Annotated in this window: 205 protein-coding genes and 2 tRNA genes (2 of these 207 running past the window's edge); 83 read left to right on the forward strand and 124 right to left on the reverse strand. The window is 38.3% G+C overall.

Translation table 11 applies throughout. The features are described 5' to 3' along the window. The 10 genes from ASU31_RS04775 to ASU31_RS04820 form a co-directional block, all read right to left on the reverse strand. Positions 1 to 820, reverse strand: the 5' portion of a protein-coding gene (locus ASU31_RS04775; protein WP_057931242.1) for an alpha-amylase family glycosyl hydrolase. Its footprint begins 1,064 nt before the window's first position; the window shows 820 of its 1,884 coding nt (coding positions 1-820); the start codon lies at positions 818 to 820; the stop codon falls past the left edge of the window. A gap of 136 nt (positions 821 to 956) precedes the next feature. Next, entirely contained in the window at positions 957 to 2,333 is a 1,377-nt protein-coding gene (locus ASU31_RS04780; protein WP_057931243.1) for an MFS transporter, read from the reverse strand. Positions 2,334 to 2,450: 117 nt separating this feature from the next. Then, positions 2,451 to 4,133: an alpha-amylase family protein gene (locus ASU31_RS04785; protein WP_057931244.1), complete on the reverse strand. Its 1,683-nt coding sequence runs from the start codon at positions 4,131 to 4,133 to the stop codon at positions 2,451 to 2,453. A gap of 206 nt (positions 4,134 to 4,339) precedes the next feature. Further along, the gene (locus ASU31_RS04790) at positions 4,340 to 6,658 is read right to left on the reverse strand and encodes a glycoside hydrolase family 65 protein (RefSeq protein ID WP_057931245.1); all 2,319 of its coding nucleotides are present in this window, start codon (positions 6,656 to 6,658) and stop codon (positions 4,340 to 4,342) included. 69 nt (positions 6,659 to 6,727) lie between these two features. After that, positions 6,728 to 7,423 (reverse strand): beta-phosphoglucomutase, encoded by a 696-nt coding sequence (pgmB, locus tag ASU31_RS04795; protein ID WP_057931246.1) that lies wholly within the window; start codon positions 7,421 to 7,423, stop codon positions 6,728 to 6,730. A 37-nt stretch (positions 7,424 to 7,460) separates the two neighbouring features. Then, positions 7,461 to 9,395 carry a glycoside hydrolase family 13 protein gene (locus ASU31_RS04800; RefSeq protein WP_083505272.1) on the reverse strand — a complete coding sequence of 645 codons (1,935 nt, stop codon included), beginning with the start codon at positions 9,393 to 9,395 and terminating at the stop codon, positions 7,461 to 7,463. 73 nt (positions 9,396 to 9,468) lie between these two features. Beyond that, the gene (locus ASU31_RS04805) at positions 9,469 to 10,467 is read right to left on the reverse strand and encodes a SusE domain-containing protein (protein ID WP_057931247.1); all 999 of its coding nucleotides are present in this window, start codon (positions 10,465 to 10,467) and stop codon (positions 9,469 to 9,471) included. Positions 10,468 to 10,479: 12 nt separating this feature from the next. After that, positions 10,480 to 12,084 (reverse strand): RagB/SusD family nutrient uptake outer membrane protein, encoded by a 1,605-nt coding sequence (locus ASU31_RS04810; RefSeq protein WP_057931248.1) that lies wholly within the window; start codon positions 12,082 to 12,084, stop codon positions 10,480 to 10,482. 13 nt (positions 12,085 to 12,097) lie between these two features. Then, on the reverse strand, positions 12,098 to 15,070 hold the full coding sequence (locus ASU31_RS04815; protein ID WP_057931249.1) for a SusC/RagA family TonB-linked outer membrane protein: 2,973 nt from the start codon (positions 15,068 to 15,070) through the stop codon (positions 12,098 to 12,100). Between the two features lie 433 nt (positions 15,071 to 15,503). Beyond that, positions 15,504 to 16,517 carry a LacI family DNA-binding transcriptional regulator gene (locus ASU31_RS04820; protein WP_057931250.1) on the reverse strand — a complete coding sequence of 338 codons (1,014 nt, stop codon included), beginning with the start codon at positions 16,515 to 16,517 and terminating at the stop codon, positions 15,504 to 15,506. Between the two features lie 285 nt (positions 16,518 to 16,802). Between ASU31_RS04820 and ASU31_RS04825 the strand changes: the two genes are divergently transcribed. After that, positions 16,803 to 17,162 (forward strand): response regulator, encoded by a 360-nt coding sequence (locus ASU31_RS04825; RefSeq protein ID WP_057931251.1) that lies wholly within the window; start codon positions 16,803 to 16,805, stop codon positions 17,160 to 17,162. Positions 17,163 to 17,284: 122 nt separating this feature from the next. Here ASU31_RS04825 and ASU31_RS04830 read toward each other — a convergent pair whose 3' ends face one another. Continuing rightward, positions 17,285 to 17,638, reverse strand: coding sequence for a DUF6717 family protein (locus tag ASU31_RS04830; RefSeq protein WP_057931252.1), 354 nt, complete (start codon positions 17,636 to 17,638; stop codon positions 17,285 to 17,287). 65 nt (positions 17,639 to 17,703) lie between these two features. Between ASU31_RS04830 and dinB the strand changes: the two genes are divergently transcribed. After that, complete coding sequence (dinB, locus tag ASU31_RS04835; RefSeq protein WP_057931253.1) at positions 17,704 to 18,804, forward strand: DNA polymerase IV; 1,101 nt, start codon at positions 17,704 to 17,706, stop codon at positions 18,802 to 18,804. Between the two features lie 629 nt (positions 18,805 to 19,433). Here the strand turns inward: dinB and ASU31_RS04840 are convergent. From ASU31_RS04840 to ASU31_RS04905, 14 genes are all read right to left on the reverse strand, one after another. Then, positions 19,434 to 21,908 (reverse strand): glutaminase family protein, encoded by a 2,475-nt coding sequence (locus ASU31_RS04840; protein ID WP_057931254.1) that lies wholly within the window; start codon positions 21,906 to 21,908, stop codon positions 19,434 to 19,436. Between the two features lie 207 nt (positions 21,909 to 22,115). Further along, on the reverse strand, positions 22,116 to 22,961 hold the full coding sequence (locus tag ASU31_RS04845; RefSeq protein ID WP_083505273.1) for a PKD domain-containing protein: 846 nt from the start codon (positions 22,959 to 22,961) through the stop codon (positions 22,116 to 22,118). Between the two features lie 12 nt (positions 22,962 to 22,973). Continuing rightward, positions 22,974 to 24,416, reverse strand: coding sequence for a PA14 domain-containing protein (locus tag ASU31_RS04850; protein WP_057931256.1), 1,443 nt, complete (start codon positions 24,414 to 24,416; stop codon positions 22,974 to 22,976). Positions 24,417 to 24,446: 30 nt separating this feature from the next. Beyond that, positions 24,447 to 26,144 (reverse strand): alkaline phosphatase family protein, encoded by a 1,698-nt coding sequence (locus ASU31_RS04855; RefSeq protein WP_167346156.1) that lies wholly within the window; start codon positions 26,142 to 26,144, stop codon positions 24,447 to 24,449. Positions 26,145 to 26,180: 36 nt separating this feature from the next. Further along, entirely contained in the window at positions 26,181 to 27,800 is a 1,620-nt protein-coding gene (locus tag ASU31_RS04860) for a DUF5008 domain-containing protein (protein ID WP_057931258.1), read from the reverse strand. Between the two features lie 32 nt (positions 27,801 to 27,832). Then, entirely contained in the window at positions 27,833 to 28,582 is a 750-nt protein-coding gene (locus ASU31_RS04865; RefSeq protein WP_057931259.1) for a hypothetical protein, read from the reverse strand. Positions 28,583 to 28,606: 24 nt separating this feature from the next. Further along, positions 28,607 to 30,130 (reverse strand): RagB/SusD family nutrient uptake outer membrane protein, encoded by a 1,524-nt coding sequence (locus tag ASU31_RS04870; protein ID WP_057931260.1) that lies wholly within the window; start codon positions 30,128 to 30,130, stop codon positions 28,607 to 28,609. An 11-nt stretch (positions 30,131 to 30,141) separates the two neighbouring features. Further along, positions 30,142 to 33,291: a SusC/RagA family TonB-linked outer membrane protein gene (locus ASU31_RS04875; RefSeq protein ID WP_245224475.1), complete on the reverse strand. Its 3,150-nt coding sequence runs from the start codon at positions 33,289 to 33,291 to the stop codon at positions 30,142 to 30,144. Between the two features lie 21 nt (positions 33,292 to 33,312). Continuing rightward, positions 33,313 to 34,401: a DUF5007 domain-containing protein gene (locus ASU31_RS04880; RefSeq protein WP_057931662.1), complete on the reverse strand. Its 1,089-nt coding sequence runs from the start codon at positions 34,399 to 34,401 to the stop codon at positions 33,313 to 33,315. 37 nt (positions 34,402 to 34,438) lie between these two features. After that, entirely contained in the window at positions 34,439 to 35,548 is a 1,110-nt protein-coding gene (locus ASU31_RS04885; RefSeq protein ID WP_057931262.1) for a fasciclin domain-containing protein, read from the reverse strand. A gap of 11 nt (positions 35,549 to 35,559) precedes the next feature. Further along, positions 35,560 to 37,074 carry a RagB/SusD family nutrient uptake outer membrane protein gene (locus ASU31_RS04890; RefSeq protein ID WP_245224477.1) on the reverse strand — a complete coding sequence of 505 codons (1,515 nt, stop codon included), beginning with the start codon at positions 37,072 to 37,074 and terminating at the stop codon, positions 35,560 to 35,562. A gap of 34 nt (positions 37,075 to 37,108) precedes the next feature. Beyond that, positions 37,109 to 40,123: a SusC/RagA family TonB-linked outer membrane protein gene (locus ASU31_RS04895; RefSeq protein WP_083505274.1), complete on the reverse strand. Its 3,015-nt coding sequence runs from the start codon at positions 40,121 to 40,123 to the stop codon at positions 37,109 to 37,111. 541 nt (positions 40,124 to 40,664) lie between these two features. Continuing rightward, on the reverse strand, positions 40,665 to 42,200 hold the full coding sequence (locus tag ASU31_RS04900) for a SulP family inorganic anion transporter (protein WP_057931264.1): 1,536 nt from the start codon (positions 42,198 to 42,200) through the stop codon (positions 40,665 to 40,667). A 151-nt stretch (positions 42,201 to 42,351) separates the two neighbouring features. Then, positions 42,352 to 43,410: an SDR family oxidoreductase gene (locus tag ASU31_RS04905; protein WP_245224478.1), complete on the reverse strand. Its 1,059-nt coding sequence runs from the start codon at positions 43,408 to 43,410 to the stop codon at positions 42,352 to 42,354. Between the two features lie 93 nt (positions 43,411 to 43,503). Between ASU31_RS04905 and ASU31_RS04910 the strand changes: the two genes are divergently transcribed. Next, positions 43,504 to 44,316 carry an AraC family transcriptional regulator gene (locus ASU31_RS04910; RefSeq protein WP_057931266.1) on the forward strand — a complete coding sequence of 271 codons (813 nt, stop codon included), beginning with the start codon at positions 43,504 to 43,506 and terminating at the stop codon, positions 44,314 to 44,316. Positions 44,317 to 44,523: 207 nt separating this feature from the next. Here the strand turns inward: ASU31_RS04910 and ASU31_RS04915 are convergent, their stop codons facing one another. From ASU31_RS04915 to ASU31_RS04935, 5 genes are all read right to left on the reverse strand, one after another. Next, positions 44,524 to 46,278, reverse strand: coding sequence for a CocE/NonD family hydrolase (locus ASU31_RS04915; RefSeq protein ID WP_209434957.1), 1,755 nt, complete (start codon positions 46,276 to 46,278; stop codon positions 44,524 to 44,526). A gap of 17 nt (positions 46,279 to 46,295) precedes the next feature. Next, positions 46,296 to 46,988: a LytR/AlgR family response regulator transcription factor gene (locus ASU31_RS04920; protein WP_057931267.1), complete on the reverse strand. Its 693-nt coding sequence runs from the start codon at positions 46,986 to 46,988 to the stop codon at positions 46,296 to 46,298. Then, entirely contained in the window at positions 46,985 to 48,046 is a 1,062-nt protein-coding gene (locus ASU31_RS04925; RefSeq protein ID WP_057931268.1) for a sensor histidine kinase, read from the reverse strand. The genes ASU31_RS04920 and ASU31_RS04925 overlap by 4 nt, the downstream gene beginning before the upstream one ends. Before the next feature lie 450 nt (positions 48,047 to 48,496). Beyond that, positions 48,497 to 49,387 carry a helix-turn-helix domain-containing protein gene (locus ASU31_RS04930; RefSeq protein WP_057931269.1) on the reverse strand — a complete coding sequence of 297 codons (891 nt, stop codon included), beginning with the start codon at positions 49,385 to 49,387 and terminating at the stop codon, positions 48,497 to 48,499. 75 nt (positions 49,388 to 49,462) lie between these two features. Then, positions 49,463 to 50,281 (reverse strand): SDR family NAD(P)-dependent oxidoreductase, encoded by an 819-nt coding sequence (locus tag ASU31_RS04935; protein WP_057931270.1) that lies wholly within the window; start codon positions 50,279 to 50,281, stop codon positions 49,463 to 49,465. A gap of 209 nt (positions 50,282 to 50,490) precedes the next feature. Between ASU31_RS04935 and ASU31_RS04940 the strand changes: the two genes are divergently transcribed. Beyond that, a complete protein-coding gene (locus tag ASU31_RS04940; RefSeq protein ID WP_057931271.1) occupies positions 50,491 to 51,105 on the forward strand; it encodes a hypothetical protein in 615 nt (204 codons plus the stop codon). 75 nt (positions 51,106 to 51,180) lie between these two features. Here ASU31_RS04940 and ASU31_RS04945 read toward each other — a convergent pair whose 3' ends face one another. The 4 genes from ASU31_RS04945 to ASU31_RS04960 all read right to left on the reverse strand — a co-directional run bounded on the left by ASU31_RS04945 (position 51,181) and on the right by ASU31_RS04960 (position 55,841). Continuing rightward, positions 51,181 to 52,236 carry an aldo/keto reductase gene (locus tag ASU31_RS04945; protein WP_245224480.1) on the reverse strand — a complete coding sequence of 352 codons (1,056 nt, stop codon included), beginning with the start codon at positions 52,234 to 52,236 and terminating at the stop codon, positions 51,181 to 51,183. Further along, positions 52,233 to 52,577: an L-rhamnose mutarotase gene (locus tag ASU31_RS04950; RefSeq protein ID WP_057931272.1), complete on the reverse strand. Its 345-nt coding sequence runs from the start codon at positions 52,575 to 52,577 to the stop codon at positions 52,233 to 52,235. Before ASU31_RS04950 ends, ASU31_RS04945 begins: the two co-directional genes overlap by 4 nt. Positions 52,578 to 52,603: 26 nt before the next feature. Further along, the gene (locus tag ASU31_RS04955; RefSeq protein ID WP_057931273.1) at positions 52,604 to 54,121 is read right to left on the reverse strand and encodes an alpha-L-fucosidase; all 1,518 of its coding nucleotides are present in this window, start codon (positions 54,119 to 54,121) and stop codon (positions 52,604 to 52,606) included. Positions 54,122 to 54,686: 565 nt separating this feature from the next. After that, positions 54,687 to 55,841, reverse strand: coding sequence for an aspartyl protease family protein (locus tag ASU31_RS04960; RefSeq protein WP_057931274.1), 1,155 nt, complete (start codon positions 55,839 to 55,841; stop codon positions 54,687 to 54,689). A gap of 176 nt (positions 55,842 to 56,017) precedes the next feature. Between ASU31_RS04960 and ASU31_RS04965 the strand changes: the two genes are divergently transcribed. Next, positions 56,018 to 56,431, forward strand: a complete 414-nt coding sequence (locus ASU31_RS04965; protein WP_057931275.1) for a VOC family protein — start codon at positions 56,018 to 56,020, stop codon at positions 56,429 to 56,431. A gap of 200 nt (positions 56,432 to 56,631) precedes the next feature. Here ASU31_RS04965 and ASU31_RS04970 read toward each other — a convergent pair whose 3' ends face one another. The 10 genes from ASU31_RS04970 to ASU31_RS05010 all read right to left on the reverse strand — a co-directional run bounded on the left by ASU31_RS04970 (position 56,632) and on the right by ASU31_RS05010 (position 70,634). After that, positions 56,632 to 57,063: an energy transducer TonB gene (locus tag ASU31_RS04970; RefSeq protein ID WP_057931276.1), complete on the reverse strand. Its 432-nt coding sequence runs from the start codon at positions 57,061 to 57,063 to the stop codon at positions 56,632 to 56,634. Positions 57,064 to 57,239: 176 nt separating this feature from the next. Then, positions 57,240 to 57,316, reverse strand: a tRNA-Asn gene (locus ASU31_RS04975). A 194-nt stretch (positions 57,317 to 57,510) separates the two neighbouring features. Further along, positions 57,511 to 59,079 (reverse strand): SusD/RagB family nutrient-binding outer membrane lipoprotein, encoded by a 1,569-nt coding sequence (locus tag ASU31_RS04980; RefSeq protein WP_057931666.1) that lies wholly within the window; start codon positions 59,077 to 59,079, stop codon positions 57,511 to 57,513. Positions 59,080 to 59,089: 10 nt separating this feature from the next. Then, positions 59,090 to 62,317 (reverse strand): SusC/RagA family TonB-linked outer membrane protein, encoded by a 3,228-nt coding sequence (locus tag ASU31_RS04985; protein WP_057931277.1) that lies wholly within the window; start codon positions 62,315 to 62,317, stop codon positions 59,090 to 59,092. A gap of 105 nt (positions 62,318 to 62,422) precedes the next feature. Beyond that, complete coding sequence (locus tag ASU31_RS04990) at positions 62,423 to 63,583, reverse strand: TIGR03364 family FAD-dependent oxidoreductase (RefSeq protein WP_057931278.1); 1,161 nt, start codon at positions 63,581 to 63,583, stop codon at positions 62,423 to 62,425. Between the two features lie 230 nt (positions 63,584 to 63,813). Continuing rightward, on the reverse strand, positions 63,814 to 65,133 hold the full coding sequence (locus tag ASU31_RS04995) for a DUF5690 family protein (RefSeq protein ID WP_057931279.1): 1,320 nt from the start codon (positions 65,131 to 65,133) through the stop codon (positions 63,814 to 63,816). A gap of 156 nt (positions 65,134 to 65,289) precedes the next feature. After that, entirely contained in the window at positions 65,290 to 66,180 is an 891-nt protein-coding gene (locus tag ASU31_RS05000) for an alkaline phosphatase family protein (protein WP_057931280.1), read from the reverse strand. A 92-nt stretch (positions 66,181 to 66,272) separates the two neighbouring features. Continuing rightward, positions 66,273 to 66,842, reverse strand: coding sequence for a helix-turn-helix domain-containing protein (locus tag ASU31_RS05005; RefSeq protein WP_057931281.1), 570 nt, complete (start codon positions 66,840 to 66,842; stop codon positions 66,273 to 66,275). Between the two features lie 141 nt (positions 66,843 to 66,983). Beyond that, the gene (locus tag ASU31_RS27695) at positions 66,984 to 67,142 is read right to left on the reverse strand and encodes a hypothetical protein (RefSeq protein ID WP_167346157.1); all 159 of its coding nucleotides are present in this window, start codon (positions 67,140 to 67,142) and stop codon (positions 66,984 to 66,986) included. Between the two features lie 240 nt (positions 67,143 to 67,382). Beyond that, entirely contained in the window at positions 67,383 to 70,634 is a 3,252-nt protein-coding gene (locus ASU31_RS05010) for a TonB-dependent receptor (RefSeq protein ID WP_057931282.1), read from the reverse strand. A gap of 441 nt (positions 70,635 to 71,075) precedes the next feature. On the opposite strand from ASU31_RS05010, the gene ASU31_RS05015 reads away from it, so the two are divergent. Then, entirely contained in the window at positions 71,076 to 71,576 is a 501-nt protein-coding gene (locus tag ASU31_RS05015) for a GNAT family N-acetyltransferase (RefSeq protein WP_057931283.1), read from the forward strand. Positions 71,577 to 71,584: 8 nt separating this feature from the next. Here ASU31_RS05015 and ASU31_RS05020 read toward each other — a convergent pair whose 3' ends face one another. From ASU31_RS05020 to ASU31_RS05040, 5 genes are all read right to left on the reverse strand, one after another. Then, complete coding sequence (locus ASU31_RS05020) at positions 71,585 to 72,160, reverse strand: DUF4256 domain-containing protein (protein ID WP_057931284.1); 576 nt, start codon at positions 72,158 to 72,160, stop codon at positions 71,585 to 71,587. Positions 72,161 to 72,659: 499 nt separating this feature from the next. Further along, entirely contained in the window at positions 72,660 to 73,244 is a 585-nt protein-coding gene (locus ASU31_RS05025; RefSeq protein WP_057931285.1) for a YdeI/OmpD-associated family protein, read from the reverse strand. Positions 73,245 to 73,400: 156 nt separating this feature from the next. After that, positions 73,401 to 73,787 carry a DoxX family protein gene (locus tag ASU31_RS05030; protein WP_057931286.1) on the reverse strand — a complete coding sequence of 129 codons (387 nt, stop codon included), beginning with the start codon at positions 73,785 to 73,787 and terminating at the stop codon, positions 73,401 to 73,403. 6 nt (positions 73,788 to 73,793) lie between these two features. Beyond that, positions 73,794 to 74,261 (reverse strand): SRPBCC domain-containing protein, encoded by a 468-nt coding sequence (locus tag ASU31_RS05035; protein ID WP_057931287.1) that lies wholly within the window; start codon positions 74,259 to 74,261, stop codon positions 73,794 to 73,796. Positions 74,262 to 74,267: 6 nt separating this feature from the next. Beyond that, on the reverse strand, positions 74,268 to 74,591 hold the full coding sequence (locus ASU31_RS05040) for an ArsR/SmtB family transcription factor (RefSeq protein WP_057931288.1): 324 nt from the start codon (positions 74,589 to 74,591) through the stop codon (positions 74,268 to 74,270). A gap of 213 nt (positions 74,592 to 74,804) precedes the next feature. On the opposite strand from ASU31_RS05040, the gene ASU31_RS05045 reads away from it, so the two are divergent. Further along, on the forward strand, positions 74,805 to 75,707 hold the full coding sequence (locus ASU31_RS05045; RefSeq protein WP_057931289.1) for a PhzF family isomerase: 903 nt from the start codon (positions 74,805 to 74,807) through the stop codon (positions 75,705 to 75,707). A gap of 226 nt (positions 75,708 to 75,933) precedes the next feature. Here the strand turns inward: ASU31_RS05045 and ASU31_RS05050 are convergent, their stop codons facing one another. After that, entirely contained in the window at positions 75,934 to 76,236 is a 303-nt protein-coding gene (locus tag ASU31_RS05050) for a GIY-YIG nuclease family protein (RefSeq protein WP_209434958.1), read from the reverse strand. A gap of 59 nt (positions 76,237 to 76,295) precedes the next feature. Then, a tRNA-Asn gene (locus tag ASU31_RS05055) sits at positions 76,296 to 76,369 on the reverse strand. A 259-nt stretch (positions 76,370 to 76,628) separates the two neighbouring features. On the opposite strand from ASU31_RS05055, the gene ASU31_RS05060 reads away from it, so the two are divergent. Then, a complete protein-coding gene (locus ASU31_RS05060; protein WP_057931291.1) occupies positions 76,629 to 77,549 on the forward strand; it encodes a PfkB family carbohydrate kinase in 921 nt (306 codons plus the stop codon). Positions 77,550 to 77,679: 130 nt separating this feature from the next. Here the strand turns inward: ASU31_RS05060 and ASU31_RS05065 are convergent, their stop codons facing one another. The 3 genes from ASU31_RS05065 to ASU31_RS05075 form a co-directional block, all read right to left on the reverse strand. Then, entirely contained in the window at positions 77,680 to 77,922 is a 243-nt protein-coding gene (locus ASU31_RS05065; RefSeq protein WP_057931292.1) for a cytochrome b5 domain-containing protein, read from the reverse strand. Positions 77,923 to 78,470: 548 nt separating this feature from the next. Next, positions 78,471 to 79,160 (reverse strand): lycopene cyclase domain-containing protein, encoded by a 690-nt coding sequence (locus ASU31_RS05070; protein ID WP_057931293.1) that lies wholly within the window; start codon positions 79,158 to 79,160, stop codon positions 78,471 to 78,473. Position 79,161: 1 nt separating this feature from the next. Continuing rightward, positions 79,162 to 79,692 carry a hypothetical protein gene (locus ASU31_RS05075; protein ID WP_057931294.1) on the reverse strand — a complete coding sequence of 177 codons (531 nt, stop codon included), beginning with the start codon at positions 79,690 to 79,692 and terminating at the stop codon, positions 79,162 to 79,164. A 167-nt stretch (positions 79,693 to 79,859) separates the two neighbouring features. Here ASU31_RS05075 and ASU31_RS27395 point away from each other — a divergent pair, with 167 nt between their 5' ends. Beyond that, a complete protein-coding gene (locus ASU31_RS27395) occupies positions 79,860 to 80,009 on the forward strand; it encodes a GIY-YIG nuclease family protein (protein ID WP_157257926.1) in 150 nt (49 codons plus the stop codon). A gap of 212 nt (positions 80,010 to 80,221) precedes the next feature. Beyond that, a complete protein-coding gene (locus ASU31_RS05080; RefSeq protein ID WP_057931295.1) occupies positions 80,222 to 81,703 on the forward strand; it encodes a phytoene desaturase family protein in 1,482 nt (493 codons plus the stop codon). A gap of 374 nt (positions 81,704 to 82,077) precedes the next feature. Here ASU31_RS05080 and ASU31_RS05085 read toward each other — a convergent pair whose 3' ends face one another. From ASU31_RS05085 to ASU31_RS05105, 5 genes are all read right to left on the reverse strand, one after another. Beyond that, entirely contained in the window at positions 82,078 to 82,608 is a 531-nt protein-coding gene (locus tag ASU31_RS05085) for an RNA polymerase sigma factor (RefSeq protein ID WP_057931296.1), read from the reverse strand. A 130-nt stretch (positions 82,609 to 82,738) separates the two neighbouring features. Continuing rightward, on the reverse strand, positions 82,739 to 83,755 hold the full coding sequence (gene murB / locus ASU31_RS05090) for a UDP-N-acetylmuramate dehydrogenase (protein WP_057931297.1): 1,017 nt from the start codon (positions 83,753 to 83,755) through the stop codon (positions 82,739 to 82,741). 73 nt (positions 83,756 to 83,828) lie between these two features. Continuing rightward, on the reverse strand, positions 83,829 to 84,968 hold the full coding sequence (locus ASU31_RS05095; RefSeq protein ID WP_057931298.1) for a TlpA disulfide reductase family protein: 1,140 nt from the start codon (positions 84,966 to 84,968) through the stop codon (positions 83,829 to 83,831). A gap of 44 nt (positions 84,969 to 85,012) precedes the next feature. Then, positions 85,013 to 85,462 (reverse strand): hypothetical protein, encoded by a 450-nt coding sequence (locus ASU31_RS05100; protein ID WP_057931299.1) that lies wholly within the window; start codon positions 85,460 to 85,462, stop codon positions 85,013 to 85,015. A gap of 10 nt (positions 85,463 to 85,472) precedes the next feature. Beyond that, positions 85,473 to 85,901 carry a sterol desaturase family protein gene (locus tag ASU31_RS05105; protein ID WP_057931300.1) on the reverse strand — a complete coding sequence of 143 codons (429 nt, stop codon included), beginning with the start codon at positions 85,899 to 85,901 and terminating at the stop codon, positions 85,473 to 85,475. 179 nt (positions 85,902 to 86,080) lie between these two features. On the opposite strand from ASU31_RS05105, the gene ASU31_RS05110 reads away from it, so the two are divergent. From ASU31_RS05110 to ASU31_RS05130, 5 genes are all read left to right on the forward strand, one after another. Further along, positions 86,081 to 86,692, forward strand: coding sequence for a TetR/AcrR family transcriptional regulator (locus ASU31_RS05110; RefSeq protein ID WP_057931301.1), 612 nt, complete (start codon positions 86,081 to 86,083; stop codon positions 86,690 to 86,692). Positions 86,693 to 86,781: 89 nt separating this feature from the next. After that, positions 86,782 to 88,122, forward strand: a complete 1,341-nt coding sequence (locus ASU31_RS05115) for a TolC family protein (protein WP_057931302.1) — start codon at positions 86,782 to 86,784, stop codon at positions 88,120 to 88,122. A gap of 2 nt (positions 88,123 to 88,124) precedes the next feature. Further along, positions 88,125 to 89,192 (forward strand): efflux RND transporter periplasmic adaptor subunit, encoded by a 1,068-nt coding sequence (locus tag ASU31_RS05120; RefSeq protein WP_057931303.1) that lies wholly within the window; start codon positions 88,125 to 88,127, stop codon positions 89,190 to 89,192. A 106-nt stretch (positions 89,193 to 89,298) separates the two neighbouring features. After that, the gene (locus tag ASU31_RS05125) at positions 89,299 to 92,493 is read left to right on the forward strand and encodes an efflux RND transporter permease subunit (protein ID WP_057931304.1); all 3,195 of its coding nucleotides are present in this window, start codon (positions 89,299 to 89,301) and stop codon (positions 92,491 to 92,493) included. Positions 92,494 to 92,790: 297 nt separating this feature from the next. Beyond that, complete coding sequence (locus ASU31_RS05130) at positions 92,791 to 93,594, forward strand: hypothetical protein (RefSeq protein ID WP_057931305.1); 804 nt, start codon at positions 92,791 to 92,793, stop codon at positions 93,592 to 93,594. 431 nt (positions 93,595 to 94,025) lie between these two features. On the opposite strand, the gene ASU31_RS05135 is transcribed toward ASU31_RS05130, so the two are convergent. The 6 genes from ASU31_RS05135 to ASU31_RS05160 all read right to left on the reverse strand — a co-directional run bounded on the left by ASU31_RS05135 (position 94,026) and on the right by ASU31_RS05160 (position 101,349). After that, the gene (locus tag ASU31_RS05135) at positions 94,026 to 95,231 is read right to left on the reverse strand and encodes an MFS transporter (protein ID WP_057931306.1); all 1,206 of its coding nucleotides are present in this window, start codon (positions 95,229 to 95,231) and stop codon (positions 94,026 to 94,028) included. Positions 95,232 to 95,341: 110 nt separating this feature from the next. Further along, a complete protein-coding gene (locus ASU31_RS05140) occupies positions 95,342 to 95,995 on the reverse strand; it encodes a TenA family protein (RefSeq protein ID WP_057931307.1) in 654 nt (217 codons plus the stop codon). Next, positions 95,992 to 96,810, reverse strand: a complete 819-nt coding sequence (gene thiD, locus ASU31_RS05145) for a bifunctional hydroxymethylpyrimidine kinase/phosphomethylpyrimidine kinase (protein WP_157257927.1) — start codon at positions 96,808 to 96,810, stop codon at positions 95,992 to 95,994. The genes ASU31_RS05140 and thiD overlap by 4 nt, the downstream gene beginning before the upstream one ends. 498 nt (positions 96,811 to 97,308) lie before the next feature. Further along, entirely contained in the window at positions 97,309 to 98,856 is a 1,548-nt protein-coding gene (locus tag ASU31_RS05150; RefSeq protein WP_057931309.1) for a choice-of-anchor I family protein, read from the reverse strand. A 375-nt stretch (positions 98,857 to 99,231) separates the two neighbouring features. Beyond that, the gene (lpdA, locus tag ASU31_RS05155; protein WP_057931310.1) at positions 99,232 to 100,638 is read right to left on the reverse strand and encodes a dihydrolipoyl dehydrogenase; all 1,407 of its coding nucleotides are present in this window, start codon (positions 100,636 to 100,638) and stop codon (positions 99,232 to 99,234) included. 312 nt (positions 100,639 to 100,950) lie between these two features. Further along, on the reverse strand, positions 100,951 to 101,349 hold the full coding sequence (locus tag ASU31_RS05160) for a hypothetical protein (protein ID WP_057931311.1): 399 nt from the start codon (positions 101,347 to 101,349) through the stop codon (positions 100,951 to 100,953). A 146-nt stretch (positions 101,350 to 101,495) separates the two neighbouring features. Between ASU31_RS05160 and ASU31_RS05165 the strand changes: the two genes are divergently transcribed. Together ASU31_RS05165 and ASU31_RS05170 are read left to right on the forward strand one after the other, a co-directional pair. Further along, positions 101,496 to 103,511, forward strand: a complete 2,016-nt coding sequence (locus ASU31_RS05165; protein WP_057931312.1) for an ATP-binding protein — start codon at positions 101,496 to 101,498, stop codon at positions 103,509 to 103,511. Further along, positions 103,504 to 104,136: a response regulator gene (locus tag ASU31_RS05170; protein ID WP_057931313.1), complete on the forward strand. Its 633-nt coding sequence runs from the start codon at positions 103,504 to 103,506 to the stop codon at positions 104,134 to 104,136. The genes ASU31_RS05165 and ASU31_RS05170 overlap by 8 nt, the downstream gene beginning before the upstream one ends. Before the next feature lie 94 nt (positions 104,137 to 104,230). On the opposite strand, the gene ASU31_RS05175 is transcribed toward ASU31_RS05170, so the two are convergent. The 6 genes from ASU31_RS05175 to ASU31_RS05200 all read right to left on the reverse strand — a co-directional run bounded on the left by ASU31_RS05175 (position 104,231) and on the right by ASU31_RS05200 (position 108,778). Then, positions 104,231 to 104,587 carry a bleomycin resistance protein gene (locus ASU31_RS05175; RefSeq protein ID WP_057931314.1) on the reverse strand — a complete coding sequence of 119 codons (357 nt, stop codon included), beginning with the start codon at positions 104,585 to 104,587 and terminating at the stop codon, positions 104,231 to 104,233. 63 nt (positions 104,588 to 104,650) lie between these two features. Next, the gene (locus tag ASU31_RS05180) at positions 104,651 to 105,202 is read right to left on the reverse strand and encodes a Crp/Fnr family transcriptional regulator (RefSeq protein WP_209434959.1); all 552 of its coding nucleotides are present in this window, start codon (positions 105,200 to 105,202) and stop codon (positions 104,651 to 104,653) included. 38 nt (positions 105,203 to 105,240) lie between these two features. Beyond that, positions 105,241 to 105,771 (reverse strand): DUF2306 domain-containing protein, encoded by a 531-nt coding sequence (locus ASU31_RS05185; RefSeq protein WP_245224481.1) that lies wholly within the window; start codon positions 105,769 to 105,771, stop codon positions 105,241 to 105,243. Positions 105,772 to 105,893: 122 nt separating this feature from the next. After that, positions 105,894 to 106,559 carry an HAD family hydrolase gene (locus ASU31_RS05190; RefSeq protein WP_057931317.1) on the reverse strand — a complete coding sequence of 222 codons (666 nt, stop codon included), beginning with the start codon at positions 106,557 to 106,559 and terminating at the stop codon, positions 105,894 to 105,896. A gap of 25 nt (positions 106,560 to 106,584) precedes the next feature. Then, the gene (locus tag ASU31_RS05195) at positions 106,585 to 107,745 is read right to left on the reverse strand and encodes an esterase-like activity of phytase family protein (RefSeq protein ID WP_057931318.1); all 1,161 of its coding nucleotides are present in this window, start codon (positions 107,743 to 107,745) and stop codon (positions 106,585 to 106,587) included. Positions 107,746 to 107,941: 196 nt separating this feature from the next. Continuing rightward, complete coding sequence (locus ASU31_RS05200; RefSeq protein ID WP_057931319.1) at positions 107,942 to 108,778, reverse strand: DUF6515 family protein; 837 nt, start codon at positions 108,776 to 108,778, stop codon at positions 107,942 to 107,944. A 240-nt stretch (positions 108,779 to 109,018) separates the two neighbouring features. Between ASU31_RS05200 and ASU31_RS05205 the strand changes: the two genes are divergently transcribed. The 9 genes from ASU31_RS05205 (at position 109,019) to ASU31_RS05245 (ending at position 119,247) form a co-directional block, all read left to right on the forward strand. Continuing rightward, positions 109,019 to 110,890: a CocE/NonD family hydrolase gene (locus ASU31_RS05205; protein WP_057931320.1), complete on the forward strand. Its 1,872-nt coding sequence runs from the start codon at positions 109,019 to 109,021 to the stop codon at positions 110,888 to 110,890. 158 nt (positions 110,891 to 111,048) lie between these two features. Then, entirely contained in the window at positions 111,049 to 112,914 is a 1,866-nt protein-coding gene (locus tag ASU31_RS05210; protein ID WP_057931321.1) for a CocE/NonD family hydrolase, read from the forward strand. A gap of 74 nt (positions 112,915 to 112,988) precedes the next feature. Then, complete coding sequence (locus tag ASU31_RS05215) at positions 112,989 to 114,644, forward strand: M1 family metallopeptidase (protein WP_057931322.1); 1,656 nt, start codon at positions 112,989 to 112,991, stop codon at positions 114,642 to 114,644. A gap of 263 nt (positions 114,645 to 114,907) precedes the next feature. Then, the gene (locus tag ASU31_RS05220; protein WP_057931323.1) at positions 114,908 to 115,639 is read left to right on the forward strand and encodes a head GIN domain-containing protein; all 732 of its coding nucleotides are present in this window, start codon (positions 114,908 to 114,910) and stop codon (positions 115,637 to 115,639) included. Positions 115,640 to 116,210: 571 nt separating this feature from the next. Then, entirely contained in the window at positions 116,211 to 117,083 is an 873-nt protein-coding gene (locus tag ASU31_RS05225; RefSeq protein WP_057931324.1) for a DUF4261 domain-containing protein, read from the forward strand. Positions 117,084 to 117,121: 38 nt separating this feature from the next. Next, positions 117,122 to 117,586, forward strand: a complete 465-nt coding sequence (locus ASU31_RS05230; protein WP_057931325.1) for an ankyrin repeat domain-containing protein — start codon at positions 117,122 to 117,124, stop codon at positions 117,584 to 117,586. A gap of 30 nt (positions 117,587 to 117,616) precedes the next feature. Beyond that, complete coding sequence (locus ASU31_RS05235) at positions 117,617 to 118,069, forward strand: DUF1572 family protein (RefSeq protein WP_057931326.1); 453 nt, start codon at positions 117,617 to 117,619, stop codon at positions 118,067 to 118,069. 107 nt (positions 118,070 to 118,176) lie between these two features. Further along, the gene (locus tag ASU31_RS05240; protein ID WP_057931327.1) at positions 118,177 to 118,398 is read left to right on the forward strand and encodes a hypothetical protein; all 222 of its coding nucleotides are present in this window, start codon (positions 118,177 to 118,179) and stop codon (positions 118,396 to 118,398) included. Between the two features lie 60 nt (positions 118,399 to 118,458). After that, positions 118,459 to 119,247: an aminoglycoside 6-adenylyltransferase gene (locus tag ASU31_RS05245; RefSeq protein WP_057931667.1), complete on the forward strand. Its 789-nt coding sequence runs from the start codon at positions 118,459 to 118,461 to the stop codon at positions 119,245 to 119,247. 100 nt (positions 119,248 to 119,347) lie between these two features. Here ASU31_RS05245 and ASU31_RS05250 read toward each other — a convergent pair whose 3' ends face one another. After that, positions 119,348 to 120,238 (reverse strand): hypothetical protein, encoded by an 891-nt coding sequence (locus ASU31_RS05250; protein ID WP_245224482.1) that lies wholly within the window; start codon positions 120,236 to 120,238, stop codon positions 119,348 to 119,350. Positions 120,239 to 120,323: 85 nt separating this feature from the next. Beyond that, positions 120,324 to 121,031, reverse strand: a complete 708-nt coding sequence (locus ASU31_RS05255) for a DUF2490 domain-containing protein (RefSeq protein WP_057931329.1) — start codon at positions 121,029 to 121,031, stop codon at positions 120,324 to 120,326. 136 nt (positions 121,032 to 121,167) lie between these two features. On the opposite strand from ASU31_RS05255, the gene ASU31_RS05260 reads away from it, so the two are divergent. The 6 genes from ASU31_RS05260 (at position 121,168) to ASU31_RS05285 (ending at position 126,952) form a co-directional block, all read left to right on the forward strand. Then, a complete protein-coding gene (locus ASU31_RS05260; protein ID WP_167346158.1) occupies positions 121,168 to 122,493 on the forward strand; it encodes a hypothetical protein in 1,326 nt (441 codons plus the stop codon). Between the two features lie 145 nt (positions 122,494 to 122,638). After that, positions 122,639 to 123,832, forward strand: a complete 1,194-nt coding sequence (fabV, locus tag ASU31_RS05265; RefSeq protein WP_057931331.1) for an enoyl-ACP reductase FabV — start codon at positions 122,639 to 122,641, stop codon at positions 123,830 to 123,832. Positions 123,833 to 123,950: 118 nt separating this feature from the next. Beyond that, the gene (locus ASU31_RS05270) at positions 123,951 to 124,490 is read left to right on the forward strand and encodes a GNAT family N-acetyltransferase (RefSeq protein WP_057931332.1); all 540 of its coding nucleotides are present in this window, start codon (positions 123,951 to 123,953) and stop codon (positions 124,488 to 124,490) included. 322 nt (positions 124,491 to 124,812) lie between these two features. After that, a complete protein-coding gene (locus ASU31_RS05275) occupies positions 124,813 to 125,265 on the forward strand; it encodes a cold-shock protein (RefSeq protein ID WP_029277369.1) in 453 nt (150 codons plus the stop codon). 588 nt (positions 125,266 to 125,853) lie between these two features. Next, a complete protein-coding gene (locus ASU31_RS05280) occupies positions 125,854 to 126,540 on the forward strand; it encodes an SIMPL domain-containing protein (protein ID WP_057931333.1) in 687 nt (228 codons plus the stop codon). Between the two features lie 97 nt (positions 126,541 to 126,637). Further along, positions 126,638 to 126,952 carry a seryl-tRNA synthetase gene (locus ASU31_RS05285; RefSeq protein ID WP_029277363.1) on the forward strand — a complete coding sequence of 105 codons (315 nt, stop codon included), beginning with the start codon at positions 126,638 to 126,640 and terminating at the stop codon, positions 126,950 to 126,952. Positions 126,953 to 127,151: 199 nt separating this feature from the next. Here the strand turns inward: ASU31_RS05285 and serS are convergent, their stop codons facing one another. Then, positions 127,152 to 128,423 carry a serine--tRNA ligase gene (gene serS / locus ASU31_RS05290; RefSeq protein WP_057931334.1) on the reverse strand — a complete coding sequence of 424 codons (1,272 nt, stop codon included), beginning with the start codon at positions 128,421 to 128,423 and terminating at the stop codon, positions 127,152 to 127,154. 138 nt (positions 128,424 to 128,561) lie between these two features. Between serS and rsmI the strand changes: the two genes are divergently transcribed. The 7 genes from rsmI (at position 128,562) to ASU31_RS05325 (ending at position 134,049) form a co-directional block, all read left to right on the forward strand. After that, complete coding sequence (gene rsmI / locus ASU31_RS05295; protein WP_057931335.1) at positions 128,562 to 129,275, forward strand: 16S rRNA (cytidine(1402)-2'-O)-methyltransferase; 714 nt, start codon at positions 128,562 to 128,564, stop codon at positions 129,273 to 129,275. A gap of 38 nt (positions 129,276 to 129,313) precedes the next feature. Beyond that, a complete protein-coding gene (locus tag ASU31_RS05300; RefSeq protein WP_057931336.1) occupies positions 129,314 to 129,967 on the forward strand; it encodes a PH domain-containing protein in 654 nt (217 codons plus the stop codon). 51 nt (positions 129,968 to 130,018) lie between these two features. Beyond that, complete coding sequence (locus ASU31_RS05305) at positions 130,019 to 130,237, forward strand: GIY-YIG nuclease family protein (protein WP_245224484.1); 219 nt, start codon at positions 130,019 to 130,021, stop codon at positions 130,235 to 130,237. Between the two features lie 159 nt (positions 130,238 to 130,396). Beyond that, positions 130,397 to 132,013 carry an apolipoprotein N-acyltransferase gene (gene lnt / locus ASU31_RS05310; protein WP_057931337.1) on the forward strand — a complete coding sequence of 539 codons (1,617 nt, stop codon included), beginning with the start codon at positions 130,397 to 130,399 and terminating at the stop codon, positions 132,011 to 132,013. Positions 132,014 to 132,045: 32 nt separating this feature from the next. After that, entirely contained in the window at positions 132,046 to 132,552 is a 507-nt protein-coding gene (gene lspA / locus ASU31_RS05315; RefSeq protein ID WP_057931338.1) for a signal peptidase II, read from the forward strand. A 140-nt stretch (positions 132,553 to 132,692) separates the two neighbouring features. Next, the gene (locus tag ASU31_RS05320; protein WP_057931339.1) at positions 132,693 to 133,442 is read left to right on the forward strand and encodes a M57 family metalloprotease; all 750 of its coding nucleotides are present in this window, start codon (positions 132,693 to 132,695) and stop codon (positions 133,440 to 133,442) included. A 190-nt stretch (positions 133,443 to 133,632) separates the two neighbouring features. After that, a complete protein-coding gene (locus ASU31_RS05325) occupies positions 133,633 to 134,049 on the forward strand; it encodes an OsmC family protein (RefSeq protein WP_057931340.1) in 417 nt (138 codons plus the stop codon). Positions 134,050 to 134,289: 240 nt separating this feature from the next. Here ASU31_RS05325 and ASU31_RS05330 read toward each other — a convergent pair whose 3' ends face one another. Then, complete coding sequence (locus ASU31_RS05330; protein ID WP_057931341.1) at positions 134,290 to 135,930, reverse strand: NAD+ synthase; 1,641 nt, start codon at positions 135,928 to 135,930, stop codon at positions 134,290 to 134,292. A 63-nt stretch (positions 135,931 to 135,993) separates the two neighbouring features. After that, positions 135,994 to 136,668: a porin family protein gene (locus tag ASU31_RS05335; protein WP_057931342.1), complete on the reverse strand. Its 675-nt coding sequence runs from the start codon at positions 136,666 to 136,668 to the stop codon at positions 135,994 to 135,996. 30 nt (positions 136,669 to 136,698) lie between these two features. On the opposite strand from ASU31_RS05335, the gene gldB reads away from it, so the two are divergent. The 4 genes from gldB (at position 136,699) to ASU31_RS05355 (ending at position 140,732) form a co-directional block, all read left to right on the forward strand. Then, on the forward strand, positions 136,699 to 137,733 hold the full coding sequence (gene gldB, locus ASU31_RS05340; RefSeq protein ID WP_057931343.1) for a gliding motility lipoprotein GldB: 1,035 nt from the start codon (positions 136,699 to 136,701) through the stop codon (positions 137,731 to 137,733). Positions 137,734 to 137,855: 122 nt separating this feature from the next. After that, positions 137,856 to 138,626, forward strand: a complete 771-nt coding sequence (locus ASU31_RS05345) for a patatin-like phospholipase family protein (protein WP_057931344.1) — start codon at positions 137,856 to 137,858, stop codon at positions 138,624 to 138,626. A gap of 319 nt (positions 138,627 to 138,945) precedes the next feature. Further along, a complete protein-coding gene (locus ASU31_RS05350) occupies positions 138,946 to 139,740 on the forward strand; it encodes a M12 family metallopeptidase (protein ID WP_057931345.1) in 795 nt (264 codons plus the stop codon). Positions 139,741 to 139,760: 20 nt separating this feature from the next. Further along, positions 139,761 to 140,732 carry an omptin family outer membrane protease gene (locus ASU31_RS05355; protein WP_057931346.1) on the forward strand — a complete coding sequence of 324 codons (972 nt, stop codon included), beginning with the start codon at positions 139,761 to 139,763 and terminating at the stop codon, positions 140,730 to 140,732. 135 nt (positions 140,733 to 140,867) lie between these two features. Here the strand turns inward: ASU31_RS05355 and ASU31_RS05360 are convergent, their stop codons facing one another. Next, complete coding sequence (locus ASU31_RS05360) at positions 140,868 to 141,587, reverse strand: 2-phosphosulfolactate phosphatase (protein ID WP_057931347.1); 720 nt, start codon at positions 141,585 to 141,587, stop codon at positions 140,868 to 140,870. Between the two features lie 74 nt (positions 141,588 to 141,661). Continuing rightward, positions 141,662 to 142,741: a glycine cleavage system aminomethyltransferase GcvT gene (gene gcvT / locus ASU31_RS05365; RefSeq protein WP_057931348.1), complete on the reverse strand. Its 1,080-nt coding sequence runs from the start codon at positions 142,739 to 142,741 to the stop codon at positions 141,662 to 141,664. A 305-nt stretch (positions 142,742 to 143,046) separates the two neighbouring features. On the opposite strand from gcvT, the gene ASU31_RS05370 reads away from it, so the two are divergent. Together ASU31_RS05370 and ASU31_RS05375 are read left to right on the forward strand one after the other, a co-directional pair. Continuing rightward, entirely contained in the window at positions 143,047 to 143,907 is an 861-nt protein-coding gene (locus ASU31_RS05370; protein ID WP_057931349.1) for a tetratricopeptide repeat protein, read from the forward strand. Positions 143,908 to 143,924: 17 nt separating this feature from the next. After that, positions 143,925 to 144,170, forward strand: coding sequence for a hypothetical protein (locus ASU31_RS05375; RefSeq protein ID WP_057931350.1), 246 nt, complete (start codon positions 143,925 to 143,927; stop codon positions 144,168 to 144,170). Positions 144,171 to 144,181: 11 nt separating this feature from the next. Here the strand turns inward: ASU31_RS05375 and ASU31_RS05380 are convergent, their stop codons facing one another. Both ASU31_RS05380 and ASU31_RS05385 read right to left on the reverse strand, forming a co-directional pair. After that, positions 144,182 to 145,384, reverse strand: a complete 1,203-nt coding sequence (locus tag ASU31_RS05380) for a glycosyltransferase family 4 protein (protein ID WP_057931351.1) — start codon at positions 145,382 to 145,384, stop codon at positions 144,182 to 144,184. 22 nt (positions 145,385 to 145,406) lie between these two features. Then, positions 145,407 to 146,015 carry a ribonuclease HII gene (locus ASU31_RS05385; RefSeq protein WP_057931352.1) on the reverse strand — a complete coding sequence of 203 codons (609 nt, stop codon included), beginning with the start codon at positions 146,013 to 146,015 and terminating at the stop codon, positions 145,407 to 145,409. 86 nt (positions 146,016 to 146,101) lie between these two features. Between ASU31_RS05385 and ASU31_RS05390 the strand changes: the two genes are divergently transcribed. From ASU31_RS05390 to ASU31_RS05405, 4 genes are all read left to right on the forward strand, one after another. Then, positions 146,102 to 146,791: a hypothetical protein gene (locus ASU31_RS05390; protein WP_157257929.1), complete on the forward strand. Its 690-nt coding sequence runs from the start codon at positions 146,102 to 146,104 to the stop codon at positions 146,789 to 146,791. A 9-nt stretch (positions 146,792 to 146,800) separates the two neighbouring features. Then, the gene (locus ASU31_RS05395; RefSeq protein WP_057931354.1) at positions 146,801 to 147,139 is read left to right on the forward strand and encodes a TfoX/Sxy family protein; all 339 of its coding nucleotides are present in this window, start codon (positions 146,801 to 146,803) and stop codon (positions 147,137 to 147,139) included. An 87-nt stretch (positions 147,140 to 147,226) separates the two neighbouring features. Continuing rightward, positions 147,227 to 147,850, forward strand: a complete 624-nt coding sequence (locus tag ASU31_RS05400) for a prealbumin-like fold domain-containing protein (RefSeq protein WP_057931355.1) — start codon at positions 147,227 to 147,229, stop codon at positions 147,848 to 147,850. A 97-nt stretch (positions 147,851 to 147,947) separates the two neighbouring features. Then, positions 147,948 to 148,478 (forward strand): DUF4251 domain-containing protein, encoded by a 531-nt coding sequence (locus ASU31_RS05405; protein ID WP_057931356.1) that lies wholly within the window; start codon positions 147,948 to 147,950, stop codon positions 148,476 to 148,478. A gap of 90 nt (positions 148,479 to 148,568) precedes the next feature. Here ASU31_RS05405 and ASU31_RS05410 read toward each other — a convergent pair whose 3' ends face one another. The 11 genes from ASU31_RS05410 to ASU31_RS05460 all read right to left on the reverse strand — a co-directional run bounded on the left by ASU31_RS05410 (position 148,569) and on the right by ASU31_RS05460 (position 162,291). Beyond that, entirely contained in the window at positions 148,569 to 149,651 is a 1,083-nt protein-coding gene (locus ASU31_RS05410) for a glutaminyl-peptide cyclotransferase (protein WP_057931357.1), read from the reverse strand. Beyond that, positions 149,629 to 149,994: a YraN family protein gene (locus tag ASU31_RS05415; RefSeq protein ID WP_057931358.1), complete on the reverse strand. Its 366-nt coding sequence runs from the start codon at positions 149,992 to 149,994 to the stop codon at positions 149,629 to 149,631. The genes ASU31_RS05410 and ASU31_RS05415 overlap by 23 nt, the downstream gene beginning before the upstream one ends. A gap of 162 nt (positions 149,995 to 150,156) precedes the next feature. Beyond that, complete coding sequence (dnaG, locus tag ASU31_RS05420; RefSeq protein WP_057931359.1) at positions 150,157 to 152,136, reverse strand: DNA primase; 1,980 nt, start codon at positions 152,134 to 152,136, stop codon at positions 150,157 to 150,159. Positions 152,137 to 152,265: 129 nt separating this feature from the next. Continuing rightward, the gene (locus ASU31_RS05425) at positions 152,266 to 152,865 is read right to left on the reverse strand and encodes an SGNH/GDSL hydrolase family protein (protein WP_245224485.1); all 600 of its coding nucleotides are present in this window, start codon (positions 152,863 to 152,865) and stop codon (positions 152,266 to 152,268) included. A gap of 78 nt (positions 152,866 to 152,943) precedes the next feature. After that, positions 152,944 to 154,512: a serine hydrolase gene (locus tag ASU31_RS05430; RefSeq protein WP_057931361.1), complete on the reverse strand. Its 1,569-nt coding sequence runs from the start codon at positions 154,510 to 154,512 to the stop codon at positions 152,944 to 152,946. Positions 154,513 to 154,633: 121 nt separating this feature from the next. Continuing rightward, positions 154,634 to 155,575, reverse strand: a complete 942-nt coding sequence (locus ASU31_RS05435) for a hypothetical protein (RefSeq protein WP_057931362.1) — start codon at positions 155,573 to 155,575, stop codon at positions 154,634 to 154,636. A 98-nt stretch (positions 155,576 to 155,673) separates the two neighbouring features. After that, on the reverse strand, positions 155,674 to 156,858 hold the full coding sequence (locus ASU31_RS05440) for a M20 metallopeptidase family protein (RefSeq protein WP_057931363.1): 1,185 nt from the start codon (positions 156,856 to 156,858) through the stop codon (positions 155,674 to 155,676). Then, positions 156,845 to 157,288 carry an SPOR domain-containing protein gene (locus ASU31_RS05445; protein ID WP_057931364.1) on the reverse strand — a complete coding sequence of 148 codons (444 nt, stop codon included), beginning with the start codon at positions 157,286 to 157,288 and terminating at the stop codon, positions 156,845 to 156,847. Before ASU31_RS05445 ends, ASU31_RS05440 begins: the two co-directional genes overlap by 14 nt. A 416-nt stretch (positions 157,289 to 157,704) precedes the next feature. Continuing rightward, positions 157,705 to 158,082 (reverse strand): PEGA domain-containing protein, encoded by a 378-nt coding sequence (locus ASU31_RS05450; protein WP_057931365.1) that lies wholly within the window; start codon positions 158,080 to 158,082, stop codon positions 157,705 to 157,707. 225 nt (positions 158,083 to 158,307) lie between these two features. Continuing rightward, positions 158,308 to 161,784: a preprotein translocase subunit SecA gene (locus ASU31_RS05455; RefSeq protein ID WP_057931366.1), complete on the reverse strand. Its 3,477-nt coding sequence runs from the start codon at positions 161,782 to 161,784 to the stop codon at positions 158,308 to 158,310. Between the two features lie 138 nt (positions 161,785 to 161,922). Beyond that, complete coding sequence (locus ASU31_RS05460; RefSeq protein ID WP_157257930.1) at positions 161,923 to 162,291, reverse strand: hypothetical protein; 369 nt, start codon at positions 162,289 to 162,291, stop codon at positions 161,923 to 161,925. Positions 162,292 to 162,753: 462 nt separating this feature from the next. On the opposite strand from ASU31_RS05460, the gene ASU31_RS05465 reads away from it, so the two are divergent. The 5 genes from ASU31_RS05465 to ASU31_RS05485 all read left to right on the forward strand — a co-directional run bounded on the left by ASU31_RS05465 (position 162,754) and on the right by ASU31_RS05485 (position 166,364). Beyond that, positions 162,754 to 163,527: a sensor histidine kinase gene (locus ASU31_RS05465; protein ID WP_167346159.1), complete on the forward strand. Its 774-nt coding sequence runs from the start codon at positions 162,754 to 162,756 to the stop codon at positions 163,525 to 163,527. Further along, positions 163,527 to 164,234 (forward strand): LytR/AlgR family response regulator transcription factor, encoded by a 708-nt coding sequence (locus ASU31_RS05470; protein ID WP_057931369.1) that lies wholly within the window; start codon positions 163,527 to 163,529, stop codon positions 164,232 to 164,234. Before ASU31_RS05465 ends, ASU31_RS05470 begins: the two co-directional genes overlap by 1 nt. Positions 164,235 to 164,362: 128 nt before the next feature. Continuing rightward, positions 164,363 to 165,091, forward strand: a complete 729-nt coding sequence (locus tag ASU31_RS05475) for a dioxygenase family protein (protein WP_057931370.1) — start codon at positions 164,363 to 164,365, stop codon at positions 165,089 to 165,091. 71 nt (positions 165,092 to 165,162) lie between these two features. After that, positions 165,163 to 165,669, forward strand: coding sequence for a hypothetical protein (locus ASU31_RS05480; protein WP_057931371.1), 507 nt, complete (start codon positions 165,163 to 165,165; stop codon positions 165,667 to 165,669). Positions 165,670 to 165,671: 2 nt separating this feature from the next. Beyond that, complete coding sequence (locus tag ASU31_RS05485; protein WP_057931372.1) at positions 165,672 to 166,364, forward strand: pirin family protein; 693 nt, start codon at positions 165,672 to 165,674, stop codon at positions 166,362 to 166,364. Positions 166,365 to 166,722: 358 nt separating this feature from the next. Here ASU31_RS05485 and ASU31_RS05495 read toward each other — a convergent pair whose 3' ends face one another. Both ASU31_RS05495 and rsgA read right to left on the reverse strand, forming a co-directional pair. Further along, entirely contained in the window at positions 166,723 to 167,676 is a 954-nt protein-coding gene (locus ASU31_RS05495) for a Smr/MutS family protein (RefSeq protein WP_057931374.1), read from the reverse strand. 86 nt (positions 167,677 to 167,762) lie between these two features. After that, positions 167,763 to 168,683, reverse strand: coding sequence for a ribosome small subunit-dependent GTPase A (rsgA, locus tag ASU31_RS05500; RefSeq protein ID WP_057931375.1), 921 nt, complete (start codon positions 168,681 to 168,683; stop codon positions 167,763 to 167,765). Positions 168,684 to 168,882: 199 nt separating this feature from the next. Here rsgA and fumC point away from each other — a divergent pair, with 199 nt between their 5' ends. The 7 genes from fumC to ASU31_RS05535 all read left to right on the forward strand — a co-directional run bounded on the left by fumC (position 168,883) and on the right by ASU31_RS05535 (position 173,932). Further along, on the forward strand, positions 168,883 to 170,280 hold the full coding sequence (gene fumC / locus ASU31_RS05505; protein WP_057931668.1) for a class II fumarate hydratase: 1,398 nt from the start codon (positions 168,883 to 168,885) through the stop codon (positions 170,278 to 170,280). Between the two features lie 195 nt (positions 170,281 to 170,475). Beyond that, the gene (locus tag ASU31_RS05510; RefSeq protein ID WP_157257931.1) at positions 170,476 to 170,823 is read left to right on the forward strand and encodes a hypothetical protein; all 348 of its coding nucleotides are present in this window, start codon (positions 170,476 to 170,478) and stop codon (positions 170,821 to 170,823) included. Positions 170,824 to 170,828: 5 nt separating this feature from the next. Beyond that, complete coding sequence (locus ASU31_RS05515; protein ID WP_057931377.1) at positions 170,829 to 171,344, forward strand: hypothetical protein; 516 nt, start codon at positions 170,829 to 170,831, stop codon at positions 171,342 to 171,344. Position 171,345: 1 nt separating this feature from the next. Beyond that, entirely contained in the window at positions 171,346 to 172,152 is an 807-nt protein-coding gene (locus tag ASU31_RS05520; protein ID WP_057931378.1) for a S1/P1 nuclease, read from the forward strand. Positions 172,153 to 172,249: 97 nt separating this feature from the next. Further along, positions 172,250 to 172,687: a hypothetical protein gene (locus tag ASU31_RS05525; protein WP_057931379.1), complete on the forward strand. Its 438-nt coding sequence runs from the start codon at positions 172,250 to 172,252 to the stop codon at positions 172,685 to 172,687. A gap of 2 nt (positions 172,688 to 172,689) precedes the next feature. Beyond that, positions 172,690 to 173,124, forward strand: a complete 435-nt coding sequence (locus ASU31_RS05530) for a low molecular weight protein-tyrosine-phosphatase (RefSeq protein ID WP_057931380.1) — start codon at positions 172,690 to 172,692, stop codon at positions 173,122 to 173,124. A gap of 40 nt (positions 173,125 to 173,164) precedes the next feature. Then, a complete protein-coding gene (locus ASU31_RS05535) occupies positions 173,165 to 173,932 on the forward strand; it encodes a ThuA domain-containing protein (protein WP_057931381.1) in 768 nt (255 codons plus the stop codon). 56 nt (positions 173,933 to 173,988) lie between these two features. Here the strand turns inward: ASU31_RS05535 and ASU31_RS05540 are convergent, their stop codons facing one another. Then, positions 173,989 to 174,396 (reverse strand): hypothetical protein, encoded by a 408-nt coding sequence (locus tag ASU31_RS05540; RefSeq protein ID WP_057931382.1) that lies wholly within the window; start codon positions 174,394 to 174,396, stop codon positions 173,989 to 173,991. A 57-nt stretch (positions 174,397 to 174,453) separates the two neighbouring features. Further along, complete coding sequence (locus ASU31_RS05545; RefSeq protein WP_057931383.1) at positions 174,454 to 175,131, reverse strand: hypothetical protein; 678 nt, start codon at positions 175,129 to 175,131, stop codon at positions 174,454 to 174,456. A 164-nt stretch (positions 175,132 to 175,295) separates the two neighbouring features. Here ASU31_RS05545 and ASU31_RS05550 point away from each other — a divergent pair, with 164 nt between their 5' ends. After that, positions 175,296 to 176,747 (forward strand): alpha-L-fucosidase, encoded by a 1,452-nt coding sequence (locus ASU31_RS05550; RefSeq protein WP_083505292.1) that lies wholly within the window; start codon positions 175,296 to 175,298, stop codon positions 176,745 to 176,747. An 11-nt stretch (positions 176,748 to 176,758) separates the two neighbouring features. Here ASU31_RS05550 and ASU31_RS05555 read toward each other — a convergent pair whose 3' ends face one another. The 3 genes from ASU31_RS05555 to ASU31_RS05565 form a co-directional block, all read right to left on the reverse strand. Then, positions 176,759 to 178,279, reverse strand: coding sequence for a rhomboid family intramembrane serine protease (locus tag ASU31_RS05555; protein WP_057931384.1), 1,521 nt, complete (start codon positions 178,277 to 178,279; stop codon positions 176,759 to 176,761). 6 nt (positions 178,280 to 178,285) lie between these two features. After that, positions 178,286 to 179,035 carry a class I SAM-dependent methyltransferase gene (locus ASU31_RS05560; protein WP_057931385.1) on the reverse strand — a complete coding sequence of 250 codons (750 nt, stop codon included), beginning with the start codon at positions 179,033 to 179,035 and terminating at the stop codon, positions 178,286 to 178,288. Between the two features lie 159 nt (positions 179,036 to 179,194). Next, a complete protein-coding gene (locus ASU31_RS05565) occupies positions 179,195 to 182,392 on the reverse strand; it encodes a S41 family peptidase (protein ID WP_057931386.1) in 3,198 nt (1,065 codons plus the stop codon). A 73-nt stretch (positions 182,393 to 182,465) separates the two neighbouring features. Here ASU31_RS05565 and ASU31_RS05570 point away from each other — a divergent pair, with 73 nt between their 5' ends. From ASU31_RS05570 to ASU31_RS05585, 4 genes are all read left to right on the forward strand, one after another. Further along, positions 182,466 to 183,746, forward strand: a complete 1,281-nt coding sequence (locus ASU31_RS05570; protein WP_083505276.1) for a glycosyltransferase family 4 protein — start codon at positions 182,466 to 182,468, stop codon at positions 183,744 to 183,746. Between the two features lie 153 nt (positions 183,747 to 183,899). Then, on the forward strand, positions 183,900 to 184,646 hold the full coding sequence (locus ASU31_RS05575) for a glycosyltransferase family 2 protein (protein ID WP_057931387.1): 747 nt from the start codon (positions 183,900 to 183,902) through the stop codon (positions 184,644 to 184,646). Between the two features lie 3 nt (positions 184,647 to 184,649). Next, on the forward strand, positions 184,650 to 185,339 hold the full coding sequence (locus ASU31_RS05580) for a hypothetical protein (RefSeq protein WP_057931388.1): 690 nt from the start codon (positions 184,650 to 184,652) through the stop codon (positions 185,337 to 185,339). Between the two features lie 75 nt (positions 185,340 to 185,414). Then, positions 185,415 to 185,975, forward strand: coding sequence for a type 1 glutamine amidotransferase domain-containing protein (locus ASU31_RS05585; RefSeq protein WP_057931389.1), 561 nt, complete (start codon positions 185,415 to 185,417; stop codon positions 185,973 to 185,975). Positions 185,976 to 186,091: 116 nt separating this feature from the next. Here the strand turns inward: ASU31_RS05585 and ASU31_RS05590 are convergent, their stop codons facing one another. From ASU31_RS05590 to ASU31_RS05620, 7 genes are all read right to left on the reverse strand, one after another. Next, positions 186,092 to 187,135 carry a hypothetical protein gene (locus tag ASU31_RS05590; RefSeq protein ID WP_057931390.1) on the reverse strand — a complete coding sequence of 348 codons (1,044 nt, stop codon included), beginning with the start codon at positions 187,133 to 187,135 and terminating at the stop codon, positions 186,092 to 186,094. 194 nt (positions 187,136 to 187,329) lie between these two features. After that, positions 187,330 to 188,520 carry a serine hydrolase domain-containing protein gene (locus tag ASU31_RS05595; RefSeq protein WP_057931391.1) on the reverse strand — a complete coding sequence of 397 codons (1,191 nt, stop codon included), beginning with the start codon at positions 188,518 to 188,520 and terminating at the stop codon, positions 187,330 to 187,332. Between the two features lie 40 nt (positions 188,521 to 188,560). Beyond that, positions 188,561 to 189,475 carry a lysophospholipid acyltransferase family protein gene (locus ASU31_RS05600; protein ID WP_057931392.1) on the reverse strand — a complete coding sequence of 305 codons (915 nt, stop codon included), beginning with the start codon at positions 189,473 to 189,475 and terminating at the stop codon, positions 188,561 to 188,563. A gap of 90 nt (positions 189,476 to 189,565) precedes the next feature. Next, a complete protein-coding gene (locus tag ASU31_RS05605) occupies positions 189,566 to 190,492 on the reverse strand; it encodes a lysophospholipid acyltransferase family protein (RefSeq protein WP_057931393.1) in 927 nt (308 codons plus the stop codon). A gap of 508 nt (positions 190,493 to 191,000) precedes the next feature. Further along, entirely contained in the window at positions 191,001 to 192,806 is a 1,806-nt protein-coding gene (gene typA / locus ASU31_RS05610; RefSeq protein WP_057931394.1) for a translational GTPase TypA, read from the reverse strand. 195 nt (positions 192,807 to 193,001) lie between these two features. After that, on the reverse strand, positions 193,002 to 193,775 hold the full coding sequence (locus ASU31_RS05615; protein ID WP_057931395.1) for an alpha/beta hydrolase: 774 nt from the start codon (positions 193,773 to 193,775) through the stop codon (positions 193,002 to 193,004). A gap of 76 nt (positions 193,776 to 193,851) precedes the next feature. Continuing rightward, a complete protein-coding gene (locus ASU31_RS05620; protein ID WP_245224489.1) occupies positions 193,852 to 194,442 on the reverse strand; it encodes a Crp/Fnr family transcriptional regulator in 591 nt (196 codons plus the stop codon). A gap of 156 nt (positions 194,443 to 194,598) precedes the next feature. On the opposite strand from ASU31_RS05620, the gene ASU31_RS05625 reads away from it, so the two are divergent. Then, positions 194,599 to 194,958, forward strand: coding sequence for a DUF4180 domain-containing protein (locus ASU31_RS05625; RefSeq protein ID WP_057931396.1), 360 nt, complete (start codon positions 194,599 to 194,601; stop codon positions 194,956 to 194,958). A gap of 8 nt (positions 194,959 to 194,966) precedes the next feature. On the opposite strand, the gene ASU31_RS05630 is transcribed toward ASU31_RS05625, so the two are convergent. Continuing rightward, positions 194,967 to 195,413, reverse strand: coding sequence for a VOC family protein (locus ASU31_RS05630; protein WP_057931397.1), 447 nt, complete (start codon positions 195,411 to 195,413; stop codon positions 194,967 to 194,969). Between the two features lie 135 nt (positions 195,414 to 195,548). Between ASU31_RS05630 and ASU31_RS05635 the strand changes: the two genes are divergently transcribed. The 3 genes from ASU31_RS05635 (at position 195,549) to ASU31_RS05645 (ending at position 198,706) form a co-directional block, all read left to right on the forward strand. Then, positions 195,549 to 196,226: a TIGR02117 family protein gene (locus tag ASU31_RS05635; RefSeq protein ID WP_057931398.1), complete on the forward strand. Its 678-nt coding sequence runs from the start codon at positions 195,549 to 195,551 to the stop codon at positions 196,224 to 196,226. Positions 196,227 to 196,358: 132 nt separating this feature from the next. Further along, the gene (locus ASU31_RS05640; protein ID WP_057931399.1) at positions 196,359 to 197,795 is read left to right on the forward strand and encodes an MBOAT family O-acyltransferase; all 1,437 of its coding nucleotides are present in this window, start codon (positions 196,359 to 196,361) and stop codon (positions 197,793 to 197,795) included. A gap of 2 nt (positions 197,796 to 197,797) precedes the next feature. Further along, positions 197,798 to 198,706: a hypothetical protein gene (locus ASU31_RS05645; protein ID WP_057931400.1), complete on the forward strand. Its 909-nt coding sequence runs from the start codon at positions 197,798 to 197,800 to the stop codon at positions 198,704 to 198,706. Between the two features lies 1 nt (position 198,707). Here the strand turns inward: ASU31_RS05645 and ASU31_RS05650 are convergent, their stop codons facing one another. Then, a complete protein-coding gene (locus ASU31_RS05650) occupies positions 198,708 to 199,520 on the reverse strand; it encodes an alpha/beta hydrolase (RefSeq protein WP_057931401.1) in 813 nt (270 codons plus the stop codon). Positions 199,521 to 199,702: 182 nt separating this feature from the next. Between ASU31_RS05650 and ASU31_RS05655 the strand changes: the two genes are divergently transcribed. The 12 genes from ASU31_RS05655 (at position 199,703) to ASU31_RS05710 (ending at position 212,972) form a co-directional block, all read left to right on the forward strand. Beyond that, a complete protein-coding gene (locus ASU31_RS05655; RefSeq protein ID WP_057931402.1) occupies positions 199,703 to 200,410 on the forward strand; it encodes an esterase family protein in 708 nt (235 codons plus the stop codon). Positions 200,411 to 200,513: 103 nt separating this feature from the next. Then, entirely contained in the window at positions 200,514 to 201,593 is a 1,080-nt protein-coding gene (locus ASU31_RS05660; protein ID WP_057931403.1) for an ATP-grasp domain-containing protein, read from the forward strand. Positions 201,594 to 201,623: 30 nt separating this feature from the next. Continuing rightward, on the forward strand, positions 201,624 to 202,724 hold the full coding sequence (locus ASU31_RS05665; protein WP_029274724.1) for a carboxylate-amine ligase: 1,101 nt from the start codon (positions 201,624 to 201,626) through the stop codon (positions 202,722 to 202,724). A gap of 7 nt (positions 202,725 to 202,731) precedes the next feature. Further along, positions 202,732 to 203,559 (forward strand): type 1 glutamine amidotransferase, encoded by an 828-nt coding sequence (locus ASU31_RS05670; protein WP_057931404.1) that lies wholly within the window; start codon positions 202,732 to 202,734, stop codon positions 203,557 to 203,559. A gap of 11 nt (positions 203,560 to 203,570) precedes the next feature. Continuing rightward, positions 203,571 to 204,257, forward strand: coding sequence for a hypothetical protein (locus ASU31_RS05675; protein ID WP_057931405.1), 687 nt, complete (start codon positions 203,571 to 203,573; stop codon positions 204,255 to 204,257). 14 nt (positions 204,258 to 204,271) lie between these two features. Beyond that, positions 204,272 to 205,459 (forward strand): hypothetical protein, encoded by a 1,188-nt coding sequence (locus tag ASU31_RS05680; protein WP_057931406.1) that lies wholly within the window; start codon positions 204,272 to 204,274, stop codon positions 205,457 to 205,459. Positions 205,460 to 205,745: 286 nt separating this feature from the next. Further along, entirely contained in the window at positions 205,746 to 205,904 is a 159-nt protein-coding gene (locus ASU31_RS27150) for a FeoB-associated Cys-rich membrane protein (protein WP_082458743.1), read from the forward strand. A 12-nt stretch (positions 205,905 to 205,916) separates the two neighbouring features. After that, positions 205,917 to 206,504, forward strand: coding sequence for a Crp/Fnr family transcriptional regulator (locus ASU31_RS05685; protein WP_029274727.1), 588 nt, complete (start codon positions 205,917 to 205,919; stop codon positions 206,502 to 206,504). Between the two features lie 200 nt (positions 206,505 to 206,704). Continuing rightward, positions 206,705 to 207,235 carry a YceI family protein gene (locus tag ASU31_RS05690; protein WP_057931407.1) on the forward strand — a complete coding sequence of 177 codons (531 nt, stop codon included), beginning with the start codon at positions 206,705 to 206,707 and terminating at the stop codon, positions 207,233 to 207,235. Positions 207,236 to 207,305: 70 nt separating this feature from the next. Then, positions 207,306 to 208,175, forward strand: coding sequence for a pirin family protein (locus tag ASU31_RS05695; protein ID WP_057931408.1), 870 nt, complete (start codon positions 207,306 to 207,308; stop codon positions 208,173 to 208,175). Positions 208,176 to 208,609: 434 nt separating this feature from the next. Beyond that, complete coding sequence (locus ASU31_RS05700) at positions 208,610 to 212,014, forward strand: trifunctional glycoside hydrolase family 18/polysaccharide deacetylase/glycosyltransferase family 2 protein (protein WP_057931409.1); 3,405 nt, start codon at positions 208,610 to 208,612, stop codon at positions 212,012 to 212,014. 499 nt (positions 212,015 to 212,513) lie between these two features. Further along, positions 212,514 to 212,972 (forward strand): hypothetical protein, encoded by a 459-nt coding sequence (locus ASU31_RS05710; protein ID WP_057931411.1) that lies wholly within the window; start codon positions 212,514 to 212,516, stop codon positions 212,970 to 212,972. A 6-nt stretch (positions 212,973 to 212,978) separates the two neighbouring features. Here the strand turns inward: ASU31_RS05710 and ispF are convergent, their stop codons facing one another. Further along, positions 212,979 to 213,458, reverse strand: coding sequence for a 2-C-methyl-D-erythritol 2,4-cyclodiphosphate synthase (gene ispF, locus ASU31_RS05715; RefSeq protein ID WP_057931412.1), 480 nt, complete (start codon positions 213,456 to 213,458; stop codon positions 212,979 to 212,981). A gap of 60 nt (positions 213,459 to 213,518) precedes the next feature. Then, positions 213,519 to 214,709 (reverse strand): type IX secretion system outer membrane channel protein PorV, encoded by a 1,191-nt coding sequence (gene porV, locus ASU31_RS05720; protein ID WP_057931413.1) that lies wholly within the window; start codon positions 214,707 to 214,709, stop codon positions 213,519 to 213,521. 638 nt (positions 214,710 to 215,347) lie between these two features. On the opposite strand from porV, the gene ASU31_RS05725 reads away from it, so the two are divergent. Next, positions 215,348 to 217,033 carry an SUMF1/EgtB/PvdO family nonheme iron enzyme gene (locus ASU31_RS05725; protein ID WP_057931414.1) on the forward strand — a complete coding sequence of 562 codons (1,686 nt, stop codon included), beginning with the start codon at positions 215,348 to 215,350 and terminating at the stop codon, positions 217,031 to 217,033. Positions 217,034 to 217,219: 186 nt separating this feature from the next. On the opposite strand, the gene ASU31_RS05730 is transcribed toward ASU31_RS05725, so the two are convergent. The 15 genes from ASU31_RS05730 to ASU31_RS05800 all read right to left on the reverse strand — a co-directional run. Beyond that, on the reverse strand, positions 217,220 to 217,720 hold the full coding sequence (locus tag ASU31_RS05730) for an acyl-CoA carboxylase biotin carboxyl carrier protein subunit (RefSeq protein WP_057931415.1): 501 nt from the start codon (positions 217,718 to 217,720) through the stop codon (positions 217,220 to 217,222). 3 nt (positions 217,721 to 217,723) lie between these two features. After that, complete coding sequence (locus ASU31_RS05735; RefSeq protein WP_029274737.1) at positions 217,724 to 218,308, reverse strand: DUF4159 domain-containing protein; 585 nt, start codon at positions 218,306 to 218,308, stop codon at positions 217,724 to 217,726. A gap of 125 nt (positions 218,309 to 218,433) precedes the next feature. Continuing rightward, on the reverse strand, positions 218,434 to 219,138 hold the full coding sequence (locus ASU31_RS05740; protein ID WP_057931416.1) for a 16S rRNA (uracil(1498)-N(3))-methyltransferase: 705 nt from the start codon (positions 219,136 to 219,138) through the stop codon (positions 218,434 to 218,436). A gap of 8 nt (positions 219,139 to 219,146) precedes the next feature. Beyond that, entirely contained in the window at positions 219,147 to 220,571 is a 1,425-nt protein-coding gene (locus tag ASU31_RS05745) for a hemolysin family protein (protein ID WP_083505277.1), read from the reverse strand. Beyond that, on the reverse strand, positions 220,571 to 221,122 hold the full coding sequence (locus ASU31_RS05750; RefSeq protein ID WP_025146339.1) for an inorganic diphosphatase: 552 nt from the start codon (positions 221,120 to 221,122) through the stop codon (positions 220,571 to 220,573). Before ASU31_RS05750 ends, ASU31_RS05745 begins: the two co-directional genes overlap by 1 nt. 2 nt (positions 221,123 to 221,124) lie before the next feature. Beyond that, a complete protein-coding gene (locus tag ASU31_RS05755; protein WP_057931417.1) occupies positions 221,125 to 221,784 on the reverse strand; it encodes a DedA family protein in 660 nt (219 codons plus the stop codon). A gap of 47 nt (positions 221,785 to 221,831) precedes the next feature. Further along, on the reverse strand, positions 221,832 to 223,202 hold the full coding sequence (locus ASU31_RS05760; RefSeq protein ID WP_057931418.1) for an NADH-quinone oxidoreductase subunit N: 1,371 nt from the start codon (positions 223,200 to 223,202) through the stop codon (positions 221,832 to 221,834). Between the two features lie 3 nt (positions 223,203 to 223,205). After that, the gene (locus tag ASU31_RS05765; protein WP_057931419.1) at positions 223,206 to 224,669 is read right to left on the reverse strand and encodes a complex I subunit 4 family protein; all 1,464 of its coding nucleotides are present in this window, start codon (positions 224,667 to 224,669) and stop codon (positions 223,206 to 223,208) included. 20 nt (positions 224,670 to 224,689) lie between these two features. After that, entirely contained in the window at positions 224,690 to 226,591 is a 1,902-nt protein-coding gene (gene nuoL, locus ASU31_RS05770; RefSeq protein ID WP_057931420.1) for an NADH-quinone oxidoreductase subunit L, read from the reverse strand. A 13-nt stretch (positions 226,592 to 226,604) separates the two neighbouring features. Beyond that, on the reverse strand, positions 226,605 to 226,934 hold the full coding sequence (gene nuoK / locus ASU31_RS05775) for an NADH-quinone oxidoreductase subunit NuoK (RefSeq protein ID WP_029274746.1): 330 nt from the start codon (positions 226,932 to 226,934) through the stop codon (positions 226,605 to 226,607). Beyond that, positions 226,934 to 227,437: an NADH-quinone oxidoreductase subunit J family protein gene (locus ASU31_RS05780; RefSeq protein WP_029274747.1), complete on the reverse strand. Its 504-nt coding sequence runs from the start codon at positions 227,435 to 227,437 to the stop codon at positions 226,934 to 226,936. Before ASU31_RS05780 ends, nuoK begins: the two co-directional genes overlap by 1 nt. 128 nt (positions 227,438 to 227,565) lie before the next feature. Beyond that, entirely contained in the window at positions 227,566 to 228,069 is a 504-nt protein-coding gene (locus tag ASU31_RS05785) for a NuoI/complex I 23 kDa subunit family protein (protein ID WP_025146332.1), read from the reverse strand. A gap of 2 nt (positions 228,070 to 228,071) precedes the next feature. Then, positions 228,072 to 229,109 carry an NADH-quinone oxidoreductase subunit NuoH gene (gene nuoH / locus ASU31_RS05790; RefSeq protein ID WP_057931421.1) on the reverse strand — a complete coding sequence of 346 codons (1,038 nt, stop codon included), beginning with the start codon at positions 229,107 to 229,109 and terminating at the stop codon, positions 228,072 to 228,074. Beyond that, positions 229,109 to 230,119, reverse strand: coding sequence for an NADH-quinone oxidoreductase subunit G (locus tag ASU31_RS05795; protein WP_029274750.1), 1,011 nt, complete (start codon positions 230,117 to 230,119; stop codon positions 229,109 to 229,111). Before ASU31_RS05795 ends, nuoH begins: the two co-directional genes overlap by 1 nt. Positions 230,120 to 230,193: 74 nt before the next feature. Continuing rightward, positions 230,194 to 230,686: the 3' portion of an ORF6N domain-containing protein gene (locus ASU31_RS05800; protein ID WP_057931422.1), read on the reverse strand. Its footprint extends 47 nt past the window's final position; only the last 493 of its 540 coding nucleotides appear in the window; its start codon lies off the right edge, out of view; its stop codon occupies positions 230,194 to 230,196.

The raw sequence follows: 230,686 nt of genomic DNA on the forward strand, positions 1-230,686 counted from the left end.
ATTGACCGAAAGAATGATTCAGCACCATATCTAAAATCACAGCAATTCCCCTTCCGTGACATTCATCGATAAAATTCTGCAACGCCGTTTTAGTCCCATAATATTTATCGGGCGCAAAATAAAACGATGGATTGTAGCCCCAGCTTAAATTACCTTCGAATTCGTTTACCGGCATCAACTCAATTGCGTTTATGCCCAAACCAATTAAATAATCAAGTTTAGCCAATGTTGAGGCATAATTATGATCGGTGGTAAAATCGCGGACGAGCAATTCGTAAATGACCAGGTTATCTTTTGCCGGACGGGAAAAACTGGTGTTTTTCCAGGCGTAAGTTGGCTGATTCGCTTGCATTACACTTACAGTTCCTGTTGTTTTACCTATTGGATAGGTTTTTAAATTTGGATAAGTTGCTGCAGTAATGTATTTATCATTATCCGGATCGAGTATTTTCTCGCAATAAGGATCGGCAACTTTTAAGTTTCCATCTACATAAAACTGATAGGCATATTCCGTATTTGGGTTTAAATTATCTACCTGAACCCACCAATAATTCCCATCTGGCGTATTTTTCATGGCTAGCGTTGTGGTAGACCAATCGTTAAACTCGCCAATTAGCGAAACTGATTTTTTACCTGATGCGTAAAGCGTTACAATAGCCGATGTTCCGTTGTTGATAAATACCACACCATCTCTGGCTCCGGCAGGTAAAGCTGCTGCTTGGTTTGTTGGCGTTAGTTCTAGGCTAACATCTGTAGATGCTTTTTTACAGGCGCTATTAAGCGTTATTGCCAATAGCAATAGATAAATTATTTTTTTCATCTGGTTAGATTATTATTGGTTTTACCACAGAGAACACTGAGTTTTCCACGGAGAAGATAATATCTCATACCAACTCTGTGCCCTCTGTGCATTTACGCTATGTACTCTGTGGTTATTTTCTGTTGGTAGGAATACTTTAAACTGATCTATTTTCTTCTACTCCAAGTTTAGAAGCCAAAACTTCGTCTGTTTTCTTTGGTTCGCGGATAAACACATAACAGATTACAGCAGCCAGAACCATTAAACCTCCACCCAATTGAACTGCTAAAAGCCTATCGTTATTTAATACATTCCGCATGAGCCAGCCGAAGCCCAACGAGGCAATAATTTCTGGCAAAACAATAAAAAAATTGAAAATCCCCATATAGATCCCGATTTTATCTTTGGGTAAAGAGCCACTCAGCATAGCATAAGGCATAGAAAGAATACTAGCCCAGGCAATACCCACACCAGTCATGCATAAATACAGCATATTTTTATCGTGCACCCAGGCCACACTGATTAAGCCAATTGCTCCACAAATTAAACATAAAGCATGTGTGGTTTTTCTCCCCAGTGCATCTGCAATTTTTGGCAGCACCAGTGCGAACAGAAAAGTAATAACGCTGTAGTAAGCAAGTGTTAAACTTCCAAAATCTGCACCATGCGCATAAACCGGATCAGCCGCATCTTTACCTCCGAAAACATTCACGGCAACGGCCGTAGTATAATAAAACCACATTAAAAACAAACCTGGCCAGGTAAAAAACTGGACCAAAGAAACAATTTGCATCCTTTTTGGCATATTCCTTAAGGCATGAAAAATTTCCCTTGCACCACCCCCAAAACCTTTATTGCTTTCTTTTACTTTTTCTTTAAAATCTACATCCTGCGGAGGGTATTCTTTAGTGGTGAAAACCGTCCATAATACAGCGGCGAAAAAGAAAAAAGCGCCAATATAAAAAGAGAATTTTACGTTTTCTGGAATACTCCCCTGTTCGGCGGTATTGGTTAAGTGGAATACATTGTTCATAATCCATGGCAATGCTGATGCTACACTTCCACCCAAACCGATCATCATACTCTGCATGATGAAACCTCGGTTAACCTGACTATCGGGCAATTTATCGGTAACAAAAGCACGGAAAGGTTCCATTGCAATGTTTCCAAAAACATCCAGAATCCAAAGTAAACCAGCTGCCATCCACAGCACACTGCTGTGTGGCATAAAGATTAAAGCAATGCTACTCACAATGGCCCCGATCATAAAATATGGCCTTCTTCTGCCCCATTTTGGATGCCAGGTACGGTCGCTCAGGTAACCAATAATCGGCTGCACCAATAAGCCGGTTAAGGGCGCGGCCAAAAACAATAACGGAACCTGATCGGGATTGGCACCCAGGTTTTCGTAAATACGGCCCATGTTTGCACGTTGTAAATCCCAACCAAACTGAATGCCAAAAAAACCAACACTCATGTTGATGATCTGTACGAGTGTTAATTTTGGGTTCTCGAATACTGTTTTTAAGCTCATTGTATTTGGTTTAGTGTTTTACCACCGAGGGCACTGAGTTGTACACAGAGTGTACCGAGGTCTCATATACTTTGTGTTTCTCAGTGCTTTTACTTTGTGTCTCTGTGGTTAATTATTTTAAAATTCGATTACCTGTGCGCTAACAGGCGTAACGGTTACAGGTATACTTGTTCCCGCCGGAATATTTAATTTCCTGTCTGTTAACAGATCTGTAACCGGAGATGAATGTTTAACTTTTAAAATCTGATCAGGGATTTCGATATTGGCAGTTAAGGTTTGTGTCCGATCAAAATTAGCCACGACCAATAAACGCTGTTTACCTGAATAACGGATAAAAGCATACATGCGGTTATTCATGTTGCCAGTAACAGGCACCTCATAAATCTCACCATTTATTACAGCATCGCTGGTTGAGGTAACTTTTAATAACTGTTGGTAGTAAGCACGTAATTTCTGCTCGTTTTCACCTAATTGTTTACCATCAAAAGCGCCATTATTCATCCATTTCTGGTGGTTTGGAACACCCCAATAATCGAAAATAGTGGTTCTGTTGTCGTCGCCGCCAAATCCTTCCTGACCTTTTCCTGGTTCACCAACTTCCTGACCAAAATAAAGCATCACCGGACCCGAGCCCAATGTTGCCGAAACAACCATTGCAGGTAAAGCGAGTTCGGCTTTCCCTGCAAATCCTGCTGATGCAATGCGTTCTTCATCGTGGTTTTCCAAAAAGCGCAACATGTGTTTGCCAAAACCAGCACTTTCTACCTGCCATACGTGTTTAATAGCCGATACATCTGCAGTTGGTTCATTTCTGATCAGTTTTTTAAGTCCATCGTACAAACCCACTTTATCATACAGGTAATCGAATTTACCTTCGTCTAAATATTGTTTGTAAACTTTTGGATTGTAGGCTTCTCCGAGAAAAATTAAATCAGGATTAACTTTTTTAACCTGTGGAATTACCCAGTTCCAGAAAGCAATAGGCACCATTTCGGCCATATCACATCTGAAACCATCAACGCCTTTATTGGTCCAATAGGTTAAAATATCATGCATTTTTAGCCAAACCGGCGGAATGGGATCGAAATATTGCTTTTCGCCGTTCTGATAATCTACGCCATAATTCAACTTAATGGTTTCGTACCAATCATCGTATTTAGGCTGGGCAGAAAACACATTGTTACCGGTAGCTTTTGCAGGGTTTTCATTAAACTTGCCATCCTGTAAAACGGAAATCGGTGTTTGCTTTGCTCCACTTGTTGGCGCTGCAAATGGCTGACCAGGGGTATAATAAAAATCGTTCCTGGTGCTAAAAGCTTTGGTTACATCATCCTGGGCACCAAAATCGATCGCATTTTTTGGCTTTGCATAAGAATGATAACTTCTGGCTACGTGATTGGGCACAAAATCGATCAGCACTTTTAAGTTTTTAGCATGTGTTCTCTTCACCAAGGCTTCAAACTCCTTCATTCTGTTTTTAACATCAACAGCCAGATCGGGATCTACATCGTAATAATCGCGGATGGCATAAGGCGAGCCTGCTCTTCCTTTTACCACATCTGCATCGTCAGGTTTAATTCCGAAGGCAGCATAATCGGTTAAACTCGCATGGGCAAGTACACCTGTATACCAAACATAATTTACACTGAGTTCTTTTATACCATCTAAAGCTTTATCGGTAATATCATTAAACTTACCAGAACCATTTTGTTCGATGGTTCCATAAGGAGTATTTGTACTGTTTTTATTCCCAAATAAGCGGGGTAATAACTGATAAATAACGATCTGTTTATCGTTCATTTTTATACGTTGTTTTTGTGCAAAGGATGACATTGAAAATAGTAAAAAGAAAACATACAGTATGCAGGTCCTCCTCCTGCGCTTCCGATGTAAAATCGGAATAGACACTCCCAAGGGGGACAAAAATAGGGCTAAAAAGTTTCTTCCAATTATGTAAGATTGAGATTTAAACCCTCTACCTTCAACCTTTAACCCCTCTACCTTTCTCATACCAACGCTGCGTTATTTACTTCAATTTCGGTATTTCCAGCCAATTTATAAAGCTGGTTTCTAATGCCGATTTCTAAATCAATGGCTGCATTATTTTTGATGCTGATGCCACTTTCGGTGATATTGATCTTTAAGGTAGTTCCTCTAAAGCCGATGGTAAATGAAAAAGATTTCCATTTGCCCGGCAAGAAAGGATTAAACTGCAATTTCCCATCACGCACACGCATACCGGCAAAACCTTCAACCACACTCATCCAGGTTCCTGCCATCGAAGTGATGTGCAGACCATCTTCGGTATCATTATTATAATCATCGAGATCTAAACGGGCGGTACGCAAGTAGAATTCGTAAGCACGTGCCTCGTCATTTAATTTCGCGGCTAAAATACTGTGTACGCATGGCGACAATGAACTTTCGTGTACGGTACGGGGCTCATAAAAATCGAAGTTACGTTTCAAAGTGTCCAGATCGTAGTCCTCTTCAAAGAAATATAATCCCTGTAAAACATCGGCCTGTTTAATAAAACAAGAGCGTAAAATCCTGTCCCAGCTCCATTTTTGATTAATTGGCCGTTCGCTGGCAGGAAGGTCTTTCACTAAAGTTTGTTCTTTATCCAAATACCCATCCTGCTGCAAGAAAATACCCAGTTTTTCATCATGCGGATAATACATTTTTTCGATGATATCTGCCCAATCGGTAAATTCCTTTTGATCGAAATTTAAGCTTTTTAACAGACTGTTGTATTTTTCAGGCTGCTGCGTTTTCACGATTCCGGCAGCTTCGGTTGCATATTTCATACACCAGGTAGCCAAAATATTGGTGTACCAGTTGTTGTTTATATTGTTCTCATATTCATTTGGACCAGTTACGCCAAGCATTACATATTGCTGTTTATCATTGCTCCAGTTAACGCGTTGTTTCCAGAAACGGGCAATGCCGATCAGCACTTCTAAACCAAAATCAGACAGGTAGCTTTCATCACCGGTATAGCGGATGTAATTAAAAATGGCAAAAGCGATGGCGCCATTGCGGTGGATTTCTTCGAAGGTAATTTCCCACTCGTTATGGCATTCCTCACCGTTCATCGTTACCATAGGATACAATGCTGCACCGTCTTTAAAACCTAATTTTGCTGCATTTTCAATCGCTTTACCCAATTGCTTATGGCGATAAATTAACAGGTTTTTGCTCACTTCCTGTGGAGCAGTTGCCAGATAAAACGGCACACAATAAGCCTCTGTATCCCAATAGGTTGAGCCACCGTATTTTTCGCCCGTAAAACCCTTCGGACCAATATTCAATCGGTCATCTTTACCAGTATAGGTTTGAAAAAGCTGAAAAATATTGAAACGAATGGCCTGTTGAGCCGAAACATCACCTTCGATAATGATGTCGCTTTCTTCCCACTTGCTTGCCCAGGCTTCGGTTTGTTCTGTTAACAAGGTATCGAATCCTTTAGCAGATGCGTTGGCAATTACCGACTTTGTTTCTTTTAAAAGTGATTCCTTTGGGTAATTTTCTGAAGATAAATTCGCCGCAATTTTAACCAAAGTGATTTCTTCGTTAGCTTTTACCTCAATAGAAAAAGTTTGTCCAACAAATTTTTCTTTGCGGACAGCCTCTGGATTAATGTCTAATTTCTCCGCATTTTTATACAATTCGATATTACTCCCTGTACAAACTTCAAATGCTGTTTTCTTTGTTCTTAGTTTGATATAAGCTTCCGTTCCAGAAATTTCATCTGCAATTTTATCCCAGAATTTTTCGTCGTAATTACTATCCTGATTTTTAACATCACCATCAATAAAAGGCGTTAATGTTAATTTACCATCAAAATCTAATGGCGTAATGCTATATCGGATGGCGCCAACTTCATCATCAGCTATGCTACAAAAACGGGTTGATTTAACTTTTAGGGTTTTACCGCTTTTTAACTTTGCCGTGAACGTACGCTCCAGGTATCCGGCATGCATATTCAACAAACGTTTAAAATCGCTTACCTCAGCAGTTGCCAGATCAAGGATTTCATCATCTAGTTTTACTTCAATACCTACCCAGTTTGCTGCGTTTAATACTTTCGCAAAATATTCCGGATACCCGTTTTTCCACCATCCTACACGGGTTTTATCTGGATAATAAACACCTGCAACGTAATTTCCAAGTAGGGTTTCTCCGGTATAAGTTTCTTCAAAATTGGCGCGCTGGCCCATACGGCCATTACCCAAGCTGAAAATACTTTCCGAAATTTTATTTAAATGTGGATCAAAGCCTTCTTCGATAATATTCCACTCATCTGCTTTAATGTAATTTTTCATAATTGAGTATTGAGTAGCGAGATTTGAGATTTGAGACATACCCTCAACCTTAAACCCTACACCTTAAACCTATAAATTCTCTAAATCTTTAACTGTTAATTTGTCTAATCCGCTTACTACCACATCTGCCTGGCTAAGCACGCTTTTTTCACCGATACCGATGGCTTTCATTCCGCCTCTTTTTGCAGCTTCTACCCCAGCGACAGCATCTTCAAAAACCACACATTCATCAGGTGCGAAACCTAAAAGTTCGGCTCCTTTTAAAAATACTTCAGGATCTGGTTTTGATTTGGTGACCATGTTTCCATCCACTATTTCATCGAAAAAATGAGCAAGGTCTGTTTTCTCTAAAATAATTCCCGAGTTTTTACTTGCCGAGCCTAACGCCAGTTTATAACCGGCTTTGTGAATCGCTGTTAAGAAATCAACCGTTCCGGGTAAAACTTCGGCCGGTGTCATTTTAGTAATCATATCTACATACCAGCTGTTTTTCAAACTAGCGAGTTCTTCTTTTTCGGCATCGGTTTTATCTACTCCACCCCAGGCAAGAATCTTATTTAAACTTTCTACCCGACTTACGCCTTTTAGCTGTTCGTTCTGCTCTTCTGTAAAATCGAAACCCATGGTATTGGCCAAACGTTTCCAAGCTTTGTAGTGATAAACTGCGGTATCTACCAGTACACCATCGAGATCGAAAAGACAGGCTTTTATTGAGGCGGAAGGCGTAAGGTTAAAGGTAGAAGGTTCTGTATGATTATCTTGCATATTTTTATCTCTAGCCTTCGACTGAAGTCGATGGCAATTAATTTAATTCCAGTAACAACGTTGTTTTAGCTGGTACTTTAATGTTTTTGAATTCGATGTTTTCGCCGGTAATTACGTTTTTAGCGGATGTAATTCCTGCTGTTCTTTCGGCAAAGCGATCGGTATTTAATGTTTTTTCTTTTTCAGTGTTATTTACAATAACCATTATTGTCCCTTTTGGTTCGGTGTTGTAACGGAAATAAACATAAATATCATCTTGCGGTACAAACTGCATCAATTTACCGGTTTGTAATGCTGCGCTGTTTTTTCGGAAATTGGCTAATGTTTTAACAAAATTGAAAGCTTCATTTTCTTTGCCTGTACGACCATCGGCAATAAATTTGTCTTTTTTATCACCTTCCCAGCCGCCAGGAAAATCAGAACGGATCAATCCATCAGGATTGGAAAAGTTTTTCATTAAAATTTCTGTTCCATAATACATTTCAGGAATACCCCGCATGGTTAAGAGAATACTCATTCCCATTTTGTATTTATCGAAATCTTCGCCAACCATCGAATAGAAACGGCTCATATCATGATTATCTAAAAAGATGCAGTTGGTATTTGGGTTTTTATAAAGAAAATCGTGTGCTAAGGTGGCATACAAACGGTTAATTCCGTCTACCCAACCGTTTTTTCCGTTTATTCCTTCGTAAATTGCATCTTTTAAAGTGGCATCGGTAATGCCTTGCAAATGAGTATCAAAACCGCGGTTAACCGTATTGCCACCAGTAAAAAAGGCCTGGTTCGCCACAGCAGTTACCAGTGTTTCTCCAAAAACAGATAAGTGCGGGAATTCTGCCTGAACTTTTAAAGCCCAATCGGCCATATAAACCGGGTCATTATATCCGTAAGTATCCAAACGTAAACCATCAATACCAGCATATTCGATCCACCAGATGTGGTTTTGGGTCAGGTAATTCTGCACATAAGGATTGGTCTGGTTTAAATCGGGCATTGAAGGTACAAACCAGCCATCTAACATCTGTTTACGATCTGCCGCAGAGGCGTGTACATCCATAACGGTCTGATCGCGATAACTCGTTTGCGTATATTTTGGCCATTGGTTTAACCAGCTTTTCATTGGTAAATCTTTATAAAACCAGTGCTGGGTACCAATATGGTTGTGTACAATATCTTTAATCACTTTTAATCCTTTGGCATGGGCAATCTCTACATATTTTTTGTAAAGTGCATTTGTACCATACCGTGGGTCTATCTTATAATGATCGGTTACTGCGTAGCCATGATATGAAGCTTGTGGCATATCGTTTTCTACCTCTGGCGTCATCCAAACTGTAGTTACACCTAAATCTTTCAGGTAATCGAGGTGGTTAATTACACCTTGTATATCGCCCCCATGGCGATAGTACATGCTATCGCGGTTTAATGCAGTTTCAGTTAAACCCTGAACCACATCGTTGCTTTTATCGCCGTTCGAAAAACGATCGGGCATAAGCAGATAAATAAAATCTTTGTTGGTTACACCCTGAATCCTGTCCGCACTTTTATTGCGGTTTTTTAATTCGTAAGTGTAACTAAATATCTTTTTGCCCTTTACAGAAAAATTAATCGGGAAACTTCCGGATTTTACGGTAGGGGCAAGTGTTAAATCGAGAAATAGATAATTGGGATTTTCTACTTTATTTACCTTAACGAGCTTAACCCCTGGATAAGTTAAGGCTACTGTAGTATGGGCAATGTTGTCGCCATGCACAAGTAACTGTAATTTAGGATTATGCATCCCAACGTACCAGAACATGGGTTCTACACGCTCTAGCTTTTGGGCAAAGAGATTGATACTGCTAAACAGTACAATCAGGACAATGAATATTTTTTTTAATCCCGGCACATTTGCGTGGATTTTAGTTTGAGCATTAAAGGGAGAAGGAATAACGAAAGAAGAGGTAGCTGAAGTAAGCGATTTTATCATGCTAAAACTTTTTAATGATTTTAAAAATCCTGCAGAGATCAAACGATCTCTACAGGAATAGTTTAGTTAATGATTAATTTTTAACCATGGTGTATGATCCAGCTTTACCATCAGCATTAACGGTTAAGGTTAAAGTATAGGTTCCGGCATCGGTTACCATGATATCAGCGCCATTGTTGCCAATACTGGTTGTCCAATCGTGGTTTAATCTGAATTTAAAAGCACCGGATGTTAAAGCAATTTTCGCTTGCCAGGTGCCTTTTCCATCATTAATAAATTTTAAATCGGTATCTACTGCCCAGTTACTGCCAGGAATTGCATTACCTATAACAGACCAGTAGTCGGCTTTTGCAATGGTATAGGTTTTTTTATTTAAGTCAACGGTTAATAGTTTGAACTCTGCAGATACTGAACTGATATCGCCGCCAGAGGTACTAATTGTACCGCCACCTGCATCGCCATAAGCTACATCCCATTTTTTTTCTGGTGTAATTTTGAACGGGCTACCATCAAACTTGATAATTCCGGTATAAACGCCATTACTGGTTAAGGATACCAAACTATCGGCCGTTGAAGGGTTCCAGCCCTGATAATTACCAGGTACATAAATCCATGCCGATGCTAAATAAGGGGTTGCGCTTAAAGTAATTACATTTGAATAGGTCATGGCGTTTGCTGCAGCACCTGATTTCAACCTTACTTCTACCTGTGCAGGTGTACCGATGGTTGCACCAAGCGCTAACATCATGGTATTAAAATCGTTTACGGTTGGCGAGTATGAGGTTGTACTCACTACATATTCTTTAGGCGAAGCAAAGTTTTTTCCTTTAATATCAAACTGAATGGTTGACGTTACTGGTACAGTGTAACCTGTAACGGTTGATGCAGGAAATGTTAAGGTTAATGCAGGCTTTGTTCCGTTTGCCTGTACCAAGCTTAAGCTAGTTGCTGAGGCAGTAAGTGTACCTGCAGGGCTTACATTCGAAACCGTCTGCGTTTCGTCTTTTTTGCAAGACCAAAGCGATACGGCTAAACAGCATACCGCTAAGGATTTAAATAATATTGATTTCATATGCGATGAAGATTAATAACCAGTGTTTTGAACCAGATTCGGATTTGCAATTAAATCGGCATTTGGAATCGGATATAGATTGCGGTAAGCAGGTAAACTAGTGCCAGCCTTTACGCCACCTTTAAACGGCCATAAATAAGTAGCCCCAGCAAATTTGCCATAACGGATTAAATCGGTACGGCGGTGACCTTCCCAATACAACTCACGACCTCTTTCGTCTAAATAAAAATCGGTTGTTAAAGCTGCCGCAACAAGATTACCGCTGGTATTGCCATAGGCACGTTGACGTAGGGCATTCACATAAGTTAAAGCTTGTGCTACCGAACCTCCTGAACCTCCTCTGGCAACGGCTTCTCCGTAAATAAGATATTGCTCTGCCAAACGGAAAAGGGCAAAATCTAAAGAGCTGAATGTTCCGTTTAATGATGCAGGAGTTGTACCGCCTGATGTTACATTTCTAAACTTGGTCACCTTTAAACCATCATTAGGATCTGAAATGGCATCTATTGTTGCTTTCGGGCCAACAAAAACACCACGTTTATCAATAGATCCGGTAGTATTTGGAAATAAGGCTGGTAAATTCTGACGGGTACGGTTACCGGCCCAACCACCATTTGGCACACCATACTCACCTGCTACCATACCTGCAGCATCAGCCGATGCATAAACTGCTGCATTGATCAGGAAAGTAGTACCTCCGTAATTGGTTCCATTCACACCATCATAATTAATGGTCAATATATTTTCGGTGTTTCCGATATTGTTATCTGCTTTGAACAGGTTGGCATAACTTGAGTTTAAAGCATAACTAGCTGCAATAACTTTGCTCGAATAGGTTATTGCTTCTGTATATTTTGCAGTACCGGTATAAACCTGAGCATTTAAATATAACCTGGCCAATAATGCCCAATCTGCCCCTTTGTCTGCACGGCCATACTCGTTGGCACGAGGTTCAGCCAGGTCGCTTTCTATAGCTTTCAATTCTGATTCTACATAAGTAAACAATGCTGCACGCTGAATCTGTTTAGGGTTAACCTTTCCGATTTCGTCAGCTTCAGTTACAAATGGCGGATTTCCAAATGCATCTAACAATACCCAATACTGGTAGGCACGTAAGAAACGGGCTTCTGCACGATAACGCGCAACATTAGTTGCATCAGCTCCGGTAATATTACGTGAAGCCAGTTTATCGGCAGTGCTTTGGCGTAAATAATCGTTAACCAGGGTAATCTGCGAGATACTGCGTGAGTATAAACCTCTCAAAAACTGGTTATCGGTAGACCAGGTAGCATTGTCTAATTCAGGAATACCTGTATCGCCCCAATTACATACCGCCTCATCTGTCACTAATTCTTGTGAAGTCCAAAATAACCTTAAAAAATCTGCGAAACCAGAGTTTAAGCCTCCAACATCACTGTTATCTGAACCAGATGGACTTGTTAATCCATAATTTGCATATAACCTAACCAATTGTTGTTTGTAACCTGCCGGTGTGGCATAAGCAATATCTGCTGTTACATCGTTGGTTGGTGTTAGATTTAATGCGTCTTTTTTGCATGCGTTTAGTGATAGCACTAAAACCGCCGATGCCAATATTATTTTAAATGAGTTTTTCATTGTATTTCTTCTATTAAAAACCAACGTTTAAACCTAGCGTGTATGTTCTTGGTCGTGGATACAGGTTATAATCGATACCTGTAGCTAATTCTGGATCAAGACCTTTGTATTTCGTTACAACAAAAACATTCTGGCAGTTTGCCGAAATTCTCATCGTTGCTGTTCCATCTTTAGATAATTTGCCAATATTATAGGCCAAACCTAAATTATCCATTTTCAGAAAGGATGCATTCTTGATGTAGTAATCGCTCAGGTACTGTGTATTGGTAAAACCAGTATTCAATATATCGCTGCTGGCATTATTAAGGATACCTACCGAACTCAATAAATTTGATTTGATACCAAAGTTCGAGCTCACGTTGTCATAAACGTAATTGCCTAAACTGGCTCTCAAAACCGTATTAACGCTCCATTTTTTGTAGGTAAACGAGGTATTGAAACCAAAAGTAAACTGAGGATCTGGCGATTTATAGAAATACTGATCATCAGTAGTGATGGTACCATCACCATTTAAATCCTGGTAAACACCTTCAAGTGGTTTGCCGCTTGCATCGTAAACCTGTTTGTACACAAAATACGATTGAGGAATCTGATTAACCGCATTGTATTTTAAGTGAATTCCGGTTCCTCCCGAAATATCACCCGCATCAATTTTAAACCCAGAGTTTGGGTTCAGGGTTAAATTGGTTACTTTTCTTTTGTTATAAGATGCGTTTACACCAAAATCCCAAGTGGTATTTTCAGTTTTGATAGCTGTAAAATTTAAACTTACTTCTGCGCCTCTAACATCCATATTACCTACATTGGTAACCAGTTCATTGCTAAAGTTTGTTCCTACAGGGATGGTAATCTTACTTAATAAATCGGCAGTTTTTTTGTAATACACATCAATGCTACCATATAACCTTCCACCTAAAAACCCATAATCTAAACCTGCATTATAAGTTGTGGTAGTTTCCCATCTCAAATCAGGATCGTATCCAGCTGGGGCATAATAATTATAAAAAGTATTACCAATCTGATATTGGCCTGTATTGCTGTTAGCGTAATATTTAGCGATGTAATTGTAGTTGCCAATATCAGCACCATCCTTATTACCAGTTTCTCCATAACTTAATCTCAATTTCAGATCAGAAAGCACTTTGCTGTCTTTAAGGAAATTTTCTCCGATAATTCTCCAGGTAAAACCTACTGAAGGGAAATATCCCCAACGGTTGTTTTCGGCAAATTTAGAAGAAGCATCGGCACGCATCGTGGCCGATAAGATATATTTCTCTGCCAGTGTATAGTTAAATCTTCCATAGTAAGAAAGCATTTTATTACGTTCTACAGAAAATGGAAAAACCGGTATAACGATTGGCGTACCTAAACCTGTGTAATTGGTAAAGTTATAACCAGTGGTTGCTATATCATAATAACCGTAACCAGCAGTTACATCAAATCTACTTTTAATGCTTTCTACCGTATGTGCATAGTTTAGATAGAACTCAGAAAATTTATCAGCTTCTGTTTTTAAAGCCCTGGAAAGTGAGCCGCTTGTTGCTGCTGATTGAGCAGCGTAAGTTGGCACAACAATGCTTCCATAACCTTTAGATACATCGTAACCAAGGTTTAAGTTCGCATGTAACTCAGGTAAAAAGTGAAATGAATAATCGAATTTAGCGTTACCTACACTCCGTGCCGCATTACCATTATTATCCTGTAACCTAATTAATGCAACAGGGTTACGCGGTGCATTTGGATTTGGAACCATTGCACTTCCAGTACCTTGTGTCCATTCGAAATAGTTTCCGTATTTATTGTCTGCATAAATTGGCTGCGTTGGATCGAACTGAATGGCTGAGTTAATTGCACCAGCATTTGCGAAATGTGAATCGGTTAACGATCCTTTTAAGTTTAAATCGATCTTTAAATGATCTTTAAACAATCTTGGCGACAAGGTAATTGAACCTGTTCCACGTTTTAGTTTATCAGTAATCAATAAACCATCCTGATCTAAGTAACCTGCAGAAACACGGTAAGGCACTCCTTTGAATGAACCCGCTATACTCAGATTATTGTCAGAGGTAAATGCATTCTGATAAATGGCATCCTGCCAATCGGTATTTGCTGTGCCCAGCAAACTTTTTTGCGTTGCGTTTCCGTTTGCATTAACATAAGCACGAACCTGATCGGCAGAAAGTACATCTACCTTTCTCGCAACCGTTGCAATAGAGTTATTGGTGCTGAAGTTTATTACAGGCGCACCAGAACCACCTTTTTTAGTGGTAATTAAAATTACCCCATTCGATGCTCTTGAACCATAAATAGCCGTTGCGTTAGCATCTTTCAGTACGGTAAAAGTTTCTATATCATTCGGATTGATCAGCGACAACGGACTTGGCGCATTATCGATCGTATTACCGCTAAATGGTACTCCATCAATTACAACCAATGGATCGTTACTGGCATTTAATGATGCCCCGCCACGGATACGGATTTGGCTACCTACTCCAGGCTGGCCGCTATTAGAGATAATGTTCACCCCTGCTACCTTACCCTGAATTAATTGCTCAGGCGTTGTAATCGCTCCTTTTTGAAAATCTTTCGAATTTACAGTAGTAATAGATCCGGTTAGGTTTTTCTTTTCTGCGGTACCGTAACCGATTACCACAACCTCGTTCAGTTTTTGTGCATCGGGTGCCAATTGAAAATTAACAGTAGCATTTCCTGAAATGCTTACGGCTTTATCAAGGGTTTGATAACCGATAAAACTTGCAGATAGCGTTATCGAACCATTCGATAAACCTGCTAGTTTATAATTACCGTTCTCATCAGTTGATGTACTTCTTGTAGTTCCTTTTACAACTACAGAAGCACCAGGTAATGGTAGGCCGGTTTCATCAAGCACTTTACCAGACACCGATCCGGTTTGTGCTTTTACCATTAATGCTGAAAAAACTAACAGCACCAAAAGCCCCTGTTTTAACAGGTAAAATACTCTCATATTTGAAGCTCGTTTAAGTATAAAAATTTGGTTAAATATTATAGTGATTTACACATAGGCCTAATTTACAGCTGTTAATGATATTTCAAAATTTATTTAAAAAATATATTTCTGACCAAAATTGCAGCCAGAAAATCAACATAAAAATTAGCTTTTTGACACTGGTAAAAATTTACATTAAATAATTGTTAAATTGATAATTATCTTATAATCAATAAATTATAAATGTTAAATGTTAATTTAAAGTGTAATTATTACACTAAGCTATTTTTATGTCTTTTTTCGGGAACGTTCCCGAAAAAATTAAGTCAAAATTCAACCGTTTTTCGGGAACGTTCCCGAAAATCAGTCAGAATTCTGCGTATTTTACACTAAGTGAAGAAATTTTTTGAAAATTTCAGACTAAAAATGAGCTCATTTTCAGGGGCCTTTTTTACCCGTTTCCGGTCGAATTCCGCTTGATAATTTTAGACTCCAAAACCACCTCATTTGTCAGGTTCTTATCGGCATGATCATCCAAAATAGTAAATAATAATTTAGCCGCTTCCTCTCCTATTTCGGTAGCGGGTTGAGTGATGGTGGTGAGTGAGGGATTTAACAAAGGAGCGATTTCCAAACTGGAAAAACTGATCACCTTTAAATCTTTTGGAATATTGATATTGAGATCGTAACAAGCATAGTAAGTGGCGAAGGCCAAACGTTCTACCGAGGTAAAAATACCATCTGGTTTTAATTGCGTTAAAGCCTCTTTAATAATAATGCTATTTTCTTCGTAACTGTTACTGCAATCTACTATCAGGTTTTCTTCGAAAGGAATCTGGTGTTTGGCCAGTGCATCAAGATAACCCTGCATACGGGTTTTACCTATCGATAAACTTTTATTTACCACCAGGTAGGCAATTCTACTGCAGCCCTGCTCTATTAAATGTTCAGTTGCCAGAAAACTGCTGTTATAATCATTTGTAATTACCCTGGGGGTATCAATGTCTTCATAAATCCGGTCGAAAAACACCAACGGTAATCTTTTGCTACCAAATTTATTGAGGTAATTATGATCGTTGGCTTCTCCGGAAACCGACATTATAATGCCATCGGCCCTACCGTTATGTAGGTGACGGATAAAAGTTACTTCTTTATTATAATCATCATCCGTTACGTAAATCAGAATATGGTAACCATTTTCTCTGGCTAAACGTTCAATACCATGAATGGCCTGTGAGAAATAATTATTGGCCAATTCGGGTACAATAACGGCAATGGTTTTACTTTTTTGCTCCCTTAAATTACTCGCGTAGTGGTTAGGCTGATAGTTTAATTCTTTTGCTTTGGCTAAAATACGCGCTTTGGTAGCACCATTAATGTCACTATTATCCCTAAAAGCCCTCGAAATTGTAGAAGTAGATAAATTTAATGCTTCTGCTAACTTCTTAATATTAATACTATCCATTTTTGGCTATTAAACCCAATTAATTTGAATAAACGCTGTAAATATAAAATATTAATGCACGAATATCTGCCATGTAAAATAATTTATCATTTAATTCATTGTTGCGGAAATAAAACAACTATACTTTATCAATTGACATTAGTCAATATTTTCCATAAAATTATTTAAATAAATATTCTTTTTTTTAAAACAAAAAGCATCTTTACCGCTTTAATAATTATACGCTTTTAATCATCTTCTCATTTACCAGTTGCAAAACAAAACGATATGAAATAAAATTACAAAATGGGAAATAAGAAAATACTCATTGCCGATGATGATGAAGGAATTGTTGATGCTGTGACGATGATTTTAGAAGTGATGGGTTATGATGTTGAATTTACATATGATGGCGGGGCAGTAATAGATGCGGTAAAAAACAGGCCAGATTTGATTCTGCTCGATATTTGGATGAGCGGTCATGATGGAAGAGATATCTGTAAACAGCTTAAAAACGATCCTGAATTTAAGGAGATCCCTATTTTAATGATCTCGGCTAGTAGAGACATCAGACAATCTGCGCTGGATGCGGGTGCAAATGATTTTATGGAAAAGCCATTCGAGATGGATTCTTTACTGAATAAGGTAGAGGTATTATTGGATTAAATTAAAGGTGTAAGGTTAGGGTGTATGGCTTTCCGAAACGATCGTCATCTCGCCTGATGCGCAGTACCGAACTTTCGGGAGAGAGATCTGCTGGTATAAATTTAGCTTCGCTCAAAATCCAATTATTTAATTTCCCTAAAATAAATCCGTTCAGGCAATTGCTTAAAAACAAATTCCGTTACATGGCAAAGCCAAAGTTTATGGTTTTTAAATTCTCCCCTAAATTTTTCTAACATATAATCGCCACCACCACCCAGATTCTCTTCACGCGCATAAACAAGATCTAAAATTTCGGCATCTTCAATAGGCGCATCAGCCATCAGTAATTTGCATTCATCCCCTGCAACTGCTATCCAGTTTAATAATTCATCGGCACCTTCTACCATTTGCAAATCGGCTATGTCTCCACCCCATTCCGGTATATCGGCATACCATTCGTGCTTTGCATTTTTATAAAAACGAATCGCTCTCTCCATATTTTGTAAAGAAAAAAAATCTAGATCAATAATCCTGATAAAAATCGCGAAATTTAGATCATTGCATGTCTGATTCAACTCCACCGGTTTTAAGAAAAATAATTCATATCGATATGGATGCTTTTTATGCATCTGTAGAGCAGCGTGATTTCCCTGAATACCGAGGGAAGCCTTTAGTGGTTGGTGGCAAGCCCGATAGCCGTGGGGTGGTTTCTACAGCCAGTTACGAAGCCCGGCAATATGGAATCCGTTCGGCAATGTCGAGCAGTAAAGCTTACCAGCTTTGCCCGACAGCCATTTTCGTATACCCTCGTTTTGATGCCTATACTGCGGTTTCGAAAGCACTTAGGGAAATTTTTAGTCGCTACACTGATATTATAGAACCCCTCTCATTGGATGAAGCTTACCTTGATGTAACAGAAGACAAACTCGGGATTGGATCGGCTATTGACATTGCACAATCGATTAAAGATGCCATTAAAAATGAGTTAAACTTAACGGCTTCGGCAGGCGTATCGATCAATAAATTTGTGGCCAAAGTAGCTTCGGATATGAACAAACCGGATGGTTTAACTTTTATTGGACCATCGAAGATCGAAGCTTTTATGGAAAAACTCCCGGTAGAAAAGTTCTTTGGGGTAGGCAAAGTTACGGGCGCCAAAATGAAGGCCATGCAGATTAATACAGGTGCAGATTTAAAAAAATTGACTGAAGTCCAGCTTGTTGCCCAATTCGGGAAATCGGGAAAGTTTTATTATAAAATTGTTCGTGGCATTGATGAACGCCCCGTTCAGTCGCATCGCGAAACCAAATCAGTTGGTGCAGAAGATACCTTTTCGGAGGATACCAATGAAGATTCGGTGATGCACGATCTCCTAAAACAGATCAGTGAAACCGTAGCCAAACGTTTGGAAAAATATCAGCTGAGCGGAAAAACGGTAACCCTAAAAATCAAGTTTGCCGATTTTAAACTCATTACGCGCAGCCGTTCTTTTGCTACACCGATAAACAAATCCGAAGTAATTTATGCTGAAGCGATTAAACTTTTGGAAGAGGCAGCTATCGGCACAACGCAGGTGAGGCTTTTAGGCATTACCTTATCGCGGTTTTATGATGATGTTGAAATAGAAAAGCCAGAAAGCAACCAATTGGAATTTGAGTTTTGATAAGATTATGGTCATGGCGATGAGAATAAGTAATCTTACAACAAATGCTATGTCTACCTTTTCTTAATTTAAAAGCCAATTTTTTTGGAGCGCAAGGCTATTACAAATCAATAAGTTTCTTCCCGTTTTACGCTTATACGCTTCGCTGCCTCGTTCCTCGTGGCTGCAGGGTAACGCTGCAACCGGGGCTATTGGGCTAAAACAGTATTTCATTTTCGGGGTTGCTAGGTGCAGAAACCCTTGTTCCTAAACCAGATCCGATAGCTATCGGATAGAGCGAACACGTAGTGCAACGGAGTAAAGCGTAAAGCGGGACCAACGGCCTCCAAGAACCACAAGCCGATCATTTCCTAATTCTATAAGACGCTAAATATCTTTCTTTGCTTGTATACATAAGCTGTTTATTCGGTTTGTGAGAACACAGACTAAGGAATAGATTGCTGTGGCCAACACTACATTAAGTTTATGCATTTTTCCATTCGTGCCGTCACCCTGAATTCATTTCAGGGTCTTTATAGCGGGAAAGATGCTGAAATAAATTCAGCATGACGATCGCGCTCTTATCAAACACAAAAAAGGCCCTGCAACTAGATGCAGAGCCTTTAATTGTTAATTTTAAGGGAAAGATTTTATTTGCCAGCTAACTTATCGGCAAGCATTTTCATGTAAAAACCGCCCACTACACTCCGGGCTTTAAAATTATCGCGGATACCGGTATTCGAATCATAAAAATCGTTCAAAGGCACTCTCGATTCGGTTTCGATAGCATGCTTGTAAACCGGATGAACCAAAGCCTCGAATTCTTTTTGTGTTGGCGCAAAAGTAGCGGTCCACAAAATCCAGTCGTTTTTAGTGTAGGCTTTTCTGCTATCCAACGGAATACCATATCTGTTTTGCTTGGTCAGATAATATCTGGTTTCGGTTTCGTATATCTTTTGCGGAAACAGGTTTAACTTTAACACCTTATCCCAAACCAGATTATACTTCTGGCTCCATGTATTTTTATTATCAAAAGTTAAGGCGTAGTGATCGCCGGCATCGGCCATTTCTATCCATTTTGGCACCATACTTTCGGCAATAGCCCTATATTTTTTGGCTACATCATCATAACCTAGTGTTTGTGCCATCTGCGCATAACAGGCAATACCTACAATCGCTTTTACCGATAAGTTGGCATTACGGGCCAGGTGACCAGCAAAATCATCGGTACATAACTGCGTTTTAGGATCTAATCCTTCTTTGGTTAAATAATCAACCCAGGTGGTTAAGGTTTTCCAATGCGCTTTGGCATAATTGGCATTTCCCTCCGCTTTGGCAATTGCTGCAGTTAAAATAATCATGTTACCCGATTCTTCTACAGGCATTGGCTCACCATAAGTTTGTCCGTTTGCTAACGGATAGGTTCCCAGATCGTGAGCTGCCCAAGGGTGAGGATATTTTCCGCTTTCGCTGAAATAAAAAATACCGTTCAGCATGCCCTGTAACAGTTCAGGATTATAAATCAGGTACAACGGTGCCGAAGGATAAGTGACATCAACGGTATTGATAAAACCACCACTGTTGTTTTCCTTAGACAACCATAAAATTTCACCTTGCGGGCTCTTTACCAAGGTATGTGCTGCAATGCTCTGGCGATAACCTAAAACACATAAATCGGCATATTCTTTACCACCCGACTTTAAGGCATCGGCATACAAAGTTTTGTTAAAAGCCTCACACTTCTGAATCACGTTTTTGTACTCATCAGCCGCAGCGGTTAGTTGTGCTTCGATGGTTTCTTTACCTGAGGTATTCCACCATGGCCTTAAATTTTTATTGAAGTATTGAACAGAATAAATTTCATCATAGCCTAGTTCAACATATTTTTCTACTGCAGCTTTACCTACTGTTCCAAAGGGGATAACCGTATTCAATGCGAGCATTTTGCCCTGTTTAGCAGTTGAAGCAGAATTGCCTTTTCTAAAAGCATCGGCAGCATCTTTTTCGGCCGTTATAAACTGGATGGCATTGCTTGTTTTTGGTGCAGCCACATAAAAGTATCCCCAATCAATCCGCATATCATCACTTGCTTTTTGAAGAACTGGTTGTTCTACCGTACCCGTTTTTAATACTGATAATTTAGCCGTGCTGTATTTGCTTGCCGTAACTTCCTGCGTAGGACGATATACTGCGATGTTTGACGATGCACTGAGGTATACTTTTACCTGGTGGGTTTTACCGTCATTTGCTTTTACCTGATAGGAAACGTAAGAAACCGGACGTGCAAATAAACCTAAATCGTTCATTAACAAGGGAGAGGTAAAAGTTAATTTTAAATCAATCTTGCCGCAGGTAAAGTTATAAATGGTTTGTGTGGCATTAATATCAACACTTTTTTGCCTTGCTAGCTGTACTTTTTCGGCATTATCTTTTAAGCGGTCTACCAGGCCAAAATCTAGAAAACGGCCACCAGCAGTATTAATCAGGTGGATGGCAATTACATTCGATCCGGCTTTTAATGCGCTTTTATCGCTGTTACTTAACGCAATGTATTGGAAATTATTGGTCCAGCCTTCTTTGGTATAAATTTTCTTCCCATTTAGGTAAACCTCAATATTATCATCATGGTTTATCTTTAAAAACAGTTCGTTTATTGATGCCGGGTTAGCTATGTTAAAGGTTCTTCTTACCCATATATCGTGCGATTTCCACAATGTTTTCACATTTTTGGCATCATCTCCTATTGGTGCATTACCTGTTTGCCAGCTGCTGGCCGTGTAGTTTGCAGCTTTCCAATCCCCCTGAGGTTCGGTTTCAGTATATTTTACTTCGTAAGCTTTTTCATCTGAAGCAGGTACAAGCGTTTTGTAGGTAGCGGTTTCTTTACCTAAAAAACGATATATACCACCATCTACATTAATCATTCCTAAAAGAGAATGATCGGCACCCGTCCAATGTTGGGTAGCAGATTCGTTTAATTTATCCGTGTTAGACCAAATACTAAAATAGGTATTGTGCGTAATTAAGGGATAAGCTGGTGCCTTTCGCTCTTGTGCTTTTAGCAAGCCGCTTACAAACATGCAGCCCAGTATGCCTAAAAATTTTAATGTGTAGATTTTGTTCATAATTTGTGTGTGTATTGAAATCTGATTTATATTGTGGTTAGCTTTAACGTTTAGTTAAACGTTTTACTAATGTATAAAATATAATTTAATTTTTGCAAGAGAACCCAATTTTTTAATTGTCCAAGTGACATTTAAAATCAATCCTCAAAAAAATACATGAAGTTTTTAAGCTCCATGTATCTTTCAAACTGTGCATAACTATATAAACTAAGGCTGTTTTTTGTTTATTGTCCACTCGGCCAATTGAAACACACGGCTTCCTCTGTTCGATTTAATGTAAAGGCGGTAAAATTTATAAGCAATGTAGTTGTCGAAGTGAAAAAGTTTAGTCTGTTTTCTGCTTATACCACTATTCTCGTTCGCCCACGGACAAACGGTTACCGTATGCAAGTCGGTATACTGGATCCCATCCAACGAGCCTTGCAAAATCCAGAATCTCGGATCGCGGTCTGCCGCATCATTACCCGAAGTTAGGGTGTAAGCGCCTACTACCTGTGGAGTCTTTAGTTCGAAGGTACATTTTTGGGTACCATCAAAACCTGCCTGTAAGAATTTCGTATTTATATCCTGATCGACCAGTTTTTTGGAACCTTCGCCAGAATCTGGTCCCGCACCTGCTTCAAGGTTAACCGAAAATATACCCCCAATGGTTTTCATGTAGTTTTCGCCGCAAATGGAGTAATTTATGGTCGGATCGACCACACTAAGCATCACTTCTTTTGCTGCAGTGTACCCCTGGCCATTCCTCGTAGTTAAGGTTACTTTATATTTTCCGGGGAAACGGTAAGTATGTTTTGGGTTTACCTCAACAGAAGTGCTATCATCGCCAAACTGCCACAATAAATTTTTATAATTTGTGGAGTTTCCGGTAAACTGGTACTCTAAAAATTTCAATGTATCGGGTTTTATAAAGGTAAACCCAGCTGTAGGCTTTGGTTCTTCCACTTCTGGAACAACCTCTTCGACTTTGTCTTTTTTACATTTCACTGTTAACACCACAATTAGTAGTAAAAGTGAACATATACCCAATAATCTTTTCATGTTACTTTTCATATCTATTCAAGTTTAAGGAGTTGGAAATAATTGTGTTCTTGGTACTGCACGTTTACCTGTTATACCTGCCGATGGAACTTCATACTCGAGATATGCCTGTTGTCCGCCAACATTTTCGCGATGATGTGCTTCAATTTTATATCTGATACCACGTTCTAAACGAATGGTTGCTTTTCGCTCTGGTTTATCCCACTGTGTGGTATAATCGTCGATAATGGCTTTTCCATTAATAAATAATCTCGATCCATCATCCCAACGGGTCTGATAGAAAATATAGTCGCCCCTTACCGGTGCCAGGAACTCGCCAACCCATTTGGTAGCGAAATTATCCCTGCTTAAAGAAGTACCAGCGGTATTTTTTACATTATCTGGCCAACCATCGCCCGAGAATTCGATTGTGCCATCTACCCGCGTGGCAAAAGGCTCACGGCCGTCGTCTGGTGATAACTGTGTATTGGTATAATATTTGGCAATCAAACCTGTACCATTTCCAATAATTGGCGAATTGTTATCTAAGTTTACATTGGGATCAATCACCACGATTACTTTTCCTTTTGTAGGATGGATAACATGATTGGTATTATCGCTTAGGCTTAAGGCAAAGGCGAATTTCTTATTGGCCACAATATTTGCATCGAACACAGGCCATGGAATAGATAACCTCACTACAGCACTTGTTGCGCCTGTATTAAATCTCACCAAGGTATCGATGGTAAAATCTTTAGCAGCCAGGTGGATCACATTAGTGAGTGTTCCTGCTGACAATAAAGTTGCAATGGTATCTATGTTATCCTTAATTTTTACGTTAAAGGCCGTAGAAGGTGCATTATCCAGACTGATAATGAGGGGAATGGTAACCCCGGCAGGTCCTACCTGATAATTAGGCCCCTGAGTTACGTTATAAATACCCCCGCCCTGAAAATTTAAAAAATGGATGTCGGTAGATTTTAACAATTCTTCGGTATTGATGATGACCAGGATATTCGATTTGCCATTGGCAATTTTATTACCTTTACCCGGCGCAGAAAGTTTTAAGGCAAAAACCACTTTCTTACCAAAATACCGTTCTAATACCGACCGGCGAACGATGGCTATTCCTTCGGCATTGTCTGTTCCGTACGATACATTAATTACGTTAGGATACTCTACGGCCGCTGATGGCATGAGTACAGCATTGGTTAAACCACCATTAGTAATTAGCTGTGTTACCGTATCGTTATTTAAGGTTAAACCCACCTGAAAAGCTTCTTCCGCAGCTCCTGAGAGCGAAATTTTGAAGGGAACTTTAACAAACTGATTATCTATTGATACATTGCCCACAACAATTCCTTCGCCGGTAATACTTCTGCTTGCCGCAGGCGGTAGATCCAAATCGTCTATTTGAGATTCTTTACAAGAACAGGCAACAATCATGATTGTTAAACCCATTAATACTGTGTATATAATTTTTTTCATTTTCGATATTTAAATTATCAATATTCCTGTTTATTGGTCTAACCAAACCCTGCCATCAAGTGCCCATTGCTGGTTATTGGCGATTTTTAACCAGTTAACCATTTGCGCTGGTATGTCGGTTGTTTGCGGAACCAGGAGCGCTAAGGAACTGGTTGAAGGCGGACAGATTAAATCGTTGAAATTTTCCCAAACGTATGGTCCCTGCAATTTAAAATCGCGGGCCTGGGAAGAAAGATCGATCATCTTATCGCCATTGCCGTCGGTAGCTGGCCAGTAACCTACCAGGAAATTGTAAGAAGGGTGGCTCTGATCGATGGATGTTTCGCAAGAGTATTGTCCGATTACACCATCTGGAACAGCTAGTTTAAAGAAACGGATATCGGTTACATAATAATCTGGCTCTCCGTGCCCCTGACCATTTAAATAACCCAGTTTCAATGCATTGGAATTGGCTAAGGAACCAGATCCGGTGATTTCTAGCTCGTTGTTAAATGTCCCGTTGGTATAAGTTCTGATAAACCTTTGGTTACCACGCTGTTCTAATTTAACTGACAGGTTTTCCCATCTGCCCTGAACAATATCGGCGCCCCTGCATTGACGGTAATCGCCATCTTTTGTACCTCTCCATTCGAAGTACCAGTAACGGTCTTCTAAATAAATAACCCAACCCACGCTAGGGTGGCCACTAGACCATTCGTTTCTTTTACCTAAAATACTAGGGTATGAGATCTGCTCTCTGTTCTTTTTAACTTTAAGCTCAATGGTCATCTTGGTAGTATCGTCTATATTGTAAACGCCTGCATCTTCGCCAGCCACTTCAGCCCTAATTTGGGTACCGGTCATTTTAACAGTTTTGCCCAGGTACCTGTTACCTGTAAATGGCTTTACCAGGATCCGTTTGTTATAAGCAGCACTATAGTAAATAACAAAAGCATTGTTTGCCGGTTTACTAAAAATGGTTTGATCGTCGGTATTGGGCGGGAGGGTAAATGCGCCACCATCGCTCGAAGCGATAATAACCAGCCAATCCTCGTTAATATAATTAGAGCGTTTCTTTAATGCAGCCATAATCTCCCCCACTCCGGTATCGAATTTTTCTATTGCCGATTTATAGTTCGGGAATGAATTATCGTAACCATATTGTGCACCGGCTTTATCTACATCGGTAAAGTGGCCTAAAATTACCGAAGCGGTATCGGTATTTAAATCGTTAATTACCGAAGCTTTAACCTGGTCATCGCTGGTGGCCAAAGTGCTGATATCTGCACCTGTTGTTAGCGATTTAAAAACTGTAGATGAGGTATGTGCCACAATTTTGGTCTGTGGCCTGCTCTCTTTAATCCTTTTAAAAATTACAGGGTAATTCTGCAGGTTGTTATTGGTTAGGTTATCATCATTTACCAGGTGTTTCGCTTTTTTTACACCGGTTAACATGCTTGCCCAGTTACTGGCATTCTGTGTAGCTTCGGGTTCATTTAATCCCACCCAACTGTAAACTGAGTGTGGTAAAAGCGCCGTAATATTTGGAATATTGGCTGCTGCTACCGATTGCCCTCTTGCACCATCAACCACCAGGTATAAAATCTTACGGCTTCCGTATCTTACCTTTGTGGTATCGGTACCGTCTTTATCTGTAAGTTTTCTATCGAAATCTTTATTGCAGGAAAATATGGCTGTTGTAACTACGGTGGCCATTAAACCAAGCAGTAATTTATATTTTTTCGTCATGCTCATCTTAATTTATATTTAATTGGCTTCTGGTTATTATTCAATAGTTACCCTAACGATGTTGTAAAAAGGCTGGTTATCAAAGCGGTTGAAACCTCCGATTAATAAAAGTGCTTTTTTGCCATCAGCAGATTTTGTTTCAATCACATCAGAAAGGCCGCCCGAAAATGGTCCGGTTGCATTATAGCCAGGCGCTAGCAGTCCTGCCGGGGTAAGCACCATAAAACCATTTCTGGTAATGTTGTTGTACTTTTTAAAACCACCACTTACTACAATCAATCCATTCGAAATCTGGCGGGCAAAATAAGGGTAACCGCCTTCGAAGAATTTAGCAGTGAAAGACTCATCCAGACTGCCATCTTCATTAATTAGTGCCATCCCGTATACAGGTTTACCGTTGTATTTTGTAAATGCTCCTGTAATCAGGTATTTTCTGGTGGTAGCATTGTAGGTAAGTGATGTTATTCCATTATCTACCCCACTGCCCGGGTTAAAGCTTGGATCTTTAGTGCCATCGGCATTTAACCTTAAAATACGTACAGCAGGCTGATCATCAAAGGTGCTGAAGTTTCCAAATACCATTAATTTTTCGAGGTTGGCTGCATCGGTATGCATATAGGTATCAATAGGGCCATTTGCACTTACATTACCTTTATTGGTTGCAGTATTAAAACGATAGGTTTTATCTAAAGAACCATCTAAATTGAACCTTAAAATCTGACGGATTTCGGTACTATCCAGAATTACGGTATCTCTGGAAAAATCATAATTGTCTTTATCGTAAGTTCTTTTTACGTAATACCTAAAATTACCTGTTGCTAAAATTTTGCCCTGATGTGGGTAAATGCGGTTAATGTATTCGTTGGTACCGCCATTAAATTTAGGAAACCATTTTTGGGTAACCGTATCGGTTAAGGTTGGTTTGCGCTTGGTTTGGATTTTAATGGTATCGATAGCACCATTAGGATATAAACTGGTAATGTTACTAATGTTTTCTGTACGCTGGTTATAGCCGCTAAATCCACCGGCGATGATAAAACGTCCGCCAATTTCAATTACCCTAGATAGTGAGCCATTAGCGCCCCTACCTGTTCTAAAAGTACGGTCGTAATCGCCATCTAAAGAAGTTCTTACAATTCTATTATTCGGTGTGATGAATCCATTATTATTGTAATTGTTAAAGCTGCCAAGTACAATCGCCCTTCCATCAAGCATTTCGTAAAACTGGTTTACATAGCCGTTTGTTCCTGCCGTTGCCTTAAAAGTGATATCGTTTTTGATCAGGCCCGACACAATAAACTGTGGGCCTAAAATCAGCTGATCGCCAATAGCAATCGAGGTGATCCCTGTACTTCCGGCTTCGGGTACCTTAACCACAATAGTAGATTCGGTAACGCTAAGCACTTCTGCTTTTTCGCCGTTAAACATAAAGGTTAACTTATCTTTAAAGGGCATTAAGCCTTTGGCCTGTATGGTTACTGTAGTACCTACAATACCTTCTGATGGAACAGGCAATAAAGTTTGGCTAATGGTTATGCCCAGTGGCGCCTTACCATCTGCATATGGATCTTCGCCTAATTCTTCTTCTTTCTTACACCCCTGTATAACTAAGGAGCATAGAAAAAACACGATTAGCATGTATTTTATTTTTTTCATGATTTTATTCTTTTAAAATTATAACAGGCTAATTATTTATTACTTGGTGTTAAACCAGTGTTATATACATCATTAAAAAACTCATATAAATTGAACCCCAGGTATGCACCCTGATATCTTAACGAGTGCACCATTCCGTTGGTTGGTTTAATATCAGATGATGCGACATAACTTGGGTACCAGTTATCGTTCGGTTTTGATACGTCGGGGATGTAAGAGAGCACAAGCTGCCTGTAACCGATATATTTAATTCCGTTGGCATCGTAAAAAACTACGCCAATATTGGCTACATCGTTGTTGTAATCGTAGTGCAGGGCTCCGGGATAAATACTTCTCAGATCAAGATCGATCTGCGGATAATCTTTTAACATGTTTACACCTTTAAACATATAACGTTGCAGGTATTTCCGCCAAATGGCCGGACTGATCTGATCGAGGGTTTTTACCGTATCTCTACCCGATTCATAAAGCAATTGATTTAAGGATTCGAACTTTGGTTTTCTATCTCTTTCGTTGGTGTGAATATTGCCGATCGTTTTCCGCACTACATCATCATCAAAAGCAAAAAAGGTGAAATTCTCCGAACTGAACTGCTGCTCCATGCCGGCCAGTTTTACAATTTGGGCAACGGTATCAAAAGGAACTTTTTTGGCCTGCAGGTACTGCATCATATTCCCATCAAACTCTGCCTTCGCCTTGCCACCATCTATATAATACTCATCACGCTTACAGGCATTTAAAACAAGTAAAAGTGCTGCACATGCAATAATTAGCTTTTTCATATCTTGTATAATTTCTATTTAAAATTAATTACCACCATTAACCCAATAATCGTTTAACCGCATAAATGGATTGTTATTTAAGGCATTCCCGCTTATTGGCCAGGTCCATGCGCCACGGCTAAATTTATCTGAGGTAAGTACATTGTACGACCATTGGCTGCTTAAAATCCTCTTGGTGCGCACCAAATCGAAATAATGGTGCCCTTCGCCTATTAATTCTCTAGATCTTTCGTAAAAAATAAAATCCTTTAGGGTAGAGCCTCCGCCACCAGCATACTTTGATGCCTGTGCTCTGTCCCTTACCATATTTACCAGCTTAATGGCTTCGGTATCCTCTCCTAAATCGGCAAGTGCTTCAGCTGCCAGTAAAATTTCGCCACCGTACCTAAAAATCATAAATGTGTTATCAGGGTTGGCATCTTCTTCACCTGTAGAGAAAGAATTCTGCGCAAATTTTAGCATCATAAATTTTCCGTTATCGGCATAAATATCTTCGTTAAACCAGCTGGTAATTCGCTTATCGCTACCATCCTGAAAGAGTTTCTGCATGTACTCACCCCTGAAATAAGCAAAACTTACACGGTGGGTATATTCTGGTCTTTTGTATGGGTAATGCAAAAACATATCGGCCACCGGTGCGGTATTGGTATTTTGATCGCCATAGTTTATACTGCGGTAAAATTCGAATAAGCTCTCGTCTGATCTTCCTTTAATTACGGTAGCCCATTCTGTAATAGGCAATAACCTGTATGCACCGCTGGCAATCATTTCGCGCCCTAAATCGGCAGTCTCCTGGTAGTATTTTTTTGAATTGTTCGCATCAAAACCTGCATTCCACATGTTCATTTCCATAATTAAGGCAATAATGCTTCCTCGGCTGGCCCTAACTCCTTTTAAAGATGGATCGGTATAAGTCCATGGAATCTGATTTTTATGGGTTTTAAGATCAGCTATACATTTGTTTAATACGGAAACAAAGTTTTCGCGCGGCAAAGCTGTTGAATGGAATGCATCGGTATAATACACTACATCGCCATATAACCTTACCATGATAAAATAACTTAGCGAACGGATAAATGCAGCTTCGGCTTTATACTGGTTTTTCTGCACATCGGTAAGTCCGGGTACACCTTCATCAAGCTTCGCCATTAAAATGTTGGCACCTTGTATGGCACGGTAATAATCGGTCCAATCGGTAATTCTGTTGAAGTTGTAAAAATCCCATGGACGATTACCCGCCAATAAACCCAACAGGTTGTTTTTACCTAAAATCTCGACAAACTCGCGGGCAGGGGCTAAATCAGACTGGCTTTCGTATAATACTTCACCAGAGCGGTACTCGCCCGTTGCGCCTATAAAATGTGTTTCGTTAAACTTACCGAAAACAATACGCGATAAATCGTAAATATTTGCTTCTACATCTTCTTTAGATTGGAAGAAGTTATTTCCTGATAACTTATCTAAAGGTTGTATATCCAGAAACTTTTTACAAGCAGGCAATGAAAACGATGCTGCTAAAATCAAAGAATAAATGATAAACTTTTTCATAATAATATCTATTAATTGCCTGTATTAAGTTCTAACTGAACGCCTAGGTTATAAGTACGCGGAACAGGGTATCCTGTAGAAATATCGCGACCCAATGTGGTTACGTTTTCAGGGTTTGGCCCGGTGTACTTAGAAAAAGTAATCAGGTTATCTGTAGAGGCATAAATTCTTAAACTACTCATTCCAAAACGTGCGATAAACTTTTTATCGAACATGTAAGAAAGCGTTACGTTACTTACTTTTAAATAAGTTCCGCTTTCTTGCCAAAGTGTTTGATCGGCCCTTAGCGGCTGAATCTGATCAAATCTTTTGTAATCGTACGGATAAGGGTATTTTGCAATATCACCAGGTTTTGTCCAGATATTAAGGTCGTTTAATGGTACAACCGATTTTAGTGAATAGGGATCGCGCATTATGGCTATCCTATCTGCCAGGGCATTATTTAAAATGGTTCTGTCGGCTGTGTAAGTAGCATAAACATTTAAGCCCCATTTTTTATACCTGATATTGGTAGATAAACCACCGGTCATTAAAGGCTGCGAATTACCGGTAACCTCATAATCACGGCCATCTAAAATATAATCTCCGTTTACATCTTTCATAATCGGATCGCCACCTAAGAAAAACTGTCCGTTAGATTGATATCTCTTACCCGTTACAGGATCGGTTGGCACATCGGCATCGGTTTGATAAACACCCTGGTTTATTCTTAAGTAGTTAGACAATGTGTTTCTACCTACGCGGTAAACGTTGTGCTGCAGGTAACCAGAACCATCAAATTTGATGAACTGTCCGTTATACTCTGCCGGAAGTTTTAACAGCACATCGCGGTTAAGTGCACCATTTACCGAAACCGAAATATCAAAATCTTTGCTCGCTACCGGCCTCACGGTAATCATGATCTCCGATCCATAATTGGCAATACCTAAATCGTTACTCGCCAATTTATTAAACCCGGTAGTATTCGATAAAAGTCTATCAAACAATAAGTTATCAACCTTTTTAAAATAAGTATCGAAGTTTACTGAGATTTTATCGTTAAATAACCCCAGATCGAAACCTAAATTGTACTGACTTGTTGTGGTTGGTTTTAAATTAGGATTTGGAATAATATTATAATCGATTCCGATGGTTGGGTTGTTGTTAAAATTGTTGTTCAGGTTATAAATACCATAAATACTTTGGAGATTACCCGTTGGCACAATATTTTGTCCCCAGGTTAACCTCAAACTACCGTACGATAACCATTTCATATCGGCCAGCCAGTTCTCTTTGTTAAAGTTCCATCTTAAACCAATTGAAGGGTTTTTAGAATATGGATTTTCCAATCCGCTGGATGAGGTACCATCTAAACGATAAGAAAACTCAGCTACGTATTTTTTATCATAATCGTACGATACTGAACCTGCGAACGATGCAATGGTTGCGTTTTTATAATTAGACAATACGCCTCCACCACGCGAGTAATAAGCATCGTACCCCAATGGCCCCTGTAACTGATCGTTAGGTGTTCTTTCCTGGCGTGTAATACCAGCCTGGGCGCCCTGTTTATAAATTTCATTAAAGGTGTTAACAAAAAGATTATGTTTTTCGCCAAAACTTTTGGCATAAGTAATACCATTTCTATTATACAACTGGAAATTTCTTCCAACATAATCGTATACTTTAGCAAACTGGCCGTTTGCCGCTGCAGGCGTAAAAGTAGATTCGGTATCGGAAGTATAATCGTAACTTAAAGTAGAAGATACAGCCAAACCAGGAATAAACTCGTAACGTGCTTCTACGTTAGTTCTTAAATTTCTGGAGTTATTATCGTTCAATGTTTGTAATGCCGATAAAACCCCTCCCGATGCCTGATAGAAAGATGGCGGAGGCAATAAGGTAGATACCTGTCCATTTCCGGCAACACCTGATTGTAATAAACCAACACCATTTCCTTTATTCTGCTTTCCTACGGAGCCGTTAATAAAACCAAAAAATCTAAATTTATCGTTTGGCTTAAACTCCATATTCATATTCAGGTTGTAACGGTTATAGCCCGTATTCTTGATTACCCCTTTTTCGGTATAATAACCTAGGTTGGCCTTGTAGTTAAATCTAGGATCGCCACCATCTAAAGCCAGGTTATGACTCTGATTGTAGGTATTCTGGAAAAATACATCCTGCCAATCGGTAGAGTTGTTCCAGTAAGCATTTAAACTATCGGCAAGGAACGAAGTATTAGAAATTCTCCTGATATCATCAACGTTTGAAGCATTTAAAATAATCTGCTGGATTTTTAATGATCTTTCTGAGTTACCACCCAAAGTTTCGCGAAGTTTTGGCGGGGTTTTAACAAAGAAATTGGATACATACCTAATTCTTGGAACTTTAGAGTTACCTCTTTTGGTGGTGATGATAATTACCCCATAGGCACCTCTCGAGCCATACATGGAAGTTGCCTGGGCATCTTTTAAAATCTGGATGTCTTCGATATCTTCCTGAGGAATTAATGAAAGCGGACTCACACCAGGCCCTTGGCTCTGGAAACCAAACTCTGCAGCTTTATCTGCATCCAATGGAACACCATCAATAATATATAACGGCGAGGTTGGCTGTAAAAATGATTCGTTACCACTGCCAGAGATGCTTAAACTGGATAATCCACGAACCTGTACCGAGCCCCTAAAACCTGGTGCACCGGTATTGTTCTGAATGTTTAATCCCGGCACTTTACCCTGTAAAAGTTGCTCTACGTTAGAAACCGGAATATCCTGAACCTCTTTGGCCTGAATTAAAACCGACGAACCGGTAGTGGTTTGCTTAGACCTTTTTTGGTAGGCTACAATAACAATCTGATCCAGCTCTTTGCGGTCTTCAGAAATGGTTACGGTGATGTTATTCTGGTTGGTAATTTTTACACGCTGCGTATTGTAACCAATAAATTTGAATATTAAAGTAGACCCCTCGGGTACGTTAACCGAAAATTTTCCGCTACCATTGGTTTGGGTTAAACCTTTATTGGTGCTTTCTAAAATAATAGATACACCCGGAACGCCTTGTTTTGTTTCTTTATCAACAACGGTACCATTCACAAGGTTAAATTTCTCTTGCGAAAAAGCACTGGTGCCAATCATTATACACACTACAAGTAATGTATAAAAAAGTATATTTCTTTTCATAATATTAGCTTTAAATATTGCTTATTCGCTGATAAACTTTGGATTTTCTGTTTTGAAGTGGAATACAATTTCCCAATCTCCAGCCTGGTAAATGGCAAAATCGACCCCGAAATTGGCAATGATGCGGCCCCCACCAAAAGAGCCTCTCGAGTAACTCAACTGCGCTTTCGCTCTCGAACCTCCTGGTGCGTAAAACGTTTGGATTTCTACCAATGGAATTGGATAGGCTACATCATACTGAACATACTTATCAGTTTTCTGCATGTTAAAACCATGTATCATTTTGTCCCAAACGGTTTCGTTAAAGGCAGCCGGATTAATTTCAACCGAATCTTTATTTAATGCTTTAATGCGCAGTGAATGTCCATTCCCACCCTTAAACTGACGGATGTATACCACTACATCTTTCTGATCGTTGTTACTGATCAGGTTTTTATTTGTTGTGGCTCCAACCACATTGTTTAAGTATGGGCGGATATAATCTCTTAGCTTTTTATCGAAAGGAAATTTAGGATCGGGAGCAGGCAAACCGGTGTAAGCATTAAAATCGTTAGAAGGTTCGTAAGGTCTTTCCCTAAAAGGTCTGATCTGCAGGTCTCTGATCAAACGCTCCCCACCGGTATTTTTAATCTTCACATCAAAAAAGCGGGTATCCTGAGAAAAGTTTGTACTGTCACTTGGCCTTGGTTTGATTAATTGATTGGTAGATGAACCCCAAAGTATAAACTCTCCCGACGAACGTACCTCAAACAAAGCGTGCATTTCTATCTTTCTTTTAGCCTCTATTTCTGCCAGGCTTTTTTCTAAGCCTGTATATGGAGCGGTAAATACGTAAGTAGGCACTTTCTGAAAAATATCGGTAACCGGTTTACCATCGCCAAAACGTGCATTCACAATTTCGAAGGTGATCGGTTGCGTAGAATTATCGCCATTAAAACCTCCCATTAGATTGGTTCTGCCAATAATCGGTTCAAATACTTTGTTGGTGTAGTTTATATTATTACTCAGGTAATCTTTTTCTTCTGGCAGGTTGTACAGTTTTTTGCATCCGCTAAAAGCGATCAATGCAAACAAAACCACAACCATTTCTATTTTTACGATTGACTTCATAAGTTTCGTTATTTTATTTTTTCTATGTCCCATCACCCTATTTCGATTTGTTTATAGTCCATTCTGCAAGCTGGAAAGTACCCCCGCTTCTTAACTCAGTAATATTTATACGGTAGTAGAGGTACGCAGTGGTATTGGTACATCTGAAAACTTTTTGCTGATACCTTTCTTCAAAAAAGAAGTTGCTTACCCGATGTAACTCGGTCCAGTTAACACCATCCTGCGAGCCTTCGTATGTCCAGGCTTTCGGATCTCTTCCATTCTCATCGTTTGCTGAGGTTAAGGTGTAAACTGACGATACTTCTGGCGTTTTCAGTTTAAACTGCATGGTTAAAAATCCTTGCAGATCACATAAAAACTTGGTGTGGTCGTCTCCATCGATCACTTTTTTAGAGTTTTCGCCACTGGTTGGTCCTCCGCCGTTTTCACGGTTGGCAGAGAAAGTACCACCCACAGTAACCATTAAGTTTGGTGGGGGTGGGATAAAAGTTAAGCGGGTAACAAAGCCATCGAAACCGAAAATATGATCAGGACTGATTACATGCACAATACCATTTTTGGTTTTGATGTTATTTGAGGCAGTAGTACTTGTAGACCAGTTTCTGACAAATTTGCTCTTTTTGGTATTGCTAAACTGAATCACTTCCGGACCGGCACCCACCTCGCCCGAGGCAGAACCCCTCACCGATTTGGCGTGCATGGGATAGGCTACTTTAACACTGGTTAAATTAAGTCCATCCTGCAGTTTTAAAGAATCAGAAGGTTTTACGCCCCTGATAATATAATAAGATACCATGGTATCCAACTGTATTCCATCAATGTTTGATAAAAACAGGGGGTCTTTGTCCGACTGTTTCCTTAAAGTATTTAAGTTCCTCAAGGCCAGCTGAAAACTAGGATTGGTTACCGCAAAAAGCGTTACATTGCTATCGGTAAGGGTTTTCTTCAAGCCCATTCTATCAACCGCCACAATTAGTGAGTCGTATACCCCTGGCTTACTTTTTAAATATTCGTAAATGCTTCCGTTATAGGCTACTGCGCTATCTTCTACATCGTAGTAGCCACCATTCTTTTTACAAGCCGAATAAATGACGGTGAATAACAAGAGTATTGTTAGCACACCAATATATTTTATAAAATTTTTCATATCAATATTATTTAGCGCCAATAAGGATTCTGAGTTAATAAACTGTTTTGAGAGATCAACCTGCGCGATATTGGCCAGTAGATCCCACCCGAATTGATCAGGTTCATAAATTTGGCATCGTTCTGCTTAATTTTATTGTATCTGATTAAGTCGTACCACCTATGCCCTTCTCCCAATAGTTCGCGGTGTCTTTCTTCGAATATCATTTTGATAATATCGTCGCTACTCAGGTTAAAAGAAAGGGTAGTACCCGGGGTAACCCTTCTGCCCATTACCTGCACTAATTCCAATATAGCACCCTGTTGATCGCCCAAAACAGATAGCGCTTCGGCCCTTAACAGTACAATATCTTCTAACCGGGTAAAGATTAATGCACTGGTAAAATACCTGAAGTTTGGATCGGTACCGCCACCCTGAATAACCTTGATTTTACTGAAAATTGGATATTTACCATTTAAATTGGTGAAATACCTGTCGAATTTCGATTGGCCCAACGTATCGATAGAGAATCTTTCATCTTTCGGTAAATTGAAATATTTTAAGATCGAATCTTTTGGCAGATAGATATCAGGAACCGATTTGGTAATGATGGGCTCTGCAAGGGTTAATTCTTCAATATGCCCAGTTGATGAACCATCGATATGACCATAATCTGAATTAAAGCCAAACATTTGCCGGTTATTTTTATTGTAGAAAAACCCGTTTGAATTGCTTAAATCAGTTGTTGAGGTATAACCTCCTCCGCTTCTGCCATAATTATCTTCAACAAATTTGCTGTATTTGGCAACGCTAGCATAATCTGCATTCCAGGCAGCAACGTGCGAAAGCACTGCGTAAGCCGTAACTTTAGTCGCTAAAGCGCCTCCCCACCTTCCTCCGCCTTCGTTATAATAATCGCCTGGTTGCTGAATATCGTTTCCACTATAAATAAATGGCAGATCGGCCGCAGCCCTTAATACTTCCGATTCTACCCAGGCTAAAACCTTGGCCTGTTTTTCTCTGGCTTTATTTTCGAAAACACCTTCGTTTGAAGATATAATAAAAGGAACATCACCCCAGATGCGCACCATGTAGAAATAAGCAAAAGCCCTTAAAAACCTGGCTTGGGCAATATCTACTGTCATGTTGTTATCCGAGTAGCGTTTATCGGTTGCTTTAACATGTGCGATATTTTCCAGAAAAACATTGGCACCATTTACAATGGCATAAAACCTGGTCCAATCAGAAAGCGATTCTACTACAGGATAAGATGCATTTAAATTATTGCTGATCACCGCTTTTAAATCCTGTCTTTTCGGGCTTGTAAATTCGCCTGGTCTTACATCGCCATAAATCCAGTGGCTGTTGTTATCAGAAAGTGCAGCTCTGGTTAAGGCATAAACCCCCAGAATTCCGGCACGGGCATCCTCTACCGTATTCCACATATTTTTTTCGCCCACTACCCTGCTCGAGTCGGTTTCCAATGCTTTGTTGCAGCTGGTTAAAGCCACCACAGCAAGCAGAAATGCGTATAATATATTTTTCATGGTTATTGATGTATTTTTAGTAGCTATTTCCATATTATAATTCCATTTTAACTCCTAAAGTGTATGTTCTTGGTATCGGTTGTCCGTAGCCGGTATCTACGCCATCATAGCTTACCAGTTCCGGATCTTGCCCGGTGTACGGCGTGATGACAAATACATTGCTTACCGCGCCGTAAACGAAGAATTTATTGATCTTTATGTTTCTCTTTTTCAGCAGATTACCAAGTTCATAGCCTACAGATACTGATCTCAATTTCAAGAACGAGGCGTTTTCCAGGAAAAGATCCTGATCTACACGGTAAGGAATAATGGTGCTCCATGGATTGTATAGCGGATATTTGCTATAATCGCCACGTTTCTCCCAAAAAGTAATTTCTTTCACCGAGCTTACATCGGTATTACCTTCGCGGTTAACAAAATCGAAGCGACTGGCCATTTCCTGATTAATCAGCTTTCTGCCCAGATTGAAATATAAATTGGTGCTCAAACTCCAGTTGCCATAGGTAAAAGCGTTATCAAAACCACCAGAAAGTGTTGGTAATGAATGCCCTTTTAGTACTTTGTCTTTTTCGTCGATTACATTATCACCATTTTGGTCTTTCCATCTCGGATCACCGGCTTTTAATGCCTGTCCGTTATACTTTAACGGCTGACCATTTACTACCGGAACTTGTGCAGTAGAAGTATAAATGCCTTCATTTTCCAACAACCAATATTGATCTACAGGTTCGCCAACTCTTAATAACCTGTTTCCGATTATAATTTGATTTAAGCCTCTTGGCAATGCTTTTAAGGTGTTGCTATTATGGTTAAAATTCAATGAAGAATTCCACGAGAATTTATTTTTGGCCATTACCAATGCGTGTATGGATAAATCGACGCCTGTATTGCTCACATCCATGCCGCTTTCTATTGATTGTTTGTAACCATACTCTGCATACGATGGAATGCCAATCAACTGGTTTTTATCGGCCTTGGTGTAAAAATCGACTGAAACATGCAGGCGGTTTTTTAACATGGCGACATCAGTTCCGACATTTAACTGATCTGAATAAGCCCATGGCACGCCATAACCCACCCAGCCGAACGAATAGGGTCTGGTTAACACACCGAAGGCATTGTATCCTGGCACGGTTAAATTTCCAGTATAACCAACTGATGCAGTATACTGCGGCCCCTGAGCATAATTATCGTAGGTAAATGTTCTGCCTAAACGGCCAACGCTTGCCCTTAAAACTAAATCATCAACTAATCTGGTATCTTTTAGTAATTCGTTTTTAACATTCCATGCCCCTGAAATTACCGGAGAATAAAACCAGCGTTTGGTTGGCTGTGCGTTAGATGATCCATCTAAACGTAATGTTCCGGATAAGAAGTACTTATCATTATACGAGTAGTTTACTTTACCATAAAATGATAACAGGTTATCTTCCGTTTTATCTAAAAAGCGATAGGTAAGTTCTCTGGGAAATGCTTTTGGCACCAGATAATTAGGATTATCATCGCCATTTGGTAATTTTGGATCAGAATCCAATAAGTTAATTTTGATATAATCATTAGCACCTTTATACGCATAAGCATAGTTATACTTATAAATATCCCACATCATCGATTGGCCTAACTCTACATGGAAATCGTGTGCGGTATTAAGCTTGAAATCGTAAGCTGCTTTATTATCAATCATTAACCGTTGGTTAAAACCATAATAGTTTGAGGCATAGCTATTGCCCTGCAACAAGGTTCTGGCATAAAATATATCCCGGTAACCTTCATTATAATCTACATTAAAAGCCGATGATAATTTAACCTTGCCCAGTGTAGCCACCAATTTGGCATAACCCTGGATCAGGTTAGTTTTATTATCATCAAAACCTTTGCTGTATTCTTTTAAATAAGTGCCATAATAATCTTTATTGGGTGCAGGTGGAGCACTTAGATCGGGAAAGTAATTAATCTGTGCAAACCTATCCCTAAGTGTTCTGTTCCTATCGCGGTTTAAACGGTTACCGTTAATCATGGCTGAGAAAAGCAACCACTTAACCGGGCGCATGTTGATGTTGAACATGGCGCTGTAACGGTCTAAGCCTGTACCATCGGCAACACTCTGGCTTTTGGCATTACCCAACGAAAATCTAAAATTCGCACGATCCGACCCGCCGGTTAAGCCAAAATTTACACCGTATATCAGTGCATTTTTATAGTATAAATCGGTCCAGTTTGATTTACCACTGTATACATTATTAAGCGAATCGCTTAAATAAACAGGATATTCTTCATCATCAGAATACCTGCCATTGGTGGTATAAATATCATAGAACCTTTGCCTGAATTCATTTTCATATTTACCATTAATGGTATTAACCGTTGGTTTTTGCACCATACCGATATATGAATTAAAGCTAATACTCCTCGAATTGCCCGAAGCCGCTTTTGAGGTTAACACGATAACACCGTTTACTCCCCTGGGGCCATAAATAGATGATCCTGCCAAATCGCTCAATACCTCTACGGATGCAATGTTATTGAGATCAATTCCGGCAAGGAGATTTGTGGCTGGGCCGATTCTGTTAAAATCGTACTGTTGAATATCGAAGGCAAAAGGATGCTCTCCGATTAACGGGATTCCATCCAGTACCACCAATGGCTGTACGGCATATACATCCTTCTTTGAAAGCAGTGGCGTAGTAGCACCCCTGATAATCATATTCTGAACAGAGCCAGGTTCGCCTGATGGTTCTTGTACGTATAAGCCCGCATAATTTCCTTTCAAACTTTGCTGTAAGGAAATGGCAGGAAACAGTGACAGATCTTTAACATCTTTCTGTACACCTCCCGACAATTTACGGTAAATTGTTTTGAGTTTAATTTGTTCTAAACTGTCTTTCCTCAAAGAGTCTTTTGGCGATACATACTTAATTTTAGTTGTATCCTGCAGAACAAAAAGATTGGTTGTTAGGCCTTTATGATTTTTTTTGCCCGCAGAAAAAACAGGTAAAACGTTTAATGTAAACGCGGCAAAAAAGACAAGGCACGCCCATAAGTATCGCATAGTTTAATGGATCTTTAATTGGTAAAAAAATGATTTCTAAAACTTATTTTTTCGGAAACGGCAAGTTATGTTCTAGTTTAAAGAGACAGGTGCTTCGGTAGTAATAGTTAGGGGTTCTCATAAAATTTAGTATTTGGTTAACTCAAATATATATTATACTAAAACGTTTTAATAACAAATTGTCATTTTTATGAAATTTTTATAAAACATCACAATAATATTTAATTCTATTAAAATAATTGTCAACCAGACAGGTAAAAAAGTAAATATTATCAGAATATCTTAAAAAATTAACATCCTATAAAACAGCCTATAAGGATATTTTTAGCCTGCAATAACAATAAATCGAACAATTTTATGTTGCTATTTTCTTAAATTACTTAAACGTTTTAGTAAAAACATGAAATATGGATAGTGCAGTGGAGAATTAAACCGACAATAATAGTTTAGCGATGAGGATAGCCATTACCGTATTATATCCTATAAGATTAGCTTCAGTACAATAGTATTCTACACCATAAAACAGAAAGTTAAAATCAATTTATTTTTCGGTGGCAACCCGATAGGTAGGATCTTCTATAATATTTACTGTTATAATCTGATCTGCATTTTTCAGCAAGCGCTTACAGTCGTTGCTCAGGTGCTTTAATTGGAGTTTTTTATCAGCCGAACGGTAACGTTCGGTTAGTTTATTCAGCGCATCAATGCCCGACATATCAAAAACACGGCTATGCTTAAAATCAATGATGATATGCTGAGGATCACTAGCCACGTCAAACAGTTCATTAAAATTAGCAATCGATCCAAAAAACAAGGGACCGAATACTTCGTAAGTCTTTACGCCACTGGCATCGATATGTTTACTGGCACGTATCCGTTTAGAACTTTCCCAGGCGAAAACAAGTGCCGAAATAATTACACCTATTAATACCGCAAGTGCCAGGTTATGCAGCCAAACTGTAATTACAGCCACCAGAATCCCAATGATAATATCCTGTGAAGGCATTTTATTAATCACTTTAAAGCTCATCCATTCAAAGGTGCCAATGGCTACCATCATCATTACACCAACCAAAGCCGCCATGGGTACACGATCGATTACAGGAGCGCCTACCAAAATAATAACCAATATAGTTAAGGCAGCAATAATGCCCGATAATCTTGCCCTGGCACCAGCAGAAAGGTTAACCAGTGTTTGGGCAATCATTGGGCAGCCACCCATACCCGTAAAAAAGCCATTTGCAATATTGGCAATTCCTTGAGCAATACTCTCCCTGTTCCTATCCCCTTTGGTTTCTGTAATTTCATCAACCAGATTCAAGGTAAGCAGGCCCTCTGTTAAGCCCACACCTGCCATAATGAGCGAATAGGGAAAAATGATCTTCAGCATATCCAGATTCAACGGTACCTTAGGAATATGAAATGGAGGAAAACCTCCATTTACGGAAGCAATATCCTTAACCAGTTTAGTATCAATTCCAAAACATAAAACGATAAGAAAAACCACAATAATAGCCACCAGTGAGGATGGGATGGCTTTGGTTATTTTAGGGAGAATGATCACTATTGCAACGGTGAGTAATACCAAAGCCAACATGATATATAAAGGAGTGCCGCTCAACCATTCTACTCTGCCATTAACAAGGGTTTTGAACTGTTCCAGCTGCGACATGAAAATAATAACTGCCAAACCGTTAACAAAGCCGAACATTACGGGCTGCGGAACCAGCCTGACAAACTTCCCAAGCCTAAACAACCCCACTATAATCTGGATTAAACCTGCTAAAGCCACTGCCGCAAAAACATATTCTATACCCTGGGTTTTCATTAAGGCGATGAGCACAATCACTGTTGCGCCTGCCCCACCAGAAACCAAACCTGGCCTGCCACCTAAAATAGCTGTAACCAGCCCCATAATAAAAGCAGCGTATAAACCTGTTAAAGGAGGGAAACCTGCAAGAATAGCAAATGATAACGATTCGGGGATCATCGTCATGGCCACCGTTAAACCCGCAAGAATTTCAGTTTTATAATTTATTTTCTTAGAAAAATCGAAAAGTTGCAGGTAGGGCTTCATCAGTTAAATTATTAGCAGCTGCAAATATCCAATTTTATTGGAACATTAATTCTATAATAAAAATGGAGGCTGAATAAGTCAGCATGAGCAGGCAAATAATATTTATAAATGGGTTACAAATCCTGATTAATAATAATTCCAGATCTGAAAACTAATTCGGGATAACTTTTTTGCGTTTAAGTTCGTCAAACAGATCAAAAAACATTTTTTCAGTATCGACATACTCATGGAAGCCCAATCGCCTTGCTTTGGTACCATCCGAGAAGAAATCGTAATCCCAGGAAAAAACAAAGTCGCCAAAGGCCCATGAAGATACTTCTTCATAACTGTGTTTGGCTAGGTTATGTTTTTCTTGCATCTGTGTCCACAAAGCCGATTTATCGGCCATTACAGTTTGCAAAGGCATTTGAAGTGGAGGTGCAGCATCCATTTTAAAATAAGCTGCAATTTTAGGCCAAAGATCATTCCAGCGGACCAAATCACCATTGGTTATATTAAAAGCTTGATTGGCACATGCCGGGCTGGTAGCCGCCCATACTGTTGCCTTTGCCAATAATCCAGCATCAGTAATATCTAAAAGCTTATCATAAGCCCCTAATTTGCCCGGAAAACGCAAAGGCAAACCCAGTTCTTTCGATATGGATGCATAAACTGCAATTACAGAAACCAAATTCATCGGATTGCCCAATGCAGTACCCGCAACTACAGATGGCCGAAGCGCAGACCAATTCCATTTTTTACCTTTTTGCTGTGCCTCGAGAAACTGTTGCTGATCTACATTAAATTCTGGAGGCATATGTCCACCGTCGCTTTCTTTTGCTGGTGTTTTAAAAGGACCGTAGTGCGCCCCGTATACTTTATAACCTTGCATTAAACTGATGTGCTGTAAGTCTTTTGCAATACCTTCAATGGCATTAACCACGTTTACAAGCATCGCCAAATTAGGTGCAACAAGCTCCGCCCATGTAGGTTTATCTTGATACGCGGCATAAAAAATATGTGTTACCATAGTTAAAGGACTCAATTGTTTCTTACTGTCTTCTGGGTCGAGCAGGTTTACAGAAATGTACCTGGTTTTACCTGTATCGAGCCCACCCCGACGCGATAAACCGATAATATCCCAATCGCCAAGATTTTCTAAATGGCTGATTAATTTACTGCCAATTACACCATTTGCACCCACAACCAATGCTGTTTTACTGTTATTCATCTCTTTTGATTTAAATTGATTCATGTAAAGTAAAGATCCTGACAAACCAGAGATATGTTTTTGTAAAATAGTATGATAGATTTGTATAAATCTATGATTAAGCGATACGTCCAATTTCAACCAATTGTTATTTCAGAATTTGAAGTAAGCAAATGGCAACACCCTGTACACCGGCACAATCATTACGAACTGATATACATTAAAAATGGGTCTGGCCATCATATCATTAACGAAATCCCAATTGTTTACGAAAGAGGGAATCTCTTCTTAATTGGTCCGGATGATGATCATCGTTTCGAAATTGATGAAAAAACACATTTCATTTACATCAAGTTTACTGATATATACATCCATCAAAAAGAGGTTAACCCAAGGGGCTTGCAATACCTGGAATACCTGATCAAAAGCCGTGAAACACATTTTCTAGGTTTTAACTTTATGGCAAACGATCAGTTGATTGTTGAAAACATCATTGCACTTATCTTATCGCTCAATATAAACATGTTGCAAAATGAAGCTGTAATCTGGACGCAGATCTTAGTGCTTTCCACTATTATGCAACGCAATATGCCCGAAATTAAAAGCAGTGCACAACGATCAAAAGACATTCAAGCCATTTTCTGTTACCTGCACAAATATATTTACCAGCCTAAAAATTTAAAGGCGAATGTAATGGCAACACATTTTAATCTTTCAGAAGACTATATAGGCCCCTATTTTAAAAGAAATACAGGCATAACCTTACGCCAGTATATCCACAATTATCGTCAGCATTTAATTCAACAGCGAATAGAAAGTGGAAGATTTGGATTGAAACAAATTGCCGTAGAATTCGGCCTTGTTGATGAAAGCCACGTGAGTAAGGTAATGCAGGAAAGTGCTAAATCCAAAAGACGAAAAATGTAAAAATGGATAATGGACTCGATTCTGCGCTGATTAGTGAAATCTGCGGTACAAATAAATATTTATAAATGGATTGCAAATCCCAAGTACTTAGGGGACTGTATCATAAATATAGAATTGTCATCCTGTCCAAAGGACTCCTGTGGACAACGTGACAAATTCGAATGGAATTACAAATATGATACAGCCTCCAATGAGCGGTAATTTTATTTAAAACAAAATTTTAACATCTTCCGAAAAACCTAATTCGATAAAACTCTCTGTCGACCATTTAATCTTAAGCGGACCCCCTGCATCTTTTACAGTTTCTTTACTCACATCCTTACCCGTTCCATAATTGATCTGCGCAAAAGGATTTTTATCAATATTGAGCACTAAAAGTAACCTGCTACCTTTTTTAAGCTGCCTACTGAATACCCTCGACCTATAAAAAGGTATGGTTTCTAATTTGCCAGGCTTAAGTAATTTCCTTTTGCTCATGTCGTGTGCATAGCTTGCTCTTCCTAAATAATAAGAAAGCTGAAAATATTCACCCGATGTGGTAACTTCATACAAGACCAGGCCTATATCCATATCCTTTTTGTTTATGATGGCTTTAAGCTGTCCCTCTAGCGCACCTGCTACTGAAATGGCTTGATTAAATGGCTTCGTGATAAAAAACAGTCCATTGGATCTGTCGATTTCTTTTTTGATGATCGGATCAGGGTAATAATCATTGTAGAATGTGGTTCTGTCTGCCAGATCAACCTGCTGATGCATAAAAACTTCTTTAGCTGGCTTTTGCTCCGACAGCCGCATTCCGTTTGCAGTGCTGTCCAAATAAAAGCGGATATGGTAATCCTCCATTTTTGCCAATGAAACAGCATGTTTCCATTTATTTGCGCCCATTACCTCATAATTGATCTTATCTTTTAACAATGCAGGTTTCTTTCCGCCTTTAAGAATATAATCGAGCCATTGGAAAGTGATTTCGCGGGTATTGATCAGTGCTATTGAGTCTACCTGATAATCTCTCAGCCTGGCTACTCCACCTATCTGCGATCCAAAATGATCATAAGGGCCTATAATTAAATAATGTTCGGCTGATGGATTATACTTGTAATGTTCGCGGAGGTATTCCAATGCCGAAACCTGCCCATCATCGTAATAGCCGGTAATGCTGAGCACTGGAATATTGATGTGTTTAAAATCGTTACTGTAGGGCACCATCGACTGCCAGTAGGCATCGTAATCGGGGTGACTAAGCCACTTCTGCAACAATGGATTTGGTGTGCCATCAATGCTGTCGATCTTATTGTAAGCGGCCCCACTTTCCCACCAGTTATTCCGCATCCTGCGCCAACGGGCATTATCGTTATTCACAGCATCATCGGTGTATTTGTTGTTGGTGATGTAAAATGCCCATTGATAATTGGCTGCTAAAAAAACATTATTTTCCATGGGTAAGCCAAGCCCTGGAATTGCAGCTACATAGGGTACAATGGTTTTAAGCGCCGGATGCAGGTATTTGGCCGCTGCCCATTGCGCAAAACCAGAATAACTCCCTCCATACATGCCCACGCTACCATTACTCCATGGCTGGCTAACGATCCAATCGATAACCGCATTTACATCCTGTGCTTCATGCTCATAAGGTTCGGGCCGATCGGGACTGAGCCGCTTTCCCCTGACATCGGCCACAATGCCTACGTAGCCATGATCAGCAGCGTATTTGGCTTCTATCAGACTTTTATCGGTATTGGAGTAGATAAAATAAAACAATGCGGCAGGCAATTTCTGCTGCACACCTTTTTTCCTCACCACTACAGCAGATAAAGTAATGCCGTATTTTGTTTTAATCATCACGCTATCGTTGATGATATAATTAGTGGTATCGGGTAAGGTTAACTTTTGCTGTGCAAAGGTTTTCATGCCCATTACGAGGCATAGCACAGCCATACCCAGTTTTACTAAGTTTATTTTCATGATCAAAAAATTATAATTTATGTTTTAATGAGGCTCCTTAATTTAACAGCCTGCCGTTCTGATATTCTGATTAAATTTCCCGTTTTAAGTTCTACAAACATCCCTTCATCATCTTTTTTTACCGAACTGATGTAGTCGAGATTAAATAATATACTTCTGCTGGCCCTAAAAAATCTTTCACAATCGGGGTTTTCTTCGAGTTTGTTTAACGACGTTTTGAGCAACACCTGCTCTTGCCCGAAAAAGAGCCGTGCGTAATTCTCTACAGACTCGATCAGGTGTACATCTTTCCATTTAATGAGGTGGTGTTTGCTCCTGTCCTTTACAAAAACAGCCGCGCCATCATTCGTACCAATCTTTTCTATGGCTTTATCCATTGCATTTTTAAAGCGTTCTTCCCGTACCGGCTTCATCAGGTAATCCATGGCGCTTACTTCAAAAGCCTGCACCGCATAGCTGTCGAAAGCGGTTACAAAAATCACCTGTGGCACATGTACCAAATTCTCCAACAGGTCGAAACCCGAACGGCCAGGCATCTGTATATCCAAAAAAATCAGGTCGGGTTTTAAAAGTCCGATAAGCTGTTCGGCTTCATCAGCATTGGCAGCCTCACCTAATATCGTAACTTGTGGATAGCTTTTTAACATCCTGGCCAGTTCCTGCCTTGCTCCACGTTCATCGTCAATAATCAGTGTCCTAATATTTCTCATCTGATTGGGATTTTAATTTCGGCACAAACCTTTTGCTCCACTTTATACAGGCTGAAGGATGCATGATGCTGGTAACTGAGATCGAGCCGTTCTTTCAGGTTCCGAAGCCCTATACCCGCCACCTTTTTATCCTGTTCCAACTTGCCAGGGTTTAAAACACAGATGCTTACCAATCCATTCTGCTCGTTAATTATTACTTCAATCTTTCCACCCTGTTTTTCTAATGCAACTCCATGTTTTACCGCATTTTCTACCAATGTTTGAATGCACAGGCGTGGCACCATCAGCCCAGAGAGCGAAATATCGATATCCAAATCGTATTGTAATCTTTCTTCCATCCTCAAACCCTCTAGCTCCAGGTAATCTCTCACCAGGTCTATTTCTTCATTTAACCTAATGAGCATGGCACTGCCTTTATACAATCCACTGCGCAACAGTTCGCTTAGCAGGTCGATTGCCCTACCTGCATCATTAGGCCGGGTATATACCAAAGATTTTATGTTATTGAGTGCATTGAACAAAAAATGAGGATTTAACTGAGCAGAAAGATTATCCAGCTGCGATTGTTTAAAGCTAAGCTCCAATCTGGCATTTTCTATCGATAACCGCATTTCTCTTTTTGCGTAGTGGTAAAGGTGGTAGGCTAAAAGCCATATGGCCATTAAGCGGATACCCGCAACAAAAATACCGGCTGCATTTAAACTAAAAAAATCAGCAAACGACTGTGGCGGATGGCTTAGAAACAGTAATCTCACCAGGTACAATTTACTAATGGTAACTATGGTATAAAAAATACCCATTACTGGAATAACAATCAACATCCGCCAGATCAGTTTCTGAAGCGCCAGGTCTTGCCAGTGGTTTTTATTTGCAAAATTACGATACAAATGGGTAATCAAAATATACATCACCACATCCGAAACAAACTGTACAACAGCCATATCGATTCTGAAACTACCAGCTGCAGACCAACCTTGAAATGTCCAATACAAAGCAGCCACAGACCAACCAATTAGCTGACATTTCCAATAAAGCGATATATAAGGTTTCTTTTCCAAAATTTTTCTGTTCCAAACAAAGCAACGAAAACTAATTTTAAGAAAAAAGATAAAGTACAGGAGCGTAGGGTTTTGGGGGATGAGTGGTTTCTAGTCAGGAGTCCGGAGTCTGAGGTCCGAAGTTTGAAGTCTATCGCGCGAGAGAAATAAATATACCTTGTGCTCTTCGTGTATTGGTGGTTAAAGGATGGATGATCGATTAGTCAGAACTTGGGAGTCCGACGTCCGAAGTCTATTGCGCGAAAGAAAAACATTCCTTTGTGCGCTTCGTGCCTTGGTGGTTAAGAGATCGAAAATTCTGCGCTGATTAGCGAAATCGGCGGGACAAATAAATAATTAAAACGCATTGCAAATCCGTAGGACTTGGGTCTGGATTGGAAATCCTGACCAACAATACGCCTAACTTTGTGATCTCTGCGCCCCCTCTTAGCGTCCTTTGCGGTTAAAACGTTAATTAAGCAACTGCTTTTTAAATGTATTCGGACTAATACCAACCTCTTTTTTAAATAAACGCGAGAAATAAGAAAGGTTCTCAAATCCCAATGCATAAGCAATCTCCGAAACCGACCTATCTTCACCGATTAAACGGTTTTTTGCTTCAGATATCAGGTAAATATGGATATGTTCTAATGCTGTTTTTCCGCTTTCCTGTTTTAAAACATCTGTTAAATAACCTGCCGAAATGTTTAACCGTGCTGCCATATCATGCACTGATGGCAAACCTTTACTAGCCAATAATCCATTAGCAACATATTTATTTATTTCTTCATTAAACCTGGTTACTGTTTTGCCTGAAATTACTGTGCGGTTAAGAAATTGCCTTTTGTAAAAACGTTGACTGTATTTAAGCAAAGTATCTACATTGGCCAAAATCAATTCGCGACTATATTCATCCTGGTTGTTTCGGTATTCGGTTTCAATTTTATGATACAGCTCCCATACCGTGCTTTCTTCACTGGGCGAAAGATGTAGCGCTTCATTGGTTTCGTAATCGAAGTAGTGGTATTTTTTGATGGTATCATGCAACATATGTCCATTCAAAAAATCTTCGTGGATAAAAATCAAAAAGCCATCTTCATCCAGCTCCAGGTTTTTCATTTCGATTACCTGATTGGGTTTAAAGAACATCATAGAGCCACTCTCGTGGTCGTATTTTGTTCGTCCATAAAGGATGTGTCCGGCAATAATCTTTTTAAAACCGATCATATAAAAATCGCTTGTAAATTCGCGGTCGCCCATGGTACACATGTGGTCACATTTGTAAATGCTAAACAATGGATTCTCCGGTGGCGGAAATGCATTTTCTCTATGTAATTCGGCCAAATTCTTATAGTGTTTCATCCCTTTGAACGGTAATTAACCACAAGCTACACAATTACCCTGTACAGCCTGTAGTTAAAGGTTTTAAATGATTTATTAATGACCGTGTGCATTGACCGCTACTTTAGCCCATTCATCAAATTCGGCCAAACGTTCTGCATAAACCTGTTTAACACCTGGGAGAGCCACTTTACCCAACAAAAAGTGTAAAGGAGGTTTAGGACTATCGATCAATGCCAATACAGCGGGTACCGTTGCTTCTGGTTTGCCCCAACTATCGGGTGTTGAAGCATCAAAAAATGCTTTTTTAACTGGAGCATATGCTTCTAGCGGCGCTGTTTGGATAGCTGAAGCACCCGACCAATCGGTAGAAAAACCATTTGGTTCGATTAAACTTACATTAATGCCAAAACCTTTTACTTCCTGTGCTAGCGTTTCACTTAGGCCGTTAACCGCATATTTCGAGGCATTATACAAACCCAGCACGGGTAAACTTACCAAACCCAGGAAGCTCGATACCTGGATAATGTGCCCGGCTTGTTGTTCGCGCATTACCGGAACAATTGCTTGTGTTACCCATAGCAGTCCAAAAAAATTGGTTTCCATTTGTGCACGTGCCTGTTGCTCGGTAGTTTCTTCTATCGCACCAAACAAACCAAATCCCGCATTATTAATCAATACATCAATGCGGCCAAAGTGCTGCTTAACTTTTTCAACTACGGAAAAACAGGCATCTCTATCGTTTACATCCAATTGAAGCGGAAACACAGCATCGCCATAAGCTTCTACCAAATCATTTAAATCTGCTGTATTTCTTGCAGTTGCAGCTACTTTATCGCCACGTTCTAAAAGGGCTTTTGCCCAGATTTTACCAAAGCCACGTGAGGCACCAGTAATTAAAATTATTTTCGACATTTTTTTCTTTGTTAAATATTGATAACAAAGGTATTGTAGCGTGCTAAAAGCGATTTATACAAAACACGGGACTATTAGCACATTTTAAGGTTTAGCTAAATTATCAGTTTGAATATTTAACAATAACCCGAAAGATTATCAATCTGTTGTAGCGCTTATGGATGTTTTTACGTTTTATTAGGAACTATTAATCTAAAAACCCCTCACCTATGAAAAACATACTTTTTCTTTTTGTAGCCTTTGCACTTGTTTCTTGTAAAAAATCAGAAAGATATGGTCCGCTGAACTTAAAAAACGGACAGGAAGTTGAACTGCTGGTAAGCCCTCGTTATGCCGCAGATAATGATGTGCTTTTAAAGTTGCCAGGCAATGTAGATGCTGGTGCTTCGCTATGGGGTTTTGATCAAAGAGAACCTGGTTATTCTTACCGTGTTAAAGCCAGATTCAACCGCGATAAAGAGCCACTTCAAGACGGGCCTGAATACTATTTTATTTTCGAAAAGATAATTAGCAAAGAGCAGTATAAAGGAAGCGAGTCTTTCACAGTACAACTCATTACCGACTACGTTGTTGGTGGACCAAGTATCCGGCTAAGCAAAACAGGAAACGATTATTATATGATTCCTGATAAGCTACAACTCACTTATGCAAATAGCACGGTTCAAAACGAACTTGAAGAAATATGGCTAAATGTGCAGGAAATCCGTGCAAACTGGCAAAAAGGACAACGACCAAAATGGAAGGCTATTAAAGCGACAGTGGTACACGATCCGCAGAAGTTTGGAAAGGCATATCTGGTACAACAGATTCAATTCATTGATTAACAGAAAATACAAAAGGAGAATGTTCGAAAACCATTCTCCTTTTTGGTTTTAAGTAAAACCTAAGATTTATATTACCTAGATACTGTAATTAAATGATTCCGTTTCGATTAATCCACGGTGCTGCATTTCAGTCCAAAAGGCTAAGGGCAGCTCTTTTTCAGCTAGAGCAACGTTGGTGGAAACTTTCTCAGGTCTTGTGGTATTCAAGGCAATGCTTTTCACCCCAGGAAACTGCAAAGAGAAATTAAAACAGGCTTCAGCCGGTAGCACATTAAACTCATCACAAACTTTAAAAAATTCGTTCCTCCAATCGAGTAATGCTTTTCCCGATACCGTATCAGGATCAACCTGCTGATAATTGAAAAAATCGCCCCCTGTTAAAAACCCTCCGTTAAACACAGCCGAATTAATTACCTGTATGTTCTTTTGATTTAGTTGTTTTACAAAAGCCACCAACGATTTAGGATGTGATTTTAAGGTTAAACTGTTGGCAATCATTACCCAGTCCAGCGCCACATCTTTTGTGATCAGCTCGATTACTTTCCAGTCTTTTGCCCCTACCCCAATAGAAGATACCAAACCCGCTGACTTTAGCTCGCCCAATGCTCTATAGGCTTCGATAATGTGCTGATACCTTTCCTCGTAATCCGATCTGTTATCAGCTGCCAACAGATATTCGTCCGGATCATGTACAGAAACCATTTGGGCATGATAATCACCCAACAAATGATTACCCTGTTCAAAACATTTCATTATCCCCTCATAACTGATCATCTGTACGGCATCATATCCGATATTTTTCCAAATACCAGGTTCAAATGTTGGCTCAGGAGACAAAAGTTCTGTTCTATACCAGCCAAGCTTATTACTGATCACCACATTTTCTTTATCAACATTTAAATCAGCAAGGCATTTCCCTAACGATTCAAGCGCGAGGCCAGCCCCATATTTACCAGCGGTATCAAAGAATGCAACTGGCTTGGCCGATTTTACACAAGCCTCTACAATAGCCAACTTTACAGAATAATCAATGGCCTGATAAAGATTGCCCAAACTACTTGTTCCAAAAACAACAGCGGGGAGCTGGAGGTCTATCTGTTCAGTGTGCATGTGCCCGTTCGGTTTTTTCATATCCCACTTTCGTTTAACTTAAATATATTTTTCATCAGCTGCCACTTTTCTCCAGGCTTTGCCAGGGGTAATGCCTGCTGATATTTCCACATCAGTTCTTCCCACTCTTTCACCTTAGGGTTAGCAACATCCATAGCTGCTTTTTTTTCAAAACTGAAATCATCTTCAGTTTCCATGATCATGAACAAACGGTTCGAAATGCGGTAGATTTCCATTTCCAAAACCCCCGATTGGATAATACTCCGCTTAATTTCAGGCCAACCACTAAGGTGATAAGCTTCATACTCCGCAATGAGTTTGGGATCATCAACGAGATCCAGCGCAAGGCAATATCTTTTCATTTACTTTAAAATGCGAGCAGTTCTTCCTATTTTTTGAATTCTATTTTGAAACCAGTTACCAACCAGGCCGGATAATCTGCGGGTTTGGTAATTACAAGTGCATCATCTTCCTGCACCCACTTTAATTTACTTTTACCGCCCAGCATCGTAACCGAAGCAATGGGCTTCTCCAGGTATTTCGATTTGCGCCCGAGCAAGGTCATCCTGATGCTTTCATTTGGCACATTCAAACAGAAAGCAAAAAGATTGCCCTCTTTTGTGGTATACCTAATATCGGTAGATTGATATTCACCCGAATCGGTTAAGCCACCAAAGTGGCCCTTTTTCTGGTTTGATTTTATGGTAGAAGGCCCTTCTCCATATACTTTCCATGGCCGCGATGCATAAATACCTTCTCCATTCAATTTGGTCCAGTCGCCAATTTCTGTAACAATTTTAACAACATCCGGCTCCAGGTCTCCCTCTGGAGTCTGTACAACATTGATCAAAAGATTTCCGTTTTTACTTACAATATCGATCAAAAGCTGGGCAATTTCATTTGCACTTTTGTATTTCTGCCCGGTTCTGTAATACCAATCTCCTATCGAAGTATCGGTTTGCCACGGAAATGGGCTGATCGAATCTAATACTCCGCGTTCTACATCTTGTGCCCATTTACCTTCAGATGGCTCTTTTGGTGTATATACTGCCTCAAGTTTGCCTTTATTTTTGGCCATATCCTCATTGTAATAGTGCGCAACCATTGTACGCCCTATATCTTCAAAAGGAAGTTTACTATCCGAATAAAGCAGGTCAGGATGATAATTGTCGACTAGTTCGGTAACATTTTCCAACCATTGTTTATGCCAACCCGGATTATTGGTCAGCCACTCTTTCATATCGGCCGAATCAGCAGGCAGATGATAAAGATCAGCATATTTCGGATCGCGCCCATCATAGGCAATGCCTGCAAATTGCCCAGTTTTGTCTGCGCCATGACTTGGCTGAAACCAGTTAAAACTGGCCGCAAGATGCTCGGAAACGCCAAAACGGAGTCCTTCTTTTTTAGCCGCTTTTTGCCATAAACCCACTACATCTTTTTGTGGCCCCATATTTACCGAATTCCATTTATGGATTTTGGAGTTCCATAGAAAGAAATTATCATGATGCGAGCCCATGGTTACAAAATATTTGGCACCGGCCTTTTTATATAAGGCCATCAACTGCTCAGGGTTCCATTTCTCTGCTTTCCATAAAGCGATAATATCTTTGTATCCAAATTTAGATGGTGTACCATAAGTTGCCACGTGGTACTTATTCTGCGCACTGCCCTGAACATACATGTTCTTCGCATACCAATCACCCTGTCTGGGAACTGCCTGAGGGCCCCAATGCGACCAGATTCCAAACTTGGCATCTCTGAACCAGTCTGGATATTTATACTGCTTTAAGGATTCATCGGTAGGTTTAAAAATCCCATGCCCTACATTATCTGTTTTTTGTTGTGCCTTGAGGTTTAAACCCAGGGAACACGCCATAAGGCCAACTAATACTATTTTTTTCATCTTCCTTATATTTGGTTTTAATCAAAAATAGGTAACTCATACGCTCAATTCTTGAAATAAATAGACTATTTGTTGTAAAAATCCGACATTTAAGCTATGATCAAAAAAGCATTATAGAACATTTTTTCCGCTCTAACGTAGATTATGATCTCAGCCCAGCCGATTGATTTATGCTGAAACGGCAACCCAAATCGATCTTGATTCTTTTTCTTAATTTCAAATCACTTAAGAATCTCATCGCTATCGCCACATACTAAAAAACCAACTGGATAGTGTAGGTAAAGGATGGGTGATTAAAATGAAGATGGGCATAAAAGGATAGATCTCACTCCCGAAAATTCGGGATTGCACTTCAGTCGGGATGACGATCAAATGCTGCGTTCTTTGCGCCTTCACTTTGTGATCTTTGCGGTTAAAAATGGATAATGCAAGAGATGATTGACGTAAAAGCCACACTTTAAAGATCTCTCTCCCGAAAATTCGGGATTGCACTCCAGGCGAGGACGACCTAGCGCTGTGTTCTTGATGACTTCACTCCGTGATCTCTGTGGTTAAAATGGAGATATTAAATCTTTTGGTCTGCATAAGCAACATTATAGAGATGGTTTGGCTTTAAATAGATCACATCATTTTGAAAATCAAAAACTGTATTGAACCTTTTCAGAATATCGGTTCCCAGATAATGAACGTTAGCCCCTGGCATGGGTTTATTTTGCTCCATAACCTGAGCTGGAACATTCTTCAATTCAAAATTGCCAATCTTCAAACTTTGCAGTTTTACTGTGGTTACCGGGACTTCATTACCTCTTGTACCATGCATAATTACCTTTTTGATCACTTCCATCTTCCCGGTTGGAAAGTGCATTTCCCGCAGCAAATCGTTATCAAGCATAGCGGTACGCTGATAACCTAAATCGAAGAAAAACAGGCTTTTATTTTTGGTTCCGCTTTGCGAAATTTCACTTTCTATAAAGGGTTTGTTTTTGATATAAGTAATCTTAAACCTGGTGTATTGTTTATCCTGTAAAATCTGCTTGGGCATGGTAGAATGCACCATCATTTTATTCTGATCATAATCCAACGCTACAATCATGCCGTCGAATATGTCCCATCCCAGCAGTCCATCGGTTTCATTGCCCGCCAATTCGATATCATAAATTTTGCTTTTATAGGTCTGACTCCCAATTTTGATATCATAATCCGTGTTATAAAGCTTGGGCTTAGATTTAACTTTTTGCTTAAGTGCAGCGGTAGTAAGATCTACTTCGGTAGCGCCTGAATCGAAGTTCAATAAAAGCGAATCAGTTTTGTTGAAAACCACCGGTAAAAAGTTCGTATTGTATTTATTCACAAAAAAAGGAATTGAATCGTGCACTTCGGGCGATATTTTGCTGAAGTTTTTTAGCATAGGACACACAATCTTGGTGCGGCAGGAATCTTTGCCGTTTAACAAAACAATAAATTCTTTTTGCTCCCCAGGCCCTATTCTAAACACAATAGAATCTATATCCGTTTTGAATTTTATGTTTATTGATTTGGTTATTTTACCAGTTGTAAATACATCTAATTTTATCTTGGGATTAATGTACCAGTTCGATGATGCCTTGTACGCTTCATAGAATTTTGCCTGACCAACTCCGGCCTTAACAATTGGTAAGTTCTTTTGAGCTAAAACAGAAAAGGGAAGCAAGACTGTTACAATGAGTAATATTCGTTTCATAAGCGATAATAGATTTGGTGGTTTAAGGCTTGTATTTAGTAGTGACCATCGGAAACCGGAACTAAAGATAAAAAGAATTCACATAAGTCGCGTTTAACCCCTTAACTTGTCGTTTTTGCACATTAATACCTAAATAGCTTTGCTATACCTTTGAGTAAACTAAATTAGAAAACAATATGGCAACTCAAATTTTTGTGAACCTGGCTGTTAACGACCTTAATAAGTCGGTGGAGTTTTTCACCAAGCTCGGTTATACTTTTAACCCGCAATTTACCGACGAGAAAGCAACCTGCATGATCATCAGCGATACCATTTATGTAATGCTGCTTACCAAACCTTTTTTCCAGACTTTTACCCAAAAAGAAATCATCGATGCCCACAAGGCAATAGAAACCTCCATTGCCTTATCGGCCGATAGTAAAGATGCCGTTAACGAAATGGTAGATAAAGCTGTAGCTGCCGGTGCCACAATACCGAATCCGGCTACCGATTATGGCTTTATGTACCAACATAGTTTCGACGATCTCGATGGCCACCATTGGGAATATGTATGGATGGATCCGAATGGCATGCCGGAGCACCAGGGATAATTATATTTAACGTTAATAAAAAGGGCAAGCGACGGATTTTTCGTGTTTGCCCTTTATTTGCTAGAGTTTATTTGAAATGTGGTTAACCTGATATTGATCTGTTCTTGCTTTTATGAAAAAATATGGGAATATAGTTCATAATCAGGGCGAATAATTCTTTTTCATACCGTCTTTAAATTAATCATTATGAATAATCTGTCCTATTGTGGAGTTATCCTAAAAGTAGTGCTGAATTTAAAGGGTACTACTTTCCCATTACACTTGGCTGGTTTCCATTTAGGCATTTTTCGCGCTGCGCGAATGTACTCCAAATCTAACTTCGAATATTCTTCTATTTTCTTCTTATCTATGCCCGCATTTATTACGCAACCTTTTTCATCGATTATGAATGTAAGGTCTACTTTATGTTGCCAACCGCTGTGGTTATAACTTTCCTCATATTTAACCTTATCAAAAAATGAGGAAAGCTTACGTATACCCCCTGGACAAAGGGGCATTTCATCAACACTTGTAAACACATTACGTTTTAGAGACTGATCATAATAGCTTTGACACTGAAAAAAAGTTGCGGCATTTTTATCTTTCTTCACGTGCAAGCTTAAAAAACATAAAATCAGAATTAAATATTTCATAATATTATTTTTTAAATCAACCAAGTCTTAAAAGTTATTTACAAGCTAATTAATAGGGAATATACTTAATAATTTTTGCACAAAATATGAATTCTTTGGGCTCCTCCATGTGAAATCAGGATAAACTTCTCGCTCAGCCCCAAACGCAAAAAACCCACAACTTTCGTTGCGGGTTTTGGCTCCCTCTGCTGGGCTCGAACCAGCGACCCTCTGATTAACAGTCAGATGCTCTAACCAGCTGAGCTAAGAAGGAGTACTGGTCATTCCCTAAAACGAGGCTTATTTGTACTTTGCAGTTAATACCCTTGTTCGTTTTGGGAGTGCAATATTAGCGCTTTTAAACTATTTATGCAAAAATTAATTTAATTATTATTTAAGAAAACGATCCTCCCTTTACGGCAGAGGATCGTTTTGCAAATTTCAAACTGAATATCAGACCATTAACAATTATGGTTTAACAATCCACGGCGCCAGATTAATATCATCAATTCCGTTATATTGGCGAAGTAAAGCCTGTTTTAGGTTTTCGCCATTGGTTGTTCTTTCAATATTAGGGTACTGAAAACGCTTAGGAATCCTGTTACTATTGCCTACGCCCGGACCGATATCGAAAGTTGGCACACCTGTTCGGCGGTACTGATAGTAAGCTTCGAAACCCGAATTACGGAAATAAGCCAGGTATTTCTGCGTCAGGATCTGCTTTAAACCATCGGCTGTATTACCGGCATATTTAACCGCAGCCTGCGAGTAATAATCGCTTTCGAAAGAGAAATTAACATTAAAGTTTTCAAATTCGCCCAGCTTCCCGTCCTTTTTTAAGAAGGTGACCACATTAACACCATCTTTAATACCATAGAAACTAATAGAAGCCTGAATCCCTTTTTTATACCAGCTTTCGGCATCGCCAGTAGCCCAACCGCGGTTAATGCCCTCTGCTTTGATAAAACAAAGCTCAGGATAAGCAATGATAAAAGTATTTTCTGCTGTATAACCACTATAATAGCGATAACGGCCAATCAGCGAATACAGCCCCTTCTGCACCTTATCCAACATCACCCCTTGATCTTCACCTGTAGGTGCGCCAATAAAATTGCGGTAATCGGTAATGGCGTAACCATTGGCTTCTGCTATTCCCCTTGCCGGCTCAGCTACCATGTAAGCCCGAGGATCTTTAAGGCTCGAAAGCGTATTTAAATACGTACCCGCCATGTTATAACGCAGGGCATCATTACCAAAATTATCTTTATTATTCGGATACTTGTTAAAACTCTCGTTGTACACAAACTGCAGGTTATCGGCCATACTCTCCATAACCGGATATTTTGTTGGGTTGCCCAATACCGCAGCAAATTGTTGTTTTACCTGCAAGTCGGCATCATCCGCTTTTGTGCTCAAATTGATCAAAGTCCGTAATCTAAAGGTATTTACCACCTTTTGCCAGGCTGCCAGGTCATTTTTAAGGTAGATATCGCCTTTTAATTCCTTGTTGCCTGCAACAATTAAAGCCGATAAATCGTTGTTCGATTCTTCTAACCAGGTTAACGATTGTTTAAAAATATCTTTTTGGTTATCGTACTTCGGGGTTAAGTTGGCGAAACCTTTTAAGGCGTCAGTCATTGGTAAATCGCCCACTTTCAAACTCATTTTCACAAAATAATACGCTTTAAAGAATTTAGCCAGTGCCAGGTAAGGCTTAGCTACCGCACCGCCTAAACGGTTGGCTTCCTCTTCCATTTTTACCACATTTTTTAAAGTCGTGTAATCTAACGAAGCACCTGTCCAATCGTAGTTATTGGTTGCGTAATAGAAATAATTGGCCGCAGTGTACTGGTTCCACCTTTCTGAGCCCGAAAAAGGTGCTTCGTACATATCGAACAAAATACCGTTCAATAATAAGTTTGGCGGAACGGTTTCGGCCTGGTTTGGATTTTTAAAATTTTCTTCAAATTCTTTCTTACATCCGCCACAAACAGCAACGATGATGAAGAGGAATAGGATTTTATATATTGATTTCATGTTATAGCGATTAAAAAGTAACATTAAGGTTAAAGCCTACACTTCTGGTAGTTGGTGTTTGCAGCGTAGAAGTACCTTCCCTGCCCGAATACTGATCTACATCAACATCGTTATAGGTAGAATTGATAAAGTACAACAGGTTACGTCCTACTACCGAAATATTGGCCGATTTGATAAAAGTGCGCTCCAGTAATTTTTTAGGCAATTGGTAGCCAAAAGTTACTTCACGCAATTTGGCATAGGTGCGGCTCATCATGGTGTTCTCTTTGGCGCCATAAAAAACGCCCAGATAATCCTGCAACAATTGCGGAGTTGTGTTTGGTGCAAAAGTTAGGTCGCCATAATTGGTAATTACACCAGTAACAGGATCGAAGTTAAGTTTACCGCCATTGGCAATCACCACGCCATCGCCTACCCATGTACCTTTATAAGTTGGATCGTTTACACGCAGGTAATCCTGGTATCTGGCTTCGCCCATTTTACCCTGAATGGTTTCGATCTGACGACCGCCCTGGAACGATTTTAACCTCACATAATCTTGCATTACTCCACCCACTTTGCCATCTAACTGGAAGCTGAAAGAGAAATTCTCATACCTGAATTTATTGCCAATACTCCATACCCAGTTTGGATCGGCATGGCCTAGCAGCTGGCTAACTGGTAAAGAAATCGGTGTACCACTTGAAGTATGGATCACCTGTCCACCTGGGGTTTTAGCTAATACAGAACCATAAATATTATCAATACGGTCGCCGGTTTTAAAGAATTGATCAACCGATGTTTCGCCCGGAGCAAGTTCTTTGTAAATCTGTTTGTAGGTAGACCAGTTGATCATAACATCCCAGCCAAATTTGTCGGTCACGATTGGTGCGCCCGATAAGCTTAACTCCACACCACTATTCTGTGTTTTACGGCCGTTGATGGTATTAGTTTGGTAACCTGTTGCTGCTGAGATATTTTGTCTGATAATTTTCGGCCCATCAATATACCTGAAATAAGTAGCTTCGAAACCTAACCTGTTTTTAAGGAACTTCAGATCGATACCACCTTCGTAATTGGTTCTGCTCTGTGCTTTTACCGCGTTCAGATCGATAAGGTTGTTGGTATAATAGGCACCTGTTTGGTTATTGTAGGTTGGCCTGATGCTGTATGGCGAAGAAAGACCGTAACCAGGACCACCGTATGACGAAGTATATTCTGCACCATAACCAATTGGATAAGTTTGCAGTGGTGTTGCACCGATAAATTCCTGTGTGCCCAAACCTGGGTCTTTAACGTTTGCATACGATGCCCTTACTTTTGCAAATGAAATAAAAGCAGGCATTTTTACATAATCGGAAACTACCGAACTTAACGAAACCGAAGGATAGAACGCTGAATTATTACGCGGCGAAAGCGCAGAGTTTTTATCTACACGACCAGTAGTATTGATGTTTAAATACTTTTTAAAGCTTAAATCAACTGAGTAAAAAGCACTTAACACCAACATTTTAGAATTAAAGTTGAATGCCTTTACAGGGTTTTTAGAGTTAGAGAAGTTATACACTTCCGGAACGTTTAAATAATCGGTTGTGGTAAAGCTCGAATTGTAACTGAAGTTACGGGCGTTACCTCCACCAAAAGCACTGATTTCGAATAAATCGCCAACGTTTTTGTTAAATTTTAATATCAACTGGGTATTGTTTTCGAACATGCTACGGCGGTCTTCCCTATAATCGCCCAAACCTTCTTCACGTCCGTATGGGTGAGCAGAAAACGGCATTTTCTCGGTCCTTAACTGGTCGTAGGTCGAAATCTGCGTTTTTAACAATACATCCAATCCTTTGGTTACATTGTAGTTTAAAGAGGCATAACCGTTAATATCGTTCTTTTTATGTCCGCGCAACCACTCATAAGATAAAAAATAAGGATTGTGGTAACGCTGGTATTCGGCGTAAATAGACTGGATTCCTTCTTTACCCGGCTGCCAGTAGTTTTTCATGTCGTCGATATTCCAATCGGCACCGCCCCAAAGCGTCATGTTATAAATTACGCTGTTCGGGCCATAGTTCACATCAGGTATATTATCAGAAAACTGGCGACTATAATTGATGTAGGCTTCAGCTCTTAATTTCGGACTGATGTTATACGAACCACTTACATTAAAATTGTTGATATTTAATTGTGTGTTCGGTATAATTCCTTTTTGATAATTATTGGATATAGAAACCCTTAAATTATACTTGTCTGTTGCAGAAGATAAGGCAATGTTGTTTGCCGAAAGTAATCCGGTTTGGATAAAACGTTTTAAGTTGTCCTTTCCACGGGCTACCCATGGCGTACCCTGGCGCACGCCGTTCACAATCGGACTATCATATTGAGGAATCAATTGACCGTCGAATTTTGGTCCCCAGATATCATAATCACCATCATTTAAACCACCACCTTTTCCATCACCAAAAGCATAAGCACTGTGCTCACCTGGCCCGTACTCGTCCTGACTTTTCGGCAAAGCGATAAATCCTTTATTAAACTGCGTGCTCGAATTTAGTTCTACAGTAAAACCTTTGTCGCTCAGTTTACCTTTTTTAGTGGTGATCAATAATGCACCATTATAAGCCTGATAACCATAAAGTGCCGCTGCTGCGGGGCCTTTAAGCACGGTATAAGTATCGATATCGTCGGGATTGATGTTCCAGGTATCTGAATTGATCGGCACCCCATCAACCACTACCAAATTAACATCGTTACCGCGAAGGTAAAGCGACGAACGGCCCAAAAGCTCTGAAGATACACCAACAGTTAAACCGGCAACCTTACCCACCAATCCGTTTACCGGATTAGCTTCTCTGGCTTTTACCAGATCGGCACCTTTTACTTCCTGAATGGCATAACCCAGGTTTCTTTTTTCTTTACGGATACCGAGGGCGGTAACCACTACCTCGTTTAAATTTTTCGAGTCTGTTTTTAAAGTTACGGTCAGGTTTGCGCCCGTAACCTGAACTTCTTGCGACAGAAATCCGATCGAACTAAAAACAAGTGTTTCGCCTGTTTTGGCGTCGAGGGTAAAGCGACCCGATAAATCGGTAGAGGTAGCTTTTTTGGTCCCTTTTACCATTACGCTAACGCCTGGGATCGGCTGTTGCGCATCATCTTTAACCAGACCAGCTATTTTTGTTTGTGCCCAAGTAAAATAAGGCGTGAGGCACAGTAACAGCAAAGCTACCATGCACATCTTCATCTTGTAGAGATGTTTCATTTATCTATAATTTTTTTAGGTTTTATAGATGCAATGATAAGATGTACATGTTAGCCTAATGCCAACTTTTAGTTAACAAAAACGCCTATTTCTGTTTAGTATTTGTTAACTAAATATTTTCTTAATGCTCTCTGCGGCATAACCTGCACTGGCAGTCATTCCTTTACCGCCAATAGCCGTACGGATGTGGATGCGATCGTCGAGATCGTAAGTTACAATATGTTTTGTTGCGTGCTGCGGATAAAATCCGGCCCAGGTACTTTGCAGTTTTCGCACATCGAAATCAACTATCCGGGCTGCTTCTTCGAGCATGAGTTCATTAATGTGGTGACTTAAATCGAAACCAAGATCGTCGAAATGGTTTACATCGGCATACACATGCGAATCGCCAATAATGATCGTATTATCTGCGGCTTTTTTGAACAGGATATGGATACCCCATTTTTTTAGCTCTTCATAATGCTCAGGCGTTTTAATGCTTTTGAAAGAAGGGCAATAATGCTCAAAACTCTCGTAACGCCTGGTGGTTAGTCCTGTTAAAATATTACCTGTTAAAGCTACTTCTGGCATAGGTATACTGCGCATCATCTGCAGCTTACTTACCACAATGCCGCTTTCGCTAAACAGTTCGGGATAAAGCAATTTAAACTCATAACCGTTACAGATAATGGCTTTCTCTGCCGTAAAAAGCGTGGTATTATTTTTTAAACCTACTTTAACACCAGTACCTTTGCTTTCGCAGGCGGTAACCGGACTGTTGTATTTAAGGGTATATTGTGCAAACTTAGTCTGCATATATTCGTGCAGGCGGTGGATCATTTGATCTGGTGCTACACTAATTTCCTGAGGGAAAAAGATGGCTTCTTTGGCATAAGAAGATTTAATAACAGGATATTTCTTTAAAACCGTCTCATGACTAAGCAATTCGGTTTCGTAACCGATGGTATCGTAATGTGCTTTCAGCTCATGAATTAAGGCCTGCTCATCATTATCTGATGCGATGTACACACTGCCATTTTGCTGCACGGAAATATCGAACTCCTGCTGAATGGATTTGTAAATATCTAAACCAGCCACCCCATATCCAAACCATTCGGCTTCCATACCCGAGGGTACCACCTGACCAAAATTGCGCACAGTAGCGCCTACCGGAAAATTGTCTTTTTCGAGCTGCAGTACCGATTTGCCCGAAAGTAAAGCATGATAAGCATGGAATGTTCCTAAAATCCCTCCACCAATTACAATAAGATCGAAATGTTTATTCATTGTTTATTTTTTGTTGATGCCAAACGTTTTTAATTTATCCAGACACCAATGTTATTTAATATTATTATTCTATTCATCTGCAAACCAAGTCGTCATTGCGAGAAGGCTTTTTCAGCCGACGAAGCAATCTTAAACCGAGCGCTAGTAGCGATCGTTGTAAGATTGCTTCGTGCCTCGCAATGACGAAGCTACTCATTATGACCCAACCTAACTTTTTTACCCTTATCTCTTTATTCCCCTGTTAAAACCATTTTTCCCATTGCCTGCATCTTTTTATTTGTAACCAACGTTTTTCTTCTAAAATAGATCAACGAAAGTATACTGCACACCCCACCAATTAATGGTATGGCGAACAAACACTGTTTAAAAAAGTGCATCCAGCTGGTACTCGTTTCGCCAAACTCATGAAACAGCAGTATCGAAAAACTACCTACGTAGCCAATTGAATCGGCCACATACATAATAAAACCAATGTTGCTTTTATAGTGAAAATTGGCAATCATCCGTTCAAAGAAAATGGCGTTATAGGGAATGTAGGCCATATACAGTCCCATACCCAGTAAAGCCATCCAGCTAACAGGTCCAATGTAGCGCTTATCAAAAAAGAATGTACTTACGCCAATTAGCAAACAGCCCGAAATAATCATGATGTGAATCACAGTAAAAGCTTTGAGATTATCTTTAATCAGGATCAAAAGCCCCATCATCACCAATACCACAACCGAAATCAGGGTATCAATCTGCGTGTAGATATGGTTGTTATGAATACCTAAGCCATTCCAGATTTCTACTTCGAAATTATCGCGCATATCACGGATACAGGTAAGCAATACGTAAATGATAATGGTTAAGATAATACCCGGCAAAAATGTGGTGATAAACTTTCTGCGCTGTTTTGCATCCATCGGCACCCGCTTGGTACGTAACTCCTGATCTTCTTTTGAAGGCGGCGGAATAACTTCCAGGCAAAAAACAAACAGGAAAAGCGGAAGCAGAAAAACCAATCCGGTAAGAAAAGGCATCCAATAATCGCTTACCGAAGCAAACGACATCAGCGTTCTGGCTACAGTTTTAACAAAACCTGAGGCAAATATTAAACTGATCGACATTAATGCACCCATAAATTCGGTTGTTTTCCTTCCTTCCAAATAGCTGAATACCAAACCCCAGATCATGCCCAAAGGGAAACCATTGAGGAAAAGAAATACAATATTGTAAGGAGCAGGTACCAAAGCAAATCCGAGCAGGGCAAACCAGGAAAAAAGAATCAGAAAAATGATGCTCCGTGCCCGGTTACTTTTCCCCGATTCGGAAATAAAACGGATACCATAAAACTTACTTAAAGTGTAACCTACCATTTGTGCAATAACCAACCAGACTTTATAATCGATATGCAGAAATTCCTGGTGTTCAAAAGTAGCAGAGGCAAAAGCTTTACGAAAGGCATACATACTGGTGTAACAACCAAATGCTGCTATACCACCAAGCATTGTAATTAACCAATAAGGCCAATTAAGTGCTTTTTTACGGGCAAGATGAAGTAAACTCATCCTAATATCTGCTTATGTTGTTTATCATACCGAACACCACAAATTTGATTGACATGTGTGTTTTATTTAAAAACACAATAGTAAACATTGTTTATTATTAGTAAACAATTTCAAAATTATCAAATTGTTAAGTTTTTACTGTGTAAGGCTTGTATTTTATTTCGTAAAAGCCTCTAATACCGGCCTTCCTCTCCAACTTTGCGGTTGTTGTAACCTCATTAACCAGGCCAGTGTTGCGGCCGTATCGTAGGTAATAATTACATCTTTTATTTCGTGGTTTTTACGAATACCGGGGCCAGAGATAATCCACGGGATCTGCACTTCATCGAGCGATTTACCACCATGGCCTTTACCTTTACCACCGTGATCGGCAGTAACTAGGATAACAGTTTCATCGGCTATGCCTGCATCGTTAACTGCTTTTAGAATCTTACCGATCCGCTGATCTACCAATTCCAGTTGTTTATAATAAGCAGGTGTACGGTGACCGATTGAATGCCCCGTACCATCAGGTTCGTCTAAATGCAGGAAGGTAAAATAAGGTTTTTCTTTTTTGATAATCGCAACAGTGGTATCAGTGCAAAAATCATCTTTGTCATTTCCGCTAACGATGATATTTACTGCTTGTTTCTCAAATAAATAACCAATACCGCTCCAGCTATACACAATAGCTGTTTTAGCCTGTTTTTTTTGATCTCTGATTACACTAAATATCCCCGGGAACAAACCATAAGATGTTTTGGTGATAGATGGAATTTCGGGCACTTTACTGTCCCATTCGGTATAACCATGTTCAGTTGGCCCAGCACCCATTAACAGGGAAGCCCAGTTTACAGCACTGGAAGATGGCAATACACAGCGTGCCTGTGTAGTCCACGAGCCGTTGGCCATTAATGCCTTAAGATGAGGCATATTCGCCTCTGGCAAAGCGTAGCCACCAAAACCATCGCAACCGATTAAAATTACGTGTTTAATTTTTTTAGATTGCGCCTGTGCAAATACACATAAACAAAGTAACACTAAAGTACTTTTCAAAAATCTTTTCATATTCATGTTTTTCTGTTACCAAACCTAAGATTGGTTTATAAAGATGAAGATAAATATTTGTTAAGTATTAATAAACTTTGTTTAACAGAATGTTACTCAAAAAAATAAATTACCAGCATTAGCGCTTTGCTATCGCCAACATTAACCGGGGTATGTGAAAGCCTTCCATCGAAAAGCATTGAGTCTCCTTTTTCGAGTATAATTTTCTTTTTCGAAAACTGGTACTCTACTTTACCTTCTATCATGTATTTAAACTCAAAAGCTTCGGTTTTCACCATTGGGCGATGCGCATTCACCTCGAGCTCGAGCAGCACAAAATCGGCAGTAGAAAATTTAATGTTCTTGGTTAAAATACGCGAGTAGTTAAAACCTGTGGCCTGTTCTTTTTCGAACTTCTGATACTGATCTTTTCGTTTCACCAGAACGGGGGCATCTTTTTTATGAAAATTGATATCCTTAAAAAAACTGTTCAGATCTATCTGCAGACTTTTAATAATATCCATTAATACCATTAAAGACGGAATGGTACGGCTATTTTCGATTTGAGAGATCAGCCCTTTACTTACCTCTGCTTTATTTGCAAGTTCCTGAACGGTAATACCCAGCTCTTTACGTCTTTCTTTAATTTTAAGGCTAATCTGTAAAAGAATTTCTTCTTGCATATGCTAAAATCGTGTTAATAACGCTAATGTATTATTTTATTCCTACAATCGAAATCAACAATCGCATAAGTTACCAAATTACATTTTTTAACATCCTTATAAAAACAAATCGCCGCCATAAAAGGCGGCGATAACAAAAATTTAACGGTAATGTCCGGGTACCCAATACCGACCGCCATGAGGGCCAATATTATAATGCCCACGTACCCAGTGTGCCCTTGGTGCACGTGCGCTTACCACGCATGCACTAAAATTAACCGCCATAACCAATAAGAGCAATGCATTTACAATCCTTTTCATAACCTAACCTTTTAAGTAAAAAAATAAATCGAGCTTTATGCTGTGTGTTTTATTTTGACGGAGGAAGGATAAGAAAGGTTTAATTGGTATTGCTTTTACTTATAAAGTTAACCTCATGCTGAACTTGTTTCAGCATCTTTTTATTTCAAATAAGACCTGAAATAAATTCAGGGTGACGCCACACAGAAAAACGGCCTAACCATACTGGCCAGACCGCTTCATTTATATATTTAAAAAAGATTAGAAACTATATCGCAATCCCAATTGCATCTGGTAACGTGAGGCAAAGAAATCTTTTGAATAAGAGGTTACATCTTTCTGTGCAAAAGTATATACCGGATATGTTGTTGGTGTACCTGCAGTTTGTACTTTAATACCCACACTGGCCATAGAGTTATAGGTATTAGGAGAGAAATACTGAATTCCCCAGTCTTTATTTACCAAATTGGTCAGGTTGATAATATCGTAAGTTAAAGTAAGTACATGCGGGTGTTTTCCTTTTGCCACCTGAATATCCTGAGAGAAACGGAAATCAGCCTGAACATTCCAAGGAGTACGTGCACCGTTACGTTCTGTAAAATCACCACGGCGGGTACTTAAGTATTTATCTCCGTTAATGTAGTTATCAAATGCAGCAGCCTGCGCAATACCATCAGGTGTACTTGCAAAGAACTTGGCAGTTTCTCCTACAGCCGGAATATACATCAGACTTACAGTTTGACCAGTTCCATTGATCCTGGTATTTACTAAACCCAATGAATATGGCGAACCCGATTGACCGCTGAAGAATAAGGAGAAGTTAGATACATACTTACCGTTTTTAGCCCAATCTAACCTATAATTGATTGTAGAGATAATCCTGTTGCGGATATCGAAATTAGAATAAGCCAAGCCTGGGTTATTTGGACTAAGGGCCTGGTTTAACTGCCAGTTAGATTCCATTGAATTACGGATGCCATTGGCAATATCTTTCGATCTTCCATAGGTATAAGCCACCATCATATCTAAGCCCATAGGAAGCGATTTACTTACCTGTGCTGTTAAACTGTATTTGTATCCTTTATCTGTATTTGATAAAAGGTAAGCATTGGTATATAAAGGATTAATTTTAGTACCTGAATAAATCGGCATCTGTTTCTGTGTATCGTAAACCATGTATTTTGGATTATCTACATAGTTGATCTGTTGAAACTGCACATCTTTGATCACCTGGCTAAAAATTCCTTCCAATGTAAATTTCCACTGGTCATCAGTTTTATAATCGAAAGCCAAATTACTTCTCCATGCTTTTGGCATTTTAAAGTTATTATCAACCAAATCTACCTGCGTAGCGCCACTTGCATCTTTAACATTTATGCCCTGGTTAGTTACATAACCTGCTTCGCCATTACCGGTTAAAGCATCTTTAATCGGATCGGAACCCGCAACCGGTTTCACGATTTTGCTAGGATCAGCATTTGTATAAACATACGATTTATCAAAAGCACCGTAGTTAACTCCGTTATTGTAATAAGCATAACCTATCCATGCAAAAGGAACACGGCTGGTAAATAAACCGGTACCGCCACGCATAACCAAACTTTGGTTACCTAATACATCGAAGTTAAAACCAACACGTGGAGAAATCTGTATTTTGTTCAGGAATTTTCCGGTAATTGATGATGGCTGCGTATAAGTATAAGTTGTACCATAGTTAGGATCAACCGGAGAGTTTGTTGTTTTTGAACTCAATGATGGCATATCAGGCAAGTTTGCCATATCAAAACGCAAACCCGGTGTTAATTTAAAACGATCGCCAATACGGATTTCGTCCTGACCATACACACTGTACATGTTCACATTAAATTCTGCAGTTGGGTTTGCAATGATGTTATCACGGCTGTTATCATCATAGTTGTAGCTGGTACGCACCCTATTTGGCTGATTAGCCAGGAAATCGGCAACACTGCTATAAGCCACGCGGCCGTTCCATGAGTTTACGAAACCATAGTTGATATTGTAAAACTCGTTGTGCGTACCAACGGTAAAAGTATGGATACCCGAGCTATAAGTATAGTTATCGGTAAATTCGAAAGTATTTTGCTTCATGTTGAAGATACTTGCCTCACGGTCAGTACCTAAAAACAATGTTCCCCCGTTAGAAGCAATCTCGATCTGCGGTAATGCCGGATTAGAAAGTGGATCACGATAATCGTGAACGGTAGAATAACCTACAATTAAATTGTTGGTAGCTGAATTGCCAAAACGGGTTTTCAGATCTGCAACTGTAGAGGTTTGATTGTTGTTCTGTTTAAAATCGATACCGCCAAACCTGAAATTAGACTGATCTCTTTCTAAGTTTGTCGCTTTCGAAATGATGGTATTATTTCTGATGGTTAACTGGGTACTTTCACTGATGTTCCAATCTAAGCGGTTAAAGAACTTGTTAGACTGCGAATAGATGTTGTAATCGCCAAACGAACCAGCATCTACACCATATACATTTTTCATGCGATCAGAAATCTGCTGTGCCTCAGTTAAGGTAAGCAATTTCATGTCAGACGATCCTGCTCCTAAAATTACCGGATCCTGACGGCGGGTAATCTCCTCATTGGTGAAGAAGAACAATTTATCTTTAATGATCGGAAAACCTACGCGGAAACCGGTTTGATAATCGTGAAAAGCAGACGGTTCTTTGCTGTTATCGCCAATTTTGTTTCTACCGATCAGTGAAGCGTTACGGCCATAACCATAAACCGATCCTACAACCTCATTGGTACCACCACGTGTAACGGCATTAATGCTGCCACCTAAAAAGTTACCCACTTTAACATCATATGGAGAAAGTAAAACCGTAACATCCTGGATCGCATCAAGTGAAACCGGGTTGGTACGTGTACTGCTTCCCGGCATGCCCGAGCTTCCACTCTGACCACCTAATGAAGGACTAAAACCAATGGCATCGTTATTAATCGCACCATCAATAGTTACGTTGTTATACCTAAAGTTGGTACCGCCAAAAGTATTATCCTTGCTGCCTTGAGGAGTAACCCTTGTTACATCCTGCAAGCTGCGGTTCATGGTTGGCAAAGTTTTGATCTGACCTTCGCCAATACTTGTACCTGCACCAGATTTTGTTCCGCCTTTTTGGCCTTTAACACTTACTTCGGCCAATTGATTACCCTGCTCCTGAAGATCAAGATCGAGCCTTACATCCGAACCTAAGGTTAAATAAATATTCTCTTTTACCACCGGACTATAACCCACAAAGGTTACGGTAATTTTGTATGGCCCGCCTGGGTTTAAGTTGCCGATACGGTAAAGTCCGTTCTCGTTTGACGAACCCTTAGATACAGTACCTGTTGGAACGTGCATCATTACAATGGTTGCCCCTGGGATGATACCTTTATTATCCTTAATCTTTCCATTAATACTAGATGTTGTAACCTGTGCCTGAGCAAATGTGACTAAGAGCAGCAGAATACTTACTAGGGATAGTATACGTGATTTCATTTTCTGTTGTTTTATTTTTATGCAAAACAACAGTCCTAATGTTAATTAAATATTAACAATAAATTAAGTTTAACATTACGTTAACAGTATGAAAATCAGAACAATACAATAAGAAAACAATTCCTTAACAACCAATATTTCAGGCCGGAATATAATGAAGAATAGAAAACCAAAGATGAAAACGAAAGATGAAGATTTGATGAAGTTTGGGTTAGTCCAAAGTCATTAGTCGGAAGTCCAAAGTCGATTAAACGGTCATGCGTTTGGAGCCACGCGTTTAGCGTTGATTAATCTTTTGAGTTGGGAGCTTGGAGTCGTGTGCTTGGAGTCAATTAACCAATTTAAAAATTAACCAGTTAACCGTTACACAAGTTTCTGCACCATGCTAACCAATAAATGAATGACAAATGAACTAATGAACTCATTCATTATCTTTGCAACATGACGATTAGATTAGCCGTAGCCGCAGATATTCCGAAGATAATGAATTTAGTAAGCAAGGTTGTACCATTAATGCGTGCCGCAGGAAATTTCCAGTGGGGAGATGATTACCCTAACCCCGAGGTATTTGCCAATGATATTATTATCGGCCAGCTATGGGTGACTGAACTAGAAGACAAGCTTGTTGGTGTTTCTGCAATTACCACAGATCAAGATCCCGAGTATGCCGATGCAGGTTGGGATATTAACGAAAAGGCAATTGTTACGCATCGTTTAGCAGTAGACCCAGACTGCCAGGGCATGGGTATTGCCAGGGCTTTAATGAACCAGGCCGAGGCGGTAGCAAAAGCTTCGGGTATTTCCATCTTAAGGGTGGATACCAATAGCGAAAATATGGCCACCCAGGCGCTTTTCCCGAAACTCGGCTATCAGTTTAGTGGTGAAATTAGCCTGGCTAAACGACCTGGCCTCCGTTTCTTTTGTTATCAAAAATTATTGTAATCATCAGCTTAAACTTTTAACAAACCACGAAATGCTCTTGCGGCATAATACGATTGTGCGCCATTGTGATACACGAACACATGATCGTAGCGGCGATCACCGAAAAGGGCACCACCTAATTTTCTGATTTCGGGAGGAGTAACAATCCAACTCGATGTTTTGGTATCGAATTTTCCGAGTTGCTGCAAAAAGCGGTACTGTTCTTCTGTTAAGAGCTCTACACCCATAGCAGCAGCCATATCAATGGCATTATTTTCGGGCTGATGCTCTTTTCTCGATTCCAGTCCTTCCAAATCATAGCAAATACTTCTACGGCCTTTAGGGCTTTCTGCCGAACAATCGTAAAAAATATATTCGCCTGTTTTTTTATCATAATCAACAACATCGGGTTCGCCACCAGTTACCTCCATTTCGTCAAGCACCCATAGTTTTTCAGCATTTGCTTCCAACTTCGCCTGTACCTTAGCCCATTCCAGTCCTTTATGCCGATTCATATTCTTCTCGAAACGGGCTTTTAATATATGAAGGAGTTCTTCTGTCTGCACTGCCGACAACTCTTTTTTATTGTTATTTATTTTACTCATAAGTTTTATACATTGGTTAAAAATTCTTTCACATCTTCAATCAACGATCCTTTCCTGATTTCAGGAAATACCAAATCCATTTGAAGCGCAACATCAGTATAAAGCACTAAGTTTCTTCCCGTTTTCCACTTTTACGCTTTCCCGAAAGTTCGGAATACCTCGTTACTGCAGGGTAACGCTTCACCTGGGCTAAATAGCTAAGACAGCTTTTCATTTTGAGGATTGCAGGGCGCACAAACCCTTGCTCCTAAACCGGATCCGATGGCTATCGGATGCAGCGAACACGAGGTGTAACGGAGTAAAGCGAAAAGCCGGACCGAGGGCCTCCAAGAACCACAAACCGCTCATTTCCTAATTTCAAAAAACACTAATATCTACCTGAAGCACAATGCCTTTACACTACATTAAAAGATCCTTCGACTACGCTCTACACAGGAGTCCTTTGGACAGGATGACAAACCAATAGTGATAACATCCGACACCACGAAATAGGGAACGATTAGTCATTCAATCCTTTGCCATTTAATATCTGTGGCATAAATTTCTCTACTCTTGCCTCACGGGTTTTAGCTTGCTTGGGCGCCGCAAAATGAAGCAGATAAGCTCTTTGACGGCCAGGCGTTAATGCTTCGAATGCCGCTTTTAAATCTGGAATGTGATCTAATTTATGCTGAAATTCATCTGGAATGGTATACTCTGCTGTTTTTTTCAAATCTACTTTCAAACCAGCTTTTTCTACCTCAATGGCTTCATAAATATAAGTCTTCAAAATTGGCTTCAGTTCCACTATTTCGAGTGCATTGGTAAAGCGTGCCTGCCTGCCCACTTGTACATTCTTCGTTTGCTGGATCAAAATCCCTGCGGCATCATTTAATAAAACGCCTTTAAAAAATAAAAATGCGCAGTATTCTTTAAAATCATGTATTAAAACGATGTTGCTGTTGTGTAAGGTATAACAAGGCACTCCCCATTTTAATTCTTCGGAAAGTCCGCAATCTAAGGCAATTGCCCGCAGCAGCAGCAGTTCTTCCTGCCACTTTTTCGCTTTATTAAAATAAAAATCAACTTTTGGATTCGTTTTCATATCAGTCGAATTTGTTTATTCCTTTGCCCTGTTCTTTCCTTATGGTTTCAGTGTTTGCATCATAAATATAGAATTGTCATCCTGAGCTTGTCGAAGGACCATTTTAAATGTCTTACAAGGCGTTTCGACAGGCTCAACGTGACAAATTCGATTGATTTACAAATGTGATACAGCCTCTTTTCTATCCGCAGGCCTAAAATACCACGAAATTACAGTTAACACAAGTAGCAATATTGGTCCGAAGTATGCAGAAGTACTGGTATCGCCAATTGCAATGTGCGAAAAAACAGCACCAGACATCGCAAAGAAAAAACCTGCATAAGCCCATTCTTTCAATAAAGTAAATTTAGGAATTAACACCGCAACCACACCTAAAATTTTCCAAATCCCCAATATAGTCAGAAAATAAAGTGGATAACCCAATTGCGTAAACAATGCCACTTCTTCTTTCATTTTTATCAACTGTACTATTCCTGTTGACAACATGCCTAATGACAGCCAAACGGTGGCAATCCAATAGATAATTTTGTTTCTCTTTGTCATAATCTGTTATTTTAATTGATTTACAATGTTTTGCAAACGGTTATGCGCCATATTAACACCCTGAGCAAAGGGCAAGGCAAGTATTTGATCCCTTAATGCTACTGATTTATAAACTACATGCATAGTAAGTTTACTACGATCGTCGGTTAGTTTATCAAACTTTAAAAACTCAAGCTGAACACCAAAAGGTGTATGCTCCATTTCGAATGTCCGCGTTATTTTTTCATCAGGCAAAAACTCGTGTATCACTCCGGTGGCTACAAATGCTACGTTCCCTTTAGCATCAGCAGTTTCGAACTGGTAACTGCCGTACTTTTTGTTTTCAAGCTTCAGTACTTTTGTCCCCATCCATTGCGCTATAATTTCAGGCTCAACATAAGCCTTAAAAAGCAATTCTACAGGTAGATCAAATTCTCTGGTAATGATCATTTCCTGTTTGCCATTTTCGGCATCAATTTTTGTTTTCTGCTCCATATTATGCTATTTGCTTGGTTTATAGTTTTTCATGATATCTTCCAGTTTATTAAACCTGTCGTCCCACATTTTGCGGAACGGCTCAATAAAATCAGCAATTTCTTTCATTTTTTTTGCGTTAGTGTGGTAATGAATTTCTCTGCCGTTTTGTTTTTGTTCTAACAATTCGCACTCAGTAAGGATCTGCAGGTGTTTTGAAACAGTTGGCCTTGCGGTGTCGAAATTGGTAGCTATTGCACCAGCCGTCATAGACTGCGAGGCCACCAACAATAGTATAGCCCTTCTTGTAGGGTCGGCAATGGCCTGAAATACATCTCTTCTTAAATTCATTATGTAGCTATTTGACTACAAATATAAATGTAGTCATTTAACTACGCAAATTTTTATGAAAGTTTTTTTATAAGGCTTTCTTCAACATATCGTCATAAGTTTGGTTTCATCCGTTATATCTATTAAAGCATCAGGATCCTGCTTGTAAAATTGAATATATTTGATCAGTAAGTAAAAAGAGAGAATAGCCCCTTAACAAACCTGAAACGACCGATGAAAACGTATAAAATATACCAGATAGATGCTTTTACAAAAGAGAGATTTAGTGGAAATCCGGCGGGTGTAGTTGTGAATGCCGACGGGCTCACTGATGCTCAAATGCAACAGATTGCCAAAGAATTAAATAATTCTGAAACAGCCTTTCTTTTTTCTCCCGACGACAATGATTCTGATGGCTTAATCAGGTATTTTACACCAACATCGGAAGTTCCTATTTGTGGCCACGCTACAATTGCCGCGATGTACGCAAAAGCTATTGAATATAATTTAGACGCTTGTATTTTGAGATACAAAACTAAGGTTGGCACGCTGCCTTTTGAGATCGTCAAAAAAAATGAGGATTACCAAATTATAATGACCCAAGGTAAATTTGAACTCAGCCCGATATTCGATCCCGCTACCACTCAACAAATATTATCAGCGCTAGGACTTCATTATAATGATATTGATGAAAGATGCCCGGTCCAGATTGCTTCTACAGGACATTCAAAAGTGATGATCGGGATAAAAAGCAGAGAAAAGCTGAACAATCTTACCCCTGATTACAATAGTTTGATCGGTCTAAGTAAACAGATTAATTGTAATGGTTATTTTGTATTCACATTTGACTCGGATGATGATGACGTATTAACATATGGAAGAATGTTTGCCCCTGCGATCGGAATAAATGAAGATCCGGTTACTGGTAATGCAAATGGACCTTTAGGCGGATATCTTATACAAAATAAAATCGTCGATTTTAAGGATAACCTCTTCGAATTCAATGGTAAACAAGGAGAAAAGATAAACAGGCTCGGAATGATAAGCGTTAGTGTCGGAATTGAAAATGGTCTACCATCGCTAATTAAGATAAAAGGCAACGCTACGGTGGTATTTAAAACTGAAATTAAAATATAACAATTAACCAAAGGCTTTAAACATTTCAGCATAAATTTCACCTACCCGCTAAATGCAAAAAACCCACAAATTCGCTGCGGGTTTTGCTCCCTCTGCTGGCCCCCCTTCGTCTGCGCTCAGGATAAACTTCTCACCCAGCAGGAGTGTAAGCAAAAAAGCCTTACAACATTGTTGTAAGGCTTTCAAATCTGCTCCCTCTGCTGGGCTCGAACCAGCGACCCTCTGATTAATCCCGATGTATCGGGACTCTAACCAGCTGAGCTAATTCACTCAAATCATTAATTTCTAAAACAATTTTTTCAATTATTAATCGGCTCTTTGTTTTTTTAACCGTTTTCTCAACCTTCATAGCGAAACCACGGTTCTTTCCTAAAGCAATAGATTTCTTCAAAATCCATGGACGGTGTTTTGAAGTATAGGTTGTTCTTTCGCTATTATTATGCTCATATAGTCGTTTTTCGGCATCTTCTGTGTAGCCAACATAATACTTATCAGAAGAACTGGAATATAAAATATATAAGTAAAACATAAAAAACATTAAAACAAGAAAGCCCTACCAGACATGGTAAGGCTTATTCTTTGAAATTGCTCCCTCTGCTGGGCTCGAACCAGCGACCCTCTGATTAACAGTCAGATGCTCTAACCAGCTGAGCTAAGAAGGAATATTTATTTATTCTGGTTGTGTTTTCATTAATATCGATCAAAATCCTTTGATCTTTTCTTACCCTCTGATTAATCCCGACGCATCGGGACTCTAACCAGCTGAGCTAAGAAGGAGTACTGGTCGTTTCCTAAAACGAGGTTCTTTGCACTATACAGCACACATACCCTTGTTCGTTTTGGGAATGCAATATTAGGGCTTTTAAATTATTTATGCAATATTTGCAGTGAAAAATTTTAAAAAAAAATTAACACATAGATATGAGCCTGATAATCATAGGTACTGTAGCTTTTGATGCTATTGAAACTCCTTTCGGAAAAACAGATAAAATTGTAGGTGGAGCAGCAACTTACGCAAGTTTAGCGGCTTCCTACTTTTATAATAAAGCAAAAATCGTAGCAGTGGTGGGTGATGATTTTCATCAATCAGACATTAACACCTTCACCACACACGGTATTGATACCGAAGGACTACAGATTAAAGCAGGTGAAAAATCATTTTTCTGGTCAGGAAAATACCATAACGACATGAACAGCCGCGATACTTTAATTACGGAACTGAATGTACTGGAAAATTTCGACCCGATTATTCCAGAGAGCTATCAAGACTGCGAATACCTGATGTTAGGAAACCTAACCCCACAGGTGCAGCAAACGGTAATTAAACGCCTTAAAAACCGTCCGAAATTAATCGTAATGGACACCATGAACTTCTGGATGGACATTATGATGGATGATTTATTGGAAACCATTAAAATGGTAGATGTATTAACGATTAATGATGCCGAAGCGCGTCAGTTATCGGGCGAATACTCGCTGGTTAAAGCTGCTAAAAAAATCCTTGCCATGGGGCCAAAATATTTGATCATTAAAAAAGGTGAACATGGTGCATTGTTATTCCATGAAGATCAGATTTTCTCAGCTCCGGCTTTGCCTTTGGCAGAAGTATTTGATCCAACTGGTGCCGGCGATACTTTCGCAGGAGGCTTTATCGGTTATTTGGCTAAAGTGGGTACAATTAACTTCAATAACATGAAAAACGCGATCATTTATGGCTCTGCACTGGCTTCTTTCTGCGTAGAGAAATTTGGGACAGAAAGGTTATTAAATTTAACCGATGAAGAAGTTGCAGCAAGAATTCAGGAATTTGTAAGCTTAAGTGCGTTTACGATAGAAGTTTAAAATAAATTAATTTGTCATCCTGAGCTTGTCGAAGGACTTAACACAGTTGTTTCGACAGGCTCAACATGACATATCTTAATATTAATCGCGCCGTATAAATCTTTACACCGAATAATCGACGTTGCCAAAATCAATTTGGTGCAGCCAATATGGCTATCGGTATAAATTTCTCAAAAACAGCTTCAGTATGGGGTGCATCAGGCAGTTCGTCTGTTAAATCCTGTCCGGCCCAGTGTTCATAATGTTTACCGTTCCGCCACAGCCTGCTATCGGTCATATCGTAGATCAAACCTTTATAAGCCACCCATATTTGAGGTTTATCCTGTCCGTTGCGTAAAGCGAGTTGCTGTTTGGTATAGCTGGGTAAATCCATTTAATTAATTTCGGGTTGAAGATAATTAAAAAAGATTGTCATTCGACTATGCTCAGGGTGACATCTTTTAAAGGCGCCATTGTCAGTCTGAGCGGAATAGACGACAATATGCTGAGGTTATAAGCGTAATTTATTTTAGGAGTTGCGGGTTCAAAAACGCTATTTATAAATCTGGTGATAAACAAAAAGGTTTTTACCATATGAGAAATATAAGTGCCATATAAGCTTACATTTTCTTCAATGCCTTATATGGTTGATTAGTTATTCTTTTGAAGCCCAAGGTCGCTACAGAACACCAAGTTTCAACCCGTTTTCCACTTTTACGCTTCGCTGCCTCGTACCTCGTTGCTGCAGGGTAATGCTTCAACCGGGGCTAGATGGCCACAGTAGTATTTCATTTGTACGGCTGCATGGTGCACAAACCCCTGTTCTTAAACCCGATTGCAATGAAAAGCCCAAAGCGCAGCGAGGACTTGTAATGGAAAGCGGGACTGAACCCTGCCAAGAGCTACTGAACATTCGTTTCCAAAAAAATAAACAATTTTATTTTAGGCCTGGCTTTTACCACCCTTGCTTTTAAAAACTTCGTACAGGTAAATATTCATCAACAACAAGCCCATTAAATAAAAATGATCTTCGAAAGGGATAGTACCTACTCTAAAACCAAGGTTTTGCTTGTCATTATACATCACCACAGGTATAGAAGTTAAAAATCCATTAACGATATAAAAAGGAATAAGTGAAACCAGATAAGCCCTGTAGAACTTGTACATAAACCTGAACGCGACATTTACATACTCTACATAAGCCAGCACCATAAATAAAAAGCCAAAATTGATCAGTGTGTACCACCTGTTATAACCAAAAAATAAAATAGCCACACAAAGCCCTAAAAACAAATTACTTAGTGCCAGGCTATATTTTTGCAGATCATTTTTGGGAAAGTAGGCATTCAAACATTCGTAAATAAACACACAGGCGTAAGGAACCGTTAAAAAGAATAAAATCTCTTCTAATGGTAGCCCCAAAAGATTTATCCCAATAAGGTAATCGGGATTAAAAGACCATACGTTAAGTTTGGTAAACAGGACATCCCAAATTAAAAATACCAGACCTGTAATTAATATCGAAGGCAGTACAAACTTCCATTTGCTAAAAAAATGAACCTTTTTATCGAATGATAAAACTAAGGGGAAGAAGATTACGGCAAGATTGATAAGTAGATAGGTATAATTCATCCTAGAGGTGTTTTGTCAAAACTTTAACTTCTGCTGGCGTACATTTTTTACTGTCGATCATAAATTTAGCTACGTTTTTAATCAATTCGCGATCGGCAAGACCAAAATTTTCATTCCGATAATGTTTAACGATCTCTTTTTTATCCTGAGCTAAATCTTTACTGAATCCGAGGAAGGAAGGTGTATAAAATTCAATCGAAAACCGCATAAAACGGATTTCCATATTTTCCTTATCCATATCAATTGCTTTTTGCATGGTTTTGAGCGATCGGCTTACATACTTGATCTTATTATATGGATTCCATGAGTGCTTGGCCTTAAGCGCCTCCAACGTTCCGGTGTAACCCGTAATTAACGCAGTTTTATTGGGGAGTTTGTTCAGTTTGGTAAACAACGAATCGGTTAGCTTCGGGTTTTCTACCGCTTTAACCATATTCGTTTTTAATATCGCAATTTCCTGGGTAGATAACTGGGCGTAAGTAATATGGCTTGCTGCAAATAGCAGAAAAAATATAATTCGTAATTTAATCATGAGTTTGGGCAAAGGTAAGAAAAGCTAAGCGCATTTGCTCCCACTGTCATCCTGAGTGCAACGAAGGATCTCTAACCGATGAAATACTGAACCTAAACCACTACCTCAAAGCCGTTGATTTATTTCAACCAGTGTTAACAAATAACAGATTCTTCACTGCGTTCAGAATGGTTTATTTTGAGCGGTTTGAACACATTGAATATGCTATTGAACGCGAAAAAGAAATAAAAGGCTGGACAAGAGCAAAAAAGAATGCGTTAATTGAATTTGAAAACAAAAATTGGGATTTTCTTAATGATATGATTGTTGAAGAATAAATCTTTTGTTGATCTTGGCGCCATAGTGTCATCCTGAGTATAGCGAAGGATCTCCAATCGATAGAATATAAAACCCAAACCTCCGATCAAACCAAGCTCCTATAAAGACTACCTCCAATACAAAGAAAGATTCTTCACTACGTTCAGAATGACAACCAAACAGAATGACAAAAAACAAAAACAAAACGCAATAAAATTCCTTTATTTACACCATGGAGAAAAAACCCAGGGTTACCATTATTGGTGCTGGCTTTGCAGGTTTGGCTGCTGCAGCTTTATTGGCTAAAGATGGTTGCGATGTTACGGTGATCGAAAAAAATGAAATGGCCGGTGGCAGGGCCAGAACCTGGCAAAAAGACGGTTTCGTTTTCGACATGGGCCCCAGCTGGTATTGGATGCCGGATGTTTTTGAAAACTATTACAAGATCTTTAATAAAACCGCTTCCGATTTTTATGAGCTTAAAAGATTAAGTCCTTCTTACCGCATTTATTTTGGTAAACAGGACACTATTGATGTTCCTGCAACATTAGATGATTTATATGCTTTATTTGAAAAGCTAGAGCCAGGAAGCAGTAAAAACCTAAAACATTTTCTTGATCAGGCCAAATATAAATACAATGTGGGCATGAACGAATATGTTTTTAAGCCCTCGCACAGTGTAATGGAATATTTCGACCCCAGATTGGCTGTTAGCGGAATCAAATTGCAGCTTTTAGGCAATATGCGGAAACATGTTTACCAGTTATTCAAGAATGAGCGTTTGAGGAAACTTTTAGAATTCCCGGTTTTATTTTTAGGCGCTACGCCTCAAAACACGCCTGCTTTATACAGCTTGATGAACTATGCCGATCTCGTTTTAGGCACCTGGTACCCAATGGGCGGCATGCACAAGATTGTGACTGCTATGCAACAAATAGCCGAAAGTGAGGGTGTAAAATTTATTTTCGATACCGAGGTAACCAAAATAGAAGTTAAAAATAATATTGCAGAGGCAGTAATTACCAATAAAGGCAGTTTTAAAAGCGATTTTGTGGTGGGCAATGCCGATTATCACCATATTGATCAGCATCTTTTTGATAAACCTTACCGCAATTACAGTAAAAAGTATTGGGACAAAAGAACCATGGCTCCTTCCTGTCTTTTGTTTTATATCGGTCTAAATAAAAAACTAGACAATGTATTACACCACAACTTATTCTTTGATGAGGATTTCGATCAACATGCTGAAGAAATCTATACCAATCCACAATGGCCATCAAAACCTCTATTTTATGCATGCTGTCCTTCGATTACCGATCCAACCGTAGCACCGGAGGGTTGCGAGAACCTTTTCTTTTTAATTCCACTTGCCCCCGATTTAGCAGATAGCGAAAGTAAAAGGGAAGAATACTTTAATTTATTGATCGAACGCTTTAAAGATTTAACCGGAAACGATATTGGCGAAAATATTTTGTTTAAGCGCAGTTATGCCATGAACGATTTTGTAGCAGATTACCATGCCTTTAAAGGAAATGCGTATGGATTAGCAAACACTTTGAAACAGACGGCATTTTTAAAACCAAAGATGAAAAGTAAGGTAACAAATTTTTTATATACCGGACAATTAACCGTTCCAGGGCCTGGTGTACCGCCTGCAATCATCTCTGGGCAAGTGGTAGCAAAAGAAATAAAAAAAAAGTTAAAAAAAGCTTGACAAATTTAAAATTTCCCTTATCTTTATAACCACAAAACAAAAACACTGCAATAAAGCTTCAAAACACATAATCGTTCGGGGTTTGCATTTGTTTCGAAATAAGAGAGAAGGCGAATTGTTGAAAGAAAAAATAAGAATCAACTAACCAAATATATGATAAGCAAAAAGGCCTGAATTTTCAGGCCTTTTGCTTTTTACAGCACTTCTGGTTTCCAATTGCCTCAAAAGTAGAAAACTCAACCTTATTCATTGCCTCCAAGTACTTAACCGATATTAATTTCGACAACTATAAATAAAAAAAGCTCTGGTAAATATACCAGAGCTTTTGGTTAAAATGTTCTTCAACGGGAATTTGAGAATAATCCAATTAACGCTTACATCACTTCTGATGTTGCAATTTCTTTAGAATAGGTTTTTAAATATTTTTTAAGAATACCTCTCGCTACGTGGATACGCGTTTTTACTGTTCCAATCGGAATAGCTAACATATCTGCAATTTCGTGATACTTATATCCTTCAAAATAACGGATAAAAGGCACATAATACTCTTCAGGTAATTGCGAAAGGGCTTTATCAATATCACCCAAGACAAATTTACTCTCTGCCTGATTTTTAGTTGCACTATATGAAAGATTTGCAGAAGAAATATCTTCGCTCTGGGTAATTAAAGTATTTGTTTTCACCAATCGGCGATAGTTGTTAATGAAAGTATTTTTCATGATGGTAAACAACCAACCTTTTAAATTCGTACCTTCTTTAAACTTATTGTAATAAGTGATCGCTTTCAGCATGGTATCCTGAACCAAATCATTTGCGTCTTCTGCGTCTTTAGTAAAATTTAAAGCATAAGATCTAAGCGATACCGAGTGATGATTAACCAGATGATTGAATTCAAATTTTGTCATGATATTTAGCTTTAGGTAGATAAAAAAAACAAATGAATTATTGTTCGTTCGCATAAACCTAAACAAACTTAGTACCAAAATTTTCTGGCATGGTGTTAAAAGCGTGCAACTACATAAAGGCAGGCTTTCGTCACAGAATATTTACTTCTCTTTCTAAAGTGACTCCAAAAGTAGACTTTACACTGTCTATAATCTGTTCAGAAAAATTATACACTTCTGTGCCAGTCGCATGTCCGTGGTTAACTAAAACCAAAGCCTGGTTTTTCCAGGTACCTGTTTGGCCAAGCACTTTACCCTTCCAGCCACATTGTTCAATTAACCATCCGGCGGCCAATTTAATTTTATCATCAGCTGTAGGATAGTGTACTACATCGGGGTGTTTCGCCACAATATCAGCAAATTCATATTTTTCGATCACCGGATTTTTAAAGAAACTACCTGCGTTACCAATAGTAGACGGATCGGGCAGTTTGCTTACGCGGATATGTGATACAGCGGCAGAAACATCGGCAATATCCGGGTTTTCGATCCCTCTGTTCAGCAACTCGGTTTCAATGGCACCATAGGAGGTATTAATTTTCGCTTCCGTCGATAAACGGAAAGTAACGGATGTAATAATGTACTGGCCCTTCAACTCACCTTTGAAAATACTTTCGCGGTAACCGAAGTGGCAATCATCATAAGCAAAGGTTTTGATTTTTCCGGTTTTGATCTCAAAAGCGCTACAGCTTTCGAAAACATCTTTGAGCTCTACCCCATAAGCACCAATATTCTGTATTGGCGATGCACCCACCGTACCAGGGATCAGGCTTAAATTTTCTACACCTGCAAAATGATGCCCAACACAGTAGTTCACAAAATCGTTCCATACTTCACCAGCACCGGCTGTTACCAACACTTTATCATCAATCATTTCGGATTTGATGCCTTTGATGCTGATTTTAACAACTAATCCCTTATAATCCTGAGTAAATAACACATTACTTCCCCCACCTATAACCAAGAGCTTTTGAGATTTTACGATCTCGTTTTTAAATAGCCTGGCTAAATCTGCTTCAGAAAATATCTCGGCAAAGTAGCTTGCCCTAACATCGATACCAAACGAATTATATGGTTTTAACGAAATATTTTCCTGGATTTGAAGCATATTGATTCTGGGTTATGCTGCAAAAGTAAAATAAAAAGACTTTATATTAATAATTGATTGGTTGTATACCTGACTATTCAAAAATTTTGGCCAGTTTATTTTTTAGATTAATGTGAAAATCATTACCCTCACCATCATAACGGCCCGCTATTTTACCTTCTTTATCTATTAAAATGAATGTTGGATAAGCCGGAATATTGTATTGTATGACTAAATCGTCACCCTTGGTGCTTTTGCTTGCATCCATAAGTAAAATATGCTTCCATAAGCCAGTACGGTCATCCACAATTGCTTTTTGCCAAAGTTTACGATCATGATCTGTTGCAATACTTACGATTTCAAGCCCTTTGCTTTTATATTTTTTATACATTTCGATCAAATCAGGACTCAGGGCCCTACAATGCACACACCAGGTTCCCCAAAAATCCAGGAGTACATATTTTTTAGACTTAAATTCGGCAAGGCTGATCATTTTTCCATTGGCTAGCTTTGCAGAAAAACCGGGAGCTGGTTGCCCTATTTTACTTGTTTCTTCATGATCTAGTTCTTTATAAATGAACCTTCCCCATGCGCTATTTAACACTGGCCCTGAAAAACTCCGATAATAAAACTGAACAGAATCTTTAGGTAAAGATCTGCTTAAAGAACTTAACAAATATGGGCTTAAGTAAGAATTTGGATTGTTTCTGATAAAAGCTAAACTATTTTTTTCTGCCACTTTAAATAGCCTTGATCTTTCTGCATAATTTAGACTAAGATTAGCTTTCAGCGAATCAAAGCTGCCCCTTTCCTTAATCGCCTTATTTAAATCATCAATTTTATCAAGTACCTCGTCATATGCCTTTTTAAGTCTAATCTTATCCCAGTCAGTTTGAGTTAGCGATCCTAGCAATTCTGCTTTAAAAAACTTGCCGCTAAGTATGTTTAACTTCAGGTTACCAGGTTCTAAAAATAAACGAACAGACTGAGGCCCCTCCATTATATTGGTTTTTCCATGTTTAAAACTAGCCAAACTAGGTTCACTTAAATAACCACTAAACTTAAAGGAACCGTCCTTTACAAATGCAGAATCTTTATTCCCACGATATTCAAGTATAATTTTTTCTCCATCTTTTAAATCGGTTTTGCCTGATAGATTAAATCTTGAAGCATTATTTTGAGCAAAGCCCTTTAGACTTAGCATTGCAAAAATTAAAGCGAAACATATTTTCATGAGAGACGATTAAAATTAGGTCAGTACATTATTGAAGTTAATATTTATTCTACAACCTTCGTAATTCCCCTATTGAATTTGAAACTCAACTCTTTAGACTTTCCATCTTCTGATTTGACTCTCGAAAGTTTCCAGCCAACGAAAGTGGGTTTGGTTTTGGCCAGTTCCAACAAACGGTATCTTTCTTTGGTGAGTTTTGCACTGATCAACCCTACACTATCCGACTCCGCCTGACTCAAGTGTTCTATCTGACTCTCTAAGGCAGCTAAAGTATCATCTAACTCATTTCCCTTTTTGATGCTGTCGGTATAAGCTTTTGGCGAAATATTGTAAAGGCTATCTAATTTTGAACCGTCAAAATCCAAATCCTGATTACTGTTTTCGTATTTAGCTTCTACAAGCGCAATAGCACGGTCTTTATCTGTTTTTTTATGGCATGAATATAAGGCTAAGCAAATAATTCCGAAAAGAATAAATAGGTAATAATTTTTCATATCATGTAATTTAGTTTTTTAATACCGTTTTCCTTACAAATAATAACCCAAAAGCCTTGCCTTCTTTTTTGCCCCTATTTTTATGATGGATCTTATGCGCCTTCCGTACCGCCTGCAAATAGGTGTTGTTGCTTTTAAAAGTTTTAAACCGCTGGTGCACAAACCAATCATGCACTACGAAATAGATCATGCCATATAAGGTAATACCTAATCCGATAAAAAATCTATAACCAAAATTATGGCGATCGATATACATTAAATACAGAGACAGGGCAGCAAATAACGCGGCAAACAGATCATTCCATTCGAAAAATGATTTTGCTTTTTGATGGTGGCTTTTATGCAAAAACCATAGTGGCCCATGGAATAAATACTTGTGTATAAACCACGACAAACACTCCATTGCTATAATGGTAAACAATACAATAAATATGTTCATTAATGCTGACAAATCTTCTAAACGATTGGTTTGTAAAGATATATAAACAGCGCGAGAAACAAAATTATGTCATAATATTGTAAGCTTAATGCGCTTTTCAACAAACCTTTCATGACTAATCATTTTTTAGCACTATTTTTGACTAAAATATTAAAAAAGTCAGAAAGTAGAAAAGTAAAATGATTGTAGCCGATAAAAAGAGAGAGCAAATTATTGATGGCGCTATAAAACGTTTTATCCATTTTGGTATTGGTAAAACCACAATGAACGATATAGCAGAAGATCTTTCCGTTTCCAAACCATCGCTTTATTATTATTTCCCGGATAAGAAGCATTTAATTATTGGAGTAATAGAAAGGGTATTTAACGACTTCTTTGAGTTGATCAAAAAGAAATACAATCCAGATCAGCCTTTGGAAGACATCCTTTTTAGCACCATAGAAGTGAGGAATACTTTTTTCCAAAAATATTACATGTTAAGGATTACGGAAGGTATTCCTGACCTGTTAAACGATGATGTGATAAAAGGCAAATTACAGGCCCTTAAAGGCTCCGAGAAAGAATTCTTTGCAGAAATTTTTAGTCAGGCAAAAACAAAAGGAGAAATAGAGCACGATGACACTGCCCACGTTGCGGAACTTTATCTGGAAAGTTTGATGGGCCTTTGTACCATGTGCATTATGGAAACAGGCAAAGATCTTTTCCCTGATAAAAAAGCATTTAATAGAATGACGCTGAAGCAAAAGAACCTCACTACCATATTTGTAAGGGGTTTAAGGTGCACAGACTAAATACAGTGGCACAAAAGGACTAAAACCGCCTTTACACCATTAAGAAAACTTAAATAGATAAGAACCCAAAAACAAAAAAACAATACATTATGCTTAGAGTAAAAATGGTAAGGTTAATGCTCATACTGCTAATCGGCTCGGTTTTACCGCAGCTGGTGCTTGCACAGCAGCAAGTTACCTTAAAAGATGCGCTAACCTACGCGCTCCAAAACAACACCAAGATTCGAAACTCGAAACTGGATATTGAAGGCGGAAGATACAAGGTGGAGGAAGTTAGGGCGCAGGCCTTACCTCAAATTACAGGAAATGTTGGTTTAACTTATAATCCTATTATCGGCCAACTGGTTGCTAATTTCGGCGGACAAACGCAGGCGATCAAATTAGGCCAGAACTGGAATTCGACTGCAGGTGTTCAGCTTTCGCAACAATTATTCAACCAACAGGTTTTTACTGGCTTACAGGCTGCTAGATCGAGTGAGGAATATTACAACCTTACTTCAAAATTAACAGAAGAGCAGATTATCGAGCTGGTGGCCAACAATTACTACCAGGTTTTGGTAAACAGACAGCAGTTAAACGTAATTGATACCAATATTAAAAATGTTAAAATTGTAGAAAAAATTGTTTCAAACCAGTTTAAAAATGGTTTAGCCAGAAAAATCGATGTTGACAGGATCAATGTAAACCTAACTAACCTGAATACACAACGCGAGCAGGTGATCAATGCCATTACCCAATTAGAGAATCAGTTAAAATTTTCGATGGGTATGCCGGTTTCTACGCCGATCAGCTTACCATTTACCGAATTAACAGAGGTAACTACTTTACCTGTATTTACAGACTCTATCGATCTGGCAAACAGAACAGAGGTTAAACTTTTGGATAACCAGGATAAACTTTTATCACTGCAAAGAAAGGCATACGTTGCCGAATATTATCCATCATTGGCTTTAACGGGTAATTATACCTACTCGAGTCAAAGTGATGGTTTCGATTTCCTAAAATCTAATGCCGCTGCAATCGGATATGGCGCATCGGCAGTTGGTCTGACTTTAAAAGTGCCAATTTTTAATGGTTTTTTAACACGTTCAAAAATCCGCCAGGCAGATGTTGATATTAAGAAAGCAAGAGAGAGCAGAAAAGAATCTGTAAACTCGTTAAACCTGGCTTATGAGAACGCAAAAATCCAATTGCGCAACAACATCAACACCATTAAATCGCAACGTAAAAACGCAGATTTAGCGCAGGAAATTTACAAAAGCACACAAAACAATTATAACAATGGCTTAGCTTCTTTAACCGATCTTCTGGATACAGAAAATGCACTTACTGAGGCACAGAACAGCTATACACAGGCTTTATTGAATTATAAAATAGCCGAAATACAATTAATCAAATCAAACGGGAATATTAAATCGCTAGTACAATAGAAATGAAAAGAGTAATTACCATAATTATCGTAGTTGTTGTTGCCCTTGGTGCAATAGCTTATGTTTTAAGCAACAATAAAAAGAAGAACGAAGAAAAAACTGCTTTCATTGCTAAAGGTGGTGGCGCTGTTGCCGTTCGGGTTGCTCAGGTAGAGAGAAAAGCTGTGAATTTAGATTTCAGTGCAAACGGAAACTTTATCCCTAAACAAGAACTTAACTTCTTATCAGAAAATGCAGGTCGTGTTACAGCTATTTATGTTGATGAGGGTGACCGCGTAAGCAAAGGCCAGGTTTTAGCCCGTGTTGATGCTGAAATTATCAATACAGACAGAGAAACTGCCGAAGCTAACTACCAGAATGCAGTAAGAGATGAGGCCAGATACCAAAGCTCATTCTCAACTGGCGGTGTTACGCAACAACAGTTAGATCAGGCTAAACTGGCAACAAGAAATGCTAAACTGCGTTTACAGGCTTCGCAACGTAAATTAAGTGATGCAAATATTAAATCACCAATCAACGGTATCGTAAACAAAAGATACATTGAAGTAGGTGCATTTGTAAATACTCAAGGTACACAGATGTTCGAACTGGTTGATGTTTCTAAATTAAAACTGAAAGTTAATGTGAACGAATCGCAGGTAGCCAACCTTAAAATCGGCGATCAGATCGACATTAAATCTTCTGTTTTCCCAACTGATAATTTCTCTGGAAAAGTAACCTTCATCGCTGCTAAAGCTGATGCAACCTTAAACTTCCCAATTGAAATTGAAGTAGAGAACAGTCACAAAAACACTTTAAAAGCGGGTATGTACGGAACTGCAATATTCAAGTTCCCTAAACAGGCGCCAAGCATCCTTATTCCGCGCACTTCATTTGTAGGTAGTGTGAGCAGTAACCAGGTTTTTGTGTTGGATAAATCTAACAATACTGCTAAAACCCGTAATGTGGTAGCTGGCCGTATTTTAGGAGACAATGTTGAAATCCTTGATGGCTTAAAAGAAGGTGAAACTGTAATCACCAGCGGGCAGATTAACTTAACCGAAGGTACTCAGGTGAGTATTGTAAAATAGTCCGATTGGCAGTTATCAGTCTACAGTTTGTCATCCTGAGCCAGCTTGCACTGAGCGAAGTCGAAGTGAAGGGACAATATTTACTCAATTGCAATAAATAATTAAAATGAAGATAACAGATATATCTATAAAAAGGCCTTCGCTGGTTATTGTGGTGTTTACCGCACTTACCCTGCTTGGGCTATTAAGTTACTTTTCGTTGGGTTATGAATTACTTCCAAAATTCTCTAACAACGTAGTATCTATTTCGACCATCTACCCTGGTGCTTCACCAAACGAGGTTGAAAACACCGTAACCAAAAAGATCGAGGATGCGGTATCATCGATGGAAAACATCAAAAAAATCAACTCTGTATCGTTTGAGAGTTTATCTACAGTTACCATCACCTTAACTGATGCAGCAAACATCGATATTTCCTTAAATGATGCACAAAGAAAGGTAAATGCCATTCTTTCTGATTTGCCTGAGGATGTAAAAACACCATCATTGAGTAAATTCTCTTTGGATGATTTACCGGTAATTACCATGTCGGCATCAGCCAATATGGATGATATTACCTTTTACGATTTAATTGATAAACGTATTGCCCCGGTAATTTCGAGGGTGAGCGGTATTGCTCAGGTTAACCTGGTTGGTGGTTCGGAACGCGAAATTCAGGTTTCGTTAAATGCTGATAAACTACAAGGTTATAACCTTTCAGTTCCGCAGGTGCAGCAATTAATTTTAAGTTCTAACTTAGATTTCCCTACAGGAAGTGTTAAAACCCAAAACCAGGATGTATTGATCCGTTTATCGGGTAAATACAGAAGTATGGAAGAGTTGAGAAACCTGGTTTTAACCACTACTAAAGATGGGGCACAGATCCGTTTAGGTGACGTTGCCGACGTTCAGGATTCGCAAAAAGAAACTGAAAAACTGGCACGTATCGATCGTAAAGCATCTATTGCCATCCAGATCATTAAACAAAGTGATGCAAATGCGGTAGAAGTAAGTAAAGGTGTACATGCCATTATTGCCAAATTAAAAACTGAATACGCAGCAAATAAATTAGACATCAGAATTGTTAACGATAGTTCGATCTTTACCTTAGAATCGGCCGATGCGGTAATCCACGATTTAATCCTGGCGGTTATCCTGGTGGCTTTCGTAATGCTTTTCTTCTTGCACAGTTTACGTAACGCGTTAATTGTAATGGTATCGATTCCGGTTTCGTTAATCGCTACCTTTATCGGGATCAGCTTATTCGGTTTTACCTTAAACTTAATGTCGTTATTAGGCCTATCGCTCGTGGTAGGTATCCTGGTAGATGATGCGATTGTGGTACTGGAAAATATCCAGCGACATATGGAGATGGGTAAAAACAAGGTAAGAGCAGCATCTGATGCAACAAGAGAAATTGGTTTTACCGTAGTATCTATTACTTTCGTAATTGTGGTAGTGTTCTTCCCGATCGCGGTAAGTACAGGCTTGGTATCGAACATCTTACGTCAGTTCTGTATTGTGGTAATTATTGCAACGTTACTTTCGTTAGTAGCTTCATTTACCATTGTACCACTTATCTTCTCTCGTTTTGGTAAGTTAGAACGTATTGAAGGCAAAAACCTATTTGGGCGTTTCATTCTTTGGTTCGAAAAACAATTAAAGAAATTTACCCTTTGGATTACCAGCATTTTAACATGGTCATTAAACCACAAAGCTCTAACATTAGTTATGGTTGTGGTGATGTTCTTAAGTTCGTGCGGTTTACTAGTTGGTGGTTTTATCGGATCGGAATTCTTCCCTAAATCAGATAAGGGTGAGTTCCTGGTGCAGTTAGAGTTACCAAAAGATGCTTCTTTAGAGCAAACTAACTTTTTAACACAAAAAGCTGAAGCTTTCTTAGATAAACAACCAGAAATTACACAGTTAATTACTACAGTTGGGCAATCTACCGGTGATTTTGGTGGTACACAGGCTACAGCCTATAAATCGGAGATTAATGTTAAGCTTGTTGAACGCGATCAACGTGAAGGTGTTTCTTCGGATATTTTCGCAACGAAAATGAGCCGCGCACTGGCTAAAGAATTAATTGGAGCAAAAGTTAAAACCGTTCCGATCAGTATTTTGGGTATTGCAGAAAACGCGCCGATCCAATTGGTGGTAATGGGTTCTGATTTAGATAGTGCTTTGAAGTATGCTGAAGGTGCTCAAAAAGTGCTTGCCGCTATCCCTGGTGCTACAGAAATTAAATTATCGGTAGAAAAGGGAACTCCTGAGATTAACGTTCAGGTAGACCGCGATAAGATGTCTGCAGTTGGCTTAACTTTACAAACTGTAGGCTCAACGATGCAAACAGCGTTTGCGGGCAATACCGATGGCAAATACCGTAAAGGTGAGTACGAGTATGATATCAATATCCAGTATCAAAACTTCAACCGCCAGAACATTGACGACGTACGTAACCTGATTTTTGTAAACAGCGATGGTAAACAGATCAAGTTATCACAGTTTGCAACCATTACAGAAGGTTCGGGTCCGAGTCAGTTAGAGCGTTTAAACAAATCTACTTCGGTATCAGTTAAAGCACAATCAATCGGTAGACCAACAGGAACCGTGGTTGCTGAATTTCAGGCGAAACTGGAAGAGTTGCAAAAAAATGGCAAACTTAAAGCCCCAATTGGCGTAAGTTACAGCTGGGCGGGTGATCAGGAAAATCAGAGCGAAGGTTTTGGTACTTTAGGTATCGCCTTATTGGCTTCGATCATTTTGGTTTACCTGATTATGGTTGCGCTTTATGATAGTTTTATCTATCCATTGGTGGTAATGTTCTCGCTGCCTTTAGCGGTAATCGGGGCATTGTTAGCACTGGCTTTAACCAACAACTCTATCGGTATCTTCACCATTTTAGGTTTGATTATGTTGATGGGTCTGGTAGCGAAAAACGCGATTATCCTCGTCGATTTTACCAACCACTTAAAGGCTGAAGGTAAAGAGACTAAAGAAGCGCTTGTTTTGGCCAACCACGCACGTTTACGACCAATCTTGATGACAACCATCGCCATGGTATTCGGTATGCTTCCAATTGCATTGGCAAGCGGTGCAGGTGCCGAATGGAAAAATGGTTTGGCCTGGGTTATTGTAGGTGGATTAACCAGTTCGTTATTCTTAACATTAATTGTGGTGCCAGTGGTATACTTAATATTCGATAGAATGTTAGAACGTCTTGGTTTCAACAAAAAAGGAAAAACAATCGATGAGTTAATGGTAGAACCATACGATCATAAAGATGTGAACGAATACGATTTAGATCACGGACATTAATAAACATCCAGATTAACAATCAATTTAGCCCCGACCCCAAATCGGGGCTTTTTTGTGGATTTTGTTTTTAGCCACGGAAGCACAGAAAACACGGAAAATTTATCCGAAAAGAGGCATCCAATCGATTTCGATAAATGAAATGTCAAAACTTTCGCGCACGGATAATTCCTCACACCGTGGTTCGTGTCCCGCGAACCATTTTATTTTCACCGCCGATACTTAGAAATTTTGATGCCCAGATAATTATACAATGTTGTCTTCAAACAAATTATGCAGCAACATTGTATATTAGGCATTATGTTTAAAATCATTTTTAGCCTATTTCTGATCTGCACTACCCTCTTAGTAAAAGCTCAACACCCTCCTGTTTTTCCGGCGATGACGACAGATTCGAGCTCCGTTAAGGTTTACAACTTAGATATCACGCTGGTAAAGTACAGCTATAAACCTAATGGTATTAAATTTTTAGTTGTACATGACAATGAAGATACTGGTGTAAAAGCAGGCTTTGATTATATCCGCTGGAGCGGCGGCGAGCTCATCGACAGTCAATACGGTGGTGTAAGAGATTATTATTTCACCTATATGGATGATCAATATCGTATAGACCCCAATGCCATTTATACCGAAGTAGGTGTAAATACAAGATTAAAAAAAGATCTTTTCAGCTCCAACGAAGTTGAAAAAACAATACTTAATGCGGGCAAACAAATTGTCGATTTTTACGATCCAAAAGCCACAGGTTATTTTTTAACACTACATAACAATGCCGATGGTGGCTTTGGTATTTCCTCTTATTTGCCGGGTTACGATTTAGCCAGCACCGCCGATTCGGTTTACATCAACTTCCAGATGGATGGCGACGATCTTGTTTACGTAACCGAGCCAAGGCTGTTCAGCAGCTTAAAAAAGGCCAATGTGAATGTAATTCTTCAATCTAAATTTGTTTCTAATGATGGCTCTCTATCGGTTTATGCCATGCAAAATAAAATTCCGTATATCAATGTAGAAGTGCAGCATGGGCATCAGGACGAAAATCTAAGGTTAATCGAACTAGCCATCGCAGCCCTAAAAGAACATGGATTGGTGAAGAAAGAGTAGGTTACTAAGCGTTTTCATAGCTATCCTTACTAAATTTTGATATTTATGTACAGGTAGCGCACTCCAAATGAAATAATGGTTTTAAAATTAGGAAATGATTGGCCTGCGGTTCTTGGAGGGCAACAGTCCCGCTTTCCATTACAAGTCCTCGCTACGCTATGGGCTTTTCATTGCAATCGGGTTTAGGAACAAAGGTTGGTGCACCTTGCAACCCGACAAATAAAAAACTGCCCTGACCCTTTAGCCCCGGTTGAAGCGTTACCCTGCAGCAACGAGGTACGAGGCAGCGAAGCGTATAAGCATAAAACGGGAAGGAACTTTCTTCAATGTACAGGCGCTGCGCTCCAAATGATAAATACATTTTTATTTAAAAATGAAAGCCTTGCTATGCCACTCTGTTGATCAATTCAAATCTTTAAGCCCATCACAGTTTAATTTATCGCTTTTATTTTTGTGATCAGGAAAGTAATCAGCAAACCAAAAACAGAAATTATTCCGAAAGAATAACGCAGGCTTGATAGTTGCGAAACATAGCCTATTAATGGCGGGCCAAACAGAAATGCGAAATAACCGATACTCGAAACCATGGTTATCGCTTTACCAGCAGGCACTTTTTTATTGTTACCAGCTATGCTGTATACCATTGGTACGATACTCGAAACACCCAGGCCAATAAGCATAAAACCAAAAATAGCGACAATTAAGTTTGGAAATATTACCGCAAGCGCCATACCTATCGATATAATGGCTCCGCTGATCTGCAGGAGGTTTTTCCGCCCGAATTTACCGATTAAAAACACCCCTAAAAACCTTCCGCTTGCCATCATAAACATAAACGATGCATAACCAATAATTGCCTTATTATGAGGTAATTTCACAACATCTTCGAAATAAATAGCACTCCAATCGAACATTGTTCCTTCGGTCGCCATACTGCAAAATGCGATAACACCCAATAATACTAAAATGCCTTGCGGCATAGTAAAGAACTTTGTTTTCTCTACTACAGCATCTGGTTTATTATAGCTCAGCAACTTTTTCCAGTTAAGTGTAACATTGCTTAAGGATATCAGTGCAACAATCCAAAAATGGGTATACATGCCTAGTTTAAGGTTAACCAAACCGAGCGCTATTAATGCCCCTGTTAAATTCCCGATACTCCAGGCTCCATGAAAAGAACTCATAATAGGCTTGCCATAATAGTTTTCGCCCGCAACGCCCTGTGTATTTAAGGCGATGTTACAAAGATTACCCGTGATGCCAAATAAAACCAAAAAAGCTGCTAATTGCCAACCAGTAGTAGCCAATGCTAAAAAAGTTAATGCTATTGCATAAAGCGGTGCAGTTGCCACAAGCATTTTTTTACTACCGAAATGAGTGGTCAATTTTGCTGAAAAAAACATCGTGATAATCTGTCCTGCAGGTAAAGCAAAAAGAATGGAGCCTAATTCTGCATCGTTTAAACCCATTGAAGCTTTAAAAGTTGGAATCCTACTGGCCCAACTTGCAAAACAGACCCCTTGCATAAAGTAAAAGGCAGATATGGCAAATCGTACTTGTTTCGGAGAGCTTTGCGCTAATACAGGTTTATCTTCTTGTTTACTTAAAATTTCCTGTCCTTGCGTGCTTTCTTCCAAAATGATGTTTTAAATTATAGATTGAACTACAAAGTTCTTTAAATCTATTGGAAATACCGACAAGTTTTTAACATTTTATCAAAATATTTACACCTTATGGGGTTAAAATCTTAGATTTTCCATTTTTCCAGTTCATATGCGCTATCCCAAAACATCCATTCTAAACGTGTTGCCATTTCGAAAGCAGCTAGCATTTTTTGTTGAGTTGAGGCATTAGCTTGCGATGCCAGTTGATCGGTAATATCAATCGCTTTTTCTACCGCAACAGCAAACTCAACACCTGCATACATATCGATCCACCTTTTGTAAGGATTCTGGTCGCCATCTTGTTGCGCGAAAATATGATCACCAACGGCTTTATAAATCCAGAAACATGGTAAAACAGCTGCTACTGCAATTTCTACATTGGCATATGCAGCCTGACTAAGGATATAATTGGTATACAAAAGTGTAGATGGAGTGGGCTGCACTTCGTTAGCTAGGCCAAATTCTACAAAATAACTTTCATGCAAACTACGCTCGGCAAAAATCGCACCTGTAGAAAACCCGGCAAAAGCCATCACCAAATCTGCATCTTGCATACGGCTACTAATGGTGCTTAAGGTTCTGCCAAACTCCAAAAGGTAATAGGCATCTTGTGCCAAATAAAAGATAAATTTTTCTATAGGCAGCGTGCCACTACTTAATTCGGTATTAAATGGCATTGCTAAAATCTTGGCATAAATGGGTTGTACCCTTTCCCAGGCCTGTGCGCTCCATTTCATTGGATAATTAATTTTAAAGGTTCGAAAAAGTGGTTTAACGGGCCATTACCCCTGCCAGTTTTTACCTCGCTACCAGTTTGTAAGGCCTGACTGATGTAGTTTTTGGCATTTTTAATTGCGATAAGTAAAGTGTTACCCTTGGCCATTTCAGCGGCTATAGCGGATGAAAGCGTACAACCCGTTCCATGTAGATTTTTAGAAGCAATAAAGGCACTTTCCAATATAACAGGAACATCGTTTCCAGAAATAAAAACATCGTAAATGATTGGGCCGATTAAATGTCCTCCTTTTATTAAAACGGCTTTTGCACCCTTCTTGATGATTTTTCTACCTGCAGCAATCATATCATCAAGGTTATGAACCTCCTGCCCCGAAAGGATAATGGCCTCGTCTATATTTGGGGTAACCAATGTTACCAAGGGAAATAGTTTTCCAACTAACTGGGTTACGGTATCAGGTTCGATTAACCGATCGCCACTGGTGGCTACCATAACAGGATCTAAAATCACGGGGACATATTGACTATAAGTTTTTAATTCATTTTCGATTACCTGCACCACTTCTGCACGATTAATCATTCCGATTTTAATAGCAACGGGCACTATATCCTCTAATACTGCCTGTAACTGATCTTTAATCATTTCTGCTGGAATGCCATGCACAGACCGCACCCCCATTGTATTCTGCGCTGTTACAGCTGTGATTACCGATGTACCAAAACAGCCCAAGGCAGAAAAGGTTTTTAAATCGGCCTGGATGCCCGCACCGCCTCCACTATCTGAGCCGGCTATTGTTAATACATTAATATAATTCATTGCTAAAGACTTCATTTTTGTTGTACAACTTCAGGAGTCTTCAAATGCAGTATGCATTTATGCAATTATAGCAGACAAACTAATTTCCTACGCCGGCATTATCCGGATCAGGTTCATTTGAGGTTGATGGTTGGAGGGTTTTAAGGCTGAAGGACATTACCCTCTACCTTTTTACCTTCTACCTTTAACCTCAAAATGGGTATGTTCTCAGCCAACTTATTTGAAGGCACCCCTAAAGTTTTATTTTGTTTGCAATATAGGGCTTAATCTTGAAAAAATAAAAGTATACATTCATGCGTTAATTGTCATCTCGACTGTAGCGCAGTCCCGAACTTTCGGGAGAGAGATCTTCTAAAGAAGATTGATGTATCGCCTTTCGTAGATTTCGCCACCGATGAAAAACCGGCGGGCTTCAGTCGAAATGACAACAAGAGAAAAACAAAAACCCCGATTTTACATCGGGGCTAAAACATAATAATTAATAAAGGGATAGAAAGACTATATTTTATCGGGCTGATAGAACCGAACGGTACCATCTGCCTCGTTTGACACAATTAACAAACTTCTTCCATTGGGGCTATCTTTTGGTTTAACAAACAGTAAACCTTCAGGAGCATCGCCTGTAGAGAATAGTTGAACAAATTTTGGTGAGGCTGGTATAGTTACATCATAAACAGCAATCATATCTGCACGTTCCATGCCAATAAAAGCCAAGGTTTGGCCATTTACCTGCGCAACGGTTACACTTTCCACCTCTACGCCTTTATTATCAGACCGGTCATCATCATATTTACCTGCATCAATTACATGTTGCTCTAAATCTTTACCAATGTTGGCTACCAAAGCTCCTGTATTTGCGTTAATAATACTAACAGATCTTCCACCTGTGGAGTACAATTCCTGATACACTTTATTGGTACCAACCATGGTATAACCAGCGGTATTTGTTACCGTAAGCCTACCTAAATTAGCATCTAACTGTAGCGTTGCTGCATTAGGAAATTTAACCAGGTCTAATACAAGATCTTTTACACGCACCTCTTCTTTTGCATCTTTTGGTGTATAATCTTGTCTGGTATCGCCTTCATTGGCCAAGGCTAAATAGGCAGTACCACCAGCCGTAAAATATGAGATTGCATCTGGCAGATAAAAAGCCTTGATTGGCCATGTACTTAAGACTTTTTTATTGTCTTTATCGCTTACATCAAAAGCATTGTCGGCCAGACTGATATCTCTAGTGCCTAAGGGATTGATTTTGGTAATGCTTCCGCCAACGATATCTACTTCGGCAACACCATTGTTCTCCTGCAAGGTAATGTATGCTTTTTTAGAATCAGCGCTTACTGCAATATATTCTGGTTCGATATCTTGTGTAAAACTCGCATTTAAACCATAAATTCTGAATCCACCCGCAAGCAAAGTTACTTTTTGTGATTCAAAAGCAGCGAAATCTAATGTTTTTACAGAATAGTTGTCTTTGATGTTAATAATCGAAATGGTTCCTTTAGGATCAACAGTATATGCAAGGTTTGGTTCACCTTCGTTAGCCGATAAAATATAGTTTCCATCAGGACTGAAAGTTACCATATCGGGCATGGCACCTACGGTAATTTTTTTTACTTCTTCTAAAGTAGATGTTTTTAATATCACTACATCACCATTTCCCTGCTTATCTGCGCCATCTAAAGCGATTGCTAATAAACCATTACTTACTGCCACGCTATTGATACCAGCGTTATTGGGGTATAATAAGGTTTTCAATTTTGTAACGGTTGGATATTTACTCATATCAACTACATCAACCTTGGTTCCGCCATCGTTACTTACCACAAACAATTGCTTGGTCAAGGGATCGTAAGCTGAAATTTCTGAAGCAAATTCTCCACCTAAATCAATGGAAGCAGTTTCTTTAAAGCTGTCGATTTTTTCAGGAACGATAGCTTCCATCGGAGGATCTACAATCGGATCATCAGTTGGATCTTTCTTGCAGGCAGTAAATGCCAATGAAGCAATAAGGATTGCACCAAATAGTTTTTTACAGTTCATGGTTTTTTAATATCTGAATCGCAAAAATAGCCGCACATAATGCTAATTTTAGGCGCTATTTGTTATCATTTTATTAAGAAAATATAAAGACCAAAGCAAAAAGAGTAAAGGAGAAAGAATAAAGCGAAACCCGTCGTCATCTCGACTGGAACGCAGTGGAATGTTCCAAAGGAACTCCTTCGGAGGAGAGATCTATCTATACAGATTTAGCTCCGCTGAGCCTTCGGGTTCTCGACTTCGCTGCACCCGATAGCTATCGGGTCCGCTCGAAATGACGGTAGAAGCGCTAAAACAAAAAATCCCGGCACAAATACCGGGATTGCTAATCATTTTAAAAACAGATACTGAACCAAGTTCAGTATGACAGCTTAATAATTAAATATGTATCGCTCTATTATCAGTTGCGGCAAGCGCAGCTTCTTTTAACGCTTCAGTATAAGTTGGATGCGCATGGCAGGTACGTGCAATATCTTCTGCAGATGCACGAAATTCCATTGCGATAACTGCTTCTGCAATCATATCCGCTGCACGCGGGCCAATCATGTGTACACCTAAAACTTCATCAGTAGCAGCATCAGCCAAAACTTTAATGAAACCATCGGTATCCATACTCGCCTTTGCACGTCCACTGGCTTTGAAAGGAAATGAGCCTGCTTTATATTTTATGCCTTTTTCTTTTAACTGCTCTTCGGTTAAACCTACAGAAGCAACTTCCGGCCAGGTATAAACCACGCCAGGGATTAAGTTATAATTGATATGTGGTTTCTGACCAGCAATTGTTTCGGCAACATAAGTGCCTTCATCTTCTGCTTTATGTGCCAACATGGCGCCAGTAATTACATCACCAATAGCATAAACACCTTTAACCGAAGTTTCTAAATGCTCGTTAACCGGGATTTTTTTTCCTCTTTCTTCAACAGTAATACCGATTTTATCTAAACCTAAACCTTCGCTATAAGCCGTACGACCAACAGCAACAATACAATAATCTGCCTCTAAAGAAATTGATTCGCCTTTAGGAGTATCAGCCGTAACGGTTACCGTTTTACCTTTAGTGGTGGCCCCAGTAACTTTGTGGCCCATGTAAAACTCCATGCCTAAAGTTTTCTTTAACACACGTTGAAGTTCTTTACCCAAACCAGCATCCATGGTACCGATGATAGATGGTAAAAACTCAACAACAGATACTTTTGTACCTAAGCGGGCGTATACCGAACCTAACTCTAAACCAATTACACCACCACCGATTACCACCATCGTTTTTGGCACTTCTTTAATATTTAAAGCCTCGGTTGAGGTAATAATGCGTTTTTTATCGATTGGCAAAAATGGTAAAGCTGTTGGTTTAGAACCTGTAGCAATGATTACGTTTTTAGCAGTTAAGGTTTCTGTAGAACCATCGGCTTTAGTTACCAGAATGGTATTTTTATCTACAAAAGAGCCAACACCTTCGAAAGAATCGATTTTATTTTTCTTGAACAAATAAGTGATACCAGCTGTATTTTGGGCAACAACATCGTCTTTACGGGCGATCATTTGTTTCATATCAACCTTTAAATCTTTTAAGTTGATACCATGGGTAGTGAAGGTGTGAGCAGCGTTGTGAAAATGCTCTGAAGAATCTAATAAAGCCTTAGATGGAATACAACCTACATTTAAGCAAGTACCTCCAAAAGTTTTATATTTTTCAACAACTGCAGTTTTTAAACCTAACTGAGCACAACGGATTGCGCCTACATAACCGCCCGGCCCTGAACCGATAACAACGACATCGTATTGCATAATTTTTTGAGAATTTTGATTAGCCAAATGTAGGGAAAAAGGCGGAAAGCTGAAAGTCGATTAGGGAATAGAAATCGCTTTATTAGTCATTGGTTTATAAGTTATTGGCTTATGGCGCTAGCTTATGGTTCGATATTGAGGCCTAATAGGGTAATGCTGCAAAAGTTCAAAAGTCCATAGGTTGATGAGCGTATAAAAACATTTTACTTTAAGACTATAAAATGTTTTGATCTAACTCAAACAAACCTAATGGACTAATGAACCCCAAAGGCCATTATCAATAGACTAATGACCAGTGAATTAATGAACCAACTATAACCCCCAAGATGCTGATGCGCTTAAAATTGCACCGCTAGATGTGCCTTCTCTTTTTAACTCTCCATCTACATAAATCTGTGCTTTGAGCGTAGAATTTGCGTTGGCACCTATGGCATTTGCAGCAATGTTTATAGAAATGGTTCCTGCTGGCACCGTAATTTCCTGACTTGTCCAGGTAGTTCCACTAAGGCTCGTTGCGGTGGTAATCTGCGAATCGTAGCCGTAAACTACAGTACTAATGTTGCTTCCTGCCGATGCTTCGAGTTTAAAAACTACCTTGTGTGAAGATTTTGATGGCGACTCGCCCTCATCTTTTTTACACGACATTAAACCTGTAAACAACACTAAGGCAAAAAAAGAAAGTACAAATGTTTTAATTTTGATGTTTTTCATAATTAGATTTAAAAAATAGAACTACAAATTAACAAATGAACATTTTGCTTTACAATAACCAGATAGTACCATTTTTTTCTACCTGATTTCAGGTATATTACTAGTTTAATTTCTGGTTAAGAAATAAAGCGTGCATTTTTAGTTTAATGAGAAATTATATCATCTTTCTGGCATTACTGATTTTCTATTCGCTGAATAGCCTAGCGCAGCTGCAAACGGCCGACCAACAATATACGGATAGCCTAAATCGCATCTTAAATGGAAGCTCGCGCGATAGTGTTAAAGCGGAGGTGGGTTTTAAACTAACTGATTTCTGGGTAGATCATGATAGTACCAAAGCAGTATTGTATTTGAAAAAGGCAAGAACCTGGAGCACAAAGTATCCTTTGCTTGTGGCCAGATCATATTGGTACGAAGCTTTGATCTACCAGGACCGGAATTATGCAAAGGCTGAAAAACTACTTATCCATGCCGATTCGTTATTGAGCAAGTTTAATACAAAGGGCGTTTATCGGTTAAGGTCGATGGTATGGCATAACTACGCCTTAATTCAACAGCATAAAGATGATCTGAAAGCAACGATTAATATATTGATCAACCGTGTTTTACCACTTTCTAAAAAAGCTGGAGACAAAGAGCTTTTAGGCACCGAATACCTCTCGATCGGAACGGTATTTACAAACCTTGGCCAATACGAAAAAGCAACACCATACCTGCAACAAGGCCTAAATGCATTAAAAGACACATCTCCTAATAAATATTACCTGCTGGTTAATGCATACCTAACCACAGCAGGAAACTATTACCACTTAAAAAACCATCAACTCACCAAAAAACATCTCGACCTTGCCAAAACAATTTTGGATAAATCAGACCATGTTGTTACAGGCTACCCGATGGCAATATTTTGGCTCGACTATTACAAAAGCACTACGCGCTATTTTATTAACACCAAACAATATCCCCTTGCTCTTTTAGATGCAGATAAAGCCATTAAACTGGCCGAAAAGCTGAACGACAATTATTCTTTGCAGGAAGTAATATTTGAGAAATACAGAATCCTTTTTAAACAGAAAAATTTTGCCCTGGCTAAAAAAACATTACTTCAAATTATCGATCAGCCAGAAATAAATACATTAGCAACAAATAAGGTCAAAATGACCGAAGCGCTTGCAGAAGTAAGCTATGCTAACGGCGACATTAAAGAGGCTTACAATTGGATAAAAAAGAGCAAAGCATTAAGCGACAGCCTAAATGAAAGTAAACTAAAAGAAGATATTAATGCACTAGAAATTAAATATAAAAATGCAGAGAACCAGAAAAAAATAGCCAGTTTAAATACAGAAAAGAAACAAAATGCATTAATCATTAAGAACAATAAAAAAACAAATTTGCTATTAATCGCAGCATCTTTTTTTCTTTTAATCAGTGTAATTCTTTTATACTTTTACTTTAGAGGCTATAAAAAGCTTGCAGAGCAAAGAACAATAAATTATAAACAGAAAGTGGCTGAGCTACAACAAAAACAGCAATTGGAAATTAGCAAAGCCATGCTCAATGCTGAAGAAAAAGAAAGGAACAGGGTAGCACAGGATTTACATGATGGCTTGGGTGGAATGTTATCGGGTTTAAAAATTAATTTATCCAACTGGGCAAAACACAGGGAAATGCAATTGCATGATGTAGAACTACAGAGAATCGTTAATCAGCTGGATAATTCAGTTACCGAATTAAGGCACATTGCCCGGAATATGATGCCACAAACGTTATTAAAATTCGGATTGGAAACGGCATTAAAAGACCTGGCAGAATCGGCGATGAGCAAGCATATGCATATCGATTTTCAAGCACTGAATATCTCTAAACATATTGCACTTGAAGAACAGATAATCATTTACAGGATTGTACAGGAAATACTCACCAATACACTAAAACATGCTCAGGCATCGGAAGTAGTTTTACAGTGCAGCGAAAATAAAAACCGATTTTATATTACGGTTGAAGATGATGGAATTGGCTTTAATACCTCAACCTATAAAAAAGGATTAGGAATAGAAAACATTAAAAATAGAATAGCCTACCTTAAAGGCACTTTCGAAATCGACTCGCATCCTGGCAATGGTACAACTATAAATATAGAAATCCCCATCAGTTATGAGTAATATCATTAAATTAGCTGTTGTTGATGACCATCCGATTGTTATACAAGGAATTGTTTCCTTAATCAACAACCTTGAAAATATGTATGTAGTAGGCAGTTTTCAGTCAGGTAGCGCATTAATTTCCTTTTTAAACAACAACGAAATCGATATTATACTGCTCGATATTATGTTACCTGATGGTAATGGTATTGAATTATGCGCACAAGTTAAAAAGTTATCGCCAAAAACGGTCGTTATTGCCATTAGCAACCATACCGAAAGAAGTATCATCATGCAGATTTTGCAAAATGGGGCAAGTGGTTACATTTTAAAAAATGCTTCTGTAGAGGAGCTAAAAAACGGCATAGAAACTGCGCTTAGAGGAGAACTGGCCTTTAGCAGAGAAGTTATAGAGATTATTGCCAAACCTTCTGTAAATGACTTAAAAGGGCGGCCAAAATTCACCAAACGCGAAAAACAGATCCTTCAATTAATTGCACAGGGAAAAACGACCGCCGGCATAGCGGATGAGCTTTTTCTAAGTCCGCTAACAGTAGAAACGCACCGCCGTAATATGATGCAAAAATTAGATGTTAAAAATTCTATCGAATTGATCAATATCGCTACCGAACAGTTGCTAATTTAGTTTGGAGCTGGGAGTTTGGCGTAGCCTACTCTATTAAACAATCAGCGCTTAGCAATGAGCCATAAACTATCAACCATTGACCAATGAACCCCTCTTAAATCTCTTGCCCAAAAGTGAGTAAATTACTGTCTGGATCAAGCATTGCAAACTCTTTCTGCCCCCATGGTTTTGTTTGTAAGCTTCCGTTGGGATGAATGCTTTGTTTAGTTTCGAGCATAGATTTGTACAGCCCATCAATATCGTTTGTACGGATATAAACCTGGCCGTAATTTTCTTTCGGATCAAGTGTTTCAAACAGAAAAAAGTGAATCTGGACCTGATCCTTTTGTACCATCAGGTAATCTTTAAAATCTGCACTTCCAATATCTTTAAAACCTAATTTATTCACATAAAAATCTCTGGTGATTGCTTTATCACGCATGGGAAGTTTTGGATTGATATCTGTTAACATATTTTTTTTATTTCAAAAATCGGTATTTTTCCGAAAAGCTGCACTTGATCCAAATCAGGAAATTCAATGATTTGCCCTTACCCTACTCAATGTTTCAGGGGCAATCTTAAGGTATGAAGCAATCATTTTGACTGGAAAAACCTGTACAATTAGCGGCTTGACATTTTTGATGTAATTATATTTTTGCGCAGGACTTAATGCATTGTCGAAAAGGTAAGTCCGGTGATTAGCTTGGTCAAAAATTCTTCCCAGGTTTAAGAAAGACTGCGACCCGGCAATCAGACCATGCAGGTTACTTAAACTCAATTCAATAACTTCAGCATCCTCAAATGCTTTAATGGTGGTGCCTGATGGCTTTTGTTCAATCAAGCTTGGGTGATTGTACATCCATTCTTTTGGCAGGTGCAGATCGATAATCGTTTCTGTTAAATCGTTATCCTGAAATTGAAAAAATGATCCCGATAAAATGAAATAAACAGATTGACAGATTTCACCTGGCTGCAAGAGCATATCATTTTTGCTAAATATTTTTCGCACCGTCTTTTCCTCAAAAAGAAGCAGGTCATAAGGTGAAAATGACCCGACACTAGCTAAAATTTCCTGGGCTGACATCATAAACTAAATTATTACAGAGGATGGAGGGTCAAAATAACTTATTGATTAGCCGTTTTTCTGATGATTAAATAGGCAACAATTAAATTCGGAATCCAGCATAACCAGGCAACAACCAGGTAAGCCTTTGAAAAATCGTTATAAACCATTGTCAAAATAGGTAGCCAAATCCTCAATGTTACAGCAGCAAAACAAGCCGCATAACTATAAACCATCATTTTTTGATGCTTTTCAATTTCTGTGCGTTTGATGTGTAAATAAGCCCTTAAAGTAGTGTAAAACCAAATGATGCCTAAACAAATAAATCCAGTGGAAGAAACCCATCCTCCTGTTGCAAAAAAGCCAATATAAATACCCGCTAATGCACTGAGCAATACAGCGATCACATAAACTTTACCTAGTTTTCGGTGAAGTGCCATGCGCCTATTTCTTATTTTCGGACTAAACTGCGTCCAACCGATAAATAAAGCGATTCCTCCGAAAATGATATGCACATAAAAACCAATGTTCCAGAAAGTATTGGTCAACAATTCAACCGACTTTGAATTTAACAATCCAAATTTCCTATCCATTAAAAAGTAAATCATTGGGTAGAGCCCAATCAACAATGCGAAGGTTGCAAATAAAATCCATAATCCTTTTTTAACCATACAAAGTTCTATTGCTTTATACTAAGCTAGTTAATTTTCAAGAACTAAATCAATTCCTTTTGCAGCATAAATTCTCTGGCATTTGCAAAGCTGAGGAACAATTCGTCGGCTATTTTTAATTTTTGATGTGCCCGTACATTACTCTGAATGGCGTAACAGGTAATGCCCGCAGCCAACGCAGATTTAACCCCATTTAAAGTATCTTCAAAAACAAGGCACTCATTTTTTTCAAAACCCAATCGCTCAACACAAAGATTATAACTTTCGGGATCAGGCTTAGATTTACTTACATCTGTTCGGGTAATAAACAAACTGAAATACTTAGCCAGACCGTTCCGCTCAAAAACGGCTTCAACATCAATTTTAGGACTAGCCGTAACCACAGCCAGAGTAAGCCCTTTTTCGTAAGCAAACTTGATAAATTCTAATGCAAAGGGCATCAACTGAATATCAGTTGTTCTAAAGCCATCAAAAGTTATCTTTTCTCTTCTACTGATAAAACCTTCTAACTCTTCTTCAATTTTATACCTGTCTATTATAGTTTTTGCATTCTTAGGCAAAGGGATTCCAGCGTAATTTGTTAACCAATCCTTAAAATCCAGCGCAACTTCGTATTCAGACAAAAACTTATTCCAACAATCGAAATGAAACTTCTCAGAATCAATTAATGTACCATCTAAATCAAACAGTAATGCTTTTATTTTACTCATTATAAATTTTTAACAGGAACGATTCTTAGGGAATGATCTCAAATAAGAAAAATTGTTGTACCTGAGATTTACCGAAATTATTATCTACACAAAAAATTAACGATTGATGTCCGTTTGGCAATTTTGGCCCAAAGGTTATGCCTTCAAAATTATCGATATGCTGGTTTAAGGAATCAAAATCGAAAAGCAATTTTTTGGTTAATGGCTTTGGTGGATTTTGTACAAAGGAGCTATTATTGATTTCATTTTCAGCACCCCGTAAATCAACCAAATAAAGTTTCAAAAAGGTATGATCATCGTGCCCTTTTGCCCAGGCCCTTTCCATTACCAAAAGCGTATCATTATTAATGGCTAGTATTTCAGAAATTCCATTTACATTCCAATCGTTTTCAACGGTAGGCTTAACTGGCATTGCACCCAGATTATAAGCATACTGGGCAATATTTTTTTTTGCAGCTACATCAAACTTTAAAATCCGTGTTAAGGCTTTATTATATTCAAAAGCAGCCTGAGGTCCATCCTGATAAAGTGGTTCTTCTAAACTGGCATACAATGTTTTGTACTGATCGGCATAAGTTAAACCTTCAAACAAAGCATTTTTGCGTGGCCCGCTTTCGGTCTTTGTAAAATGAAAGCCCTTAGGCATTGGGATGGTATCCAGAAACTTTCCATCTGTAGAAATAAAGGTTAAGCTGGGCTGAACTATCGTAGTATCACCATCCTTAAACAACCTTTCTCCCTCACTGCTCCAAAGTAATTGTTTGGTTAAGGGATTATAACGAACCGATTCGCCATCAGGCTTTACAGTTTTATCACTTCCGTATTTAGGGTATGGTTTTCCATTTTCCTGTAAGATATAAGTAACACCAGTTACCCGAACGGTATCGATCTTATTTTCTTTAATATCAATCTGTGCAGTATAAATCCTCGCCGGACTATGCTGTGATGGATCATCACTGATCATGTAATACTCGTTTTGCTTTACATCGTAATCAATCCCCGATAAACCACCAACAACCGTATTTTGGAAAATTGGATTTAAGGGCATAATGTATTCATCCAGAAACTTTACTGATGAAATATTGGTTTCATTTTGCTTAACCGCAGCATACTTAGTTGCAGAACAAGATGAGAGCACAATACCAAGAACTGAATAAACAAAGAAGAGCTGCGATACAGGTTTCAAATCGAAATGTTTAGGACGTAAAAATATAGAATTTTTGCTGCAAAAAGTCCATCATTAAGAGATTGAGAACATTAAGAAGATAGACCTCTTTCTTACAGATATTAAACAATACTGTCGGATGGTAACAGCCAACTGCACATCTATTAGAATTATAAGTGGTGTCAGATGTTACCATCTGACACTGCTAAAACTAAGATTAAAACAACTTACCAATTACGCGGTAAGTAATATTTGTTCCATCTACTATTTCTTCATAATAAACATCATCGGGCGAAACAAAATACTTTTCGTTTTTAATGGTTACTTCTCTGCAACCTTCTGGCAGTTGATTTATAATATCGCCTATATTATGCGTATCAACCGGACCATCAGTTGTGTTTAAAATACCGTCTTTTCCGGCCACAACATATACAGTTTTACCATCAGCATTTTCTTTTTGGGTATAATAAACACCTTTGTATTCGTAATAATCAACCCCATTAATGGTTACCTGATTTGCATCCGATGGTAAATTCGGAACTTCAGCACCAACTGGTGGGGTTACCACTTCGTATTGACTGTTGTTTTGCTGATAGAACAATCCACCAGAATAATAAAACTGGGTAGGACCATACCAGAACGGATAATAGCCATAAGGCAATACACCAATCCTGAAACCTAAAAACGGTCTGTAAAAATTATAATAGCTATAATACGGCCTGTAATAAGGCCTTCCATAGCCCGGGCGATAACCATAACCTGGCCTACCATATCCTAAACCTGGGCGATAACCTGGTCTGTTATAACTGTAATTAGGTCTTAGTGGCCGACCGCCGTTACCCGGTACATAACTACCTCTACCTGGCGCATGCATGGATGGTTGTCTGGAAATAGAACCACCGCCTCTAGATGGGCTTATCGAACCAGATCTACCACCTCCGAAAGAACCTCCACTCCTACTTGGCCGCTGTGCAGAAACGCTTTCAATACTCAAGGTTGCAATCATCGCTGCTGCAGCGAAAACAACCAATCCTTTATTTAATAACCTATTCATTATTTTGTGTTTATGTCGATTATATATATGACGGTGAAAATTCCTAAAAGATTATCCCTTAACAATATTTAACTAAATTTTGATAAAATAATGACGAAGGGAAGGTTTTAATGGCAAAATACATTACATATCTATCATTTTACACCATTACATCTTTGCTAACAAACCTTTTACGGGCTATTTTTTCTAATCAATCACTAATCACCTATATTTAAATTTTATTCCTAAAAACTAGCTTAAATGAACCTTACAAGAATTTTCAGCCTTTTATTTTGTCTGTTTATTTCTAATGAATTAATAGCCCAGCAAACCGATTCGGCATATGTTAGAGAAAACTACACCAAAATAGAACGCCAGATCCCCATGCGCGACGGGGTTAAACTCTTCACTTCCATTTATATACCCAAAAATCAAACCAAAAAATATCCATTTTTAATTAACCGCACGCCCTATACCGTTGCGCCTTATGGCGAAGATAAATATAAGCTGAGTTTGGGGAATTTTCCGGCGATGATGCGTGAGGGATTCATTTTTGTATATCAGGATGTGAGGGGCCGATGGATGAGTGAGGGCACTTTTGCCGATATCCGCCCTCAACTGGTTGGAAAAAAATCTAAAACAGCTATTGATGAAAGTACAGATACCTACGACACTATCGATTGGTTAGTTAAAAACGTGAAAGGCAACAATGGTAATGCAGGCATTTATGGCATTTCGTACCCTGGTTTTTATTCTACTACTTCATTGCCAAATGCACATCCTGCACTAAAAGCTGTCTCACCTCAGGCGCCAGTTACCGATTGGTTTATGGGTGATGATTTTCACCACCGCGGTACATTATTTTTAATGGATGCTTTCAGCTTTATGGGAAATTTTGGTGTACCTAGACCTAAACCGATAACACCAGATAAAGGACCTAAAGGTTTTCAGTTTCCTATCCAAGACAATTATCGCTTTTATTTAGAAGCAGGATCGGTTAAAAACTTAAAAGACAGATACTTTGCAGACAGCATTAAATTCTGGAACGATTTATTTAAACACCCGAATCTGGATACCTTCTGGAAAGCACGTTTAATTACGCCGCATTTAACCAATGTAAAACCCGCAGTGATGGTGGTGGGCGGCTTTTTCGATGCCGAAGATGCCTATGGAACTTTTGACACCTACAAAGCAATTGAGAAACAGAATCCTGGCGCCAATAATATCCTGGTTGCAGGCCCCTGGTTCCATGGCGGCTGGGTACGTAGTGATGGTTCTTATTTTGGCGATATCTCTTTCGGCAAAACCACCAGTATCGACTACCAGGAGCAATACGAACTGCCTTTCTTTAAACATTATTTAAAAGGTGAAGGCGATTTTAATGCAGCAGAAGCGAATATTTTTGTAACGGGAAGTAACGAATGGAAAAAGTTCAAAACATGGCCACCACAAGAGGTAGAAAACAAAAACCTTTATTTACAACCTAATGGAAAGCTCAGCTTCGAAAAAGTGGGCAGAACCGATAGCTGGGATGAATATGTGAGCGATCCGAATAATCCTGTACCTTACCAGGATGGCATTCAGGCCAAACGTACCCGTGAGTACATGATCGATGATCAGCGTTTTGCTGCCCGCCGTCCGGATGTAAAAACTTATCAAACTGATGCTTTAACACAAGATATTACCTTAACCGGTTCTGTTTTGGCCAACCTGGTGGTTTCGACTACTGGAACAGATGCCGATTATGTAGTTAAACTGATTGATGTTTATCCAGAAGATGCACCAAATCCAGAACCAAACCCTAAAAACCTGATTATGGGTGGTTACGAAATGCTGGTGCGCGGAGAAATTATGCGTGGAAAATACCGCAACAGTTTCGAAAAACCTGAGCCTTTTGTTCCAGGTGCCATCACAAAAGTAAATTACCCTTTGCCCGATGTGGCGCATACCTTTAAAAAAGGCCATAAAATTATGATCCAGATTCAAAACTCATGGTTCCCTTTAGCCGATCGCAATCCGCAGAAATTTATGGATATTTATCTGGCCGAGCCACAGGATTTTCAGAAAGCAACACATAAAATTTATCATGATGTGCACAACAGCTCATTTATTACTGTTTCGGTGTTGAAATAAGGCTGAAAACTATGCCACGCCCGTTTCTAACGAGCGTGTAATTGCAAATCGTTTTTAACGATTCACAAAACAACCTGAATATACCCATTGCCTTGGTTCGTGTCTTCACGAACCGAAAGCCTATTAAAATACCCGCTTTACTAACTTATTTATTCAAAATGAAATACCTAAAACTGATCATCATCCTGCTCTCAGCCTCTTCTGCTTTTGCACAAAGCGATGCAGGATATCCAAAAGCCAATTACACCAAAAAAGAAGTTTATATCCCAATGCGCGATGGAACTAAACTTTTTACCGCCATCTACACACCTAAAGATGCAGCCAAGGATAAAAAATACCCAATGATCATGCAACGCACCTGCTATAGCATTGCCCCCTATGGTGAAGATAAATTTCCTGCAAAATTAGGCCCGTCAGAATTGATGATGAAAGAGGGCTATATTATGGTGTATCAGGATGTGCGCGGTCGCTGGAAAAGCGAAGGCACCTGGACCAATATGACCCCGGTAATCGACAATAAAAAGACCAAAAAAGATGTTGATGAGGGATCAGACACTTATGATACCATCGATTGGTTGGTTAAAAATGTAGCCAATAACAATGGTAAAGTTGGCCAATGGGGAATTTCTTACCCAGGCTTTTACACCGCTGCAGGAATTTTAAGCAATCACCCTGCTTTAAAAGCCTCATCGCCACAAGCGCCAATTTCAGATTTCTTTTTTGATGATTTCCACCACAACGGATCATTTTTGCAAAGTTATTTCATGACTTTTCCGGTATTTGGCGTGCAGAAAACCGATACAACCTCTAAAGCCTGGTACAACAACCAGTTAATCCTTCCAAAAACAAAAGATGGTTATCAGTTTGCTTTAGATTTAGGCCCTTTAAGCAATGCAGACAAATATTACAAGGATAATTTCTTCTGGCAAGAAACCGTTAACCACCCAAACTATGATGAGTTTTGGCAAAAACGTGGCTTATTAAAACACTATAACACCATTAAACCTGCGGTAATGGTAGTTGGTGGATGGTACGATGCTGAAGATTTATCAGGCCCGCTAAACATTTATAAAACCATCGAAAAGAAAAACCCTAATGCTTACAATACGATTGTGATGGGACCATTTGGGCATGGAAGATGGAGTCGCGAAACCGGTCATACCATGCATAGTAATGTGTATTTCGGTGATAGCATTGCAACATTCTATCAGAAAGAAATTGAAGCTAAATTCTTTAATCACTTTTTAAAAGGCAATGGCGATAAAAACTCTGGTCTGCCTGAAGCCTACATGTTCGATACCGGTAAAAAACAATGGGAAACTTTTGCCAAATGGCCAACAGAAAAGACGACTAAACAAAAATTATACTTGGGTGCCGATGGCAAGCTCAGCATGACTGCGCCTGGTGCCGCTGGCTCAGTAAACTACATCAGCGATCCATTAAAGCCTGTTCCATATACCGAAGATTTAACCACAACATTGGGTTTTACGCCACACAATTATATGAGCGAAGACCAACGTTTTGCAGGCAGAAGACCAGATGTGTTGGTGTATCAAACCGATGTATTGGATAACGATATTACTTTGGGAGGCGAAATTATGTCGCACCTTAAAATTGCAACCACAGGTACCGATGCAGATTTTATCGTAAAACTGATCGATGTTTACCCTGCCGATGAACCTAACAACCCGTATATGTCAAACAAGAATATCATTTTGAGCAATTACTGGCAAATGGTACGTTCGGAAGTTATGCCTGCCCGCTTCCGCAATAGTTTCGAAAAACCTGAGGCCTTGGTAGCCAACCAGAAAACGGATGTGAACTTTCAGCTACAGGATGTACTACACACCTTCAAAAAAGGACACCGGATTATGATCCAGGTGCAGAGCACAGCATTCCCTTTATTTGCACGTAATCCACAAAAATTTGTAGAAAACCCATATAAAGCAACCGAAGCCGATTATATTAAAGCTACGCAAACTGTATTTAACGATAGTTTTATCGAAGTTGATGTGATAAAATAATTTGATAAGCTCTCGCTCGTTTCTAACGAGCGTGCAATTACCAATCGTTTTAAACGATCAACAAACCAAAACAAATGAAAAAATTACTATTCATTCTTACCACTGCCCTCAGCATTTCAACTTTACAAGCACAAATGCTCGGCAAAAACCAGGTAAATTCAAGGGCCGATAGCCTCCGCGGAACACTTACCCCGCTACGTACCTGTTACGATATCAATTATTACCACCTGGATGTGAAGATCGATATCGATCAAAAATCTGTTAGCGGCAGCAATGAATTTGCTTTTACCGCCACACAGGATTTTACCAAATTACAGTTCGATCTTTTTGATAATTTAAAAGTTGATAAAGTGGTATATAAGGGTGCCGATTTACCTTTTACCCGAGAATACAATGCGGTTTTTGTAACCTTCCCTAAAGCTGTAAAAAAAGGAAGCAAAGATAAATTTACTGTTTTCTATTCTGGTAATCCTACTGTAGCCAAAACACCACCCTGGGATGGCGGTTTTATCTTCAAAAAAGATGAAGCCGGCAATCCTTTTGTTTCTGTGGCCTGCCAGGGTTTAGGTGCAAGTGTGTGGTGGCCGAATAAAGATCACCAGAGCGACGAGGTAGATAGTATGTTAATCAGCATTAGTGTTCCTAAAACTTTACAGGAAATATCTAATGGAAGACTGAGAAATACTGTAGATAAACCCGATGGTTATAAACAATACAATTGGTTTGTCGCTAATCCCATCAACAATTACGATGTAACCTTTTACATTGGCAAATATGCCCACTGGCAAGATAGTTATGATGGTGAAAACGGAAAACTCAGCATCGATTACTGGGCGCTGCAAACCGATAGCGCCAAAGCCCGCCCACATTGGGATGCCGACGTTAAACCCATGTTAAAATGTTTCGAATATTGGTTTGGTCCTTACCCATGGTACAAAGACGGATACAAATTGGTTCAGGCACCACATTTAGGTATGGAACACCAAAGCGCAGTAGCTTATGGCAATCAATTTAAACCAGGTTATTTAGGCAAAGATTTAAGCGGTACCGGACATGGTTTAAAATGGGATTTCATCACCATCCATGAGAGCGGCCACGAATGGTTTGGCAATAACATCACCTCGAAAGATATTGCCGATATGTGGATTCACGAAGGTTTCACCAATTATTCGGAGGTATTGTTTACCGAATGTACCGAGAACAAAGCGGCAGCAAACGAGTATGTAATCGGATTACAGAAAATTATCCAAAACGATATTCCGGTTATTGGCCCTTATGGTGTAAATAAAGAAGGTTCAGGCGATATGTATCCAAAAGGTGCAAATTTGATTAGTACCATCCGCCAGTTGATTAATAACGATGAAAAGTTCAGACAGATTCTTCGCGGCCTAAGCAAAACATTTTACCATCAAACGGTAACCACTGCTCAGATCGAAAATTATATAGCCAAACAAAGCGGGCTTAAACTGGATAAAATTTTCGATCAGTATTTACGTTTTACCAAAATCCCTGTGTTAGAATATAAAATCAACAACGGCACTTTATCTTATCGCTGGACAACCGATGTTAAAGGTTTTGATATGCCTGTGCGCGTAACATTAAAAACAGGTGCTTACACCTTGATTAAACCTACAAACAATTGGAAAACAATTAAAGTAGATGCCAGCATAAATGCAGATAACTTTAAACACGATCCGTTGTTTTACATCAATACAAAAAAGGGTAATTAAATCCCAGCAGCTATATCATAAATATAGAATTTGTCATCCTGAGCTTGTCGAAGGACTTAGTTAAATACGCTTTTATGTGTTTCGACAGGCTCAACATGACAAAATCGGAAGAGAAACTACCTTCATGATACAGCTTCATTTTTGAGCATGGCCGAATACCACTGATAAAGAGAATTAAATTTCATCTTATGCAACTTTTCAACAAAACCATCGTCTTATAAGAAAAAGCTCATTATTTATCTAAAAAAATAAAATCTATACCCATGAAAAAAATATTTGCAATATTATTGGCATCCCTAACATTAACCTCTAGTATTAATGTAATTGCAAAAAATCAGATCAGCCACAACATTTCAAAAAATAATAGCGACGACAGAGAGGTAAAAAACTTCAACGGAGTTGCTGCAGCAGGCCCAATAAACGTAATTGTAACTTTGGGCAATAGCGAAAGCTGCCGTTTAGAAGGCGATGCTGATGCATTGGCCTCAATTGTTACCGAAGTAAAAGGCAACGTTTTGGTTATCCGCCCGCAAACCAGTATTACAAGCTGGACCAGAAAATACGAAGGAAAAAAAATCACGGCTTACGTAACAGCAAAAGAGTTGGCCAGCTTAACCGTAAGTGGTGATGGCAGCTTAAGCGTTAACGGAAAAATCAGCACAGGCAGCTTAACCACAACTGTAAGCGGTTCGGGAAGCATTAAAGCAACCGCTGATGTAGACAACTACAATGGTGTAATTAGCGGTTCTGGTGCAATAAACATTACAGGCAGCGCAGATCATGCTAAAGTGGTAATCAGCAGCTCAGGTACCTTTGCCGGTAAATCTTTTTCTACAAAAACTTTAACCAGTACCATCAGTGGTTCAGGAACCGTAAACATCGCCGTAAGCGAAAGCATTAGAGCGGTAATCAGCGGATCAGGAAGCGTAAATTATTCAGGCAATCCAAGTGTCGATAAAACTGTTGTTGGCTCAGGTGGTGTAAGAAAGGTATAAATTAAACTCGTTTTAATAGAGAAACACCTGCAAGAAATTGTAGGTGTTTTTTTTATGGAATTGGAGCTCATTTTTTAGCTCTATTTCCCAATGCGATCGTCAAGAGGTTGTATCATAAATATAGATTGTCATCCTGAGCTTGTCGAAGGACCTGTTTAAATGCTCCTCAAAGCGTTTCGACTACTTGTCCTGATTCTTCGGGAAGCTCAACGTGACAAGTTCGAATGGAATCACAACTTATGATACAGCTTCATCTTTTCTGCAAAAGATCCTCGGTCGGACAATGTGCTTTAACATCCTTTATTTTATGAAAAGTAGATCATTCCTAGTATCAACTGTCAGTCCCGCTATCACTTCAAGTCCTCAACCCGATGCTAATTTAGTGTTGATTCATCGTTAAAGGATCGGGCATCCGGGCTTTCCATTTTATTGGGTTTACGCACTCAGGCCAGCAAAGAAAACCTAACCGTTAACTAAAGAAATTCTAATTTAATGTGGTGTTAGGTTGTATTCATTTGTATATTTAAACCACTTTATAACAACAATATTAGCTATTAAGAAACGTACAAGCATGGGTTTATTCGACATATTTAAAAAGAAAAACATTGTAGAAGAAAATGAACAGATAGCAGAAAATGATCCATTGGAGAATTTCCCGGAACTGCTTACCACCAAGCTTTTATTCCTTGATAAACCCAACTTCGATAGCAATCAGATATTAACCGAGGTAAAAAAACATTTTGAAAATGTTGAGCATTCTTTCTCAGAAAACAGTTTCATTTTTTCATTCTCCGATCACCCCATTCAATTTGCTGATGCAACAATTCCGGCACAGTGTACTATAATGATACCTGATCAGGGCAAATCTGAGGTAGAACTTCCAGATGCCGCTTTTCAACAAAACTGGCATTGGGCTGAAGCCAATCAAACTGCAAAAAACTGCACTTACGAAATATTGATAACTGATTTAATGTCGAGAACATTACCCTATAAAGAACGCTTAAATGTATTTATGGATTTCTTAGTTGCAGTGATCAAGGTAACTCAACCAAATGCCATTTATTCAGCTCCAGGACAAAAAATTTTAAACCCTACCGATATCATTAACATTTGGGATACCGATAAAATACAAACATTATATGTACTTTGTAATGTACGGTTATACAATGCGGGCACCGATACAGGCCACAAAGAATTGCTGATGGATACCGTAGGTCTTCACACCATTGGATTACCAGATTTTCAAATTCGATTCTCTGCAGCAGATGAAAATGAAGTCGCAAATTTATTATGGACATATGCTTACTATGCCTATGAATTTGGCGATATTATAGTTGACGGAAACACACTTGAAGGATTAAAAACTGGCTCAAAATGGAAATGTGAGAAACAATTTTCACTTGTGGGGCCCGAAAGAATTGTGGTAAATGTAACGTCAGATTAAGAATCACAAAAATTTACTAATCATAAAAAAACACGCTTATGAAAAAAGCATTACTAACACTCTTCGCTGTCTTTTCTATTTTTTTCCTAGCATCTGCACAAAATAAAAACGACGAATTATATTTTGCAATCACAAAAAATAATACAGAAAAGACCGCCGCTCTTTTGAAAAATGGAGCCAAGGCCAGTTATATTAAATCAGTTGGGGCATGGATGAAAGTGAGTATGCTGATATCTGCAGTAAATAATAAAAACATCGATATCGTAAAGCTTTTACTCGAATATAAATTAGATGTAAACTGGAAGGATGGCTTTAATACCACAGCCTTGATGTATGCTGCAGCAAAAGGGAATCAAGACATGGTAGATTTATTACTAAATAACGGAGCCGACATTAATGCAAATGATGGCACTGGCAACACAGTGCTTACTGCAGCAAAAGAAAGTAAGAATAGCGACCTTATTAAATATATTGAGGATAAACTTAAAGAGAAAATTAAATAGGTCATCAACATTTATACCTCCTTACCCTATATGCTTACCCAAACCTTAAAAACACTTTTTAACCGTGATTTAAACAGGCTAAAATCCGAAATCGGGTCGTATAAAAACGAAGCGAACTTATGGATTATAGATAAAAGCATTGCAAACTCAGCTGGGAACCTTTGCCTGCATTTAATCGGAAACCTCAATACTTATATTGGTGCAACTTTAGGCGGCAGCAATTACATCCGCAACCGCGAATTGGAGTTTTCGTTAAAAGATGTTCCAAAACAGGAGCTCATCAACATAATTGAAGCAACTATAATAGTGGTTAACGAAACGCTGGATAAAATAACCGAAAAACAGCTCAATAGCGAATACCCAACATTGGTATTTCAGGAGAAAACATCGACCGAATTCTTCCTGGTTCACCTTACCACACATTTAGCCTATCACTTAGGGCAGATCAATTACCACCGAAGATTATTGGATGACGAACTGTAGCCAGATGCTGTGCGACCAGCGAAAAGAAATCTATGCTAGATCGTCATTGCGAACAGAAGCATAGGACTGTGCGCAAGAGTGAAGCAATCTTTTTATAAAATACATTAATGAAAATAACCAAAGCCGTCATATACCTAACCGTCCTATTATTGATTATTTCTACTTTAGCAACATTAAAACTAGAGGCTGCATCTGACGGTTTTGATCAATATGGTTTACTTTTTACGATAGTTTTTCTGGAAAGTGCGATGATTGCTATCGGAATTTTGGTTTTAAACCGTTCAATCTGTTTTTGGATTTTTCATCCGCCTTTATTTGTGCCTATATAATGGTTAGGCTTAAAAGTATATTTAGTGAAAAACAGCATTAAAATAGTATTTAAATTACCCATGATACAACAAATCTTTGCCCAAAATGCAACCAAAATATTAGAAAGTGATGAATCTGTTATCGGTTTAGCCGTAGGTGGCTCCTGGCTCAGCAACGAAATCGACGAATTTTCAGACCTTGATCTCATTTTGGTTACCAAAGAAAAACGATCAACAGATAAATCGAAAATGCTGCAATATGCCAGCCTTCTTGGTAATTTAATTTCAGCCTTTACAGGAGAGCATGTTGGCGAACCGCGGGTATTGATCTGCCTTTACGATAAGCCATTGCTACATGTTGACATTAAGTTTTTAACCCTTGATGAATTTGCTTCAAGAGTAGAAAATCCTATACTATTAATCGACAGAGACAATCAATTACAGCAAATCCTCGATCAAACTGAAGCTAAATTTCCCTACCCAGATTATCAATGGATTGAAGACCGCTTTTGGACCTGGATGCATTATGCCCTCTTAAAAATCGGCAGAGGTGAGTATCTGGAAGCCTTAGATTTTTTCGGCTTTTTAAGGATGGTAGTGTTTGGTCCGCTTTTGCACATCAAAAACAAAAACCTACCACGGGGTGTGCGTAAAGTAGAATCGCAGCTCCCTGCCGAAGATTTTAACTTACTTAAAGGTACCATTGCCGAATACAATAAGACATCTTTGATTACTGCGTTAGAAAATGCGATAGCGCTTTATAAAAACCTGAGAATTGATCTGTATACTGAAAACATCAAGCAGAACAAAAAGGCAGAAGATGCTGTAATGCAGTATTTAGCCAAAATAAAAGACAGCCGCTCAGAATGATAAACTAGAAATATTAATACTCTCCGTGTCTTCAGTGTTTCCGTGGCAATTTTAAATTGCCCCCAAAACAAAAAAGGAGGCTTAAGCCTCCTCTTATATCTTAAAACTGAACCCCGATCAGCCACATATTTTCGATGTAGTTAATCTTCTGACTGGCCTTGTCGTATTCATCCCAGCCAGTGGTATGCACATTGGTTAAATTGGTAGCGCCGAACTTAGTGGTATTTTGTAAGTAAACATTTTTCCACACATAAAACTTAAGTCCAATTTTTGCAGAAACACCATAACCCGAAATACTGAAGTGGTTGTTTCTGCCCTGTCCGAACAAACGTACATCTGAACGTGGCACCATTAATCCTCCACCCAAGCCGGTTTCTAGGGTTAAGGAAGTATTGCCGCCCGGAGCCACCCAAATATCATCATAACGCTCAATTTCGATATTTGCATAATTAAAACCATCAGTATGCTCGTAAGTTAACATGCTCTCTTTAACATTAATGCTTTGTCCGTTATAATCGCCTGCCAAATTACCTGTAGGTGTATTGGTTGGAGAAATATTTGGCCCGATGTGACCAGTGATCGCCACTGTTTGTGGGATGTCCATTACGTATTTCATATGATCCCAACCGATTGAGATACTGTAGTTATCTTTGATAAAATAACCTGCACGGATATTGTATTGCGGTACGGTGATAAGTCCGGGATTTAAATAATCCCAGCTCAATTTCGACTGTCTATCGTGTGCTACTACATCTTTTAAAGTAAAATCGTAGTTCGGGCCTTGAAACCTGATATCACTCTTCCCATACCACGAGCTGTTGTATCCCCAGTGAAAAAAGAAATCGCCTTTACGCGAAAAATTCCTTTTATGCTCAGGATTAAATAAACTTTTTGAGGTTGGGGTATGATCAGTTGAAGACTTCTGAATCTCTTGAGCCTGCATCCGCTTGCCAAACAAGAGTGCTAAAAATAGGATGGTAAATCTTTTCACGCGGCAAATTGAGCAAAAAGACCAATCATTTACAACAGGTTTAACATTTTGTAAGAGTTGTTGTACAAAAAATGACTTTAAAACATTAAAACCTTGTGTAAACAGCCAACTGAATAATGTTATTAACCGTATTGTTCGAAACACCATGGGTAGCCTGATTCATATAACCAGCTTCCAGATCAAACTGTTTCGAAAAACGGTAACCTGCAGCGAGATATAATCTGTTCTGATCGAAAACACTATTGTTAATTTTATCCTTATTCTGAATATTCAAAAATACCTCGTTCTGCAAAGCCACAAATGGCCCTTTTGTAAACGTGGGCTGAACTTTTTGTAACGGTTGAATCAGCCTGAAGAAATAGCGGAAACGCTGTGAAAATACATCTTCACCCGTACGACCGATGAAACGTTGTTCTACCCTAAGCCTATGACTGGCAAAAACTGACTTTATTTTGTGACTATAAATGTATTGCTCAAATATTCGGTGTTCGTGTGCAAATGAATTACCAGCAACCAGCGATTGTGACTGCGTTGTCTGCCATAAATATCCTAAGGCTACATTGTGCTTATTGTTAATAAAATATTGTAAGGCCGGGCGCACCAATGTATTCCTCAAATAACCCCAATCATCAGCCGAACGCAGTTGAACATCGAACTGTAAACCCCATTTATCATTAAATTTGGTGTTATTTAGAAACATAAACCAACCCGAATTTTGATGTTGGGTTTGCGCATAAAGCTTTCCAGAAGCCATGATGATGAGCACCACGGCAGACAATACTATTTTTTTCATAAGAAGAGATAAACCGGTTTTATCTGTGTGGCGCTAAATTAATAGAAAATGGACAAAGCAAATAATTTAACTTTAAATTAATCCTCAAAAAAAGATGTTATACACTTATCTTTAAGTTTTATTCATTGAAAATCATATGCGTTTTCTTTTGGGAATTTTGTTACTCATGATTTTGACCGGAGCAAAGGCTCAGAACTTTACGGGTACCTGGAATTTTAAGTATCGTCCTTATCCCACGGCTTTACCAATTAATGTGCAATTGAATATTGGCAAAGCAACTGAAAAGATGCTTTATCCAGCCAACTTAAAAATTACAAATGGTGATTTTATATTTAGTTATGAGCTCTTGCTTGTTCAAAAAAATAGTACACAACTGGGCATTGGTCGAAATAAATACCCGATAATAGAAACCCCTTTCAAAATTAAACAGTGGATGCCCTACCTAAATGGCGTACTTACGCTGGGTAAATCCAAAACCGGACAAGCACAATTGAGTTTGCAACGGATGTGGATCGATAACTTTGGGCTTTTTATGCGCGGTTTAGATGAGGGCGATGAAATTTACGAAAGCTCAAAAGTAAATATGAGGGATCTATTATATCGCGAAAAGATTACCTTAATAAAAACAAATTCAACGCCATGGACAGATCCTCATATTCCCCGGATAGTGGTTCCTACCGGGAAAAATAATATTTATTATGGCATTTACGATCCAATTACCACAAAAGATAGCGTTGTTACCCTGGCCATACAGGATGAAGAGCTTATAGATGCAGATACCATAACACTGATTCAAAATGGCAGGATGATTTTAAACAAACATGCCATTGATGAGAAAAAATTTAGCCATAAGCTACATTTAGATACAGGAATGAATACGCTTGCACTTTTTGCAGATAATTATGGTCGCAAGCCACCTAATACTGGAAATTTGATTGTTAAAACTAGCGAAAACATGTATAGTTTTGATTTTTCAAACCGCTCAAACGCTTTTGCAACTTTTCTAGTGGCTAAGTTTTACAGGGCATATTCAAAACCTACCTTATCAGCTAATCAATCCATAGGCAATAAACCTGTAGAAATACAAAAGAAAAAAATTGCTCCGGAAAAAACCATAGACAGAAACACCGATGTTATTGCAAATATGCAAGTTGAAAACAAGCGGATAGAACTTGAAATTTGGGACGGCCAGGTAGAAGATGGAGATAGTGTATCTTTAAAACTTAATGACGAATGGATCCATCAAAAAATTGCAGTTAAAAAAACATCCAAGCGGTTTTATCTAACATTGCAACCAGGCAAAAACACTTTATTGTTTCGAGCAGATAATTTAGGAAGTGTCCCACCAAATACAGCTGTGCTCTGCATTTATTATGGCGATAAAACACGGATAGTTTACCTGGATACAGATATGAAAAGAGATAATATTCTAAATATAGAATTTAGATCTAAACCGAATTAAACAAATGTAAAAGCTTATTATTTAAAATTCATTTAACGTTAAACAATTAAAAATTTATCTTCGTTAAAGATTTGGGCATTACGGTATTTCCAATACCTTAAAAATTGCGCTTATTTTAACATTACAAAACGTAAATAGAACAAAAATGATTATCGAACCTAGAATGAGGGGCTTTATCTGTTTAACCGCACACCCTGATGGTTGCGCTCAAAACGTAAAGAATCAAATTGAATATGTAAAATCTAAAGGAGCCATAGATGGTCCTAAAAAAGTATTGGTAATTGGGGCATCAACTGGTTTCGGTTTAGCTTCGCGTATTGCTGCTGCTTATGGGTCTGACGCTTCTACAATTGGCGTATTTTTCGAAAAAGCACCTTCTGAAGGCAAAACTGCATCACCAGGCTGGTACAATAGTGCAGCTTTTGAAAAAGAAGCCCATGCTGCTGGTTTATATGCAAAAAGCATTAATGGCGACGCATTCTCTAAAGAAATTAAAGAAAAAACGATTGAATTGATCAAAGCTGATCTTGGCCAGGTTGATTTAGTAATTTATAGCTTAGCATCACCAGTTAGGAAACATCCTGATACGGAAGTGCTTCACCGCTCTACCTTAAAACCTATCGGTGGAACTTACACCAATAAAACTGTCGATTTCCACACCGGTAATGTGACAGAGATTTCTATAGAACCTGCTACCGAAGAAGATATTGCCAATACCGTTGCGGTAATGGGTGGCGAAGATTGGGCAATGTGGATTGATGCCTTAAAAGCAGAGAATCTACTTGCTGAAGGTGCAACTACAGTAGCTTATTCGTACATCGGTCCAGCTTTAACCGAGCCGGTATACCGCAAAGGAACCATTGGCAGAGCCAAAGATGATTTAGAAGCAACTGCTTTTAAAATCAGTGATAAATTGAAAGATATTGATGGCAAAGCTTATGTATCGGTTAATAAAGCATTGGTAACACAGGCAAGTTCTGCTATCCCGGTAATCCCTTTATATATTTCATTGTTGTACAAAGTAATGAAAGCAGAAGGTATCCATGAGGGTACAATTGAGCAGATCCAACGTTTATATGCAGATCGTTTATATACCGGCAGCCCTGTTCCTGTTGATGAGAAAGGAAGAATCAGAATAGACGATTGGGAAATGCGTGAAGATATCCAGGCTAAAGTTGCAGAACTTTGGAAAGAAGCAACAACCGAAACTTTACCGGCAATAGGTGATTTACCAGGCTACAGATCTGATTTCTTAAGCTTATTCGGTTTCGAAATTGATAACGTTGATTATCAAAAAGACGCCCAGGAAGTGGTAGAAATTGAAGGTTTAGTAGATTAATAAGAGCGTCATTTCGACTGAAGTGCAACGCAATGGAGAAATCTATTACCTTGCCTAAATAATACTATTACAATAAAACGGCTGGCCCTATAGCCAGCCGTTTTTATACCCAACCTATATGAATTTCGATTTACAGCCTACATTAGCTAACGATTTAATTACCTTAGTTCCTTTAAAAGAAGAAAATTTTGAAGCCCTTTTTGCAGTAGCTTCCGATCCTTTGATTTGGGAGCAGCACCCCAACAAAGACCGTTATAAAAGAGCGGTTTTCGAAAATTTCTTTAAAGGGGCTATAGAATCGAAGGGTGCTTTTATCGTTTATGAAAAAGAAAGCAACAAAATTGTGGGCAGTTCCAGATACTACGAATTAAATGAAACAGACCATTCAGTTGCCGTTGGCTATACTTTTATTGCCCGCGAGTTTTGGGGCAAGGGGCATAATAAAGCTTTAAAAACTTTAATGTTTGATTATGCTTTTCAATTTGTAGATAAAGTAATTTTACATATCGGTGCTACTAATTTCCGTTCACAAAAAGCGGTAGAAAAATTAGGCGCCCTTAAAATCGCTGAATTAGAGGTAGCCTATTACGGTGAGCCCCTAAAATGGAATTTCGTTTATCAGATCGATAAAGATAAATGGGTAAATAAAGCATCTTAAAGTTTTAAGCACTCATATCACCAATCGTCCTCGTTTGTCACAAAGTGATTCCTTTGGAATAACGAGGATGACTGAGATCCGCATTTGTAATGCATTAAACTATCCAATAGCGATAAATTCGCCTTTTCCTTCCATCCTCATTGCAAACGAGGACGATGAAAGGATAAACCATTCTGTGCCCTCCGTGGCAAATATTTTTATACTACACAAACCCAAATGACAAGAGCATAACCGAATAAAATCGTGTTTATGCTTTAGTATTGTTATCTTTGTATAATTCTCCATTCCACTCACCTTTCAAAACAAAACAATTAAATAAAATATGGCTAAATCTCAGGCAACATACAGTAAAAAAGAGAACGAAAAAAAACGATTAAAAAAACAAAAAGACAAACAAGAGAAAAAAGAAGAGCGTCAGGCTAATGCAAAAAAAGGTTTAGCGCTTGAAGATATGATGGCTTATGTTGATGAAAACGGAAACATCTCTTCTACTCCACCAGATCCGAAGAAAAAGAAAGTAATTAATACAGAAGATATTCAGATCGGTATTTCAAGACAAGAGGACATCATCGATGAAAATCCTGTTAAAAAAGGAACAGTTACTTTCTTTAACGACAGTAAAGGTTACGGTTTTATTAAAAACACTGAAACACAAGACAGTATTTTTGTTCACGCAAACGGTTTAATCACCCAGATTAAAGAAGGTGATAAAGTTACGTTCGAAGTAGAAATGGGTCAAAAAGGACCAACTGCTGTTAAAGTATCAAAGGTTTAACAACCACAATTCAATTCTTTTTGCAATTCCTAATTGCAAAACATGATTAAAATTCTGCAGAAAACTCTGCTGCGCTAGGTTTTATAACCATTTATAATTCCGTCTATTTAAGCATAAAACCTTGCGCATAATTTTACTCTCTTTCTATTTATTTTAGAAAATCAGGTTTCAGTGTGCATGGCCCAATCCGGTCCCGCCACCGCTATTTTCCTCATTTTGCTGCGCTTTCATTCCGGGCTATCCGCTTTATCGGGTTTAGGTGGCTAAAACAATAGCTTTTATGAACGGATGAAATACCTGAATGAATATTTGTACGATAAGAAGAACAATATTTTTCAGGTTAAAACTTATTCCTGTAGCAATTGCTAAGGTTTGATAGATCTTTTCTTGATAGCAGCATAATCCTTTGTTAATAAACCCGATAGCAGCGGCAGCCCCCGATTTTTCTTCGGGGCTAAAGTGTATAGCGGGACAGGTTTTGCCTTGAAATACTGACGCTCATTTCCAAAAAAATAAAAAAAATGATAATCTCGGTGTGGAATTTGTGCATGGCTTACATCATTACAGTACACACAAAGAAAATAAATTATGAAAAAGTTAATAGCACTTGCACTGGTTGCATTTTTAGGATTATCATCAGCGATGGCTCAACAAGTAGATTTACGTAGAAAAATTAACGTTAGCGGAACCGCAGAAACAGAAGTAACACCAGATATTATTTATATCGGTATTTCACTTAAAGAATACTTAAACGGAAAGAAAAAAGTAGACATTACCGAGTTAGAGAAACAATTATTTGCGGCGGTACAAAAAGCGGGCATTGCAAAAGAAAATTTAACCATCAGCAATTTAAGCAGCTGGAATTATGCTACAGAAAAAAAGAAAAATCCCGATTTCTTAGCCAGTAAACAATATCGTTTAAAAGTTAGCGATCTGAATAAGTTTAATGCAATATTAGAGTCGATAGATTCCAAAGGAATTGCCAATACGAATATTGAAAGCTACGATTATTCTAAAATTGAAACCATAAAAAAAGAGCTTAAAATTAAAGCTTTATTGGCAGCAAAAGAGAAAGCAGCTTATATGGTTGAGGCTTTAGGCGATAAATTAGGTGGTGTAATTGAGATACAAGATGGTGGAGACAATGTAATACAACCTGTTTACAGAAATTATGCAATGAAAGCTGAAATGGCTGATGCCGCTGGCGCTCCCGAAATCGATTTCAAAAAAATTAAGCTGAATTTCACAGTAAATGCCATTTTCGAGATCAAATAAGATTTTTAACGGTTAAATCAATGCTTTTTAAAACCTACCAGAACATTTTGGTAGGTTTTTTGTTACGTAGAGGTCGAACACTAAAAAATTAGATATTATGAAAAAATTCATCTACACGTTAGCCTTGGTTTTCTCTCTAGGCATTAGTTTTAATTCAGCTCAGGCAGCTGATAAACCTGCGAAAAACCCAACAGAATTAACTGCAGAACAAGCAGTGAAACTGGAAAGAATTAAAACCCGTGTTGAAGAGATCAGAGACATGGACAAATCTAACTTAACAAGAGCAGAACGTAAAGCTTTACGTAGCGAGTTAAGAGAATTAAAAGGCCAGGCCCGTGCAGTTTCTGGAGGTGTTTACCTTTCAGTTGGTGCAATCATTATCATCATTTTATTGTTGATCTTGATTTTGTAATCAATACCGCATTACATCTATCTATATAAAAAACAAAAAGCTTTGCAGCAATGCAAAGCTTTTTTTATGAGAAATATCGTCATTGCGAGAAGGAACGACGAAGCAATCTCACCCTTTATAAAATTCTTAATTTGATGCTTCATCATTGTTCTAGCGCATTAAGATTGCTTCGTACCTCGCAATGACGATTTATCTAAGACTAATCAATAATATCAAAACCAGTATATTTCACTAAAGCCTCCGGAATTTTAATTCCGTTTTCGGTCTGGTAGTTTTCTAAAATAGATGCCACAATACGCGGTAATGCCAATGCGCTTCCATTTAATGAGTGCGCCAGTTGTGCCTTCCCTTCTTTTCCTTTAAAGCGTAATTTTAAACGGTTACTCTGATAAGTTTCGAAATTTGATACAGAAGAAACTTCTAACCAACGCTCTTGTGCAGCACTCCACACCTCCATGTCATAAGTCATGGCAGAAGTAAAGCCCATATCACCACCGCATAAACGCAACACGCGGTAATGCAATCCCAGCTCCTTCAATAAAGACTGAACATATTGGCTCATATCTTCTAAGGTTTCGTAAGATTTATCAGGATGCGTAATCTGCACCACTTCAACCTTATCAAACTGGTGTAAGCGGTTTAAACCACGTACGTGTGCTCCATATGAGCCCGCTTCTCTACGGAAACAAGGCGTATAAGCGGTATTTTTAATTGGAAGATCTTCTTCTTTAACAATTACATCACGGTATAAATTGGTTACCGGAACTTCGGCTGTTGGGATTAAGTATAAATCATCAACAGTTGAATGATACATCTGTCCTTCTTTATCTGGTAACTGTCCGGTGCCAAAACCCGAGGCCGCATTAACCAAATGAGGTACCTGCATTTCTTTATAACCTGCTTCAGTAGCATGATCTAAAAAGAAATTAATCAGGGCACGTTGTAACTTTGCTCCTTTTCCTTTATAAACCGGAAAACCAGCGCCAGTAATTTTTACACCCAATTCGAAATCGATAATATCATATTTCGCAGCCAATTCCCAGTGCGGCAAAGCCTTATTTGGTAATTTAGCAGGCGCTCCATGCGTTAGAACAACTTCGTTTTCTTCCGCCGTAGATCCTTGCTTTACCAAATGATATGGCAAATTAGGCAATTGAACAATTAAATTATGTTGAGCGGCTTCCAACTCATTTAATTTATCACTCAGGTTTTTGATATTTTCTTTATGAGAAGCCGTTTGTGCTTTAATCGCCTCGGCTTCTTCTTTTTTACCAGTACGCATTAAATCGCCAATTTGTTTGGCAGCTGCATTCGCTTCAGCAGAAATATTATCCAGGGAAGTTTGTGTAGAACGGCGGTCCTCATCAATTTTAATGATTTCATCTACCAGTTCTGGCTGTTTAAAATTACGGACACTTAAACGTTCTAAAACTTTCTCTCTATTTTCGCGGATATAGTTAACTTGCAGCATTATTTAATTTTTTAAGCAAAGATAATAATTAAGTCGTCATTGCGAACGCAGTGCGGCAATCTCCCAACAAAAAGATTGCTTCATCGTTCCTCTCCGAGAAATCGGAGCCAGTTCTTGCAATGATGGACACAGAAAAATATGGATGGCAAACTATTTCTCGTACCAACGCCCATAGGCAATTTGGAGGATATGACCTTTAGGGCAATCCGGATATTAAAAGAATGCGATTTAATCCTCGCCGAAGATACCCGTACCAGTGCCCCAATGCTGAAACATTTTGGTATAGATAAAAGAGTTTTCTCGCACCATCAGCACAATGAACATAAGGCCACTTCCGAGATTATCAAGTTTTTAAACGAAGGACAAAAAATTGCCCTAATATCTGATGCCGGAACTCCGGCTATTTCCGATCCTGGTTTTTTCCTGGTACGCGAAGCCATTAAAAATGATATTGCAGTAGAATGTTTACCTGGTGCAACAGCTTTTGTGCCTGCTTTGGTTAACTCAGGCCTACCTGCAGATGCGTTCTGTTTTGAAGGTTTTTTGCCGGTTAAAAAAGGCAGGCAGACAAAATTTAAAAAGTTAGCTGAAGAAGACCGCACCATTATACTTTATGAAAGTCCGCATCGTTTATTAAAAACTTTAGAGGAGTTTGCGCAGTATTTGGGTGCCGATAGGCAGGCCTCGGTAAGTAGAGAGCTCACCAAGATGTTCGAAGAAACGGTTCGTGGAACTTTGGTAGAAATAAAATCACATTTTGAAAACAATACTTTAAAAGGAGAATTTGTAATTTGCATAGCGGGGAAACCCAACATTAAAAGCAAAAACAAATATGAAGATGCTGAAGATTAGCATCAGAAAATAAACAACATACCAATTTTAAAAATATTATGATTAGCATAGATAGATTTCTGAGTGACGAACAAGACCCAAAAGCGGTTGAAAAAGTTATTGGAAAATTAAACGACCTTTTAACAGCAGGCGAAGAACTTTTATATTTAGCTGTACAGAAAAAACCAGCGGTAAACTTGTTACCAGATAGTATAGCAATTTCGAATAAGCGTATTTTTTATTGCGAGCCAGGTAATTTAGGTTTAACCATGAACTTCAAAGATATTTCGTGGAAAAGCATTAAAGAGGTTTCATTTAAAGAAGAGTTTTTTGGTTCTAAATTTATCTGTGTACCACAACATGGCGAAAATATCGTAACCGAATTTATTCCGAAAGTACAGGCGCGTAAATTACATCAGGCTGCGAACCAGCAATTGGATGAGTATAAGGAAATGCTCCGTCAGCAAAAACTGGAAGAAAACCGTGCAACGGCTTCCCCAATCAATTTAAATGCTCAACCTCTTGCCGAAATTCCTGCTTACGAACCAACTCCTGAGCCAGTACAACCCGTTATTCAAATAGCTGAAGTTGTAGAAGAGCCAGAAGACGAAACCACATTAAAATTACGCAAGCTTAAAACTTTGTACGATAAACACCTCATTACTCAGGAAGAATACGAAGCTAAAAAAGCAAATATTTTAGATAGTTTGTAAGTAAAAGGCCGTCACCCTGAATTTATTTCAGGGTCTTAATTGATGTAAAAGATGGAAAGAGGCGGATGCGTTTATATATTAAGCAATTTTAAACATACAGTTCTTTATATTGGCGTAACATCAGAATTGTATTTCAGGATTAAAGAACATAAAGATAAGTATTATCCTAATTCATTTTCTGCAAGATATAATTGCAATCTTTTGGTGTTTTTTGAACAATTTGACAGTATTGAAGAAGCCATAATAAGAGAAAAGCAATTAAAGAATTAGAAAAGGTCATGGAAAATAACCTTAATAAATGAATTAAATCCTAACTGGGATGATTTATTCTTAACACTTGAATAACTGCTCCGCTCCTTTAAGCCCTTATAATAAAACAGCATTTAAGATGCTGAAATAAATTCAGCATGACGATTTTACCACTTAGTAATGAAATCTAAACAAACCTACCTCCTCGCCCTCTTAAGTGCATTTTTACTTTGGCTAGCCTGGCCACCAATGCCTTTTACTACACCATTATTACTGATTGGTTTGGTTCCTTTATTCATTGCACTCGATTCCATTTCATACAGTGCTAAAAAAAAGCAAGGAAAAAGAATTTTCTTGACTGCCGGCTTAACATTTTTGGTTTGGAATACAGCATCAATTTATTGGGTGTACAATGCTATAAGTGCGTATAATGGTACAGCAGTAGCCCTTCCAGTTTCTTTAATTCCTTATGGATTAGGTGCGCTTTTAATGACTTTTGCTTTTTGGTTATACTATCGATTGGGCAAATACGTAAATAAAAAGATTGCGTACCTGGGCTTAATTGCCTTTTATATCGCTTTAGAATATTTGCAGCAAACCTGGGATTTAGCCTTCCCCTGGATGACCTTAGGTAATGGTTTAGCAGGGATGCATCAGCTGGCGCAATGGTATGATTATACTGGCGTTTACGGAGGTTCATTATGGATTTTAGTGAGTAATATCCTAGCTTTTGAAGCCTACAAGAAATTTAAATCACAAACAGGTTATTTAAGATTTAGAACCGCCGGAATCTGGGCTTTAATAGTGATTATTCCCATCGGCATTTCATTAACCAAATACTTTACTTCCGAACAGAAAGGGACACCAAGCAATGTGGTGGTGGTTCAACCGAATATCGATCCTTATCAAAAACTGGAAAGTATACCGGTTTCTGAACAGCTCAAAATTTTAACACACCTTTCCGATTCGGTTGGGCAAAGCAATACAGAATATTTTATCTGGCCAGAAACAGCAATACCGAGCCGTGCCGACGAAGATCGGATCAGATCTAATCCTGATTTTTATGCCCTCCAAAGTTTCTTAAGCAAATACAAAAACGGAACACTGATTACTGGAATTGAAAGCATAAAAATCTACCAGACCAAAAAAACACTTTCAGCAAAGTACGATCCGCAAAGCAACCAGTATTGGGATAATTTTAACACGGCCATGCAAGTAGAAAACTCTGCAAATGTTCAGTTTTACCATAAATCTAAATTAGTACCAGGTGTAGAAAAAATGCCTTTCCCTAAAGTGTTTTCATTTTTAGACGGTGTTTTTGCTGAACTTGGTGGAGCTGTTGGTGGATGGGGCTGGCAGGAGAAACCAGGTGTACTTTATGCGCAGAGTGGAATTGGTGCGGCACCCGTAATTTGTTATGAAAGCCTATGGGGCGAATGGGTTGCTCAATCGGTTAAAGATGGGGCACAATTTATTGCTATTATCACCAATGATGGCTGGTGGGGAAATACCTCAGGTAAAGACCAGCACATGATGTACGCCAAACTTAGGGCAATTGAAACCCACCGCGATGTGGCCCGTTCTGCAAATACAGGCATTTCTTGTTTCATCAATCAACGTGGCGACGTAACGCAGAGCACCAAATGGTGGACGAGAACTGCAATAAAGGCCAACATTAACCTAAACGACGAGATTACCTTTTATGTAAAAAGCGGAGACATTATTGCGAAAATGTTGAGTGTTTTAGCAATTATCTTAGCCTTGATTATCCCTTATAGAAAATGGGTAAAAAAATAAAAACCCGTCTGTAAACTTCTAATTATAAAAACATGCAACAGTTTAAAAACCTCAGGTGGTCTGTTTTATTATTACTGCTCACATTAAATTTTGGCTGCGATCAGATTTCTAAAAAAATTGTGCGTACCGAGATTAGCGATTACGAACATATCAGCATTATAAAAGACCGCTTTACCTTAACCAAAGTAGAAAACAGTGGTGCATTTTTAAGTCTAGGCGATAATATGCCCTATATTTTTAGACTCATTATTCTAACAGGCTTGCCATTACTATTTTTGGGCTACGGATTATATTTCCTCTTTGCCAAACGCAATTTACCAATGAGTATGCAAATTGCTTTGTGTTTTCTGATAGGTGGCGGAATTGGCAACCTATACGATCGGATTGTACACGGATCGGTTACCGATTTTATGCATATGGATTTTTACCTCTTCCAAACAGGTGTTTTCAATTTTGCTGACATTTCGATCATGATTGGTGTAGGTATATTACTTTTCCAGTCGATTAGAAGTAATAGGCTAAAACAACAAATAGATTAGGACAAAAACAAGATCAATGATAGCTAATTAAAAATACAAAAAAATATGCTTTATAAATACATATTTGTATTTTTTGTATTATATTTATTCATGTAATGCTCAATTACAGCTTATTACGATCTAAACCAAAAACCTAAACTATGAAAAACCTATTAACAAAAACTGTGCTGATTGCATTGCTCTCAGTAGTAGTGATCTCGTGCTCGAAGAAAAATGAGATCACGACTGAACCGGAAAACGAAACCGTTCAAAACCAAAAAGTTCTTGCTTACATCAAAAATCTTGGATTTACAGATGCACAGATTGTAGAAAATGGCGATAATTACGTTGCAGATGGTGATATCGTATTCAGTAAAAACATGGAAGTTCCTGCCGATAATGGAAAGCCGATAACCGAACAGTATTACAACGGAAATATTGTAACCAATAGCACTAATATCCGCGTTAAAGTTGACCCTTCTATAAATGGGATGATCAGCGAAATCAATTCTGCGATCAACCAATGGAATACAGTACCTAATTCTAAAATCAAATTTGTGATTACAACAGGTACTATTTATGATATCCTAATTAAAGTAGATAATACAATTGGAAGTTCTACATGCGGACAGGCTTATTTATCAACTTCTAACGGTAAAGCTGGCAATACGGTTTGGATTAACCAGAATCTGATCCAAAACAATTCTTTCGCGCAGCGACAAAGAACCATAACACATGAATTTGGGCATACCATTTCATTTAAACACACTAACCAATCTACAACCATTAATGTTCCAGGGGTTGGAGGAACCGACGCATTATCATTAATGAACGGTGGACAATGTGGAAGTGGCGCGACTGTTTTATCAGCAAAGGATAAACAGGCTACCGCAGTATTATACCCTTTATAATTAAAAATCAGATAAATAACCTAAAAAGATCGTAATGCAATGGAAGCTGTTTCTCTGAAGCAGCTTCTTTTTTTTTAAACAATATTTTGAAATGATTTTAATACGAGGATTTCTTAACAAAGAATTGCCTCCTTTAAACAAACATATTTTTATCTTTAGGTGTTAAACAATCTAAAAATAAAATCCAATCATGAAAAGAAATGCAACAGCCGTATGGCAAGGTTCTATTAAAGAAGGTAATGGTAACATCACTACACAAAGTACCACTTTAAATAATACTCAATATTCTTTTAATTCTCGCTTCGCAGAAGGCGTTGGCACAAATCCTGAAGAATTAATTGCTGCTGCGCATGCAGGCTGTTTTACAATGAAATTATCAGCTAACTTAACTGAAGCAGGATTTATAGCTGATAAATTGGAAACCAAATGCGAAATTAACCTGGATCCATCTAAAGGTGAAATTGTAGAATCGCACTTAACGCTAACCGCTTCTGTTCCTGATTTAACACAAGAAAAATTTGATGAATTGGTAGCAGATGCAGAAAAAAACTGCCCAATCTCTAAATTATTAAACACAACGATTACCGTTGATGCGACTTTAGCGTAAAATGTGATGGCGGATCGGTAACAGATCTTCATTTCGAGCGGAGTGCAACGTAGTCGAGAAATCTGTCCCGATAGATCCCTCCATTCCGCTGCGCTTCAGTCGAGATGACGACCAGTCTACAATTCACAGGTTAAACAATTAACCAGTTAACCAACAAGTAAAAAGTTTTCAATTGGCAATTCACAATTTAACAATCTCAACAATTGAACAATCAAAATAACTTTTAAACCTTTCAACAATCTAAGCCATATATTTCCCTACAATCGGCATTCTTCTGCCCATACCAAATGCTTTTGGCGATACCCTTAAAATAGGTGGTGTTTGATAACGCTTAAATTCGGCAACATTAACCATTTTCAGAATCCGCAGCACCAGTGCCTCATCAAAACCTTGAGCAATAATGGCTTTCGAGCCCTGTTTCTTTTCGATGTGCTGATATAATATTTTATCAAGAATTTCATATTCAGGCAATGAATCAGAATCTTTTTGATCGGGTCTTAACTCTGCAGATGGTGGTTTAACAATAGTATTGATCGGAATAATTTCCCTTTCTTTATTAATGTATCTCGCAAGCTCAAAAACCTGCATTTTATACACATCGCCAATTACCCCAATAGCACCGCACATATCACCGTATAAAGTACCATAACCAACAGCACACTCACTTTTGTTTGATGTATTCAATAAAATATAGCCAAACTTATTACTCATGGCCATATTAATAATTCCACGAATACGGGCCTGGATATTTTCTTCTGCAAGGTTAAAAGGCAGGCCCTTAAAAGCTGGTGCCAGTATATGATCGAAAGCTCCTGCAACCTCTTTAATTGGCACAATTTCGTGCATACAACCAATATTGTTAACCAAATCTAAAGCATCTTGAACGGAATGGTCAGAAGAGAATTTAGAAGGCATTAAAACGGCCATAACATTTTCAGGACCTAACGCGCGACAAGCCAAGGCGCAAACCACAGCGGAGTCGATCCCACCTGATAAGCCCAAAACGGCTTTACTGAAACCAGACTTCCTGAAATAATCCTTTATCCCTAGAATCAATGCATCGTGAATCTGCTCAACATCGGTTAATCTTTCCGATTGGGGATATTTATTACGCACATTTTCAACCTCTTCCAGATCAAAAACCTGAAGATCCTCTTCAAAATATTTCATTTCTGCTTTCATGGTTCCATCAGCATCGAAAACCAAAGAACCGCCATCAAAAATAATCTCAGTCTGCGCACCAACCTGGTTTACATAAAATACAGGCAGGTTATACTTTTTTGCATTATCCGCCAATACTTTAATGCGTTCATCATCATGGGTGTAAGAGAAAGGAGATGCTGCAATATTAATCATTACATCAGGCTGCTCTTTAATCAGCTCATCCATTGGATTAGAAACATATAATGGATTATCATTGATATTCCACAGATCCTCGCAAATGGTGAGGGCAATTTTTTTACCCTTAAAATCGATACAGTTAAATTGTGTGGCAGGCTCGAAATAACGATACTCATCAAACACATCGTAGGTAGGCAGCAGTGATTTTTTAACCACCGCCTTAACTTTCCCTTCTTCGATAAAATAGGCTGCATTAAACAGATCTTTTCCCTGTAGTACTTCGTTTTTAATAGGTAGGCCTACAATACAGGCAATATCTGTACAATGCTTGGCAATCTCCTGAGCTGCAGTTTCGCACAATACAATAAACTCATCAAACTCCAAAAAATCTCTTGGGGGATAGCCACAAATAGCCAGCTCGGCAAAAACAACCAAATCTGCACCTTTATCTTTCGCCAATTGAATATTTTCGGTTATTTTTTTAGTGTTGGCCTCAAAGTTTCCGATATGGTAATTGAGTTGTGCTAGCGCTATTTTCATGTTTAATGTATCAAGGAGTGAGTATCAAGTAATGAGTATCAAGTATCAAGGGAAATATCTCGATTAAAAGAATACACCGAAATTAAGGGCCAAATAATGATTTCTAACATCTCTGGCTTTATCTGTTACAATATTAGTGAAACCGTTATTAAAAGTTAAACCTGCTACGATACTGGTATTGCCCGAAATATCAAATTCGCCACCACCACCGATGATTAATCCCGCACGATAAAGTTTAATGTTATCGGATACATTTAAATTATCGCCAACAACCGTTCCACCTGTTACAGCATCTTGTTTAGCACTGATGTTGATTGAATTAGACAATCCAAACTGACCATACCAACGTTTTCCGTCAGCCTTAACTGTTTTTAGTTTAATGGTTAAAGGCAAGTCTACATATTGTAATTTATATTTTAAATCGTAAGCTTTCGGTGCAGTGCTACTACTGGCGCTATAATAAGGCAGAACATTCGCCTCTGTACTTTTACCATTTATCGAAGTGATGGTTAGCGCTGTAGAAAAACTATAATTCGGGGCAAAATTAAAATCACCGATTAGGCCATAAGAAAAGCCCAAAGCTATTCCGTCTGTTTTTCCCTGCTCAGGCTTAATCCAACCAAAAGTCGGAGTAGCGGTTAAACCTAACCTAAAACCGTAATTGGTTAAAGGAGAATTTTGCGCCCATGCGCCAATACTCAAAAGAGACAAAATTAAAATGGTCGATATTCTTTTCATGCTATAGGTGTTTATATATATTTGTTGTACATGATGTATAACGTAAAACACTGGCAAATTTATCTAATTTTTCTTTTTGCCATCACATTTATTTCCTGCAGGCAAAGCAACAGGCCAGATGTAAGCAATATACAGGTAAACATTAAAATCGAAAGATTTGATAACGAGCTATTTGCCGGAAAAAACAAAAACATTATTGACGTAGATAAACAGCTTGGTTCGAAATATGGTGTGTTTTATGACGATTTTATCCACCGGATTTTAGACAGCAAATATTCCAACACCGAATCGTTGACCAACCTGTACCGCGACCAGGCTTATACCGATTTAAGCAAAGAAGTTGATAGTGTTTTTCCAAACTTAAAAGTGCAGGAAGAAGGATTAAGCGAGACTTTTAAATACATTAAATACTATTACCCGAAAGCGAAGATTCCAAAATTTATCTCTTTTGCTTCAGGTTTTGCTTACCAAATGCCAGTAGGCGATAACTATTTGGGTATTGGTTTGGATATGTTTTTGGGCAAAGACAGCAAATTTTATAAGGCCATTGTGCAAAGTGTGCCCTTATACCTATCGAGAAGGTTTACACCTGAATATATAGTGCCCCGTGTAGCCGAAACATACGCCCACGAAGAACTTTTTGCAGAGCCTGACGACAATAGAACCCTGTTGTCTAAAATGATCTTCCAGGGAAAGGTTTTATATTTCTTAGATCAGGTTTTGCCTGAAAACTTAAGCGATTCTACCAAAATTGGATATACCAAACAACAAATAGACTGGGCACAAAATTTCGAAGGCGATATTTGGGCATATTTTTTGGAGAACAATTACCTGTATGAAACCGACTATCAAAAAATCCAGGTGTTTTTATCCGAAGGGCCTTTTACACCGGGTTTAGGTGAAAATAGAGATTCGGCACCAAAATTGGGTGTATGGATGGGTTGGCAAATTGTAAGAAAATATATGAAAGAACACCCTGATGTTACTTTACAAAAATTAATGGCAGATAACGATGCACAGAGAATTTTAAATCAATCGAAGTATAAACCGAAACAACAGAGATAGTTTATCAGTTTGCGGTTTTTAGTTATCAGTTAAGTTCGCAGGCAAAACAATTTAACAATACAACAATTAAGCAATAAAATCGATCAGTTGAAATTTTAAAGTAATCATCCCAAACTAAATCTATGAAAGTTGGCATTGTATTATCAGGCGGAGGTATTAGGGGAATAGCACATTTAGGCGTTTTAAAAGCCTTTAGCAATTTGGGCATTACCTTTAGCCACATTAGCGGAACAAGTGCAGGAGCAATAGCCGGAGCCTTTTTTGCCGCTGGCATAGATCCGGAAGAAGGCTTAAATATTTTTCTTAAAACGAAACTGTGGCGCTTCGTACGCCCTGCAGTGGGTTCTCTGGGTTTAATCAATATCGAAAACACTTCTCTGATTTTAAAGGAATATTTTCCGGAAGATTCAATTGAGAAGCTAAAAATACCTTTAACCATTGCTGCTGTAAATTTTAGCGAAGGCCGATTGGTTTATTTTACAAAAGGACCGCTTATTAGGGCTATTCATGCCTCTAGCTGCATACCTGGTATTTTTAAACCCATTATGATTGATGGCCAGATGTATGTGGATGGTGGCATTTTAAACAATTTCCCGGTCGAACCTTTAATGGATGACTGCGATTTCATTATAGGCTCGTCTTGTAATCACCTTAAACCAGTTGATAAAATTACTGGTATTACCAACTTAATGGGGCGTGCTGGTATAATGTCTATTAACCATGATATGGAAAGAAAAGCAAAATTCTGTAATGTATTAATCGAGCCAAAAGGTTTAGGGGCTATTAGTACATTCGACATGAAACGTGCAGAAGATATTTATTGGCTGGCACACGAAGAAGCCTTGATTACGATTAAAAACAGCCCAACAATTTCTGAATTAATTACAAAATAACAACTGGGCTTGACTTGCCCATTTCTCACCGAACGTAATATTTAAACTACAATAAAATAGTTTATGTTAAACAAATAAATGAGTGTAAAAAATACACTTATGCAATAAAAATATTACAATTCTCTTGGTGTTGATATAATATTATTTTACTTTAGGATTATACTTTGCAAATGCAGAGGTAATTAAACCTAAATGTCTATCTATGTTTTTCAACCTGATTATTCTTTTTCAAAGAAGAAGAATTCCTGTTTTTACGATCTTCTAACTTGATTCCCAAGTCAAATACAGATCATTAATTTTTACCTAAAAAAACCTAAACATGAAATTCTTAAAATTAAATAAAACCCTATTAACGGCCCTGGCGCTAACCACAGTATTATTCGCATGTAAAAAAGAAAGACCAACTGAAACGGCAGATTTAGAAAAACCAGAAATATCAGCTGTTAATCCGCTTGGTAATATCCAGATCTGTACAGAAAGATCTTTAGATGGAACTACCCCAAGAGGTGCCGTTCTAAAGTCAACAAAATGGACTCCGGGAACTACAATTAAAGTAAGTTTAAACGGAAGTACCGCAGCCATCAGAGCTAAAGTAATCCAATATGCGAAAGCATGGGAACAATATGCCAACATCAAATTCAACTTTGTAACAAACGATAATACAGCCAAAATCAGGGTAAGTTTTGTAAGTGGAGATGGATCTTGGTCGTACATAGGAAAATCAACGCCTAGCACCGGTGCGACTATGAACTATGGCTGGTTAACTGCAACTACAGCAGATTCTGAATATAGCCGCGTGGTAATCCACGAATTCGGTCATGCATTAGGATTAATCCATGAGCACCAACATCCATTAGTGGCTATTCCTTGGGATAAACCTGCTGTTTATGCCTATTATGCTGCTGCACCAAATTACTGGAGCCAGGCAGATGTAGACAATAACTTATTTGCAAAATACAGTACTACCCAAACCAATTATAGCGCTTATGATAAATATTCGATCATGCACTATTCGGTTCCAAACGAATTAACCATTGGTGATTTCGAGGTGGGATGGAATACGGTATTATCACCTACTGACAAATCATTTATCGCTTCAGTATATCCATTTTAGAAAATAAATTATTACACATAGTGGTTTTAAATAACCACTATGTGTATTTTGCTGTTAATAAAATAAAAACAGATATGCTGATCGCTTTGCGGATTTCCTTTATCAAACCATTTTTAGCCTGCTTAACACTCTTTTTATTCTACCAAACTGTATCTGCACAAGATAATCTCCATAAATGGGAGGTAAAGCCTTATGCAGGTATTCAACAATCAAGATTTGATTGGTCTATTGCAGGTAATGCAGCCGGAACCAGCCCGAATGTATTATCAGAACTCATCTGGAAAAACCTTAAAGGGCCTAGTTTTGGCTTAGATATTAAATATAATATTACCGAGCGACTTAGTATTAAAGCCGCTAACCAATACAGCAGCATAACCCGGGGCGAGGCAGAGGATACCGATTATGCAGAAGATAACCGGCAAAGTGCCTTTTATTTCGATCTCCTCAACGCAAATAAAGGTTATTTATACGATGCCAATTTACAGCTCAGTTACCAACTGCTAAAATTTGGCGATTTTAACATCAATCCAATTGTTGGACTTTCGTATAATCAACAAAAATTCCATCTGTTAGAAAGTGCAAATAACCCTGATAGCAAAGGCTTAAACTCTACGTACGTAGCAAGATATAAAGGATTCGATTTTGGCGCAGAGCTTGTTCTTAAAATGCAGAAATTCAGTCTAGGCGCTACAGTTTTAGGCGGTTTTTATACTTATTCGGCAAAAGCCAACTGGAATTTAATTCCTGATTTTGCAAAACCCGTAAGCTTTACACATAAGGCAAATTCCTTTTCGTTAAGTGGCGATATCAATCTCGCAGTACCATTGAACAAAAGTTTACGGGTAGAAGTTGACTATAAGATCAATAATATCAACACTTACTCTGGTGTAGATAAAGCCTATTTTAATAGTCGATCAACAGAGGAAACTCAATTTAATGGCGCAAGTTTCAGAAAAAATGCTCTATTGCTGGGTTTAAATTTTAGCTTTTAATTTTTTAAGGCTACGGTACATCGTCCTCGTTTGTAACGAGGATGGAGGAAAATGACGATTTATCGTCAATAAGAGATTATTGCAACACATTAGAAATGTCGTTCTCACTAATCTTCGTTATAAACGAGGACTATATTATAGGTTTTTTAAAGCCACCAAGCGCTCCCCTTCTAATACCGGAATTGTTTTGCAAAGATTTAACTGCAAACAGAAAACAACATCTTCTTCTATATTCAACTGAGCCAAACGATGGCTATGTGATGATTTGTGAAGATATTTTCTTAGATCTGCCTTAGCTAAGGCATACAAATCTTCTGCCGCCACGCTAGAATCATCAAAATGTTCGAAATTTTGACGGAGATTATTTACTACGGCACCTGCAAAAAGGGTGTCTTCTAAATTAAACTGATCTTTCCAACCCGCGCAGAGCAAAAGCACATTTTTATCCTGGTTTTTCAAATAGCTGCAAAGTGAATCTAGGTTCAGAAAAGATCCAATTACAACCTGATAGGCTCTTTTCTGTGCCAAATGTAAGGCCTTGGTTCCATTGGTAGTAGTTAAAACGACCGTTTTTCCGTTTACTTTTTCATGGGTATAAGAGAATGGCGAGTTACCGAAATCATAGCCTGCAACTACCTCTCCATTTCGTTCTGCCGCCAATAAAAATCCGCTATCACGATAGTTTAAACAATCTTCTACCTGAGCTACGGGAATAATCGCTTCAGCACCATTGTCTATACCGTAAGTAATAGATGATGTGGCTCTTAAAATATCGATCACGACTACAATACTCTGTTCTATATCGTACAAGTCGATCAGGGCCGGAGTTAAACAAACTTCTATTTTTTTTGACATATGTTGAGTATCGAGTACTAGAGTATCAAGTATCAAGACAAATCCATCTCGATACTTGATACTTAATACTTTATCTATTTATAAAAAGGAAACTTAACCACTTTAGCTTTAATTGGCGTATTGCGGATTAAAATAAAAACTTCAGTTCCTTCTTTAGTGAAATCTTTTGCAATGTAGCCCATACCTATTGCTTTTTGCAAAGAAGGTGCCTGTGTACCAGAAGTTACTTTACCGATAATATTTCCTTCGGCATCAGCAATTTCATAATCATGGCGAGGAATACCACGATCGATCATTTCGAAACCAACCAATTTTTTTTGAATACCGGCTTCTTTTTGCGCCAATAATGCCTCTGAATTGGTAAAAGATTTAGAAAATTTAGTAATCCAACCTAAACCGGCCTCAATTGGCGAAGTCGTATCATCAATATCATTTCCGTATAAACAAAAACCCATTTCTAAACGCAAAGTATCGCGGGCACCTAAGCCAATTGGCTGAATGTTGTACGGCGCACCTGCTTTAAAAATAGCATCCCAAATTTGATCGGCATATTGGTTTTCGAAATAAATTTCGAAACCACCAGCGCCGGTATAACCTGTTGCAGAAATAACTACATTATCAACACCAGCGAAGGTACCTTTAACGAAAGTATAATATTCCATTGATGCCAAATCAACATCAGTTAATGTTTGTAAAGCATCTGCTGCTTTTGGCCCTTGAATGGCTAAAAGAGAGGTTTGATCCGAAATATTGTGCATTTCCACACCTTTCGAATTGAATTGTTGAATCCAGTTCCAATCTTTTTCGATGTTAGAAGCGTTTACTACCAACATATATGTTTTATCATCTATTTTGTAAACCAAAAGATCATCTACAATACCACCGTCTTGGTTTGGCAAACAAGAGTACTGAACTTTTCCATCGTATAATTTAGATGCATCGTTACTGGTTACACGTTGAATAAGATCCAATGCGTTTTCACCTTTCAGAATAAATTCGCCCATATGGCTTACATCAAAAACACCCACGCCGTTACGAACAGTTGCATGTTCTGCATTAATACCTTCGTAAGTAACAGGCATATTGTAACCTGCAAATGGAACCATTTTAGCGCCTAAAGCGATGTGTTTTTCTGTTAATGCGGTGTTTTTCATCCGTAAATTTTATTTTTTATGATAATGAAGCCAGTATAGCTGATATTCTATGAATTATGACGGCTTTATTCGTTATTCTTCTTGGGGTGCAAAAGTACTAAGAAAAAGACAAAATTTTGAGGTTAATTTAAGGAGTTTTTAGATGATTTTTCTATTCATCCTTCATGCTAAACTTGTTTCAGCATCTATTAAAAGATCTGTCCTCAAATAACACAGCATCAACTAACTTTCATTAAAACTTAACACTAATATCAAATAAATAGTTATAATTTACACACCAATCACTTGGATATAAATAAAAGCGTATGAAAAAAAGTAATAGTTATTTCACCTGGAAAAACTTTGCAGACAACTTCCAAAACGAAGTAACAGGAGCAAGGGATGTACACACAAATATGTTAAAAAGTGGAGTTAAGGAAAATAGTTATACTAAAATGGATTTTACCTTTATTTCTGACAAAAAGGAAAACCTTATCAATCTAGGTGATTTCATAAAATCGCATTACCCATACACCCTATCAGAAATAAACAGTTATGAAGGCTTATCGGAAATTAGCGGAGAAACTAATGAAATCCCAATTACCTCAGAAAACCTTCTTTACTGGGTAATCGATATGTATAAAAGAGGTTACGAATTCGACGCTAAACTTGATGCTTATGGTGGCTTGTACGACCCTAACGAGCAAAGTTTTCCTGATCTATCAAGCGAAAAAGAAAGCTTTTATTTCGACAAAGCGCTGGTATGTTATGAAAATGGTGATTTAAGCGGTTCGATTATCAATTGGTCGTTAACTTTAAATATAAACCCGAGGAAAGTTGATTCTCTTTACTCAAGAGCAATTGTAAAAAATGAATTATATAGATGGAAAGCTGCACTAGGAGATTACAATAGTGCAATCACAATAGCTCCAGATTTTACAGCCGCACTGCTTAATAGAGGAGGATTAAAGGATGAAAATGGAGATTATCAAGGTGCTATTGCTGATTATGAAAAAATCCTCTCTTTTGATCATACAGATTCAGAAGATAAACAAAGCGCTTATTATAATCTCGGTAACACAATGCTTAACTTAAAAAATAAAGAGCTTGCTTGCCATAACTGGAATAAAGCACTAGAATTTAGCGCAGATTATGCTAAAGATAGAATAAACAAACATTGTGTTTAAGCCGAAGACTCTTAGCGATGAAAAGCAAAATCATATTTTTTATTTCCTTTGCTGGAATCTCTATTATTTTTAGATTTTTCTGTGGTGTTTATGTTCACGATGAGTTTGGGGATAAAGAGTTGTTCATCAAACATCGCCCTATATGGAAATTTTATTCTCCGATCGGTATGTCTGATATCAAATTTGAAGATTTATCCGCTGAAGAGAAAATTGAACAAAAATATTTTAATGAATTTGTAAGAGAAAGGGGTCTGAGCCGATAAGTTCATGACTATTATACACTCACCAATTCTTCGTAAATCTTCAGCATTTTGCTAGAGATTAAATGCACGCCATGGTCGTTTTCGACTGTTTTGCGAGCGTTCTCTCCTATTTCCACCCAACGTTTAGGGTTAATGATACACTGTAAAATCGACCGGTAAAATTCATCTGCAGAATCGGCAATTAAAATATCATGGCCATGCCTGCAATTAATTCCCTCTGCAGCCGTAGTGGTAGCAATGATGCATTTTTTCATAGCCATACCTTCAATAATCTTTACCCGCATTCCCGTGCCAGAGATTAAAGGAACAATCATAATTGCCTTAGAGTTCATAAATTCTACGGCATCAAAAACCTCACCCTCTACAATCAGATTTTCTGAATCGTATTCGAAGAAATGTTTCTGCATGTTTTTTCCTGCGATATAAAAACGAAGATCTTTATTCAGTTTTTCAATATCGGGCCAGATATCATCCAAAAACCATTCTAGTCCTTCCTGATTCGGTCGCCAGTCCATTGCACCTAAATGAAACAGTGTAGGAAAACTGGTTTTACTTTTATCTACTTTATATTTTTCCAAATCGATGGCAACCGGAAAAACCGACATCGGAATTTCGCAGCCGAACATTAATATACTTTGCCGATCGGGTTCGCTAATGGCAAAAATATGGTGGAAACGGTTAATCTGATCGGTTTCATATGCCTTGAGCCGCTGGGCTAAAAAAGCTAAATACTTGCGGCGGATGAGAAATTTTTCTGAATGAGAAAGACGTTCCCAAAGGGTAAATTCGATATTGTGTGCCCGATAGATGAGCTTGGCATTACTGTTTGCCTTAACTACATCCAGATAAGGAACAACAAAGAGACCTTCGAATTGGATGATATCAAACACGTTTTCGCGTAGCAGGTTTTCTAACTGCCGCGCAGCATCTTCGCTATAGTATCGGGAAACGTTGTACGATTCGTTAGTGAAAATATTAAAAAAAGCCGACCATACATTTACATCGGTATCTAAATCGTAGGTATGGTATTTAATCTGTTCAAAAATAGGATCGTAGATATCTTCGATATCGATTCTTCCTTTTGTGGGGTTGAGGCTAAACAAAGTAATATCTGCGCCAAGTTGCAGCAAGCCTTTTATGGTGTTATAAACCACAATGGGATAACCACTATTTGGCGGAAAGGGAACCCGCTTAGTAATCAACAGAATTTTCACAATGTTGTGAAAATACGAAATTTTAGGCGTTTTTTGAAAACAGTTCTAACTGAGGGTCGCTCACATTAAAAGTTTTTCGGTGAAAAGGTGATAACCCGATTTCGACTACAGCCTTACGGTGCGCAATGGTTGGGTATCCTTTATTCTGCTGCCAATTATAATGCGGAAAATCGACATGCAGATTGGTCATATATTCATCACGATGGGTTTTGGCCAATATAGAAGCCGCAGCGATATTTAAATACTTACCATCGCCCTTAACAATACAGCTGTGTGGAATTTGCGGATAGGTTTTGAAACGGTTTCCATCAATTACCAAGTATTGTGGTTGGGTATGTAATTTTTCGATTGCCCTGTGCATAGCCAAAAACGAAGCATTTAAAATGTTGATCCGGTCTATCTCTTCATGATCGCATGAAGCCACTGCCCAGGCCAAAGCTTGTTTCTCAATAATTGGTCTTAGTAAAGCCCTTTGATCATGAGATAGCTGTTTGGAATCATTTAAACCTTCTAACACAAAACCTTTTGGCAAAATAACCGCTGCTGCAAAAACAGGCCCGGCGAGGCAACCTCTTCCAGCTTCATCACACCCAGCCTCTAATAATTCTTCCTGATAGCAGTTTAACAACATGTTGCAAATTTACTGAAATAGAGATAGTAAGAAAATTATTTTGTTCAACATCTTATAAACATTAATTTTAAGGATAAACAATTTTAATGCATAGAACTAGATTAACCCTTATTTTTTGTTTGTTATGCCTTATGGGTTTCGCTCAGAAGAAAAAGCAGGCCATAGTACTACCGCCACCGCTTTTTCCAGCTACGGGTCTGGATTATGCTGTTTTAGAAAAGCGCATGGCTTGCATTTATCGGAACAAATATTCACCTGCAGACAGATTAAAATTTTTCCCCTTTAACCAAAATAGAACTGTTATGCTGATCTCTTTTGAACCACCAGATTTAAGGGCTGAGATCATTTATACTGATACCACTAAAGCTCCGATCAACACCCCGGTTGAGGAAGAAGTTTACCATACACTACTGGAAAAAAAACAAAAATTAGATTTAACAAGGATAAAAGAAAAGAAGATTTTATCGGCTTTGGAGGTGGATAAACTTACCGATGTACTCTATAACTTTGGCTACACCTCTACCAAAAGCTACAAGGGGTTACTGATAGCTGAATCAGAAGGATATATGTGCTATGAGCCTAGAAATGCAATTGTATTCTTAGATGAAAATGGCTTAGTAGCCGAATATATGGAGATCTGTTTTGAGTGCTATAATAGGAAGGAGAGTTCGGAGAAAATGAAGACCGGGCAATTTTGCAATGAAAAATACGACTTGATCAGAAAATATTTTTACACAGCTGGAATTAAATATGGGACAAACAAAGATGTACACTAGCTTTAGATCATGAAATACAACGAAACCCTTGCCCTTCGCGTTGCCGAACGTTTAATGCATATACAAGATGTAGAGGAAAAAGAAATGTTCAGTGGACTTATTTTTATGGTGAACGGCAAAATGTGTATTGGTGTTTCTAAGAACAGCATGATGGTGAGGCTCGCCCCCAATACTTTAGAAAATTTATCAGATAAAGATGGATGGCATCAGATGGTTATGGGCAGTAGACCAATGAAGGGCTACATTTCGGTATCAGAAGATGTTTTAGGCCGAAATGATGAGCTCGATTTCTGGGTTAACCTTGCTCTGGCCTTCAATCCTTTTGCGAAAGCATCCAAAAGGAAATAGTCAAATAACCAGCCATTATCCCACTAGCCTTTAAAAACTAGCAAGAGCCATATTTTTTGATTAATTTTGTAGTTCTAATCAAATTTTATGAAAAAAGGAGCTGCTATAGCGGTATTTCTGCTATCAATTTCATTTACTGTTCTGGCTCAAGTAAAAAGAACTGCAACATCAACAGAAACCAACACGCAACAATTACGAGCTCAGGCTCCCGAGGGGCATTACTGCGATTATTGTAAGCTAAATTATCCTGAATCACATTTCCCTTGCATCATGAAATCGATTAAAGGCAAATTAGATGTAGCCACTGGCGAAGTAAGTTTTGTGACTGGGCAACCTATTGGTGGCATTGTGGTAAAAGGAGGTAAAAACCCAGGAAGTGATGCAATTACCCTCATAACCAACTCAAATGGTGAGATAGAATTTAACAATGCAAGTGCCGGAAACTATAAGTTTATCATTTCTGTGCCTTCAACCAATCCAAAATCGAGGGTAGCGGGCTCACCGATTGGCGGCATAATAGTTAAAGGCGGCAAAAATCCCGGGGGCAATTTGATTACTTTAATTACGAACGAAAATGGAGAAATTGAACTCAACAACCTTCCTGTAGGCACCTATAAATTCACAGCAATGGGTGCTTCTTCAACAGAGAAAAGTAATCCGCTATACAAATCGAGTTATTCGGAAAAGGTAAATCCACTATATAAAAACTAAAATCGTTAAATTTACGCCACGTTCCATTTTTTGGCACTATTATGGAATCTTTCAAGTCTGTGCATCTTTAAATTGTTACACATTTAAAACACACATTATGAAACGTTTAAATTTAATATTGAGCCTTGCCTTTCTTTTGATTGGGGTTCAATTATTTGCCCAAACCAATAAAGAAACTACAGTAAAAATTGTAGCGGATAAGAACTATACTTTTGTTGCCAACACCGCCCTGCCAATGTCCAACAATGATATTAACAAAGTGTTCAGCATGATGCCTGGCGCACTAGGTGGTTCTTCTATAAACCTAACAGGTTCGCAATACGATGTGAGGGTTACCAAAGATAGCGTAGTGGCCTACCTGCCTTATTATGGAAGATCTTTTTCTGCCCCTATGGATCCGAGCCAGGGTGGGATTAAATTCACTTCAAAAGATTTTACTTACACAGAATCGAAGAATAAAAAAGGAACGTACACCATCCAGATTAATACAAAGGATGTAAAAAGAGAGAACTATCGGTTTACCATTAATATCTCAACCAATGGCTATGCCTCATTAACGGCAAGCAGTATGAATAAACAACCCATTATTTTTAACGGTTATTTAGACGAGCCGAAGAAACAAGATTAAAAGTTTGTCATCGTGAGCCTGTCGAAGGACCTATCTAAATTAATATTAAGGCATTTCGACAAGCTCAATGTGACATATCGATAAATTAAACTACTTTTTAACCAACTCGATCTGAAAAATATGTGGCCACTTTTTACCGGCGACAAAAAGTCTTTTAGTTGCTTTATCATAAGCAATGCCATTTAACACATTATTGGCCTTTTCATCTTCGGTTTTAAAATAATCAGCTGGCAATAGTCCGGATAAATCGATCTTACTTTCAACGGCACCCGTTTCTGAATTGATGATCAGGATTTCATTCGTGGTATATACATTTGCATAAATTTTACCGTCGATAATTTCAAGTTCATTCAGGTTTTGGATGGATCCTTTATTATCAAAAACATCAATCGAACCAATTTTTTGATAGGTATCTTTATCCAGAAAAAAGATCGTATTTGAACCATCGGTATTCAATACTTTCTCGCCATCAAAAGCCAGGCCCCAGCCTTCTCTGCCGGTAGTGTAGGAAAATTCAGATAATTTTTTAAAGGTAGCTTTATCATATACAAAGCCAACTTTTTCGCGGTAAGTTAACTGAATAATTTTGTTTCCGATTACGGTTATGCCTTCTCCAAAATACTGTTTATCTAAATCTGCTTTCTGAAGGATTTTCCCCGTAGAAGGTTCTACTTTACGTAAACTGGAATGACCATAATCGCCAGCACTTTCGTAAAAAAAGCCATCATGATATTCTAAGCCCTCTACATAAGAAGAGGTATCGTGAGGCAAGGTTTTAATCACCTTATAGGTATATTCCGTTGGCGCCTGAGCTGCTAAAACATTAATATTGGAGGTTAAATCTTCAGATTTTCCAGCGCCAAATATTTTGGCTGTTACCAGATGGTTACCCAATTTCAAACCTTCAGTTTTAAGCTTGATGGCCGAAGTATCGGCTTTTGAAACAACTTTAATGGTATCAATTAAATAAACTACAGAATCTACTTTTTGCTCAGCGCCAAACTGCACTTTAACCTCAAATTCATTTCCTGACGGCACATTAAGACCTGTCATTGGAGAAAGAAAACTACGGTAAGTTGTGGTAGAACTATCTTTACAAGAACTTACGAGTGCAAGCGCGATTCCGATAAATATGAAACTTTTGATGGGGTTAATCTTCAGGCCAAAACGCATCTTCAATATGGTTTAAATTATAATTTTTATTTTTTGTAAATGTAATTGCAATAATATCAAAACGGATATCATTTTGATGGTTCATTAATTCAATATAAGCATTAGCGGCCAGTTCCATCTGTATTTGCTTGGCTTTGTGTACAAATTCTTCCGGCTCGCCAAAAGCAACCGAGCTCCGGGATTTAACTTCGACAAAAATCATGATCCCGTTTTTATAAACGATTAGATCTACCTCGGCTTTACCATGCGTCCAGTTTTCATCTAAAATCTCATAACCCTGGTCTTCCAGATATTGCCTTGCAATATTTTCGCCTGCTTTACCTAAATCGTTGTGAAGTGCCATATCTAATTATTGAATTTTTCACTAGTCGATTGTCATTCTGGAAAAGCCGTCATTTCGAGCGGAGTGCAACGCAGTCGAGAAATCTGTTTAGATAGATCTTTCCATTTTGTTACGCTTCAGTCGAGATGACGACATCTCTACAGCACTCCTGTCATCTGTAATTTATTTAACAATAACAGACCCCAGGAACTTAGAAATCTCTCGCTCAACGCCTTTAATCACTCCATAACGCTGCATTAAAATGATTTGGTTATCCTCGTTCTTTTCCTCTTTAATCTCTTTCAACAGGTTCATCAATATTTTTTCGACTTTACGTTTTTTAAGATGAAAAATGCCACCTAAAATAGTCGCTTTTAAATTCATGGTTTCATCTTTAACATAGATAAGATGTTTATTTAACCAGTTCTCACTTAAAGCATATTCTGAGGTTGAAAGTGTAATGGCCAGATCGGCAATATCTCTATCCTCATGTTTAACAAAGTGGTTCGACGTGGGTAACCGGCCATTGTCGATTTCTGATTTATAATAATCGATAATTCTTTTGCAAAGTGGATCATCAAATTCTACATCGCTCAGGTTCTGCATGATGAATGAACCGATGTACATATCATCAATTTTATCCCAGTTTACAAATTCGTGCCCGAAAGCCAATAACAAGCGCACAATTTCTTTTTCCTGATGCTCATTCTCTTCTACGGGTTGTTCGTAACCCATTGGACCTGCACTGTCATCCCATAAATCATCGGGTGGGCCAAGTGGCTCAGGTGCACCTGAAGAATATGGCTTTGGACTTGATGACGGATTTGCCCGCTGGTTATTATCAAAGCTTTTTTTAAGTTTTGCCGAGCGCATTTTATTTAACTCACTCAGTAAGATATGCTCATCTATTTCGAGCAAACTGCTACACTCGCGGATAAAAACAGATGCTTTAATCGGGTCAGGAATTTTGGCAATACTCTCTACAATATCGCGGATAATGCCTGCCCGTTTGATCGGATCGTTGCCCGCATCTTTAAGGAGCACATTCGCTTTGTACAAAATAAAGTCTTTCCTATTCTCCTCGAGATAGGTTTTAAAAGCCCCTGCCCCAACATGGTGCATATAAGAATCGGGATCATGGCCATCGGGAAAGGAAACGATTTTTACGTTCAGCCCTTCTTCCAAAATCATATCCAAACCACGGAGGGAGGCTTTAATACCCGCAGCATCTCCATCAAATAAAATGGTAATGTTCTGGGTAAAACGCCCAATCAGTTTAATCTGCTCTACCGTTAACGAAGTACCTGATGAGGCTACTACGTTTTCTATTCCAGCCTGATGAACGGAAAGTACATCGGCGTAGCCTTCTGCTAAGTAACAGTTATCTAAATCGCGGATGGCTTTTTTGGCATGGAACAAACCATAAAGTACATTCGACTTGTGGTAAATTTCACTTTCAGGCGAATTAACATATTTCGGAACGTTTTTATCCGTTTTTAGTGTTCTGCCACCAAAACCAATAATTCTGCCAGTAAAGTTATGAATCGGAAACATTACCCGACCACGGAAGCGATCGTAAATTTTACCGTTGTCGTTTTTGATCGATAATCCAGTAGCTTCTAAAAATTCTAATTTATGACCTGCATTAATCGCGCTTTGCGTCATCGCATCCCATACATCAGGAGAATAACCCACCTCAAATTTTTTAAGGATGTCTTCCCTAAAGCCACGTTCTTTAAAATAACTTAGGCCTATGCCCTTGCCCTCATCCGTCTCCCAAAGCTGTTTTACAAAAAATGCAGCAGCGTACTGCGAAACTACGTAAAGGCTTTCTTTGGCACTTTGTGCTTCAGCATCCTGAGGACTTAGTTCGGCTTCCTCAACTTCTATATTGTATTTATTGGCTAAAAATTTAAGCGCTTCCGGATATGAATATTTTTCATGATCCATAATGAAGCGCACTGAATCACCTCCTTTACCACAACCAAAACATTTGTAAATGCCTTTAGTTACCGATACGTGAAAGGAAGGTGTTTTTTCGCCATGGAACGGGCAATTACCAATTAAACTGGTTCCGCGTTTTTTTAAGTGCACAAAATCCCCAACTACCTCCTCAATGCGGGCGGTATCCATTATCTTATCTATCGTTTCGCGGTTTATCATATACGCACAGCTCTTTCCTCTTCTTATTTAACCACAAAGATAACAGAGAAAAAACACAAAGAACACAGAGAAAAAATTCTTTGTGTTCTTTGCGAAAATACTTTGCGCACTTTGCGGTTAAAATGCCTACTACTTAACCAAAGGCAATAACTGATCGGCAACCAATTTATTACCTGTTTCATTTAAGTGTACCCTATCAACGGTTAAAATGCCTTTTTCTCTATCTTCCGGATTATTTTTCGCCTCATATTCTGCAAAAATCTTTCTTAAATCGCATATAGGGAGATTGTTTTTTGCAGCCAATGTCCTAATCCCTTCAGCATATTTATTCAAATCGGTATCTAACTCATTGGTGCCATCTTTTTTCTCACCAACAACCGATGGAGTAACCAATACCACTTTGCTACCTACACCCTGAATTTTATTAATCAAAGCCTGGTAAAACTTTAAATATTTGTCATAATCGGTTCCGGTATGAGAAGATTGTTTATGCCAAACATCATTAATGCCGACATAAATCACCACTAAATCGGGTTTCTTGTTGAGCACATCATCTTCTAAACGCAGGTATAAATCGTAAACTTTGTTGCCGCCAATTCCGGCCCCGATTACATCATATTTAGTAGAATCGAGCGATTTTTTGATCAGGGTTACATATCCGTTTTTAGAAACACCCTGTTGGGTAATCGAATCGCCGAAAAAGATAATGCGTTTTGGTTTAAATGTCATTGATGTTAATGCGATTAAGCAAAAGCTTAGTAAAATACTTGTTTTTAACAGTGTTTTCATTGTGTATAATTGGTTAGGTTATTTTTTATCGGTCTTTTTAAAATCCAGGTCCTGAAAATCGAAACTAAAATCGGTTAGCGGCGAAATCGCTTCTATTTTAAAACCATCGGCCAAAGCATTGTTATCTAAATTAAAATTAACAAAAGCATCAGCATCTAAACTTCTATCATACCATTTTACAATAAAGGTATTTCCCTTGTAGTAAGTCATATCTCCTTTTAATTTTGGAGCGTTTTTAGCCTGAAAATGCATCTTACCGTTCACCTCACTAATGGTCACATCTCCAAACCAGGCATCGCGGAAAGTGCCATAATAATGTTTAGTATCTGGCTTTGTGGCTGACAGTTTTTGCTGAGCCGCAATATCGTTCCATACTTTGCTTACCATTTCATCAGCCTGTTTTTCGTTTCTGAGCCTGTTATCGTTATAGGTTTTAATTCTGTCCTGTCCTTTAATACCAAGATAACCATCTTTAATCGAATTGGTGATCGAATTAAAAGCAGCACCAGACTGCTGGTTGGTTAATACAATAATACCCAATTTCATTTCGGGAAGAATGGTTACCTGTGTTACAATCCCTGACAGACCGCCAGTATGCGTAGCCTGAAAATTGCCATTTACATTACTCAAAAACCAACCTAAGCCATAGCTGCTAAAAGCGGCGGGATTGCCGCCTGCAATAATGGTCTGCGGGGTCCAAAGTTCTCTTGCTACAGCAGGGCTGAATAATTTCTTGTCTAATGCCTCGCCATACTTACCACCATTAATCATCGCCATTACCCATTTGCTCATATCGGTAACATTCGAATAAATCCCACCAGCAGCATTTGCGATCTCTCCAAAACTTAAGCCTACAGGAAGCAGTTTACCTTCGTAAGGTGCATGGCCATCAATTACATTCGATTTATCTTTTAAGCGGTACCAGGAAGCTGCCGTTTTGGTCATACCTAATGGTTTAATGATCCTGCTTTCAATAAAATCTTCGTAAGTGCTTCCCGAAACCCTTGCTACCACATCGCCCGCAACAATATACATCAGGTTATCGTAATCGTATTTGGTACGGAAAGAGGAAACTGGCTTTAAATAACGTAGGTTATGGATCAACTGTTTTTTATCAACGGTTGAAGAATCTGGCCAGATCATTAAATCGCCAGCACCCAAACCTAAACCACTGCGATGCGTGAGCAGATCGCGTATGGTAAATTCGCTGGTTACGTAGGCATCGTACATTTTAAACTCTGGAATTACATCAGTAACTTTTGTATCCCATGTAATTTTCTTTTCATCAACCAACATACCTAATGCAGCAGCCGTGAATGCTTTTGTATTTGATGCCACACCGAAAAGAGTATTTTCATCAACTTTTTTATTGGTTTTGATAGAACTTACGCCATAACCTTTTAAATGGATTACTTTACCATCTTTAATTACAGAAACTGCAATTCCGGGAACATTAAAGGTTGTTAATGTTTTTTCTACAACACTATCGATCTGTTTTGAAGTGAGCACCTGTGCATGTACATGAAGGCCCAAAAACAGTGATAAAGCTAATGATATTTTAAATTTCAATGAAGAAAAGAGTTGCATATTAATTGGTTTAAATAATCGTTTAAAGATAATAACCTGAGTTCGATTAATATTTACTCATATTGATTATTTTTTACTCTTTATCCCAATGCAATCGTCATCGACCACTTAGCCCAAATCCTTATTTACCCTTTTCGAGTTTATAATCTTTGTGTACGATTAAAAAACTTGCTCTTTCTTCTTTTTTGAAAGGATAATCCCAGTTACCCTGATAGGTAATTTTGGTTGGTAATTTATCCTCTCCGAAATAGCCCATTTCTATATTCATCTGCACATCAAAATCGAAAAGCATGTTGCTGTATTTCATATCTACATAACGCCCCAGGATATTGAAATTCCGTTTATCGAAAATGGTAACCAGTTCTTTGATCATGATGCCATCTTTTGTCCAGCTACTTAAATCAGGCTTAACTGAAACCTTGAAACGATATACAGGAATAGAATCGAGATAGGTACCGCTAGTGAAACCATAATCATAATACTGGCGCATATTGGCTGAAAATATTTCGGTTTTACTGCCAATAAAAGGAACTTTTACAGGCCTACCTGGATTAAAAATCAATGTTTTGAGCTTGTCTTTATAACTTTCGTTTGTTCCGCCCTTTCCGTCAGGCTTGGGTGCATTGGGTACAAAATCGGTGTTATAGGCATTCATAAAGATGTAGTCGAACATTTCTACGGTATAAAGCTGGTATTTGCCGTTTTTCTTATAAATTTTTCCGGTATCCTGTTTTACCAGATACTCCATTTTATAAGGACCGCTATTGTTATGGCGGATTTTACGGTAAATTTTTCCATCAACCTTGTTCTTTTTATCGTAACTATAAATTCTGTTTTCGGCAATGAAAGTATAACGTTTCATATCCCTAAACGACTGATAAAAGGAAGTATCGTACATTACCTTTCTGATAAATGTTTCCACATTCAACTTTTCGGCCTTGATATTTACTGCAGAATCGAGCGTAATGGTTTTAATGGTATCAGGATTAAAACGGTTGATTTCCTGAGCCAAACCTGTGTAAAAGAGCGATATTAACAATAAAAACAAAAATACTTTTTTCATGGAAGGTAGATGTAAAAGGTAAAATGGATAATGTATCATGAAAGATGTAAAACGGGAGAAAGATTAATTCCGTCCATCTTACATCCTCCACCTTATCATTAATTCCCTAATTGTTTTAAAGCAATATAGGCCATTAATCCTGTTGATATTTTCAAGGCATCTTCATCAATATCAAATCTTGGTGTATGTACCGAATACTGTGTTTCTTTTGCCGCATTACCAGTACCTAAACGATAAAAACAGGCATCTGTTACCTGCGAGTAGAAAGAAAAATCTTCAGCAGCCATCCAGATATCTAAATCTACCACATTCTCTTTACCCAAAAAATCTTCGGCAAAAGCCCTTGCATTTGCCGTTAGTTTTTCTTCGTTGATTAAAAATGGGTAACCTCTGTGGATATCAAAATCACAGCTTCCGCCCATGCTTTCGGCCATCCCCTCGGCCATTTTTTTCATGCGCTTATGTGCTTCATCTCTCCAGTTTTCATCTAAGGTTCTAAACGTACCTTCAATTTTTACTTCATTCGGGATAATGTTGGTTGCACCATTGGCAATTACTTTACCAAAAGATAAAACGGATGGCAATCGAGGGTCGGCGTTACGGCTAACGATCTGCTGTAAGGCAACGATGATATGCGAGGCGATTAATACCGGATCGATATTTTGATGAGGTTGTGCACCATGACCGCCTTTTCCAGTTACAGTAACATACAGTTCATCGGTTGAGGCCATGTAAATCCCAGAGCGGAATCCTACCTTACCTGCATCGATCATTGGCATAACGTGCTGGCCGACTATGTAGTTAGGCTTTGGATTCTCCAACACACCTTCTTTAATCATGATACTCGCTCCGCCCGGCAACAACTCCTCTGCGGGCTGAAAGATTAACTTAATCGTTCCACCGAATTCATCTTTCATTTGGTTTAGGATATGAGCGGTTCCTAAAAGTGAAGAAGTGTGAACATCGTGTCCGCAGGCATGCATTACACCATGGTTTTTAGAACGGTAAGGTTTGTCGTTTGCTTCGTGAATAGGTAATGCATCCATATCGGCTCGTAAAGCAATTACTTTGTCAGATGGCTGGTTACCCTTAATTAAACCTACCACACCCGTATTGGCACAGTCGGTATATTCAATTCCCCATTTTTTTAATTTATCCTTGATGAACAATGAAGTTTCGAATTCTTTGAAAGATAATTCAGGATTGGCATGGATATGTTGACGATAGCCCACTACATCGTTAAAAATGTTTGCGGCTAGTTCTTGGATTTTATTTTTGATCATTGGTTGTTGTGGTATCTAAACTTGGTGCATTAATTTTTTCCCTAAAAATAAACAGTGTCGGGAAGTTTGGTCTGAGTTCATTTATGAGGCGCTGTGCTTCTAACCGTGTACGGAAGTCGCCAACCCGAACATAATAATTGGGTTCTTTATAAACGAGGTAGGTATTATATTTAGGATAAAGTCCTTTAAACCTTGCCTGTTCGTTAAAAACCTCGCGCCGGTCTGATCCATAGAAAATCTGTACGCGGTAACCGTAAGCCGAAACAATGGGTTTGCCCGGTTTTACCTCTCCAGAAGTTTTATAAACTGCCAAACGTTTGGCAATTAAACTATCAATTAAGGGATCTTTTATAACAGTTACCTCCCCTTTTTGTGCAAAAGCAGCAGTAAAAAGAAACAAACAGCATATAAAAGTTAGTATTATTTTCATGTGTAAAAAACTCTGGCATTTAGTGAACAGATGAATAAAATATCATCTCATTTCTTCTTAACAACAAGAATGCCGAAATCGTTGCAAAAATCGGCATTCTTTATGGGTTAAACAAATAGTTATTATCTAGGTAGTTTTTTCGGTTCGTCATTTCGAGCGAAACGTAGTGAAGTCGAGAACCCGGAGGCTCTGCGAAGCAAAATCTTTTAAAATAGGTAATCGGCTAAGGTTAATTCAAAGATTTCTAAAGTACGGCCGAAAATCAGTTTCTCGGAAAAGATTTCTCCATTCCGCTGCCGAGGAAAAATCGGCATGCTTCAGTCGAAATGACGATCAATTTATGTGATGACAGTAATAAAAAAAGCCAGATTCCTTTCGAAATCCGGCTTTTAGAATTATAACCATTAAGCGATTAATTAATTCGCCTTCTTAGTTTCAAGTGTAAATTCGTAAACTTTTGGATCGTATTTCATCATCGCTCCTGTAGCAGCATCAACAATAAATCCTGGAATAAACAAGAGATTTACCACAGATACGGCATTAAATGTGGATTGGGGTTGAAATGTTTTGGTTTCATAACCATCTAGTTTCAAACTGATGGTTTGTCCGGTAAATCCCTTTTTTAGCGGCACAGCCATTGGTGTAACACCTGTTTTGACTCCATCTACTTCGATAGTAGCCGCAGGTGGATTTGAATTGATTTGAACGGTTTGGGTGGTTCCCGTAAAAATGGTGGCGCAGCTCGATAGCAGCAATGTCGCTGAAACAGCGGCAATGTTAAAAACTCTTTTCATTTGTGTGTGTGTTGTGTGTGTTTTCTTACTCTTATGGCTTTTCAGTTCCGCCCCGTTTTTTATGGTTTCTGGACTCCATTTTTAAGTTTATTAGTCATTAAGAAATTGCCTACCAATTTCAAATTGATCGTTCCTAAATATAAGTGTTAATTTGAGAATTAAAAATTTAGTTATAAAAAAAGCCTCAACAAATGTTGAGGCTTGGTAAAGTATTACATACCTTGATTATAAATTAGCGCCGTGGCAATTTTTGAATTTTTTACCGCTACCGCATGGGCAAGGTTCGTTTCTGCCAACAGTTGCTTCCTTACGGATTGGCTGTTGTGGAACGGGCTCACGTGTATCGCCAAACTCGATGCCTGGCTCTTCTCTTCCAAATTCTTGTTTAGTAGTTTGCAACTTCGGTTGTTTTACCGGAGCTGGTGCTTCTCTAACCTGATCTGGTTCTTGCTGAACTGGGATACCGCCTTTATATAAGAAACTTACTACTTCTTTATTTACAGCATTAAGCATGTTTTTAAATAAGTTAAAAGCTTCCATTTTATAAATCACCAATGGATCTTTTTGTTCGTAAACTGCGTTTTGTACCGATTGTTTTAAATCGTCCATTTCGCGTAAATGCTCTTTCCAGCTATCATCGATCAAAGCTAAAACAATAGTTTTTTCGAATGAACGAACTACTTCTTTTCCTTTATTATCGATTGCTTTCTTCAAATCAACCGCTACCTGAATACCGCGGATACCATCCGTAAAAGGAACCACAATCTGTTCGATGTGTTCGCCACGTTCCTGATAAACCTGGGTTAAAACTGGTAATGATTGCTGGATAATGGCTTCCGATTTACGTGCGTAAAATGCTTCAGCCTCGTCGAATAACCTTTCAGTTAACTGAGGAATGCTGGTTGAAGTAAATTCTTTTTCGGTAATGGCCGTATCTAAAGAGAAGTTTTTGATTACTTCCAGTTTAAAACCATCGTAATTTCCTTCTTGTTTATATTCGCTTACGATATCCTCAGCAACATCGAAAACCATATTGTTCATGTCTACATCTAAACGCTCGCCAAATAAAGCATTTTTACGTTTAGCATAAATTACGGTACGTTGCGAGTTCATCACATCATCGTACTCTAACAAACGTTTACGGATACCAAAGTTATTCTCTTCTACTTTTTTCTGTGCACGTTCGATAGATTTCGTAATCATTGAGTGTTGGATCACTTCACCATCTTCGATACCCATACGTACCATGATACCAGAAATACGCTCTGAACCAAATAACCGCATTAAGTTATCTTCTAATGAAACGAAGAACTGAGATGAACCCGGATCGCCCTGCCGACCAGCACGACCACGTAACTGTCTATCTACACGACGAGACTCGTGACGCTCGGTACCTACAATGGCTAAACCGCCAGCTTCTTTAACACCTGCACCCAATTTAATATCGGTACCACGACCAGCCATGTTGGTTGCAATGGTTACCGTTCCTGCCTGACCAGCTTCGGCAACAATATCGGCCTCTTTCTGGTGCATTTTCGCGTTTAATACATTGTGTTTAATTCCACGGAGTTTAAGCATACGGCTTAACAACTCTGAAATCTCTACTGATGTTGTACCCACCAATACCGGGCGACCAGCTTGCGGCTCTAATTGTCCGGTTTGCGGGTTAACCGCAGGAATTAATGCACCTTTAGCATCAAGCTTAGGCACAGCTCTACCTGTTGGATCGTATTTGATTACCGGTTTGCCATCTTTTTGTTTTGGATTTCCTTCTTTATCCAATTCGTATTCTGTTTCGTAGTGAGAATACGGGAAAACAAGGAATTGAATTTCGGCAGCAACGGCGTTGTATTTTTCACGAACAGTACGATAAACGTAATCCTGTTCATCTTTTCTAGAAATATTTCTGTTGGTTGGAATTTCTACCACATCTAATTTATAGATCGACCAAAACTCGCCAGCTTCTGTTGTTGCTGTACCCGTCATACCACAAAGTTTGTGATACATACGGAAATAATTTTGCAAGGTTACGGTTGCATACGTTTGGGTAGCATCCTCAACTTTTACATTCTCTTTAGCCTCAATTGCCTGGTGTAAACCATCAGAGTAACGACGGCCATCCATAATACGACCGGTTTGCTCATCAACAATTTTAATCTTTCCTTCATCGATGATGTACTCCACATCAATCTCAAATAAAGTATAAGCCTTTAATAATTGGTTAACCGAGTGGATGCGTTCTGCTTTAACAGAATAATCGCGCATTAAGGCATCTTTTTGAACAACCTTTTCTTCTAAAGGCAGATCAGACTTCTCTAAATCTGCAACTTCAGTACCCACATCAGGCAATACGAAGAAATTCGGATCTTCACCTGACTGGGTAATCAGTTCGATACCTTTTTCAGTTAATTCAACCTGGTTATTTTTCTCATCTATATAGAAATACAATTCAGAATCTACCTTAGGCATATTCTTAGATTGATCTGCCATATAGTGGTTTTCGGTTTTCAACAACAAACCACGAACACCGCTTTCACTTAAAAACTTAATTAAAGCTTTGTTTTTTGGCAAACCACGATATGCACGTAATAAGGCTAAACCACCTTCACCTTCTTCAGTTCCGCTGTTGCCTGCGTTGATTAATTTCTTCGCTTCGTTTAACGCCTGGGTTACATAAGCTTTTTGTGCATTAACCAAACGTTCGATACGTGGTTTTAATTCATAAAACTCATGTTCATCGCCACGTGGAATCGGACCTGAAATAATCAAAGGGGTACGGGCATCATCAATCAAAACTGAATCGACCTCATCCACCATTGCAAAGTGCTGCTTGCGCTGTACTAACTGGTCAGGTGTCTGCGACATATTGTCACGCAGGTAATCAAAACCGAACTCATTATTGGTTCCATAGGTAATATCTGCAGCATAAGCTTTTCTTCTCTCCTCAGAGTTTGGCTCATGTTTATCAATACAATCTACACTTAAACCATGGAATTCGAATAATGGGCCATTCCACTCACTATCACGACGGGCTAAGTAATCATTCACGGTAACGATGTGAACACCTTGTCCGGCCAATGCATTTAAATAAGCTGGTAATGTACTTACCAAAGTTTTACCCTCACCGGTAGCCATCTCGGCAATTTTACCGCTGTGCAATACAATACCACCAATTAACTGTACGTCGTAATGTACCATGTTCCAGGCAACTTCAGTTCCTGCAGCATCCCATTTATTGGCCCATTGTGCTTTATCGCCAACAATTTTAACATTGTTTTTTCTTGCAGCATAATCTCTATCGAACTGGGTTGCGGTAACCTCTAAATAATCGTTTTCACTTAAACGACGAGAAGTTTCTTTAATCACAGCAAAAGCTTCAGGAAGGATTTCCAAAAGTACTTTCTCCAATTCTGTATCGCGCTCTTTACCTAAGGCATCAACCTGGTCATAAATCGCTGTTTTTTGGTGAAGATCTAAATCTTCGCTCTCTGCATCAGCTTTTAGTGCTGAAATTTTCTCATCAATTTCGGTTAAAAAAGCCGAAATCTTATCTTTAAATTCTATGGTTTTACCACGTAACTCATCATTGCTAAGCGCAGATAGTTTACTGTAGTGTTCATTAATTTTAACAACCAATGGCTGAATAGCCTTTATATCTCTTTCTGATTTACTTCCGAAAACCTTCGCTAAAAATCCTAACATTATAATATTTTAAATCGTATTTATTATTAAAAAATGGTGTGTCACAACAACCAAGCCATTGTCTTTCTTAAGTCAGTTTGGCAGTTATTGCTACAAATGGGGCACAAAATCTTATAAAAGATCTTTTAAGGAAGAAAGCTAGGGGCTATTATTCTTCGGTTTTTTTCTGATTGTTAAATCAGAAATTACCTGATTTACGCTTACATATTTTGCAACATTTAATGGGGCTTGGGTCCCAATTAATGCCAGCTTGGTATACGATAACAAGTATGGATTACGGTCCTCATTAAGTTGAACCGACTCTTTACCCGTTGAATTAACGCTGATATTATGCTCATTACAATATTCGTTTAATATTCTCAGCCCTTCAACGCGTTCGGCTTTTGCCAAATGTGTTAAGCTAAAAAATACAAGCGATATGGTAACCAGGTGTTTCATTAATAGCGGCAAAGCTAGTTTTAATCTTTTATAAAAAGAAATTACATCATCGCAAAAAGTGTACCTCAATTCTCTAAGCTTTTTTATATAAAAATAACTCCATCATAATGACTAACGATGTAATCATCCATACAAAAGCGTAAATTACCGATACCCATTAAATAAATTTTGTGGATATATGTTAATTTGTTTATGCTTAAGAAATTAAACTTTAGAATAATTATTCAAGTTATTGCTGCTATATTTCTGTTAAGTCTGCCGCTTCTTTTAGTTTCAGATCAAAACATTAAATATATCCTTACGACTTCGGGATTAGCACAATATTTACTTTTTTGCCTGATTTTTATTGCAATTTATTTTACACATGCCCTTTACTTGTTTCCAAAATTATATGGCAAATCACGATATGTTTTATACTTATTTGGATTGATGGTTATTTTGGCGGGTATATTAGGACTCAGGCCCTTTGATAAATTTATTTTTCAAAACAGAAAATTTGTTGAGCGACCGGCCACATTTTACCGCCCTCCGATGCCTCCAGATCTGAAACAAATTCCACCATTTAACGGCAAACCATTTCCAGGCGGCCACCAAAGAGGTTCTAAGACCGGCCCACGAATTGATGTGGCAAGTGTTTTTCTTTTTTTTCTAACCATTATAATTAGTTTTACCAAGGAAACAAATAAACAATTAAGTCTAACTACACAAAGGGCATTGAGTGCAGAGGCCGAAAAAGCGCAAGCGGAGTTGTCCTTTTTAAAAGCTCAGGTCAATCCACACTTTTTATTTAATACGCTCAACAACATCTATACACTTGCCGTAATTAAAGATGCAAATACAGCACCCTCGATAATGAAGTTATCCAACATTATGCGCTATATAACCGATGAGACCAGACATGATTTTGTAAGTTTACAACAGGAACTGGATTGCGTTACCGATTTTATTGATTTACAAAAATTAAGGCTAACCCAAAAAACAACCTTATTATTTGAACTTGAAGGTGACTTTGAAAATAAAAAAATTGCGCCTTTGATATTAATGGCCTTTATTGAAAATGTTTTTAAATATGGCATCAGTAATCATAACAGAAACAAATTAATCATCAAAATTTTTAGCAGACAAAATTCATTAATTTTATTTTGCCAAAATACTTTATATCCCGATAAGATCAATACCGAACGAAGTGGTATTGGTTTGAAAAACACACAGCAGCGTTTAAACTACCTTTACAAAAACAGGCACATTTTAAGCGTAGATAACAGCAATAACCTATTCACAATTAATTTAACGATTCAATTATAATGGCTAAAACCTTAAAATGTGTAGTTATTGATGACGAACCGCTAGCAGCAGCCCTGATAAAAAGTTATGTAGAAGCATCGGATAACCTGGAAATTGGAAGTGTATTTGAAGATGCAATTGCAGCTTCAGAATATTTAAACAATCATGAAACAGACCTTCTTTTTTTGGATATAAATATGCCCGATATTACAGGTATAGATTTATTCAAATCGTTAAAAAACAAACCCATGTTAATTTTTACTACGGCTTATAAAAACTTTGCTTTCGAGGGATTTGAGTTGGAAGCCATTGATTACCTACTCAAACCAATAGATTACCCGAGGTTTAAAAAAGCGGTAAACAAAGCTAAAGAGTTTTATAGTTATCAAAATAATAAACAAGCTACAGATTTTGTAGAAAGCATATTTGTTCATTCAGAATACAAGCTTATTAAAATTAATTTACCTGATATTTTATTTGTCGAAAGTTTGGAGGATTATGTCAAAATTCATCTGCAGGGCAGCAGGATGGTTTTAACCTTAATGCCGCTAAAAAAAATGATGGATAAACTCCCTGCAGATCGTTTCAAACGCATACACCGGAGTTTTGTGGTATCTATACAAAAAATTAAAGCCATACATAACCGAAAAATAGAGTTGATAACCGGAGAAATACTCCCGGTTAGTGATAGCTATGCTGATGTTATAAATGAATGGAAAAAGAGTTAATCTTTCTCTTAACACTTTTTAACTAAATTTTAACTGACCGATACAAAACTTCTCCTTATCGACACAAACTTGCCTGGTTTATAGAAACTTTCGACTTTAGAATCAGTAACTAACAAGAAGATAATAGCATGGAAAGAAAAAATTTCATCAGGAGCTTAATGATTGGAGCAATCTCTACTCCTGTAATAATTGAAGCATGTAAAAAAAGTAGCGTTACTGATGAAACTTCATCAGACTCAGGAACAGCGGGAACAACTACAAGTACAAACGGAACTTGTACCGTAGCACCTACCGAAACGGAAGGGCCATTCCCTACAAAAGTACCTGCTTCATATGTTCGCAGTGATATTACCGATGGACGTACAGGTTACAAAATGACAGCTAAAATTACGATTGGCAACCTGAATAACAGTTGCGCTGGTTTGGCTGGTGCAATAGTAGATATCTGGCATTGTGATGCAGAGGGAAATTATTCTGAGTATGGCGGCACAGGTATGCAGAGCACAAATTATCAATCGGTCCATTTTTTACGCGGTAGGCAAACCACTGATGCGAATGGACTGGTAACTTTTACCACAATCTTCCCTGGATGGTACAGTGGCCGTGCAACACACATCCACGTACATGTTTATAATGCGGCTGGCACATCATTAAATGTAACGCAAATTGCTTTCCCCGAAGGTGCAGGCACTTCATTAGCATTGGTAAACGGTTATAGCAAGGGCATGACGGGCTATACCTATAATAATGCCGACAATGTTTTTAGTGATGATAAAACGGGTGTAGAAATTGCAACCGTAACGGGAACATTGACCGCAGGTTTCGAACTTACATTTAAATTGAACGTAAAAGCATAGCATAATCCTTATAATTGTTTTATTTTCATAAAGACGTTAGGATTTCTTAGCGTCTTTTTTAATTTTATGCCATGTCGAGGAAAGTAATTACGCTATGTTATCGAAAAATAATTGATGCAACCAATATCAGCACATGGGATAAGTTTGTGCATGAAGATAGTTTTGCCGAGTTCAAAATGCAGGCACAGTTTTATAATCAGGAAGAGCGATTTACTACTTTTGCCGAAATAGTATTGAATGTTCCAGAGGCAGAGAAATTACATTTTCTGGTCAGCGCAGCAATTACTGGCTATTTGCGCCAGTTAAATGGAATTATCCCTGATGTACTGGATAATTTAGGCAGACGTTTCCTGACTTTTGAAAACTTTAAGTTCGAATTGATCAATTCGGACATTAACAACCTTGAAAAGCATAAAGTGGCCATCAATTTTTTCTCAAAACCGCTGGTTTGGCACGATACAATAGACAACTTGCTTTTGGTATCGCAATTTAAAGAAAGTAATGAAGATGAAGTTTTCACCAATCTTTTTCAGATCCAGCCTTTTGTAAGTATTCACGCCATAAAAAACATTGATTAACGATGGAACCCACACCTGGAAAAATATTTTTAGCCGATGAGCGGGGTTTAACAGAAACTTCGGTACTTAGAAGATACAGCACCTTTAATTTCGAGAAATATTATAATGAACACAGAGCACCTTTTGGCAACTTATTTTTATGCAATGATGAATCGATTGCCGGCGGAAAGGTTACGTTTTTTCTATGCAAAGAAGATTCGCTCCAGATATTTATGCCCATTACCGGCGGAATTGATATTGTTGCCAACGGAAAAGAATTTGCTTTAGAAACCGGGCAAGCACAGGTGTTGAACATGGGTAAGGGCGAAGTATTGGAAATCAGCAACCCCTACCAAAACGATGTGATTAATTACATGCAGTTTGGGATTAAAACCGATATGTTTTTAATGCGGGCAAGCGAAATGCTTTTCAACTTCGATTTTGAAAAAAACCAAAACCAGCTGCTCGAAATTATTTCCAGTCCCAAATTACCTTTTAAGCTAAGTGCAGGCATTTTTACTGGTCGCGAAGAAGCAGTTTATAAAATGCAAAGCCCAAATCATCAGTTTTATGCTTTTATTATTGATGGGGCTTTCGAAATTGAAGGTCGCTTGATGCACGCAAGAGATGGTTTAGCGCTCTGGGATAGTGAACAGGTAGAGTTGGAGGCCCTGAGCAATAATGCGATTGTGGTGATTTTGGAATTTAGATTTTAGTTTTTTGTCATTCTGAACGCAGTGAATGACGGATGGGATGAAAAGATTTCTTCGTTTAAAATCTTAAAAGATCACAGTAAAAAATCGATTTTGAAGATGCTAACATCTTACACCAATAATATTTTATTGACGCTGGGTTTTGCGTTAGGGATTGTAAGGGTTCAGTACCGATTAAGCATCTGCTTTTATTTAGTTACTGTATGCTTGCTTGTTTCACAGGTCTTCATCGGTACCGCAGCGAAGCGCAGCCCTGAAAAGCTCGACCTCTTCCTGATTTTTCATCATGGAAGAGGGAACGCCCAAATGATTAAATAAGATAAATTACCTGATTATCCTTCGACAGGCTCAGGATGACATTCTATTTAAAAACTACTTCCGTGGCGCCATAGCCAAATTTTTCTTTTCTGGCATCCATGTATGTTTTTACATGTGGATTTTTACTGATCAGTTTATGGATTTTATCTCGCAAAGTGCCATTACCAGAACCATGGATAAAAACGATTTTATCGAAATGATGCACAACCGCAGCATCCATCGCGGTTAGAAAATGATTGATCTGGATCTGCAGCATTTCATCCGCTTCTAAAAAATGATGATCATCTCTTAGCTTTTCGATATGCAGATCGATTTCTTTTTGAGGAGCTGCTACCGTTTTTTTCTCTTCAGTAGATTTGAAAAAACTTTCCTTTAATTTCTGTGGATCGATGGTTACCGGAACCAGATCATCCAAACGGATTAACCAGCCCTTATTTCTCAATTGAGGCAATTCTTTTTGTTCGGTGCTAAAATCTTTTGCCCTAAATTTCTTACGGATTACCAAAGGGTCGATAGGTTTCACATCAGCTTTGCTAAATACCAAAACCTGAAAGTTAAATTCTGGCCAAAGGTCAAGATCGGCCAAGGAAGCAGAATAAACTAAAGTAGAGCCGTAAGATTCGATTATCCCATGAAAAGCACCTGCATACTTCTCTTTCCGCTCGGTGGTTAAGCTTACCAATAAAATATTTGGAGAATGGTTCTGCAGGTGAAAATGCACCACATTACCCGCCTTATCATCGGTAGCAACAGCTATATAAATACCGTTTTCGATTTTGTTAATGCTGGGGATATTTACCTGGATGGGTTTTGGGGCATCCAACTCTTCGGCTACTACACCATGACCATGTACAGAAGTTAAATTACTCATCGCAACAGGTATCTCGAAACCATCTTCATCGGTAACACCCAAAGTTTGGCTATCGATAATTTTAGTTACATAACCTTCACGTTTTTCATCAACAAAACGCACAAAATCTCCCAGTTTAAATTTCATTTTCTTTATTTTTTTGGCAAAGGTTTAGTCCCATGCATTTAATCAGATTATATCTTCGGACCCCAGACTTCCGACTCCTGACTCAATTAATGACGAGTGTCGTTTCCGTGATAAATGCTTAGGTAACTTTCATACCTCGAAACGGCAATTTCACCATCGTTTACTGCTGCTAAAACGGCACAGCCGGGTTCGTTAACATGCCTGCAGTTGTTAAAGCGACAATCGTGCGAAGTTTTAAAGATTTCTCTAAAAAAATGGCCTAGTTCTTCTTTTTCGATATCAATAACGCCCAGTTCTCTAATTCCGGGAGAATCGACAATAAAGCCGCCCTGTGGCAGTTCGAACATTTCGGCAAAAGTGGTGGTATGTTGTCCTTTATCGCTCCAGTCTGAAACCTCCCCCGTTCTTAAATCGCGATCGGGTAATAATGCATTAATCAAACTCGATTTCCCAACACCCGAGTGACCAGATATCAGTGTGATTTTATCGGTAATCAATTCCTGAATGACCGGAATGTTAATGCCTTTTAAAGCCGAAACTTCGTAGCAGGCATAACCGATATTCTCGTATATATCTTTAAACTCCTGAAGAATTTCTAAACCCTCTTTACTAAACAGATCGAGTTTATTAAACACCAAAACCGCAGGTACATCGTAAGCCTCGGCCGTAACCAAAAAACGATCGATGAAACCTAGAGATGTACGAGGTGAAGCTAGCGTAACCACCAGCATAGCCATATCTAAATTTGCAGCCAATATCTGTGCCTGCTTACTTAGGTTGATCGATTTGCGGATGATATAGTTTTTACGTGGCAGCATTTCGTGTATCAAACCCTGGTTGCTATCCCGTTCCAGATCAAATTTCACCCTGTCGCCAACCGCAATCGGGTTGGTGGTTTTAAGTCCTTTAATCCTGAATTTGCCTACAATCCGGCAATCGTAGCGTTCGCCATTATCGGCCAAAACACTATACCAGCTCCCTGTAGATTTAATAACTAATCCCTGCATATTTGCGGTAAAGGTATGAATATGATTTCATTGGTAGAAGTGGCTAGTCAGGATAAAAGTTTGTACATTAATGATGAAGAATAAAAAGGAATACAGACATTTCGGCGAAATATTTTGTTATCCACTAAATATCTTACATAAATCCAACGCTTTAAAAGGCAAAAAACCTAAATTTGCGACAACAAAAATCAAAAATATAATGAGTTTCAGAATAGAACACGATACCATGGGCGAGGTGCAGGTACCAGCCGACAAATACTGGGGTGCCCAAACCGAACGCTCACGCAATAACTTCAAAATCGGGCCTGAAGGTTCGATGCCAAAAGAAATTATCCACGCTTTTGGATATCTGAAAAAAGCAGCTGCGCTTGCTAATACCGAGCTTGGTGTATTATCAGCAGAAAAAGCCGATTTAATAGCTAAAGCATGTGATGAAATTATTGCTGGACAGTTAGATGATCAATTCCCATTGGTAATCTGGCAAACCGGTTCGGGTACGCAAAGCAACATGAATGGTAACGAAGTGATTGCAAACCGTGCTCATGTAATTAACGGTGGTTCATTAGCTGACGATAAAAAAGTACTTCACCCTAATGATGATGTAAATAAATCACAGTCATCAAACGATACTTACCCTACTGCAATGCACATTGCAGCCTATAAACTTACAGTAGAAAATACCATTCCAGGTTTAGAGAAACTAAGAAATACTTTAGCTCAAAAAGTTGAAGAATTCAGTACAATTGTTAAAACCGGGCGTACACACTTTATGGATGCTACACCACTTACCTTAGGACAGGAATTTTCGGGTTATGTACAACAGATTGATAACAGCATCAGAGCCATTAAAAATGCTTTGGTTATGGTTGCCGAACTGGCTTTAGGTGGTACGGCTGTTGGCACAGGCTTAAATACACCAAAAGGATACGATGTTTTAGTGGCTAAAAAAATTGCTGATTTAACAGGTTTACCATTTGTTACGGCTCCAAATAAATTTGAAGCCTTGGCAGCGCATGATGCAATGGTAGAACTTTCTGGCGCTTTAAAACGTACTGCGGTTGCTTTAATGAAAGTAGCTAATGATGTAAGAATGTTAAGCTCTGGCCCACGTTGTGGTATTGGCGAAATCGTAATTCCTGATAATGAACCGGGATCTTCAATCATGCCAGGCAAAGTTAACCCTACACAACCAGAAGCTTTAACAATGGTTTGTGCACAGGTAATCGGTAACGATGTTGCCGTATCAGTGGGTGGGATGAGCGGCCATTTCGAACTTAATGTGTTTAAACCGCTTATTGCAGCTAATGTATTACAGTCGGCCCGCTTAATTGGCGATGCCTGCGTTTCTTTCACCGATAAATGTGCCGAAGGAATCACCGCTAACTTGCCGGAAATTGAGAAACATTTACAAAATTCTTTAATGTTGGTTACGGCTTTAAACCCGCATGTGGGTTACGAAAATGCCGCTAAAATTGCGAAGAAAGCACATAAAGAAAATAAAACTTTAAAAGCTGCAGCTGTAGAATTGGGCTTGTTAACCAACGAACAGTTTGATGAATGGGTACGCCCGGAAGATATGGTTGGCAGTTTGAAATAATTAATTTTTAAAGATGTTATAAAATATAAACTTTGTCATCCTGAGCCTGTCGAAGGACCCGCTATAAATTTATAATAAAGCGTTTCGACAGGCCCAACGTGACAAATCCAAGTGAAAGTATTTTATGCTACAACCTCTTTGCTAGCTTCAACAATTACAGTTCTAATCAATACGGTTAATTAAAACATAGGCAAAATGAATTCTATACTCTCTATACTCATGAGCGCGTTATCTTTTATAGCTCCATGCATTGTATTTGGAACCTGCTGCTATTTTTTAGCAAAAAAAAATGTAGTTGAAGCCATTTTAATGACCATAGGCTCGGGAATTGGTATACTGATACACTTATTTTATATTCTATTGCCACTATGGATTAGTAGCAGGAATATCCCCTATACTGAAATTTCAAAATATTATACTTTAATCGGTATTATCGGTGCACTAGCCAATATTTGTTTTGCAGCCGGCTTTTTAATCCTGATTATCAATACCATTAAAAAGAATACTGCAACACACGATCAGTTTCCTAAAAGCATCGATTAATAATAATGAACAAGCTGCACCCGGGTTTAAAGATTTTCTACATCATCCTTTTTACGTTATCTATCTTACATGTAGCTTGTAGTCCGCGGCCTAATATACAGGGCAAAGGTGAAGATTTTATGCAAGGCGTTTGGAATCAAGATTCCGTCGCTTTTAGCAATAAACTGAGCAACTACACACAGCACCATTTCAAATTTACCTGCGATTCTGTTTATATTGATATGGTTACCCACAGCAAAGTAAATTTTTATGAAGATTCCTGTTACAACAATGGCATTTGGAAAGAATATGCCAAAGGCGTTTACGTAGTTAAAGGTGATACCCTATTTGTTGGCGCCACCTTTACACACGCTAACTATAAACAGAAAATATCGGGATGTTACCGCATTGGCCGATATGATAAGAACTTCCTGATCAAAAAGAAATCTGCAGATACATTATTGTTAGAAAGTTTAAGCGACCAACGCGAAATCAAATTAATCCTCAAAGAAAAAATTACCTGCGTACAAAAAGAATTATAAAATGATTTTAACATCAATTAAAAAGAAATTAACCATTGCGCTAGTTTTTGGTTTTTTAGCCTATTTACCAATTCAGGCAAATGCCTGGGGTACCATTGGTCACCGGGTGGTTGGCGAAATTGCCGACAGTTACTTAAAAACTAAAACACGCAAGGCTATTCAGGGTATTTTAGGTTACGAAACTTTGGCCATGAGTGCCAACTGGGGCGATTTTATCAAATCAGATTCTACCTACAATTACATGTATAACTGGCATTTTGTTAATCTTCCGGCAGGACTAAACAAAGATGGCGTTTACAACTTTTTAGAAACTGAAAAGTCGCCTAATCTTTACAACAAAATACCTGATCTAATTGCTGTATTAAAAAAAGCAAGTAGCACCCCAGCCGAAAAGAAATTGGCTTTACGCATGTTGGTTCACCTGGCGGGCGATTTATGCCAACCTATGCATGTTGCCCGTAAAGATGATTTGGGTGGTAACCGAATTTCGGTGTTATGGTTCAATGAAAAATCGAACATCCACAGGGTTTGGGATGAACAGCTTATCGAGTATCAACAGTTAAGCTATACAGAATATGCGAAAGCAATTAATCACCCTTCGGCTGTTCAACTTTACAACTGGCAGAACACAGGCCTTAAAGATTGTATTTACGAATCCTACACCATTTGCAACAAAATTTACGATACCACCAAACCAGATGCTAAATTAAGCTACCGCTACAATTTTGATTGGGTTGAAACCCTTAACGAACAGCTATTAAAAGGTGGTGTTCGGTTGGCTAAAATGTTAAATGATATTTACGGATAAAGCCATTTAAGTAAAAATACCAAAGCAATAGTTTGGGTATTTTTTTTCTTTGTAGCACTAAGCCGATCATCATCGTTTAAGTAAAAAAACTAAAACTATGAAAAAATTAATGTTGCTCACACTGGTGCTTTTTTCTCTTTCGTGCAAAAAGAAAAATCAGGAAGAAGATCCCATTACCAAACAAAAATGGGTACTAGAAACAGCGGTTGTTTCACCGGCTTTAAATATAAAAGGGGAATTTATTACCGATTATAAAAAACTGAAAGGTGATAACGGCTGCCTATCTAACAATTACACCCTAACCTTTCTTACTAACGGAACTTACCAGCTATCCTCTACCGGGTCGCTTTGTGATATGGCAGAAAATGGCCCCAATCAAAAAAAATGGAGAAGATCGGGCGAGCAGATAATTTTAGGCGGCAATCCCGAATCAGAGATTATTTGCAATGTAAATGGTAGTACCTTAACTTATACAATAGCAAATACGCCCGGAGTAATTTATTACAAAGTGGTATATACTTTTAAAGCACAATAATATTGAAAATTTTAATGGTCTGTCTCGGTAACATCTGCCGTTCGCCGCTGGCCGAAGGCATTATGCGCCACCTGGCAGACAAACAGCATTTAAACTGGGAAATTGCTTCGGCAGGAACGGGCAATTGGCATATTGGCAAAGCCCCAGATCACAGGAGTATTTCGGCAGCGAAAGCGCTAGGTTACGATATAAGCAAACAGCGGGCACAACAATTTAACCACTCCATGTTTGCTAAATACGATCTGATTTTGGTTATGGACCGGAATAATTTAGCTGATGTTAAAAACCTTGCTAAAAGTGAGGAAGAGCGAAAAAAGGTTAAACTTTTTCTTGATAACGACGAAGTTACAGACCCATATTGGGATAATGCCCTGTTTAACCCCGTTTGCAGGCAGGTTGAAGAAAGATGTATAGAAATTATCAAACAACTTTCTTAAATTTAAAGCTCAATATCCATCACTAACCAAGTCAGCAAAAATGAAAAAATACCTGTCCCTATGTTTATTAATTGTATCCGTTTTTTTATTCCAAAGCTATACAACCGCTAAGAAATCGGCAAAAGTTTTAGTTTTTTCCAAAACCAAAGGCTTTAGGCACAACTCTATTGAAACTGGAAAAGAAGTTATCCAAAAATTGGGCACCGAGCATCATTTTGATGTGGATACTACAGAAAATGCCGATCTGTTTACAGAAGATAACCTTAAAAAATATGCCGCTGTTATTTTTTTAAATACAACAGGCGATGTTTTAGACAATAAACAACAGGTAGCCTTCGAAAGGTATATCCAGGCAGGTGGAGGTTATGTGGGCATCCATGCCGCAACCGATACTGAATACGATTGGCCTTGGTACGGTAAATTGGCCGGCGCTTATTTCATCAGTCACCCAGCCGTACAGGAAGCTAAATTTATCATTAAAGATAAAAAACATCCTTCAACCAAATTCTTTACCGATTCAGTTTGGATGAGAAAAGATGAGTTATATAACTTTAAGGATATCAATCAAGATATTAAAGTGCTGATTACCTTAGATGAAAAATCGTATACTGGCGGTAAAAATGGCGATTCCCATCCTTTTAGCTGGTACCACAATTTTGATGGCGGAAGGGCTTTCTATACCTGTATGGGCCATACCAAAGAAGGCTGGACAGAAGATAAATTCCAGAACCATTTATGGGGAGGCATTGAATATGCCATAGGCGGACAAAAGAAACTGAACTACAGTAAAGCTCATTCAAAATTATAAGCTCAAGGTTGAGCTTGCTGAACAATTAATCAGTAGGCTCAACCTTTCATTCCTATCTAATAAAATAACTGAGAAAGCACATTGCTTGCACTTGGTGTAGCAGGTTTTAAAGAAGTAAACTTGGCCAACTGCGCAACCGTTAAAGCGGTCCCCAGTTTCGATTTCAATCCAGAAAACAATTTACCAAATTTGCTTTGATAAGCAGCAGGATCTGTTTTTTGAGTAGCCATAATGGTTGCCTTCTGCACCAAAAAATCTTTCACAATTGTAGTTACGGTTGGTTTTTGAGCCGGGGTTAAACTTAAGGCAGGAGTAAGTTTACCAATAATACCAGAGGCTAAGCTTGCCGCATCGAAACCCGTACTTGCTGCTGCAGCGGTTCCAACTTTACTTAAAAGACTTTGTGCATGAGACACAAAGTTTAGGCCCAATATCAGGGCAGATAAAATCAATATTTTTTTCATTTCAATAGTTATATATTTAACTAAGGTAAATAATTTACACCTTTTAGGAATAAATATTTATGAAGATCTGGCTTTTTTCAGATTAACCAAATAAATATAATTCAGCATACAGAAAGAAGCTACGGCCCCGAAAGTGTGCCATAAAAAGTGAGTACCAATTGTAAATACGTCCCACTTATCTGCAATTCGGAAAGTTAGCGCGAATATGAAAGCGATTAAGGCAAAACCAACCCATTTACCATTTTTCCATTCCGTTTTAATCAGGTACCCAAATACCGGAAATAAAACCAGTGCGGCCATAAAAGCATAATTGATGTTGATGAAGATCTGGAAATCACCATTGCTAAAGAGCCGTCGCACGTAAAATTGAAAGAATGCATAAACGGCTACAATTAAAACGGCAAAATACCATCTGGTTAGTTTGGAAAGAAAGTAAACCCCGGCCGAAAGACATAAGAGCATAATCGGCATCCAGTCCATCATAATAAAAATCGGCCAACGCCTCAATCCGTGATAAGTGGTGCCTCCAATTCCGCCTATATAAAGTAAAACTAAGGCAATGGTTAGAAAGCTATGCTGTTTGAAATTTCCCCAAATTTTTATTGTCCAATACACCGCAATAGCTAAAAAAAAGCAACTTGTTATTGCATTAAATGGCTCAGGAAAAAGCTGATTAAGGTTCGTTTCGGTATATATTGTACCTCCATCGGGAGGATTCTGGATAAAAGCGCTCATAATTAATTAACGTAAACTGAAATTAAATGTTTGGTGAATCCATGTAACGATCAAGATGTAAAAATAATTTCGTGTTTACATTTTCAAGAAGTTAAATATTGATTAACTCTTTTCCTTCAGCTGGTATTTTTTTGTACTTTAGTTAGATCTAAGCTATAATGATGATGAAGCCCATATTAATTCTTTTTCTATTCTTAACAACAGCAATTTACGCCCAAACACCGCCTAAACTTTACGGTGCAATACCATCAAAAAGGCAACTGGCCTGGCATGATATTGAAGTTTACGGCCTAATCCATTTTACGCCAACTACATTCGAAAACAAAGAATGGGGCTTTGGCGATGCGGATCCTAAAACATTTAACCCGACAGATTTTAATGCCGATCAGATTATTAAAGCCGCTAAAGCTGGTGGTTTGAAAGGGATTATTTTGGTAGCCAAACACCATGATGGATTTGCTTTATGGCCAACCAAAACGACCGATTATAATATCAGTAAAAGTCCTTTCAGAGCAGGAAAAGGAAATTTAGTTAAAGAGGTGGAACAGGCCGTACGCAAAAACGGTTTAAAGTTTGGGGTATACTGCTCGCCATGGGACAGGAATAATGCGCTTTATGGTACCGATAAATATCTGGCCATCTACCAGGCCCAGTTAAAAGAACTTTACAGCAATTTTGGCGAACTTTTTATGAGCTGGCACGATGGCGCAAACGGTGGTGATGGCTATTATGGTGGTGCAAAAGAAAAACGCTCGATAGATAACACTACCTATTACGACTGGAAAAATACCTGGGCCATTACCCGCAACATGCAGCCCATGGCCAATATTTTTAGCGACATCGGTTTGGATATCCGCTGGGTGGGCAATGAAGATGGTCATGCAGCGCCAACCTCCTGGGCTACCTTTACACCAATGGCACCTGACGGAAAAAATGAAGCTGTTCCCGGCCAGGCAAATTATCCGCAAAGTCCTGAAGGAATACGAAACGGTAAATTCTGGATGCCAGCAGAATGCGATGTTCCTTTAAGAAAAGGGTGGTTTTACCATGCCAATGAAAAGCCTAAAACCCCAGAAACACTGTTCGATCTATACTTAAAAAGTGTTGGCCGTGGCGCAGGTTTAGATCTGGGCTTAGCACCCGATACCCGTGGACAACTTCACGAGGATGATGTTGCTGCACTGAAAACTTTTGGCGACATGGTTAAACATACTTTCGAGAATAACCTGGCCAAAAATGCTCAAATTAAAACGAGCAATAGTAGAGGCAAAAAGTATGATGTTACTACCCTGCTTGATGGTAAAAGGGAGAGTTACTGGGCCACGCAGGATAATATTCACCAGGCAAGTTTAGAAGTAGATTTAAAAACAGCTAAAACCTTTGATATCATTAGCCTACAAGAGTATATTCCCTTGGGTCAGCGAATAGAAGCTTACACCATTGAGGTATTTGACAACAATGCCTGGAAGAAAGTTTACGATGGCACAAGCATTGGTGCAAAACGTTTAATTAAACTGGACAGCCCGGTTACGAGTAATAAAGTAAAAATAACCATTACTAAATCTCCGGTTTGTATTACGTTAAGTGAAATCGGGATATATAAAAAAGCTGTTTAAATTAATTTAGTCTATTTGTAAAGTATCTCAAATACATTCCCTAATGCAGTGGAAGTTTGTTTACTGTACCGGTAAGTGCTATCAGCCTTAATATCTCTGTACATCAGCATTACAGCCCGATAGGATACTTTACTGAGTTTTATTTTTTCATTCCGTTCTTTAACATCCTCAGGTTTTAAATTTAAAGCCTGCATTTGTTTAATTACGACCAAATTCCTTTCGGTAGGAATAATTCCTTCTTGTTTGATAGAAGTTAATTTAACATCTTTTGGCAAAGAAATTTTTAAGTTCATAATTCCGTTCAGTGATCGCAAATTCTCATTAAAAGTATTGCTTAACTTGCGATACTCTTCAGTGTCATACTTTGGATTAAAGTAAATTATTCCACTAAAAAACATTAAGAATAATAGAACAGCAACTGCGTATCTTGCCCAGCTTTTTACTTCAAAAGTTTTGCCCCATCTATAAGTAAGTAACCAGGCAAAAATAAAGCCTGAAATAAAACCCCCAATATGTGCAGCATTATCTACCCTTTTGCCAAAGGCGCCATTTACGAGCACCAGTAATGAGACAACCAATGTACTCACTAATAATGCTTTCGTTGCTTTACGTTCAAAAGATTTAGTAATTAATAAGGCGATAAAAGCTCCATATAAGCCCATTATAGCCCCTGAAGCGCCCATCATCACCCCTTCCTGGTGAAAGATCAAACTCACTAGGCCACCGCAAGCCCCACTCATCAAATAAATAAAGAGGCATTTTTTCCAGCCGAGCTTATTTTCGATCATTAACCCCAGATAAACCAGGGCATACATATTAAAAAATAGATGTGATGGCGATCCATGAATAAACTGATAAGTAATCAAGCGCCAATATTGGCCGCTAAGGACTAAATTACGTTGGTTAACCCCAAAATTTAACGCTATCTTTTTTAGCTCTTCTATAAAATCCGTATCATAACTGCTTCCATTTCTTACAAACTGATACTTCAGGTATACTATCGAGAAAAGAACAAATGCCAAATAATAAAAGATATTGATGAGCACCAAAATTGGCGTTGCTGTATAGCCTTTTTGAGGAAAAAACAGGAAGAAAATATTTTTGATCTTATTCTTAGTTGCCAGAGGGGCTTTTTCGAAGTAGCGATCGTCCTGCGTTGCTATAAATTGGTGGAATTTATACAGATTTTCTTCCCAAACATCCTTCAGGTTGAATTCTACGTATTCAAATTCGTGAAAAAATTTTTCGAGGTTTAAATCGTTCTTTCCATAATCATTAAATAACATTTGAATCCCTACACACTCACTCTTTACCACTGCGAAATTTCCATGGATACGGATAGATATTTCTTCACTATAGGACTGGAAAGATATTGGTGTATAAGCAATTAACCCGCTTTCAGATACATGACTAAGGCTCCAGCCGAGATTTTCGATGGCCTGCTTAGCAACAATTAAATATTTATCTGCCGGAAAATCGGCCAAAGGAATATATTTTTCAATTTTAGGCGAGTACCCCCAACTGATTGACATAGCGCGTTATATTTTTTTCGCTACTAAGATAATATAAGGTGATAGATTTTTGCTTTCGAATGGGATAATCTTTGTAAATACTTTTCCAGTCAGCCAAACTACTTTCTTAAATAGGCGAACGCCTGCCGATTTCTGACTTTCATTTTCCAACCACACACTAAAACGGCCAAAATAACCCGATTTTACTTCTTTAAGTCCGGCCTGTTCGCAGATGGATTTCAATAACACTGGGTTCATGCTATCGATATTGTGTTTATCATAATTTTCTCTATCGAAATTCTTTTGGAACCAGCCATTAACTGCTTTAAAATTTGGTAAGGTGATAAATAAAGTACCGCCTGGTTTTACAAAGGCAATATGACGGTTAATAATATCGGCAGTATCGTTAAAATGTTCGATTAAACCGCAGCTTAGTACAAGATCGTACTGCTTTTCGGGCGTGTAATTAAAAAGATCAGTTTCAATGATATGGATATCCTTTTCGGTTAATCCGTTCTTTTCTAAAAGCTCATTTACAACCGGTGGATGAACAAAGTAATCGAGAAGGGTAACATCAAGCTGAAAATATTTTTTCAGGAATACGGCATAATAACCCGGAAAACCACCCAATTCTATAGCGGTTTTAACATTATCTCTCTGAATAACATCGGCCAGTTGCTGATGAAATAAATAGTTTGAAGGTAACTGAACCGCTAGTCCTTTTTTACTTTCCCAATAATTTACCCAAAAAGCCCTGTCGGTTAATAAATTTGCCATGTTTTAAATAATTCCAATCCCAAAGAAACGGAAAAATTTGGTTAATTGTTAAAGTGGTTAACTGTTTAAACTGTGAAATTGGTTAATTGTAGACAGCACCATGCTATATACAATTAACCGATTTAAACACTAACCGATTAACGCTTCTTCCGATTAACCCTACTTAAGGTCCTTCAAAATCTCTGCCACTGCTTTTTCGAGTTGAGGATCTTTATCTGCCAGACGGTCTTCAAAAGTATTTTTCACGAAGATATCTGGCTTAACGCCTTCTTTTTCGATGTTTTTGCCATCCATGGTATAACAGCCCCACGATGGTAAACGGTAAGAAGAGCCATCAACCAAACCTTTAGCAGAAGTAAAAATAATCCAACGGTAGGTTTCTGTACCGATAATCTTACCCAATTTTAATTGTTTAAACCCTGCAGCCGTCATTTCAGCATCACTTAAAGATTGTTCGTTAATTAGCAATACAATTGGCTTCGCTGCCGGGCCAAAATTACTTTGAGGAGCCATTTTGCCGCCGCGGTATTTCCATTGTAAATAAGGGCGCTGAGAAAGGAATTTTAGCACATCATCATGTACGTTCCCTCCGGTATTGTAACGCAGATCGAGGATAATGGCTTCCTTATTTTCTTCTTGTGCAACCATATCCAACAAAAAAGTTTCCAATTCGCCACTACCCATGTTTTTCATGTAAGAGTAAGCAACCCTGTTGTTGCTCCATTTATCAACATTTTTATGGTTTTGAGTGATCCACTCATCGTAAAGATTTCCACGCAAATTACCCGAGCTTTCCGGATGTACGTTTACAAAAACATCTTTTCCGTTACGCTTAAAGGTCAAAGTGATTTCTCTATCCAATGATGGTTTACTAAAATAATAATCGCGGTCTATTTTTTCATCCACCTTAACACCGTTTACTTCTGTCAGAATATCTCCTGCCAAAATATTGGTTCCAGTACGGGCGGCATTACTTTTAGCCGCAATACGTTTAACCTTTAAAGGATTTTCATTATCGAAGATGATTCCTGTTTCGTTGGTGATGTAAGTAAGGTTTTTGCGTTCCTCTGCCCCCGCGCTGTTAAAGCCCATGTGCGAAGAATTTAGTTCGCCCAGCATATCGTTCAATAAAATCCTCAGGTCGCTGCGGTTGTTCACATAAGGCAGATAAGCGGCATAACGTGTTCTCATTTTATCCCAATCTACGCCGTGGAATTTTTCGTCGTAAAAATTCTCATCCAAACCTACCCAGGTTTCGTAAAACATCTGATTAAACTCGGCATTCAGATTTCTGGTAAATTTATAACCGTGGTCTACGCGGTCAAGCTTGTTCCCTTCCAAGGTATATTTGTTGATTGCACCTCTTGATAAAACGAAAAATTTATCACCAGTCGATACTATTGAGTAATCACCTCCATCGGCAACTTTTTCTGTTTTATTGGCTTCAAAAGGCTCAATGGTAGTGCGGTAAAGTCCTGGGGCACCACCTTCGTGGTTAGATGAATAAAAAACATAAGTTTTATCGCCTTTTGCAAAAGCATCAGTTCCGTACTGGCCACCAAATGAAGGGCCAACCAGTTCTATGCGATCTAAAATATCCTGCGTATTAATGGTAATTACATTTGCTGGTTTTGGTGTAGGTTTTACCTCAGTCTTCTTTTTAGTTGTATCTGTTTTTGCTTTTTTATCATTTTTCTTATCAGGTACCGCTGGTTTGACATCAGTTGGTGCAGGCTTGGTTTCTTTAAACAGATCATCGAACTTATCAGAACGGTAAGGCTCATCGTAATTGTTCAACGCCATACGGTAAATGTGCGCATTCTGCATTCCCGTTGGGTAAGAAGGCTTGGTGCGGGCACTGGTAAAGAAAATGTATTTGCCATCTGGCGACCACGCTGGACCTGTTTCGGTAACACCTGTATTAGTTAAATTGATGGTTTTATTACCTTTAATGTTATGTACCATAATATCCTGCTCGAAATTCCGGTATACAGTGAAAAGTACATATTCATCATTAGGTGAAAAGCTTGGCGCAGCGCTTTGCAAAGCCCAAAACTCGTCGGTTACCAATGTCTTTGCGTCGAAAGTTTTAAGATCCATCAGTTTGAGCTCATTTCTACCGCTCAGGTATACCGCCATGGTTTTGGTTTTGTTCAAGGTAATATCGCGTACATTTGCTTTATCCTTTGTAAGCTGTTTTACCGATCCTTTTCCGTCGCCGGTAATGGTAAACCAGTTCTGATAGCCGTTTGCCGTTTGGCTGAACAAAATCGTTTTGTTATCGGCCAGCCATTTGCATTCTAAAGCACGTTCGCCGCTATTGGTAATCTTACGGATAAATTTTCCGTCTGCATCGCTTACAAATACTTCACCACGCGAAATAAAAGCCATTTTTTTTCCATCGGTAGAAACATCAAAAGCCGAAATATTTCCGCGAACGTCGTACTCCTGCTCTTTACTCAACACTTGGTTACGCGAAGTACTGATATTGATTTTCTCGGTTTTCTTCGAAGCTACATCGTAGGTGTACAATTGATAATCCTTCTCAAACACAACTGTAGTTCCATTGGCCGAAACAAAGGGGCGTTTAATGGAAGTATCAAAATTAGTCAGGCTTGTTTTCTTGCCACCAATAAAAGTGTACAGATTGTATTCCTCATTGCCCTCATCTGATACAAAAAAGACATTCCCTTTTTGATCAACACTGGTCCAGAAATCTTTCCCGATATAATCGGTATAACGTTTATAGCTTTTCGACTTTGGGTTGTACGATTGAATATCTGGATTGTAGGCTCCTTTGTAGTGTTTGCGGTTTGCAAATCGGTAACTCTCCCAGGTATCGTTAAAAAACAGTTCACCACTTGGCGACTCAGCGATGTGGTGCGTAGTATTGAAATAATTGTCGAATAAACGAACAGCCGTACCACCGTTTACACTTACTTTATAACTCGAAAAAGAATTATAGCGACCAGATGTGAAATAAATTGTTTTTGAATCCCAGCTCCAGTTATCTACTTCATCCGCAGCGTCGTTAAAAGTTAATTGTTTAATATCACCACCGGTTAAAGGCATAACGTACACGTCGTAATTACCAAACTGATTGGATGAAAAAGCCATCCATTTCCCATCAGGAGATATTTTCGGATTAATTTCTTCTCCCGGCATGGCGGTAATCCTCGAAGCTACGCCTCCTTTTACCGGTACTTTCCAGATATCACCATCATAGCTGAATACTATTGTTTGTGCATCGGGCGTTAAAGCAGGGTATGCCGCAAAGTAGGTTTGACCTTGAGCAAAAGTATAAATGGGCAACAAAAATGCAAGTGTTGCAAGTGATTTTAACAGGGATTTGATCATGATTTATTTTGTTTGGCTTTGATGCCTTAAATTACACAACAGATTTTATATTCGTAAACAATAAAATGTATTTTTGATTGATTTGAAAGTAGTACACCTAAATACCTACGATGGAAATGGCGGAGCAGGACGTGCCTGTTTGCGTTTAAGTGATGCCTTAAAGGCAAGTGGAATCGATTCGAAAGTATTGGTTTACTATAAATTTGGGCAAAACCCGAAGATTGATACTTTTAGCAAATCACCCTTTCAAAAAGCCAGAGCTATTTATAATATTTTATCAGAAAGGTATTTTGCCAAATGGTTGAGTAAATCGGTAAAAACCCCATTCAGTTTGCAATGGTTTGGCCGTTCGGTAATTAACCATCCCGAGGTTAAAAATGCTGATATTATCCATTTACACTGGGTAAACCATGGTTTCTTAAATCCTAAGTTTTTAGCTCAGCTTGATGAACTGGAAAAGCCAATTGTATGGACTTTTCACGATAGCAATGCTTTTACAGGTGGATGCCATGTGCGTTATGGATGCGAAAATTTTCACCAGCAATGCGGTAATTGCCCGATTTTAAAAATCAGCGGAAAAAATGATATTTCGCACAAAACCTGGGTGCGTAAACAAAAGGCTTATACAGAATTGAATTTCCACATTGTTGCGCCAAGTAAATGGATGGCTGCATCGGTAAAGTTCAGCAGCTTGTTGGGCACAAGGAAAGCTACAGTTATCCCGAATACGATTGAAACAAAAATTTTTAAACCTTATGTTAAATCGGAGGCGAAAAAAATCTTAAAAATCAATCCGGATAAATTTGTATTGATGAGCGGATTTATGCCCTCAAAAAACGACAAACATAAAGGAACCCCTTATTTAATCGAAGCTTTAGAAATCCTTTCGCGCAGAGCTGGAATACAAAAAGAAAATATTGAATTGGTTATTTTCGGTAATAAGGAAAATGCAGAAATGCCCGAATTTCCTTTTAAAACTATATTTTTGGGTACCATTAATAAAGACGATCATTTGGCAAAATGTTATTCGGCGGCCGATGTTTTTATTACGCCTTCTCTCGAAGATAATCTACCCAATACAGTAATGGAAAGTTTGTCATGTGCTACGCCTGTTGTTGCCTTTACTACGGGGGGGATTCCGGATATGGTGAAACACATGCAGAATGGCTACCTGGCTGAATACCAGAATGCTGAAGATTTGGCAAATGGTATCGAGTGGCTCTACCATCGTCCAAATAAAGAAGAAATCCAAAAAGCAGCCAGATTAAGTATTTTAACAGATTTCTCGGAAGAAGTAATCGCTGCGGAGCATATCCATCTTTACGAAACGTTGATTGATTTACAGCCGAAGTAAATTAAGCGCGCCACAAAAACACAGAAATCAAGGGAATTTAGATAGACTACAGTGCGTTTTGATGCAAAATGTTTACCCAATTTCATTTTCACCTTGAGGGAGAAAAATTTGCACAATCTTTATTAAATTTACTCCAATCCAAAAACCCAGCCCTTGCCAAAGCTAACTGTCATCACCATTGTGTACAATAACGTTCGCGATATCGAGCGTACTATTCAGTCTATCCTTAAACAGACCTATAAAAAAATCGAATATATTGTAATAGACGGTGCATCAACGGATGGCACTTTGCAGATTGTTGAGCGTTATAAAGATCAGATTACAAAAATTGTATCTGAACCAGATAAAGGTATTTATGATGCCATGAACAAAGGTTTAGCATTAGCGACGGGCGATTATGTTTTATTTATGAACTCAGGTGATGAGATTTATGATGAACAAACAGTAGAAGATGTTTTTACCTCTGCCCCTGGTGCCGATATTTATTACGGAGAAACGGAAATGTACAATGATAACTGGGAAAATTTAGGCCGCAGAAGGCACGAGGCTCCCGAAGAGTTTGATTGGACCAGCTTTAAATACGGCATGAACATTAGCCACCAGGCCATTTATATCCGCCGTAGTATTATTACGCCATACGATTTAACTTATAAGTACAGTTCAGATATTGATTGGATCATCAAAGCGGCAAAAAAGGCATCTAATATTGTTAATGTTCACCGTTATGTAGCCAAATATCTGGTTGGTGGCATGAGTAAGAAAAAACACCGCGAGAGCTTAAAAGAACGGTTTAAAATCTTCACCAAATATTATGGCTTAGTACCGAATATCTTTAATCATATTATCATTGCAGGTAACCTGGCTTTGTATTTTGTTAAGCACCGTAGAACGAACGACTAGCTTATGAATGAAGAAATTAACGCGCTACTCTCTATCTATGAACAGGAAAAAAAATTAATCGAGTCTATAATCGAAGAAGATCGGATTGATGGTGATTATAAAGCAATTCGTTTAAATTCTAAAAATCTCAACAGAATACAGCACCAGATTGCACTGATCAAATCACTAATTGATCCATATACGCAAGAAAAAGAACGATTAAAAAGGACAATCGATTTTTTGGTTGAAAAAAGTGAGTTTGAAGAATCTAATGAGCACAGAACCCACATGCTTGCTCAGATTGATCGGAAATTAGATCAACTAAACAGTTATAAAGCAGGTTATTTTAACGATGGGCAAGAGTTTGATGATGCTATATTTGATTTGGTAGAACAGAAGATTGAAGGATTTATTTTCAACTTGAAAAAAGAAAATAAATTGGCCATATTGTTTAAACGCACGGATAAGGAAATTTTATTATCAGTTACCAATATAAAAAAGCTTAAAAAACAGCGCATCTTAGATAAAAACACCATAGCTGTACTTAAATCAATCGGTTTTAAAGAGGAAAAACACGCTGATTCATTAATTTTCACTTACGGTTTGGATAATTTTAAAGATGCTATTTTTATCAAAACCATTGTAAGCAGAGTGATTTTTGATGCATTCTATTTTCAAGAACTTGACAAGGAAACAACCATTGAGATTTTCTAATAATCTCAAATTTCTAAAAACAATAATTTTCCCTAACTGTCTTTTAATACATCACCTTATTAAAAATTAAAGATTATGGGACAATTAAGTAACCGCACTATTGCTGTACTTACAGAAAGCGGATTTGAAGAAGTAGAATTAACCGAACCTGTTAAAAGGTTAAGAGAAGAGGGCGCAACCGTTCACATTATCTCCTCAAAAAGCGGAAAAATAAAAGCCTGGGACCATGATCATTGGTCGATAGAAGTTGATGTAGACAAAACCATTTCGGAAGCAAATGCCGAAGATTACAACGGTTTGCTTTTACCAGGTGGTGTAATTAATCCCGATCAGTTACGTGTTAACGAAGATGCAATAGCCTTTGTAAAATCTTTCTTTGCCGATGGGAAACCTGTTGCGGCAATCTGCCACGGGCCTCAAACCCTAATTAACGCAGATGTGGTTCAGGGCCGAAAACTGACTTCGGTAAAAAATATTTCACAGGATCTGATCAATGCAGGCGCACTTTGGTCAGACGAGGAAGTAGTTGTAGACCAGGGTTTGGTTACGAGCCGTACACCAAAGGATTTACCTGCTTTTAATGATAAAATTGTAGAGGAATTTGCCGAAGGTGTTCACGAAGGGCAGCATGCCTAAAAACTTTGGACGCTCTTTCTAGATTCACTCAAAAACGGTTGGCAAATTTGTCAGCCGTTTTTATTTTTTGTCTTTTCTACGTGCCGTCAGATGTTACCATCTGACACCACAGCACTTTACAATTTAACCTGCCTAATAATATTTTTGATGTTCAATTCAATAATGTCGGTCATGGTTTTACAGCGTAAATAATTCGCATCGTTAAAATAATCGCTCATACTCTGTTTCAGCAAAGCTATATTTTCGGGTGTGGTTAATTCTTCCTTATTAGAAACATCACGGAGATCGGTTAGACGGTGCCGTTCGCTTCTTACACGGTGCACAATAGACGAACGTTCTTCTTGTTGGTACTGCAGTACGGTTTTCTCAGTTAATTGCTCCATACTCATTTTTACATATGGCAAGTTCTCTTTAAAAAACTGGGGCAAATAAACCTTTAAATTCCCTTCGTAAAACTGTTGGTCGAAATCTATTGCACGGATGCGAAACTGAATATCATCAAAATCAGGTGTAATCTGTACCACAAAGTTATAAGCGCGCATATCGCCCAAAAGCATAATTAAACAGCGTTCGTTAAACTTAACAAACTCTTTAGCAATCCTGGTCGGATTAAACTCAGGTGTATATAATTGTCCTTTTGTAAAAACATCACCCGGAATCCCCGCAATATGTTCTTCCACTAAGGTATTGCCATCAACAAGATAATTTACCTGATTGGGCGAAAGGATTTCTTCCATTTCTAAACCGTAAATCCGCGAAGCATCGGCTTTTTTGATGTAGAAATAATCGTAAACATCATTTAAACGGTTTACAATGCGGATACGAAATGGATGGGTATTTCCGAAGGTGCAATATTCTATTTTATCGATGTACTTGTGTTCAACGATTCTCAAATTACCCGATGCTTTTAGGTTTGCATAAATTTCTTTTAAACCATCATGCAAGGTTTCAATTAAATCCTGTGCATATATCGGGCCTTCCCAGAGCGAATCTTTACCAAACTTATCCATTAAAGGGAAAGCCTCGTTAAACTGCATTAAATCATTATAACCGATGGGTAATTTTGCTTCCCGTTGGTAAGTGCGTAAATATTTCTGCAAAGCAGGCGTTACCGGAAAAATCGGTTTCTTTTTCGAAATTCTTACATCGTTGTTTTCCATGCAGCGGCAATGTACAGTTTTATAGAAAATATATTATTTTTTTTGCCATGAATATTAACCACAGAGCGCACCGAGAACGTCACAGAGCTAACAGCGCATAGTTTAAACCAGTAAAAATGCTTTGTGGCCAACAAGAAAGAAAATCATCCATTCTCTCTTTTGTCTCTGTGAAACCTTAGTGTGCTCGGTGGTTACTAACGATTTGGATAACTAAATGGCAATCCATTCAAATACCTGCTGATTTTTCGATAGGGATAATTCCCTGCGCCATGATCGGCAAACTGAACAATAATGGTATTTGTTTTCGGATCAATGTACAACCTTTGGCCGAGCATGCCTTCTGCAGCATAATCGCCGTTATCACCTTCCTGCGGAATCCACCAAAGATAGTGATGGGCTGATTTTTGCCAGCCTTTTGCAGATGCAGGTTTTTCGGCACCTATATTTATCGATTGATTTACCCAGCTTTCTGGAACGATCTGTTTACCATTGTATTTACCTTTATTTAAATATAATCGACCAATTTTGGCAAAATCGATAGCCGTAACCTGAAAGCGACTTGCAGTGTTTGTTAAACCGTTAACCTGATCTAATCCCCAGGTGGCGTTATATTGCGTACCGATCTGTTTCCATACATTAGCTTCGAAATACTGCGCTACTGATTTACCCGTTGCCTTTTTTAAAACCCAGCCCAATAAAATCGGATCAATACTTTTGTACTTCCAAACCGTGCCTGGTTTATTTACCAGTTTAACTTTCATCAACTGGGCTTTCATATCATCCGTATAATAATATTTGGCTTCATCAGAAAAAAATGCCTTAACAATTCCACCTACAGCATCCTGAAACTCCAGACCTGATTTCATATCTAAAAGATTTTTTAATGTGATCTCCTCAAAAGCAGGATTCGATTTCAACTCAGGAATATAATCGGTTACCTTATCGTTTAAATTTTTTATGCTATGATCATTTAATGCTTGCCCGATCATAATAGAAATTATGCTTTTGGCACCAGAAAACATGGTGGTTAGGGTGCTATCACGATAACCCTTGTCATATTTTTCGTACAGAATACTATCATTCCTGATTACGATAAAAACATTGATCTGCCCATTTTTTAAATACTCTTTCAAGGGAATAGATTGATTATTTCCATCCAGGACATGAAGTGTATCTAAATCGTTCCGTTGCCTGGCCGATCTGATAAAATGAAAGGCAGAATCACTTTTATGCGAAATTTCCTGAGGGAAAATTTTATATGTTTCGGCACCAGGTGTTCTATTTTTTAGCACACTTAACAGGTAGGGCTTCCAAAGAAATAGCGCAAACAGCGATAAAAAAAATGAATAAATCAGAATTAAGAGTATTTTTTTGAAAGTTTTCATGGGTAGGCGTTATACCAACAAATATAAAATATTTAGGAAATTATGCCTGCTTTAGAAATTCATTTGTAGTAAAAAGAAGTTGATGTTTAGGCTTATATTTCCATCTTTTATGACTCCACAACCAATACTCGGGTTTTGCCCTGATAATTTCTTCCAAAAAACGGGTGTGCATTTCAGTAATTTCGAACTCAGTGGTCCTGGCCGGATTTAAACAAAGAGGCACACAATTTACCTCATAAAAGCCTCGTTTAAGCACATTGATTTTGAAATAAAAGATAGGCTGGTTGGTACGTTTTGCAATTTTTTCAATCCCTAACTGAACAGAGCTGGGCTGATGCATAAAACTTGTCCAATAATGTGATTCGTCTTTCGAGGGTGCCTGGTCATTCCCAAAACTAAATATGCTCGGTTTATTTTTACTCGCCTGCAAAGCCCTCATGGTTTGTCGCATAGCAATTAATTTGTTACCGAATTTGCTTCGTACTTTTTTAAACCAAGTATCGAAAACTGGATTGGTTAAGGGTTTATAAATAGGATAATGGTCTGCAGAAAAATTGAGCCCGATACCTAAGGTACCCCATTCCCAGTTTCCATAATGTGCTGAACAGATCAATACACTTTCTCCCCGATCCAAATATTCCTGAACCTGCTCTTTGTTTTTAAATACGAAACGCCTTTCGATTTCTTTTTTTGAGATATTGCTCATTTTAATAATCTCGAAGACCAGCGAAGCGAGGTACCGATAAAAGCGTTTTTCGATAACCAAAATCTCTTCTAATGTTTTATCAGGAAGCGCATTTAATAAATTTTCACGAACAACTTTACGTCGGTAGCCGAAAACAAAATAGAGTAGTAAATAAGCTCCATCGGCCAAAATGTATAAAACAGATAATGGAAGCAGAGATAATACGCCTAAAAAAAATACTCCCATATGGGAAATCCCCTTTTTAATCATACCAGAAATTTTAAAGTGCTAATTTAAAAAGCACGTTAAAAAATTATGCCACGAAAATGTTAGATTTCATATTTAGACAAATGGATTAGCCTAAGCCATGGCATCCATTATGTTCTGATCTTTTTTGATGATTTCTGAAATCTTTTGCTCAGGTTTATATTTCCATCTGCGGTGGCTCCATAACCAATATGCAGGTGCTTCTTTGATCATATCCTCTAAAAAGTGTGTATGCATTTCGGTGATTTCGAACTCAGCAGTTTCTGCTGGGTTTAAACAGATCGGTACACAATCTACTTCGTAATAGCCTCTTTTTAGATAATTAATTTTCAGATAAAAGACAGGGCGGTTTGTTTTTCTGGCTATTTTTTCAACCCCTAGCTGGATGGAAGACTCCTGATTTAAAAAGGTCGTCCAGTAATTCGATTCATCTTTTGAAGGCGCCTGATCGCTACCAAAGGTAAACATGGTTGGTTTATTCTTATTGGATTGAATAGCCCTTAAAGTTTGACGCATCGATACCATATGGTTGCCAAATTTGCTTCTCGTAGTCAAAAACCAGTTATCAAAAGCTTCGCTGCTTAAAGGTTTATAAATCGGGAAATGTTCGCCCGAAAAATTTAAACCAATAGCCATACACACCCATTCATAATTGCCATAATGTGATGAACAGAAAAGCACACTTTCGTTATTTTTAAGATAAGCTTCTACCAGATCGGTATTTTTAAATTTTACCCTTTTATTTAATTCTTTTTTAGAAATGCTTTTCATTTTAATCACCTCAATAAAAAGTGAAGAAAAAAATTTATAAAAACGTTTCTCTATGGCATTGATTTCGGCAGTATTTTTCTCGGGGAATGCATTAACCAGATTTTCTTTAACCACTTTCCTCCGGTAGCCAAAAACATAAAATATTAACACATAAAAAGCATCTGCCAATCTGTATAAAATAAATAGCGGCAACAGCGAGAGCATATTTAATAAAAATATACCCATTTTGGATAACCCTTTATTAATCATGATATGGGATGATTAGTTTGCTTGCAAAAACACAAAATTAAGGCTGATCGCAAAATTAATTGCCATCAAATTGTTAGTTTTTTATTCCCAAAGGTTTTATGAAAAATGGCTGACAAAAAACTAAGTATTTGATTAACAATTCAATTTGCCGAAAACCACTTACCCGAAAGTTCCAGCAGCCATTAAATCCGTCAACTCTACAGATTAGATGAATTTAACCATGCCTATGAGCACAGCCCTAACAACTCTAAACCTTATTGCAGCGGTATCCCCCGATTCTTCATCGGGGATTTAGCGGAAAGAAGGACTAACATTAAAAAATGTACTGAAACTGCTTTCCTTATTATTTTATCACCACCTAAGAATCTAATTCCTTCAATTGACAAATTCAGGGTCTATTTATGATTAAAGCTGTCAATTCTGAAAACTATTTAAACGCAAAAAAGCCCCGATTTACATCGAGGCTTTAGTGATATATATTTTAAGTCCCCATTAGGGGATTTAGGCTTTAAGCGAATTGCTTCCCTTTAACTTTACGTTCTTGTTCAGTTAAGAAGATTTTACGTAAACGCATGCTTTGCGGTGTAACCTCGATATACTCATCAGCCTGGATATATTCCATAGCCTCTTCTAAAGAGAATTTAATTGCCGGTGCAATACGGGTATTATCATCAGTACCAGAGGCACGCATATTGGTTAATGCTTTACCTTTTACCACGTTTACCACTAAATCGTTATCACGGATGTGCTCACCCATAATCTGACCTTCGTAAACATCAGTTCCCGGATCAATAAAGAAACGACCTCTATCTTGTAACTTATCGATTGAATAAGCAGTAGTTTGTCCTTTTTCCATTGAAACCAATACACCATTTAAACGACCAGGGATTGTACCTTTCCAAGGCTCATAAGCTTTGAAACGGTGTGCCATAATCGCCTCTCCTGCTGTAGCAGTTAAAACGTTGTTACGTAAACCAATGATACCACGTGCAGGGATTTCGAATTCTAAGTGCTGTAAATCGCCTTTTGGCTCCATAATTAACAACTCACCTTTACGTTGAGTTACCAATTCGATTACTTTACCAGAAACTTCGCCCGGAACATCAACGATTAAAGTTTCAATCGGCTCATGTTTCTTACCATCAATTTCTTTAATGATAACCTGAGGCTGACCTACCTGAATCTCATAACCTTCACGACGCATCGTTTCAATTAATACAGATAAATGGAGAATACCACGGCCATAAACCAACCAAGCATCAGGAGAAGCTGTTTCAACAACTTTTAATGCTAAGTTTTTCTCCATCTCTTTGTACAAACGTTCTTTAATACGCTGAGAAGTTACTAATTTACCTTCTTTACCAAAAAATGGAGAGTTGTTAATGGTAAACAACATGTTCATCGTTGGCTCATCAATGCTGATAACCGGTAATTGTTCTGGTGCCTCAAAATCAGCGATTGTATCGCCAATATCAAAACCATCAATACCTACAACTGCACAAATATCACCTGAACTTACTTCTGTAGTACGGATTTTACCTAAACCTTCGAAAGTATAAAGTTCTTTTACTCTTGATTTTACGATTTTACCATCGCGTTTGATTAAAGTAACCGGTTGGTTTTCTTTAATTGTACCACGGTGTACACGACCGATTGCGATACGACCTACGAAAGATGAATAATCTAACGAAGTGATCTGCATCTGTAAAGTACCGTCGTTAATTGGTGCAGGTGGAATGTTAGCCACAACCGCATCTAATAAAGCGAAAATATCAGTAGTTGGCACTTTCCAGTCGGTACTCATCCATCCTTGTTTAGATGAACCGTAAATTACAGGGAAATCCAATTGATCTTCAGTTGCTTCAAGGTTAAAGAACAATTCGAAAATCTGCTCATAAACCTCTTCTGGGCGACAGTTTTCTTTATCCACTTTGTTTACTACCACAATTGGTTTTAAACCAAGGGCTAGAGCTTTTTGCGTTACGAAACGCGTTTGAGGCATTGCACCTTCAAAAGCATCGCAAAGTAAAAGTACACCATCTGCCATTTTCAGAACACGCTCTACCTCACCGCCGAAATCCGCGTGACCAGGAGTGTCAATAATGTTAATTTTTACGTCTTTGTATTGAACCGATACGTTTTTAGATACAATCGTGATACCACGCTCGCGCTCTAAATCGTTGTTGTCCAATATCAAATCTCCTGTTTGTTCGTTGTCACGAAAAATAGAACAAGAATGTAAAATCTTATCAACCAAAGTAGTTTTGCCGTGGTCAACGTGTGCTATAATAGCTATATTTCTAATCTTTTGCATAAAATGCGCCTCAAATTTGGCGCAAAGATAGTGTTTTGAAATGGATTTTCTACTATATCTATCACTATTTAATATGATGATAATGTTGTAATTATCTCATTTAAAACAGAAAGGTGAGCACAATGTTTTTCAAGTTTATTATGCACTTGCCTTTCGTTGGATTGTTAGAAAATCCTAAGCAAACCTATCCCGAATTTAATTTTTAATCCAGTTGTAGATATAAGTTGCTACTTCTTCCCAATTTTTTTCACCAGCGATGAAATGTCCCCTTCCCTCAAACATTTTAAAATCGGTTACGCTATCTGGATTTCTGTAAGCTTGAAAATTTCTTTTGTTTAAAGTAGCTGGCATGATATGGTCTTTTTCGCCCGCGATAAATAATAAAGGTTGGTGGGCTTTTTTAAAATCAACTTTGGCATAACTTTTTAACGTTCCCCAGGCAATTGCTCTACTTTCTGGTACCACAAATTCCTCAAAGACTTTATCCGATTCGGCTCTGGGCAAAGTATTACCGAAGGTGTAATGAAACCACGATTTGGTTGGCATAAAAACAGAGTTGCCTTTAAACGGATTAACAACTGTAAAATTAGATTTCCAAAAACTCCATTCGTATGGAATAATGCCCATTGGAGGAGCGCCATCAATCATTACCCCTGCTTCACCTTTACCAAGATCCATTAATTTTTGAACAGTCAGGCCACCCAATGAGTGGCCGATCAAAATTGGTTTTTCGGATAAAGTATCGATAAATTTTATCAGGTTGTTAACCACATCTACAAAATTCACCTTGGTTAAATTTGGATCAATGTTGGTTCTTAAAGTTGTTGGATCACCTTCGTGAGATGGATTTGCAGGTGTATAAACGGTGTAACCTTTGGCTTCGAAGAAAGTTTTCCAGGCTGCCCAGCTTTTGTTGTTTACAAACAAGCCATGTACAAGTACGATTGTTTTTGATTTTAAAGTTTTCATGTTGTTTTTAGTTTTAATTTGATACCTCAAATCTCCAGCTTAAAAACAGCAATAATTTTAACCTAAGTTAAAATCGTTATTTACCTGTAAGTCTTTTTCTTATCCGGCTTAATGATGGCCCCTGAATGCCCAAATAGGAAGAAATATGATAAAGTGGAATATTATTAAAAATTTGTGGGTGATATTTGATCAGATCGAGATAACGTTGTTCAGGTGTTTTAAAAACAAAACTCTCGGCCCTATCCATGGCAATATTAAATGCTTCCTGCGCCAAAAGCCTACCGAAAGTTTCCCATTGATGGGATTGCTGGTACAGTTGCAATAAATCATCTATATGAATGTAAACTACCATGGCGTCGGTCATGGCCTGCGTGTGGTAATCGCAATGTTGCTGGTTAATAAAACTTTTAAAGGTAACTACAAACTGATTGCTGGAATATAAAAAGACATTTTTCTCTTCACCGCTTTTCTCATCAACAACATAAGAACGGAATACGCCATCGATGATAAATCCTAAAAATTTACAGACCGTTCTATGCTGGTTATAGAAATCGCCTTTTTTATATTGTTTTATTTTCCAGTGTGGTTTTGAGGGTTCGAACGCTTCAGCATCCATTTTAGCAAACTGGGCGAACGCATAAGCAACAATATCGATTTCTTGCATCATTTAAGGGAGGTTAATTCACTTTGAAAGCTAATATCGCTATAAATTCTAAAACATGATAAACAGATTTTAACCAGATTTACCTGTTAAAAGCATAATTTTTATATTAGCAGCAAGGAAATGAATATCGTACTTTTATCTGCCCATTAAAATCAACAAATGAAAATTGAATCACACACCATAAACAATACCAATTTTGCCGAAGTTCTTTCAGAAGAAATAATTATTAATAATGCAGCCGATGGGCTAGATTTATTGGGAAACTTATACTACCAGGGTTTTGATAAAATTATTATACACGAACAGAACATTACACCTGCTTTCTTCGACCTGAAAAACGGAATAGCAGGAGAAATTCTCCAAAAGTTTTCAAATTACCGGGTAAGCCTCGCAATTATAGGCGATTTTAGCCCATATCAAAGCAAAAGCATCAAAGATTTTATTTACGAAAGTAATAAAGGCAAACACATCAATTTTTTAGGTTCGGCAGCTGAAGCCCTAACAAAATTAGCTGGATGAAATTTATATTATATGCTTAACCAATCCTGGTAAGAAGTCACGCCTAATTCGGACCTGGCCTCTCCTTCTAAAATGGCAATAAATTCCAATACATGCCCGTCAGGATCATTAAAATAAATGGCCAGGGCTGGCATCCAGGCGAAAACCATAGGTTCGTGGTTTCCATTTTTAAGAAAGTTATAGGGCATTAGGTTTTTAGATTCGAGAAAACTAATCGATTTGTTCAGTACGTCTTCCAGGTCGCAACGAAAGGCAAAATGCCTGACATCAATCTCGCTTTTTGGTTTTTCCCAGATCCCCAACATGGCTTCCTGTGGTTTTCCGATCCAGAAAAAGGCAATTTTGCGTTCTTCTTCGTAGTGGCATTGTGTTAAACCCAGGGTATTACTGTAAAAATCAATCGATCTGGCTAGATCTTCTACATAAATATGTGTTTCAAACAGTCCTTTTATCATGTAGTGAAGGTAGAGATAAGTTATAATCTCAAAAAATCATGTTTTTCGATACCACCATCAATAAAATCGATATCTGGAGCCTAATGGGTTACCAAAAACTCAAATGCTGTATTAAGAATAAATAACCCGATCGAAATGAATAAAAGATTTTTAAAATATGCAGGCAGGGGCAGCATTGCTTTTATCACATTGATTGGGCTTTATTTTCTAATCGCCTTTTGTTGCTCACGCATTACCATAAACGCCAATCCTTCAAACGCTAAAGAAATTGCCATATATATAATGACTAACGGCGTACACACTGATATCATCGTTCCGGCTGTTAGTGCAGAAATGAACTGGACAAAAGAAATCGGTTACCAAAATACGCTTGAAGCCGATAGCACTTATCAATACCTGGCTATAGGCTGGGGCGATAAAAAATTCTACCTCGAAACACCAGAATTTTCTGACCTTAAACTCAGTAACGGCTTACGGGCAATCTCAGGACTGAGTACATCTGCTATGCACACCACCTATTACAAAAACATACAGGAAGATGCGAGCTGTAAGAAAATTATCATCAGCAAAGCGCAATATCGACAACTGATCGATTATATTTTAAATAGTTTCAAAAAAGACGAAACCGGACATTTGATCAATGTTAAATCAAGCATCCATTATGATATTGGAGACGCCTTTTACGAAGCAAAGGGAAGTTACAGCATTTTTAAAACCTGTAATACCTGGGCAAATGCAGCACTTAAAGCTTGTGGACAAAGAAGCTGTTTATGGACCATTTTCGACACTGGTATTTTTTTAAAATACCAGTGATAAAATACCGTGAAATAACTATACAGGTATTTTACACCTTTAAGCAATTCTGCGTACAAATTTACCTGTCGTATTAATCGGACAGCACAAAGCGTTAATTTTATTCTTAAACGAAGTATTAACCTTAACGCTATGCTGTTCAACTCTTTTAGCTTTGCTGCTTTTCTGCCCATAGTTTTTATACTGTATTGGGTTCTGGGAAAAGAACGTTTAAGATCTCAAAATATATTATTGCTGGGTGCAAGCTATTTCTTTTATGCCTGCTGGGATTGGCGATTTATGTTCTTGCTCATTTTTTCCACGTTACTGGATTATTTCACCGGGTTAAAAATGATGGAAAGCAAAAATAACAGGACTAAAAAATTTTGGTTCTGGCTGAGTATTTCTATTAATCTCGGTTTTTTAGGCATATTTAAATACTATAATTTCTTCGCCGATTCTTTCGCTGATGCTATTGCAAATTTTGGCCTTCAGGTAAACCCATGGACATTAAAAGTCATTTTACCTGTTGGTATATCATTTTACACTTTTCATGGCCTGTCGTACGTAATCGATATTTATAAAAACCGTATACCGGCAGAAAAGAACTTTATCGATTATTCTTTATTTGTGAGTTTTTTTCCTCTACTGGTTGCCGGGCCGATAGAACGGGCAACACATTTGCTTCCACAGATCAAGAAGGCAAGGTCTTTTGATTATAGTAAAGCCATTGACGGTTTGCGACAGATTTTATGGGGCTTGTTTAAAAAAATCGTCATTGCCGATCAATGTGCCAATTATGCCAATATGATTTTCAATCATTCTGGTGAATACTCAGGAAGCACATTATTGCTTGGTGCCATTCTTTTTGCCTTTCAGATTTATGGCGATTTTTCTGGCTATTCTGATATCGCTTTAGGTACAGCGCGTTTATTTGGGATAGAGCTGTTAAGAAACTTTGCCTACCCCTATTTCTCCAGGGATATTGCCGAATTTTGGCGCAGGTGGCATATTTCCCTCTCTACCTGGTTTAGGGATTATTTGTATATCCCATTAGGTGGGAGCAAAGGTGGAACCTGGATGAAAGTACGGAACACGTTTATCATCTTTTTGGTAAGTGGTTTTTGGCACGGGGCTAACTGGACATTCATTATCTGGGGATTGCTAAATGCCTTGTATATTATGCCCTCGATTGTTTTTAACACTAACCGATCGAACCTGGATACCGTTGCACAGGGAAAGACATTTCCAAGTATAAAAGAATTAGCAGCGATTATATTAACCTTTGGTTTAACCGTTTTCGCCTGGATATTTTTCAGGGCAAATTCGGTACAGCATGCATTCAATATCGTATCAACCATTGGTTCAGAATCGTTTTTCAGTATTCCTCAAATACTACCAGTTAAACTATTTCTATTACTCGCTTTGTTTCTTTTAATAGAATGGAATGGCAGGATGGAGCAATATGCCATTGCCAAATTTGCCTTTTCGTGGCCAAAACCAGTAAGATGGGGCATTTATTACGGGCTTGTTCTGGTGATATTCTTTTTCGCAGGAGCCGAACAGCAATTCATTTACTTTCAATTTTAACTATGAAAAAATTCATTAAATATATCGCCGTTTTTATATTGCCAATTATGCTTTTGGCTGTTCTTTTCGAAGTTTTGATCAGAAGGATTCCAAACGATTACGGATATAAAAAAAACTATCTCGATCACCACGCTAAAGAGGTAAACATTTTATTTCTGGGCAGCTCTCATGTGTATTATGGTATTAACCCGAAGTACATCAAATCGAGCTTTAATGCGAGTTATATTTCACAATCTTTCGACTATGATCTGGAGATTTTAAAAAAATATAGCAACCAATGGACCCATTTAAAATATATCGTTATTCCTGTTGATTACTTTTCGTTTTACGGCCGTCTTGAGAACAGTCCTGAAGCATGGCGGGCAAAAAATTATCGCATTTATTATGATATCAATACCGATCATAAAATATTCAACAGTACTGAAATGTTAAGCAACAAACTCGATATTAATTTGAGTCGATTATACAATCACTACCTAAAGGGCGAAAATGACATTAGTTGTAGTAACTTGGGCTGGGGATCGAGCTACAAGGCTATTAACCACAAAGATTTAGTCAAAAGTGGCGCAACTGCCGCTGCACGGCATACGGCGAAAGATAATCTGCAATATTTAACTAACCTGCATTTACTGGATGAAATTATCGCCTTTGCAGAGCACAAACATATTAAGGTTATATTGTTTACCAGTCCTGCTTATAAATCTTATGTTTCGCATTTAAGCAAAAAACAGTTGAATACCACACTTTCTACCATAAAGAAACTGAATACCTCGCATAGTACAATCAAGTATTTTAACCTTTTACAGGATAGCTCATTCCATGCGCAGGATTTTTACGATGCTGACCATCTTAACGAAATTGGTGCAAAGAAATTAAGCTTAAAAATGAATATGCTTTTGGCTAAGATATAAGCTAAACCTCAAATGCCCAATCTAAAAAGGCAGGCATTACACTTTCCCAGGTTGGAACATCGTGTTTGCCACCAACTTTTTCGTAGTAAAAAACATTTTCAGGCCGTTTATAGCCTTTATCTAAGAGTATTTTAACAACATCAATTGTATCATCTATAGAATCGATGATCATATTTTTATTCCGATCAGCCTTCTCATCCTCAGTTCCGGTCATTAACCAGAATTTCATATCGGGCCTGGTAGAGGTACTTTCTAGCTTTGCATGTATAATGCGATCTGCATCAGTATACCCTTCTGTCAGATCTTTTTTTCTCCACCAAAATGCTCCAGAAAAAACACCAATGGCATCAAAAGCAGAAGGATTATTCCAGGCAATATCAAAAGCAGACAAGCCGCCCAAAGAAAACCCCGCAAAACCAACTTTACCAGTTATCGGCATCGCAATTTTCTTTTTAACAAAAGGCAAAAGCTCTTTGATCACAAAATCGGTATATAAATCGGCTTTCGCTCCGCGCCCTTTAAAATCGGGCGCACCTGCAACACCATATTCCATAAGGCGGTCTTCTGATGCTTTAATGGCCACGACAATTAACCTGTGGTTTCTTTTGCCATGATGGGCTTCTTCCAAAATCCGGTTAAAATCCATTTTGGCAACATCCTGCCCATCATTTAATAAAAGAAGCTCTATTTTCTCATTCCCTAGAATACCTTCAGGTGTATAAATATCTATTTCTACCTCATGCTTTAAATAAGCTGAGGGTATTTTAAAGTTGCTGGTATTAACTTTTACGGATAAAATTGTTGTGTACATCATAATCAAAATCCCCTATCACATGGCTATCGCCTCAGAATTAGGGTGCAAAGGTACAAATCTCTGTAAACTATTAATTATCATGGGTTAACTTTTACAATACGCATTTAATTTACATCATTTTACTGCTTAAACTATTCTTTTTGTAGATTTTAATTTATACCTTAAATTATTCAATTTTTATTATGGTTAAAGAAGAACATAAGAAATGGTACAGCCCGAATTTAAGTGGCGAAATCGACATGCTCATCTTTGGTCACGGTGGTATCCCTATCCTACTGTTCCCGACAAGCATGGGTCGATATTTTGAAAACAAGGATTTCAAACTGATAGATTCTGTTGAGGGTTTTATCAACGAGGGGAAAATTAAGATCTATTGCCCCGATGGCGTTGACAAGTTAAGCTGGTACAACAAAAGTATTCATCCTGCCGACAGGGTTAAAAACCATATCTGGTACGACAAGTATTTATTGGAAGAGGTAGCCCCTCTGGCTAGGCACGAAACCGGGCACAGCAAAATTATTACCGCTGGCTGTAGTTTTGGAGGCTATCATGCTGCTAATTTTGCTTTTCGGCATCCCTGGTTGGTTAGCCATATGTTCAGTATGAGCGGTGCTTTTGATATTTCTGGTCAGTTGGATGGTTTTTATAATGATGATGTTTATTTCAACAATCCGGTTGATTATCTGCTGAATAACAGTAACCCCGAACTGCATTACATGAAAATTGTTTTGGGTACAACCGACCGCGATATGTGCAGGCCAGATAATGAGCGTTTATCCAATATTTTAAACAAAAAGGGCATCGACCACTGGCTTGATATCAGGCAAAATGCAGATCATGATTGGCCCATCTGGAGAGAAATGTTTCCAGATTATATTGCACAGCTTTAGTTTAGTCCAAAGTCGGCAGTCTTAAGTCCCGAGTCGATTTAGGATATAATTATCAAACAATTAACCGATTAACCAGTTAAACAATTAAACTCAATACTTACCAATGAAGAAAATAGGGATTTTATTTGGACAGGAACGCTCTTTTCCTGAAGCAGTAATCGAAAGAATTAATCAAAAAGCAGAAAAGGGCATAACTGCCGAAGCTGTTAAAATCGACAAAATATTTCAGAATGTACCATTAGGTTATTCGGTAATCATCGATCGTATTTCGCAAGATGTACCATTCTACCGCGCATCATTAAAAAATGCCGCCATTACCGGAACTGCTGTAATTAACAACCCATTTTGGTGGAGTGCCGACGAGAAGTTTTTCAATAATGCGCTGGCTGAGCAGATTGGCGTACCCGTACCTAAAACTGCCTTAATCCCATCACGAGAGCACCCTACAGGAACCATCGGAGAATCTTTCTCTAATTTAACCATGCCATTAGATTGGGATGCCATTTTCGAATACACTGGTTTTCCGGCCTATATGAAACCCTATGATGGCGGTGGCTGGAGAGATGTTTACAAACTTCATGATAAAGAAGATTTTTTTGATAAACACAGTGGCACACAGCAATTGGTGATGCTTTTGCAGGAAGAAATTATTTTCGAAGAATATTTCAGATGTTATTGCATTGGCGGCAAATACGTTCGTATTATGCAGTACGACCCGCGTAATCCGCATCACTTACGTTATGCCACTGAAGGCAAATCGCCAGATGCAAAACTGCTTAAAACAGTAGAAGAATACACCCTAAAACTATGTAAGTATTTAGGATACGATTTCAATACGGTAGAATTTGCTGTGCGTGATGGAGTGCCTATTGCGATCGATTTCTGTAACCCTGCTCCTGATGCTGATATTAAAAGCGTTGGTCAGGAAAATTTTGATTGGGTAGTAGAAACTACGGCAAATTATGCTATTGAAAGGGCTAAAGCGCAAAAAGACGGACAAGATAATTTAACCTGGGGCGAATACATCAAATCGTCAGTTGGTGGTAAACCATTAATTGCTAAGGCTGCACCAAAGGCAGCTAAAGGATCCGTGCCGAAGAAAGTTACTGCTACAGAAAAGGCCAAAACTGCAACAGCAGAAAAAGCACCAGCAAAACCTAAAAAAGCTGCAGCAAAAAAATAATTGGGATTTAAATTTTAATCAATACTAAGGATGAACGAGTTTACGCTGGGCATAGAAGAAGAATATATGGTAATTGATCCCGTTACCAGAGAGCTTACTTCTCACGACCAAAAGATTGTAGAAGCCGCACAGAAGATCCACAAAGACCAGGTTAAGGCAGAAATGCACCAGGCAGTGGTAGAAGTTGGAACAGGCATTTGTAAAACGACCACCGAAGCACGTAAAGAGATTTCTCAACTGCGTTATACCGTATCTCAGCTCGCCGGAGAGCAAGGCTTAAGGATTGGAGCAGCTGGTACACACCCCTTCTCACATTGGGAAAAACAGTTAATTACAGAACATCCCCGCTATAATGAAATTGTGAACGAATTGCAGGAAGCCGCTCGCTCTAACCTCATTTTTGGCCTGCATGTACATGTTGGCTTCCAGTCTCGCGAGCTGGCCATTCATATTGCCAACCAGGTGAGGTATTTCCTGCCACACGTTTTTGCCTTATCTACCAATTCTCCATTCTGGGAATCGCGAAACACGGGTTACAAATCTTTCCGTACAAAAATTTTCGACAAATTTCCGCGTACAGGTATCCCCGATATTTTTAATAGCATCGAGGATTACGATAATTATGTAAAACTGCTCATCAAAACCAATTGCATGGATAATGCGAAGAAAATTTGGTGGGATATCCGTGTGCATCCGTTTTTCGATACCGTTGAGTTCCGCATTTGCGATTGCCCGATGCTGATTGATGAAACGATGGCTTTTACCGCATTATTTCAGGCTTTGTGCGCCAAACTGTACAAACTGCGTTTGCAGAACATGGAGTTCATTAGTTATTCGAGAGCGCTAATTAACGAAAATAAATGGCGTGCTGCCCGTTATGGAATTGATGGGAACCTAATCGATTTCGGAAAAGAAATGGAAGTAAACTGCCGCAACCTTATTTTAGAATTATTGGATTTTGTTGATGATGTGGTGGATGATTTAGGCTGTCGTGATGACATTAATTATGTGCATAAAATATTGGAGCATGGCACAGGCGCAGACCGGCAGTTGGCAGTTTACCAACAAACTGGTAACTTTGAGGCGGTGGTAGATTACATTACTACTCAAACACTTATAGGCGCAAAGTAATTTTATAATGGATAAAAGTAGCTTAAAGGTGGCCGTTATTGACATGAATAATGGCGCACCTAATCAGGGTATGCGGGGAATTCAGGAAATTTTATCCCGTTTTAAAAACGATAACAATATCGATTTAACCTTTGATATTTTTGATTTAAGGCAAAAAGGAGAAATACCGGGCATCGGTTATGATGCTTATATTTCCAGTGGTGGCCCAGGTAGTCCGATCGAAAGTAAGGGAGAACAATGGGAAAATGATTTCTTTAATCTCTTAGATCAGATAGAAGCTTTTAACCATAAAAACGACGAACGAAAAAAGTATGCTTTTTTGATCTGCCATTCCTTCCAGTTGGCCTGTAGAAAATATGGATTGGGCAATGTAACCGAAAGACGGTCGAATGCTTTTGGTATTTTCCCGATTACCTTAACTGAAGATGGTGAAAAAGACGAAATTTTTAATGGCATTACCAACCCGTTCTTTTCGGTAGACAGCAGAGATTGGCAAGTGATCGAGCCAGATTTTGCTGCTTTTGAGAAAAAAGGCGCTAAATTATTAGCCATCGAAAAAGAACGTAAACATGTCGATTTAGAACGTTGTATGATGTCGATTAGGTTTTCTGATGAAATTATCGGTACACAGTTTCACCCCGAGGCAGACCCAGTAGGCATGAAAATGTACTTGCTTCAGGAGGAAAAGAAAAAAGCAATAGTTGATATGCACGGGGAACAAAAATACCTGGATATGTTAAACAGTTTAGACGATCCGGCAAGGATTGTGCTTACGCAAAGTGTTATTTTACCTAATTTCTTACAAAAAGCAATTGGGGATTTACAAGAGGCATAGAACTAACACTCATGAAAGCGGTAGAAGACTCTAAGCTACAAGATATCGAATTACAGGATGTAGAAGATACATTAGGCTACATAGCAAAAGCTTTAGAACTGAATTTGGCATATGATGCTTTTTCAGAAACAAAAACATTTGGAGATATCTGCCAGGTTTTCCAAGACAATATTGCTTATCAGAATGAAGAAAGTTGTACCTCTCAACAAGCCTTTTATAAGATCCGCAGTGCCATCGCTGTTTCGCAAAAAATTGATGGAAGAAGTATTACCCCTAGGACTCGCCTTGATGAAGTTTTTCCTAGGATTGGCCGTAGAAAGAAAATAAAAGCATTTCAAAAAGAATTAGGTATACCAGTTAATTTTTTAACCATGAAAACTTGGCTAATACTTTTAATTATTGGTGGTTTTATAACCTCATTGGTAGCTTTTTTCTTTAACTGGAAATTTGCTTTGACAGGGATTTTGACTTGTTTGATTTTTAACTGGATAGCAATGAAGCTCCGTCAGGAGATTGAATATATCTCGATTGGCGAACTCACTATGAAAATTACAAGAGACCATTATATGCAAGTGAGAAGAACTCCTAACACCATCAATAGAAATGAAATCGTAAAAATAATTCAATGCACTTTTATGTCAGATTTGGATTTAAAACTGTCGGAACTACATAAAGACGCACTACTTGGTAAAATCTAAACAGCACATTATACATGATACCCTCGCAACGCCAAAAATATAACCAGCAGTTTACCGAAGAGAAGTATCAAAACTTCCTTACCGAATTGCAAAATGGCTATCCACCAATCCCTTTTCGCGTGGCAGAAACGCCAGTTTTTGTACCTAAAGCGTTAAAAGAAAAGTTGATTGCAGCGGGTGAAGAAATCATAAACTTAATAAAGCAACCTAACTTTAAGGAACTAACGCAAAAATCAATTCCTGTAAACTGGAATGTACCCAATGAAAATGAGCAACCTCATTTTTTAACTTTCGATTTTGGTATTTGTAAAAATCAAGCCGGAGAACTTACACCTATGCTAATCGAAATGCAGGGATTCCCTTCCTTATATGGCTTTCAGCATCATTTGGCCAAAACTTTCCAGACAAGTTTTGAGATTGGTGGTGCTGTGAATCATTTCTTAAACGGCTTTAACGAAGAAGCGTACATCAAGCTGCTTAAAGAAGTCATTATTGGCTCCCACCAACCAGAAGAAGTGGCCCTGATGGATGTAGATGCGCCTAACCAAAAAACGGCTATCGATTTTTTTGTTACCCAAAAAATGTTGGGCATTAAGATTTTAGCACTGGAAGACATTAAAAAAGTAGGTAAACAGCTTTTTTATGAAGAAGATGGCGAAAAGATCCAGCTAAAAAGAATTTATAACCGCCTGATTTTTGATGAGGTAGCCAATAACACCGAGATTTTCAAAAACAGTTTCGATCCGCGTGAGGAGCTGGACGTAGAATGGGTAACGCACCCCAACTGGTTCTATCGCATCAGCAAATACACCATGCCTTTCTTGAAAAGCGAATTTGTACCCGATACACGTTTTTTAAACGAGATAAAGATTATCCCTGAAGATTTAGAAAACTATGTACTTAAGCCTTTATTCTCTTTCGCAGGCATGGGCGTAATTATCGATGTAAGCGAAAGGGACATTATCAATATAAAAGATCCCGAAAACTGGATTTTACAAAGAAAAGTAAATTACGAGCCGGCCGTACAGGCACCAGATGGCGGGGTAAAGGCAGAAGTAAGGATGATGTACTTATGGCCTGATGGTGGTGAGCCTCAACTCTGCATTAATCTGGCCAGGTTAAGCAAAGGAAAAATGATTGGCGTACGCTACAACGCTGATTTCGATTGGGTTGGTGGTACTGTAGGTCTTATGGAAGAATAACTTTTTTTAACCGCAAAGCTCGCGAAGACAAAGCTCAGAGAACACAAAACAGGTATCCTTGTCAGTCTGAGCGAACTCGAAGACTAACCACCGAGATCACGAAGAAAAAGGCACAGAGGTACACAGAGAAATAATTTTCCCGTGTTTTCTGTGAATCCGTGGCAAAAAATGCATTAAAAATCCTCTCGATGCCCTCGGTGCAACACTCATGTCCTCTGTGGTAAAACATGCAATATATTTACATTTAACTGAACTCCTTCCTCCTAAAACGCTTTATATTTGTAGTATGGATATTCAAACGATTTTAGTCTTTTTACTTTTTGCGGTAGCATTGGTATATGTTGGCCGTTTGGTTTTTAAATCTTTACAGGTAAAAAAAGATGGATGTGGTGGTAATTGTAAATGTGGCGTAGATTTTTCCGATATTAAGCCCGTAAAAAAATAACATTCCGCCTTTATGATTCATCAGTTCCAAAAATACTTACAGGAAAAAATAGAGATAACTGATGAGCAGTTCGAAAGCATATCATCTGTTTTAAAAGTTAAAAAATTCGAGAAAAACGAAATAGTTCAATATACGGGCGATAATTTTAAACACGGATATTTTGTAGGCAAAGGTTTATTACGCGCATACTCAATTGATGCCAAAGGCAAAGAACATATCCTTCAGTTCGCCCCCGAAAACTGGCTGGTTTCTGATCGCAACAACATGAATAATGAGCCGTCAATATTTTTTATCGATGCCATCGAAGCAACCGAAGCCGTGTTAATGCCCAACAATTTCATGGAAGAAGCAGCCAGACAAGTACCATGTTTGCAACCGATGCAAATTAAACTGCTCAACAATTCGATCCGCTTTATGCAGAAAAGGATCAATATGTTATTAAGCGCAACTGCTGAAGAAAGATACCTCGATTTTATAAAACTTTACCCTAACCTTACCCTCCGCGTACCACAATGGATGATTGCCTCATATCTGGGCATTACTCCCGAATCGCTAAGCCGCGTAAGAAAGGAACTGGCCAATAAACATTTCAGGCCATAGATTGAATGAGTGAATTTTGAATGAGTGAATGGCTTAGTCAAATCTGACCTTTGAACTTTTCAACCTTACAACATTCGATCAATCTCTCATTCAATAACTCAATCATTTCATCTATCATTACTTACCATACATCAATCTGTAGTAAAAACCTGCGCTGTACTTTTGTGTTGTAAATATTAAACATCTCAAAAACAAAAGATATGGCAACTACAAAATGGACATTAGATCCAACCCACAGCGAATTACAATTTAAAGTAAAACACTTAATGATTACTACTGTAACTGGTAGTTTAAAATCTTTCTCAGCAGAGTTATCATCCGAAGGTGATGAATTTGAAAATGCAGAAATTTCTTTCAAAGGTGATATTGATTCAATTGATACCGGAAATACTGACCGCGATAACCATTTAAAAAGTGGCGATTTTTTCGATGCTGAAAAATTTGCACACATCGAATTTAAATCTAATTCAGTAGAAAAAGATGGCAGCGATTATATAGTTAAAGGCGATTTAACCATTAAAGGCGAAACCAAACCAGTTAAATTAACTGCAGAATTTGGCGGTATTGCTACCGATCCATGGGGAAATACCAAAGCAGGATTTACTTTAAGTGGAAAAATTAACCGCTCTGAATTCGGTTTAACCTGGAACGCTGCACTAGAAACCGGTGGTGTAATGGTAAGTGAAGAAGTTCGCATTTTAGGCGAATTACAGTTTGTAAAAAGTGTATAAGTGATAAGCGTTTGGCGATAAGCGTGGATTATCCGCCAAATGCAAAACGCATAACAGAAAGGTTCCAATCATGGAAACAAAACAAATAGAAAAAGTACTAAAAGCGCCAGCGCCACATATGGTTGGCGATGGCTTTAGGGTACACAATTTTTTCCCAAGTGGATATAAAATCAATATGAGTCCGTTTTTCTTAATGGATTACGGCTCAAAGATCGAATTTTCTGCCAGGAAAGAACCCAGGGGCGTTGGTGTTCACCCACATCGTGGCTTCGAAACGGTAACTATTGCCTATCATGGTGCGGTTGCCCATCACGATAGCGCTGGAAACAGCGGGGTGATTTACCCGGGCGATGTACAATGGATGACTGCTGCAAGTGGTATACTACATAAAGAATATCACGAAGCGCAATACAGTTTAACTGGTGGTCCATTTCAAATGGTTCAGCTTTGGGTTAACCTGCCATCCAAAGATAAAATGGGTAAACCTGGTTATCAGGCAATTAAACAGGCCGATATGGCTCATTTTGATCTTCCCGAAAATGGAGGAAAAATCGAAATTATAGCAGGCAATTATCAAGGCATAAAAGGCAATGCAAATACCTTTACCCCTATAGAACTCTATAATGCCAGGCTAAATAAAGGCAGTGAAGCTACTTTTAACTTTCCTGAGCATTTTAATACAGGATTTCTGGTGATTGAGGGTTCGATTAAAGTAAACGGATCGGAGACTGCGGCAGCAGATAATTTCTTGCACTTCAAAAACGAAGGTGAAGAGATTAAGATCGAAGCACTAGAAAACAGCGTGATTTTGGTTTTAAGTGGAGAACCAATAGATGAACCAATTGTTCAATATGGTCCGTTTTTAATGAACACCCAGGCAGAAATCCATCAGGCCATTGAAGATTATAACCAGGGTAGATTTGGTTATTTAGAAGAGTAAACAGAAAATCGTCCATCCATCATATTAAATAGCTAAAAAAGCCAGCAAATTTTAAAAAATGCTGGCTTTTTTGTAGATACATTTTGCAGGATAACCTCATATCATTAAGTAAGCATAAATGTTGTCAGTCTGAGCCTGTCGAAGACCTTTAATAGTCGAAAACAAAAAACATTTGTCCTTCGACAGGCTCAGGATGACAATGCTTCTTTCGTTTTCCTCTTGCCGCGTTTCAATTTATTCAAGAAAACCTTAACTACCATAAATCCTTAGCGATGTAAAGGCCCGCAAAACCGCTTATCCAACTGATAAACAGGTAAATAAAAATCAACACCTTAAACCAGGCTATCCATCAGTCGTCTCAATCATTCCTATTTATCATTCATACAATCTTCATATTCGTTAGTGACATTTGATTAATAAATCAGAACAGAAAAATGTCCGGAAAACAAATATTTCAAACTGAGACCAAAAGACGCTGGCATACATTTACATGGGTAAGCCGTACGTTTTTTTTAGTCTTCATTATCGCAATCATCTGCGTGGTGTACACATTGTCTTCAGTACAGGCACCCAATTTGCCTTTTATCAACACAAATACACCATTAACACAAAAACAATTAGAGAAGTTAAAAAAATCGCAACAGTATAAGGATTTCACCATCGAAAAATCTAAGCTGCAAAAGATCAAAAGAGATCGTGAATACCGCATTTTAAGCCATCGTGGTAACAGCAAGCGCATCAACATGGCCTTTTACGTAAGCTGGGCAGCAAGTAAAGAATCATCAATATCAGATTTAAAACGCAACATCAGCCATTTGGATATGGTGGCCACAGAATCGTTCTTTTTAAATGGTGATTCTATTGTAGATAAAGTAGATACTGCGGCATTAAAAGTAATACATACTGGTAAAAAATCGGCTATTGCGGTGGTTTCAAATTACAATAAAGATCATTGGGATGGTGCAGCAGTAAGAAGATTATTAACCGATCAATCTGCTCAACAAAAATTGATCTACGATCTTATAGCGATTACCAAAAAATATGGTTATAGTGGAATAAACATAGATTTTGAAGAGCTCAACCTCCAAAATAACGATAGTTTTAACGCTTTTATGAAAAATCTATACACTCAGTTTCACGCCGAAAAACTGATTGTTTCTCAGGATATTTCACCCGAAAACGACGATTATAAGCCAGAAATTCTTCAAAAATATAATGATTACCTCGTATTAATGGCTTATGATCAACATACCGAACAAAGTAACGCAGGTGATATTTCCCATCAGGAATGGGTAGAAGAAAAGCTGGATGATATTTGCAGTAAAGTTGATGCCAGCAAAGTAATCCTTGCATTGGCCTGCTACGGTTACGATTGGCCAAAAAATAGCATTGGGCAACCGGTTACGTACGAACAGGCGATGACCATGGCTGTTAATTATAAAAGCAAAATAAACTACAACCCTGCTTCTGCTAATTTAAACTACACTTACAATGATGGCAGTGGAATTAAACATGAAGTTTATTTTACTGATGCGGCAACCTATTTTAATTTAATCCGCAAGGCTGATGATTGGGATATTGCTGGGGTAGCCTTATGGCGTTTAGGCTCGGAAGACAAGCGTTTATGGTCGTTTATTTCTAATGACCTTAGTTTGGATACATTAAAGAAAAAACCCTTCGATTTACGCAAAATTGCTTCATTAAATATGGGTGGAATCTCATACTTAGGCGATGGTGAAATTCTGGACCTGATTTCTACCCCTACACCTGGTAGTGTAAAGTTCACTTTAAACAAAGATAACTTTTCTATTGCCGATCAAAAGTATATCAGACTTCCGGAGCAATATGTAATTAAAAGGTTTGGAGAGGCCGATAAGAAAATCGCTTTAACCTTTGATGATGGGCCTGACCCGGTTTATACACCACAAGTGTTAAATATTTTGAAACGGGAAAAAGTACCAGGCTGTTTCTTCGTAGTTGGGATTATGGCTGAACAGAATATGGAGCTGCTAAGACAGGAATATAATGATGGTTATGAAATTGGAAACCATACTTTCTTCCATCCTGATATGTCGGCCATTGGCCCACGACGAGTAAAATTCGAGTTAAATGCTACCCGTCGCTTAATAGAGGCAGTTACTGGCCACAGCACAATCCTGTTCCGTGCACCATTTAATGCAGATGCCGAACCCCAAAATATTTCCGAAATCCTACCTGTTGCACAAAGCCGTAAAGAAAATTACATTAATATCGGGGAATATATAGATCCTGAAGATTGGCAACCAGGCAAAACTGCCGATCAGATTTTTAACGAAGTAGTGAAACAACAAGACAACGGTAATATTCTTTTATTACACGATGCAGGTGGAAACCGTGAAGCTACCATTGCAGCCCTGCCCCGGATTATAAAATTCTTCAAAGCCAAAGGATATACCTTTACCACGGTTGGCGATTTAATGGGCAAAAAAAGATCAGAACTCATGCCAGCTGTAAAATCTATGGCAAATAGTGGTTTTTCTGGCTCTGGCGATTACTTTTTCATCAATTTCTTTTACTATGGAAACATGATTTTAAACATCGTATTTTCTGTTGCAATTGTACTTGCTATCTTAAGGACCATATTTATCGCCTATTTAGCCATCAGACAGCGAAAAAGAGCGAAACAGAATGTCAGCAAATTGATAGTAAATCCTTCAAAAAAAGTGAGTATTATCATTCCGGCTTACAATGAAGAAGTTACTGCTGTACAAACCATTAATAGTCTTTTAAAAACCACCTACCCAGATTTTGAACTGATTTTTGTTGATGATGGTTCGAAAGATAAAACCTTCGAAATCATTAACGAACACTTTGGCAACCATCCTCAGGTAAAGGTTTTTCGTAAAGCAAATGGAGGCAAAGCATCTGCATTAAATTATGGTATATCAAAAGCAACTTCAGAATTTGTGGTCTGTATAGATGCCGATACACAGCTAAAAGATGATGCCGTTACCGAATTGATGCGTTATTTCTACAGCGATAAAATAGCCGCTGTAGCTGGCACTGTAAAAGTTGGGAATGCCAACAATATCATTACCAAATGGCAGTCTATTGAATATATCACTGCACAGAATATGGATAGGCGTGCTTTCGACTTATTAAATACAATTACTGTTGTGCCTGGAGCAATAGGTGCTTTCAGAAAAAATGTAATTTTAGAGATCGGCGGATTTACCATTGATACACTTGCCGAAGACTGCGATTTAACCATGCGTATTTTGAAAGCAGGTTACCGCGTAAAAAACTGTGATACTGCAATTGCTTATACCGAAGCACCAGAAACCGTGAATATGTTGCTCAAACAACGTTTCCGCTGGAGTTTTGGGGTAATGCAAAGTTTCTGGAAAAACAGAAAAACACTGCTAAACAAGAAATACGGTTACTTTGGGATGGTAGGAATGCCAAATATTTTGATCTATCAGATCATTTTGCCACTATTTTCACCACTTGCCGATCTTTTTATGTTCATCTCATTAATTAGTGGTCTATTTTCGTTAAGTGCTATAAATAATTTAACCCTAACCGGATTTTCAGGAATTTTAAGCCTGCACAACGGTTTTGGTCAGGTACTTTTCTATTATATTATCTTTATTGTTGTAGATATGATTTTTGCTGCAATCGCCTTCCGCATGGAAAAAGAAAAATACACGAATTTACTTTATATATTTCCACAGCGGTTTTTCTGGCGGCAATTAATGTATATTGTTCTATTCCATTCATTCAGAAAAGCCATAAAAGGTGAACTGGAAACCTGGGGAACATTAAAGCGGACAGGAAACGTTAAAGAGCAGTTGGCGTAATGCTTGCCGTGGAGATTATGTTATAAACAATGGATGTCATCCTGAAGGATAATTTATTATATAAAATTCAATATGAATGACGCATATCCTTTTTTGCCCAGAGGCTCATTCTTGTCTCGGCTCACCGCCGCCGAAAGGCTCTTTCTTTTTGGCATCAAAAAGAAACAAAAAATGCCGGCTGAAAATTTTTCTTTAGAAGTCAGTGGTGTGGCTGGGGCAGCAGAATCCGAAAAATTTGTTAGGCCGGATTTAAGTGGAACGGGGATACTGTGCTTGTGGCCTAGCTGGGTGGAAATGTATAGTGGCACAAATATCTTATTAGGAGGTAATTGCAAAATAAGGTCAAGGTAGCCTGTCGAAGCGCTGGCTAAAATGCAATGTAAAGCATTTCGACAGGCTCAATATGACAGCTCTTAATCAAGATTAATATTATTACACACAACCAAAAAAACATAAACAATTAATAACAAGCTATTTAAAAAAAACATTATTATTGTTTATGGAAAAATCTAACCAAACTATATTTTCCTTTAAACAGGTTTTATTGATTGCACTTATTGCGGGAACATTAGATGGACTGGCGGCAGTTATATTTTTAGGAAAGATGAATTTTACGGGGGTATTTCAGTATATCGCCAGTGCTATTATGGGGCCGGAAGCTTTTGCAGGAGGTATTAAAACAGCCCTTATAGGTTTAGCACTCCACTACTTTATTGCTTTTTGCTTTACCCTGATTTTTACTATCGCATCAACAAAAACACCTGTTTTGCGAAAGAATATTATCCTGTCAGGAATAATTTATGGGATTATCGTTTGGACGATCATGACCCTATTGATTGTTCCACTAACCAAAATACCTGCAGCACCGTTTCATTACGAACGGGCGATTTTAAATGCAGTAATTCTGATTTTCTGCATAGGCCTACCGATTTCTTACTTAACCGCCCGAAAATTTTAGTAGGAATTAAGGCTTTTCTATCAGGCAAACGGCATAAGAAACAACACCTTCTTCCCTGCCAATGAACCCCATTTGCTCATTTGTAGTGGCTTTTATCGAAATATCTTCGGTAGAAATTCCAATAGCTTCAGCAATATTTTGCTGCATAGCAGGAATATGAGGGTTAATTTTTGGCGCCTCTAAACAAAGCATCGCATCTATATTGCCAATTTGCCATCCTTTTTCGGCCAGCAATTTAACCGTTTCCTTCAGCAGGATTAAGCTACTGATGCCTTTCCACCTATCATCTGTGTTCTTAAAATGGAAACCAATATCACGAAGGTTGGCTGCTCCTAAAAGCGCATCGCAGATGGCGTGAAGCAAAACATCGGCATCCGAATGCCCAAAAGCACCTTTATGATGGTCTAATGTAACTCCACCAACAACAAAAGGATGCTGATCTTTTAACTGATGTACATCGAATCCGAAACCTACTCTAATTTTCATGGGTATTTAGGTTAATTGTTAAACATGTTAATCGGTTAATTATAAACTGATAGCTTAAAATTACTTTTTAACAATCTTTTTGTCGCCAAAGTTAAACAATAGACCAAAACGTAAGGTATTTGCAAGTGGACTTGTTTGTGCATTTGCAATTAAATAAGAGAAATCTATATTAAAAACATTGTATTTTAATCCAAGGCCCAGGGTAAAGTAACGGCTATCGCCTTTCATTGGGCTCTGGTAGTTGTAACCTGCTCTAACCGCAAACTGTTGGTTATACCAGTACTCTAAGCCTGTTGAAATTCCAACTTCCTTTAATTCTTCACTAAAACCGCCTGGAGCATCACTAAACGAACCAAAAATTCCGGCAGGTACTGAACGGTTTGGATTTTTTCCACTCACAATGTTATTGTTCGAATCGTATATTGGCTGCGTAGGCACCAGCAACTTATTAAAGTCAAGGGCAAAAGTTAAGGTGCTGAAATCGTCTACAGTAATTGTAGACGCGCCTCCTATTTTAAAATTTGTAGGTAAAAAGAAATTTTCTCCACCATCAGAATAGCTCATTTTTGTTCCAATATTGGAAATATTAGCGCCTGCAGAAAGAACAGTTTGCCTGCCAAACATTGTTGTTGTTGTTTTGTATAATCCAGACACATCAACAGCTACTGCATTTCCGCTATGAACCTGCCCTGAAGATGAAAATTGACCTGAGGCTAAATTTGAATAAATATATCTTAATGATGTTCCCAATGAAAATTCTTCACCAAAATTACGGGCAAAAGAAACATCAAACGCCAATTCATTCGGATTGGAAATACCCAGATCCTGCTGATTGATATCAGTAAGCTGAATAGAGCCTAAAGAAAAATACCTTAATGAGGCACCAATGGTATTACGATCATCCAATTTATAAAAGCCACTTAAATAAGCAAGATTAATATCAGGTACTAAACTTTTTAACCATGGGCTATAAGAAACAGAAAATCCGTAAGGTTTATCCAAAAATGCAAGTTTGGAAGCGTTTATACTGGCTGAATTTACATCACCAGCAACGGCCACGCCAGCATCACCCATTGCACCAGCACGGGCATCGGGTGTAATGAGCAGAAATGGAACTGCTGTTACAATATTGTTTGCCTCGCTACCATTTGTTTGTGTATTGCCTATGGTTACCTGAGCATTTGTTTTACCAAACACCAAGGCCATTGAGAGTGCAGAAAAAGCAAGTTTACTGATGTACTTGAAATTCATCCTTTAAAGGTACGTAATTTTAGATTTTGGTATTTAGCAATAACTGGAGAATATATCAGTAACGTAAAACCAAAACTTATATTTCACCAAATTACGAATTCTATGATTATTTACTAATTAAACCTACGATTTTTACATACGGGTGTGACTACAAAAAACGTAAACACATAACTAATAACCATTTAACATCATAATTGAGCTATTTTCTTTTTATATAAAAAATTATGTTCGATTTGTCAACTTAATAATCTTTAAATCAAATATGGTTAAATTATTGCAATCTCTATAAACTATAACAATACTCTTTTATATATATATGTATTTAAGTAGTCACTAAAAACATAAAAAAATTAATATTGAGATGACCTGAGCCGTAACAAAAGTAATTTCACCTATTGGGCTAATGGCTTACTAACACTACTTCTCAATCATCTCCCTTTCTTTTTTATCTTGCTTATTTATAATTATTTAACCTAAATTTAACTGAAAAAGTAAGTAGACACAATACGCTTTAAAATAATACGTTATCACTCAAAAATATAATCGATATTTTATTATCACATTATTTATATATTCATTTAAAATTGTTTAATTTTATCGGTTGAATCCCTATAGGGACGATTTTCCCAACGAACTATATGAAAAAACTGTTACTATATTCTTTTACTTGTTTGTCATTAGCTGCCCTACTTACGAGCTGTAGCTCAAAAGGAGGAAACAGTTCTAGCAAAACAGGTATCCCTTATGCCGATAGGAAAAGCAAAAACAACCAATCTGGTGCTTTTGCTGTAGCTACTCAATACAAGAGAGCTCCGGGGCCGGGCTTAATTCCAATTGAAGGTGGAGTTTTAGTTGTTGGTGGTAGTGCCATCGAAGTACCAGGTGTTGAGCCAAATATTTACAATTATAAAAGACAGGTTACTGTTCCATCGTTTTATATGGATGAAACTGAAGTATCGAATACCGATTGGTTAGAATACTTACACTGGATCAGATATAACTTCCCTGAAGACCGTGAATATTATTACAATGAGCTTCCTGACACTTTGGTTTGGCGTCAGGCATTATCATATAACGAACCTTACGTAGACAATTATTTAAGGCACCCGGCTTATCGTGATTACCCTGTAGTAGGTGTTTCTTGGGAGCAAGCTTCCCGCTATTGCGAATGGAGAACATCCAGGGCAAACGAATTTATTTTACGCGAAAAAGGAATTTTAACAGATTATAAAACTTTAGCCGGTAATGGAAAAGGCAATGCTGCTACTACAGCAGCGGCGACTCCAAAACCAGACAAACCGTTTAATACTGATGCATATTTAAACAATCAGTATGATGATAAAGGTAAAAACGCACCTATTGATTACAATACCAAATCTGGTGCAGCAACATCAACTGCAGGAGGAACAGCAGCCCCGGCATCTGGAGGCAAAAATAATCAGCCTAGAAGAACTGCGACATTAGAAGATGGTGTAATTATGCAACCTTATCGTTTACCAACGGAAGCTGAATGGGAATATGCTGCTTTAGGTTTAATTGGCAATACGGAATACGAGAACATCAATCAGAATAAAATCTATCCATGGAATGGTTTAGGTGTGAGTTCTGCCAAAAAGAAAACCAGAGGTATGATTCAGGCCAACTTTAAAAGGGCACCTGGTGATTATATGGGTGTTGGTGGTTCATTAAATGATAAAGGAGATTTAACTGTTCCGGTTATTCAATATACACCAAACGATTTTGGTTTATATAACATGGCTGGTAACGTTAACGAGTGGGTTAATGATGTATACAGAACGGCTACATTTAGTGACGCAGATGCATTTAACCCTTATCGTGGCAACTATTTCACCAATAAAAAACTAGAGGATTCTCAAAGCGGAAAAATTGCATTAGATAAATATGGTAATCCGATTAAGGAAAATGCTTACGCTGGAAGAAAACAAACCTGGGCAGAAAAACAGGCACAGGCAAAACGTTCTGATTCGATTTCAAAATCGACTGATCCACAATCTCCAGTAGCATCAACAAGTTATCAGGCCGATCAAAGAGGTTATCGTGATAGACAAAACACTTTGTTAAATGAAGAAGGTGTAACGCTTGTAAACGATAAATCCAGAGTTTATAAAGGTGGCTCCTGGAATGATATGGCTTACTGGTTAAACCCAGCAACACGCCGTTTTATGCAACAAGATGAATCATCAGCAGAAGTTGGTTTCCGTTGTGCCATGACTATGCTTGGCGCTCCAGAAATTAGTACGGCAGGTAAAAGAAATTTTAAAAACCCTCCTCAAAAACCTTACCGGGTTAGTAGAGGTAAATAAAAAGAAAAGTCCCGACATTAAATCGGGACTTTTTTATGTGTATTGTATTTCGCTCATTTGACGAGGCGATCATCATGCTGAATTTATTTCAGCATCTTTCATGCTAAAAGACCCTGAAATAAATCCGATAGCTATCGGATCAGGGTGACGACACTATATTAACTCTTTAATGGGTAAAAGTGCTATCTACTTAAACTGAATCAAGATCTGGTTCTTCTCTACCTTATCGCCCTGCTTAATTAAAACTTTCTTGATCACACCATCGGTTGATGATTTCAAGATATTTTCCATCTTCATAGCCTCCAGCACCAATAGGTTATCCCCTCTCCTTACCTCAACGTTTTCTTCTACCAAAACCTTTAGCACCAAACCGGGCATCGGTGCTTTAATTTCTGAAACTTTATTAGCGGTTAAACTATCCAGGCCGAGTTGTTTTAACAAAACATCAAACTGATCTTCGATGCTAATCTGATAAATATTACCGTTAACCTTTATTTTACAGGTTTTATCTGCTTTATTCAGCTCAACCAGCTCTGTATTAAAAGATTTATTCTGGTATAAAACATGCGTACTATTATTCCCAATTGAACTCAGATCGAACTTAATGGGTTCGCCGTTTATCAAAAAAGATGACTCCTTATTTTCGACCTCGAATAAAAACTGATCGTTTACTTTTACTTTGTACATTTGTTATTGAGTTAAAGCATACTGAACCAAATTTGCACCCATTTTAAGCGCCTTAGTCCTCGTTTCTTGTGTATCTTCAGGATAGGTGCCAAAATCTTCCCAACCGTTCCCTAAATCGCATTCATAGGTGTAATAGCACACAACTCTACCTTTATAAATCAACGCAAACCCCTGAGGCCTTTTATTATCGTGCTCGTGGATTTTTGGCAAGCCGCCCGGAAACTTAAATTTCTGATTATAAAGCGCATGGTTAGCGGGCAGTTCAACAAAACTCAGTTCTGGAAATACCTTTTTCATCTGCGGGCGGATAAATTTATCCAACCCATAATTATCGTCTATATGAAGAAAACCACCGCCTGTAAGGTACTGCCTTAAGTTTTTAATTTCCTGATCATTAAAAACCACGTTTCCGTGGCCGGTCATATAAACAAATGGATAATTGAATATTTCTTTCGAGCCTACTTCTACGATACTTTCTTCGGCATAAAAATTAGTCTTCAAATTGGCATTACAGTAGGCAATTAAATTGGGCAAAGCAGTCCTATCTGCGTACCAATCGCCGCCACCATTATATTTGAGTTTGGCCATACGATAAGTTGGTGGTAAAGCGCTGAAAGCACAAAGCACAAGGCAGAGCGCTAAAAGTCCTACGCCAGAAGCAATAAACTTGAATTTCGGAAAATGAAAACTGAAAACTGAAAACTTCAAATTGATTATCGGTTAAGGTAATTGATTTCAAAACAAACAGATAAAGCAGCTGTTTCTGTGCGTAATCTGTTATCACCTAAAGTTAATGCTTTAAAGCCTTTGTTCAAAGCTAAATTAACTTCATCAGGTGTGAAATCTCCTTCAGGACCAATAAGAATTAAATATTTTTGATGCGGAGCAACAAGTTTGGATATATATTGTTTCTCTCCGTTATCGATACAATGTGCAATTAACTTATCGCCATCAAAAGGTTCTTTTAAAAAAGTATCCAAAGAAATGGCATCATTTAATTTTGGATGATAGGCTTTTATCGATTGCTTAACAGCCGAAGTAATTACTTTATTGAGCCGGTCTTCTTTAACTATCCTACGCTCCGATCGATCGGTAATAATTGGTGTAATTTCATCAATACCCAGCTCTGTAGCTTTTTCTAAAAACCATTCGATACGGTCGATATTTTTAGTTGGCGCAACGGCAATATGCAGGTAATGGTTTCTTTTATGAAACTCCGTTTCTACTTTTAAAATGGATAAAGAAACTTTTTTCGGATTATCGGAAGTAATTTCAGCAGTATAAAAACCACCTTTCCCATCAACCAGGTTAACGATTGAGCCTATGGTAAGGCGAAGCACCCTGACGCAATGTTTACTCTCCTCTTCGTTAAGTGTGTAAGTATTTTGGGTTATATCTGGTGTATAAAAAATATGCATAGTTGAAATTAATGATTATCAACCATATCTGCTTTATTGATCACCAATTCTAACTTGATTGTTTCGATATTCTGCTCTGTCTTTTTAAGGATAGTAAACAGATAACCATATGACTCGTTGCTTTCCCCTACCTCAGGGATACGTTCAAAAACGTGAGAAACCAATCCTCCAATGGTATCGAAATCTTCATCCTCTGGCAAATCGTGAGGCAGATGTTCATTTACATCATATACAGTAGCGAATGCATTTACGATAAACTCATTATCAGATACTTTTTCTACCAGTGGCTTTTCTTCATCGTATTCATCCTGGATTTCCCCAACAAGCTCTTCAACAATATCTTCTAAGGTAACCATGCCAGCTGTACCGCCAAACTCATCTAATACAATAGCAATCTGTATGCGGTTACTTTGCAGTTCGCTCATCAGATCGTTAATTTTTTTGGTTTCTGTAACAAAATATGGTTTTCTGATGATATCGTTTAATGTCCAATGCTGATTACCCGCTGCAACCAATGGTAAAATATCTTTTGCATGGATAATCCCAACAATTTTATCCATAATATCATCGTAAACCGGCAAACGGGAATAGCCTTCCTTAATAATCGTATCAATCACTTCTTCTTTTGGAGAAGTTAGTTCAATACCCGAAATCTTGGTGCGGGGTACCATGATATTCTTCACCACTCGCTCATTAAAATCGAATACGTTTTTAATCAGCTCATGTTCGTTATTATCCAATGCGCCGCTTTCTTTACCCTGATCTAATAAATACTGAAGTTCTTCGGTACTATGAAGCGACTCATGTCCGCTTGAAGTGTCGATTCCGAATGGCTTAAGGATAATCGCAGCAAGACTATTTAATGTCCAGATGAATGGTTTAAATACCACATAAAATATCTGTAATGGTACAGAGACAAATAAAGTTGTTGCTACCGGTCGTTGGATAGCAAATGATTTAGGTGCCAATTCGCCAAATACAATGTGCATAATCGTAATCAACGAGAAGGCAACAATTGTAGATGCGGTATGGATGGAAGCATCGCTCAATCCCCATTCCAAACTATCGAAAAGATTTTTGAAAATGGTATGCATAACGCCTTCACCTACCCAACCTAAGCCAAGCGATGCAAGCGTTATACCTAGCTGTGTGGCGGCCAAATATCCATCAAGATTATGAATAATCCCTTTGGCCATTTTGCCAACACGACTGCCTGTTTTTGCTTTAATTTCAATCTGTGATGCCCGGACTTTTACAATTGCAAACTCTGCCGCAACAAAAAATCCGTTAAGTAACACCAAAAATAATGCAAAGAATAATCGCCAGCCTACAGAAGTGGTATCGGGTTCCTGTAAAGCAACCAAAACTACGTTTGTGGGCAGGATTGCACTTAGCTCAAAATTTAAAAACAAACATACCGTGGGTAAATCCATTAAGCCAATTCTCTAAATGTTGTGTTATAAAGTTCTATGCTTTCTTTAATTACTTTATGCGCATAACGAACACCAAGTAAATGTTCGATCGTTACATTTTTATCTTCTAATGCTTTATAATCCTGAAAGAAACGAACAATCTCTTTCATTTGGTGCGGAGGCAATTCATCTAAATCGTTGATGTAGTTTACCGACATATCGTGAGCAGCAACCGCGATAATTTTATCATCTTGCTCTCCGTTATCTACCATGTGCATTACACCAACCACTTTCGCTTCGATCAATGTCATTGGATAAACATCTACCGAGCAAAGCACCAGAATATCTAATGGATCTTTATCATCGCAATAAGTTTGCGGAATAAAACCATAGTTTGCCGGGTACATTACTGATGAAAAAAGAACCCTATCTAACTTGATCAGACCTGATTCTTTATCTATTTCGTATTTTGCTTTTGATCCTTTTGGAATTTCAATAATTGCGTTTACAATTTCTGGAACATTGTGTCCAGGAGATACGCTATGCCATGCGTGATGATCGTCTTTTGCCATTTTTAATTTAAATCTGTTTTATCCTCTTCAGGACCACTCACTACTTTACTTTTTACAAAGGTAATTAATAATGGTATAGTTGTAATAAGGATAAAGCCAATAATAATATATAATAAATAATCGTTAATTTCTTTTTCAAACCTTCTGCCCAAAAAATAACCGAGCAAAGTTAAGGAGCAGATCCAAAGTACGCCGCCAACTATATTGTATAACGCAAACTTTTTAAACTCTAATTTTACAACTCCAGCAAAAATCGGTGCAAAAGTTCTAACAATTGGTACAAACCTGCCCATAATTAAAGCAAAGGCACCTTGTTTATGATAATAATCCTCTGCCGCTTTTAAATATCGCTTCTTAAAAAAGAAACTGTCTTTTCTGGTGTACAATACTGGCCCCGTTTTACGTCCGAACCAATAACCGGTAAAATTTCCAGAAATGGCGGCGAAACACAAGCCCGCCAAGAGCACCGCAATGTTCACATCAAGCTTGCCTGTTGCCACAAACATCCCCGCTAAAAACAATAAATAATCTCCGGGAAGAAAAAAACCAAAAAACAGGCCTGTTTCTGCATAGATAACGAATACGACAAGATAGAAACCACCCTCCCTCAATAATTTCTCGGGATCAAGTAGCTGATGCAGGTTATTCCAAAAATCGTGCATATTCAATTATTCGTAAAACTACAAATAATTATTAAACAACAGCATACCTATATCAGGTTTAAAATAATTGCAGGATAAATACCTAAAATTAATGTAATTGCTACAGAAACCAGTAACACAACTTTGTACTGTGCCGGGGCTGAGAGTTCTGTTTCTGCGCCATCTTTAAACCACATGGCCACAATTACCCTAAAATAATAATAAAAGCCAACCAGCGCATTTAAAATCGCAAATGCAACAAGTAAAGTCTTATACTCTGTCATCACATTCAGAAACATTAAATATTTCCCGATAAAACCAGCTGTTAGCGGAATACCGGCTAACGAAAGCATAGCTACAGTTAAGCATAGTGCTATTAGTGGATTACGTTTAGCTAAACCATTGAAACTTTCGAAGCTATCACTGCCGGTTTTTTGTTTCACCAATATTAATACCGCAAAAGCGATAATTGATGCGAAGGTGTAAGCCGCGGCATAAACCAATACGTTGTTTTCAGAATTTTTGGTTAACACAATAAGCGAAAACAATAGGTAACCCGCGTGCGAAATACTCGAATATGCCAACATGCGTTTGAAGTTCTTCTGGAACAGCGCAGTTACGTTTCCGATGAATAAGGTTAAACAAACAATTACCATGAGTGGTGCAACCCAAAAATCGTGAAGTGGAGCAAGTGCCCCCGCAAATAATCTTAAAAAAGCAGCAAAGCCTGCAGTTTTAACTACAGTACTCATGAAAGTGGTAATTAAAGAAGGAGCACCTTCGTATACATCTGGTGTCCAGAAATGAAAAGGAGCAGCACCAACCTTAAAGCTTAAACCAATCATCATCAGGATAACACCCGGATAGAATATTGGAGAAATTGTTTGGCTATTTACCAGATAAGCTTGTATTTTATCTAAATCGAATGAGCCAGTAGCGCCATAAATTAACGTGATACCAAATAACAGGAAACCAGTTGAGAAAGCACCCATTAGGAAATACTTTAAAGAGGCTTCGTTAGAGGCAAAATCCTTTTTACGGATACCGGCCAAAATGTATAAACTCACCGACATGATTTCCAAGCCTACAAATAACATGGCCATATTTTTATACGATACCATCATGATCATTCCGGCAAGTGCGAAAAGAATCAGGGTATAATATTCGGCGATGTTATCGCTTTTGGCATGGAAATAGTTCTGTGTTAATAAAAAGATCAAAAGGGTACCGATAATACAGATACCGGAAAATGCCAGGGCGAAGTTATCTGTCTGCATCATTCCGAAATGAACAGCATTGCCATTCCATGCACAAAAAGTAAATCCTAGCGCAGTAAGTAAACCAACAACGGTAAGTGGTAGTAATGCTTTATTTGCCTTAAACAAACCTGCATAAAGCACTATAAAAGCTGTTATACTAATGGTTATAATAATATTCATTGCTTAATTTACTGTGTTTAATTTTTGATTTACCTGTTCTAATAAATGTTGTACAGATGCCTCTGTTAAGTGCAAAATTGGCTTTGGATAAACTCCCAAAACAATAATCAATGCACAAATTGTATAAAGAACCAATTTTTCAGTTCCTTTAATATCGGTAAAAGTGATGGTCAAGCTGTTGGTTTCACCCAGCATTACATTCTGGTACATACGTAACATGTAAACTGCACCAAAGATAATGGTTAATCCTGCAATAGCTGCAGCCCAAATACCGTAGTTATAAACGCCTATTAGCAATAAAAACTCACCAATAAATCCGTTTGTTCCCGGCAAAGCTACCGTGCCTAAAACAATGATCAGAAAAGTAAGCGCTAACTGTGGTGCTACTTTCGCAATTCCACCTAACTCTTCAATTTTATTTGTTTTAACACGAGAAAAGATGATATCTAAAACAAAGAATAGACCTACTACGTTAATACCATGACTCAACATTTGTACCATTGCACCTTGCATACCTTGCTGATTGAAGGCAAAGATACCTGCTGATATTAATCCAACGTGAGCAATAGATGAATAAGCTACTAAACGTTTAGCATCCTTTTGTGTAAAAGCAATCAGCGAAGCGTAAACGATACCGATGATCGATAGAATGATAGCTATCTGACCCCAATCGTGAACGCCAGCCGGAACAATTGGCAACAACCATCTAATTACACCATAGATACCCATTTTTAACATGATACCTGATAAAAGCATTGTACCTTGTGTAGGAGCGGCTGTATACGTATCTGGCTGCCAGGTGTGGAAAGGAAAAACTGGCATCTTAATGGCAAAAGCAATAAAGAAAGCCCAGAAGATCCATCCCTGTTGTGCGCTATCTAAGTTTAAAGCATAAAAGGCTTGAATATCAAAATTGTGTGCCGGGTTTTGAAGATATAAGTAAATAATACCCATCAACATAAATAATGAACCTGCAATGGTGTACACGAAGAATTTCATGTTGATACGGATGCGGTCTTTTCCTCCCCAGATGGCGCAGATAAAGTAGATTGGAATTAGTGCTGCTTCCCATCCGATATAAAACAAGAACGCATCTAATGCAGTAAATACCAACAATAAGCCACATTGCATAAACAAAATCAACGCATAAAATGCAGCTGGATTTTTATACTCGTGGTTATAGCTCGATAAAATTATAATTGGCACCAATAAATTGGTTAGCAATACCACAAGCATGCTAATACCATCGATACCTGCGTGGAAATTGATGCCTAAATCTGCAATCCATGGCAAATTAACCTCAAACTGGGTACTTGCATTTGGAATGAAATTACCGGCGATAACCAAAGCCAAAACCAAAGAAACAACCGAAAATACGGTCGAAACTATTTTAGCCGACTTACCAGCAAATGCAGTAATAATTGCACCTACAAGCGGAAGAAATATAAGTAGTAAAAGTTGTTCCATTATTTAATTTTGAACCCTTTTTATATGTAATAAAATGTATATGCAAGTAATGCGATGATACCAAATACCATCATAAATATATAGAAACCTACGTTTCCACTTTGTAGTAAACGAATACCCTTACTGGCTTCGTTTGTGCTCCATCCTAATCCGTTCACAATTCCATCGATAAATTTGTTATCGATAATCCTATAAAAGAATTTCGAAAGTGCATCTAATGGTTTAGTGATCAGGAAATCATAAATCTCATCGAGGTAGAATTTATTGTAGGATAATTTTGCTAAAGCAGAACGCGGTGCTTCATCAGCAACGGGAACGCGTGCCCCTTTTACATATCTGGTGTAAGCATATAATAAAGCTATCACAGCTGCTGCTACCGAAACACCCATTAACGAATATTCAGTTGAGTGGCTTAATTCCAACTCATGCTGTGCAACACCTGCTCCCGATAACCAATGCGCCAACCATTCGTTTCCACCAAAAACATGAGGAAGATTAATTACTCCGCCAATTGCTGCAAGAACAGCTAAAATGATTAAAGGGAAAGTCATTGCAGTTGGCGATTCGTGTAAATGGCTTTCCTCGTGATGTGTTCCACGGTATTTTCCTGAGAAAGTCAAGAACATCATTCGGAACATATAGAATGCCGTTAAGAATGCGGTTAAAACCCCAATTCCCCAAAGTATCGGACTAGCCTGGAAAGCGTGTGCTAAAATTTCGTCTTTCGAGAAGAAACCAGAGAATGGTGGTAAACCAGCAATAGCAATGGTACCGATCAGCATCGTTAAGAAAGTAACCGGAAGTTTCTTTCTCAATCCACCCATATGGCGCATATCCTGCTCATGGTGCATAGCGTGGATTACCGAGCCTGCGCCCAAGAATAATAGTGCTTTGAAGAATGCGTGGGTTAATACGTGGAAAAATGAACCTGTATAAGCACCAACCCCTAAGCCTAAAAACATATACCCCAGTTGCGATACAGTTGAATAAGCCAATACCTTCTTAATATCAGTCTGTGTTAAAGCAATAATTGCAGCAATTAAAGCTGTAGCTGCACCAACAACAGCAATAATGTGCTGGGTAAGCGGTGCAAGATCGAACAATACGCTCGAACGTGCAATCATATAAATACCAGCTGTAACCATGGTAGCTGCGTGGATCAAAGCCGAAACTGGTGTTGGTCCGGCCATTGCATCAGGTAACCAGGTAAATAATGGCAACTGTGCCGATTTACCGCAGGCACCGATAAATAATAAAATGGTGATTAAAACCAGCGTATCGTTGCCCGGCAACATATTCGCTGCCTGAGGGAAAACTTTAGCAAATTCTACACTACCAAAAGTGGTGAAGATTAAGAATACACCTAACAAGAAGCCTAAATCACCGATACGGTTCATTACGAAAGCTTTTTTAGCTGCTGAGGCATAAGCACTGTTTGTATACCAGAAACCGATTAACAGATATGAACATAAACCTACGCCCTCCCAACCGATAAACATAACGATGTAATTTGAGCCCAATACCAACAAAAGCATAAAGAATACAAACAAATTCAGATAAGAGAAAAACTTACCGAATCCTGCATCGCCGTGCATATAGCTGGTTGAATATAAATGGATCAGGAAACCAATTCCAGTAATGATCAAAAGCATGATTGAGCTTAGAGGATCAACCAGAAAAGATAATGGAATGTGTAATGCACCTGCGCTAATCCAATCGAATAAAAATACTTCGTGAGATTTTTGTGTGTCGCCTTGTAAACTAAAGAAAATAACTACGCTAATGATAAAGGAGGCGAAGATTACCCCGCTTCCGATGATACCAACAAGTCCTTTAGATAAAGAGTTTCTGCCTAGTCCATTAATTACAAACCCTAAAAAAGGAAGTAACGGAACCAACCAAATCAATTGTTCTATTGTCATTCTTATTATATATTTACCACTTAAGGCGATTTAAAACATTAATATCTACTGATTTCGTATTTCTGTAAACCATTACAATAATTGCAAGGCCTACTGCAACCTCTGCAGCTGCCAAAGCCATAATGAAGAATACGAAAACCTGCCCTGATGGGTCATTGTTATGAACCGAGAATGCTGTTAAAAGTAAGTTAACCGCATTTAGCATCAGCTCAACCGACATAAAAATTACAATGGCATTTCTGCGGGTAAGTACACCTATAACGCCGATAGAAAAAATAATGGCACTTAAATAGATGTAGTGGTTTAGCGGAACGCCTGCTGCTTGTGTGAATAAATTTTCCATTATGCTTCTACCTCATCTCTTTTAGATAATAAAACGGCTCCAACCATTGCTGCCAATAGTAATAGAGATGACAATTCAAATGGCAATAAGAATGGGCCAAAAAGCTCCTTGCCTAGGTTTTCTACCAATCCTAATCCCGGATTTTTTAAAATTAATGGGCTGGTAATACTTGCTGATTTTAAAGAACCGATTAAAGTTACTACCAAACACCCCCCTGCAATTACACCTACGATTTTGATCAGCGGCGATTTACTTGGTTCGGTTTCTTTATTCAGGTTAAGCAGCATCAGTACAAAAAGGAACAATACCATGATGGCGCCCATGTAAACGATAAAGTTTACCACTGCTAAAAACTGTGCGTTTAATAGCACATAGTGAACAGTAAAGGTAAAAAAGGTAAGGATTAAGTACAATACACTGTGGATCGGATTTTTTGCAAAAATCACCATCAGCGAAAAGATGATACTTAATGTGGCTACGAAATAGAATACTTGTGTACTCATTAATTGTTTATTTATTTATGTTCCATGGTTTGTGTCTCCACAAGCCATTAATTATTTTTCGTTTCGCGAAGACACGAACCGAGGCTTAAGATTATTTACCATGGTTCCTGTCTTCGCGAACCATCATTTTATTTTTTCATTTCCAATGGTGCCTCTACCAACTTATCTTTTCCGTAAATGAAATCTTTACGTAGATAATCAGCAGGTACAATCGGTCCATCTAAGTAAATTGCCTCTTTTGGACAAGCTTCTTCACATAAGCCACAAAAAATACAACGCAACATATTGATTTCGTAAGTTGCTGCATATTTTTCTTCGCGGTATAAATCTTTCTCTTCAGGTTTACGTTCAGCTGCAATCATGGTAATGGCTTCAGCCGGACAAGATAAAGCGCACAAACCGCAGGCGGTACAACGTTCTTTACCATTCTCATCACGTTTTAGTGAGTGCATCCCCCTAAAGTTGGTAGAGAATTCGCGCTCTACTTCAGGATATCTTATAGTAGCCTCTTTTTTAAATAAGTGACTGATGGTAATGCCCATACCTTTAGCAATTGCTGGCAGGTACATCCGCTCCATAAAGCTCAATGGCTTTTGCTCCAGTACTTTTTTCTTATTACTTAATGATTCCATAATTAAAACTTCTCAATAATCGCAATCACAACACCTGTTATTATAATATTGGCAATAGCCAAAGGTATTAAACCTTTCCAACCTAAATTCATCAATTGATCGTAGCGGAAACGAGGGATTGTCCAACGTACCCACATGAAGAAAAAGATGAAAGCACATATTTTACCGAAGAAAACTGCTGTACCAAAAAGTGGTGCCCAGGTTGGACCTAACCACACCGCCATCGAATCCATACCAGGGTAATTATAACCGCCCCAGTATAAAGCCGCCATTACTGCCGATGATACGAACATATTGATATACTCAGCAAATAGGTAAAAACCTAATTTCATTGACGAATATTCGGTATGGTAGCCACCTATCAATTCAGTTTCACATTCAGGCAAATCGAATGGCGCACGGTTGGTTTCTGCAAATGAACAAACCATAAAGATTAGAAACCCTAGCGGCTGATATAAAACATTCCATCTCCAGCCATGTTGCTGATCAACGATTTCTTTTAAGCTTAAGGTATTCGTCATTAAAAGCAAAGCGATAATTGATAACCCCATTGCAATTTCATAACTGATGTTTTGCGAAGCTGCGCGGATAGCACTTAACAAAGAGTATTTGTTGTTTGAGGCCCATCCACCAATCATTACACCATAAACACCTAAAGAAACGACTCCGAAAATGTATAAAACACCAACATTGATATCTGAAACCTGTAAAGGAATAGTTTTGCCCGCAATTAAAACGGGGCTACCCCATGGAATAACGGCAGTACCAATACAGGCACAAAGCAAAGCCAAACCAGGGCCAGCGATAAATAAAAATCTGTTTGATGATGTAGGAATAATTTCCTCTTTCATAAACATTTTAACGCCATCAGCCAATGGTTGTAAAATACCAAAGGGGCCAGCTCTATCCGGACCTAAACGATCTTGTAAATATGCAGCTACCTTACGTTCTGCATAAGTAGAATACATGGCAATAACTAAACTGATGCCGAAAATTACAGCTACCAGGATAAATTTTTCTATAACAAAAGCGCTATCCATTAGTATTTAACTGTTTTATGTAATTCAATTTCATTTGCAGCTTGTAATGCCTCATTTGGCTGAATTACATGCAAAGGTTTTAATGTTTCGTAGTGGTTAGATGCAATTACCGAAGTATCATCAATGTGCGTTGGATGTTCAATTACCCAATCAGCAGTTGCTTTTTTATCAAAGCGGCAAGTATTGCAAATAAATTCTTCTACTTCTCCAAACTGGTCTTTACGTGCGGTAACCCGTAAAACATCTGCTCCTTTATACCAAAGTGTTACTTTACCGTTGCATTTTTCGTGATCACAATCGCGGTGTGCATCAACTGGTTTAGTAAACCAAACACGGTTTTTAAAACGGAAAGTTTTATCGGTTAAAGCACCTACAGGGCAAACATCGATTACGTTTCCTGAAAAATCGTTATCAACAGCCTGGGTGATGTAAGTAGAAATTTCGGAGTGATCGCCACGGTTTAAGATACCATGAACACGTTTGTTTGTAATCTGATCAGCTGTAAAAACACAACGGTAGCACAAAATACAACGATTCATGTGCAACTGGATTTTATCACCTATATCTATACGCTCGAAAGTACGGCGTTCAAATTCATAACGTGTTTTTTGCAAACCATGCTCATAGCCCAAATTCTGCAAATCGCACTCTCCTGCCTGATCGCAAACAGGACAATCTAAGGGATGGTTAATCAATAAGATCTCTACAACACCTGCGCGTGCTTCCAAAACTTCTGGAGAAGTAATATTAAGCACTTCCATCCCATCCATTACGGTTGTACGGCAAGAAGCCACCAACTTAGGCATTGGGCGAGGATCTTTCTCCGAACCTTTAGTCACTTTTACAATACAGGTACGGCATTTACCGCCACTGCCTTGTAATTTAGAATAATAGCACATTGCTGGCGGAACAATATCCCCTCCGATTTGCCTCGCAGCATTCAGAATGGTTGTTCCGTTATCAACCTCTACTGTTATCCCATCTATCGTAACCTTAACTTTTTCACTCATGGTTAATGATATTCTTTTTATTTTTCTACTTCTACCGTCATTGTGAGGTACGAAGCAATCTTTTTTACAATTTATTATTTCTCTTTCGAGATTTTATAACCAATTTCTTTTCTTGGCTTTTCTTTCTGTTCTAGTAGCTCATCAAAATACCTGAATATGACTTCAATATTTTTATCCTGATTATCTACTTTCTTTTTAATCTTTTCTAATTCTAGCCTTATTTCTGTATTGCTTAAAACCATCGTTCTAAGTTGTACAAACACATCAATAATTTTAATACTTACTTCTACTGCCCTACTGCTTTTCAAAACGTTCGACAGTTGCAAAATACCATGTTCGCTAAATGCAAACGGAAGGTACTTTGAGTGTTGTCCATGTCTTAAGGTCACAAATTGTGACCTTAAGACATCGTTTTCTTCTTTTGTTAGCTCGAACATAAAGTGCTCCGGAAAACGCTCTATATTTCTTCTAACTTGTTGTTTTAACTTCTTAGTCTCAACGCCAAAGAGTTCTGCTAAATCAGAATCTAACATCACCTTCACTCCTCTAAAAAGATATATTTTATTA

Source organism: Pedobacter ginsenosidimutans (assembly GCF_001442625.1).
In the GTDB taxonomy this organism is placed as follows: Bacteria; Bacteroidota; Bacteroidia; order Sphingobacteriales; family Sphingobacteriaceae; genus Pedobacter; species Pedobacter ginsenosidimutans.

What these genes read in the sequence shown, in the direction of transcription:
- ASU31_RS04910 (WP_057931266.1), top strand. Translation starts at nt 43,504, where the DNA reads ATGATTAAGCGATACGTCCAATTTCAACCAATTGTTATTTCAGAATTT.
- ASU31_RS04945 (WP_245224480.1), bottom strand. Translation starts at nt 52,236, where the DNA reads ATGAAAAAACCGAACGGGCACATGCACACTGAACAGATAGACCTCCAG.
- ASU31_RS05735 (WP_029274737.1), bottom strand. Translation starts at nt 218,308, where the DNA reads ATGGCCAAACTCAAATATAATGGTGGCGGCGATTGGTACGCAGATAGG.
- ASU31_RS05635 (WP_057931398.1), top strand. Translation starts at nt 195,549, where the DNA reads ATGAATAAAAGATTTTTAAAATATGCAGGCAGGGGCAGCATTGCTTTT.
- ASU31_RS04860 (WP_057931258.1), bottom strand. Translation starts at nt 27,800, where the DNA reads ATGAAAAAAATAAAATACATGCTAATCGTGTTTTTTCTATGCTCCTTA.
- typA (WP_057931394.1), bottom strand. Translation starts at nt 192,806, where the DNA reads ATGCAAAAGATTAGAAATATAGCTATTATAGCACACGTTGACCACGGC.
- ASU31_RS04960 (WP_057931274.1), bottom strand. Translation starts at nt 55,841, where the DNA reads ATGAAACGAATATTACTCATTGTAACAGTCTTGCTTCCCTTTTCTGTT.
- ASU31_RS05125 (WP_057931304.1), top strand. Translation starts at nt 89,299, where the DNA reads ATGAAGATAACAGATATATCTATAAAAAGGCCTTCGCTGGTTATTGTG.
- ASU31_RS05750 (WP_025146339.1), bottom strand. Translation starts at nt 221,122, where the DNA reads ATGGCAAAAGACGATCATCACGCATGGCATAGCGTATCTCCTGGACAC.
- ASU31_RS05020 (WP_057931284.1), bottom strand. Translation starts at nt 72,160, where the DNA reads ATGAGTAAAATAAATAACAATAAAAAAGAGTTGTCGGCAGTGCAGACA.
- ASU31_RS05395 (WP_057931354.1), top strand. Translation starts at nt 146,801, where the DNA reads ATGAAATACAACGAAACCCTTGCCCTTCGCGTTGCCGAACGTTTAATG.
- ASU31_RS05070 (WP_057931293.1), bottom strand. Translation starts at nt 79,160, where the DNA reads ATGAATTATACCTATCTACTTATCAATCTTGCCGTAATCTTCTTCCCC.
- gldB (WP_057931343.1), top strand. Translation starts at nt 136,699, where the DNA reads ATGATGTATAACGTAAAACACTGGCAAATTTATCTAATTTTTCTTTTT.
- ASU31_RS05030 (WP_057931286.1), bottom strand. Translation starts at nt 73,787, where the DNA reads ATGACAAAGAGAAACAAAATTATCTATTGGATTGCCACCGTTTGGCTG.
- ASU31_RS05245 (WP_057931667.1), top strand. Translation starts at nt 118,459, where the DNA reads ATGATACAACAAATCTTTGCCCAAAATGCAACCAAAATATTAGAAAGT.
- ASU31_RS05650 (WP_057931401.1), bottom strand. Translation starts at nt 199,520, where the DNA reads ATGATGTACACAACAATTTTATCCGTAAAAGTTAATACCAGCAACTTT.
- ASU31_RS05035 (WP_057931287.1), bottom strand. Translation starts at nt 74,261, where the DNA reads ATGGAGCAGAAAACAAAAATTGATGCCGAAAATGGCAAACAGGAAATG.
- ASU31_RS05480 (WP_057931371.1), top strand. Translation starts at nt 165,163, where the DNA reads ATGTCGAGGAAAGTAATTACGCTATGTTATCGAAAAATAATTGATGCA.
- ASU31_RS05220 (WP_057931323.1), top strand. Translation starts at nt 114,908, where the DNA reads ATGAAAAAAATATTTGCAATATTATTGGCATCCCTAACATTAACCTCT.
- ASU31_RS04955 (WP_057931273.1), bottom strand. Translation starts at nt 54,121, where the DNA reads ATGAAAAAAATAGTATTAGTTGGCCTTATGGCGTGTTCCCTGGGTTTA.
- ASU31_RS05255 (WP_057931329.1), bottom strand. Translation starts at nt 121,031, where the DNA reads ATGAAAAAAATAGTATTGTCTGCCGTGGTGCTCATCATCATGGCTTCT.
- lpdA (WP_057931310.1), bottom strand. Translation starts at nt 100,638, where the DNA reads ATGCAATACGATGTCGTTGTTATCGGTTCAGGGCCGGGCGGTTATGTA.
- ASU31_RS05190 (WP_057931317.1), bottom strand. Translation starts at nt 106,559, where the DNA reads ATGAGTAAAATAAAAGCATTACTGTTTGATTTAGATGGTACATTAATT.
- ASU31_RS05605 (WP_057931393.1), bottom strand. Translation starts at nt 190,492, where the DNA reads ATGATTAATAAAGGGTTATCCAAAATGGGTATATTTTTATTAAATATG.
- ASU31_RS05080 (WP_057931295.1), top strand. Translation starts at nt 80,222, where the DNA reads ATGGAGAAAAAACCCAGGGTTACCATTATTGGTGCTGGCTTTGCAGGT.
- ASU31_RS05515 (WP_057931377.1), top strand. Translation starts at nt 170,829, where the DNA reads ATGAACAAGCTGCACCCGGGTTTAAAGATTTTCTACATCATCCTTTTT.
- ASU31_RS05690 (WP_057931407.1), top strand. Translation starts at nt 206,705, where the DNA reads ATGGCAACTACAAAATGGACATTAGATCCAACCCACAGCGAATTACAA.
- ASU31_RS05140 (WP_057931307.1), bottom strand. Translation starts at nt 95,995, where the DNA reads ATGAAATGGAGCGCACAGGCCTGGGAAAGGGTACAACCCATTTATGCC.
- ASU31_RS05525 (WP_057931379.1), top strand. Translation starts at nt 172,250, where the DNA reads ATGAAAAAATTAATGTTGCTCACACTGGTGCTTTTTTCTCTTTCGTGC.
- ASU31_RS05475 (WP_057931370.1), top strand. Translation starts at nt 164,363, where the DNA reads ATGGAAAGAAAAAATTTCATCAGGAGCTTAATGATTGGAGCAATCTCT.
- ASU31_RS05440 (WP_057931363.1), bottom strand. Translation starts at nt 156,858, where the DNA reads ATGATCAAAAATAAAATCCAAGAACTAGCCGCAAACATTTTTAACGAT.
- ASU31_RS04820 (WP_057931250.1), bottom strand. Translation starts at nt 16,517, where the DNA reads ATGGATAGTATTAATATTAAGAAGTTAGCAGAAGCATTAAATTTATCT.
- ASU31_RS04900 (WP_057931264.1), bottom strand. Translation starts at nt 42,200, where the DNA reads ATGAAGCCCTACCTGCAACTTTTCGATTTTTCTAAGAAAATAAATTAT.
- ASU31_RS04810 (WP_057931248.1), bottom strand. Translation starts at nt 12,084, where the DNA reads ATGAAAAACTCATTTAAAATAATATTGGCATCGGCGGTTTTAGTGCTA.
- ASU31_RS05445 (WP_057931364.1), bottom strand. Translation starts at nt 157,288, where the DNA reads ATGAAAATAATACTAACTTTTATATGCTGTTTGTTTCTTTTTACTGCT.
- ASU31_RS04940 (WP_057931271.1), top strand. Translation starts at nt 50,491, where the DNA reads ATGAAAAACATACTTTTTCTTTTTGTAGCCTTTGCACTTGTTTCTTGT.
- ASU31_RS04845 (WP_083505273.1), bottom strand. Translation starts at nt 22,961, where the DNA reads ATGAAAAGTAACATGAAAAGATTATTGGGTATATGTTCACTTTTACTA.
- ASU31_RS05700 (WP_057931409.1), top strand. Translation starts at nt 208,610, where the DNA reads ATGTCCGGAAAACAAATATTTCAAACTGAGACCAAAAGACGCTGGCAT.
- ASU31_RS05640 (WP_057931399.1), top strand. Translation starts at nt 196,359, where the DNA reads ATGCTGTTCAACTCTTTTAGCTTTGCTGCTTTTCTGCCCATAGTTTTT.
- ASU31_RS05050 (WP_209434958.1), bottom strand. Translation starts at nt 76,236, where the DNA reads ATGTTTTACTTATATATTTTATATTCCAGTTCTTCTGATAAGTATTAT.
- ASU31_RS05430 (WP_057931361.1), bottom strand. Translation starts at nt 154,512, where the DNA reads ATGCAACTCTTTTCTTCATTGAAATTTAAAATATCATTAGCTTTATCA.
- ASU31_RS04890 (WP_245224477.1), bottom strand. Translation starts at nt 37,074, where the DNA reads ATGAAAAATATATTATACGCATTTCTGCTTGCTGTGGTGGCTTTAACC.
- ASU31_RS27150 (WP_082458743.1), top strand. Translation starts at nt 205,746, where the DNA reads ATGGATATTCAAACGATTTTAGTCTTTTTACTTTTTGCGGTAGCATTG.
- ASU31_RS05665 (WP_029274724.1), top strand. Translation starts at nt 201,624, where the DNA reads ATGAACGAGTTTACGCTGGGCATAGAAGAAGAATATATGGTAATTGAT.
- ASU31_RS04950 (WP_057931272.1), bottom strand. Translation starts at nt 52,577, where the DNA reads ATGAAAAGATATTGCCTTGCGCTGGATCTCGTTGATGATCCCAAACTC.
- ASU31_RS04780 (WP_057931243.1), bottom strand. Translation starts at nt 2,333, where the DNA reads ATGAGCTTAAAAACAGTATTCGAGAACCCAAAATTAACACTCGTACAG.
- ASU31_RS05015 (WP_057931283.1), top strand. Translation starts at nt 71,076, where the DNA reads ATGACGATTAGATTAGCCGTAGCCGCAGATATTCCGAAGATAATGAAT.
- ASU31_RS05305 (WP_245224484.1), top strand. Translation starts at nt 130,019, where the DNA reads ATGGAAAGAGGCGGATGCGTTTATATATTAAGCAATTTTAAACATACA.
- ASU31_RS04805 (WP_057931247.1), bottom strand. Translation starts at nt 10,467, where the DNA reads ATGAAATCAATATTATTTAAATCCTTAGCGGTATGCTGTTTAGCCGTA.
- ASU31_RS04995 (WP_057931279.1), bottom strand. Translation starts at nt 65,133, where the DNA reads ATGAGTTTACTTCATCTTGCCCGTAAAAAAGCACTTAATTGGCCTTAT.
- ASU31_RS05450 (WP_057931365.1), bottom strand. Translation starts at nt 158,082, where the DNA reads ATGAAAAGAGTTTTTAACATTGCCGCTGTTTCAGCGACATTGCTGCTA.
- ASU31_RS05455 (WP_057931366.1), bottom strand. Translation starts at nt 161,784, where the DNA reads ATGTTAGGATTTTTAGCGAAGGTTTTCGGAAGTAAATCAGAAAGAGAT.
- ASU31_RS05795 (WP_029274750.1), bottom strand. Translation starts at nt 230,119, where the DNA reads ATGAGTGAAAAAGTTAAGGTTACGATAGATGGGATAACAGTAGAGGTT.
- ASU31_RS05535 (WP_057931381.1), top strand. Translation starts at nt 173,165, where the DNA reads ATGAAAAAATACCTGTCCCTATGTTTATTAATTGTATCCGTTTTTTTA.
- ASU31_RS05110 (WP_057931301.1), top strand. Translation starts at nt 86,081, where the DNA reads ATGATTGTAGCCGATAAAAAGAGAGAGCAAATTATTGATGGCGCTATA.
- ASU31_RS05350 (WP_057931345.1), top strand. Translation starts at nt 138,946, where the DNA reads ATGAAATTCTTAAAATTAAATAAAACCCTATTAACGGCCCTGGCGCTA.
- ASU31_RS05615 (WP_057931395.1), bottom strand. Translation starts at nt 193,775, where the DNA reads ATGAAAACTTTAAAATCAAAAACAATCGTACTTGTACATGGCTTGTTT.
- ASU31_RS05400 (WP_057931355.1), top strand. Translation starts at nt 147,227, where the DNA reads ATGAAAAAAGGAGCTGCTATAGCGGTATTTCTGCTATCAATTTCATTT.
- ASU31_RS05160 (WP_057931311.1), bottom strand. Translation starts at nt 101,349, where the DNA reads ATGAAAAACATCAAAATTAAAACATTTGTACTTTCTTTTTTTGCCTTA.
- ASU31_RS05270 (WP_057931332.1), top strand. Translation starts at nt 123,951, where the DNA reads ATGAATTTCGATTTACAGCCTACATTAGCTAACGATTTAATTACCTTA.
- ASU31_RS04850 (WP_057931256.1), bottom strand. Translation starts at nt 24,416, where the DNA reads ATGAAAAAAATTATATACACAGTATTAATGGGTTTAACAATCATGATT.
- ASU31_RS05285 (WP_029277363.1), top strand. Translation starts at nt 126,638, where the DNA reads ATGAAAAAATTCATCTACACGTTAGCCTTGGTTTTCTCTCTAGGCATT.
- ASU31_RS05540 (WP_057931382.1), bottom strand. Translation starts at nt 174,396, where the DNA reads ATGAAAAAAATATTGATTTTATCTGCCCTGATATTGGGCCTAAACTTT.
- ASU31_RS05470 (WP_057931369.1), top strand. Translation starts at nt 163,527, where the DNA reads ATGGCTAAAACCTTAAAATGTGTAGTTATTGATGACGAACCGCTAGCA.
- ASU31_RS05210 (WP_057931321.1), top strand. Translation starts at nt 111,049, where the DNA reads ATGAAATACCTAAAACTGATCATCATCCTGCTCTCAGCCTCTTCTGCT.
- ASU31_RS04930 (WP_057931269.1), bottom strand. Translation starts at nt 49,387, where the DNA reads ATGAAACACTATAAGAATTTGGCCGAATTACATAGAGAAAATGCATTT.
- gcvT (WP_057931348.1), bottom strand. Translation starts at nt 142,741, where the DNA reads ATGAAAAACACCGCATTAACAGAAAAACACATCGCTTTAGGCGCTAAA.
- ASU31_RS04880 (WP_057931662.1), bottom strand. Translation starts at nt 34,401, where the DNA reads ATGAAGTCAATCGTAAAAATAGAAATGGTTGTGGTTTTGTTTGCATTG.
- ASU31_RS05200 (WP_057931319.1), bottom strand. Translation starts at nt 108,778, where the DNA reads ATGAATAGGTTATTAAATAAAGGATTGGTTGTTTTCGCTGCAGCAGCG.
- ASU31_RS05585 (WP_057931389.1), top strand. Translation starts at nt 185,415, where the DNA reads ATGGGACAATTAAGTAACCGCACTATTGCTGTACTTACAGAAAGCGGA.
- ASU31_RS04970 (WP_057931276.1), bottom strand. Translation starts at nt 57,063, where the DNA reads ATGAAATATTTAATTCTGATTTTATGTTTTTTAAGCTTGCACGTGAAG.
- ASU31_RS05660 (WP_057931403.1), top strand. Translation starts at nt 200,514, where the DNA reads ATGAAGAAAATAGGGATTTTATTTGGACAGGAACGCTCTTTTCCTGAA.
- ASU31_RS05545 (WP_057931383.1), bottom strand. Translation starts at nt 175,131, where the DNA reads ATGAGCGCTTTTATCCAGAATCCTCCCGATGGAGGTACAATATATACC.
- ASU31_RS27395 (WP_157257926.1), top strand. Translation starts at nt 79,860, where the DNA reads ATGGTTTATTTTGAGCGGTTTGAACACATTGAATATGCTATTGAACGC.
- ASU31_RS05760 (WP_057931418.1), bottom strand. Translation starts at nt 223,202, where the DNA reads ATGAATATTATTATAACCATTAGTATAACAGCTTTTATAGTGCTTTAT.
- ASU31_RS05625 (WP_057931396.1), top strand. Translation starts at nt 194,599, where the DNA reads ATGAAAATTGAATCACACACCATAAACAATACCAATTTTGCCGAAGTT.
- dnaG (WP_057931359.1), bottom strand. Translation starts at nt 152,136, where the DNA reads ATGATAAACCGCGAAACGATAGATAAGATAATGGATACCGCCCGCATT.
- ASU31_RS05740 (WP_057931416.1), bottom strand. Translation starts at nt 219,138, where the DNA reads ATGCATATTTTTTATACACCAGATATAACCCAAAATACTTACACACTT.
- rsmI (WP_057931335.1), top strand. Translation starts at nt 128,562, where the DNA reads ATGGATGGCAAACTATTTCTCGTACCAACGCCCATAGGCAATTTGGAG.
- ASU31_RS05045 (WP_057931289.1), top strand. Translation starts at nt 74,805, where the DNA reads ATGAAAACGTATAAAATATACCAGATAGATGCTTTTACAAAAGAGAGA.
- ASU31_RS05580 (WP_057931388.1), top strand. Translation starts at nt 184,650, where the DNA reads ATGAATGAAGAAATTAACGCGCTACTCTCTATCTATGAACAGGAAAAA.
- ASU31_RS05065 (WP_057931292.1), bottom strand. Translation starts at nt 77,922, where the DNA reads ATGGATTTACCCAGCTATACCAAACAGCAACTCGCTTTACGCAACGGA.
- ASU31_RS05465 (WP_167346159.1), top strand. Translation starts at nt 162,754, where the DNA reads ATGCCTCCAGATCTGAAACAAATTCCACCATTTAACGGCAAACCATTT.
- ASU31_RS05765 (WP_057931419.1), bottom strand. Translation starts at nt 224,669, where the DNA reads ATGGAACAACTTTTACTACTTATATTTCTTCCGCTTGTAGGTGCAATT.
- ASU31_RS05485 (WP_057931372.1), top strand. Translation starts at nt 165,672, where the DNA reads ATGGAACCCACACCTGGAAAAATATTTTTAGCCGATGAGCGGGGTTTA.
- ASU31_RS05230 (WP_057931325.1), top strand. Translation starts at nt 117,122, where the DNA reads ATGAAAAAAGCATTACTAACACTCTTCGCTGTCTTTTCTATTTTTTTC.
- ASU31_RS05060 (WP_057931291.1), top strand. Translation starts at nt 76,629, where the DNA reads ATGAGCCTGATAATCATAGGTACTGTAGCTTTTGATGCTATTGAAACT.
- ASU31_RS05325 (WP_057931340.1), top strand. Translation starts at nt 133,633, where the DNA reads ATGAAAAGAAATGCAACAGCCGTATGGCAAGGTTCTATTAAAGAAGGT.
- ASU31_RS04885 (WP_057931262.1), bottom strand. Translation starts at nt 35,548, where the DNA reads ATGAAAAATTTTATAAAATATATTGGTGTGCTAACAATACTCTTGTTA.
- ASU31_RS04980 (WP_057931666.1), bottom strand. Translation starts at nt 59,079, where the DNA reads ATGAAATCAATATATAAAATCCTATTCCTCTTCATCATCGTTGCTGTT.
- ASU31_RS05130 (WP_057931305.1), top strand. Translation starts at nt 92,791, where the DNA reads ATGTTTAAAATCATTTTTAGCCTATTTCTGATCTGCACTACCCTCTTA.
- lspA (WP_057931338.1), top strand. Translation starts at nt 132,046, where the DNA reads ATGCAACAGTTTAAAAACCTCAGGTGGTCTGTTTTATTATTACTGCTC.
- ASU31_RS05330 (WP_057931341.1), bottom strand. Translation starts at nt 135,930, where the DNA reads ATGAAAATAGCGCTAGCACAACTCAATTACCATATCGGAAACTTTGAG.
- fumC (WP_057931668.1), top strand. Translation starts at nt 168,883, where the DNA reads ATGAGTTTCAGAATAGAACACGATACCATGGGCGAGGTGCAGGTACCA.
- ASU31_RS05555 (WP_057931384.1), bottom strand. Translation starts at nt 178,279, where the DNA reads ATGTCAATCAGTTGGGGGTACTCGCCTAAAATTGAAAAATATATTCCT.
- ASU31_RS05785 (WP_025146332.1), bottom strand. Translation starts at nt 228,069, where the DNA reads ATGGAATCATTAAGTAATAAGAAAAAAGTACTGGAGCAAAAGCCATTG.
- ASU31_RS05005 (WP_057931281.1), bottom strand. Translation starts at nt 66,842, where the DNA reads ATGCAAGAAGAAATTCTTTTACAGATTAGCCTTAAAATTAAAGAAAGA.
- ASU31_RS05695 (WP_057931408.1), top strand. Translation starts at nt 207,306, where the DNA reads ATGGAAACAAAACAAATAGAAAAAGTACTAAAAGCGCCAGCGCCACAT.
- ASU31_RS05680 (WP_057931406.1), top strand. Translation starts at nt 204,272, where the DNA reads ATGATACCCTCGCAACGCCAAAAATATAACCAGCAGTTTACCGAAGAG.
- ASU31_RS05000 (WP_057931280.1), bottom strand. Translation starts at nt 66,180, where the DNA reads ATGAAAAGATTTTTGAAAAGTACTTTAGTGTTACTTTGTTTATGTGTA.
- ASU31_RS05550 (WP_083505292.1), top strand. Translation starts at nt 175,296, where the DNA reads ATGAAGCCCATATTAATTCTTTTTCTATTCTTAACAACAGCAATTTAC.
- ASU31_RS05205 (WP_057931320.1), top strand. Translation starts at nt 109,019, where the DNA reads ATGAACCTTACAAGAATTTTCAGCCTTTTATTTTGTCTGTTTATTTCT.
- ASU31_RS05105 (WP_057931300.1), bottom strand. Translation starts at nt 85,901, where the DNA reads ATGAACATATTTATTGTATTGTTTACCATTATAGCAATGGAGTGTTTG.
- ASU31_RS04895 (WP_083505274.1), bottom strand. Translation starts at nt 40,123, where the DNA reads ATGCGATACTTATGGGCGTGCCTTGTCTTTTTTGCCGCGTTTACATTA.
- ASU31_RS05225 (WP_057931324.1), top strand. Translation starts at nt 116,211, where the DNA reads ATGGGTTTATTCGACATATTTAAAAAGAAAAACATTGTAGAAGAAAAT.
- ASU31_RS05260 (WP_167346158.1), top strand. Translation starts at nt 121,168, where the DNA reads ATGCGTTTTCTTTTGGGAATTTTGTTACTCATGATTTTGACCGGAGCA.
- ASU31_RS04870 (WP_057931260.1), bottom strand. Translation starts at nt 30,130, where the DNA reads ATGAAAAAGTTTATCATTTATTCTTTGATTTTAGCAGCATCGTTTTCA.
- ASU31_RS27695 (WP_167346157.1), bottom strand. Translation starts at nt 67,142, where the DNA reads ATGAAAAGGATTGTAAATGCATTGCTCTTATTGGTTATGGCGGTTAAT.
- ASU31_RS04785 (WP_057931244.1), bottom strand. Translation starts at nt 4,133, where the DNA reads ATGAACGATAAACAGATCGTTATTTATCAGTTATTACCCCGCTTATTT.
- ASU31_RS05390 (WP_157257929.1), top strand. Translation starts at nt 146,102, where the DNA reads ATGCATAGAACTAGATTAACCCTTATTTTTTGTTTGTTATGCCTTATG.
- ASU31_RS04985 (WP_057931277.1), bottom strand. Translation starts at nt 62,317, where the DNA reads ATGAAACATCTCTACAAGATGAAGATGTGCATGGTAGCTTTGCTGTTA.
- ASU31_RS05560 (WP_057931385.1), bottom strand. Translation starts at nt 179,035, where the DNA reads ATGGCAAATTTATTAACCGACAGGGCTTTTTGGGTAAATTATTGGGAA.
- ASU31_RS05730 (WP_057931415.1), bottom strand. Translation starts at nt 217,720, where the DNA reads ATGTACAAAGTAAAAGTAAACGATCAGTTTTTATTCGAGGTCGAAAAT.
- ASU31_RS05215 (WP_057931322.1), top strand. Translation starts at nt 112,989, where the DNA reads ATGAAAAAATTACTATTCATTCTTACCACTGCCCTCAGCATTTCAACT.
- ASU31_RS04855 (WP_167346156.1), bottom strand. Translation starts at nt 26,144, where the DNA reads ATGACGAAAAAATATAAATTACTGCTTGGTTTAATGGCCACCGTAGTT.
- ASU31_RS04915 (WP_209434957.1), bottom strand. Translation starts at nt 46,278, where the DNA reads ATGAAAATAAACTTAGTAAAACTGGGTATGGCTGTGCTATGCCTCGTA.
- fabV (WP_057931331.1), top strand. Translation starts at nt 122,639, where the DNA reads ATGATTATCGAACCTAGAATGAGGGGCTTTATCTGTTTAACCGCACAC.
- ASU31_RS04990 (WP_057931278.1), bottom strand. Translation starts at nt 63,583, where the DNA reads ATGAATAAACATTTCGATCTTATTGTAATTGGTGGAGGGATTTTAGGA.
- ASU31_RS05120 (WP_057931303.1), top strand. Translation starts at nt 88,125, where the DNA reads ATGAAAAGAGTAATTACCATAATTATCGTAGTTGTTGTTGCCCTTGGT.
- ASU31_RS05630 (WP_057931397.1), bottom strand. Translation starts at nt 195,413, where the DNA reads ATGATAAAAGGACTGTTTGAAACACATATTTATGTAGAAGATCTAGCC.
- nuoL (WP_057931420.1), bottom strand. Translation starts at nt 226,591, where the DNA reads ATGACAATAGAACAATTGATTTGGTTGGTTCCGTTACTTCCTTTTTTA.
- ASU31_RS05685 (WP_029274727.1), top strand. Translation starts at nt 205,917, where the DNA reads ATGATTCATCAGTTCCAAAAATACTTACAGGAAAAAATAGAGATAACT.
- dinB (WP_057931253.1), top strand. Translation starts at nt 17,704, where the DNA reads ATGTCTGATTCAACTCCACCGGTTTTAAGAAAAATAATTCATATCGAT.
- ispF (WP_057931412.1), bottom strand. Translation starts at nt 213,458, where the DNA reads ATGAAAATTAGAGTAGGTTTCGGATTCGATGTACATCAGTTAAAAGAT.
- ASU31_RS05170 (WP_057931313.1), top strand. Translation starts at nt 103,504, where the DNA reads ATGAGTAATATCATTAAATTAGCTGTTGTTGATGACCATCCGATTGTT.
- ASU31_RS04865 (WP_057931259.1), bottom strand. Translation starts at nt 28,582, where the DNA reads ATGAAAAAGCTAATTATTGCATGTGCAGCACTTTTACTTGTTTTAAAT.
- ASU31_RS05725 (WP_057931414.1), top strand. Translation starts at nt 215,348, where the DNA reads ATGAAAAAACTGTTACTATATTCTTTTACTTGTTTGTCATTAGCTGCC.
- ASU31_RS05565 (WP_057931386.1), bottom strand. Translation starts at nt 182,392, where the DNA reads ATGATCAAATCCCTGTTAAAATCACTTGCAACACTTGCATTTTTGTTG.
- ASU31_RS05150 (WP_057931309.1), bottom strand. Translation starts at nt 98,856, where the DNA reads ATGAACTGTAAAAAACTATTTGGTGCAATCCTTATTGCTTCATTGGCA.
- ASU31_RS05710 (WP_057931411.1), top strand. Translation starts at nt 212,514, where the DNA reads ATGGAAAAATCTAACCAAACTATATTTTCCTTTAAACAGGTTTTATTG.
- ASU31_RS05335 (WP_057931342.1), bottom strand. Translation starts at nt 136,668, where the DNA reads ATGAAAAGAATATCGACCATTTTAATTTTGTCTCTTTTGAGTATTGGC.
- ASU31_RS05375 (WP_057931350.1), top strand. Translation starts at nt 143,925, where the DNA reads ATGAAAAGCAAAATCATATTTTTTATTTCCTTTGCTGGAATCTCTATT.
- ASU31_RS05235 (WP_057931326.1), top strand. Translation starts at nt 117,617, where the DNA reads ATGCTTACCCAAACCTTAAAAACACTTTTTAACCGTGATTTAAACAGG.
- ASU31_RS05075 (WP_057931294.1), bottom strand. Translation starts at nt 79,692, where the DNA reads ATGATTAAATTACGAATTATATTTTTTCTGCTATTTGCAGCAAGCCAT.
- ASU31_RS05780 (WP_029274747.1), bottom strand. Translation starts at nt 227,437, where the DNA reads ATGAGTACACAAGTATTCTATTTCGTAGCCACATTAAGTATCATCTTT.
- ASU31_RS05620 (WP_245224489.1), bottom strand. Translation starts at nt 194,442, where the DNA reads ATGATGCAAGAAATCGATATTGTTGCTTATGCGTTCGCCCAGTTTGCT.
- ASU31_RS05025 (WP_057931285.1), bottom strand. Translation starts at nt 73,244, where the DNA reads ATGAAAACGAATCCAAAAGTTGATTTTTATTTTAATAAAGCGAAAAAG.
- thiD (WP_157257927.1), bottom strand. Translation starts at nt 96,810, where the DNA reads ATGAATTATATTAATGTATTAACAATAGCCGGCTCAGATAGTGGAGGC.
- ASU31_RS05410 (WP_057931357.1), bottom strand. Translation starts at nt 149,651, where the DNA reads ATGCGTTTTGGCCTGAAGATTAACCCCATCAAAAGTTTCATATTTATC.
- lnt (WP_057931337.1), top strand. Translation starts at nt 130,397, where the DNA reads ATGAAATCTAAACAAACCTACCTCCTCGCCCTCTTAAGTGCATTTTTA.
- ASU31_RS04790 (WP_057931245.1), bottom strand. Translation starts at nt 6,658, where the DNA reads ATGAAAAATTACATTAAAGCAGATGAGTGGAATATTATCGAAGAAGGC.
- ASU31_RS04830 (WP_057931252.1), bottom strand. Translation starts at nt 17,638, where the DNA reads ATGGAGAGAGCGATTCGTTTTTATAAAAATGCAAAGCACGAATGGTAT.
- ASU31_RS05655 (WP_057931402.1), top strand. Translation starts at nt 199,703, where the DNA reads ATGGTTAAAGAAGAACATAAGAAATGGTACAGCCCGAATTTAAGTGGC.
- ASU31_RS05100 (WP_057931299.1), bottom strand. Translation starts at nt 85,462, where the DNA reads ATGAAAAATTATTACCTATTTATTCTTTTCGGAATTATTTGCTTAGCC.
- ASU31_RS05425 (WP_245224485.1), bottom strand. Translation starts at nt 152,865, where the DNA reads ATGACATTTAAACCAAAACGCATTATCTTTTTCGGCGATTCGATTACC.
- ASU31_RS05370 (WP_057931349.1), top strand. Translation starts at nt 143,047, where the DNA reads ATGAAAAAAAGTAATAGTTATTTCACCTGGAAAAACTTTGCAGACAAC.
- ASU31_RS05755 (WP_057931417.1), bottom strand. Translation starts at nt 221,784, where the DNA reads ATGCACGATTTTTGGAATAACCTGCATCAGCTACTTGATCCCGAGAAA.
- porV (WP_057931413.1), bottom strand. Translation starts at nt 214,709, where the DNA reads ATGAATTTCAAGTACATCAGTAAACTTGCTTTTTCTGCACTCTCAATG.
- ASU31_RS04815 (WP_057931249.1), bottom strand. Translation starts at nt 15,070, where the DNA reads ATGAGAGTATTTTACCTGTTAAAACAGGGGCTTTTGGTGCTGTTAGTT.
- ASU31_RS05010 (WP_057931282.1), bottom strand. Translation starts at nt 70,634, where the DNA reads ATGAAATCACGTATACTATCCCTAGTAAGTATTCTGCTGCTCTTAGTC.
- ASU31_RS05300 (WP_057931336.1), top strand. Translation starts at nt 129,314, where the DNA reads ATGATTAGCATAGATAGATTTCTGAGTGACGAACAAGACCCAAAAGCG.
- ASU31_RS04920 (WP_057931267.1), bottom strand. Translation starts at nt 46,988, where the DNA reads ATGAGAAATATTAGGACACTGATTATTGACGATGAACGTGGAGCAAGG.
- ASU31_RS05520 (WP_057931378.1), top strand. Translation starts at nt 171,346, where the DNA reads ATGATTTTAACATCAATTAAAAAGAAATTAACCATTGCGCTAGTTTTT.
- ASU31_RS05510 (WP_157257931.1), top strand. Translation starts at nt 170,476, where the DNA reads ATGAATTCTATACTCTCTATACTCATGAGCGCGTTATCTTTTATAGCT.
- ASU31_RS04965 (WP_057931275.1), top strand. Translation starts at nt 56,018, where the DNA reads ATGGCAACTCAAATTTTTGTGAACCTGGCTGTTAACGACCTTAATAAG.
- ASU31_RS05385 (WP_057931352.1), bottom strand. Translation starts at nt 146,015, where the DNA reads ATGTTGTTAAACTGCTATCAGGAAGAATTATTAGAGGCTGGGTGTGAT.
- ASU31_RS05595 (WP_057931391.1), bottom strand. Translation starts at nt 188,520, where the DNA reads ATGAAAACTTTCAAAAAAATACTCTTAATTCTGATTTATTCATTTTTT.
- ASU31_RS05645 (WP_057931400.1), top strand. Translation starts at nt 197,798, where the DNA reads ATGAAAAAATTCATTAAATATATCGCCGTTTTTATATTGCCAATTATG.
- ASU31_RS04800 (WP_083505272.1), bottom strand. Translation starts at nt 9,395, where the DNA reads ATGATAAAATCGCTTACTTCAGCTACCTCTTCTTTCGTTATTCCTTCT.
- ASU31_RS05675 (WP_057931405.1), top strand. Translation starts at nt 203,571, where the DNA reads ATGAAAGCGGTAGAAGACTCTAAGCTACAAGATATCGAATTACAGGAT.
- ASU31_RS04905 (WP_245224478.1), bottom strand. Translation starts at nt 43,410, where the DNA reads ATGAATAACAGTAAAACAGCATTGGTTGTGGGTGCAAATGGTGTAATT.
- nuoH (WP_057931421.1), bottom strand. Translation starts at nt 229,109, where the DNA reads ATGGATAGCGCTTTTGTTATAGAAAAATTTATCCTGGTAGCTGTAATT.
- ASU31_RS05600 (WP_057931392.1), bottom strand. Translation starts at nt 189,475, where the DNA reads ATGATTAAAAAGGGGATTTCCCATATGGGAGTATTTTTTTTAGGCGTA.
- ASU31_RS05670 (WP_057931404.1), top strand. Translation starts at nt 202,732, where the DNA reads ATGGATAAAAGTAGCTTAAAGGTGGCCGTTATTGACATGAATAATGGC.
- ASU31_RS05240 (WP_057931327.1), top strand. Translation starts at nt 118,177, where the DNA reads ATGAAAATAACCAAAGCCGTCATATACCTAACCGTCCTATTATTGATT.
- ASU31_RS05180 (WP_209434959.1), bottom strand. Translation starts at nt 105,202, where the DNA reads ATGATGTCAGCCCAGGAAATTTTAGCTAGTGTCGGGTCATTTTCACCT.
- ASU31_RS05280 (WP_057931333.1), top strand. Translation starts at nt 125,854, where the DNA reads ATGAAAAAGTTAATAGCACTTGCACTGGTTGCATTTTTAGGATTATCA.
- ASU31_RS05745 (WP_083505277.1), bottom strand. Translation starts at nt 220,571, where the DNA reads ATGGATTTACCCACGGTATGTTTGTTTTTAAATTTTGAGCTAAGTGCA.
- ASU31_RS05085 (WP_057931296.1), bottom strand. Translation starts at nt 82,608, where the DNA reads ATGACAAAATTTGAATTCAATCATCTGGTTAATCATCACTCGGTATCG.
- pgmB (WP_057931246.1), bottom strand. Translation starts at nt 7,423, where the DNA reads ATGCAAGATAATCATACAGAACCTTCTACCTTTAACCTTACGCCTTCC.
- ASU31_RS05345 (WP_057931344.1), top strand. Translation starts at nt 137,856, where the DNA reads ATGAAAGTTGGCATTGTATTATCAGGCGGAGGTATTAGGGGAATAGCA.
- ASU31_RS05165 (WP_057931312.1), top strand. Translation starts at nt 101,496, where the DNA reads ATGAGAAATTATATCATCTTTCTGGCATTACTGATTTTCTATTCGCTG.
- ASU31_RS04825 (WP_057931251.1), top strand. Translation starts at nt 16,803, where the DNA reads ATGGGAAATAAGAAAATACTCATTGCCGATGATGATGAAGGAATTGTT.
- ASU31_RS05590 (WP_057931390.1), bottom strand. Translation starts at nt 187,135, where the DNA reads ATGGAAAACAACGATGTAAGAATTTCGAAAAAGAAACCGATTTTTCCG.
- ASU31_RS05415 (WP_057931358.1), bottom strand. Translation starts at nt 149,994, where the DNA reads ATGGCACTTCACAACGATTTAGGTAAAGCAGGCGAAAATATTGCAAGG.
- ASU31_RS05185 (WP_245224481.1), bottom strand. Translation starts at nt 105,771, where the DNA reads ATGGATAGGAAATTTGGATTGTTAAATTCAAAGTCGGTTGAATTGTTG.
- ASU31_RS04875 (WP_245224475.1), bottom strand. Translation starts at nt 33,291, where the DNA reads ATGAAAAGAAATATACTTTTTTATACATTACTTGTAGTGTGTATAATG.
- ASU31_RS04840 (WP_057931254.1), bottom strand. Translation starts at nt 21,908, where the DNA reads ATGAACAAAATCTACACATTAAAATTTTTAGGCATACTGGGCTGCATG.
- murB (WP_057931297.1), bottom strand. Translation starts at nt 83,755, where the DNA reads ATGCTTCAAATCCAGGAAAATATTTCGTTAAAACCATATAATTCGTTT.
- ASU31_RS05095 (WP_057931298.1), bottom strand. Translation starts at nt 84,968, where the DNA reads ATGAAAATATGTTTCGCTTTAATTTTTGCAATGCTAAGTCTAAAGGGC.
- ASU31_RS05405 (WP_057931356.1), top strand. Translation starts at nt 147,948, where the DNA reads ATGAAACGTTTAAATTTAATATTGAGCCTTGCCTTTCTTTTGATTGGG.
- serS (WP_057931334.1), bottom strand. Translation starts at nt 128,423, where the DNA reads ATGCTGCAAGTTAACTATATCCGCGAAAATAGAGAGAAAGTTTTAGAA.
- ASU31_RS04935 (WP_057931270.1), bottom strand. Translation starts at nt 50,281, where the DNA reads ATGTCGAAAATAATTTTAATTACTGGTGCCTCACGTGGCTTTGGTAAA.
- ASU31_RS05275 (WP_029277369.1), top strand. Translation starts at nt 124,813, where the DNA reads ATGGCTAAATCTCAGGCAACATACAGTAAAAAAGAGAACGAAAAAAAA.
- ASU31_RS05495 (WP_057931374.1), bottom strand. Translation starts at nt 167,676, where the DNA reads ATGAAATTTAAACTGGGAGATTTTGTGCGTTTTGTTGATGAAAAACGT.
- ASU31_RS05320 (WP_057931339.1), top strand. Translation starts at nt 132,693, where the DNA reads ATGAAAAACCTATTAACAAAAACTGTGCTGATTGCATTGCTCTCAGTA.
- ASU31_RS05435 (WP_057931362.1), bottom strand. Translation starts at nt 155,575, where the DNA reads ATGAAAAAAGTATTTTTGTTTTTATTGTTAATATCGCTCTTTTACACA.
- rsgA (WP_057931375.1), bottom strand. Translation starts at nt 168,683, where the DNA reads ATGCAGGGATTAGTTATTAAATCTACAGGGAGCTGGTATAGTGTTTTG.
- nuoK (WP_029274746.1), bottom strand. Translation starts at nt 226,934, where the DNA reads ATGGAAAATTTATTCACACAAGCAGCAGGCGTTCCGCTAAACCACTAC.
- ASU31_RS05175 (WP_057931314.1), bottom strand. Translation starts at nt 104,587, where the DNA reads ATGTTAACAGATATCAATCCAAAACTTCCCATGCGTGATAAAGCAATC.
- ASU31_RS05040 (WP_057931288.1), bottom strand. Translation starts at nt 74,591, where the DNA reads ATGAATTTAAGAAGAGATGTATTTCAGGCCATTGCCGACCCTACAAGA.
- ASU31_RS05115 (WP_057931302.1), top strand. Translation starts at nt 86,782, where the DNA reads ATGCTTAGAGTAAAAATGGTAAGGTTAATGCTCATACTGCTAATCGGC.
- ASU31_RS05360 (WP_057931347.1), bottom strand. Translation starts at nt 141,587, where the DNA reads ATGTCAAAAAAAATAGAAGTTTGTTTAACTCCGGCCCTGATCGACTTG.